The following is a 230686-nucleotide window of genomic DNA, read 5'->3' on the forward strand; positions in this document are numbered from 1 at the left end:
GCCAAAGCGCATCATCAGGCCGTTAACCGCTAATAATGGCTGACTCATGCCTGCTCTCCTTTCGCCTGACCACTTTTCAGCTTCAACTGCGGACGCGTCATCGGCAGCAATCCCTGCGGGCGCCAGATCATCATCAACACCATCAAACCGCCGAGCATCAACATGCTGTATTCGTTGAAGTCGCGCATCAGCTCGCGCGACACCACCAACAGAACCGCCGCCAGGATCACCGCAAACTGCGAGCCCATTCCGCCCAGCACCACAATCGCCAGCACGAAGGCGGATTCGGCGAAGGTGAAGGATTCCGGGCTGACAAAGCCCTGGCGGGCGGCAAACAACGTCCCGGCGAAACCGGCAAACGCGGCGCTGATAGTAAAAGCGGTCAGCTTGATGCGCGTCGGGCTTAAACCTAATGAGCGACAGGCGATCTCATCTTCACGCAACGCTTCCCACGCCCGGCCCAGCGGCATACGCAGCAGGCGGTTAATGACAAACAGCGACAGGACCACCAGCAACAGGGCCACTAGATAGAGGAAAATGACCCGATCGGATGGGTCGTACTTCACGCCAAAGAAATTGCTGAAGGTATCCCAGCCGCCTTCGCGGGTGTTGCGGCTAAACTCCAGACCAAACAGCGTCGGTTTGGGGATCTGACTGATGCCGTTCGGGCCGCCGGTAATTTCAGTGTTGTTGAGCAGCAGGATACGGACGATTTCGCCGAAGCCGAGCGTCACAATCGCCAGATAGTCGCCGCGCAGACGCAGTACCGGGAAGCCGAGCAGGAAACCAGCGGCGGCGGAGACCAGTCCCGCCAGCGGCAGGCAGGTCCAGAAACCCAAACCATAATAGTGGTTGAGCAGCGCAAAGGTATAAGCGCCGATGGCGTAAAAGCCGCCGTAGCCCAATACCAGCAGGCCGGACAGCCCCACCACCACGTTCAGCCCCAGACCGAGGATGATATAAATCATGGTCATAGTGGCGATATCCACGCTACCGCGCGACACCATAAACGGCCACGCCACGGCGATAACCAGCAACGCCATCAGAAACAGCTTTTGCTTAACGGTAGAGCCATCGATCGCCGGCAGAATAAACTTCGGTCCGGAGACGTGCTTCACCGCTTTCTGGAACATCGGACGCAGCAACTGAAAGAAAAAAACCACTGCCGTACCGATAAAGATCCACTGCCAACGGATGTCGGCGGCGGTATCCACCACCAGTTTGGTGCCGTCCAGCTCCAGTTGTACGCCCATGAAGACGCCAGCCAGAACGAAGAACATCGCCGCAGAGAACAGAGCCATCGCAATATGCATCGGTTTCATACTTTCTCTACCTCCGGACGCCCCAGGATACCGGTCGGCATCACCAGCAGTACCAGAATCAGCAGAGCGAACGACACGACATCTTTATATTCGGTACTTAAATATGCAGACGAGAGCGCTTCGGCAACGCCCAAAATCAGACCGCCGATCATCGCGCCCGGAATGCTGCCAATACCGCCCAGCACCGCCGCGGTGAACGCTTTCATCCCGGCCATAAAACCGATGTAGGGGTTAATCACGCCGTAAAATTGCCCAAGCAGCACACCCGCCACCGCCGCCATTGCCGCGCCGATAACAAACGTTAGCGCAATGACGCGGTCGGTATTAATGCCGAGCAGGCTGGCCATTTTCAGATCCTCCGCGCAGGCGCGGCAGGCGCGGCCCATCCGGGAGTAGCGAATGAAAATGGTGAGCGCCAGCATAGCCAGAAAGGTGACTATCCAGATAACCGCCTGCATGGTGGTGATGGACGCGGAAAAGTTTTCGCTGCTGCCCACAATCCACTGGCCGTTAAACAGGCTGGGTAACGCCACGTCGCGCGAACCTTCCGTCAGGCTGACGTAGTTTTGCAGAAAGATAGACATCCCGATGGCGGAAATCAGGGCGATCAGGCGCTTGGAGTTGCGCACAGGCCGGTAAGCGACTCGCTCGATACTCCAGCCGTAGGCGCTGGCAATAATAATCGCGCCGATAAATCCGGCGGCCACCAGGAGCCAACTGGTGTCTATTCCCATCATCATTAGCGCGGCGATTATCATAAAAGAGACGTAGCTGCCGATCATATACACCTCGCCATGAGCGAAGTTGATCATGCCGATAATGCCGTACACCATCGTATAACCGATAGCAATCAGCGCGTAGGTGCTCCCCAGCGTGACGCCGTTAAACATCTGCTGCAAGAAATAGAGAAACTGCTCGGACATAAGGTAACCTTTTTAAACCCGCCCGGCGTGCGGGCGGTGGGATAACTTATCTTCTGGCATTACTTCGCGACGGTTGACGAGCCGTCGGCGTGCCACTGGAAGACGCCAAATTCAAATCCCTTAAGATCGCCTTTTTCATCCCATTTCAGCGGCCCAATAACGGTATCAGCCCCGTTAGCTTTAAGATCTTTCACCAGATCCAGCGGAGCATGGCTGGCGCTACGCGTCATTGCGGTCGCCAGCGACTGGACGGCGGCGTAGGTGATCCAGACATACGGACCGCTGGGATCTTTCTTGTCGGCTTTCAGCGCCTCAACAATCGCTTTATTCGCCGGGTCCTGGTCATAACGTTTTGGCATCGTCACCAACATGCCTTCCGCCGCACCGCCCGCAATATTGGACAGCGACGCGTTACCCACGCCTTCCGGCCCCATAAATTGCGTTTTCAGGCCATTAGCCCGCGCCTGGCGCAGCATTTGCCCCATTTCCGGGTAGTAGCCGCCGTAATACACAAAGTCGATATTCTCTTTTTGCAAGCGGGCAATCAGGGCGGAGAAATCTTTTTCGCCGGCGGTAATACCATCAAAAAAGACAATATTGGCATTGCCTTGCTTCAGGCCATCCTGCACGGAGCGCGCCAGTCCTTCGCCGTATTGCTGTTTATCGTGAATGATAGCGATGCGCTGCGGTTTCACCGTTTCCAGGATATATTTCGCGGCTGTTGGCCCCTGGGAGGAGTCCAGGCCGGCGGTACGCATAATGTACTGATAGCCGCGCTGGGTCAGCTCCGGGTTAGTCGCCCCTGGGGAGATCATCAGAATACCTTCATCTTCATAGATATCGGATGCTGGCTGAGTAGAAGAAGAACACAAGTGACCAATAACGTACTGAATACCGTCGTTAACGATTTTGTTGGCCACCGCCACCGCCTGTTTTGGATCGCAGGCATCATCGTACTCTACGCCGACCAGCTTATCGCCTTTAATACCGCCTTTAGCGTTGATGTCTTTAATGGCCTGGCGCGCGCCGTTAAATTCCATATCGCCCCATTGCGCTACCGGGCCGGACATCGCCCCGACTATGGCGACTTTAATATCATCTGCCATTGCCCCCTGCGAGACTGCTAATGCAACAATCCCTGCGATTATTGTTTTCGCTTTCCGTTTCATGTGCCTGTATCCCCATTCGTGATGTTATATGTTTTGTTTTTTGCTGGTTAAAAAGCAGACTGTACTTTTTATAAATGGTGCGCTTTTTACTGACTCATTAATGAGTTAGCGCAGCATTTAAAGCATAATAAGATTAAAATCTCTATTTTTCAGTCTATTAAGGAAAGATAATATTCTGCTTTTCGCTATAGATAAACAAAAAAAAGCACGCTTGTCAGCATAAAATAACGGCATATTAAGCGGAATAATTCACTAGCATTCAGGGAATTATGCTGCCTGTTTTCCATTCTCTAATGCTTCAAACTGTAATTATCGTTGTTAAAAAATTAATAACCTGGTAAATGACACAAAAAAGAGAAAGCATCTGGCCTGCCTGTTTCGGTACACTGATCGCATCTTTTGAAATCGGGACAAGCCGTCGATGAAGCTGACTATCCTTCGTTTAGAACACTTTAGCGCTCAGGATCAGATCGATCTGGGCAAAATCTGGCCGGAATATTCCGCCTCCTCATTAAGCGTAGATGAAACGCACCGGATTTATGCCGCGCGGTTTAACGAGCGTTTGTTGGGCGCCGTAAGAGTGACGCTGAGCGGAACGCAGGGCGCGCTGGATTCCTTACGCGTGCGTGAAATCACCCGTCGTCGCGGCGTCGGGCAATACCTGGTAGAAGAAGTCATCCGCGATAATCCCAACGTCTCGTCGTGGTGGATGGCGGATGTCGGTGTTGAAGACCGCAGCGTGATGGCCGCGTTTATGCAGGCGTTAGGTTTTACCGCCCAGCATGACGGCTGGGAGAAGCGCTAAAAGAAAGCCGGATGGCGCTGACGCTTATCCGGCCTACATGCCGGGAGAAAAGATAAAAACCACCTCGCAATTTTCCAAGAATTTCGCGTTGCAGGCAGGCGGCAAGTTATGAAATCCCCGGGAGCTTACATAAGTAAGTGACCGGGGTTGAATAACGTAGCCAACGCACCTGCAGCGCGAAAGGCGCCAGGAAAATTACTTAGCGTCTGTCGCCGTACCGTTCGCATGCCAGTCAAATACGCCGAACTCAAATCCTTTCAGATCGCCTTTCTCATCCCACGACAGCGGTCCCATTACGGTGTCGACCGTGGCGCCTTTCAGGTATTTGGCAATTTCCGCCGGATCGTCGGAGTGGTTCAGCCCCGCCTGTAAGGATTGCAGCGCGGCGTAGGTGGTCCACACGAATGCGCCGCTAGGATCTTGTTTCTTGGCTTTGATGGCATCCACAATCGGTTTGTTCGCCGGCACCTGATCGTAGTTCTTCGGTTTGGTGACCAGTAAGCCTTCCGCTGACTCTCCGGCGATGTTAGACAGCGAGACGTTCGCCACCCCTTCCGGCCCCATAAACTGGGTTTTCAGCCCTGCGGCGCGAGACTGGCGCAGGATCTGCCCCATTTCCGGGTGATAACCGCCGTAGTAGACAAAGTCGATATTCTCTTTTTTCAGACGCGCTACCAGAGTGGAGAAATCTTTTTCGCCGGCAGTGATGCCGTCAAAGAATACGACGTTAACGCCGCCTTTCTTCAGACCGTCCTGCACCGCGCGCGCCAGCCCTTCGCCGTACTGCTGCTTATCGTGGATAATCGCGATGCGCTGCGGTTTTACCTTCTCCAGAATATACTTTGCCGCCGTTGGCCCCTGGTCAGAGTCCAGACCGGTGGTACGCAAAATCAGGTTATAGCCGCGTGCGGTCAGCTCCGGCGCGGTCGCCGCCGGGGTTATCATCAGGATGCCTTCGTCTTCGTAGATATCAGACGCTGGCTGTGTGGAAGAGGAGCATAAGTGACCGATAACATACTTGATGCCGTCGTTCACCACTTTGTTAGCGACAGCTACCGCCTGTTTCGGGTCACAGGCGTCGTCATATTTCACCGCGACGAGCTTATCGCCTTTAATACCGCCTTTCGCATTGATATCGGCAATTGCCTGTTCCGCACCGGTAAACTCCTGATCGCCATACTGCGCTACCGGACCGGACATCGCGCCGACAACCGCGACTTTAATGTCCTCTGCGAATGCCATATGGCTTAATGACAGGGCGATACATCCTGCCAATAACGTTTTACCCTTCATATTCATCCTGATAATCCCCATTATTCTGGTTGTTACGTGTGTTGTGGTGTTATTGTTCAGCACTTTATTTCGATTATTGGCTAGCTACCCGTGCTTTAGCAGCATACTCTGCTAAAACATACCCGATTTTTATTACTTTGGAATAGCTAAATTTACATTCAGATAACAGATTTGTGTCGGTGGGGGAGAGGAAGGGCCCGTAGGCCCGATAAGCGAAGCGCCATCGGGCAAACGTGTTGCCGGATGGCAGCGTAAACGCCTTATCCGGCCTACAAAAAACAAAACCCCCGAATTCACATTCGAGGGTTCATTGGCAATTCGCGAAGATTACGCTTCGATCGCAGCGCGAAGCTTTTTCATGGCGTTCTTTTCAAGCTGGCGCACACGCTCAGCGGAGACGCCGTAACGATCGGCCAGCTCCTGCAACGTAGACTTATTGTCTTCGTCCAGCCAGCGAGCGCGGATAATATCCTGGCTACGCTCGTCGAGCCCCTGCATCGCATCGGTCAGTCGGTTGGCGGCCTGCTCTTCCCAGTTATCGTCTTCAATGCCGTCGGCAAAGTTAGACGATTTATCCTGCAGATACAGCACCGGCGCCATTGGCTGGCTGTCGGACTCATCGTCCGAAGACATGTCAAACGTCATGTCCTGCGCCGCCATACGCGACTCCATCTCACGCACGTCTTTACTGGAAACACCCAGTTCGCGCGCCACCATTTCAACCTCATCCTGATTAAACCAGCCCAGACGCTGCTTGGTTTTACGCAGATTAAAGAACAGCTTACGCTGCGCTTTCGTGGTTGCGACTTTAACGATACGCCAGTTACGCAGCACGTATTCGTGAATTTCTGCTTTAATCCAGTGTACGGCGAAGGAAACCAGGCGCACGCCTACTTCCGGGTTAAAACGACGTACGGCTTTCATCAGGCCGATGTTGCCTTCCTGGATCAAATCCGCCTGCGGCAGACCATAGCCCGCATAGTTACGAGCAATATGAACAACAAAGCGCAGGTGAGACAGGATCAGCGTTTTAGCTGCTTCCAGATCGCCCTGGTAATGCAGCCTTTCAGCCAATGCCCGCTCCTCGTCAGCCGATAACATCGGCCACGCGTTCGCCGCCCGGATATAAGATTCCAGGTTGCCAACAGGGGCTAAAGCTAAATTTTGCATTTCTTTGGTCATTCAAATCCTCTCAATCAGTATTGCCTGGCACCGTCAGCGAGCAACAACCGTGCCAAAGCCGATGAGCAACGAGAATATCACCCACTCTTTTATCAGACAGTGATTTTATCCACAAGTTCAATGTAACACTGTGCATAATTTGCACAAATCTTGTGACATAAAGATGACGCGCGGGGAAGAGACAACAGGGACTCTTTCCCTGCGAACGGAAGCCCATTGCAGGGAAAGATTATACCACGATTTTATCAATCGGGAGTAAAGTGACGTAAATGTTGCACCGTGGCCAGCCAGGCGGCGATCCAGCCAATCATGGAACAGACCAGCAGCAGCAACAGGCACTCATCGAACGATAAGCCATTGAGATCAAACTTCGTGCCGAAGACCTGCGCCACTTCAGTCACCGCCGATGATAAACGCATCACCAAAATTTCAGACAATATCAGTGAAAGAAACGCGCCGGAAAAACCGAGCAACGCGCCGCCATAGAGGAACGGACGCAGGATAAAGCCATCGGTCGCGCCAATCAGCTTTTGCACGTTAATGGTATCGCGACGGGCAAAAATGCTCAGGCGCACGCTGTTGCCGATAACGAGGAAGACCGCCGCGACCATCAGCACGCCAATCATCGCCGACACGCGGCCCACCAGCCCGGTGAGCGCCGCCAGGCGCGCAAACCAGCTATCATCCATGCGGACTTCGTCAATGCCGTTAATCTGCGAGATACGGTCGCGCAGCGTATTAAGCGAGGCGGTACTCTGGAAGTCCAGCTTGGGGATCACCACCGCCACCGCCGGCAGCGGGTTCTCTTCCAGCATATCCAGCGCGCCGCCAAAACCCGACCAGTTGCGGAATTCTCCCAGCGCGTCCTCACGGGACAGGTAGTTGACCTTCTCAACGCCCTGCTCGGCCTGAAGCTGCCCAACAACCCGCGCCGCCGCGTCATCATCCAGCGTTTTTTGCAGATAAACGGTGATCTGCGGCGACGGATAGTACTGAGTCGCCGCCTGGTTGACGTTCTTATAGACCATGTAACAGACGCTGGGCAGCGTCAGGGAGATGGCGATCACCATCACCGTCAGAAACGTCGCCAGCGGTTTGCTTTTCAGATCTTGCAGCGCGCCGTGCCAGGCATAGCGCACCTGTTCATTAAAGACATTTGTTTTACGTGAGTTCGGTTTCGGCGTCGGCTTCTGGCGTCCTGGCGCGTTGCGCCCGCCGCCTGTTCCGCCGCGAGACTTACGCAGTCGATCCAACCGTCCGCCGAACTGCCTGATTTGGTTAATCGCGTCGCGCCTATTCATTGGCCAGGCCTCCATGCAGATGTCCATCGCTCAGGACGAGCTGCCTATAGGAACGACGGGAGATAAGTCCAATATCGTGCGTCGCCATCAGTACCGTCACCCCTACGCGGTTAAACTCTTCAAACAGACGTAAAATCCCTTCCGACAACGCGTCGTCCAGGTTCCCGGTCGGTTCATCCGCCAGCAATACCGCTGGCTTATTGACCACCGCGCGGGCGATGCCCACGCGCTGTTGTTCGCCTCCGGAGAGTTGAATCGGGAAGTTTCTCGCTTTGTCCAGTAGTCCAACCTTATCCAGCGCCGCCGACACACGACGACGGATATCATCGCCGCTGGCGCCGGCAATGATTAACGGTATCGCCACATTGTCATAGACCGTGCGATCCATCAGCAGATGGTGATCCTGGAAAATCATCCCAATCTGGCGGCGCAAAAACGGCACTTCGCGGTTTTTCAGGCGCGTAATATCATGCCCGCTGAAGAAGATTTTGCCGGCGCTGGGCCGCTCAATCCCACAGATTAGCTTCAGCAGGGTACTTTTCCCCGCGCCGGAGTGGCCGGTCAGAAACGCCATCTCGCCTGGCCGCATATGGAATGTCACTCCCTGCAGCGCTTGTCTCCCGCCGAGATAGGCCTTGCTGACATGTTCAAAGCGAATCATTGTTAATCCTCTCGGGCAAAAAGTGCCTCAATAAAATCGTCCGCCTTAAACGGACGCAAATCCTCGATACGTTCGCCCACGCCAATGTAACGAATAGGAATGCCAAACTGGTCAGCTACCGAGAAAATCACCCCGCCTTTCGCCGTACCGTCCAGCTTGGTCAGGGTAATACCGGTTAAGCCTACCGCTTCATGGAACAGTTTGGCCTGGCTTACCGCGTTCTGTCCGGTGCTGGCGTCAATGGTCAGCATAACTTCATGTGGCGCTTCTTCGTCCAGCTTTTTCATGACGCGAACGATTTTTTTCAGCTCTTCCATCAGGTGCGACTTGTTCTGCAAACGCCCTGCCGTATCGGCAATTAATACATCCACATTACGCGCCTTCGCGGCCTGGATAGCGTCAAAAATCACCGAGGCGGAGTCCGCGCCGGTATGCTGGGCGATAACCGGAATGTTGTTACGCTGTCCCCAGACCTGTAGCTGTTCGACCGCCGCCGCGCGGAAAGTATCCCCCGCCGCCAGCATCACTGATTTACCCTGCTGCTCAAACTGGCGCGCCAGTTTACCGATAGTAGTGGTTTTACCCACGCCGTTCACGCCAACCATCAGAATAACAAAAGGCGTTTTACCTTCAATATTAAGCGGTTCGTCTACCTTCGCCAGAATCTCGCCCATCTCGTCTTTCAACAGACCATACAGCGCCTCGGCATCTTTAAGCTGTTTGCGGCTGGCGCCTTCCGTCAGATTAGCGATAATCTTACGCGTGGTTTCTACCCCGACATCAGCGATGAGCAACTGCTCTTCCAGCTCCTCGAACAAATCATCGTCGATTTTCTTGCCGCGGAACAGACTGATAAATCCGGAACCGAGATTTTCTTTGGTTTTCAGCAGGCTGCGTTTCAGGCGGGCAAAGAAACCTTCTTTAGTCGGTTTTTCCTGCTCCTGAACGATCGCTTCCACCGGCGCGTCTTCTTCCGCTGGCGGAACAACCATCACCGCCTCTTCCGCCGCCTGAGCGGCCAGCGCCTGCGCTTCCAGCTCTTCGTCGGTGAATTTCGCCGCGTTTTCGCCCTCTTCTTCTACCGCGGCAATGACCTCTACGGTTTCCGCTTCGGCCTGCCACTCTTCCGGCGAGATAGCCTCGTCTTTGACCTCTTCCGGCAGCGGCAATTCTTCGCGTTCCACCGCGATCTGCGGCGCTGCCGTCTCAACAGCCGTCGCGGGCTCCGGCTCTACCGGCTGCGGTTTTTCGCTCTCCTGAACTTTCTCAGTAACGTCCACCACCTCTTCCGCAAAGGCTTCGGTTTCTGCTTTGCTGTGCGCGGGCGTTTGCGCATCTACGTCTGCCGCCGTTTCAACAGGGGGCTCAACCGGTCGTTGTTCCTCAACAATCTGTTGTTCTTCGGTCTGTTCCTGCTTCTGCTCTTTATCACCGAAGCCCAACCAGGAAAAGAAGCCACGTTTTTTCTGTTTTGCCATCTGCGACTACACCCCTCGCGGCGCTATATACATGGAAGCTAAAAAAATGATGAAATAGTCTATCACTTAACTTAATTCACATCACCGCCTGGAATAACTTGCAACAGGCGGTTCGAGCAAGAGAAATGAAAAAAACGACTCACTCTGGCAGCGGCCAAATCCGCATTATTGGCGGGCAATGGCGTGGCCGTAAATTACCGGTTCCGGACAGCCCGGGTCTGCGTCCCACCACCGATCGCGTGCGCGAAACGTTATTTAACTGGCTGGCTCCGGTAATGGTAGACGCCCATTGTCTGGATTGCTTTGCCGGCAGCGGCGCTCTGGGCCTGGAGGCGCTATCGCGTTATGCGGCCCAGGCAACGTTACTGGAAATGGATCGCGCCGTATCGCAGCAGTTGCAAAAAAATCTGGCGACGCTGAAAGCCAACAATGCTCGCGTCGTCAATACCAATACTCTGGCCTTCCTCAGCCAGCCGGGAACGCCGCATCACGTCGTCTTTGTCGACCCGCCGTTTCGTAAAGGGCTGCTGGAAGAGACGTTACAATTGCTGGAAACCCAGGGATGGCTGGCCGACGACGCGCTAATCTACGTAGAAAGCGAGGTGGAAAACGGTCTGCCGCCCGTTCCGGCGAACTGGGCATTGTATCGAGAAAAGGTGGCCGGACAGGTCGCTTATCGTCTGTATCAGCGCGACGCGCAAGGAGAAAATGATGTTGATTAATCTGGGCCGCTTATTAATGCTCTTCGTGTGGGCATTTTTGATTCTTAATCTGGTGCAACCCTTCCCGCGCCCGCTCAATATCTTCGTCAACGTGGCGTTGGTGTTCATGGCGCTGATGCACGGTATGCAGTTGGCGTTGCTGAAATCAACGATACCGAAAGAGGGTCCGCAGATGACGACGGGAGAGAAAATCCGCATTTTCCTGTTCGGCGTGTTTGAGCTGCTGGTCTGGCAGAAGAAGTTTAAGAACAAAAAATAACGTTTGCTGCCGGATGACGGTTTATTCGTTATCCGGGGTACGGCTAACAAACCCGACGAACCGCGTTCCCTTATAGCTCAGCGTACCTTGATCGCCCACCGTCAAAGCGTGGTACTGCTGCGCTTGTAAACGGAACGTTTTTTCCAGACCGCCATTGAGCGGCTTAAAACTTGCCTCATAGCGCATACTGGTTCCCGCCGGGCTCACTTCCTGCTGGCGAGAGCGTCGGTCATTAACCGGCTTCTCCCGTTTATTGCTGACCACGACCAGCTTTTGCTGTAACGGCGCCGCCTCATTAGCGGCTTTTTCCCGCCGTTGCTGAACGAAGCGGAACGACGCGGCAACTACGATTAATGCAATGATTATAATGAAGAAAAGCGGTGGCTTACTCATACTGTTAACCTGTCAGAAAATGCGGAAATAAGCATACCCTGCCCGTTATAGTGTTGTCATCTGACCGTCACGGCCTCTACACTGAATAATAGAGCCGCAAGCATACCGTTTGCGAAAAAATAACGAATTCAAGGAATTAAGATGCTTTGGTCGTTTATCGCTGTCTGCCTGTCCGCATGGCTGTATGTGGACGCCTCCTATCGCGGGCCAGCCTGGCAACGCTGGGTTTTTAAGCCCGTCACGTTATTACTGTTGCTGTTACTGGCCTGGCAAGCGCCGATGTTTGACGCCATCAGTTATCTTGTGTTGGCCGGGCTGTGCGCCTCGCTGGTCGGCGATGCGTTAACGCTCTTACCGCGTCAACGCCTGCTGTACGCCGTCGGGGCATTTTTCTTATCGCATCTGCTCTACACCATTTACTTTGCCAGCCAAATGACGTTGTCGTTCTTCTGGCCGCTGCCGCTGGCGTTACTGATAGTCGGCGCGTTGCTTATCGCCGTTATCTGGACGCGACTGGAGGAGCTACGCTGGCCGGTGTGTACTTTTATCGCCATGACTCTGGTCATGGTCTGGCTGGCGGGCGAACTGTGGTTCTTCCGCCCAACGGCGCCAGCCCTTTCGGCCTTTACCGGCGCGACGCTGCTGTTTATCGGCAATATCGTCTGGCTGGGTAGCCATTACCGCCGCCGTTTCCGGGCGGATAACGCGATTGCCGCCGCCTGCTACTTTGCCGGACACTTCCTGATTGTTCGCTCGCTGTACCTGTAAATAATAGCGCTTGACTCTGGAGTCGACTCCAGAGTGTATCCTCCGGTTAATGAGAAAATTATCATCAACCGGAGGACGTTATGTCGACCCCTGATACCGATGGCAAAAAAGTCCCGCCCTTTACCTCCTTCAGATTAGCCCCGGCAATACAGAAGGCCGATAGCTGCTGCTGCGAAGAACATTGCGCGTCCAGCGCGCCTGTTTCTACTGCCGTGGCAGGCACGCGCTATACCTGGAAAATCTCCGGCATGGACTGCGCCGCCTGCGCTCGAAAAGTGGAGAATGCGGTACGCCAAATTCGCGGCGTCAACCAGGCGCAAGTGCTGTTCGCCACCGAAAAGTTAGTGGTCGATGCCGACACCGACCTCCGCGCGCAAATTGAACGCACCGTACAGAAGGCGGGTTATACCTTGCGTAGCGAAGATTCGCGCGACGCCGCGCCTGAATCTCGTCTTAAAGAGAACCTGCCGCTTATTACGCTGATCATTATGATGGCGATAAGCTGGGGGCTGGAGCAATTTAACCACCCGTTCGGCCAACTGGCCTTTATCGTCACCACTCTGGTCGGTCTGTATCCTATTGCCCGCCAGGCGCTGCGGCTGATGAAAAGCGGCAGTTGGTTCGCTATTGAAACGCTGATGAGCGTCGCCGCCATTGGCGCGCTGTTTATTGGCGCGACGGCGGAGGCGGCAATGGTATTGCTGCTGTTCCTCATCGGCGAGCGCCTGGAAGGATGGGCCGCCAGCCGCGCCCGTAAAGGCGTCAGCGCGTTAATGGCGCTTAAACCGGAAACGGCGACCCGTCTGCGCGACGGCGTACGGGAAGAGGTCGCTATTAATACCCTGCGACCGGGCGATATTATCGAAGTCGCCGCCGGGGGGCGTTTACCCGCCGACGGTAAACTGGTTTCCGGTTTCGCCAGCTTTGATGAAAGCGCGCTCACCGGCGAGTCTATCCCAGTGGAGCGCGCAACGGGCGACAAAGTCCCGGCAGGCGCGACCAGCGTTGACCGTCTCGTCACCCTGGAGGTGCTATCTGAACCTGGCGCCAGCGCGATTGACCGTATCCTGACGCTGATTGAAGAGGCGGAAGAGCGCCGTGCGCCCATTGAGCGGTTTATTGACCGTTTCAGCCGCATCTATACGCCAGTCATTATGGTCATCGCGCTGCTGGTGACGCTTATTCCGCCGCTGATGTTCGATGGCGGCTGGCAGGAGTGGATTTATAAAGGGCTGACGCTGCTGCTCATCGGTTGCCCGTGCGCGCTGGTGATCTCCACGCCCGCGGCCATTACCTCCGGGCTGGCGGCGGCGGCACGGCGCGGCGCATTGATTAAAGGCGGCGCAGCGCTGGAGCAACTGGGCCGTATCACGCAGGTCGCCTTTGATAAAACCGGTACGTTGACCATCGGTAAACCACGGGTGACGGCGATTCATCCGGCAAGCGGTATCAGCGAGGCTGAACTGTTGGCGCTGGCGGCAGCCGTAGAACAAGGCGCTACGCACCCGCTGGCGCAGGCTATTGTCCGCGAAGCGCAGACACGCGATCTGGCGATCCCGACGGCGGAATCGCAGCGAACGCTGGCCGGCACCGGAATTGAAGCGCAGGTTAACGGCGAACGTATTCTGATTTGCGCGGCGGGAAAACAGCCTGCGGCAGCGTTTGCCGGGCAAATTAGCGAACTGGAAAACGCCGGGCAGACGGTGGTTCTGGTGCTGCGTAACGAGACCGTACTTGGCGTCCTCGCCCTCCAGGATACGTTGCGTGACGATGCGCGCGACGCCATCCGCGATCTGCATCAGTTAGGCGTTAACGGCGTGATTCTGACTGGCGATAACCCACGGGCGGCGGCAGCGATTGCCGGCGAGCTGGATCTGGCGTTTAAAGCCGGGCTACTGCCGGAAGACAAGGTGCGGGCAGTCACCGCCCTTAACCAACAAGCGCCGCTGGCAATGGTGGGCGACGGCATTAATGATGCGCCCGCGATGAAAGCCGCCAGTATCGGAATTGCGATGGGCAGCGGTACTGACGTCGCGCTGGAAACGGCTGACGCCGCCCTTACTCATAACCGTCTGCGCGGGTTAGCGCAGATGATTACGCTGGCGCGCGCTACCCACGCGAATATCCGGCAGAACATCACCATTGCGCTGGGGCTGAAAGCTATTTTCCTGGTGACGACGCTACTGGGTTTTACCGGGCTATGGCTGGCAATCCTGGCGGATACGGGGGCCACGGTATTGGTGACCGCCAATGCGCTACGTTTGCTGCGTAAAAACTAATCTTCTCCCACCCGGCGGCGTCGTGTCGCCGGGTTATCCCGCGATATTCCTTTCTTTGTACATATTATTCACGCGAAAATTATTTATTTTCTATTACTTATCAAACCATTAATCAGAAATAGCGTGATTTGATGTAAGGTTAATTTTTATCCAACCGATATTGATCATACCGTCTACAAAATAAGGAATGTTAGGCACTATGAAAAATATCAAAGTCATCACCGGCGTTATCGCGACGCTGGGCATATTTAGCGCCTTATTGTTGGTGACAGGAATACTGTTTTATTCCGCCGTCAGCAGCGATCGGCTGAATTTCCAGAATGCGAGCGCACTGAGTTACCAACAACAGGAACTGGGCGGCAGTTTTCAGACATTGATTGAAACCCGCGTCACTATTAACCGCGTGGCGATACGCATGTTAAAAAATCAGCGCGATCCCGCCTCGCTGGACGCCATGAACACGCTGTTAACCAACGCTGGCGCGTCGCTCAACGAAGCGGAAAAGCATTTCAACAACTACGTGAACTCCGAAGCGATCGCGGGAAAAGATCCGGCGTTGGATGCCCAGGCCGAAGCCAGCTTCAAGCAGATGTATGACGTTTTGCAGCAGTCTATCCACTATCTTAAAGCCGATAATTACGCCGCCTATGGCAACCTCGACGCGCAAAAAGCGCAGGATGACATGGAGCAGGTATATAACCAGTGGCTCTCTCAAAATGCGCAATTAATAAAATTAGCCAGCGATCAGAATCAGAGCAGTTTTACCCAGATGCAATGGACGCTGGGGATAATTCTACTTATCGTACTCATCGTGCTGGCGTTTATCTGGCTGGGGCTGCAACGCGTTCTACTCCGCCCGCTGCAACGGATTATGGCGCACATTCAAACTATCGCCGACGGCGATCTTACCCATGAGATAGAGGCCGAAGGACGCAGTGAAATGGGCCAACTGGCCGCCGGTCTCAAAACGATGCAGCAGTCGTTAATCCGTACCGTCAGCGCGGTGCGCGATAACGCAGACTCTATCTATACTGGCGCAGGCGAAATTTCCGCCGGCAGCAGCGACCTCTCTTCCCGTACCGAACAGCAGGCCTCGGCGCTGGAGGAGACCGCCGCCAGCATGGAACAGTTAACCGCCACGGTACGGCAAAACACCGATAACGCACGCCAGGCGACGGGTCTGGCGAAAACCGCATCAGAAACCGCGCGTAAAGGAGGACGCGTGGTGGATAACGTAGTGAACACCATGAACGATATCGCCGAAAGCTCGGAAAAAATCGTGGACATCACCAGCGTGATTGACGGTATCGCCTTCCAGACTAATATCCTGGCGCTGAACGCCGCGGTAGAAGCCGCCCGCGCCGGCGAACAGGGGCGAGGATTCGCGGTCGTGGCCGGAGAGGTACGCACGTTGGCCAGCCGTAGCGCGCAGGCCGCCAAAGAGATCAAAGTGCTGATTGAAAACTCCGTGTCGCGCATTGATACCGGCTCTACGCAGGTACGCGAAGCGGGAGAAACCATGAAAGAGATCGTTAACGCCGTGACCCGCGTGACCGATATTATGGGCGAAATCGCCTCTGCCTCCGATGAGCAAAGCAAAGGCATTGAGCAGGTGGCGCAGGCGGTATCGGAAATGGACAGCGTGACGCAGCAAAACGCCTCGCTGGTAGAGGAATCCGCAGCAGCGGCAGCGGCGCTGGAAGATCAGGCTAACGAACTTCGTCAGGCGGTCGCCGCGTTCCGCATCCAGAAACAGCCTCGTCGGGAGGCGTCGCCAACGCCGTTAAGCAAAGGTTTAACGCCACAGCCCGCCGCAGAACAGGCGAACTGGGAAAGCTTCTAATCAGAATGCTATCTGCCGTGCGGTTAATGCGCTTTACGCAATAAATAGCGGTACGGCAGACCCTCCGTCTCTTGCGCCAGCAAATCGTGTTCCATAAAGGTACAGAACCCCGGAATATCACGCGTTGTCGCCGGATCGTCGGCGATAATCAGCAATGTTTCGCCAGTTTGCATGTTGCGCACCGTTTTGCGCACCATCATTACCGGTTCAGGGCAACGCAGCCCCAGGGCGTCAAGCGTATGGTCAGGGGAGGAAAACAGATCGCTCATCTTCGTCTCAATGGTAGAAAAACGGCGATATTTTACGCCCATCTTCGTCAGTAAGCCAGGCAGGTTAACGATTGCGTGAAAATTAGCCATTGCAATGCCAGCGCAAAACAGTATTATGCGGCGGTTCTTTATTGGGTTCCCTCACCCCATCCAACAAAAAGGTCACAATATGACTCCGTTTACACAATCACAGCGCATAAAAGCGTTGTTCTGGCTATCGCTATTCCATTTACTGGTGATCATTTCCAGTAACTATCTGGTGCAGCTCCCCATCACTATTTTTGGTTTCCACACGACCTGGGGCGCGTTTAGTTTTCCTTTTATTTTTCTCGCCACCGATCTTACCGTGCGTATTTTTGGCGCACCGCTGGCGCGCCGCATTATCTTCGCCGTCATGATCCCCGCGCTGCTGGTGTCGTATGTGGTGTCATCGCTGTTCTATATGGGCGCCTGGCAAGGTTTCGCCGCGTTGGCGAACTTTAATCTGTTTGTCGCCCGTATCGCCGCCGCCAGCTTTATGGCCTACGCGCTGGGACAGATCCTTGATGTCCATGTGTTTAACCGCCTGCGCCAAAATCGTCGCTGGTGGCTGGCGCCGACCGCTTCAACGCTGTTTGGCAATATCAGCGATACCCTTGCCTTTTTCTTCATTGCGTTCTGGCGAAGCCCCGATGCCTTTATGGCCGAGCACTGGATGGAAATTGCGCTGGTGGATTATTGCTTTAAGGTGCTCATCAGCATTATTTTCTTCCTGCCGATGTACGGCGTTCTACTGAATATGTTGCTGAAAAAGCTGGCAGATAAATCTGAAATTTCCCCATTACCGGCAAGTTAAAGGTTCGTTTTCCGAGTTGTGATAAGATGAGCGAATGAGCCGTTATGGCCGTTTATCGAAAGGAAGAAGTCAATGCGCAATTTGGTTAAATATGCCGGTATTGGCCTGCTGGTTATGGGGCTTGCGGCCTGTGATAACAACGATACAAAAGCGTCGGCAGAAAGCGCCGCCGCAGAAAGCCAGGCCTCCGGTCAGCCCATCAGCCTGATGGATGGCAAACTCAGTTTCTCACTGCCGGCGGATATGACCGATCAAAGCGGTAAGCTGGGCACCCAGGCGAATAATATGCACGTTTATTCTGACCCGACGGGCCAGAAAGCGGTGATTGTTATCGTCGGCGATAATACCGATGAAGCGTTGCCGGTGCTGGCGAACCGCCTGCTTGAGCAACAGCGTAGCCGCGACCCGCAGCTTCAGGTCGTCACCAATAAGTCTATTGAGCTCAAAGGCCATACGTTGCAACAACTGGACAGCATTATCTCCGCGAAAGGCCAGACGGCGTACTCTTCCATCGTGCTGGGCAAAGTGGATAACCAATTGCTGACGATTCAGGTCACGCTGCCTGCGGACAATCAGCAAAAAGCGCAAACCACGGCTGAAAACATCATCAATACGTTGGTTGTTAAATAACCTTTACGACGATGATGCGGCCTCCGGCAGTGCAGACGGAGGCCGTTTTTTTAAGCGCCAGGTCAGCAATAGCGCCATCGCTACCAGCCCGGCCGCCGCCAGATAAATCACCGGCACGCCCGCCCAGGTCATCACCAGCCCCGCCAGCGGCCCGGTCACCCCCAAAGACATATCCATAAAGACGGTATAGGTCGCCAGCGCCGCACCCTGGTTCTGCGGCGGCACGGCTTTGACGGCCACCACGCCCAGCGCCGGAAAGACCAGCGAAAACCCCATCCCCGTGAGTAAAACGCCGATTTTTGCCATCCACGGCATGGCTGCCGTCCCCACCAGTAACAGACCAATAATCTCCACGCCAAAGCAGATCATGGCGACATTCAACCCGCCTAAACGATTGATGCCGTTAGGGAACAGCAAACGCGTGCCGACAAACGCGACGCTAAATAACGTGAGCGCAAAGGCGGCGCCATCCCAACCTTTAGCATCATAAAATAAGGTAATAAACGTCGCGATGACGCCAAACCCTGCCGAGGCCAGCGCCAACGCCATACCATACAGCCAGACACGCCCCAGCACCGCGCGAAACGGCAGCGGCTTGCCTTTGTTCGCCTTCACCGACGGACGTGGAAGCGCTAACAGTATCGCCAACAGCGCCACGCCCATCACCGTTAGCGCCAGTCCCTGTAACCCGCCCCAGGCATAACACAGCACGCCCAGCGGCGCGCCCATCGCCATTGCACCGTAGGTGACGATACCGTTCCAGGAGATGACCCGACCAATATGCAACGACCCGACGACGCCGACGCCCCACAGTGTCGAACCGGTGCCGGCAAAACTTTGCCCAATCCCCAAAATCACGCGACCCAGCCCCAGTAGCAACAAACTGATCAGCGGCCAGGCGCTGGCGATATCCGCCAGCAGGTAGCCGAGTCCGCTTAAAAAACAGCCGCATAAGCCAAAGACAACGATTTTTTTCGGCCCTAATACATCCGCATACCGCCCGGCATGGGGACGGCTTAACAGAGTGGCGAAGTATTGCAGGCTGATAATAAGCCCCGCCCAGAACGCGCTGAATCCCATCGCATCATGTACATAGCCGGGCAAGACGGCGAGCGGCAGGCCGATGGTCAGGTAGCTGGCAAAGTTAAACATCACAATGGAGACAATACGCAGATTGAGGCGCAATCCGTTTAGCGCCGGTTCAGCGACGGGTTCGGGCATGAGTATCACCGCATTTTTACAACATGTTTTCTTTTCTATCATGGCGCGCGGTGAAAATCAGTAGTGAGATTCAGATTATCGGTATCAGGGCAGCCGCTACACTTAGAAAAAAACACAACAAGGAAAACTTCATGGCAACCGCTCAACCCGACAAAACGGGTATGCATATTCTGCTGAAACTGGCCTCCCTGGTTATTATTCTCGCCGGGATTCATGCCGCGGCGGATATTATTGTACAACTCTTGCTGGCGCTCTTTTTTGCCATTGTTCTTAATCCATTAGTGACCTGGTTTATTCGTCGGGGCGTGAAGCGACCGCTGGCGATTACTATCGTGGTGGTCGTCATGCTGATCGTGCTTACCGCGCTGGTGGGTGTACTTGCTGCATCGCTTAATGAATTTATCGCTATGCTGCCTAAATACAGCAAGGAGCTGACGCGTAAGGTCTTACACCTTCAGGAGTTAATGCCCTTCCTGAATTTACATATGTCGCCGGAACGTATGCTCCGCGGGATGGATTCCGATAAAATCATGCTCTTCACCACAACATTAATGACCGGCGTATCGGGCGCGATGGCAAGCATTGTGCTGCTGGTGATGACCGTGGTTTTTATGCTGTTTGAGGTGCGTCACGTGCCTTATAAATTACGTTTCGCGCTAAACAATCCACAAATCCATATTGCCGGCCTGCACCGCGCCCTGAAAGGCGTCTCGCATTATCTGGCGCTGAAAACGCTGCTCAGTTTATGGACGGGCGCGATTATCTGGCTGGGACTGGCGTTAATGGATATTCAGTTTGCGCTAATGTGGGGCGTACTGGCCTTTTTGCTCAATTACGTTCCTAATATCGGCTCGGTGATTTCCGCCGTTCCCCCCATGATTCAGGCGCTGTTATTTAACGGTTTTTACGAGTGCGTACTGGTCGGCGCGCTCTTTTTGGTGGTCCATATGGTGATTGGCAACATTATGGAGCCACGCATGATGGGCCATCGTCTGGGAATGTCCACGCTGGTGGTATTTCTTTCGTTATTGGTCTGGGGATGGCTATTAGGCCCGGTCGGGATGCTCTTGTCCGTTCCTTTGACCAGCGTCTGCAAAATCTGGATGGAAACTACTAAAGGCGGCAGCAAACTGGCGATCTTGCTGGGGCCAGGCCGACCGAAAAGCCGTTTACCGGGATGAGGCGACAGATGCTACAATCTCCTCTTCTTCATAGGCAACGTTGGTCCTGATATGTACCAGATCGTTCTGGGAAAAGTGTCAACATTAAGCGCAGGTCAATTGCCCGACGCGTTAATCGCTCAGGCACCGCAGGGCGTTCGCCGGGCAAGCTGGCTGGCCGGGCGCGTGCTGCTTTCCCGTGCGCTCTCGCCGCTACCGGAGATGGTGTATGGCGAACAGGGTAAACCGGCTTTTTCCGCCGGAACGCCGCTGTGGTTTAACCTCAGCCATAGCGGCGACACTATTGCTCTGTTGCTTAGCGACGAAGGTGAAGTCGGCTGCGATATTGAAGTGATCCGCCCGCGCGATAACTGGCGTTCGCTGGCAAATGCGGTATTCAGCCTCGGCGAACATGCTGAAATGGAAGCGGAACGTCCGGAGCGACAACTGGCGGCCTTCTGGCGTATCTGGACGCGTAAAGAAGCCATCGTAAAACAACGCGGCGGCAGCGCCTGGCAAATCGTCAGCGTGGACAGCACGTTGCCCTCTGCCTTGTCGGTCAGCCAGTGTCAGCTCGATACGCTCAGTCTGGCAGTCTGTACCCCCACACCGTTTACGCTGACGCCGCAGACGATAACAAAAGCGTTATGACACATTAATTTTTCCCTCTGGCGGCGGACGTGTGTTACAAAATGCGGAGCTTCCCATGCGCCGACGCGCCATACCAAAAGGTTTAAGTCAGATGCAACGTGTCACCATCACCCTCGATGACGATTTACTGGAAACGCTGGACAGCCTGAGCCAGCGACGCGGCTATAACAATCGCTCCGAAGCGATCCGTGATATTCTGCGCGGCGCTCTGGCGCAGGAGGCCACCCAGGAACACGGTACACAAGGTTTCGCGGTACTTTCATATGTTTATGAACATGAGAAACGGGATTTAGCCAGCCGCATCGTCTCCACCCAGCATCATCATCATGATTTATCCGTCGCCACGCTGCACGTCCATATCAACCACGATGACTGTCTGGAGATCGCCGTTCTGAAGGGCGATATGGGCGACGTACAGCATTTTGCCGATGATGTTATCGCCCAGCGCGGCGTGCGCCACGGCCACTTGCAGTGTTTGCCGAAAGAAGACTAACGCCCCAGCGCCTTGCCGGGGGCGCTTCGCTTGCCCGGCCTACGCTCGCACGTCTGTCGTTTGTAGGCCAGATAAGGCGCAGCCGCCCTCCGGCAATAATGTTTACGCCATTGTGCCAATCGTTTTTCTGAAGCGTAACAGCGCTATCAGGAAGAACACGCCGCCTATCGCCAGCAGGGTCAGGAACTGCGGCCAGACGATGCTCAAACCTGCGCCGCGATAAAGAATAGCCTGGGCAAGGCTGACAAAATGCGTCGTCGGCATGGTCAGCATAATATCCTGCACCGCCTGCGGCATACTTTCGCGCGGCGTGGAACCGCCGGAAAGCATTTGTAGCGGCAACAGTACCAGAATCATTAATAACCCCAGCTGCGGCATCGAACGGGCGATGGTGCCCATAAAAATCCCAATTGAAGTGGTGGCGAACAGGCTCAGCGCTACGCCCAACATAAACAATGGGATCGATCCTTCAATCGGTACGCCAAGTACGCCTTTCACCATCAGCATCAAAGACAAACCGGAGACCACCAGCACGACCAGCCCCATCGACCATACTTTTGCCATCATGATCTCAAAGGGCGTGACCGGCATCACCAACAGATGCTCTACCGTGCCGTGTTCTCGCTCGCGGATCAGCGCCGATCCGGTCAGCACTATCGCCAGCATGGTAATGTTGTTGATAATCGCCATCACGCCGCCAAACCACGCCGGGTCCAGATTTGGGTTAAAGCGCATCCGAATCTCCAGCGACACCGGCTGAACGTTATCTCCCCGCGCGCGCGCCACAAAGCTGTTGACCTCGCCGCTAATAATATTCTGGATATAACTGTTGCCGGTAAACGCCTGGCTCATGCGCGTCGCATCGACGTTAACCTGAATATCAGGCTGACGTCCGGCCAGCACATCACGCTGGAAATTCGGCGGAATATTGACCGCAAAGGTATAGCGTCCGGCATCCAGTCCGGCATCCATTTCCGTTGCCGTAATCATCTCCGGCGGCAGAAACCACGGGCGGTAAAAACTATTCACAATACGGTTCGACAACTGTGACTGATCCATATCGGCGATGGCGATAGGGGCAAGATGCAACGAACCGGGCAGGACGGTAGCGGAGGAGTAAACCGAAATCGTAAAGGCGAAGACGATCAGCGCCAGCATCGCTTTGTCGCCCAGCAGACTGCGCAGTTCTTTGACGCCGAGGTTATAAATATTACGTAATCCGCGCATTACCCCTCCTGTTTTTTCAGCAGCAGAATGCTCAGACCCATCACCACCGGGACGGCAATCAGTAACGGCATAAATAACGGCCAGAGATCGGACAGATCCAACGCTTTGGAAAACGTCCCGCGCGCGATCGTCAGAAAATGGCTGGTCGGGTAGATCTCGCCGATCCATCTTCCCGGTCCTTCCAGCGAAGCCACCGGATCGATCATGCCGGAAAATTGTGTTGCCGGAATGAGGGTAATAATCGACGTCCCAAAAATAGCGGCGATTTGGCTCTTCATAAACGTAGAGATCAGCAGCCCCAGACCGGTGGCGATGATGACGTAAAGTAGCGCCGCGAGGGTAAGCGTGAGAAAGCTGCCTTTCAGCGGCACGCCGAACACAAAGACCGACAGCGCGCACAGTAGCAAGAAGTTCAGCATACCCAGCGCGATATACGGCAGTTGTTTACCCAGCAAAAATTCGCTGCGCGTCGTCGGCGTTACGTACAGATTAATCATCGACCCCAGCTCTTTCTCCCGCACCACGCTCAGGGCGCTAAGCATTGACGGGATCATCATGAGCAGCAGCGGAATGACCGCCGGAACGATAGCGGGCAGACTTTTCACATCCGGGTTATAACGATAGCGCGTTTCAATGTTGAGCAGCCCGGTCTGTTTAACCGGGTTCGGCTGACGACTTGCCGCCTCCTGCAGCCAGCTTTGGTGCATCGCCTGAACATACCCCTTCACCGTCTCGGCGCGGCTGGGCATGGCGCCATCCACCCAGACGCCAATCTGCGCTGGCGTACCGCGAGCAATATCGCGGCCAAAATTAGGCGGGATCTCAATGGCAACCGCCAACTCTCCCGAACGCATCCGCCGGTCAAGCTCGTCATAGCTGGCGAGCGGCGGCTGTTCGATAAAATAGCGCGATCCCGCCAGATTGAGCGACCATGCCTGGCTACTGACGGTTTGATCGCGATCGAGTACGGCAAAACGCAGGTTCTCCACGTCCATACTGATGCCATAGCCCATAATCAACATCAGAATTACCGTTCCCAGCAGCGCCAGCGTGGAACGTACCGGATCGCGGCGTAGCTCCAGCGCTTCGCGGCGACTGTAGCTGAACAAACGCCGGAAGCTCAATCCCTGCCGCGACGGTTTACCTGACGCGGCAGGCGTCTGGGATGGCGGTATTGGGGTTTCAGGCGCCGCTCCCGCAGCTTCCTGTAGCCAGGAAATAAACGCCGCTTCCAGATTGGCCGCGCCCCGCTGTTGCACCAATTCCTGCGGCGTACCGCTGGCGAGCACTTTACCGGCGTGCATCAATGACATTCGGTCGCAACGTTCCGCTTCGTTCATAAAATGGGTCGAGATAAAAATCGTCACCTTATCCTGACGCGAAAGATCGACCATAAGCTGCCAGAACATATCCCTGGCGACCGGATCAACGCCGGACGTTGGCTCATCAAGAATCAGCATTTCCGGGCGATGGATCACCGCTACCGCCAGCGATAAACGCTGGCGGATACCGAGCGGTAACGAAGCGGGGAGCGTATCTTCCACCTCCGTTAGCATAAAGCGTTCGATCATCTGCGCGACACGCGCCGGGATCTCCGCTGGCGGAATATGAAACAGGCGGGCATGAAGTTCCAGATTCTGCCGCACGGTGAGTTCGTTATAGAGCGAAAAAGCCTGCGACATATACCCGACCCGGCGACGGGTATCGATGTCGTTCGGGTCTACCGGCTGGCCAAATAGCCAGGCCTGGCCTTCGCTGGCGGGAAGCAGACCGGTCAGCATTTTCATGGTGGTCGATTTGCCGCAACCGTTTGAACCGAGGAAGCCAAAAATCTCGCCGCGCGGAATGCGGAAATTAACATGGTCAACCGCGACGAACTTACCGAAGCGCATGGTCAGATCTTTCGCCTCAATGGCAATCTCTTCCTGCTCAGCGTGATACGGCGGGATCACCACAGGCTTATGAGCCTGGCGCTGCGCTTCTGGCAACAGGGCGATAAACGCCTGTTCCAGCGTCGCGCTATGGGTTTTTGCCCGCAGTTGCTGCGCGCTGCCGGTTGCCAGTATCTCGCCCGCATTCATCGCCACCAGCCAGTCAAAACGCTCCGCCTCTTCCATATAGGCCGTTGCGACCAACACGCTCATATTGGTCTGCCGTTGGCGGATACTGTCGATTAAGTCCCAGAACTGAGCGCGGGAGAGCGGGTCCACGCCGGTGGTAGGCTCATCAAGAATCAGCAATTCCGGGTCATGAATCAGCGCACAGCACAACCCCAGCTTTTGTTTCATCCCACCGGACAGCTTCCCGGCAGGACGGTCACGAAACGGCGCCAGGCCGGTGCTGTTCAGCAGCTCGGTAATACGCGCTTCGCGTTCAGCTTTGTCATGACCAAAGAGACGAGCGAAAAAATCGACGTTCTCATAAACCGATAACGTGTGATAAAGGTTTTTCCCCAGCCCCTGCGGCATCCAGGCGATGCGCGGACAGACGTCGCGGCGATGTTTCGCATCGCGCATATCGCCGCCCAGGACGATAACGTTCCCTTGCTCAATCACCCGCGCGCCAGAAATCAGCGACAGCAGGCTCGACTTACCCACCCCGTCCGGACCAATCAGCCCGACCATACTACGGGCGGGAATGTCCAGCGTGATATTGTTCAGCGCGACCGTTTTTCCGTAATGCTGGCTCACCCCCTCAAGCTGCGCCACGGGAGGAACAGGCACCAGCGTCAGCGACGTCATTGCGACAGCCTCACGCTTAGAGCGTCAGGCCAGGGCACGCGCTCATCCAGACGAACCCAGGCCATTCCCGGCAAACCGGTTTTGACATATTCCAGATGCTGTCGCAGCAGCTCTGGCGGAATACGCGCTTTGACGCGGAACATCAGCTTCAGCCGTTCATCGTGGGTTTCCACGGTTTTGGGCGTGAACTGCGCCACGCTGGCGACAAAACTGATCGTCGCCGGAATACGCAGATCCGGCGCGGCGTCCAGCACCAGTCGCGCTTCGCCGCCGATCTTCAACAACCCCGCCTGTTCGGTCGGCAGGAAAAATGTCATATAAACGTCGCTGAGATCGACCATGTTCAACACCCGGCCGCCAGCCGATAACACTTCGCCCGGCTCCGCAACGCGGTACTGCACGCGTCCATCGCGCGGCGCTTTTAATTCGCTGTCGTCGATGTCGGCGACAATACGCCGCTCGGTCGCCTGCGCCGCTTCCACGCGCGTTTGCGCCTGGATAATACTGGTACGCGCCGCCTCAATCGCCGCTTTTGCCGCAGATACCTGCGCTTTGGCGGTCTCCAGGGCGGCGCGCGCGCTTTCCGCCGCCGCGCGATCGTCATCTAACTGTTGTACAGATACCGCGCCACGCTGCGACAGCGAACGGGAACGCACGTGACGTTTAGAGACGGAGTCCAGCTCAGCTTCCCGCTGTTTGACGACCGACTGCGCGGCGCGCATTTCACTCTGGCGTTGCTCCAGCAAGGCGCGGGCGGCGGCAACTGCGCTCTCGGCCTCTTTAATCTGCGCAATCGCCTCCAGCCGCTGCTCCTGCAGCACGCGGGTATCCATTTTCGCCAGCACCTCGCCCTGACGAACGAACTGCCCTTCCGAAACGAGGATGGTATCAATACGCCCGGCAATCTTAGTGGCAATATCCACTTCGGTGGCTTCAATTCTGCCGTTGCTGGCGGCAAACCCCTCCGGTATTCCCGCAGGGCGCAGCATCCACCAGGCTATCGCGGCCACCGCCACAAGAATCCCCGCTCCCCACCACACCAGATGACGCTTCATTTTGTCCATAATCGACCCGCCGTAATCCCTGTTGTCTAACCATGCGTGTCACAAAGTCCGCCGGGCGTGCGCTCAGCGGGGGTTTCCATTCGGGATAAGAATGAAAAAAGAAAAGGGGCCAGACGACGAACAGACGCCGATGAAGCGCTCGCCGTCAAAGGGAGTGAATGATGTAGGTACCCGGAAAAGAGGGAGTAATGTTGTCATCATCAGCGTTCCTGGCCGTAAATGAAACACGCATACTCATAACTGCTATAAATCGATACTAACACCTCTGTCCGGGATGTCTATTCGCTTATTGTTTGTAATGGTACTTAGCGTTTTGCCGCCAAATCCTGCGCGCAGGCCCAGGCGCTCGACCACGCCCACTGGAAGTTATAGCCGCCCAACCAGCCGGTGACGTCCATCACTTCGCCGATAAAATAGAGACCCGGCACGCGGCGCGCTTCCATAGTCCGCGATGATAGTTCGTTTGTATCCACGCCGCCCAGCGTCACTTCCGCTGTCCGATAGCCTTCGGTGCCGTTAGGCTGCACTTGCCAGGCCGTAAGCGTGTCAACTAACGCCTGCTGGTCACGAACGTTCAACTGCCTGAGCGATACATCCGGGATGTGCCCCAACTGTTGTAAACACTCCACCAACCGTTTCGGCAAATGCATCGCCAGCGTGTTCTTCAGACTCTGGTTCGGGTGCGCGTTACGCTGTTCATTGAGAACGTCTTCCAGCGAGAGGTCCGGCAATAAGTTAATGCTCACTAACTCGCCCGGTTGCCAGTAGCTGGAAATCTGTAAAACAGCGGGGCCGGACAGCCCACGATGGGTAAAAAGTAGGTTTTCCCGAAATACCGTGCCATTGCGGGCGGTAATCACGCAGGGCACAGAGACGCCAGACAGCGTCTGGAGCTGTTCTAACAGCGGCTTATGCAGCGTAAAGGGCACCAGCCCGGCGCGCGTCGGCAACACCTTGAGACCAAACTGTTCGGCGATTTTATAGCCAAACGGCGATGCGCCAAGCCCCGGCATCGACAGGCCGCCGCTGGCAATCACCAGCTTTTGCGTAGTCACCGTCTCGCCGTTCAGCGCCAGTATGAAACCCGACTCATCACGCTCGACGCTCAGTACCTCGCTACGCAGGCGCATCGTTACGCCGCCTTTGTCGCACTCGGCAACCAGCATATCGACAATGCGTTGGGCGGAATCATCGCAAAAAAGCTGTCCCAGCGTTTTCTCATGCCAGGCTATCCCATACCTGCCGACCAGATCGATAAAGTCCCACTGGGTATAGCGGGCTAATGCTGATTTGCAAAAATGGGGGTTCTGGCTCAAATACGCAGCAGGCTCAACATAAAGATTAGTAAAGTTGCAGCGTCCACCGCCGGACATGAGGATTTTACGTCCTGGCTTCTTGCCATTATCGACGAGCAGCACGCGGCTACCCGCCTGTCCTGCCTGCGCGGCGCAAAACATGCCCGCTGCGCCAGCGCCTATAATAACGGCATCAAACCTTTCCACGTCGCCTTCCTCTCTCAAATTCGGGCGGGAATTGTAAAGTTTCCTCAGTGGTCGCACCAGCGCGAAAAGCGCCTGAAAATGGTATTTATCTGAAATATATAAGATAATTCTTTAGTGATATCAAACAAAGCACGAAGTACATCAAAAAAAGTCTATATTTCACTTTGCCCGCGCCGCCAAAGTCACTGATAATGCGCCGCGTTCATGTCCTCAAAATGGCGTAACGTCCTATGCTACATTTGTTTGCTGGCCTGGATTTACATACCGGGCTTTTATTATTGCTTGCTCTGGCTTTTGTGCTGTTCTACGAAGCGATTAACGGCTTCCATGACACAGCCAATGCAGTCGCAACCGTGATTTACACCCGTGCGATGCGTTCGCAGCTGGCGGTTGTCATGGCGGCGGTGTTTAACTTTTTTGGCGTTTTGCTGGGGGGTCTCAGCGTGGCGTATGCCATTGTGCATATGCTACCGACGGATCTCCTGCTCAACATGGGTTCCGCGCACGGCCTCGCTATGGTCTTTTCCATGTTGCTGGCGGCGATTATCTGGAACCTCGGTACCTGGTATTTCGGGTTGCCGGCGTCCAGTTCCCACACGCTGATTGGCGCCATTATCGGCATCGGTTTAACCAATGCGATGATGACCGGCACGTCAGTGGTGGATGCGCTTAACATCCCGAAAGTTATCAATATTTTCGGTTCACTCATTATCTCCCCTATTGTCGGTCTGGTATTCGCCGGCGGTCTGATTTTCTTGCTGCGCCGCTACTGGAGCGGTACTAAGAAACGCGCCCGTATCCACCTGACGCCAGCCGAACGTGAAAAGAAAGACGGCAAGAAAAAGCCGCCGTTCTGGACGCGTATCGCGCTGATCCTCTCAGCTATCGGCGTGGCGTTTTCGCATGGCGCGAACGATGGTCAGAAAGGCATTGGCCTGGTCATGCTGGTGCTGATTGGCGTCGCGCCTGCGGGTTTCGTGGTCAATATGAATGCCTCCAGCTACGAAATCACCCGTACGCGCGATGCTATCAACAATGTCGAAACGTACTTTGAGCAGCGTCCTGACCTGCTGAAAGCCGTCACCGGCGTTGACCAACTGATTCCCTCTCCGGAACCGGGCGCAACTGAACCGACTGAATTCCACTGCCATCCGGCTAACACCATTAACGCGCTTAACCGTGCGAAAGGGATGCTGGCAAACGTGGAAAGCTACGACAAGTTAAGCGTTGAACAGCGTAGCCAGTTGCGTCGCATTATGCTGTGCATTTCCGACACGACCGACAAAGTCGTGAAACTGCCTGGCGTAAGCAGCGATGACCAGCGCCTGCTGAAAAAGCTGAAGACCGATATGTTAAGCACCATTGAGTATGCGCCGGTGTGGATCATTATGGCAGTGGCGTTGGCGCTGGGTATTGGTACGATGATCGGCTGGCGTCGCGTGGCGACCACTATCGGCGAGAAAATTGGTAAAAAAGGCATGACGTATGCGCAGGGAATGTCGGCGCAGATGACGGCGGCAGTCTCTATCGGTCTTGCCAGCTACACCGGTATGCCAGTTTCTACCACTCACGTACTCTCCTCTTCAGTGGCGGGAACCATGGTCGTTGATGGCGGCGGGTTGCAGCGTAAAACCGTGACCAGCATTCTGATGGCCTGGGTATTTACGTTACCGGCGGCGATTATTCTTTCTGGCGTGCTGTACTGGCTTTCCCTGAAGATTATTTAAGCCAAATGGGCCGGATAGCGCTGTCGCTAATCCGGCCTGTCAGAATGAAGCAACACAGGCCTGACAGGCCGCTACAAGCGGCGTCATCCGGGAGGCTTATCTAACACAAGCGGGTCAGGAAACTGGCCCGCTTTTTTTATTCAGTGCCAAATCATGAGCGCAATCAAGCTCACCACCACCAAACCGCATAACGCGCTGGTCAGCAGAAACTGGCGGCGCACGCGTTCACAACGGCGAATAAATTCTTCATCATGATGATCGCGATAGCGCTGAGCGTAGATATACCATACCAGGCGCACCTGTTTGTTGGGCTGACCATGCGTGGTAAAGAAGCCGCCGCCATCGACATATTGATAGAGCAAAGGATCGCAACCACGAAGTACCACTAACAGTGCGCGTAGCGATGAGAAATAGCGCGCCATATTAACAATGCAAACGACACATAAAGCCCAGAATAGTGAGACGGTGCTTATCATATCTCCTCCCCGGCGACCCGCCCACGGAGTTCCTCTCCGGGACTACCGCTCCCCGATACCCTGCCAGACAATCAGTGAAAGAGTACTACGAAAGCCGTCCATATTAGCGCTCCGCATTCGAACGGCTCTTATACACATTGTAGGAGATCAGTTAATTTTTTTACCAGAAGGTTAATCACTATCAATGCAATTCCCTGAAAATTTTGTTTAACTAGCTGGCAAGCAAGGCAGATTGACGGATTATCCTGGTCGCTATAATGTAAGGATAGTTATGGTAAACGGCTGAGCTAGCCCCGCGCATAGAGTTCGCAGGACGCGGGTGACGCGGCGGCATAAGAAACGCCAGTAGCTCAATGGTCATCGACAACTTATGGAAGGAGTAACACTATGGCTTATAAACACATTCTTATCGCAGTTGATCTCTCCCCGGAAAGTAAAGTTCTGGTTGAAAAAGCGGTCTCTATGGCGCGCCCCTACAACGCGAAAATCTCCCTCATCCACGTTGACGTGAATTATTCAGACCTGTACACCGGTCTGATTGACGTCAATCTGGGCGATATGCAGAAACGTATCTCCGAAGAAACCCACCACGCGCTGACCGAGCTGTCTACCAACGCTGGCTACCCTATCACTGAAACCCTGAGCGGTAGCGGCGATTTGGGTCAGGTGCTGGTTGACGCCATCAAGAAATACGATATGGATCTGGTCGTTTGCGGTCATCACCAGGACTTCTGGAGCAAACTGATGTCTTCTGCGCGCCAGCTGATCAACACCGTTCACGTTGACATGCTGATTGTTCCGCTGCGCGACGAAGAAGAGTAATACTTGCCGTGCCGGCTGGCGGCTAAGACCGCATCTGGTCTATAGTCAATCAGGTTGGCCTGAACCATCAGGCAAATTCCGGCTCTCAACAACAACGCCCGCTTATGTGGGCGTTTTGTTTATCCCCCCTTCTTCGCAGTACTCAGTACATCATTCCATCACACCAAACATAATTAGTGTGATCCACTAATTAGTTTGCGTATCATTTGTATAATAACCTATTGATCAGGCTAATAACCGCAGTCTATATCAGGGTAAGTCTTTTCGGCGCGTTTTGATATACGCGCTCATACGTTTCGGGATGGCATTAAAAGGCGAAGGAATATGAATACAACTGCACCTACGGGCTTGCTGCAGCAACCTCGTCCATTTTTCATGATCTTTTTTGTAGAATTATGGGAACGATTTGGCTATTACGGCGTCCAGGGCATCCTGGCGGTCTTTTTCGTTAAACAATTGGGTTTTTCTCAGGAACAGGCCTTTATTACCTTTGGCGCTTTTGCGGCGCTGGTTTATGGCCTGATCTCCATCGGCGGCTATGTTGGCGACCATCTGTTAGGGACTAAACGCACCCTGGTCCTGGGCGCGATTGTGCTGGCGATTGGCTATTTTATGACCGGCATGTCGCTATTAAATCCCGATCTGATTTTTATCGCACTGGGTACGATTGCCGTGGGCAACGGGTTATTTAAAGCCAATCCCGCCAGCCTGCTCTCTAAATGCTATCAGCCTAAAGATCCCCGGCTGGATGGCGCTTTCACCCTGTTTTATATGTCGATTAACATCGGTTCTTTGTTATCGCTATCGCTGGCGCCGGTGATTGCCGATAAATTTGGCTATGCGGTGACCTATAATCTGTGCGGCGCTGGTTTAATTGTTGCGCTTCTGGTGTACTTCGCCTGCCGTGGCATGGTGAAAAATATCGGTTCTGAACCGGATCATAAACCGCTACGTTTTCGTAATTTGCTGCTGGTACTGCTCGGCACCGTCGTCATGATTTTCCTCTGCGCCTGGCTGATGCACAACGTTAAGATTGCCAATCTGGTGCTCATCGTCCTTTCTATCGTCGTCACTATTTTCTTCTTTCGCGAAGCGTTTCGTCTGGATAAAACCGGCCGCAATAAAATGTTCGTGGCGTTTATTCTGATGATTGAAGCCGTGCTGTTTTACATTCTGTATGCGCAGATGCCTACCTCGCTGAACTTCTTTGCGATTAATAACGTACATCATGAAATTCTTGGATTCGCCATTAACCCGGTGAGTTTTCAGGCGCTGAACCCATTCTGGGTGGTCGTCGCCAGTCCGGTACTGGCAGCGATTTACACCCGACTGGGTAGCAAAGGCAAAGATCTGACTATGCCGATGAAGTTTACGCTCGGCATGTTCCTCTGCGCGCTGGGTTTTCTGACCGCCGCCGCCGCCGGGATGTGGTTTGCCGATGCGCAAGGATTGACGTCGCCGTGGTTTATCGTGCTGGTGTATCTGTTCCAGAGTCTGGGCGAGCTGCTGATTAGCGCGCTGGGGCTGGCAATGGTCGCCGCTCTGGTGCCGCAGCATCTGATGGGTTTTATTCTGGGAATGTGGTTCCTGACCCAGGCCGCCGCCTTCCTGCTCGGCGGTTATGTGGCGACCTTCACTGCCGTACCGGAAAACATCACCGATCCGTTGCAGACGCTGCCAATTTATACCGGCGTCTTTAGCAAAATTGGTCTGGTAACGCTGGCGGTCACCGTGGTGATGGCCATTATGGTGCCGTGGTTAAACCGAATGATTAATACGCCAGATACCGAACAGTAATACTCAGTGCCGGATGCGGCTTACGCCTTATCCGGCCTACAAATAATTGAGAATCGTAGGCCCGATAAGCGCAACGCCATCGGGCAATCCGTTACTCCGTCAGAGGGGTTCCGGCATAAATATCAAACCGATGCCCTTTGGTAACGATGGCGTTGGGCGTCGCGACATCCGCCAGCGGCGGCGCATAATCGGGACGTTTGACCACCACGCGTTTGGTCGCCAACTGACGCGCCGGTTCCAGCAGTCCGTCGGCGTCGAGATCCGGCCCCACCAACGACTGAAATACCCGCATCTCTTTCTTTACCAGCGCGCTTTTCTGCCGGTGAGGAAACATCGGATCGAGGTAGACCACCTGCGGGCGCGGCGTGATATCGGTTAACGCCGTCAGGCTGGAAGCATGAATCAACTGCAAACGTTGCTGCAACCACGGACCGATGTCCGCATCGGCGTAGCCGCGCGTCAGACCGTCGTCGAGCAACGCGGCGACCACCGGATTACGCTCCAGCATCCGCACGCGGCAACCGACGGATGCCAGCACAAACGCATCGCGCCCCAGTCCGGCCGTGGCATCAACCACGTCCGGCAGATAATCGCCTTTGATACCAACGGCTTTCGCCACCGCTTCGCCGCGCCCGCCGCCGAACTTACGTCGATGGGCCATCGCGCCGCCGACAAAATCGACAAAAATACCGCCGAGCTTCGGTTCGTCGCGCTTGCGCAGCTCCAGATGTTGCGGCGTCAATACCAGCGCCATCGGGTTGTCTTCGTCATGCTCCAGTCCCCAGCGGGCAGCCAGAACAGATAAGGCGCCGTCTGTGGCGCCCGTTTCATCCATTAAGCAGATTTGCACGTAAAATCAGCCTTTAATCCCGTAATGCTCCAGCATCGCGTCCAGTTGTGGTTCACGGCCACGGAAGCGTTTAAAGAGTTCCATCGGCTCTTCAGAACCACCGCGAGTCAGGATGTTATCAAGGAACGACTGACCGGTCTCACGGTTGAAAATGCCTTCCTCCTCAAAGCGGGAATAAGCGTCCGCCGCCAGTACGTCGGCCCACAGATAGCTGTAGTAGCCTGCTGCATAGCCGCCAGCAAAGATATGGCTGAACGCGTGTGGGAAGCGGCCCCATGTCGGTGACGGCACCACGGCGACCTGTTTTTTAATTTCAAAGAGCGTCTCAAGAATTTTCGCCCCTTGCTGCGGATTAAATTCCGCATGCAGACGGAAATCAAACAAACCGAACTCCAGTTGACGCAGAATAAACAGCGCCGCCTGATAGTTTTTCGCCGCCAGCATTTTATCCAGCAGTTCCTTCGGCAACGGCTCGCCGGTTTCATAGTGGCCGGAGATAAACGCCAGCGCTTCCGGCTCCCAGCACCAGTTTTCCATAAACTGGCTTGGCAGTTCGACCGCGTCCCACGGCACGCCGCTGATACCGGAGACCCCGGCGGTCTCAATGCGGGTCAGCATATGATGCAGGCCATGACCAAACTCGTGGAACAGGGTGATCACTTCGTCATGGGTAAACAGAGCGGGTTTACCGTTCACCGGACGGTTAAAATTACAGGTCAGATAAGCGACCGGCTTTTGCAATGTGCCGTCCGCCTTACGCATCTGGCCGACACAGTCGTCCATCCACGCCCCGCCGCGTTTGTGTTCGCGTGCGTACAGGTCAAGGTAGAAGCTGCCGCGCAGCTCGTTATTTTCGTCATACAGTTCAAAGAAACGCACTTCCGGGTGCCAGACATCAACGTCAGTACGCTCTTTGGCGGTGATGCCGTAAATACGTTTCACCACTTCAAACAGGCCATTCACGGCTTTGTTTTCCGGGAAGTACGGACGTAGCTGCTCATCGCTGATGCTGTACAGGTGCTGTTTTTGCTTTTCACTGTAGTACGCGATATCCCACGGTTGCAGCTCCTCAACGCCAAATTCGGCTTTGGCGAAGGCGCGCAGCTGGGCCAGCTCTTTTTCCCCCTGCGGACGAGCGCGTTTCGCCAGATCGGTTAAGAAATCGAGCACCTGCTGCGGATTTTCCGCCATCTTGGTGGCCAGCGATTCATGGGCATAATTTTCGAAGCCCAGCAGTTGCGCCAGTTCATGGCGCAGCGCAAGAATTTCTTCCATCACCGGGCTGTTATCCCATTTCCCCGCGTTCGGCCCCTGATCGGAGGCGCGAGTGGAATAGGCGCGATACATCTCTTCGCGCAACGCCTGGTTGTCGCAGTAGGTCATGACCGGCAGATAGCTCGGGATATCCAGGGTCAGCAGGTAACCTTCCTGCTCTTTGGCTTCCGCCTGGGCTTTAGCGGCGGCGAGCGCGCTTTCCGGCATTCCCGCCAGCTCGGCTTCGTCGGTGATGAGCTTCGTCCAGCCCATGGTGGCATCGAGCACATTATTGCTGTACTGGTTGCCCAGCTCAGACAGGCGAGTGGCGATTTCGCCGTAACGCTGCTGTTTCTCTTTCGGCAGACCGATGCCGGACAGTTCAAAATCACGCAGCGCGTTATCAACCGCTTTCTTCTGCGCGGTATTCAGAGTGGCGTAATGATCGCCGTCGCGCAGGTCGCGGTACGCATTGTACAATCCTTCATGTTGCCCAACCCAGGTGCTGTATTCAGACAGCAGCGGCAGCGTCTGTTCGTAGGCTTCACGCAGCTCCGGACTATTTTTCACCGAGTTTAAGTGGCTAATTGGCGAGAAAATACGCCCCAGAACATCGTCGGCTTCCGCCAACGGCTGGCAGAGGTTCTCCCAGCTATACGGCGCGCCATGCGCCACAACGCCTTCTACCGCCGCCCGGCAATCGGCCAACGCTTTGGTGACCGCAGGCACCACATGCTCCGGTTTAATTGCAGAAAAAGGCGGCAGTGAAAAAGACGTTAGTAATGGATTGGTCATATGCGCAGTCCTGTAGAAGAAGGTGAGTGGAGCGCGCTTTTGGCGCTCTCGCGATGAGATCTAGAATGGGGGATAGTAAGGGGAATTTCAATGATGGACAGCGTACAGACGTGGGTATCGCTGCAATAAGCCGCCCCTTTAACATCATCCCGGCTTACGTTTTATAAGCCGGGTGACAACGTCAGCGCGTTTTTCTCGCCATCTCGTAAGCAGCGGACAGATCCAGACGCTGCCAGAACTGTTGATCCTCGGTCTCGCCCGACAACGGATATCCTGCCGGTAACGCCGTCTCTTCCATTAACGCCTGACGCTGCGCTGGCGACAGGTTCGGCAGCGCTGTCTGTAGCAGAACATCGGCGCCTTTTGGTATTTTCAACGACTGATGCTCGCCTTTCTGTTGCGGCAGGTTATAAGTCATGGTGAAGCGGTAGAAGGTATGCATAGCCGGAGCGCGGTACGGATCGTCTTTTCCGGCCGATGCCGCGCATTCGACAATCGTCGTACCGCACTCTTTCACCAGCGCCTCGCGCAGTTGAGCGCGAGCTTCGTTGAATAACGTACGATAATACGGATCGTTAAGATAATGCGCGACATTACGCTGCGCGACCATCCGCGCGCCCATCACATCCAGCGGATAGTGTACGCCAAGGACCAGGCGAGAATAGCCATAACGCGCGCCACGAATCACCAGCGCATCAAAGCGTTCCGGGATCATTTCCGCCATCAACAGCGCATCCGTATAACCGGTATTCGTGTGTCCGCTGGGAAAAGCACCGCCACCTGCGGTATAAGGATGACCATCTTTTACCACCACATCATCCGGCGTCAAATGGATAGTATTACCCGGCACCTGGTAAGGACGCGGGTAATGAAAATATTTTTTCGCCGCGCCGGTGCTGACTTCCGAGGCTTTAATCAACGCTGCCGCTTTGCCCAACTCACCTTTATCATAAGCGGCGAGAAATGCCCGCCCCAGCCGTGGCCCCATTGCGTCGCTCAGGAAATAGAGATACTCCACGCTTTCCGCATCCGCCAGCGCCTGGTGACGGGTATTAACATCGGCATCGTGATTAATCGCCGTCACCGTCGCCAGATTGTCTTTCAATACTGCTTCCGGCAATGTATTGAAGGCGGAAAGTAGGGTAATCCCCATCTGTTGATTCTCAGTAGTATGAAAATCATAACCGCTAGCCTGTAACCAGGCATTATCCGCCTGGATGGAATTCTGTCGCATCTGAGCCAGGGCGTCGCGAGTCAACGCGGCGGTATCGCCTTGTAATGCCTTACGCAACTGTGTCAGCCATTGAGCCTCAAGGTCATTAAAGGCGACGCTCGCCGAGTCGGGCGTCACGCTTTTCGCTATCGACTCCGCCTGGGACAGGGGAATATCTTTCGCCAGTGCCGGCATCGCCAGCGCCAGAGATGACGCCAGTACAGTAATGTGTAGTTTCATTATGGTTCCTTTCATTAAAAATAACGCCAGGTCAAAACTACTACCTTGCCCACAGGCGATGCTGGCCTGCGCAGTTGACGGTTTGATGATACGAACACGTCTTGCAATACTTTCACAACGCGCGAAACAACATGGCGGTACTGGGGTAATCTGCGCGGATCTGCGGTAAACTATCGGCTAACTTGTTTACTTCCCGGAATATCTGCATCCATGCTCAGTTATCGTCACAGCTTTCACGCTGGCAACCACGCCGACGTCCTTAAACATACCGTTCAGAGCCTGATCATCGAGTCGCTAAAAGAGAAAGAAAAACCGTTTCTCTATCTGGACACGCACGCGGGCGCGGGGCGTTATCAGTTGGGCAGCGAACATGCTGAACGTACCGGAGAGTATCTGGAAGGCATCGCCCGTATCTGGCAGCAGGACGATCTGCCCGCCGAACTGGAACCGTATATTAGCGTCGTAAAACATTTCAACCGCAGCGGGCAGTTACGCTACTATCCGGGCTCCCCGTTAATCGCCCGCCAGTTGCTGCGTGAGCAGGACAGTCTGCAACTCACGGAATTGCATCCCAGCGACTTCCCACTGTTGCGCGCGGAGTTTCAAAAAGACAACCGCGCCCGCGTGGAACGCGCTGACGGCTATCAGCAACTGAAAGCCAAATTGCCGCCGGTTTCCCGCCGCGGTCTGATCCTCATTGACCCGCCTTATGAAATGAAAACCGACTACCAGGCGGTAGTCAGCGGCATCAGCGAGGGTTATAAACGTTTCGCCACTGGTACATACGCGCTATGGTATCCGGTGGTGCTCCGCCAGCAAATTAAGCGCATGATTCATGATCTGGAGGCCACCGGCATCCGTAAAATCCTGCAAATTGAGCTGGCGATCCGCCCGGACAGCGATCAGCGCGGGATGACGGCGTCCGGTATGATCGTGGTTAACCCGCCGTGGAAACTGGAGCAGCAGATGAACAACGTGCTACCGTGGCTGCACAGCAGGTTGGCGCCAAACGGTCACGGACACACTTCGGTAAGCTGGATCGTGCCGGAGTAATCACAGCCATCGGTGGAACCTTTCACCTTCAGGTATACAATCGCGAATATTTTGGCGGGTAGCGCAGAATCTATCCGTCCGACAACGAACATAAAGGAGCGGTCATGACCAAACACTATGATTACATCGCTATCGGCGGCGGCAGCGGCGGTATCGCCTCGATTAACCGCGCCGCTATGTACGGCCAGAAATGTGCGCTCATCGAAGCCAAAGAGCTGGGCGGCACCTGTGTTAACGTGGGCTGCGTGCCGAAGAAAGTGATGTGGCATGCCGCGCAGATTCGTGAAGCGATTCATCTGTATGGCCCGGACTACGGTTTTGACGCCACGATTAATCAGTTCGACTGGAGCAAGCTGATTGCCAGCCGTACCGCGTATATTGACCGCATCCATACTTCATACGACAACGTGCTGGGCAAAAATAACGTGGATGTGATTAAAGGCTTTGCCCGCTTTGTCGATGCCAAAACCATTGAAGTGAACGGCGAAACCATTACCGCCGACCATATTTTGATCGCTACCGGCGGCCGTCCGAGCCATCCGAGCATTCCAGGCGTGGAATACGGCATTGATTCCGACGGTTTCTTTGCGCTGTCTGCCTTGCCGGAGCGCGTCGCGGTGGTAGGCGCAGGTTATATCGCTGTTGAACTGGCTGGCGTTATCAACGCGCTAGGGGCGAAAACGCATCTGTTTGTCCGTAAACATGCGCCGCTGCGCAGTTTTGACCCGATGATTAGCGAAACGCTGGTTGAGGTGATGAACGCCGAAGGCCCGCAACTGCATACTCACGCCGTGCCGAAAGCGGTGGTAAAAAACGCCGACGGCAGTCTGACTCTGGAACTGGAAGATGGCCGCAGTGAAACCGTTGATTGCCTGATCTGGGCCATTGGTCGCGAACCGTCGACCGACAATATTAATCTGGCGGCAGCGGGCGTGAAAACCAATGAAAAAGGTTACATCATTGTCGATAAATTCCAGAATACCAACGTTGAAGGCATTTACGCCGTTGGCGATAACACCGGCGCAGTGGAGTTAACGCCAGTCGCCGTCGCCGCCGGTCGCCGTCTCTCCGAACGCCTGTTTAACAACAAGCCGGACGAGCATCTGGACTACAGCAACATCCCGACCGTGGTCTTTAGCCATCCGCCTATCGGCACCGTCGGGTTAAGCGAGCCGCAGGCGCGCGAGCAGTACGGCGACGAGCAGGTAAAAGTCTATAAATCATCGTTTACCGCTATGTATACCGCGGTGACGACGCACCGCCAGCCGTGCCGTATGAAGCTGGTCTGCGTCGGGCCGGAAGAAAAAATTGTGGGTATCCACGGTATCGGCTTCGGCATGGATGAAATGTTGCAGGGCTTCGCAGTGGCGCTGAAGATGGGCGCTACCAAGAAAGACTTCGATAATACCGTCGCTATTCACCCGACCGCATCGGAAGAGTTTGTGACCATGCGTTAATATCTTGTGCGCCCATCTTCAAGGGTGGGCGCACAAGCCTGCATGATTAATACGTACTGAAATAACTCTGGATCAGTTCCGGATTACGCGTCTGAGTTAATGCCGTCATCAGCAAGACTCGCGCCTTCGCCGGGTTGAGCGAGTCAGACACCAGCCCTGGCTGCCCTTTATCCAACGGTACGACGCCGTTTCCGGTGCGGGAAGCGCGCACCACGATAATCCCGGCTTTCTCCGCTTTTTTAATCCCCGCGTCGCTGCGTACCGAGACCGAACCTGCGCCGGTTCCGGCATAAATAATACCGTCCGCGTGATGGGCGATCGCCGCATCATACATATATTCCGGGTCGTCCTGATAGCCGTAAATAATCACCACATTGGGTAATTTTTTGATATTACGTACGTCAAAAACAGATCGCAGGGTATGAATTTTTTCCACCCGCGTTTCGAACTGTGGCTGACCATTAACGATGACCCCCAGATAGCCCTCTTCCGGCGCTTTAAAGGTATCCAGAGTCGTGGCATTAGTTTTCGTCACAAAGCGCGCCGAACCAATACGATCGTTTAAAACCACCATCACACCGCGTCCCTTCGCATTCGGGTCAGCAGCCACCGTGACCGCTTCCAGCAGGTTCATTGCGCCATCGGCGCTGATTGCCGACGCGGGCCGCATTGCAGCGGTAAACACCACCGGTTTGTCGCTTTTCACGGTCAAATTAAGAAAGTAGGCGGTTTCATCGAGCGTGTCAGTGCCGTGAGTAATGACTACACCGTCAACATCATCCCGCGCCAATAACGCATTCACCTTCTGTGAAAGTTTCAGGATAATATCGCTGGTCATATTTTCGCTACCAATATTCGCCACCTGCTCGCCGTCAACGCGAGCGATATTATTCATTTCCGGCACGGCATTTATTAATGTTTGCACGCCAAGTTCACCAGATTTATATCCGGCGGTTTGCGTATTATTGGCTGCCGTCCCGGCGATAGTACCGCCTGTCGCGAGAATAACAATATGCGGTAGTGACGTTGTGCTAAATACACAGTGGCTGATGAGCAGCAACACGGCGGCCATGAAAACTCTGATTTTCATTTTCTTCCTCTGAATTAAAAATAATAAGTGACGTGTGCTATAAAAATATTAATAACAATCAGGCCAGAACCATTTTTCCTATTAACAGCCCGACAATGACCGAGACAATCACGTTAACTAATCCCGGACGCATAAAACTATGGTTAAGCACATATTTGCCGATACGCGTCGTACCGGTATCGTCAAACGCCAGCGCCGCCAGACACTGCCCCGCCACCGGAATAAAGAAATAGCCGTTAACGGCAGGCCAGGAGCCGATTAACGCATAAGCGGGCAACCCTAACGCCAGCCCCAGCGGCAACAGAATTAACGTCGTTGCCGCCTGACTACTGACCATAGCGGACACGAAAAACATCATAATGGCGATAAGCCAGGTATGCTGTTGCAATAGAGTTTGCACTTCTGCCTTAATCAACGCGATATGACCATTCACGAACGTCTCACTCATCCAGGCCAGGCCGAAGGCGCAGACAATCGCCAGCGCGCCCGCCCGAAATACCGTACCGCTGATAATCTGATCGACCTGCGGCCGGCATAACAACACAATCAGGCAGGCAAAAGAGAGCATCGTAATCTGGATAGCGGCGGACATCGAAAGCGGTTGTAGCCCTTTCGCTGTCTCCACCATGGGCCGAAGCGCCGGAATCAGTCCTAAGAGAACGATAACGATCGCGCTGGTCAGAAATAACGCCACCGACAATTTGGCGCGCGAAGTGACCACCGTATTTTTACTTTCTTTCTGCGCAGGTTTAATTAACCCTTCAGCAAGCCGACGTTGATATTCCGGATCGTCTTTTAACTCTTTTCCTTTATTAAAGGTCGCTATTGCCCCCATCGCTACACCGATTAACGTGGCGGGCACGCAAATCATCATAATGGTTGAAATAGAGACGCCCAACGGTGCCATTAAACCAATCATCGCCGCCATGGCGGCAGATATAGGACTGGCGGTGATCGCCTGTTGCGATGCAATAACAGAAATAGATAAAGGACGTTCCGGTCGAATACCTGAATCCCGTGCGACTTCAGAAATAACCGGCAGCAAGCTATAAACGACATGCCCCGTTCCTGACATAAACGTGAAGATATAACAGATAAACGGCGCTAATAACGTAATGTAACGAGGGTGGCGACGCAGAATTTTTTCCGCCAGTTTGACCAGTAAATCCAGCCCGCCGGAGGCCTGTAAAGATGCGGCCGCCAGGACAACAGAAAGAATTATCAGAATAACATCAATCGGTGGCGTAGAAGGCGTCAGGCCAAAAATAAAAACCATCACGCCGACGCCTAACCCGCCGACCATCCCTAAAAATACGCCGCCGATCCTGGCTCCTATCATCAGGGCCACAAGGATAAAACATAATTCCGTCCAAAACATACTTCCTCCTGGGTTATCTGGAGTGAGTGTCGCTTTACATTGAGGGACGTAACCTATTGTGCAAACGGTTTACCAAAACCAAATGCGCCGTAATGAGATAAAATCTGCGCCGCCGATTTCCCGCCCTGCCACATGGCGCGTAACACGCTTTCTTTATCGGGTTCCGCCATACCCGATTGCAAAATGGAAAGCAAAAAACCGGTTAAGAAGGCGTCGCCTGCGCCCAGCGTATCGACAGGTTCGATATAAACAGGTTGCCACTCCAGATAATCCGCGCCGGAAAAATAATAAACTTTTTCATGCCCGCAGGTGGCAATAATATGCCGACAGCCATAACGATAAAGTTTATTGAGTTTTATTTTTATTTCATCTGGCGATAACCCGCTGCAGGAGATAAATCCGTAATCTACCCACGGGCATACCTTTTCAAAATAGTCGTCTGTACCGCGCCCGGAAAAATCAAAAGAGAGTAAGACGGTTTGTTGTTTAATTTTCTCCAGCTCCGATTCCAGATGGCCGTTAATACTGGAATGGACTAATGTAAATTGTGATATATAGCGAAGATCATCGTCAGACAGGCTAAAAGGATGTTCCCGCAATACGCCGTTTTTGTTGCTGGCGACAAATTGTCGATCGCCATGCGAGAGACGGATACAAGCATATCCATTTTCGCCGGTATAATGGCGGCTGTGAGAGATATCTATCTGTAGCTGGTGTAATACATCCTGTACGTGCTGCGCGGCGTCGTCATTGCCAAACGCCCCCATAAACGCGCTGGGGATGTCTGCTAATTTCGCATAGACAGCAAAATTTAATGCATTACCGCCGGGGTACATGATGCCGGAATGCAGGTATTTATCGACAACGTTGTCGCCAATACCCAATACGCTGATGCTCATCATTATTCCTTGTTTGTCTTTACAATAAAAAGCGTCCCTGCTTTTTTATCCATCCTGATGTAATTAATATTCCACTTTCCACATATAGCGGCGCGTCGTTAACGGATGCTGGCGCGCCTCAGCTAACGCCCGATTGTAAACGGGATAAACGTTATTAAAGAGAGAGTGGTTAAAGTAATCAATAACCGTGGCTTTAATGGTCGATAGCCCCAGCTCTTTCGCATCGACAACTTCAATCCGGCGGCCATATTTTTTCAGGAAGTTTAACGCGCGTTCATCCACCGCCCGCGTATTGCCCTCGGAAAACTGGAAGAAGAAAGGCGTATTCGCATCGGTAATTTCAAACGGCCCGTGGAAAAACTCACCGCTATGAATACAGGCGGAATGTATCCATTGCATTTCCATAAAGATACAGATGCTCTGTAGGTAGGCTGCGCCATAGCCCGCGCCGCTGGCGACGGTGTAAATGACTTTATCGTCTTTATATTCCTGCGCGAACGCCTGCGCACGCTCCGCAACCTGCTCGCAAGCGCGCCAGACGATACGGTTGATTTTGCTGACGCCATCCTGAAAATCGTCGTAATGCGCATACCCTTCCGTCTGCTGGAGCAGTTCGACCGCACTCAGCAGGCCTTTCATCGTTTTCTCTCCGGCAATATCTTTACCGTCGCCAAACGTGTACGTTTCCACATAGTCGCAATGCGCCACCAACGGTGAATCCATTACCCAGGTTAAACCAATGACCGGCGCGCCGTGTTGACGGGCGATTTCAGCCGCTTTAATTGTCTCTGGCGTATTACCTTTGTGGGAGGCGACAACCACAACGGCATTTTCTCCCAGCGCTACCGGCGGGTTGTTAATAAATTCTCCGCTGTTATACAGACCGACAGTCAACGCTTTCGCTTCTTTTTCTAAAAATGCTTTCGCCGGATAGAACGCCGCATAAGAACCGCCGCACGCCACGTAATAGACGTGTCTAACGCCCCCTTTCTCTGCCTGGCTGGTCACAATATTGCTAACTGTCTCTTTCATACCCATCATGCTTTCCTCTGGTTCCATCAATGATACAGGCGAGGATTCGCCATAAATGACTCATAATGTATTGTTATTTTTATATGACATTTAAAGACATTTGATCAAGATGGAAACCAAAAAAAATCGGGATCCGCGATCTGGATCCCGATTCAGCCTGCTCTTCGTTAGCGTAATGCTGACATCATACGGTAAACCGTATTTTATCGCCGACAATCAACTGTTGCGAAACGCAGGAGAGTTCTCCTTTGTTATCAATCATTTCACTTTTTATCAGGATCAGCGGATAACCCTCGTTGACGCCAAGATAATGGGCGACTTCAAAGCTGGCATAAACCAGTTCGATCATCTTACGGGAGTGGGTAAACCATAAATGGTATTTCTCGCGTAAGCATTCATACAAAGAGTGATTATTAAGATCTTCGTCCAGCAAAAACGCAAAACGTGGGGGAAGATGTACGGTTTCCAGCGATACCGCCACATCGTCGGCATAGCGGATACGTTCAATGACGACCGCTTTTTCGCCATCGTTCATATTCAGTAACGCTTTTGTCTCATCGTCTACCGATTCAAAAACGGATTTGATGGTGCGTGACCCCGGGCGACGTCCCTGGGACTGGCATAACTCGCTGAAACTCATGATGCCGGTCATGCTGCGCTGAAATTTCTCACCAGAGACAAAGGTGCCTTTGCCGGAGACACGGGTCAGCAAATTTTCACGCGTCAGCGCATCCAGCGCCTTACGGACCGTGACCCTGCTCACCTGCCAGCGCGCGCTCAGTTCATTTTCCGTCGGGATCTGCTGGCCTGGTTTATACTCTCCACGCGCAATGGCCTCTTTTAAGGCGGCTTCAAGCTGCTTATAAAGCGGTTTGGCGCTTTTACTGTCGGGTTGCTCGATCATTTGTATCCATTTGTATTATCATAGTGCCATAGCTTGTATTATAACTATTTACGTTACCTTTGCTTGTGAATCCACGCCATGCGGCGACGTAGTGATACCGCTATGAAACGAATGTTCTGATTTTAGGTCTGGGGAGGGCGTCATGAAAATAGGATTTTCGCAATACTATTCAATAACTTATGAAGTGTTTTTCTTGAGAGGTAGATTGTAAAATGTGATCTACCGCACACTTTGCCACTCAGGTATCGAAGCGAATGTCTACGCTTAATAGACAGCCGGGCAACACCCGTATCTTTTACGACGCAAGCCGGAGGTCCTTGTCATTATGCTCAACCAGAAATTAAACCCCACGCCTTCTGAAGATCTGACTATTGATGTCGATCTGCTTTATGAAACAGACCCGTGCGAGTTAAAGCTGGATGAAATGATCGAGGCGGAACCGGAGCCGGAGATGATCGAGGGGCTTCCCGCCTCTGACGCCCTGACCCCTGCCGATCGGTATCTCGAACTGTTCGAGCATGTACAGTCAACAAAACTGTTTCCAGACAGTAAAACGTTCCCGGACTGCGCGCCGAAGATGGACCCGCTTGATATCCTGATCCGCTACCGTAAGGTCAGACGCCACCGTGATTTTGACTTACGCCGCTTCGTCGAGAACCATTTCTGGCTACCGGAAACCTTATCCAGCGAGTATGTCTCTAACCCCGAAAACTCGCTCAAAGAACATATTGACCAGCTTTGGCCGATACTGACGCGCGAACCGCAGGATCATATTCCGTGGTCTTCGCTGCTGGCGCTGCCGCAATCCTATATCGTGCCGGGAGGCCGTTTTAGCGAAACCTATTATTGGGACTCTTATTTTACCATGCTGGGTCTGGCGGAAAGCGGGCGCGAAGACTTACTTAAATGTATGGCGGATAATTTCGCCTGGATGATTGAAAACTATGGCCATATTCCCAATGGTAACCGGACCTATTATCTGAGCCGCTCGCAGCCGCCGGTTTTCGCCCTGATGGTTGAACTGTTCGAAGAAGATGGCGTGCGCGGCGCGCGGCGTTATCTCGACCATCTCAAAATGGAATACGCCTTCTGGATGGACGGCGCCGAATCGCTGGCGCTCAACCAGGCTTATCGCCACGTTGTGCGGATGCCGGACGGTTCCCTGCTGAACCGCTACTGGGACGATCGCGACACGCCGCGCGACGAGTCCTGGCTGGAAGATGTCGAAACCGCAAAACACTCCGGTCGTCCACCCAATGAAGTCTACCGGGATTTGCGCGCCGGGGCGGCGTCCGGCTGGGACTATTCTTCACGCTGGCTACGCGATGCGGGCCGGCTTGCCAGCATACGTACGACCCAGTTTATCCCTATCGATTTGAACGCTTTTCTGTATAAACTGGAGAGCGCTATCGCCAATATTTCAGCACTGAAAGGCGAACGTGACACCGAGGCGCTATTTCGCCAGAAAGCCAGCGACCGACGCGCCGCCGTGAACCATTATCTGTGGGATGATGAAAACGGCTGTTATCGGGACTATGACTGGCGACGCGAAGAAATGGCGCTCTTTTCCGCCGCCAGTATCGTGCCGCTGTATGTCGGTATGGCGAACCACGAGCAGGCCGACCGTCTGGCAAATGTGGTGCGCAGCCGTCTGTTAACGCCCGGCGGGATTATGGCGACCGAATACGAAACCGGCGAACAGTGGGATAAACCGAACGGCTGGGCACCGCTGCAATGGATGGCGATTCAGGGCTTCAAACTGTATGGCGACGATATGCTGGGCGATGAAATCGCCCATAACTGGTTAAAAACAGTGAACCATTTTTATCAGGAGCACCATAAACTGATCGAGAAATACCATATTTCCGGCGGTACGCCCCGCGAAGGCGGCGGCGGCGAGTATCCGCTACAGGACGGGTTCGGCTGGACCAATGGCGTGGTGCGCCGCCTGATTGGCCTTTACGGAGAGCCTTAACCTGCTCCGGCCTCAGTGAATCGCATCATAAATGGCTGACTGAATTTTCAGCCATTTTTTATTGTCTGCGCTGGGCCGGGCCTGAGCGCGCAGTCGGGCCTGCTCCGTATCGTGCTGCTGGCGCGTCACAACAGCCGGAACGGTGCAAAACGTTTGCAAATAGGTTTTATGCATCGCGGTCAGCGGCGCGCCGCTCGACATGTCATGACTTAACGTTGTGATAAATCGTCGGCAGGGTTTGACCTCATCCATCAGCGCGGGATAACGCAACAACAGTTGCAGCACCTCGGTATGTCCTGCCGCAAACGCCTGCTCCGTCCACGCGAGCTGCCAGTTCATTCCGCCCTGGAGGAACAGCGCCGTCACCCGCGTATCATTGCGCTCTATCGCCGCCCGCATGGTAAACGCATCCCAGGTAATCCCCATATGATTGAGCGTTTCCCGCGCGGAAGGCGCCTCGCGCGGCGGTTCATCCTGCGCCATTGCGGGAGCTTGCCCGTTATCGGAGCCTGGCGACGACGAACTAAATAGCCAGAACGCGCCCGCCAGTATCGCCAGCGTCATGACGCCAACCCCGCCCCACAAAGCGCCGGAAATAAGTTGCTCACGCTCTTCAGGCGTACGCGGAGGCCGCTTACGCGGTGGTTCTATGCCCTCGCTAATCTCATGCTTATCTCCCCCGGCCTGCCGATCTTTAAGCCGCGCGGTTTCCCAGAACTGGCGCAATTCACGTTCATCCGCCAGCAGAAACGAAGCGGGATTCACGCGGGTACGTTTTTCGGCATAGGCGCGCTGGATGGGCCGAACGATTTGCTGATACTGAACGTTTAGCAGCATAAGCTGCGCTGAGGTGAGCGGCTGCCTGGCGATAACCTCGTTTCGCGCGAGGCGACAATCATCCAGAAACATACGCAGAGTGGTGCGCGACTCGGCGAACAGCGTTAACGCTGAGGCGTCATTAAAAATTCTGACGTAATGACGGGCAAACAATTTTTTATCGACCACCATAAGCGCCAGTTCGCTGAACAACATGCCCTCCAGCGCATGTTGATCTTCTCCCTGTTTTAACCACTGGCGCAAACGGTCCGGGCCAAAATGTTGCTTGAGGTAGTGATTCAGCGACGCCCGATCCGGCCATGCGCGCGCAATAAGCGCTTTTAACGTCAGTTCTATCGCCCGAAGCTGACGCTGCGCCTCAAGATGCGCCTCCTGGTCGGGGTCTTCCAGCTCAGTTTGATACGTCAGTAGCGGCTGCTGCTGACGTAGATGTTCCAGCGAGGTGACAAAACGCAACGCGGCAAGGAGTTGATTTTCGCTCACCTCTTGCCCGCTGTCATACTGGGGAACATGCTGCTGAAGGTGACGCAGTTGCAGCATAAACTGGCTCAACTGCGCGTCATTTATCCGCAATTTTTTCGCCACTGCGCCCCAACCGCCCAGGTTAAGACGCGCCTGCTCAAGTTGTTCCATGAACCACCGGGGCTCTTTTCCCTCTGTGGTATGAATACCCAGCAACAGCAGGATTTCTATTGATGCCTGGCGGATAATCCCCAGGCTATGTTCAAAAGGCGCGCGTGTCGCCTGCGAAGCGCTATTCGTCATTATCTTCCCTAAAAAGACGATCCCGCGACGAGATCTTCGTTTTCTTTTAATTATGTTTTTTCATAGATATAACAGATTTAGCCACATTTCAGTGACTTAATCTTAATGATTGCAAATTTATAAGAAGATCGGTTACTAACCAAAAACATCAGTTTTTCATTCTGTCAACGCGGCGTGACGCTGAACGGCATAGACCTTTTCCCTGCCTGCGTTTGGCCATCTGACCGCTAGCCACGCGTGCAGCACACTTTATAATCGCGCTTTTTATGAGAAAGATGCCATGCCGCACATTTCATCTCGCTTTAGCTCCGCCTGCATCGCGTTTATTAAACAGTGGCAGGGTCTGTCGCTGGAAAAGTATCGCGATCGGCAGGGTAACTGGGTGATTGGTTACGGGCATATGTTGACGCCGGATGAGACGCTGACGTTCATTACGCCCGACCAGGCGGAGGCATTCTTGCTGGATGACCTCAATAGCTGCGATATGCTGCTACAGAATTGTTTGCCGGAACTTAATGATCGGTTTCAACGCGAAACGCTTATTGCGCTGATGTTCAGCATCGGACATCAGCGTTTTTTATCATTAATCAATACGGGTGATATTTCACAGCCAGAAATAAGCGGACTGCGAATTTAACGTCGTTAATTCGATTCATTTAACATCATGGCGGCCTGGGTACGATTTTTTACATCCAACCGCCGGTAAAGCGACTCCAGATGCGCTTTAACCGTCCCGGTACTAATATTTAACGCCCGCCCAATTTGTTTATTTGATTCTCCTGCGGCAAGCATCTGTAAAATTTCCCGCTGGCGGGCGCTTAACGCTTTTATATCACGGGACTCCAGCTCCGTTGAATTTAACCAATCCCCCGGTAAAAACATCATCCCGCGAGCGACAGCATTGAGCGCAAGGACAAAGGTTTCGGCATCAGAATCGCGTGGCACCACGGCCTGAACGTTAAATTGCATGACTTCATGCAGCCACTTTTGACTGCCATCCATCGCCGTGATAATAATCTTCACCTCCGGAAATTGCTGCGCGATTCTTTGTAACACCTCGCGGCAAAATTCAGCATCCAGGCCGCTATCCAGCATGACCAGCGCATCCGGCGCGCTTTCTATTTTTTGCCAGAGTTCTTCTGCCTGACCGACACTCTGGATACTTATTCCTGGAATGTGCTGCTGCAAACTGATTTTCATTCCATGAATAAATATTGACTGCCTGTCAAACATGATTACCTGCATTACTTTTCTCCACCTGGGTAAGATAATAGTCTCAAGATGAGGAAGGGTATTACCCGTAGGGTAAAATAAGAAGTCGCCATTTGGTATAGGCCATTTTACCGATAGTCATTGGTTGAGGAAGGGAAAGGTTATGAATATTTACAGCTTCAACATCGGGATTACAGAATTCGCTAAAATTAGCCTTTTAAAGTAAGGAATATCTTATTAGTACAAACAGACAAGGCTAATTTGAATATTAATTCAATGAAGAGTACGCCTGGCGCGTCACAAAGGAAATATCTGCTTTTCGCCTGATGTGTTACAAAAAATAAAGTAGCACATTTTGTTAAAAAATAGCCAATCTGCCTGAAAACCGCGACGATGGGTCAATGACAATACCGTGTATGTACATGCATTTCTCTCTCCCACTACACCCGCGGCTATCAGCGTGTTTTACCGCTCTCGTCCCGTTTATCGGCTTTTTGGCGCTAAAAAGCCTGGCCGGAAGGCGATAAATCCGCCGCGCAACGTGATCAGACGTATTCGTCACGCGAGCAATGATTGCGAAAGGGCTTATTAGATGCTAGAAAATCAATAAAACCAGCCGCTTCAGCGTCACTGTTTCAATAAAAACAATAATAGAGCCTGATGATGGATAAAATATATGCAATGAAATTGTTTGTACGCGTGGCGGAACGGGAAAGTTTTTCCCGTGCAGCAGAGGATATCGGCCTTCCCAAAGGCAGCGTCTCACGGCAAATACAAGCGTTAGAACATCAACTGGGCATCCGCCTGCTCCACCGCACCACCCGGCGGGTACAACTTACTCAGGACGGAATGGTTTACTACGAACGGGCAAAAGATCTGTTGAGTAACCTGGATGAACTGGAGGGTCTTTTCCAGCCTGATCCCGCCAGTATCAGTGGCAAAATACGGGTAGATATACCGCCATGTCTCGCAAACAGCCTCATCATGCCGCATCTGCCCACTTTTTTGCATCAGTATCCCGGCATTGCGCTGGAACTTTGTAGTAGCGATCGACAGGTCGATTTACTACGGGAAGATTTCGACTGCGTGGTGCGTACAGAGCCGCTACATGCGCCGGGGATACTGACGCGCCCGCTTGGCAAACTGAGAAGGGTGAACTGCGCCAGCCCACAATACCTGGCGCGCTTTGGGTATCCAGAAAACCTTGACGACCTCGCCTCACATGCGGTGGTGCATTATTCATTAACACCGGGAGTCTCTTCACCGGGTTTTGCCTTTGAAACTCCCCACGGTATGCAGTGGGTAAAAACCGGCGGAATGCTAACGGTAAACAGTACGGAGACCTGGCATACGGCCTGTCTGGCAGGATTAGGAATCATTCAGACGCCGCGCATTGCTGTACGGGAGGCGTTACGCGCCGGAACGCTCATTGAAATTTTACCGCAATATCGCGCCGCTCCACTGCCGGTGACGCTGCATTATCCCCATCGCCGTAATCTTTCCCGCCGGGTACACCTGTTTATGGTATGGCTGACTGAAACCATTAAAGAGGCCGCAGAGTAGCCGCATTTTCAGCATCCACCGGGGAGAAGCTATACTGACATATTCTATTAATGATGAAGGACTACCGACCTGATGACGCAGGAAAATGACGTAAAACGCCCTATTCAGGAACTGGAGCACGACCCGATACAAAAAATAGAAACGCAGCCGCATGACGCCCCGGAAAAAAACGAAAAGGCAAATCAGGCGTTGCATTCCGTCACCTCCCTGGTGCAAAAAATTCAGCGTCAACCAATGGTGGCCCACCTCATTCGCGCGACCGAACGTTTTAACGATCGACTGGGTAATCAGTTTGGCGCGGCTATCACCTACTTTTCGTTTCTGTCGATGATCCCGATAATGATGGTGTCCTTTGCCGCGGCAGGTTTTATCCTCGCCTCGCACCCTAATCTACTGGAAGATATTTTCAGCAAGATATTGATGAATGTGAGCGATCCTACGCTGGCGTCCACGCTTAAAAATACGATTAATACGGCGGTTCAACAGCGTACCACGGTAGGGCTGGTCGGACTGGGTATCGCGCTCTATTCCGGCGTTAACTGGATGGGCAACCTGCGGGAAGCGATTCGCGCCCAGTCACGGGACGTCTGGGAGCGCAAGCCGCAGGATCAGGAGAAAATCTGGCTCAAATATCTACGCGATTTTATCTCGCTGATTGGATTATTAATCGCTTTAATCATTACGCTGTCCATTACTTCCATCGCCGGTTCCGCCCAGCAGATGATCATCTCCGCCTTGTATCTCGACAGCATCGAATGGTTAAAACCGGCCTGGCATTTGATCGGTCTGGCCATCTCTATTTTTGCCAACTATCTGCTTTTCTTCTGGATTTTCTGGCGACTGCCTCGCCATCGTCCCCGTAAAAAAGCGTTGATTCGCGGGACATTTATTGCCGCTATCGGTTTTGAGGTGATTAAAATCATTATGACCTATACGCTGCCGTCACTGGTGAAATCGCCTTCCGGCGCAGCGTTTGGCTCCGTACTCGGTCTGATGGCCTTCTTCTACTTTTTTGCCCGTCTGACGTTATTCTGCGCGGCCTGGATAGCCACCGCCGAATACAAGGACGACCCGCGAATGCCGGGTAAAACGCAACGCTAGTCTGCGGCTTGCTGCCGAATGGCACGCACGGCGTCGTCATTCGGCCTACTGCTGTGTGTACCCAGACCGGGCAAGCAAAGCGTACCCGGCGGTACAATCAGGCACGTCCTTCCGCCTCATCTCATTGTTTCAGCATATAAATCCAGTAATTAACTTTTATTTAACCAGAAACCAGTTTTATCCACCAATTCTAAAATTATGTGAAGCATTTCATAGACGCAAAATGGCTGGCTTAAACATTATCCCCTTTTTGCGCTTTTTTTGACCATTTTTGGCTTTTGTTACACATTGAAATATAACTTTTGCTGTGCGTAATATGGCTATTCGTTCGCTAAAAATAAGAAAATAGTATGCAAGCAACCGCCACAACACTCGACCATGAGCAGGAACATGTTCCGGTAAACTCACGCAATAAAGTCGTTATTGCCTCGCTTATCGGCACCGCAATTGAGTTCTTCGACTTCTATATTTACGCCACCGCTGCGGTGATCGTGTTCCCCCTTATCTTCTTCCCCCAGGGCGATCCCACTGCGGCAACGCTACAATCGCTCGCCACCTTCGCTATCGCGTTTGTGGCGCGTCCGATCGGCTCTGCGCTATTCGGCCACTTCGGCGACCGGGTAGGCCGCAAAGTCACGCTGGTGGCTTCGCTGCTGACGATGGGGATCTCCACGGTCATTATCGGTCTGTTACCGGGCTACGCGACGATAGGTATTTTCGCGCCGTTGCTGCTGGCGCTGGCGCGTTTCGGTCAGGGACTGGGGCTGGGCGGCGAATGGGGCGGCGCAGCGTTATTAGCGACGGAGAATGCGCCGCCGCGCAAACGCGCGCTGTATGGCTCCTTCCCACAGTTGGGCGCGCCGATCGGCTTCTTTTTTGCCAATGGCACCTTCCTGTTGCTCTCCTGGCTGCTGACCGACGAGCAGTTTATGAGCTGGGGCTGGCGCGTGCCGTTTATCTTCTCGGCGGTGCTGGTGATTATTGGCCTGTATGTGCGCGTGTCGCTGCATGAAACGCCGGTGTTTGCGAAAGTCGCCGCAGCGAAAAAACAGGTAAAAATACCGCTGGGCACGTTGCTGACGAAGCATGTCCGCGTAACCATTCTCGGCACGTTTATCATGCTGGCGACCTACACGCTGTTCTATATCATGACCGTCTATTCCATGACTTACAGCACTGCCGCCGCGCCGGTAGGGCTTGGCTTGCCGCGCAATGAAATACTGTGGATGCTGATGATGGCGGTGATTGGTTTCGGCGTGATGGTGCCCGTCGCCGGCCTGCTGGCGGACGCATTTGGCCGTCGGAAAAGCATGGTCATCATTACCACGCTCATCATTCTCTTCGCGTTGTTCGCCTTTACCCCGCTGCTGGGTTCAGGCAATCCAGCGCTGGTATTCGTATTCCTGTTGTTAGGCCTGAGCCTGATGGGACTGACCTTCGGCCCAATGGGAGCGCTGCTGCCGGAGCTATTTCCGACGGAAGTGCGCTATACCGGCGCATCGTTTTCCTACAATGTGTCATCAATTCTGGGCGCTTCCGTCGCGCCATATATTGCCGCATGGCTGCAAAGCCACTACGGGCTGGCGGCGGTAGGGGTTTACCTGGCGTCAATGGCGGCGCTGACGCTGATTGCACTGCTGTTAACCCATGAGACGCGTCATCAGGCGTTGTAATAGGACGCCGGATGGCGTCATCCGGCGCTACGTTTCACGTTACTGCTTCATCTGCGTTAAAATCGTCCGGCACTGATTGGCTTCGCCTTCAGAGGGCGAAATTAGCGCCAATAGCGCGGCGGCGGGCGTTACCAACGTCGCCAGCGCTGCTGCAACCGCGCCGCGCGCAATCAGCGGGCCGGGCTTGACGCCCGCCTGCGGATTTTTAAATGTCCCGCGCACGTAAAGCGGCGATCGCAGCGTAATAATACGAATCCCCTTACTTTCCGGATCAATGGTTAAATCGAGCTGTTCAGAGGCGAAGCTCGCCGTACCGGTCACGTTAATCAGCGCATTTTCTGTATCAAAAGCAAAAATTTGCGGTCGCGCCACGCCGTTCGCAATATTGAGATTCGCCGCCGCGCAGTTAACCCGCACTTCGTCATCGCCAAAAATCTGCCCGACAATATAGTTGCCGACGTTCAGTCCCACGATTTCCATCAGGTTGCGGCTAATCAATCCATCATTCATCAATAATTTCAGATTGCCGTTACTGTTGCCAAGCAGCGCGGCGACCGAGTTGCCCGTCCCGCGAATATCCGCATCGCCGTTCAGCTCGCCCAGCGTTTTCTGCATCAGCTCCACATCCGGCATCAGTTCTTTAAGCTTCAGCCGACGCGCCTGTATATCCGCCCGCCCCTGCATTGGCTTTTTATCCCCTTCCAGATGGATGTTGGAGACAATACTGCCGCCTGCCAGACCAAACTTCAGCGGCTGTAGACGTAAGTCGGCGTTTTTCAGGATGATATGGGTCGAAAGATCGCTAATCGGTAGACTGCCGCCATGCTCAATACGTCGGCCTTTAAACCGGACATCGGCGTCCATAACGTCCCATTTGTCGGTTTCAAAGCGATCGTAAGGCAACACTTTATCCGCCGGCTGAACATTCTTCTCGCCTTTGCGCTGTTCAGACCGTTTCGACTGCTCAGCGTCTTTCCCGGAATCCACGCCAATCAGCGGCCCAAGATCGGCCAGTCGTAACTGGCGCGATTCGACATCGCCTTCCAGTTTAGGGCGCGGTTTACCGGTGGTATAAGTGAGGGAGCCGTGGATATCACTGTCGCCAATGCGCCCGTTAAAACCGCGATAATCAAATACCGATGACTTTTCGGCGTCAATTTTCGCCACCAATCGCCCATCGGTCTCAAACGGCGGCGTATCCGGCAGCAGCACGCCGGTTAAATCATATAAATCGCCCAGTGAATCGCCAGAGAATTTAAGCCGCAGATCGACGCCGCCCATTTTCATCGGCTCGTTCACCACGCCGCTAAAAGCCACCCGCGTGTTGCCAGAGCGGAAATCGGCCTGCACAGGAAAAGGCGTACTTTCGCTGCGTAGCGCCAGCATACCGCCTATTTTGCCCGTACCGGTCAACGGTTCCCCGTTATAACGCCCCTGCGCCTTTAGGCCGAAGACATAGTCGCCCACGCTGGATTTGTCTGCTTTGCCTTTCGTTCCCGTCACTTCGCTGAACGGCAACGGTTTGCCTAACGGATCGATCAGAATAGTGATATCCGCCTTGCTGACCTTATCATCGATCGCGATTCGCCCCTGGTCGAAGAGAATATTATCCAGCCGGAAGGACCAGGCGGAAGGTTTAGCATTGGGGTCCGTATTCTTGTCTTGCGCGAGGTTAAAGGTCCAGTTATTGGTTTTCTCGGACAGACGAATAAGACGCGCGTCGGGTTTCACCAGTTTGATCCACGGCAGCCAGACGGTTTTGGTCAGGAGCGCCAGCGGAGCAAGCGTCGCCTCAACGCGTGGCAGATGTACCATCGTGACTTCCGGAATATCCGGCGGATTGCCGAGAATGACGTCTTCCGCGTGAACATGCGGCCACGGTACCCAGCTTCGCCAGCCGGTCTCCTGTTTTTGGCGTTCCCACACCACGCCTAAATCGCCGCGAATAGCGAAAGGCCGGTTCAATTCAGTAGAGACTTTCTGGTTGATGGTCGGTTTGAGGCGGTTCCAGTCAAATGTTGCGATCAACAAAATCACTATGGCGATCAACAACAAGAAAGTCCCTGTGATGGCGGCGGTTATTTTGCCTGCTTTAGTCATGTGTTATTTCCTCACTTCTTCCCTTGCCTGTCCTAAAGATAGTTCAGCCAGACGAAAAAGGAGGATGACCGCGCCTCGTAATACCACGTATTACGGGAACAGTCTGGCATTACAGGGTCAGAATCACCTCTTCGAGCGATATCAGCGGCACGGGTCGAGAAAGAAAATAGCCCTGGGCGGCAAAGGCGGGCGAACGCTGCACATCACGCCACTCTTCCAGCGTCTCCACGCCCTCGACAATAACGCCGCGGCAGTAGCGGTTCATCAGTTGCAGCAGCAGAGTGAACAGGTTGCGTCCCTCCGGGGACTGACGCAGCATGACGAACAGCTCGCGCGCCACTTTAATGTAGTCATAACGCACTTCGCTCAGCGCTGAAAAATTGGCCATACCGGTACCAAAATCATCCAGCCACAGCGGGCCGAACTCACACATTGAGGCGAAAGAGGAGTCTTTCGGCAAACGAATATGTTCCACCAGTTCGAAACGCAGCCAGGGTAAGCGCTCCATTGCTGCCAGAATGTCCGGCTGTCGTCGCATGGCAATCAGCGTAGGGCCGTCGACATTGACCGATGCCAATAAGTGATGGCGAGTGAAAAAATCCGCTTTTTGTTCAAGCTGATGAAGTTGTTCTTTCACTACGTCAATGCGGTGTCGAACCGCTAACTCCGCGAAATAACGATCCGGGGCAATACGTCTGGAAGGGTTATCAGGATGGGTGACGACAGTGAGAAGTTCAACCGCCATCAAACGGCCATCCGTCTGGTATATCGGCTGGTAAGTATAGGCACGCTCGCATTGCAGCCAATAGCGCCGTTCCTGCAAATTCTCTATACCTGCATCAGGAACGCGTAGCTGCTGGATAACCTGCTTTATCATCTCAGTTGTCCTGTTAATGGGAGTGTGACTGTCCGGACTCGTCAAAGGTTATCGGCGTTCAGGCAGAGAACTTTACCCTCGGTCCCTGGCAAAATAAAAACAGACCACGAAACTTGTCAAAAATACGCACTTGCTCAAAAAAATAATGGACCGATGTTTTAATATTATTGACCACTAAACATCCACAGCGCACACTAACGCTAATTTTTACAGATCAGGTTCACGACTATGTCTAAAAAGATTGCCGTGATTGGCGAATGCATGATTGAGCTGTCGCAGAAAGGCGCTGATGTTCAGCGCGGCTTCGGCGGCGACACGCTGAATACCTCCGTTTATATTGCCCGTCAGGTCGATTCTGCCGCTCTGGCCGTTCACTATGTGACGGCGCTGGGTACCGACAGTTTCAGCCAACAGATGCTGGAGGCGTGGCAGCATGAAAATGTGGATACCTCGCTAACGCAGCGGATGGAAAACCGCCTGCCAGGCCTCTATTACATCGAAACCGATGATACTGGCGAGCGTACCTTCTACTACTGGCGTAACGAAGCGGCAGCGAAATTCTGGCTGGAGAGCGAGCAGTCAGCGGCTATCTGCGAGACGCTGGCAACCTTCGATTATCTCTACCTGAGCGGCATTAGCCTCGCGATTTTAAGCCCGACCAGCCGTGATAAGCTGCTGTCTTTATTGCGTGAATGTCGGGCCAACGGCGGGAAAGTCATTTTTGATAATAACTATCGCCCGCGTTTATGGACAAGTCGCGAAGAAACGCAGCAGGTCTATCAAAAGATGCTGGAATGTACTGATATCGCCTTCCTGACACTGGACGATGAAGACGCGCTATGGGGCCAGCAACCGGTGGAAGAGGTCATTGCCCGCACCCATGCGGCAGGCGTACAGGAAGTGGTGGTAAAACGCGGGGCGGACTCTTGCCTGGTCTCGATTCAGGGCGAGGCGCTCATTGACGTTCCGGCAGTGAAACTGCCGAAAGAGAAAGTGATAGACACCACTGCCGCAGGCGACTCCTTCAGCGCCGGTTATCTGGCCGTTCGTTTGACGGGCGGCAGCGCGACGGATGCCGCGAAGCGCGGACACCTGACGGCCAGCACGGTGATTCAGTACCGTGGGGCCATTATTCCGCACGACGCGATGCCGCAGTAAGTCATTCGCTCTTGCCCGGTGGCACTGCGCTTACCGGGCCGGCAGGCGGCAGCTTACTGTGCCGCCGGTGTCTCCGTCACTTCCGGATGCGTCTCATCTGCTTCAACAGCGGCGGCAGTTGTCGGGACCATGATTTCATCCCACGTCGCCTTTAACGCCTTCATATTAAATTCCGGCTCGCCTTGCGGTTGCAGCAAAATTAATGCCATCTCCTGCGATAGCTGCTGACGTAGATTCTGATTGAGCATATCGACGGTCAGGCTGTTGAGGAAATTCTGACGCAGCTTCTGATACTGCTCCGGCGCGATATCCACCACCTGATTCTGCAGCGAGCGCATACGCTGTCCAGTCAAAATGTCAGTATCGGTACGCGCGTAGGTCGCGAACAGCTTTTGCAATTCGAGATTTTTCTGCGCCACCAGAGCAGTAAACTCCTCTTCCGACAAACCTTTATCGCGTACTTTCGCCAGTTCATTCGCCACCAGGCTCAAATTGGTATTGAGCTTATCATTAGGTGATTCAATGTTGATGGCGCACTGCGCGCGCAGGAACAGAACCCGGCAGTCAAACCCCAGACCAATATCTTTCGCGTTATTTTTAGTAAGCTCTTGCTGGATATGCCAGAACAGCGCTTCGCGCGCCAGATCCGCCTGCCAGTAGCGCAACAGCGCCGCCGACTCGCGAATCGGTTGCCACGGCGTATCCCACATAATGGAGAGACGATCCTGGCGCACCGCATCGGTCATAATGCTCACTGATTCCGCCCGCAGCGGCGAAAGCGTCGGCACCGGGGCGGGCGTTTCGCGTTTACCTTTCAGCGTACCGAACGTTTTATTGATCTGCTCGGCGACGGAGCGCGCATCAATGTTGCCGACAACAATCAGCGTCATGGCATCCGGGGTGTACCATTTTTCATAGAAAGCCTGAATTTTGGCTGCGTCTACCGGCTGCTTTAACGGTTCCGCGGGATCGTGCCCCAATAACGCCGACCCTTTCAGCCGATAACGCCACCAGCCCTCTTTAGTATCTGCTGGCCACGTCGCAACCATATCTTCGCTGCTTAACGCATGATTCACCGTCTCTGGCGTAATGGTTAATTTACCGGAGACGTTAGCCAGATAGGTCAGCGCTTCTTTCAGCAGATCGTTACGGTTATTGGGTAAACTGAGGTTATAGAGCGTGGAATCATAAGAAACAATAACGGGCGGCATGGGACGTTTCGGATCAAACCCTTGCTGCCATAAAGAACGTGCCTGTGCGGCATCCAGACCACCGCTTTGCGTCAGCGCGATACGGGGAATCGCATGGCTGAACCCGCTCTGTTGCGTACTTTCGGTGAGCGAACCGGTATTAACCTGGAGACGAACTTCAATACGATCGCTGGGGCGCTGAGGCGTAGCCAACACTTGCCACTGTAACCCATTAGCCAGCGTCCCCTGTTGCCATGCCGGATCGGGCTGGAGCGCATCTGCCTGCACATAGCCGGCAGAGGCCAACATCAACAGACTGCCCGCTAAGAGTCGAATTTTTGTGCCCTGCATGTGAACCCCTGATCAACAATCCTGGTAATAAAAAGACAGCCCCGGCAGGGATGCCTGAATATGACGTAAAAACACTTCGTGTTAGACCGCGAGAACCTAAAAATGTCACGGAAGAAGTGAAATAATCCCTAAGCATCATGCTGTATGCTTTGGGCGCAGGGGTCAATTATGCGCAAACACCCGCAGTCCTGGAAGGGACTACGGGCATAAGTGGCGAGATTAGGAGGAAATTTCGTGCGTTTTGCCATCCGGCGCACGATTATTAAGCACATCGTCCAGCTTTTGGTGATCTAACTCTTTCACCCATTTGGCAACCACCACCGTCGCCACGCCGTTACCCACCAGGTTAGTCAGCGCGCGCGCTTCGGACATAAAGCGGTCGATACCGAGGATTAACGCCAGTCCCGCAACCGGTAAATGGCCTACGGCGGAGATAGTGGCCGCCAGCACAATAAAGCCGCTTCCGGTCACGCCCGCGGCGCCTTTTGACGATAGCAGCAGCACGACCAGCAGCGTTATCTGGTGGAAGATATCCATATGGCTGTTGGTCGCCTGGGCGATAAACACCGCCGCCATCGTCAGGTAGATAGAGGTGCCATCGAGGTTGAACGAATACCCCGTCGGGATCACCAGCCCTACCACCGACTTACGGCACCCCAGTTTTTCCATCTTATCGAGCATACGCGGCAACGCTGACTCGGAAGAGGAGGTGCCGAGCACAATGAGTAATTCTTCCCGGATATAGCGAATAAATTTAAAAATGCTAAAGCCCGTTACCCGTGCAATCGTCCCCAGCACCACCACCACGAAGAGAATACAGGTGATATAGAAGCAGATAATGAGCTGCCCCAGTTGCACCAGAGAACCGACGCCGTATTTACCGATGGTGAAGGCCATCGCGCCGAATGCGCCAATCGGCGCCAGGCGCATGATCATATTGATGATGCCGAAAATGACCTGCGAAAAACTCTCAATCACATTGAAAATGAGCTGGCCTTTGCTGCCCAAACGGTGCAGCGCAAAACCAAACAACACCGCAAACAGTAAGACCTGCAGAATGTTGCCGCTGGCAAACGCGCCGATCACACTGCCCGGTATAACATCCATCAGGAAGGCAATAATGCCCTGCTCCTTGGCTTGTGCGGCATAAACGGCCACCGCCTGCGCATCCAGCGTTGCCGGATCGACGTTCATCCCGGCGCCAGGCTGCACAACGTTGACGATGATAAGACCGATAATCAGCGCAATCGTACTGACAATTTCAAAGTAAAGCAGCGCGACCGCGCCGGTACGCCCCACCGCCTTCATGCTTTCCATGCCTGCGATGCCCGTCACGACAGTACAGAAAATGACAGGAGCGATGATCATCTTAATGAGCTTAACGAACGCGTCGCCAAGCGGTTTCATTTGTGCGCCCAGTTCAGGATAGTAATGGCCAAGGAGAATACCAATGGCGATTGCTGTCAGGACCTGAAAATAAAGACTTTTGAACAGAGAGGTTTTCATAGGGTGTCCTTGAAGTAAAAACCACAGGTCTTGTAAGGTTATGAGTAACCTGCGGCCTTAAAATAACACCCACACAACATGACAGAAATGCGCCAGGATCATAATTGAAACAAAAATGTTAAAAAGTTTGAGCTGACTCGCACAAGCGCGACCTTTTTTAACTTTTGTAATCAGGATTTTCGTGCGACAGATACCGTTCTTCAAAGATATCCGCGGGAACGGGCCGAGCAAACAGGAAGCCTTGCGCGACGTTGACTCCCGCCTGTTCCAGCCACGCGCGTTGCGCCTCGTTCTCCACGCCCTCGGCAATCAATTGTAAATTAAGACTGCGGGCCATCAGGATAATCGCCGTCACCATACTGTGATCATCCGGTAACCCATCGACAAACATTTTATCAATTTTAAGGATATCGACCGGTAGCGACTTCATATGCTGTAACTGGCGCAGCCCCGCGTAACCCATGCCAAAATCATCCAGTGCGATACGCACGCCAGCATTACGTAACGGACGTAAGATAGCGACGGCAGCGTGCGGATCGTCGATACGGCGGCTTTCAGTGACCTCAAGAATCAGCGTACCTGGTTGAATACGATAGCGGTTTAACAATTCCAGCAGCTCCGACACCATGCCAGGGTGCATGAGCTGTAACGCGGAAAGATTGACGGAGAGCGGCAATGTCACGCCGCGCTCCTGCCAGGCGGCAAGCTGGCGACAGGACTCTTCCAGCACCCAATGGCCCACCGTGACCATCAGGCCGCAGGATTCAATGCGCTCAATCAGCCCATCTGGTAATTCCCAGCTACCGTCCGGCTGTTGCATACGTAACAAGGCTTCGGCGCTTAATACGTTGCCGCTGCGCATCTCGACCTGCGGCTGCAGCCAAATGGCAAACTGATGGTTATCCAGCGCGGTAAGGATATCGCTCTCTTCGGTAAGGCGCTGTTGAGCGGCCTCCATCTGTGCCGGGTCAAAGAACTGGATCTGATTTTTACCTTTTCGGCGCGCGGTAAACGCGGCGGAGACGGCGCGACCATAGAGCTCTTCGGCGGTCAGATCACCATAATACATCGCAATGCCAATACTGCAGCTTGGGCGCAGTTGAATACCCTGGATGGGCAGTCGTTCATTAATGATAGTGAGTATTTGCTGACCTAATGTGATGGCGTGCCACGGCTCTTTAACGCCGTGGGCGATAATGGCAAAGTCATACCCGCTGACCTGCGTAAGCACCATGCGCGGCGCCAGCACCGACTTCAGCTTCTCAACCAACGTCAGTAATAGAATCTCCCGCTGCGTTTCTTGCAGCACGCCTGCCGTGTCACGCAACGTTTCGCACGTCACGATAATAAGCGCGGTGGTCTGTTGGCGGGTGATAACCTGTTCCAGCAGCGCCATTAAAAAGGCTTTATTGGGCAGCTCGGAAACCGGAAAACGCATCGCGTTGTCCGTTTGCTCCTCGCGTTGACGCTGCATAAGCTGCTGGTTGAGGTTATAGCTGCGCACCAGCATCCCAATTTCATCATCCTGATGCAGACGCGGCAACGCCAGTTGATGTCCGATCAGCTCCTGCTGCGGGATGTCGTTCAGCTCGCGGGCGATTTTGCGCAGCGGATGCACAATCAGGCGGTTTACGCACCAGGCGATGGCCACCGTCAGGATCAGCGATAAAAGTAAGTAAATGGTCACTAACGTAGAGAGCGCGCTCATGACGAATTTGTACATACGGTACGAATCCGCCTGCAATACAAGGTAGGCCAGCGGTTGCGGATTGGCGGGACGCTCCAGCGAATAAACCGGCAAAGAAATTTGTACCGGCAGTTCGAAGAGACGCGTCACCATAACCGGGACGGGGCGTTCAGGAATGAAGCGCTTACGCAACGCCTGGAACTGATTCGGCAATACCACATCGGCGCGACTCACCACGCCCGCAGGTTTAATACTTTGCAGAATGGTTTCCGCGCCGGGGAGATCCGCTTTTAAAATCGCGGAAGAAAGAGGTTCCCGAACAGATCGCGCGATGCTTTCCAGTTGCGTAGCCGTGTTGTAGCGGTTCTGCTGTACCAGATGGAACAACAAAACGGTGCAAAAGACAAAAACAAACACCATGACAACGGCCGCAACCATTGCCATCTGTTTAATTGTTAACGAGCGGCTGACGCGCAAATTGACTCTCCCTGGATATCCCGGACTGCCGCCTGAGTATACCCGATTGCTGCGGCATTAAGAGAGGCTGTATCTGAAAAGGACTTTTCTGAATAACGGTTAATGATAGCGTCTGATGGCGCTGCGCTTCTCAGGCCTACGATGCCTGTCAATTCGTAGGCCTGACGCAATGATTACCAGTCAGCGTAAGGCACCAGAGGCTGCGGCGGTAAATCCATATCCCCCTGCCAGCCCGCCGCGGAATAACGGACATACAGCAGCAGATGACTGGGGGTATAGTCTTTCGCCTGCTGAATATCGACAGCCGTACCCACAAACCAGTTGGCAATGACCCGGCGTTCAATGAGCGCCCGTGCGGTATAGCCAAATCCCTGGCTGCTACCGCCGCCGTTGGTCTGGTCACGCGCATCCTCCTGATAATCCGCCGGGATCAAATTCATCAGCGGATAACGCGGCATGGTACGGTTGCGGGAGTGCGACCAGGATACCGAGCCGCCTAGCTCCCACGACCAGTTTTCCGTACGCTGCCGCCACATCACCGGCACCGCAAACGACAGGTATTCCTGCGGGCTATAATAACCGCCCTGACCCAGTGAATAACCGCTCAAATCCTTGTCGTAATGCCAGATCATGTTATTCAGCCCGACGGTAACGCGGCGGTTATTCTCGTTAATCACCTTATAGTAATAACCGGTCATCCAGCGCACGCGCCAGTTATCTTCCACATTTTTACCGCTCAACTGGTCGCCGCTGAGCGACGCCCAGACACCGTTTGCTTCGCCTTTATCATAGCTGAGACTGACGCCGCCGCCGTTGGCCCGCACGCCGCCCCATTTGGTGCCGGTATTGCTGCTGGCGTCCTTTTGCCCGCCAAACGCCAGCAGCGAACTGGAGATCGGGCGACGATGCGCATTCAGGGTATAACCCAACGGCCCGATATCGTCGCTATAGCTGACGCCGCCGACCACATCAACGACATTAAAGCCCATCGGCGTCGTGCCGATATCCCAGCGCCAGTTCTCATTCTGCCAGCCGACCGCCACGCTCGCGCCCGTATCGGCCTGGCTACGATGTCCGCTGCATTTCTCCAGCGTACAGGTACCCCAGTTATTATCGTATTTTCCATCCGCATCCGTAGAGAAGCGGCCAACATCCATATTCACCATATCAGTACGAAAGAACGCCCGTCCGTCCGACCAGGGCGCATCCACCTGAAGCATCGTGGTATGCGCCTTCAGATCGGAGTAGCCGCCAGTCCCGCTCGACCCCCAATAATCGTGCGCCAACGTGACATTGAGATCCTGCTGACGGTACAACTTCGCCGCATCGCTACGCACGCCGCGTTTTAGCCAGTCATCTTTTTCATCATTGCGCGTCAGGCGGGTAAAGGTATCGTTATCCTGGGGACGAACCGGCGTAATCGCCGCGGCGACCATTGCGTCTTTGTAGGTCTCCAGCGCCCGCTGCGGCTCGCCCGTTTGCGCCTGAAAAGCGGCGGCGTCACGTAATACCATCGCGCTTTCCATTGATGGCGGCTGTGCTTTTGCCTGCGGCGTAATGCGGTTAAAGGTCCGCGCCGCCGCCGTAATATCGCCAAGCTGGAGCTGCGCCTGCGCGACACGGCGCTGCATGTTAATAGAGGTGATTTGCGACGCAGGCAGCGCCGCCAGTTGAGCGCGCGCCGCGGCGTTATCGCCCTGTGCGATGTCGATTTCCACCCGCCCCAGCATGGCATCGACATTACCCGGTTCCCGCGCCAGAACGGCGTCATAAGCGGCGCGGGCCGCCGCATTATCGCCACGCTGCTGCGCCCAGTCCGCCAACGTTAACTCAATGCGCGTAGAGGGAGGCTGCTGACGTAACAACGCTTCCGCTTCGCGTTCTTTGCCGCTATCGCGCAAGCGGTTAGCGCTTTCCAGCACCTGGTTACTTTGCAATCGGCCCGCCAGTTCCTGAATATTGCTGTTCCACTGGCTGGTCGGCAGGGTATTGAGATGCGCCAGCGCCGCCCGGTCCCGATCGCTGCCGGAAAGATAAAGCCCATAAGCATAGACCTGTTCCGGATCGTTTGGCTTCTGCTGCGCCAGAGAGCGCATTTGCGCATCGGCCTGGGCGTGCTGCCCGGCCTGCCACAGATCGCGTGACAGTCGGTACGTCACCCACACGCTCCCCGGATCTAATGCCAGCCGACGACGGTGCAGTTCTGCGGCCTGCGCCCATTTGCCCTCGCTTTCCAGCGTTTCCGCCTGCTGCGCCAGACGGTCATTTTCCAGACTGCGTTCGATATCGTCGATACTGCGCCGCTGGCTGGCGGAAAGAGAAGCGATAAACGCGGCGGCTTTTTGCGGCGACTGCTGGCGATAAAGATTCGCCAGCCCGCGTACAGCATTGGTATTACCGCTATCCATACGCAGCGTCTGCTGATAATAACGTTCGGCGGCGGCATTATCTTTGCGCGCCATCGCCACATCCCCCAGCCCCAGCACCGCGTAGCTGTCGGTGTTATCCACTGCTCGCGCCTGCTGATAGAAACGCTCCGCCTGGGCCAGATTATTCGCTTTTAAGGCCGCGTCGCCCTGCTGAATTAACAGCCAGTAGCGATTGACCTTCAGCAGACTCTCCCACTTATCGCGGCTGCTGCTGTGCGGCGCCATCGCCAGCGCTTTTTCAAACTGCGCGACGGCGCGGGCGCGATCGCCACGCTGTGAGTATGCCTGCCCAAGCGCGCCGACCGCCTCGCTGTCGTCCTGCCGGGCGCTCACCGCCTGCTGCAATTGCGCAATAGCGTTGCCGCCTTCTCCGGCATTAACCGCCGCGATGCCCTGCGAGCGCGCGCGAAACGCCGGATCGGCTAACTGTTTTTGCTGCTCGCTAAGCTGGGCGCGGGCGGCAGACACGCTATCGCCTTCGCTAAACTGCGTCAGATAGTCTTGCAACGCTTTTACGCTGGCGTCGCTCACCGGGAGATCTTTTATCTGCTGGTACCAGATGGCGGAGGCCGCGCTGCGTCCCGTACTGGATTTCGCCATCTGTTTTAGCACCGCAAATCCCTCATCGCGCCGCCCGCTGGCGAACAACAGTTGCGCCAGCGCATTTTGCAGAGCGTTATTACCCGGACTGACGGCATTGATTTTCTGTAGCTGGTTAATCGCTTCGTGACGGTGGGCGGGCAATTTCGCCACGGTCGTCCAGTATTCGACCGCCAGTTCGCCCTCCGGCGGATAACCTTTAAACAGCTTGTCGTAGCTGGCGATCGCTTGTTCAGTATGGCCGGTCGTCGCCAGTAAACGCGCCTCCTGCAAAGACTGACGTCCTTGCGGCGTGGAGAGCAGCATCGCGGTGCGGGAAGATTGATACGCCGTCGACTCCGGCGCCAGTTGCGCCAGCCGGTCAAGTAGCTTCTGCGCCCCATCGCTATCCCCCTGGCGCAACAGATAGCGGAAACGGGCGGCGATAACCTGTGGATCATTGGGGTCGATCAGCTCCAGGCGATAGAGCGACTGACGGACTAAGTCCTCACGGTGCGTGGCCTCGCCCAGCCGAACCTGCTCCAGCAACTGTTGCTGCGCGGAGGTCGCTGCGCCGGCAAGCGGTGTTAGCGCCATACCAAGCGATAAACCCAACAATGCCCGAGAAACGCCCCTTTTGCCAGGTAAGGCATTTCGACCGCCAGCCGGCAAAAAAGCGTGCATGAGACTTAACGTGAACTTACGCATTCCTGGCCCCAGTCAGGTAATAATTCACCTTTGACGGTGAAGCGAAAACGGTGCTGATCCCAGCCTTGTCCAAAGAGAGTCAGCACATAGTTGTAATAGGCATCGCTGCCAGGAAAATGGTCTGCGACCCGCTGTCGCTGCACGGCTTGGGCGTCGCGATTTTGCAGGAAAGGCAGTAAGGCGGCGGAAAACCCGACCGGCCCCGTCCCTTGCGCGTTCCCGCTGACGACATCCACTTTCTCCGGTGGAACGCCGTTTTTCATCGTTAACGTCGCCATCGGTTTAAATCGCGCCAGTAAACGCGCTTTTTGCGGATCGCCATCATGCATCATTCCCGCCCATAAATAGACGCGAATCGCATCGTAGCTACTGATCAGCGTCTTTTCCGCTTTCAACTGCCAGCCTTGCTTGCTTTCATAACGCACCCAGTCCGGCGAGAAACCTTTCGGCGCGGTTTCCAGCAAAAGCCGCAAATTGGTTTCCCGTAACGTCGACCACGGCGCGCCAAAACGGCTAAAGTATTGCGCCAACTGCGGCGGCAGATAGCTTGGGTTAAAACGCCAGCTATTCGCCTCGGCAAAGCCGATTTTGCCAGGTAGCAGCATTGAGCCCAGCCCCGGCACATTCACGACCTCTTCGCGGGCGATGCGTTTTAGCAACGCCGTGCCCACCTCGGTATAACGCGTCTCTTTCCACAGACGACCGGCCTCCAGCAGCGACCATGCCATCCAGATATCGCCGTCGGACGCGGAGTTGCTGTCCAGCACCGACCAGGTGTCGGGATCTTTTTGTCCCCACAGCCAGGCGGGCAGATGTTCACGCAGCGATCCCTGCGCCAGATTGTTTTGCGTCCAGTTAAACAGTTGCGCGAACGCCGGTCGATCGTTCGCCGCCAGGGCAAAGAACATGGCGTAGCTTTGCCCTTCGGAGGTGGTAATTTTTCGCGCATCGCCCGGATCGATAACGCGTCCCTGCTGGCTAATGTAATCTTTCTTGAACTGTTCCCACGCAGGCCAGCTACAGGCCGCCTGCGCATTTATTGCCGTCAGCATGACGATCATCGTTATCCATCCGCGCAGCATAGTCATCATGCGTTACTCATGGTCAGGGTCGAGACGACGGCGACTGAGAATACGTAGCAGACGCCACAATACCCACGCCAGTAATACCACACTGAGGGCCGCCAGTACCGCCAGCAGCACCGGGTGATTCGCCAGCGCATACCACAGCCGCTCAAACCACGGCAGATGTCCGACGTAATAGATATCGCCAACGCGCAGACTGTGAACGCCGGACTCGCGGATCACCGCCACGGAACCAAACATCGCGGCACGTTTACCGCTGTCGTTCACAGCGTCGTTCAGTAGCTGGTAGCCGCGCGGGCTGTCAGCCAGCAGAGCAATCACGCTGCGCTGATCATTAAACGGCGACTGGAAGCCCACCACCGCCGCCATCGGGCCGCTGGCGGTGACGGTGGACTGCGCATCCGCCGCGCGATCGGCCTCATCCGGCATAATCGACGGGAAAGCGGTCTGCCGCATCGGGGTTTTTACCCAGCTTTGTGTCGCCTGCACCAACAGATCGATACGCTTATCGTCTTTTAGCTTGCCAGGAATAGCGCCAATAATCAGCAGATCGGCGTCTTTGTCGGCTATCTGAGCGCTATCATCGGTGATTGCCAGATTAATTGCCGGGAAACCGGTCTGCCCGCCAATGGCGCCGACCGTATTCAGCAGCGTTTCCATTTGCGCTTCGGTTGGGGTCTTCGGCATCACCGCCAGCGTGTCAGACAGGTCGGCCATCCGGCTGAACGGGAAACCCGCATTGGCGAACGCGCGTAAATCCGGCATCGCGATAAAGTGGTAATATTTCGAAAAATCGATAGTGGAGTCATCCCCTATCACCACATGATTCGGTACCGGCTGGAAGGTAATACAGTTGTCCACCGACCCGCCCGGCATCGGATTCATGTACCGGAAGTCAAAACGTAGTTGGTTCATCGCCCCCAGTTTGAGCGCCGGAATAGACACATCCGTTTTACCATCCAGCAGTCCCTGAAGTACCGGCAAGCGCAACAGGAGTCGATTAGTTTCCTGCGTGCTATTAAGGCTAAAGGCTTGCAGGAACTGGTTATTCAGACTGATATCCAGCCGTGAACTGTCTTTGGTCGGCGGCGAGGTATAACGGTAGTTGAGATCCATATCAATACCGTTGCTACGCAGCAAATAGAGGTCCGGCGGCAGATTCAAAGAAACGTTGATGGGCGCCGGCTCCAGCCCACTCGACTGGAGCTGCTCTTCATAGGTTTTCAGCTCGCCAAAAGTGACCGGGCGATCGGTACGCACCCAGTTCGGCGCATCATACGGTTTGCGCGCCAGCAGCGGTTTTACATCGTTGACCACCACGCTGGAACCACGGAAGAGAATATTCCCTTGCGCGATACCTTTTGCCGCTTGCAACAGGTCTTTATCATCACGGCCAAACACGACCAGCAACTTCACATACGGATTATCCGGATGGCTCATCATCTCGATAACCGGCGCGTTAACCGCAGGATGATCGCGCAGGAAATCGGGGCGTCGATCGTTGGTGGCGAACACGATCGCATTGCGATCCGGCAGGTGATTATACAACACCGGGAAGCGCTGACCGCGCCAGCCCGCCCGCGAGCCAAACCAGGACGCGACAATAGAAGCCGCCTGCTGCTGCGCCAGATCAGGCATATCAGCAAACACTATCGGCAACGTCACCGGACGGTTATCCCGCGGATCAAAAAACGGCACCGGGAAGTGGGACAGATCGTTATTCACCGCCAGCATGTTATAGGTCAGATCCAGGACGCTATTTCGCCCGATGTCTAACCACAGAGTACTGCTGGCCGGGTTTTCACACACGTCGCGATAGTGGCCGACAAACTCCAGCCGCACCCGGTTAAAGTCGGTGATAAATAGCGGATTGATAGGTACCTGCGCCAGCGTCTTTTTCCCCAACTGCTCTTTTGTCACCGGCAATACGCCCATCAGTTCATCATTGAGATAAACCTTGAGCTGCGACTGAACCGGCAGGAGCGACGGCGAGGGCGTATATTCCAGATTCAACACCGCTTTCGACGCCACTTCATCGCTGCGCATACCAAATTCAATGCCGCCGTTAGGGTTAACGCCACGCAGCGCCATACTACCCGGCGGCGGCGCGATTTGCGCAAAGGTCAGCTTGACCTCGCGCGAAGGCGTGGTCTGCGCCACGACTGGCGCCTGAGTTGCGGGCGACTGCGCAGGCTCGGTGGGTTCAGCATTTATCAATGGCGGCGTAGCAGGCGCCGCCGCCGTAATGAAAGCAGGAAACGCGCTTAATCCTATTACCGCCGCACACATCCAGGACAATTTTCTTTTCATCGCATTATCATCATTGTTGAGCCTGAGCCATAACCCGATCCGACGGCTGTATCGCCGCTTGCCGCTCCGGGCGACGCGGAATAAACGATACAATCCAGGCAATTAACGCCGTCAACGATCGGAAAATTACTTTTACTGAAGGCGGCGCGAATTCCGCGAGGTGGCGATATCCGCGGAAGCCCAGCTTCAGAATATCCAGCAAGCTTTCCAGCGGTTTATCTTCCGGAAAGCTATCTTGCCAAAGCGCCCACGTATCGGCGCGCGCGAAGGTACACTGCACAAAATCAATATGTTGTTTGGTGGTGAGCGGCATCAGTTGCAGCCCGACCTCATTGCCCGTTACGCGCACCACCTGCGTTGGAAAGACATATTCCTGCTGCCCGCGTTTAAGCAACAGATTCACTTTCTGCCCTTCCAGCACCTGCGCCTGACCGTTGATCTTGATGCCTAACCCGCCGTCGGAGAAATCATGTACGGTACAGGAGAACAAATGTCCATCTTCGCGGGCGATGGCCCCCGGCATGGCAATTTCGACCCGATGCGCGCGTCTGACCTGTTTACTCTCTACCGAAACCGCAACCGCGCCGCCGAGAATGACCAGGTTGTAGAAGACCCACACCAGGCTAACGATGACGGTCAGCGTTTCATTTTCCGGCCCGTAATAGTATCGCCATACGCCCGCCGCCACGCCGAGCAGGTTAAGCAAGACAAGGAAGATATACGGACGCGAGATTACCCAGTCGACGTACTTCTCTTCCACCAGCCCGCCTTTCGCCGTGACGTTAAATTTCCCTTTGTGCGGATTGATCAACGCGACCAGAGTCGGCGGTGCGATATACCATGCCAGTACCGTTTCATAGATTTCACTCCAGAAAGAGTGACGATACTTGCCCTGAATCTTCGAGTTAGTCAGGCTGGCGTGGACCATGTGCGGTATCACAAATAGCGCAATCATCAACGCAGGCGCATAAATGATATAGGCGTGCAGCAGCAGAAAAGCCAGCGGCGCGGTCAGAAAGATCAGACGCGGAATGCCGGACAAGAAATGGAACATCGCGTTGAGGTAGCACAGCCGCTGCGCCAGTTTTAAGCCTTTACCAAACAGAGGGTTATCGAGGCGGAAAATTTGCACCATGCCCCGCGCCCAACGAATACGCTGCCCGATATGCGCCGACAGGCTTTCCGTCGCCAGCCCCGCCGCCTGCGGAATGCGCATATACGCTGAGGTATAACCTCGCCGGTGCAGCCGGAGCGAAGTATGCGCATCTTCCGTCACCGTCTCAACGGCGATACCGCCAATCTCATCCAGCGGCTTACGGCGAATCACCGCGCACGATCCGCAAAAGAAAGTGGCGTCCCACATATCGTTACCGTCCTGCACCAGTCCATAAAACAGCGTGCCTTCGTTAGGCGTTTTACGAAAACGTCCCAGGTTGCGCTCAAACGGGTCCGGGGAGAAGAAATGATGCGGCGTCTGCATCATCGCCAGCTGTTTTTCTTTCAGGAACCAGCCCATTGTCATTTGCAGAAACGAGCGTGTCGGCACATGGTCGCAATCGAAGATCGCCACAAACTCGCCTTTCGCGTGTTTTAGCGCATTGTTGATGTTGCCGGCTTTGGCGTGTTCATGCGTGGCGCGGGCAATGTAATGCACGCCGACATGCCGGGCAAACTGACGAAATGATTCGCGTCCGCCGTCATCAAGGATCCAGATATTCAGCTTGTCCTTCGGCCAGTCAATGCCAAGCGAAGCGTAAATGGTATTTTTGACCACGTTAAGGTCTTCGTTATAGGTCGGTACAAAAATATCCACCGTCGGCCACTGCGACATCTCTTTCGGCAACGGCACCGGTTGACGATTTAACGGCCACACCACCTGGAAGTACCCCAGCACCAGCACAATCCAGGCGTAGGTTTCCGCAAACAGTAGGATCAGCCCGCACACCAGACTGACCGGGTCGTCCCAATTTAGCGTCGAGGTATAGCGCCACCAGATATAACGACAGGAGACCGTTAGCGACAGCACGATGAGCATCAGCGCGGAAAAGCGTCCCGGCATACGTCGTACCAACAGCGCAACGCCCCACAGCAATAGCAGAAAGATAAATTGCGATAGCGGGTTAAATGGCTGCGTAATACAGATCAGCGCCAGTATCAGTGAAAAGGTCACGATAACGCCCAGAATAAAACGCCGGGCGCCGTTGCTAAGATGTCCCAGCTCTTTTTCCTTTTCCAGATGCGTTGTCTTTTGGCGCACCCGTTCCGGTAAGGTATCCATCCATTGATGGTAACGTCCACGAACGTCCTTCAGGCGCGCAAATGACCGCCAGCGCGGTTCATGACGTTCTTTAGTCGACGAGATCATCACCAGCCAGAGGGTCTGAATGAGGTAGCGGGCCGGGTCCAGCGGGCGCGGGCGGGCGGCGTTAATATGCGGGTAAAGCGCTTTATGCCCGTCGCGAATACGCTGCCAGCGCGGATGCTCAAGCGGAAACACTATCCACGCCAGAATCATCCACAGGCAGCCGAGCGCTGCGCTAAACGGCGACGCGCCGTGGCGGCGGTAACCCTGATAGCGCTCGCTCAAACGCGCGCTAACCGGCGGGATAAGCAGCCACCGGGAAAGGGCGCTCATCGCAGGCTCCCGGCGGACGTTTTGTCGCCCGCATCATGCAGCAGGCACCAGTTCGCCAGCGTTAACACCTCTTCGGCGGCTAACGAATCGCTGCGATATTCGCCTAACGGCTGTTTCGACGCCATGCACTCCGCCATCGCCTCATCGCGATGGATCACAATGGGCAGCAACCGGCGCTGGCTTTGCAGCCAGACCTGGTACAGATCGTCCTGTAACTGACTGCCAATGCGTAAGTCATTGATCAGAATATACGCTCCGGCAGGCAACGCCTGCTGATGAAGGCGAATATGGCAGTTAGCGTCAACCTGGGCTATCGCCAGCGTATGGTCGCAGAGGCTCACCAGCTGCCGTGTCAGCGGTGACGCGCCGTAGGGCAAGTCCAGTAAAATCCAGCTATAACGCCCGCTCGCTTTCAGCGCCTGGATAGCCGATCCGATCTCTCCCAGCGTCTCCTGCCAGGCCTGCGGATTTTCCCGCTCTTGCGCGGTGAGCTGTCCAAACGGCAGTAGATCAAGCTGTGAGGTATAACGTAATCCGGCATCGCGCCAGTCCTGGCCGTCCAGCAACGATCGCGCCCAACCGCCCTGATGGACGAAGTCGACGTTAAACGACATGCGCAGCAGGTTATCGGGGCTGGCGTCAATCACCAGGACATTTTCCCCTAAGATTTGTAACGCCCAGGCGAGTGCTGCGGTGAGAGATGTGGTTCCCACCCCGCCGCGCACGCCCTGCAGTCCCAGAATCGCCATTCATGGCTTCCTTAATGAATGTGGTTGCGCAAATTCAGCCAGGAGTGGCCATCTTTTAATCGCCGCCGCCAACTGTTCGCGTTGGGAAATATCGGTATAATCTATTTCGGGTAGTGAAAACGCCTGGCTTAATGCCAGAAAATCATTTTGAAAAGTGTAGCCCAACGTTGGATCGGACTGAGCGCCAGGTTCATTGTTATACATTCTGGTTGCTCCTTTTTAAATATTTCTCACTGGCAGCATTACGCCCCGTCGTCAATACGGGAGAACGCGCATTTTTCATCTTTCCGTGACTTCATTTATAATGTGTAAAAATGCAAAGCGCAGAGTTACAGGGCATCCTGCCGGACAAATTGATTCACATGCTAAATCTGATGCGTTTTAATTTCAATGTTAGGTTTATTTCTGTGCTTTCGCTAGTAAACTGATAAACAGTTAAAATAGTGACATGAGGGACACTGTGGACCCCGTATTTTCTCTCGGCATCTCATCATTATGGGATGAACTGCGCCATATGCCAACCGGCGGCGTCTGGTGGGTTAACGCCGATCGCCAGCAAGATGCCATCAGCCTGGTGAATCAAACGATTGCGTCACAAACGGAGAATGCAAATGTCGCCGTCATCGGCATGGAAGGCGATCCTGGCAAAGTAATCAAATTAGATGAATCTCACGGTCCGGAGAAAATCCGCTTATTTGCCATGCCGGATTCAGAAAAAGGGCTATACTCTTTGCCCCACGATTTGCTTTGTTCTGTTAACCCGACGCATTACTTTTTCATTCTTATTTGTGCAAATAACACGTGGCGGAATATAACGTCAAAAAGCCTGCATAAATGGCTGGAAAAAATGAATAAATGGACTCGTTTTCATCACTGTTCATTGTTGGTTATTAACCCTTGTAATAATAGCGATAAACAGTCCTCGTTGTTGATGGGCGAGTATCGCTCACTTTTCGGCCTCGCCAGTTTACGTTTTCAGGGCGACCAACATTTGTTCGATATTGCCTTCTGGTGTAACGAAAAAGGCGTCAGCGCCCGACAGCAGTTATTGCTGTGTCAGCAGGACGAACGCTGGATGCTATCCCATCAAGAGGAGACGGCAATTCAGCCGCGTAGCGACGAAAAACGCATTCTTAGCCACGTCGCCGTCCTTGAAGGCGCGCCGCCGCTCTCGGAACACTGGACGCTTTTCGACAATAACGAAGCGCTATTCAACGACGCGCGCACGGCGCAGGCCGCGACAATTATTTTTTCGCTTACACAGAACAACCAAATCGAGCCGCTTGCTCGTCGCATTCATACTTTGCGACGCCAGCGGGGAAGCGCGCTGAAAATTGTCGTGCGCGAAAATATCGCCAGTTTGCGCGCCACCGATGAGCGCCTGCTGCTGGGCTGCGGCGCGAATATGATCATTCCCTGGAACGCCCCGCTTTCACGCTGCCTGACGCTTATTGAAAGCGTGCAGGGGCAGCAGTTCAGCCGTTACGTACCGGAAGACATCACCACGCTACTGTCGATGACGCAGCCGTTGAAACTGCGCGGTTTTCAGCCGTGGGATACCTTCTGCGATGCCATCCATACGATGATGAGCAACACCCTGCTCCCCGCCGACGGGAAAGGCGTTCTGGTCGCGCTGCGCCCGGTGCCGGGCATTCGGGTTGAGCAGGCGTTAACATTATGTCGGCCAAACCGAACCGGCGACATTATGACCATCGGCGGCAACCGTCTGGTGCTGTTTTTATCATTCTGCCGTGTCAACGATCTGGATACCGCGTTAAACCATATTTTCCCTTTGCCGACGGGCGATATTTTCTCTAATCGTATGGTCTGGTTCGAAGATAAACAAATCAGCGCCGAGCTGGTGCAGATGCGCTTATTGTCGCCGGAACTGTGGGGAACGCCGCTACCGCTGGCAAAACGCGCCGACCCGGTAATAAATGCCGAACACGATGGCCGCATCTGGCGTCGTATTCCTGAACCCCTGCGATTGCTCGACGACACCGCGGAGCGTGCATCATGATGACCATCAGCGATATCGTGCAAATTATTCTTTTTTGCGCGCTGATTTTCTTTCCGCTGGGGTATCTGGCGCGTCATTCACTACGCCGTATCAGTGATACGACCCGGCTGCTATTTGCCAAACCTCGTTATGTAAAACCAGCCGGAACTCTGCGCCGCGCTACGAAAGTCAAGGCAGACAAAAAATGACTCAGCATACTCAAACTCCTTCAATGCCTTCTCCGCTCTGGCAATACTGGCGCGGTCTTTCCGGCTGGAACTTCTATTTTCTGGTCAAGTTTGGCCTGCTGTGGGCAGGCTATCTGAATTTTCATCCTTTACTGAATCTGGTATTCATGGCGTTTCTGCTCATGCCAATACCAAAGTATCGCCTTCACCGGTTGCGCCACTGGATTGCCATTCCCGTCGGCTTCGCGCTGTTCTGGCATGATACCTGGCTGCCCGGCCCGCAAAGCATTATGAGCCAGGGGACGCAGGTGGCGGAATTCAGCTCCGGTTATCTGCTCGATCTGATCGCCCGTTTTATTAACTGGCAAATGATCGGCGCCATCTTCGTACTGCTGGTTGCCTGGCTATTTTTATCACAGTGGATTCGGGTCACGGTGTTTGTGGTCGCCATCATGGTATGGCTGAATGTCCTGACATTAACCGGCCCGGTTTTTACGCTGTGGCCGGCAGGCCAGCCAACCGATACGGTGACGACGACTGGCGGTAATGCAGCCGCTACCGTCGCGACAGCGGGCGATAAGCCGGTCATCGGCGATATGCCTGCTCAAACCGCGCCGCCGACGACCGCGAATCTGAACGCCTGGTTGAACACCTTCTATGCCGCGGAAGAAAAGCGGAAAACGACGTTCCCGGCGCAGCTTCCGCCTGATGCGCAGCCGTTCGACCTATTGGTCATCAATATTTGTTCGCTCTCCTGGTCGGATGTCGAAGCGGCAGGCTTGATGTCACATCCGCTATGGTCGCACTTTGACATTTTGTTTAAACACTTTAATTCCGGTACGTCTTACAGCGGCCCGGCGGCCATTCGTCTGCTGCGCGCCAGCTGTGGTCAACCATCGCATACCCGACTTTATCAACCAGCCGATAACGAATGTTATCTGTTTGATAACCTGGCGAAGCTGGGTTTTACTCAGCATCTGATGATGGATCATAACGGAGAATTTGGCGGCTTCCTGAAAGAAGTTCGCGAAAACGGCGGTATGCAGAGCGAACTGATGAACCAGTCCGGCCTGCCAACCGCCCTGCTGTCATTCGACGGCTCGCCGGTATATGACGATCTGGCGGTCCTGAACCGCTGGTTGACAGGGGAAGAACGTGAAGCCAATTCCCGCTCCGCGACTTTCTTTAACCTGCTGCCGCTGCACGATGGCAACCACTTTCCCGGCGTCAGCAAAACGGCGGATTATAAAATCCGCGCGCAGAAACTGTTCGATGAACTGGACGCCTTCTTTACCGAACTGGAGAAATCCGGGCGTAAGGTGATGGTAGTCGTCGTACCGGAGCACGGCGGCGCGCTGAAGGGCGATAGAATGCAGATCTCAGGCCTGCGCGATATTCCCAGCCCCTCCATCACCAACGTCCCGGCGGGCGTGAAATTTTTTGGCATGAAAGCCCCGCATGAGGGCGCGCCGATTGATATTAATCAGCCGAGCAGCTACCTGGCGATTTCCGAACTGGTCGTACGCGCCGTGGACGGTAAGCTCTTTACTGAAGACAGTGTGAACTGGAACAAGCTGACCAGCAATCTGCCGCAAACCGCGCCGGTTTCAGAAAACGCTAATGCGGTGGTGATTCAGTATCAGGGTAAGCCCTACGTTCGTCTGAATGGCGGCGACTGGGTGCCTTACCCGCAGTAAACCGAAAAAGGCCGCAAGGTTTCCCCTGCGGCCTGGTTCGGGCGCATGTTGCCATTACGGCGGACAGACGCTCAAAACGCGTTACTTCCTGTCACGTAGCCAGTTGACGATCACACTGGCGATAATGCCAGCAATGATCGGCGCCGCCAGATCGTGCCAGAAGGCCACGCCCAACTGCGTAAGCGTCATATAGCCGCCTTGTTGCAATGGCAACCGTTCGCGGCTATCCTTGATGTGTTGAGGTTCAAGTTAGCCCCCGTCAGGTTGCCAGGTTTATACCAGTCAACGTGCGGGGGTTTTCTCTTTCCAGCAACCAATGCCGCCGGGAATCAAGCCCCCGCAACATTGCGCCTCACCGGGTAAACCCGGCTTGCTGCTGATATTACGGCAAAATCCCCGGCACGGCACGGCGCTAACGTGCAATCTGCGTGACGCTTCGCAGACGACTACTTTTATTTGCCAGAATACATTCAGCATTTCTGAGGCTGGCAGTCAGCCGCTCAATTCTGTAAATTATGCCTCCTCGCGGCCAGTCCCGGTGATACCGAAACCCTCGTTCAGCATCCTGCGTCTATGACATATTCGCCTGTTGCGCCAGAGGAATGGCTAAAAGCAGGTATTACCGACGAACTTATCCGTCTTTCAGCGGGACCTGAAGATCCCGACGATATTATTCATGACCTTGAACGCGCCAGCAGAAAAGCAGCATTCTGACGATTGCTCGGCGAACCGCTGTCACCGGTTTGCCGCATCGGGTATCAAGGCACTATAGCCTGGTTATAGGCAGCATTCTTTATGAGAGAGCTGCGTATATTTTGGGCAGGGGGCTCTATGCAGGACGACACATTACCATTAAATAACAGTAACGCTACGACCACACCGCTTTCAACGAGATTACCGTTTACAAAATATGATTTTGGCTGGGTGCTCTTGTGTATCGGTATGGCGATCGGCGCCGGTACCGTCTTAATGCCAGTGCAAATCGGTCTCAAGGGGATCTGGGTATTTATTACCGCTTTTATCATCGCCTATCCCGCTACCTATATTGTGCAGGATATTTATCTAAAAACGTTATCTGAAAGCGAAACCTGTGACGATTATACGGATATTATCAGTCACTATCTTGGCAAAAACTGGGGCGTTTTTCTCGGTGTAATCTATTTTCTTATGATTATCCACGGGGTGTTTATTTACTCCCTGTCGGTGGTGTTTGATAGCGCCTCCTATATCAAAACCTTCGGCCTTACTGAGGCCGATCTTTCGCAGTCTATTATCTATAAAGTCGCGATTTTCGCCGTGCTGGTGGCGATTGCCTCCGGCGGGGAAAAATTATTATTTAAAATTTCCGGCCCGATGGTGGTGGTGAAAGTCGGGATCATTCTGATATTCGGTTTCGCGATGATCCCACACTGGAATCTTGATAATATTTCCGCCTTTCCCGCCGCATCGGTTTTCTTTCGCGACGTACTGCTCACTATCCCATTTTGCTTCTTTTCTGCGGTCTTCATTCAGGTGCTAAACCCAATGAACATCGCCTATCGTAAGCGCGAGCCTGACCGTGTGCTGGCCACCCGGATGGCGATTCGCACGCATCGCATTAGCTATATTACGCTGATTGCCATTATTCTCTTTTTCTCGTTCTCGTTTACCTTTTCGATTAGCCATGAAGAGGCGGTATCAGCGTTCGAGCAGAATATTTCCGCCCTTGCACTGGCAGCTCAGGTAATCCCTGGCCATATCATCCACATTACCTCTACCATCCTCAATATTTTTGCCGTACTTACCGCGTTCTTTGGTATTTATTTAGGTTTTCACGAAGCGCTTAAAGGTATTGTGCTGAATGTATTGAGTCGTATTATGGATGTCAAAAACGTCAACCCACTGTTACTGACATCTGGAATCTGTGTCTTTATCGTGGTGACTCTGGTTATTTGGGTTTCGTTTCGCGTCTCAGTATTGGTCTTTTTCCAGTTAGGCAGTCCGCTTTATGGCATTGTCGCGTGTATTATTCCCTTTTTCCTGATTTATAAAGTAGCGCAACTGGAAAAATTACGCGGCCTGAAAACCTGGCTAATTCTGTTATATGGAATATTGTTGTGCCTGTCGCCGTTATTAAAATTGATTGAATAAGTCGTACCGGAGAGCCATGCCCGGTGGCGCTACGCTTACCAGGCCTACAGGTACGGTGTAGGCTTGATAAGGCGCAGCCGCCATCCGGCATAAAACGCAATTAACTCAGCGGTTTCTGCGGATTTTCATCCTGATCGACGGCAAAGCAGGCCACCAACTGGCCGTCGTACTCTTTAAGCTGCGGCTGTAACTGCGTACAGGGTCCGAAGCGACGGCTGCAGCGAGCGTTGAAGGCGCAGCCCGGCGGCGGGTTCAGCGGACTCGGCAACTCGCCGGTCAGCTTAATCCGCTCACGGCGATCGTCCGGATTCAGCCGCGGCGTGGCGGAGAGTAACGCCTGGGTATAGGGATGACGTGGATTGTTAAAAATCTGCTCTTTGGTCCCTTTCTCCACGCAGCGGCCTAAGTACATGACCATCACTTCATCGGCGATGTGTTCCACCACCGACAGGTCGTGCGAGATAAAGACATAAGACAGCCCCATATCCTGTTGCAAATCCATCATCAGGTTCAGCACCTGGGCGCGCACCGACACGTCGAGCGCGGAGACCGGTTCGTCGGCAATCACTACGTCCGGATCAAGCATCAGACCGCGGGCGATAGCGATACGCTGACGCTGGCCGCCGGAGAACATATGCGGATAGCGGTCGTAGTGCTCGGTTTTCAGCCCCACCTTCGCCATCATCGCCAGCGCTTTTTCACGACGCTGCGCTTTACTCAGGCTGGTATTGATCAACAACGGCTCTTCCAGAATTTGCCCCACTTTCTTGCGTGGGTTCAGGGAACCGTAGGGGTTCTGAAACACAATCTGAATTTTCTGCCGCCGCAGTTTCTGCGCGTGCGGATCGTGTTTGAGCAGATCCTGCCCCTGGTAATAAAGCTCGCCGCCGGTTGGCGTTTCAATCATCGTCAGCAGGCGGCCCAGTGTGGATTTTCCACAACCGGACTCCCCCACTACGGCCAGCGTTTTACCGCGTTCGAGATTAAACGACACGCCGTCCAGCGCTTTTACCAGCCGTTCCGGAGAAAAGATCCCCTTCTTCACCGGATAGTGTTTTTTCAGGTCGATAGCCCGCAACAGCGGCTGTTGCAAGGTGGCCTCATGCGTACTCATAGTGTGGGCCTCCCGGCATCATCAAGTGGGTAATGACATTTTGACTGACGTCCATCGTCCAGTTGGTTGAGAGCAGGTTCTTCCGCACGACATCTGTCCGTGGCGTAGGGGCAGCGCGGGTTAAGCAGACACCCCGTCGGTCGGTCATATTTCCCCGGCACCACGCCCGGCAGCGACGCCAGACGCGCTTTATCTTGCGCAAACTCCGGCAACGCGCGTAGCAGTGCCTGCGTGTAGGGATGACGCGGCGCGCGGAAAATATCCTGCGCAGCGCCAGTTTCGACGACCTGCCCGGCGTACATGACGATAATTTTGTGCGCCGCTTCCGCCACCAGCGCCAGGTCATGGGTAATCAGCACCAGCGCCATGTTCTCTTTTTGCTGCAACTCCAGCAGCAGCTCAATGATTTGCGCCTGAATGGTCACATCCAGCGCCGTGGTCGGTTCATCAGCAATTAACAGCTTTGGTCGACAGGCTATTGCCATCGCAATCATCACGCGCTGACTCATGCCGCCAGAAAGCTGGTGCGGATAGACATCCAGACGAGAGGCCGGATCGGGAATGCCCACCTGGTTCAACAGGTCAATCGCTCGCTGACGACGGGTTTTCTTGTTCCCGCCCTGATGTACCTTGATGGCTTCCATAATCTGAAAGCCAACGGTATAGCAAGGATTGAGGCTGGTCATCGGATCCTGGAAAATCATCGCCACTTCAGCGCCCACCAGGTTGCGACGTTCCTTCTCGGAAATGCGCTTCAGATCCTGTCCGTTAAAGAGCAGGTTTTCCGCCATCACGCGGCCTGGGTAATCGATAAGCCCCATAATCGCCAGCGAGCTGACGGATTTGCCGGAACCAGACTCGCCGACAATACCGACCACCTCACCCTGCTTCACGCTGTAGCTAATGCGGTCGACGGCTTTGAACGGTGTCCCTTCGTCGCCGAAGTGCACCGATAATTGATCTACATTTAATAACGCCATCTCGAACCTCTTACTGCTTCAGTTTGGGATCGAGCGCGTCACGCAGACCGTCACCCATCAGGTTAAATGCCAGTACCGTCAGCAGAATCGCCAGCCCCGGGAAGGTCACGACCCACCAGGCGCTTTGCGCGAACTGCAATACGTCAGAGAGCATGGTGCCCCACTCCGGCGTTGGCGGCTGTGCGCCCATGCCAAGAAAGCCGAGGGCGGCCATATCGAGAATGGCGTTAGAGAAACCGAGCGATGCCTGAACAATCAGCGGCGCAAGGCAGTTCGGGAAAATATTGACGAACATCTGACGCATTGCGCCTGCGCCCGCCACGCGGGAGGCAGTCACATAATCGCGGTTCACCTCTACCAGAACCGCCGCGCGGGTTAAGCGGACATAGTGCGGCAGCGCCACAAACGTCAACGCCAGCGCAGCGTTGCCGATGGAGGGGCCGAAGATCGCCACCAGCACCAGCGCCAGCAGCAGGCTCGGCAGGGCCAGCATAATATCGACCACGCGCATGATGATGTTATCGACCAGACCGCCGAAGTAGCCCGCGACCAGGCCGAGAATAATCCCCATTACCAGCGACAGGACGACCACCAGACAGCCGACCAGCAGTGACAAACGCGCGCCATACATCAGGCGCGAGAGGACATCGCGACCAACATCATCCGTTCCCAGAATATGCGCCCAACTGCCGCCTTCCTGCCAGACCGGCGGCGCCAGCAGCGCATCGCGGAACTGCTCTGCCGGGTTGTACGGCGCAATAAAGTTGGCAAACACCGCAATCAGGATCACGATGAGAACATACGCCAGCCCGACGACCGCGCCTTTGTTGCGTTTAAAATAGTGCCAGAACTCCCGCAATGGCGTCATGGGCGCCGGTGCGGCATTAACATTATTTTCAGTAACCTGTGACATGATGGCCCCTTACTTCTTATGCCGAATACGCGGGTTCACCACGCCGTACAGCAGGTCTACCAGCAGGTTGACGAGAATAATCATCGTCGCTACCAGTAACACGCCGCCCTGCACTACCGGATAATCGCGGCGTTGCAGCGCATCGATCAGCCAGCGCCCCAGACCGGGCCACGAGAAGATAGTTTCTGTCAGAATCGCGCCCGCCAGCAGCGTCCCGACCTGCAGGCCGATCACGGTAACGACTGGCAGCATGGCGTTACGCAGAGCATGGACGATAATGACGCGCATCCTGGTCAACCCTTTGGCGCGTGCGGTACGGATGTAATCCTCCCCCAGCACTTCCAGCATCGACGAACGGGTCATACGCACAATGACGGCCAGCGGGATTGTGCCGAGCACCATCGCAGGCAGGATCATATGCGCCAGCGCATCAATAAAGTTACCCTCTTCGCCCCAGATAGCGGTGTCGATCAGCATAAAGCCCGTCAACGGATTGGTATCATCAAGGAACACCATATCGCTCACGCGCCCGGAAACCGGCGTCAGGTTCCAGTGGACGGAGACCAGCATGATCAGCATCATGCCCCACCAGAAGATAGGCATAGAGTAACCGGTCAGCGCCAGGCCAACGGCAGTGTGATCGAAGATAGAACCGCGCTTCACTGCGGCCAGCACGCCCACCGGAATTCCCACGGCGACGGCAAAAATCATGGCGCAGACGCCAAGTTCCAGCGTCGCTTTAAAGCGAGGTACGAACTCGTCCCACACAGGGATTCGGCTTTTCAGCGAGATGCCTAAATCGCCATGCATCACCCCCCAGATATAATGGAGGTACTGCTGCCACATCGGTTTATCAAGACCGAGTTCAGCCAGCAGTTGAGCATGGCGCTCAGGGGAAATACCTCGCTCACCCGCCATGATCATCACCGGATCGCCGGGGATCATGTGGACAAAGGCAAAGGTGAGAAGGGTAATACCGATAAACGTCGGGATAACGAGTCCCAAACGTCGGAGAATGAACTGCAACATAACCCGAATTCTCTCTCATGACGCACGGCCTGGAACCGTGAGTCTGTATTGCTCACAAATCTTATCCCACGCAAACTGCATCGCGGATAAAGCATTACGCCGGATGGCGCTGCGCTTATCCGGCCTACACAACACCGGGGCGCAGCGCTCTTTTAATTATTCGACAGAGACGTTTTCGAAGTGATGTTTGCCTAATGGATCAACCACATAGCCTTTAACTTCTTTACGCACTGGCTCATAAACCGTGGAGTGAGCGATGATCAGCGCTGGCGCCTGGTCATGCATCACGACCTGGGCCTGTTTATAGAGTTCAATACGCTTGTTGTGGTCATCGGTCGCACGCGCAGGCTGAATCAGGTCTTCAAACGGCTTGTAGCACCATTTTGAATAGTTGGAGCCTTGCTGGGCGGCATCGCAGCTGAACAGCGTGGCGAAGAAGTTATCCGGATCACCATTATCGCCGGTCCAGCCCATCATCACCGTCTGGTGCTCGCCATCTTTAGCGCGCTTGAGGTATTCGCCCCATTCATAGGTGACAATTTTGGCCTGAACGCCAATCTTCGCCCAGTCCGCCTGGATCATTTCCGCCATACGACGCGCATTCGGGTTATAGGGACGCTGTACCGGCATCGCCCACAGATCGATGGTGAAGCCTTTTTCCAGACCGGCTTCTTTCAGCAGCGCCTTCGCTTTTTCCGGATCGTAGCCGTAGTCTTTAATATCGTCGTTGTAGCCCCACATTGTCGGCGGGATCAGGTTTTTCGCCGCAACGCCCGCGCCCTGATAAACGGCTTTGATGATGGCCTCTTTATTCACGGCATAGGTCAACGCCTGGCGAACTTTGACGTCATCCAGCGGTTTTTTCTGTACGTTATAGGAGAGATAACCCACGTTCAGACCGGCCTGCTCCATCAGGTTGATGTTTTTATCTTCTTTCATGCGCGCAATATCCGCCGGGTTCGGATACGGCATCACCTGACATTCGTTCTTCTGCAGTTTGGCGTAACGCACAGAGGCGTCAGGCGTGATGGAGAAGACCAGACGGTCAATCTGCGGCTTCGTGCCCCAGTAGCCGTCAAAGGCTTTGTAGAGAATGCGGGAATCTTTCTGATATTGCACCAGTTGGAACGGGCCAGTGCCGACCGGGTTCAGATCCACTTTTTCCGGCGTACCGGCTTTCAGCATGTTGTCAGCATATTCTTTGGAAAGAATAGAGGCGAAGTCCATGGCTAAATCGGCAAGGAACGGCGCTTCCGGACGCGTCAGCACAAACTGCACCGTGTGATCGTCTACCTTCTTCACTTCGCTAATCAGATCCGGCAGCCCCATGCCTTCAAAGTATTCATAGCTGCCGCCAGACACTTTATGGTACGGGTTCTGCTCGTTTTTCTGCCGGTCAAAAGAGAACACGACATCATCGGCGTTCAGCTCGCGCGTCGGTTTGAAATCCTTGCTGGATTGCCATTTCACCCCTTTACGTAGGTGGAACGTATAGGTTTTACCGTCTTCGCTGATATCCCACTTCTCAGCAAGACCCGGGATCACTTCCGTGGTGCCGGTTTTGAATTCAACCAGACGGTTATAGATAGGTACGGAGCTGGCATCATAGGTGGTGCCAGACGTAAAGAGCTGTGGGTTAAAGCCTTCCGGCGAGCCTTCTGAACAATAAACCAGGGTTTTGGCCTGCACGCTGGCTGCAACGGTCATGGCCACCAGGCTCAAACCAAGCTTCAGCATCCCTGACTTCTTCAAGGAAATACTCATTCTTCTGCTCCAATAATTGTGATGTATGTTGTTTTGCCCTTTGCAAAGGCTTTTACCGCCCGGCCTTTTTTGTTTTTTACCTGGTCAGGTCAGTAGTGAGAGGTGGGGATTCCGTTCGCATAATCGACTGAGTTGCAGTGCGGATTCTCCATAAAATGCCCCTCATTCCCTACAATCTGTCAATAGAATGTCAAAACGTCAATACAGGTAACCAGCTTTTACAACAACGGTGAGAATTAACAAACAAAGATTAAAAAAAGTTCAGAAGGGTATTTTCAGCAGGGAAATTTGTGCTATAGGCAGAAAGGCAGAGTTATTCACTTAATATTTTGCAACAGTTAGTGATTAACAATTAGCCATTAATTGAAAAATTTCTTTCGATATGTTGATTATCTGAGCGATTAATACCACTAACGCTAAAACGCACAGGCGAAAATGCTGAGGTTATCCATAAGCCGTGTGCAAAAAAGAGTTATCCGGACATGGAAAAACACCATCGAATATGTCACAAAATTGTAAATAAGTAGGCCGTCGTGCGGCCTACCGCGATCACAAAAACTAACTTTTAACCCTGGCCTGCGTGCGCTTTTCGCTCCAGTTAAACAACGAGTTCACCAGAATCGCCGTCAACGTCCCCGCTGCCATGCCGTTGCCAAAGACCATCTGTACGCCCGCCGGGAAATTCTGATACAGGCCGGGTACCAGTATAGGTAGCATTCCCATGGCCAGCCCCATCGCCAGCGCGTAGGTTTTACCCGGCGTATGCAGTGGCTCACGCGCAATCATATCAATACCGATAACCCCGATAATGCTGAAGACAATCACCGCCGTACCGCACACCACCGAACCTGGCAGACAGGTCGCCAGACGTACCAACGGTGCGAATATGGCAATCAGGATTAACAATCCTCCGGCAGCCGCAGTCACGAAACGTGATTTCACATTAGTGGTGCGTACCACGCCAATATTTTCGCCGGAGGTGATAATTAAGGAGGTACCAAAAATCCCCCCCAGCAGCGACATTACCGCATCACCACGAATGGTACGTGGAATCGCCTGCTGCACATTTTGCGTGGAATTGACTATTTCCGCGGTAGCAATCGTTTGCCCGGTTGCTTCAGCCATAGAGATGACCGCGTAAATCAGTAACGGCAGCGAGGCGGAGAGATCAAAAATCGGCCAGCCGAACGGCAAAAGCTGTGGGAAACTAAACAGCGGCCCGTGACCAACACCGCTAAAATCGGTGCTACCCAGCGCCATTCCCAGCAGCGTTCCCGCTAAAAGGCCGAACATCACCGCCAGCTGGCGCAAAATACCGCTAAACGCCAGCGCGAAAATCAGCGTTATCAGGATAGTCCCCAGCGATAAAATGATACTGGTTGGATGAGCGAAGTCGGCGCTCCCTGGCTGGCCAATGATCAACCCGCCGTACAGACGAATAAGGTTAATCGACACCATTAGCAGCATGATGCCAATGATAAAGGGGGGAAAATGGTGCAGGCAGCGGCGGAAAATCGGCAACGCGATAAAGTAGAACAGCGAGGTCAGAATTACGGCGCCAATCGCGGTCTGGATATTGGTCTGTAAAGCGATCGCAACGAAAATCGCAATCGGTGCGCCCCCCGGTACCATGATAAACGGCAAACGCGCGCCTACCCCTTTCACACCCAGGCTTTGCAAAATAGCGCCCAGACCGCACATCAGAAAGGTCGCGCTAAGTACCGAGGCGGTCACCGTATCGGTAAAGTGCAGCGCTTTGGCGATCAGAAAGACGGAGGTAATGGGGGTGGCGGCAACGACCAGCACATGCTGAAGCGCCAAAAGTAAGGTGGTTTGCCAGGGTAATGCATCGTTATCCGGCGTAGTAAGGCCAGGCTGCGGCATGATTAACTCCCATAAAACATCAAAAAAATAACCGCCAGCGCGGGCTGGCGGTCTGCATTATTTCAACCAACTAATGGCATCAGCAACATAGCGATGCGCACGGAAGGCGCTGTTCTGTTTTCCAGGAATAATGCCTTTACTGAGGTGCTCCGGATATTCATTAAAGAACGGAATGATATATTCCCATACCGTTTCGCCTTCCGGGGTGACTTCAAACAGGCGGCCAAACGCCGATTCACAGATAAAGGTGTTGCCGTTCGCCAGCCGCTGCGCGCTCCCCATATACGGCGAGAAAAACGCCGGCGGGAAGATATCGCGATACTGCCAGGTAATCGCTTTGGTCTGCGGATCGAACTCCAGCACCGTGGAATGCGGCGAGGTGACGCCGGGACGCAGGTTGCCGTTATCGAAAACCAGAATCGACCCGTTCTCCATCTCAACCGGCGTGTGCTGCTGCGCTACGACTTCCGGCCCTGCATGCCAGATAACCTTCCCGCTCTCTTTATCCACGGCAATGACGCCGGAAGTGGTACGCAGGCTCATCAGTACCAGGCCATCACGGGTGACGGACAGGCCGTTAATCATCGGCCAGTGGCGGCGATCGAAAATATCATGAATCGGGAAATCTTCCGGATTCAAATGCTCCCAGGCACGCCATTCCCAGACCACTTCACCGTCGCGATTGACCTCTTTGACGACGTCGCTCTGAATCACGCCGTCCGGCGCATCGCGGCGTGGGTCGCCGCCGGTAACACGGGCGGCGATATCGGCAGGTAACGGCGACGCGGCGGTATACAGCAGGTTACCGTTTTCCAGCCACTGCGCATCGTGGTGATGGTAAATATCTTCGTAATGCCAGACGATTTCGTTATCCGGCGTCACTTCGTAGAAGTCGCCGCCGTGCCAGAGATCCCACGCCGGATAGAGGTTCGCTGAAGTGCGGTGGCTGCCGTTATAACCCAGATTACCGTTCGGCAGCAGCACCGCATCACGCCCGGCGCGAACCGGAAGCTGCCACTGATGCGCGACTTCGCCCTGCTCGTCCACCAGGTAAACCCGCCCTTCGGCGGTTTGCGGCGCAAAAAGCGTATAGCCGCCAAAGCTCTTCGCATTATCAGCGTAGATAAGGCCCGCCGGACGGCGTCCAAGGGTGAAAGTCGAATCCTGAGTTAAGTGTGCCACATCGCCTCCTGAGGAATAAATTTGCGCCAAAATACCCCATTAAAACGTTTTAATGAAGAGTTTTTTACGATCCTCACTGAAAAAAAGCAAACGTTACCGTCTGGTAAATATGCTACCCTGTGCGCAAATTTTCGAAGGTCAGGAAGCAGATGGCTGTTCAAAATAAAAAACGCGCAAAGTTGATTGATGTTGCCCGCCATGCAGGCGTGTCGCCAGGGACGGTATCCAATGCCTTGCACAACACCCGCTTTGTCGAGCCGCAGACGCGACGGCGTATTGAAGAGGCCATTGTTGCGCTCAACTACACGCCGAATATTCGCGCCCGCCAGTTGCGAACCGGCAAAACCAATACCATTGCCTTGCTCTCTTCGGTGCCGCTGGCGATTGCCTCCGGCGCGTCACGACTGGGATTTATGATGGAGGTGGCGTTAACGTCCGCGATGATGGCGCTGGAAAAACAGCATGCGCTGATTCTGGTGCCGCCGGGGGCAAATCCACTGGATGCCGTCAGCTTTGACGCGGCGATCCTGATTGAGCCGGCGGAGAACGACCCGCAGCTCCAGGCGCTGGCGCAAGCGGGCATTCCCTGCGTCACCATTGGCCGCACTCCGGGCACCGACACGCCTGTGCCGTGGGTTGAGCTGCACTCGGCGGCAACAGCACAGCTTCTGCTAACGCATCTGGAGGCCTCCGGCGCCAGCAAATATGCGTTATTTGTCGGTAACACACGGCGAACATCAGTTCTGGAGAGCGAAGCGGCTTACCAGCGCTGGTGCGCGGGGCGCCAGGCCCCCGTCGTCTACTCTCTCAATGAAAGCGAGGGTGAAAATGCCGGCTACCAGGCCGCGCAGCAGCTATTACAGGCGCATCCCGACGTTGACGGGGTGCTGGTGCTGATCGATACCTTTGCCAGCGGCGCGGTACGCGCTTTTCAGGAACAAGACATCGCCATACCTGAACAAATGCGAGTGGTTACCCGCTATGACGGTATCCGCGCGCGCGAATCGCTGCCGCCGCTGACGGCAGTGAATATGCATCTTGATGAGGTGGCGCGACAGGCAATCACGCTATTATTTGATTTGCTGGCGGGCAAGAAGGTCAGCCACAGCGACGGGATCATGCCTGAACTGGTGGTGCGGGCGTCCACTTCGCGATAAAACGCGTAGAAGATAGCTGAGCTACAGACGCAAAAAAGCCGCTCAGAGAGCGGCCCAATAGCCAGAAGCCTACTAAGATAGCGTATATCCCTGTTTTGGCGAATTAGGCTTGTTAGGAAACGCCAGCTTCAGTTGCTTTGAATCCACCATAGGTTTTAAGTAATTCTGGCGAATACTCTGCGCCTTACGTCCCAACAATATTTCCATTACCGCAACAGATAAATAGTGCCCATCGCACAACTGGACAAGCAGCTCCTTCATTACCCCGGCTTCCAGCCGACGGTGCTCCCGCGATGGCGCAGCTAATGCTTCAAGTACATCCCGAAATCCATCGCTCAGTTCGTCAAGATCATCAATAAACGGTTTATCTAGCAAGTGACTGATAAATCTGCCGTGTTCATCTCTTCCCTGATGACTATCCACTAAGTCAGGATCGCTATGCGTTAAGCTGATGTCACTATGCGTTAAGTCCTGTGCGTTATGCGTTAAGTTCGATGTAGAACTTAACGCATTAGCGAAGACCTCTTCCGGAGACGGCAACTCCATTCCAGGTAAGCTGTATGATTTATCCCGCTTTTCACCACTGGCGACAAGAAAGCCCTTATCCACTAACTTTGGAAATGCCAGGGTAACATCACGGGAATGTCTACTTGTGAGCTGACATGCTCTCTCATGGTTTACCCAACCTTCTGTCGCCGCCGTGATAACGATCATTCGTTCGAGATCATCAAGCAAATGAAAACGTTGACCAAATAAATCATCAAGCCGCTCAGTCACCTCCTGTGATACAAGACTTACCGTCGACAGCTCAAGCAGCGTTTGTTCGGAAGGCTCTGTTTTCTCATACAATTTTGGTGTGCGCCAATTCGCCCATTTCCAACCGCTCATGATTTTGGGCACACCAGAACCTGCACGTTCACCTGCGCCAATCATTAAGAACATCTGGTGCATACGGCGGTTACGGCAATCGCTTTCCCCGCCCTTCACTGCAATTTCCGGCGGTATCCGCATCAGCCCAGGATTACGGAAGCCAAAAAGATCCGGCCGCCTGACGACCAGGATAGAGCTTCGGCCCGTGTAATCAGCATGCACCAGAGTATTAACAAGCGCCTCGCGGATAGCTTCATGAACCTTGGTTTCATCCAGCCGAATGCCATCCTGCAATTCAAAAGGCACCTTAAGGTCGGAAATGAGCTTTCGATATGTCCGGCGGTAAAAATCGAAAATATTGCCTGACCATGAACCATCCGGATAGATGCGGTCGATCCAGCGGGAATCAGGTTGTGTGTCATCCAGCTCACGATAATCAACAAAATAGTTTGGAACCGCATCCTGAATAGCATTCCAGGTACCAAACATCAGGATACCCGCAAGAGTGATGCCTTCTTCCCCGCTCTGGCGGTTTTTGCGCCAGCCACCAATGTTCCTGAATAAATCGATGATATCCAGCTCCAGCCAGGGATGCTGAGGCTTCGCAACCGCAAAGAGGTTACGGTAAGCACGCAAACTGTCCTGATCGATATCGCTGAAATCAAACCCTGCCAGGATCCGGTCATCACGACTATCCTCGACCTGCTCCGCGAGCATTCTTTTGATTTGCTCTTCAGAACAGTGGCAGTCCCCTTCGTGGCGACGGATGTATGTTTCCGTCATCGGCTGGTTGTTAAGGTAGACCGGTTTTTGCTCACGTCTTGCTATGGGGATCTCAATGACAATAACCGCTTTATTATCAAGATTGATGACCTGTACCGATTGATCGGTCAGTAAATTGACATTTACTTTTTTCTTGTTATTGGCAATATCAAACAGTTGCTTCATAACAGTAGCAATATCGCCGATCCCCTCAACGATAAAGTTCCCTTTCTTTTCTCTGACGCCCAGCACGACATAGCCACCACGGGTATTCGCCATCGCGCTGTATGTTCGCCAGAAATCCTCCGGCAGCTTACCTTTACCATCCGCTCCCTGCGCCAGCTTAAACTCCAGTTCAACTGATTCAGAAAGTGTTTGTAAATCCAGCAAATCACTGACAGGAAACATAATCGGGTCGGCACCTGTTTAATTTAACAATCCAGGAAGAGAGAAGGACAACCTGAGCGAATAGTTAATTGTATTATCAATACAAACGCCTGCGGCGCATCCAAAATTTCAGTATCCGTCTCAAAACGCATAATACATCATGCTCTCGCATGAATGATAAAACCATTAATTATCAAAATATTACAATAAACAATTGCTTGATCATTGCATCCTGAATGCTATGTTTACAGCAACTGACGCAGCCCCGGGACTGCAAAAGAGCCTTCAGGCGATGCCTGAAAAAGGGCAGTTGCCGAAAGCTACGATTGTGCGAACTTGAAGTTTTCAAGTATGTCTGCTCTAAAACGGTGACAGATGCCAGCAACAATTAATCTGCTTCACCTGCGCCCAAAACGCCGGAATTCGCCCGACAAACGCCAGTGTATCTGGCCGGGGCGTCACTTTGGATGCGCCTGATGCACAAAGTGACGCCGGTTCACTCCGCTGCGTCATTCGCTTTACGGTTTCCAGCTTACCGTCTGCGCGACAAGGCTCCAGCGCTGCAATAACCTGCTGTGCCGTGAGTTCATCAATGTTGATCTCTCCGATATGGGGAAACACATACCGGTTTAACGAGTTCCAGATATCCTGCAACGTATGGGGTTTCAGCCCCACCGCTTTTTTCATTTCATACCAGTTTGCGGCGACATTTTTAAACGTATTCATCCTGACGCGGCGGACTTTCTCCTGGCTGTCGCGCTGCTCTTCAAGCGGGTCGATAAACTTTGCCAGTAGCCTTGGCGTTCTCTCGCTTCGCTCGGGTCGAACCTCTTGCCCCCGGAGGTTCTCATCCTCGTCAGGCTTCAGATACAAAAAAACCCTGCTCGCTGAGCAGGGTTTCTGAATTTGGTCGGTGATAGAGGATGACTCGCCACTGCGTGGCTCGCCCTGCGGGCCGTTGCTGACGCAACGTTCTCTCGCTGCGCTCGAGTCGAACCTCTTGCCCCCGGAGGTTCTCATCCTCGTCAGGCTTCAGATGCAAAAAACCCTGCTCGTTGAGCAGGGTTTCTGAATTTGGTCGGTGATAGAGGATTCGAACCTCCGACCCCTTCGTCCCGAACGAAGTGCGCTACCAGGCTGCGCCAATCACCGAATGCGGGCGCATCTTACTGCTCAGGCGCACGCCCGTCAATCCCTTAGTCGCAAAATACAATTCAATCGGCGAGAAAGTCGGCAGACAACCTACTTCGCGGCGACTTTCTGCGCATCGGGAATATGGCACCAGTTGTTGTTCTGGTTAATGCCGCCATCCGGCGATGTATACCCCAGGCAGCCCATTATCGTATCGTACAGCTCCACATGACGACGCGGCACTTTGATCTCCGCCTGCTGTTTCAGGTGAGCGAACATCTGCGCATGTTGCGGACTGGCAAGATATTTATCCGACATCCATACCAGCATCGGAACACGGAATTGCTCCGGCGGCGCCATATTGCGCGGCGTACCGTGCAAATGTTCACGTTCGTTAATCGACTCGCCGTGGTCAGCCGCGTAGAACACAATCGCTTTTTTATCACGTAGCTGATCGAACACACTGGTAATAAAGTGATCCACATAGGTCACGGAGTTATCGTAAGAGTTGATCATCTGCGCTTTCGTGCAGCCGCTATCGACCCCAATACATTCGGGCTTCCACTGAGCGTAGCTGCGCGGATAACGTTGCGTATAGTTAAAATGCGACCCCTTAGTATGCAGGATAATCAGATGCTTACCCTCCGGGTTCTGGGCAAGCGAGTTCTGCATCTCATCAATCAACAGCATATCATCAACCGTTTTACCACGGTTACGCGGCTCGGCGCCGATCTGCTCGCGGTAGGAGATATTATCCGCCATGGTATTGCTATAGAACCACATCTCGCTCTGCATGGCGTACAGATCGGAACTGAATCCGAGCTGTTTGAGAACGGCAAACACATTCTGCTCTTTTAAGGTACGCTGCGGGTTATTATCCGCCCCGCCTTCCCGTACAAACATACAGCGTAAAGAAAGCTTCGTCGCGGTATCGCAAGAATAGCCGCGGAACGCCGCCAGATTTTTTTCCTGCGCCAGCTTCGGCGTGGTATTACGCTCGTAGCCGAAAATCCCCATGTGATCCCAACGGGTCGTCTCACCGATAATGAAAACGACGTAGGTGTCATCCCCATCCTTCGGCGCAACATAGGTAAATTTCCTGGCCGGGTTTATTAACGAATTATTGTCCGACGACTCATCTACCTGCGCCCAGGCATACAGCCCTAACGCAGATAACCAGTTTGAAGGCAGATAGGAGTTCGCCACCACGCCGCCATAGCTGGGTAAGTCGATACCTGTCGCCCGTTCAACCTTTTTTTGCTGTATATCCAGCAGGCGGATAGGCGCCCACACCATTACGCCTGCGAGTACCACTACAGCGGCGCTGCGAAAACGCTGCCCCGGCGTACGTAGCTGGCGCAACAACGTGTAGCGACAGTGGTTACTCCAGATAAAGATGAGCGGAAGCAGGCTCACGGCAATCAGCCACAATACGAAGTGCAGCCCCACCACCTCTTTCGAGAGATCGATATCGGTGGTCATAACAGACGCAATAATGCCGTAGCCAATCACCACGTTCAGGAAGGTCATGTAATAACTGGCGCCAGCGGAAAACAGCACCACCAGCGTGGCCAGCACACGCCAGACGCGTCGGCCAAACAGTGAAAGAAGACGAAGTAAGAAGAAAGTGACCAGCACCGTGGCGCCAAGTTCGACAACTGCGGAGAGGCCTTTCCAAATGGTAAATTCTTGCGCATAACTGCCGAAACGGCGGTAAAACACGGCGCAATTCATAAACAGACCGATATAGAGCGCAAGCAAGAAACTAAGTTTCTGCTGCGTCATCGATTTAATGTATCTCATGCAAACAAACCCTGGGAATCGGGATAAAAACGACCTGTACAACGATTCTTTAATCAAACAGGTAAATATGCGGCTAACGCAGATGTGAGAAAGTCTACAAGCGCGGCTAAGTAGACCACAGGAAGCGCAAAAAGTGTCTATAGAGAATGTGATTGACCTATATATTTTTGTAAATATATAGACAGGGTATTAGATGAACTTCTAATAAATCCAGGCGGCGGTTTATCTCGTTAAAAGCGAGCGCTCACCCCCAGGGTATACAAATAATCGCTATCCGTAGCGCTATTTTCCGCCTGGGAAAACGCCGCATACGCCGCCATGTGCGGGTTAAGTAACACGTCCGCGCCTACGGTGACATCCAGCCAATTTCCCGCCTGATTTCCTGCGGTCATACGACTCAACCCGGACTGCGCTTTCCAGATATTTTCCCCAAACTGTTGGTTATAGCTAATTTGCGCCCAGGGACGGACATCGCCGAACTGCGAGTTTACCCGCCAGCCTAACGTACTGACGCTGGCGTGCCATAACGGATCGGTAAGCGCTAATGTCGTCGCGCTATCGCCATATTCGTTATACATTGATGACGTCGAACCATCGTAATGCAGCGCCGCGACCGGCCCAGTGGTCACGCGTCGGGAAAGCGGAAAATTCCAGCCCATACTGATACCGCTGGTCGCATCAAGCGGGGTTTCATCCGCCAGGCTAAGCACCGGACCCACCGTATTTTGCGTAGACTGAATACGTTCGGCCAGTATGTCGTTGTAATTCGGTTGGTGATCGCTGTCCCAGGTATAGCGTTCCGTCGTATGCCCCGGAGCCGCTTCAGCGATATATTCTTGTTGCCAGGCATACGTGGTATTGATAAAAAACGAGCAGGCCATAAGGCCCGCCAGACAACGCAATGTCCGGCGACCACGGCGTTTTCTTACAATCATCAACGCGACTCCAGAGTAGAGCCGAATTCGGCGATATTATTGTCATTGAATGAAGGATGTCGGGCATCAGCCCTGTATTAACTATTGTCCTTTTAGCGGGCCCGTCAAGGCGGGTTGAAGGAAATTTTCGCGGTAACCACAATAACGAGGAAGTCTATGCAGCGTTGCGACTGGGTCAGCCAGGACCCCCTTTATATTGCCTATCATGATAACGAGTGGGGCGTACCGGAAACCGATAGCAGAAAGCTGTTTGAAATGATCTGTCTTGAAGGTCAACAGGCCGGTTTATCCTGGATCACCGTGCTTAAAAAGAGGGAGAGCTACCGCGCCTGTTTTCATCAATTTGACCCGATACACATCGCAGCTATGCAGGAGGAAGATGTTGAACGCCTGCTGCAGAACACGGGCATCATACGACATCGCGGTAAAATTCAGGCCATTATCAGTAACGCCCGCGCCTGGCTTGCGATGGAGCAAAACGGCGAGTCTTTCGCCGATTTTGTCTGGTCATTCGTTGATGGCCAGCCGCAGATCACCCAGGCGGCCAGCCTGGATGAGATCCCTACCTCAACACCTGCGTCCGATGCGCTTGCTAAGGCATTGAAAAAACGCGGCTTCAAGTTTGTCGGTACGACTATCTGTTACTCCTTTATGCAGGCGTGCGGACTGGTCAACGACCATATTACCGGCTGTTTTTGCCATCCGGGAGAAAAACATGATTCGCAAATCCCAGAGTGAAGACATGGCGTCTATTCTGGCGCTGTGGATGAAAAGTACCATTTATGCCCATCCCTTTATCGAAGAACGTTACTGGCACGAGAGCGAAGCAATTGTACGCGACGTCTATTTACCCGCCGCGCAAACCTGGGTATGGGAGGAAAATGGACAACTGAAAGGCTTCGTCAGCGTACTGGAAGCCCGTTTTGTCGGGGCGCTGTTTGTCGCCCCCGACGCGTTAAGACACGGCATTGGCAAAGCGCTTCTGGAATATGTCCAGCAACGTTTTCCTCTGCTGAGCCTTGAGGTTTACCAGAAAAATCAATCCGCCGTAAACTTCTACCATGCGCTTGGTTTTCGTATTGAAGATAGCGCCTGGCAGGAGGATACCGCCCACCCCACCTGGATTATGAGTTGGCAGGCGGATCAAACGCCGTAAGCGGTAGCGCCGGGCCGGTATATTTCTCAAACCAGACCAGCGCGGTGTTGCCCGCACAACCGTTCCCCAGCCGGGAACTGGGAAGATCTTTTGTCAGGACGTTTACCGCGCCGTTTTTGCATATGCCGCCTGCGGTAGGTTCAGGGTCCGGCCATGCGCCTTCGTGAATACAGATCACGCCAGGCCGAATTCCGTCGGTAACGACCGCGCCCGCCAGAACCTGCCCGCGATGATTCCAGACGCGTACCGTATCGCCATCGACGATTCCGCGCGTTGTCGCATCCTGCGGATGAATCGTCACCGGTTCGCGTCCGGCTACCGCATACCGCTCCCGTAACGAACTGTAGTTAAGCTGGCTATGCAGACGGTGCGCCGGATGCGCGGAAAGTAGCTGAACCTGCCCCGCATCAGCGTTCCCGTGCCACTCATCCGGCACCAGCCACATCGGATGGCCGGGACAATCCGCGTAACCATAGCTGGCAATGCGCGCAGAATAGATTTCGATTTTGCCGCTGGCCGTTTTTAGCGGATGGTTATCAGGATCGCGGCGAAAATCCGCGAAGCGCACAAACTGCGCGTTGGCGGGATTTTCCGGCATCTCCAGTAAACGGTTAGCCTGCCAGAATGCGGCAAACGGCGGCAGCGTCACCCCCTGGCTGGCGCCACGCTGGGCGGCAATATTGTAGAAAGTCTCCAGCCACGCCAGCTCGCTTTTTCCTTCGGTGAACCGAGCGTAACCGCCGGCTTCCCACCGTTCGCTCAGTTCAGCAAAAACGTCAAAATCATTCCGCGCCTCCCACCGGGGCGACACGACCTGCTTCATCGGCGCCAAATGCTGATTGCTATAGTCGCCGGTCATGGTTAAATCGTTACGCTCATAGCTGGTGGTCGCAGGCAGAACAATATCCGCGTGTTTCGCGGCGGCCGTCCAGAAACATTCCGAGATAACGACCAGTTCCGGTTTTTGCCACGCGCGAATCAGACGGTTGGTATCCTGATGATGGGTAAAGTTCGCGCCGCCCGCCCACCAGATAAAACGAATATCCGGGAAGCGGCGATCCATCCCATTGTGTTGGTAAAACCCACCGGGGTTTTCCAGCGCCTCGACAATACGCGCCACCGGTATTTTATCTACCGCATCGACCCCGCCAGGGATGCTTCCCTGCATCGAGGCTAACACGGCGGCGCGGCGCGTCGGGTTTCCGCCGTTAGCAAAATGATAAGAAAAACCAAACCCGCCGCCAGGCGTACCAATTTGCCCCAGCATTGCGGCCAGCGTGACGATCATCCAGTGCTTTTGCTCGCCGAACTGCTGACGCTGCATTCCCCAACCGGCCATCAACATGGTGGTGTTATGATGAAATATTTCCGCCAGTTCACGAATTTTCACCGCAGAAACGCCGCAAATTTCCGCCGCCCATTCCGCTGTTTTGGCCGTACCGTCGGTCTTGCCCAAAAGATAGTCGGCGAAACGGTCATAACCCGTCGTGCAGCGGGCAAGGAACGCTTCATCCTGCCAATCGTTTTCCACCAGCGTATGGGCGATCCCCAACATTAACGCCACATCGGTGCCCATATGCGGGGCGATCCACTCCATCTTATCGCCAAAAAAGTCGACGCTTTCCGATCGCATCGGATCGATGCAGATCAGGCGCTTGCCGCTTTGTCGCAACGCCGCAAAATAGTCGAGCCCCTGTTCATCCGAGGCGTTCCAGGCAATTTTCAGAGTATTCAGCGGGTTCGCGCTCCAGAGCACCACCACCTCGCTGTGTTCCAGCACCACCGGCCAGCTAGTCTGCTGCTGGTAAACCTCGTTGCCACCCACTACATAAGGCATGATAGCCTGCGCCGCGCCGGTGGAATAATCGCCAAGATGGCCGGTATACCCTCCCGCCAGCGCCATGTAACGCTGCAATAGCGTAGCCGCTTTATGCAATACGCCGTTCGAACGCCAACCGTAGGAGCCGGCGAAGATGGACGATGGTCCATAACTTTCGCGAATACGTTTGTGCTGAGCGTGGATCAGATCCAGCGCGTCATCCCAACTTACGCGAACAAACTCATCCTGCCCGCGTATGCCTTGCGGCTTATCGGGAGAAGCCAGGAACCCTTTACGCACCATCGGGAAGCGAACCCGCGTTTTACTGTGAACCTGGTCATGCACAACGGTTTGCAGGGAGTTTTGGTGTGCCGTCGGGAGTTCGCCATACGAGGCAAAAATGCGTTCTCCGTCGGTTTCAACGCGGACTGGCCCCCAGTGTGCGGCGGTCAATACCGAATGACGCGATGGTACGTGGGTCAAGGTTCGCTCCTGAATTATTGGGATTATTTATTTTGCCGATCAATGTTACTTACAAATTTCAGAGTTTTCCCTGGAATTTTCTTCATGTGCAGACGTCATAATCAACCGCCACGGTCGCTGTGGTAAAAATAAAAAAGTGATAAGGATTTAAGATGAAAAAACGTGTATTTGTGATTGCTGCCATCGTGAGCGGCGCCCTGGCAGTATCTGGCTGCACAACAAACCCTTACACCGGCGAACGCGAAGCAGGTAAATCCGGCATTGGCGCGGGTATTGGATCGCTGGTCGGCGCAGGCATCGGCGCGCTCTCCTCCTCCAAAAAAGATCGCGGTAAAGGCGCGCTGATTGGCGCGGCGGCTGGCGCGGCGCTGGGCGGCGGCGTGGGTTACTACATGGACGTACAGGAAGCGAAACTGCGTGACAAAATGCGGGGCACAGGCGTTAGCGTGACACGAAGCGGTGATAATATCATTCTGAATATGCCGAATAATGTCACCTTCGACAGCAGCAGCGCGACGCTGAAACCGGCAGGCGCTAACACGCTGACCGGCGTGGCGATGGTGCTGAAAGAGTATCCCAAGACCGCCGTCAATGTGGTGGGCTACACCGACAGTACCGGTAGCCACGATCTGAATATGCGTCTGTCGCAGCAGCGTGCTGACTCCGTCGCCAGCTCGCTGATCACCCAGGGCGTCGACGCCAGCCGTATCCGTACCAGCGGAATGGGGCCGGCGAATCCGATCGCCAGCAACAGTACGGCAGAAGGTAAGGCGCAAAACCGCCGCGTCGAAATTACCTTGAGTCCATTGCAGTAAACTACCGTACCGGGTAAAGCGGTATGCTTTACCCGGCCTGCATTACTCCCTCGCCATTCCCTCGCCAAACCGGATACATCGCGCATTACTCGGTATTCATTCATTATTTACCACGACACGGCTGCCGACAGCGGGGAAATTGGCTGGTCGATGATGGCTAAACGGGTTAATAATAAGCCTGTTCCGGTTGGCGCATGCCGCGCTTACCTTTTGATTTACGGAGAGTCGCATGAAGCCGTCCATCATTCTCTACAAAACCCTGCCTGATGATTTGCTGCATCGCCTGGAGGCGCATTTTACCGTCACCCAGGTACCGAACCTGCATCCGGAAACGGTAGCGCGACACGCGCAGGCATTTGCCAGCGCGCAAGGCCTTCTGGGCGCCAGCGAAACCGTTAACCGCGCGCTGCTGGAAAAAATGCCGGCGCTACGCGCGGCGTCAACCATCTCGGTGGGATACGATAATGTCGAGGTGGACGCCCTTACTGCCCGCAAAATAGTCCTGATGCACACGCCTGCCGTTTTGACGGAAACCGTTGCCGATACGGTGATGGCGTTGATGCTGACCACTGCCCGCCGCGTGGTGGACGTCGCAGAACGGGTTAAAGCGGGTGAATGGACAGAAAGCATTGGCCCGGCGTGGTTTGGCGTCGATGTGCATCACAAAACACTCGGTATCGTTGGGATGGGGCGTATCGGGATGGCGCTGGCGCAGCGGGCGTACTTTGGGTTTACCATGCCGGTTCTCTATCACGCCCGTCGGCGGCATCAGGAGGCGGAAGACCGTTTTAACGCCCGCTACTGCGATCTGGATACGCTGTTGCAGGAGGCTGATTTTGTCTGCGTGATCCTGCCGCTAACGGCAGAAACGCGACATCTGTTTGGCGCAACACAGTTTGCCAGAATGAAATCGTCCGCCATTTTTATTAATGCCGGACGCGGCCCGGTGGTCGATGAAAACGCGCTGATTGCCGCGCTGCAAAACGGTGAAATATATGCGGCAGGTCTGGATGTTTTTGAACAGGAACCGCTATCCGTGGATTCCCCCCTGCTGAACATGTCTAATGTCGTCGCGGTGCCGCATATTGGCTCGGCAACGCATGAGACGCGCTATAACATGATGGCCTGTGCGGTGGATAATTTGATTGATGCGCTGCAGGGAAAAATAGAGAAGAACTGCGTCAATCCGCAGGCGGCGGGATAACGCTACAGGCCCGATAAGCGCTGGCTTGCGCTTATCGGGCAGACTGTCATTACTGAGTCGCGTTTACCGCCGCCGTCCAGGCCTGATTAAACGCCTGATGCTGCGAGGCCAACGGCCCAATCAGCGCATTATATTGGCTGGCCTGCTGTGAGGTCGGGAACTGAATGCCGTTCGCGACAAAGCTCACCTGCTCGCCCTGTTGCGCAATATAATCGCCCACTTGTACCAACTGCTGCGTAAAGATCTGCGCCGCCGGGATCAGCGGCTGCAAAGCATCTGCCGGCACGGTGACCACTTTTTTGTAGACCTGATCAAACACAGGCTTCAGGTCATCGGCCTGCTTTAACGCGCCATGCGCGGCATCAGCCTGCAGTTTTGCATTCTGCAACTGTTGCGCCAGCACGCCTAACGAACCATTTGCCTGCCGCAGCGGCTCACGTTGCGTCATATAATCCTGCGGAACGCGGATGGCGTTAACGCTATCGACCACCGGGCGCAGACCGGAATCCATCGCCTGGTTTACCTGCTGCGAGTAGCCATACAGTATCGCGTAATCAGACACGAACGGACCAAACTGTTTTTTCTGATCGGCCGTCAGCGTTGGTAAACGCTCTCCGCTACGCATTGCTGTATTCTGCAGGAAATCGACAAACGCTTTGCGCTGATCGCCTTCTTTATCAAAACACCCGCTCAGGCTAAACACCATTAATAACGCCACAACAGGCGCAAACCAGCGAGAGCAGGACTTACCTGTCGCCATTGTTAATACTCCTTTCACCCAAAAATGCGCACAACGACACCTGCGTGCCTGACGGCTTACAAGGATAGTCCAGGTCAGGCTTGCAGGATACCCTTTCCACGCGATCTTGTAGCGGAAAATTATGTTTATCTGCATCAATGCTTAATTTGTTATTTTATTGTTAATTTTTGACCTGACACTGCGATAAAAAACGCGGCAAGAAAGCTTTCCAGCGGGGGATGTAATATTTTTTTAATCTTTACAATTATTTTCTGAAAGACGGATATACCTTCCTGGATCAAATTGTTAGCGTCCTAAAAGTCGCGTAGCGTAAGGCATCGAAACGAATCGATAGCGCTTCCTGGCGGCGCGTCACCCCCCACCCGCAAGTTTCCCGACTATTCTTAAGAGGCTTCGATGCACTTCACGATCCCGCTGTGTGATTTACAGGAGTTCTCAATGGAATATAAAGATCCGATGTTTGAGCTGCTGAGCAGCCTGGAACAAATTGTTTTTAAAGATGAAACGCGAAAGATCACCCTGACGCAAAAACCCAATCCTTTTACCGAATTTGAACAGTTACGGAGAGGGACGGGACTAAAAACAGATGAATTCGCCAGAGCGCTGGGCGTAACGGTTGCCATGGTTCAGGAATGGGAATCGAAACGCGAAAAACCCACGCCAGCAGAGCTCAAATTGATGCGCCTGATACAGGCAAACCCACGCTTAAGTAAGCAATTGATGGAGTAATTTTTACCCCTTTCTGTTTTAACGGTCCTGCGCAAGGACCGTTTTCCCCGCTCGATTCCTGACCTGGAGAAATAAAGTAAAATAAAAGTTGCATCGCCCGGCATTACATGAGTTAATGTGCTCAACGGTTTGACGTACAGACCATTAAAGCAGTTTAGTAAGGCAAGTCCCTTCAAGAGTTATCCATTAGATACCCCTCGTAGTGCGCATTTCCTTAACGCTTAAAAAATCTGTAAAGCACGCCATAACGCCGAAAGGCACACTTATTTTTTAAAAGGTAATACACTATGTCCGGTAAAATGACTGGTATCGTAAAATGGTTCAACGCTGATAAAGGCTTCGGCTTTATTACTCCTGATGACGGTTCTAAAGACGTGTTCGTACACTTCTCCGCTATTCAGAACGATGGTTACAAATCTCTGGACGAAGGTCAGAAAGTTTCCTTCACCATCGAAAGCGGCGCTAAAGGCCCGGCAGCTGGCAACGTAACCAGCCTGTAAGCTTAAAAAGCTCAGAATTTTGAATCCCTGCCTGATGGCGGGGATTTTTTTTATTCCAATTCCCCCTCTCCCCCAGCATAACTTTGCATTACTTTACCCTGCGTTCCTTTGACCTTTCCCTTAGGGGAACCCCTATAGTAGGCAGGGAGATTGTTCACAAGGAATTGAAGTTATGTCGAAATCATCATGGTTATTACTTTTGGGTTTATGCGCCAGCGGCTCCGCGCTTGCGGCATCCGCAGAATCCGCTTTTCTGGCGCAACATGGGCTGGCGGGAAAAACGGTTGAGCAGATCGTGGATACGATTGATCAGACGCCGCAGAGCCGTCCTTTGCCTTACTCCGCGTCGATTACCAGTACCGAGCTCAAATTATCTGACGGAGAGCAGATTTATACGCTGCCGTTAGGCGACAAATTCTATCTCTCTTTTGCGCCCTATGAATGGCGGACACACCCCTGTTTTAACCACAGCCTTTCCGGCTGTCAGGGAGAAATGCCGAATAAACCGTTCACTGTAAAAGTGACAGACAGTAAAGGCGCTGTCATCGTACAAAAAGAGATGCAAAGCTATCGAAACGGATTTATCGGTGTTTGGCTACCGCGCAATATGGAAGGGACGCTGGAAGTAAGCTACAACGGTAAAACGGCGTCACATGCCATTGCCACCAGAGATGACAGCCAGACCTGTCTGACGGAATTACCATTACGTTAAAAATAAAAAAACCTGCCCGAGAGCAGGTTTTTGTTTAATTAACTGAACGCTTATTGCAGTAACGAAATATCCGCAACCTGCAGGAACAGTTCGCGTAGTTTCGACAACAGCGTCAGGCGGTTGATACGGATATCTTTCTCTTCCGCGTTAACCATAACATTTTCGAAGAATTCATCCACCGGCGCGCGCAGAGCAGCCAGCTCAATCAACGCTTCCTGATAACGACCATCGGCAAAGTACGGCTGAAGCTTATCACGCAGCACAACCAGATGTCTGGCCAACTCAATTTCCGCCGCTTCTTTCAGTACGGAGGCGTGGACGATATCGTTCAGCGGCTCAGTGGCTTTCGCCAGGATGTTGGAGACGCGCTTGTTCGCCGCCGCCAGCGCAGAGGCTTCTTCCAGGGTACGGAAGTGCGATACCGCTTTCATACGAGCATCGAAATCTGCCGGACGGGTCGGACGACGCGCCAGTACCGCCTGGATGGTGTCGACGGTGTAACCTTCATCCTGATACCAGGCGCGGAAGCGACCCAGCATAAAGTCGATCACATCATCGACTACGTTGGCATTGGTCAGCTTGTCGCCATACAGACGCGCCGCTTCTTCAGTCAGCGTTTGCAGATCAAGGTTGAGGTTCTTCTCAACAATGATGCGCAGCACGCCCAGCGCGGCACGACGCAGCGCAAACGGGTCTTTGTCGCCTTTCGGATGCTGACCGATACCGAAGATACCCGCCAGAGTATCCATCTTATCGGCGATCGCCAGCGCGCAGGCCACCGGGTTAGACGGCAGGTCATCACCGGCAAAGCGCGGCTGATACTGCTCGTTCAGCGCCACAGCGACATCTTCCGCTTCACCATCGTGACGCGCGTAGTGCATCCCCATCACACCCTGGGTGTCGGTGAACTCGAAGACCATGTTGGTCATCAGGTCGCACTTGGAGAGCAGGCCCGCACGAGTGGCGTGGTTAACGTCAGCGCCAATCTGACCGGCAATCCAGCCCGCCAGCGCCTGAATACGGTCGGTCTTGTCGCGCAGCGTGCCCAGCTGTTGCTGGAACAGCACGGTTTGCAGACGCGGCAGATGATCTTCCAGACGTTTTTTACGGTCGGTGTTGAAGAAGAATTCGGCATCCGCCAGACGCGGACGCACCACTTTCTCGTTACCGGAGATAATCTGGGTCGGATCTTTCGATTCGATGTTCGCGACGAAGATAAAGTTTGGCAGCAGCTTGCCCGCGTTGTCATAAACCGGGAAATACTTCTGGTCGCCCTTCATGGTGTACACCAGCGCTTCGGCAGGCACGGCGAGGAATTTCTCTTCGAATTTCGCCGTCAATACCACCGGCCATTCCACCAGCGAGGCGACCTCTTCCAGCAGGCTTTCGCTCAGGTCGGCATTACCGCCAATCTTACGTGCTGCTTCTTCGGCGTCCGCTTTGATTTTGGCTTTACGCGCTTCGTAGTCGGCAATGACTTTACCGCGCTCCAGCAGAATTTGCGGGTACTGGTCAGCATTGTCGATAGTGAACTCCGGCTCACCCATAAAGCGATGGCCGCGAATGATGCGGTCAGACTGAATGCCCAGGATGGTCGCCGGAATGACCTTATCGCCCAACAGCAGGGTCACGGTGTGCACCGGACGCACGAAGTGGACGTCAGACGCGCCCCAGCGCATCAGTTTCGGGATCGGTAGTTTCGCCAGCGAGGTGGCTACCATGTTCGGCACCAGCGCTTCGGTACTTTCGCCCTTCACGTGGGCGCGATACAGCAGCCATTCGCCTTTGTCGGTCTTCAGACGCTCGGCCTGATCAACGGTGATCCCGCAGCCGCGCGCCCAGCCTTCTGCCGCTTTGCTCGGTTTGCCTTCGGCGTCGAACGCCTGGGCAATCGCCGGACCACGTTTTTCGACTTCGCGATCGGGCTGAGATTCAGCAAGATTCGCCACTTTCAGCGCCAGACGGCGCGGGGCGGCAAACCATTCAACGTTACCGTGCGCGAGGCCGGCGTTATCCAGCTCCGCAGTGAAGTTCGCAGCAAAGGACTCAGCCAAACTGCGCAGTGCTTTTGGTGGCAGCTCTTCAGTGCCGATTTCCACCAGAAAAGTTTTCTCAGACATGGCCGCCTCTTACTTGTCTTTGTTGCACATCGGGAAGCCGAGGGCTTCACGGGAAGCATAATAAGCCTCTGCCACTGCTTTGGTCAGGGTGCGAATACGCAAAATGTAGCGCTGACGTTCGGTGACGGAGATAGCTTTACGCGCATCCAGCAGGTTGAAGCTATGGGCGGCTTTCAGAATACGCTCGTAGGCCGGCAGCGGCAGCGGGTTTTCCAGCGCCAGCAGCTGCTGGGCTTCTTTCTCATACTGCTCGAAGCAGGTGAATAAGAAATCCACATCGGCGTATTCAAAGTTATAGGTGGACTGCTCCACTTCGTTCTGATGGAACACGTCGCCGTAGGTGGTTTTACCCAGCGGGCCATCGCTCCAGACCAGGTCGTAAACGCTGTCCACGCCCTGGATATACATCGCCAGACGTTCCAGACCGTAGGTGATTTCACCGGTCACCGGCTTGCACTCCAGGCCGCCGACCTGCTGGAAGTAGGTGAACTGCGTCACTTCCATGCCATTCAGCCACACTTCCCAGCCGAGTCCCCAGGCGCCCAGCGTCGGGTTCTCCCAGTTATCTTCCACGAAACGGATATCGTGAATGGTCGGGTCCATACCCAGCTCTTTCAGAGAACCGAGATACAGCTCCTGAATATTCTCCGGAGATGGCTTAATCACCACCTGAAACTGATAGTAGTGCTGTAAGCGGTTCGGGTTTTCGCCGTAGCGGCCATCGGTCGGACGACGAGAAGGCTGCACATAGGCAGTCGCCATCGGCTCTGGCCCCAGCGCGCGCAGGCAGGTCATTGGATGAGAAGTTCCCGCGCCAACTTCCATGTCCAATGGTTGAACAATGGTGCAGCCCTGGCGAGCCCAGTAATCCTGTAAGGTCAGGATCAAGCCCTGGAATGTCCTGGTATCAAACTTTTGCATATTATTTCGTGCTGGATACGTGTGGATTTAAAGGAAGGAGCCAGTATACCCGCTGGATGCGAGATATACAGTATGAAACCGGTTTGTTTAGCGAAAATTGCCGGATTTCGCGGCATCACACCTCACCAGGCGCGGCTTTTACCGCATAGAAAGATGTAAAAACTGCCCATCTGCATCAAAAGAGCAGACAAAACTCTCTTTACGGAAGGTATTACCACGCATCTCATAGCTCCCCTGAAACTGCTCGAAGCCGGTAACAGCAATTTTCTGTGCGCCAGTGTTGTAACGCTGCGCCGCCTGAGCTTTACACAATGCTTCCATATCCAGCGTGCGTGTTGGGCTCACTTTACTCTGCTGGGCTTTTTGCGTCGGTGGCGGTGTCGCTGTGCATCCCACCAGAGCGATGGCTATCATCACAGTACAGAAATACTTCATTATCATTTTTATTACCGTCTGGTTTGCTGGTCAGTCTTATTATTAAGGTTTGTGGGTAGCAGACACATTGTGCGAATCTCCTTACGCCATCACAAGATGTAGCGTAGAAAGTCAGATTTTTCCAGTGAGCCACCGCGCTGGAACTCTATTGAAACGGAAGCTGAGGAACTGATGCAGCCTAAAATTAACTGGATTGATAACCTGCGAGGGATCGCCTGTTTAATGGTAGTGATGATCCATACTACAACGTGGTACATCACCAACGCCCACAGCGTCAGCCCGCTAAACTGGGATATTGCGAATGTCCTGAATTCGGCTTCGCGCGTTAGCGTTCCCCTGTTTTTTATGATTTCAGGCTATCTTTTTTTTGGCGAGCGCTGCGCGCAACCGCGGCATTTTTTACGTATCGCCCTGTGCCTTATCTTTTACAGCGTTGTCGCCCTGGCTTACATTTCACTTTTTACTTCGATCAACGTCGAGCTTTCGCTAAAAAATGCGCTGCAAAAACCCGTGTTTTACCACCTGTGGTTTTTCTTTGCGATTGCGGTGATCTACCTGGTATCGCCATTAATCCAGGTAAAAAACGTGAGCGGCAAAATGCTCCTGACGCTGATGGTGGTCATTGGTATTATTGCTAACCCAAATACTGTGCCGCAAAAAATCGGCGGCGTTGAATGGTTGCCCATCAATCTGTATATCAGCGGCGACACGTTCTACTACATTCTCTACGGTATCCTGGGCCGCGCCATTGGAATGATGGAGACGCAAAAGCCATCGCTGACGCTTATCTGCACTGCCCTGTTCATCATCGCGGTATTTGTTATTTCTCGCGGCACATTGCATGAATTACGCTGGCGCGGAAATTTTGCCGATACCTGGTATCTGTATTGCGGTCCCATGGTGTTTATTTGCGCCGTCTCACTGTTCACGGTAGTTAAAAATAAGCTGAATGCGCGGACGTTACCTGGACTGGGGCTTATCTCCCGCCACTCGCTGGGTATTTATGGTTTCCACGCGCTGATTATCCATGCGCTACGTACTAATGGTCTGGAGTTAAAACGTTGGCCGCCGTTAGACATCGTGTGGGTTTTTGCCGCGACGGTGACAGGAAGCCTGCTACTTTCCATGCTGTTACAGCGTATTGATAAACGGAAATGGGTTAGCTAAACGACAATGATGGCTCCGGCCATCATTCATCATCACTGTAGGAAGCGTAAAGATCGGTTCCATATATACTGACCCCCAGCGCCACCAGACACAGTATTTTCAGCGCGCCCGCCAGCGCCAGGTTAAATACGCCGACCGCGACCATGCCGATGCCAAGCAACAGCAAAGATTTACAACGAGAAAGCAAGCGGTCATTCCCCGTGTGTTCCTGGCGAATTAAGACAGGAAAACCGCACATGACGATTGCCGCAAAAAAATATCCCTTTTCGCTTAATGTATGACAGCCTGGCCACAGTCCCACCAGGTATACCACTGCACCGACAACTAACATTCCCAGGCCGAACATCCGTTTCCTACGCGCAACGTGATCGTCCATCTCACTCTCCTTGTGGTTGAGTGAGACACATTAAGCGAAGAAATAGCAATGAAAAAGGCGCCTGTTCAGCAATAATATAAAAATCAGAAAACACACATACTTACTTCGATATAATTCAAAAGAATCAATATTTACGGAAAATGCCTTTCAGCCAAAACCGAAAGGCATTCTGACTTATGACATCAACGGCAACAGCTGCTGATAGAGTCGACGGAAGGTTTCACGACGTTGTTGATAAACCGCATGACGCTGCGCATCAGGATAATGCGCCTGCTCCAGCGGCAACTGCGGCAATACATCGGCGAGCGGAGTCTGTTTATTCACCGCAATTTGCGCCAGACGCGCCGCGCCCAGCGCTGGCCCCACATCGCCGCCAGTACGATAATCAAGCTGTAGCCCGCTAATATCAGATAGCATCTGACGCCAGTATTCGCTGCGCGCTCCGCCGCCGATAAGCGTCACGCTGGCGGGTTTGACGCCGCAGGCGTGAACCACATCCATGCCATCCGCCAGAGCATATCCCACGCCTTCCAGTACCGCCCGCGCCAGTTCCGCCGGGCCATGCTGATGGGTTAAACCAAAGAAAACGCCTTTTGCCTGCGGATTATTGTGCGGCGTGCGCTCGCCGGACAGGTACGGCAAAAACCAGATCGGATCGGTATGCTCATCCGCCAGCTGCGCGGCGGCAATCAGCGTCGGGACGTTCTTCTGCCCGGTGAGTTTAGCCGCCCAGTCCAGACAAGAGGCGGCGCTCAACATTACAGACATTAAATGCCAGCGTTCCGGCAGCGCATGGCAAAAACTGTGTACTGCGCTCTCCGGTTTACTCAGAAAGCCGTCGCTGACGGCAAAATAGACGCCCGATGTTCCAAGTGAGAGCATCGCCTGTCCGGCATCGATCATTCCTACGCCGACCGCGCCAGCCGCATTGTCGCCGCCGCCCGCCACCACAGGTACTGCTGGCATACCCCATGCGCTGGCTACCTCTGGCAGCAACGTTCCGGTAATGTCACTACCTTCAAATAACGCTGGCATCTGCTGTCGGGTTAAATGACAGGCGTTGAGCATAACGTCGCTCCAGTCGCGCTTTTTCACGTCCAGCCACATCGTTCCTGCCGCATCCGACATATCGCTGGCAAAGACGCCCGTCATTCGCAGCCGCAGAAAATCTTTCGGCAGCAGAACTTTGTCTATCTGGCGGAAAATATCCGGTTCGTGGCGCTGCACCCAGACTAATTTGGGCGCGGTAAAACCGGGCATCATCAGATTACCGGTTATCGCACGCGACTGCGGCACCTGTTTTTCCAGCCAGGCGCACTCTTCGCTACAGCGTCCGTCATTCCATAAAATCGCTGGTCGCAGAACCTGCTGACGGCTATCAAGCAATGTCGCGCCATGCATTTGTCCGGCGATGCCCAACGCCCGAACGCCACTTAACGACTGTTGCCGACCTAAACCTTTAACCGCACGATCCGTCGCCTGCCACCACTGCTCTGGTTCCTGTTCCGACCATAAGGGATGCGGACGCGATACGGTCAGTTTTTCAGTATGCGTAGCCAGCACATCGCCCTGCTCATTCAACAGGATAGCCTTTACACCCGATGTACCAAGATCGATCCCGATATACATATTGTGGGTTCCTTTACTGAAAGCGCCCGGCAGCGCTACGCTTACCGGGCTAATCACGACTACAGGCCGGGCTAACGCGGAGTCGCCCGGTAGATAGGGTTATTTATCAAACAGATAACGGTTAACCAGATTTTCTAACAGCTCCTGATGACCGCTTTGATGTACTGGCGCCAGATTGTGCTGCTCCGCATACTGCGCCAGTTCGCCTAAGGAGAGTTGTCCTTTCAGAATCTGCTGCCCCAGCTCGCCATTCCAGCCGGCATAGCGCTTCGCCACGCGTTTATCCAGCTCGCCGTCTTCAACCATACGCGCGGCGATTTTCAGCGACAACGCCATCGTATCCATTGCGCCGATATGACCGTAGAACAGATCGTATTTATCGGTGCTCTGGCGACGAACTTTGGCGTCGAAGTTGAGACCGCCCGTCGTGAATCCGCCCGCTTTCAGGATTTCGTACATCACCAGCGCGTTCTCTTCAACGCTAATCGGGAACTGATCGGTATCCCAGCCCAGTTGCGCATCGCCGCGGTTGGCGTCAACGGAGCCAAAAATACCCAGCGCGATAGCGGTCGCGATTTCATGGTGGAACGAATGGCCCGCCAGCGTCGCGTGGTTCGCCTCAATATTCACTTTGATCTCTTTTTCCAGGCCGAACTGTTTGAGGAAACCATAGACCGTTGCAACGTCATAATCATACTGATGTTTTGTCGGTTCCTGCGGTTTCGGTTCAATCAGCAGCGTGCCCTGGAAACCCATTTTATGTTTGTGCTCGACCACCATTTGCATAAAGCGGCCAATCTGTTCGCGTTCCTGGCGCAGATCGGTATTCAGCAACGTTTCATAACCTTCGCGCCCGCCCCACAGGACGTAATTTTCGCCGCCCAGTTTATGCGTGGCGTTCATTGCCGTAACCACTTGCGTCGCCGCCCAGCTAAAGACTTCCGGGTCCGGGTTAGTGGCGGCGCCTGCGCCATAGCGCGGGTTGGTAAAGCAGTTCGCCGTTCCCCACAGCAGTTTTACGCCGCTCTGCTCCTGTTTCGCCGCCAGCACATCCACCATCTGCGCGAAGTTGTTTTTATATTCTTTCAACGACGCGCCTTCCGGCGACACATCCACGTCATGGAAGCAATAAAAAGGCACATTCAGTTTGTGGAAAAATTCAAACGCCACGTCCGCTTTGCGTTTCGCCAGCTCCAGCGCTTCGCCCGGTTGCTGCCACGGACGATTAAACGCGCCTACGCCAAACATATCCGCGCCGTTCCAGCAGAAGGTATGCCAGTAACAGGCCGCGAAACGCAGGTGATCTTCCATACGTTTACCTAAAACCAGCTCGTCGGGATTGTAATGACGAAATGCCAGCGGGTTAGTCGATTGAGGGCCTTCATAGCGAACACGATCGAGTTGGTCAAAATAAGCCTGCATAGTGAGCTCCATAATCAGATAAGACGGCAAGTAAACGACATAACGTCATACTGGAATTTCCTGATTTATTGCTCAATTACGTTATTTCACACCGCTATTAAGAGAATCCCCAAATGTGCTCTGGCTCTCAAAAAAACGCTGAAAACCACAGAAGAAAAAAGCGATCGCGATCGAATCCTGGCAAATAAACAAAAAACCGTAATATATAGATAAGAAATGACAATTGTCATCCGCCGTTTGCTGTGATGAATTTCGCATAACGTTTCAGGCGCAAAATAATTTGTCATCATTCGCCAGACCGTTATGTCAGCCGTTTTGATAGTATCCATGAGTCCAGGTTCACTTTTGCAGGATATATCCTCATGTTTGATAAACGTCACCGTATCACTCTGTTATTTAACGCGAATAAAGCCTATGACCGTCAGGTAGTGGAGGGGGTGGGTGAATATTTACAAGCCTCGCAATCCGAATGGGATATATTTATTGAGGAAGATTTCCGTGCCCGTATCGATAACATTAAAGAGTGGTTAGGCGACGGCGTTATTGCCGATTACGATGATGACGATATCGCGCAATTATTGGCCGATGTCGACGTACCCATTGTCGGGGTCGGCGGTTCTTACCATCTTGCTGAAAATTATCCCGCCGTTCATTACATCGCCACCGATAATCATGCGCTCGTTGAAAGCGCCTTCCTGCATTTAAAAGAAAAAGGCGTCAACCGCTTCGCGTTTTACGGTTTGCCCGACTCCAGCCGCAAACATTGGGCGGCGGAACGGGAATACGCCTTTCGCCAGCTGGTCGCCGAGGAAAAATACCGCGGCGTAGTCTATCAGGGGCTGGAAACCGCGCCGGAAAACTGGCAGCACGCGCAAAATCGCCTCGCCGACTGGCTTCAGACGCTGCCGCCGCAAACCGGCATCATTGCCGTAACGGATGCCCGCGCCCGCCACGTATTGCAGGCCTGCGAACACCTGCATATTCCGGTGCCGGAAAAACTTTGCGTTATCGGTATTGATAACGAAGAGTTAACCCGTTATCTGTCGCGCGTCGCGCTTTCCTCCGTCGCGCAGGGGGCGCGGCAAATGGGCTATCAGGCGGCGAAGCTGCTGCACCGTTTGCTGGCGCGCGAAGAGATGCCGTTACAGCGCATTCTGGTGCCGCCGGTGCGCGTCATTGCGCGCCGCTCGACAGACTATCGCTCCCTGACCGATCCGGCGGTTATCCAGGCGATGCACTTTATTCGTAACCATGCCTGTAAGGGCATTAAAGTCGAGCAGGTGCTGGATGCGGTTGGGATTTCACGTTCAAACCTGGAAAAACGTTTTAAGGAAGAAGTTGGCGAGACGATACATGCGCTGATCCACGCCGAAAAGCTGGAAAAAGCGCGTAGTTTGTTGATTTCTACCACGTTGGCGATAAACGAAATTTCGCAAATGTGCGGCTACCCGTCACTGCAATATTTCTATTCGGTGTTTAAAAAGGAGTACGTCACTACGCCTAAGGAGTATCGCGACCAGCATAGTGAAGCGTTGTTGTAGTTTATCCAGCCTACAGATGCCTTGTAAGCCGGATAGCGTAGCGCCATCCGGCACACAGAATTACATATGCGCGGCGATCAGACGCTGGTTGTCCTGGTACATCGCGAACAAGTAGTTGTTATAGCGCGACCCCTGGGTAGAGTAACCCTTCAGCTTATGAATCATCGCCGTGGCGGTGACTTCCTGATCCGCCTTACGCAGTTGGGCGCGCGACTTGCGGAAAGAAGAATAAGCCGGATGCGTGTTCAGGTTGGCGACATACGCGCTCACCGACTCCTCAACCGACGCGAATTGCGAGTAACCTTTCACCTTACCCGGCGTATTGGTACAACGCCCTTTCGTGCACTTCATGCCGAACAGGTTATTGTTGCTACGCGCCAGTTTAGAGGTTCCCCAGCCGCTTTCCGCCGCCGCCATCGTCGCCACCATGCTGGTTGGGATAATGTCGACGCGCTCCAGCAACGTATTCCACGGAATACGACGCGTGTTGCCGGACCAGCTCACTTTATAGCGCTTCGCGATATCTTTCATACGCGCGCGTTCAGACGGCGACCAGCGGTTCTGGTACTGTTTTGAGATCAGCCAATTACGGTCCGCGGTAATCGCGGCATTTTGGCTGGTGATGTAAGGCATAACGGTCCGGAGAAACGCTTTTTTTCTGGGGGTTCCGGAAGGGTATTTTCGCAAATCAGGAAGTGAACTGCTCTTTGCACTATTGCGAGAATACTCTTGTTTACTGCTAACCTGTTTATAACTTTTCTCGGTTATGTGGGACTTTTGACTCGTTTGCGTTGCGTGCGTCTTTGCCAGCACCTCACCCGAAAATGCGATGGTGAGTAACATAAGAATCATTGCCCCATATCGTCGCATGGGAGTCAATATCATTAGGTCTCCTGGTCGGATTGATACATTCCAACACCTTTTATTTTTCACGAAGTTAAGGTTTGAACCCCAAATTCTAGCAAAAATAGGCTTAAAAAGCACCTCAGGGAATAGTCTTAATCCGAAACTATGTCAACTATTAACGATAACAGACAGCAATAATGCCAATAAAATGTGGTACTTATCGCAAATAGAGGCGTTTTTTTGCGCCTCGTCGCTCACCCTCGCGCCTCCTCCTGCGCGACTCTCTGCGGGGGAGGAGTTCATTCGCCTAAAAACCAGGCAAGCTGATGAATATTGCCCACAAAGGATAGCGTGATGAAACTTGCCGCCTTCGCTCTGACGCTGATACCCGGTATCGCGATCGCCTCATCATGGACCTCGCCCGGTTTTCCAACGTTCTCGACGCAGGAAACCGGACGCTTTACCAGCCATGCTGCATTAACAAAAGGTACACGCGCGTTAACGCTCCATATTGACCAGCAGTGCTGGCAGCCCTCCGGCGCCATAAAACTCAACCAGATGTTGTCGTTAAAACCCTGCGAAGGCGCGCCGCCGCAATGGCGTTTGTTTAAAGATGGCGACTATACGATAACGGTAGATACCCGATCCGGTACGCCGACCCTGTTGTTATCGATAAAAACTGAACCTGAACGCACCGCGCAGCTCGCCTACCAGTGTCCCGTCTGGGATGGTTCGCCGCTCACGCTGGATGTTCGCCAAACCTTTCCGGAAGGGACGGTAGTGCGCGATTATTACAGTGGTCAAACCGATACCGTCCAAAACGGACAAATCACGCTGCGACCTGCCGACAGCCACGGGCTTTTATTGCTGGAACGCGCGGAAACCCATGCATCAGCGCCTTTTAACTGGCGCAACGCCACCGTTTATTTTGTGCTTACGGATCGCTTTCGCAATGGCGATCCAACCAACGACCACAGCTATGGTCGCCATAAGGATGGTATGCAAGAGATTGGCACTTTCCACGGCGGCGATTTGCGCGGGTTGACGAGTCAACTGGACTATCTACAGCAATTAGGCGTGAACGCCTTGTGGATAAGCTCGCCGTTTGAACAGATCCACGGCTGGGTCGGCGGCGGAACAAAAGGCGATTTTCCTCATTACGCCTATCACGGCTATTACACTCAGGACTGGACGACGCTGGATGCCAATATGGGCAGCGAAGCCGATCTCCGCGCGCTGGTCGACGGCGCGCACCAGCGCGGCATCCGTATTTTATTTGACGTAGTAATGAATCATGCCGGTTACGCCACGCTGGCGGATATGCAGGAGTATCAGTTCGGCGCGCTCTATTTATCCGGCGCGGAACGGCAAAAAATTCTCGGCGATCGCTGGACAAACTGGCGACCCGCCGCCGGACAAAGCTGGCACAGCTTTAACGACTACATCAACTTCAGCGACAGCGCCGCCTGGGAAAAATGGTGGGGGAAAAAGTGGATTCGTACCGATATTGGCGACTACGACAGTCCGGGATTTGACGATTTAACCCTGTCGCTGGCCTTCCTGCCGGATATAAAAACGGAATCTACCACGCCTTCCGGCCTACCCGCGTTCTATGCCAACAAGCCTGATACTAAAGCAAAGTTCATTGAAGGCTATACGCCACGGGATTATCTGACTCACTGGTTAAGCCAGTGGGTGCATGATTACGGCATTGACGGGTTCCGGGTCGATACTGCCAAAAATGTTGAGCTTCCTGCCTGGCAACAGCTAAAAACCCAGGCCAGCGCGGCATTACGCGAGTGGAAGCAGGCCAATCCGGACAAAGCGCTGGATGATAGCCCGTTCTGGATGACTGGCGAAGCGTGGGGCCACGGCGTCATGAAAAGTGACTATTATCGCTATGGTTTCGACGCGATGATCAATTTTGATTATCAGGAGCAGGCCGCGAAAGCGGTCGATTGCCTGGCGGAAATGGGGCCAGTCTGGCAGCAGATGGCGGATAAAATGCAGGATTTCAACGTATTAAGTTACCTCTCCTCGCATGATACGCGCCTTTTCCGTGAGAGCGGTGATAAGGCGGCGGAACTGCTGCTGCTTTCGCCGGGCGCGGTGCAGATCTTTTACGGCGATGAATCCGCTCGTCCCTTCGGCCCCACCGGCTCCGACCCGCTGCAAGGCACCCGTTCAGATATGAACTGGCAGGACGTGAGCGGAAAGTCAGCCGCAGCCGTCGCGCACTGGCAGCGTATTAGCCAGTTCCGCGCCAGACATCCCGCCATCGGCGCAGGACAACAAACCACGCTGACGCTAAAACACGGGTACGGTTTTGTACGCCAGTACGGCGACGATACGGTGATGGTCGTCTGGGCGGGCCGCCGCTAATCGTGGCGCTACCGGTCTCCTCGCGTACCGGTAGCCCCTTCAAAATAAAAAACTAACCTGATAAAAATTTGTAGCATAAAACATCAATACCACCGCCTGACCCCCATTTGCGCCCCGCCATTTGTAGCGTTATGGTTATCCACTTTGACAGACAGTTCGATAGATCACCCGTTATGACATTTTCACTTTTCGGCGATAAATTTACCCGCCATTCAGGCATTACCCGCCTGATGGAGGATCTCAACGACGGCTTACGCACGCCAGGCGCCATCATGCTTGGCGGCGGTAACCCGGCACACATCCCTGCAATGCAGGATTATTTCCAGACGCTACTGACAGAGATGGTAGAAAGCGGCAAAGCCGCTGATGCGCTTTGTAATTATGACGGTCCCCAGGGAAAAACGGCGCTACTGAATGCACTGGCCGTACTGCTACGTGAAACGCTGGGATGGGATATCGAACCACAGAATATTGCGCTGACAAATGGCAGTCAGAGCGCGTTTTTCTACTTATTTAATCTCTTCGCCGGACGTCGCGCCGACGGCAGTACGAAAAAGGTACTATTCCCGCTTGCGCCGGAATACATCGGCTATGCGGATTCCGGTCTGGAAGACGACCTCTTCGTTTCGGCGCGCCCGAATATTGAACTGCTGCCGGAAGGCCAGTTTAAGTATCACGTCGATTTTGAGCATCTGCACATCGGCGAAGAAACGGGGATGATTTGCGTCTCGCGCCCGACCAACCCAACCGGTAACGTTATCACCGACGAAGAGCTGATGAAGCTGGACAGACTGGCGAATCAGCACAACATCCCACTGGTGATTGATAACGCTTATGGCGTACCGTTTCCGGGCATTATCTTTAGCGAGGCGAGCCCGCTGTGGAACCCCAATATTATCCTATGCATGAGCCTCTCAAAGCTGGGACTACCCGGTTCCCGCTGCGGGATTATCATCGCCAATGATAAGACGATTACCGCCATTGCCAACATGAACGGCATCATCAGCCTTGCGCCCGGCGGCATGGGTCCGGCGATGATGTGCGAAATGATTAAGCGTAACGATCTGCTGCGGCTGTCGGAAACGGTTATCAAACCTTTCTACTATCAGCGCGTTCAACAGACGATCGCGATCATTCGTCGCTATTTATCCGAAGAACGCTGCCTGATTCATAAACCGGAAGGCGCAATATTTTTGTGGCTGTGGTTTAAAGATCTGCCGATTACCACCGAGCTACTCTATCAACGCTTGAAAGCGCGCGGCGTGCTGATGGTGCCGGGCCACTATTTCTTTCCCGGGCTGGATAAACCCTGGCCGCACACACACCAGTGTATGCGGATGAACTACGTGCCTGAACCGGACAAAATCGAGGCGGGCGTAAAAATTCTGGCAGAAGAGATAGAACGCGCCTGGCGTGAAGGCTGACGGCTATTCCGGCCATCATGCAGGCCGGAACGACATTCAGAAAGGTTGAGAATAGAGGCGCTGGCGCTGCACGTGTGCTGCGTCAACGCACTGTAACGCACTGGTCGGGCAGGCTTCCACGCACGCCGGCCCCGCTTCCCGATGCCAGCAAAGATCGCATTTAATCGCCTGCGCGCCTGACGTGGACGCCACCACGGTCATCGCGCCAAACGGGCAAGCCAGCATACAGCTTTTACAACCAATGCAGCGCGATGGCGTCACGAAGATATGCCCCCGATCACGGCGAATCGCCTGTACCGGGCAGACATTCGCGCACGGCGCGTCCTCACACTGATGGCAGACCGTGGCCGTGGTGAAGCTATCCTCTTTTATCACCCGGATACGCGGCACAAAGTCCGCCGTCGTCACCGCCGCGCTATTCTGCTGTTCCTGGTGCGACACCACGCAGGCGACCTCGCAGGTACGACACCCGATACACGCCGACGCATCCGCCATAATAAACCGGTTCATTGTTCTCCCCCTGCGTTAAAACGCCAGAATGCCAGAGAGCCATTCCCCGCCGCTTTGATCCCACTACGCAAACGGACAAATTTTGTCAGATGCCTGATAAAACCTGGCGAGCTGTCTTATTCGCGAACGGTAAATCCCAGCTCATTAGAGATAGCCTGTGCGGTTTCACGCAACGGTTTGAGCAGATTTTTCTCGCCGATCTGTTTTAGCCGTGACGTCGACAGTGAAATAGAAATGGCGTAAGGCACCCGATGGTGAATATCAAACACAGGCACGGCAATACAGGAGACGCCCAGTTCATTTTCTTCGCGGTCCATCGCCATGCTGGTTTCACGAATTTGCGCCAACTCATCGTACATTGCTGGTAAATCGGTAATGGTGTTGCGAGTCAGCGGCTGGATCTGATCTTTATGGCTTTCCCAGTAAGACGCCACATAATCCGGCTGACCAAACGCCATATAAATTTTCCCCATCGCCGAGCAGTACAGCGGCATATGCTGGCCAATGTAGGCGCGCGTGCGCAGCATACCGGTGGTCGGTTCCAGCTTATAAATCAGGATAGCGTGATCATCTTCACGGCTGGAAAAATTCACCGTCTCGCCGGTGGTCAGGTTGAGCGCCTCAAGGTGCGGTGCCGCAACGTGGATGATATTCAGCGATGACAGGGCTTTTTGGCCGACGGCAATAAACTTTGTCGTCAGACGGTAGCTCCCGGCCGCCGGCGCTGGCGTCACGTATCCGCAGGATTGAAGCCCCTGCAACAAACGATGGACGGTGCTCTTGTTCAACCCCGCCAGCTCCGACAGGTGCGCCAGTGGGCAACCGTTCGGGTAGTTACTCAAAATTTCTATCAACATCAGGCCACGAAACAGGCTCTGACTCCCCGCAGGCTTCTCTTTATCGTTGTTCTGGCTCATCAGAAAACTCTCTCCTTTCTTGGGCGATCAGATGGTAGCTCAAAGTGTGTTGCAGTTCACGATATCAGCATAAAAAACATAACCCGATGATTTTAATCGTTTTTAAAAACCTTCTCTGGCGTTGCCATGTCAATTTTTGATCTATATATTTGGAACTACATTTCGTATTATGAAATTTATCGACAAAAAAACATACTAAAATTTCTAACAATCGACCAGGAGAACAGGGATGAAAGTAACTTTCGAAGAGTTAAAAGGGGCCTTCTACCGCGTCTTGCGGTCGCGGAATATTGCGGAAGATACCGCCGACGCCTGCGCGGAAATGTTCGCTCGCACCACCGAGTCCGGTGTCTATTCCCACGGCGTGAACCGCTTTCCCCGCTTCATCCAGCAACTGGATAACGGCGACATTATTCCTGATGCTAAACCGCAGCGGGTTACCAGCCTCGGCGCCATCGAACAGTGGGATGCTCAGCGCGCTATCGGCAACCTGACGGCGAAAAAGATGATGGACCGGGCCATCGAGCTGGCTTCCGATCATGGTATTGGCCTGGTGGCGTTACGTAATGCTAACCACTGGATGCGCGGCGGCAGCTACGGCTGGCAGGCGGCGGAAAAAGGCTATATCGGCATTTGCTGGACCAACTCCATCGCCGTCATGCCGCCATGGGGCGCGAAAGAGTGCCGTATCGGTACCAATCCGCTGATCGTCGCCATCCCGTCTACGCCGATCACTATGGTAGATATGTCGATGTCGATGTTCTCTTACGGCATGCTGGAGGTTAACCGCCTGGCCGGCCGCGAGCTTCCTGTTGACGGTGGATTTGACGATGAAGGTAATTTGACCAAAGAACCGGGCGTTATCGAGAAAAATCGCCGCATTTTACCAATGGGTTACTGGAAAGGCTCTGGTCTGTCGATTGTGCTGGACATGATTGCCACCCTGCTTTCCAACGGTTCTTCCGTTGCCGAAGTGACCCAGGAAAACAGCGATGAGTATGGCGTTTCGCAGATCTTCATCGCCATAGAAGTGGATAAGCTGATCGATGGCGCAACCCGCGATGCCAAACTGCAGCGGATTATGGATTTCATCACCACTGCTGAACGTGCTGACGACAACGTCGCGATTCGGCTGCCCGGCCACGAATTTACCAAATTGCTGGATGACAACCGCCGTCACGGTATCACCATTGACGACAGCGTCTGGGCCAAAATTCAGGCGCTGTAAGGAGCCACATCATGATTTTTGGACATATCGCGCAGCCTAATCCGTGCCGGTTACCGTCGGCCATAGAGCAGGCGCTCGATTTCCTGCGCAATACGGACTTTCGCACGCTGGAACCCGGCGTAGTGGAAATCGACGGCCAAAATATCTTCGCGCAGATAATCGATATGACCACCCGCGATGCTGCTGAAAATCGTCCGGAGGTTCATCGCCGCTATCTGGATATTCAGTTTCTGGCATGGGGTGAAGAGAAAATTGGGGTTGCCATTGATACCGGTAATAATCAAATCAGCGAGTCATTATTAGAACAGCGCGATATTATTTTTTATCACGACAGTGAACATGAATCATTCATTGAAATGATACCGGGAAGTTATGCCCTGTTTTTCCCGCAGGATGTTCATCGTCCAGGTTGTAATAAAAACATTGCTACGCCGATACGGAAAATAGTCGTAAAAGTCGCCATAGACGTTTTATAAAATAGAGTTTACTGGAGCACAAAATGAAAAATAATACCGGTTATATTATCGGTGCGTACCCTTGTGCACCCTCATTTCACCAAAAGAGTGAAGAGGAAGAGACGGAATTCTGGCGGCAACTCTCTGATACTCCGGATATCCGGGGGCTGGAGCAGCCTTGTCTTGAACATCTTCACCCGCTCGGCGACGAGTGGTTATTGCGCCATACACCGGGAAACTGGCAAATCGTGGTCACCGCGATAATGGAAACCATGCGCCGCCGTAGCGAAAACGATGGTTTTGGATTAGCGTCCAGTGACGAGGAGCAGCGTAAAGCCTGCGTGGAATACTACCGTCATCTTTATCAGAAGATAAATAAACTCAATGCGAAAACCCCCGGCAAAGTCATAGCCCTTGAGCTTCATGCCGCCCCACTGGCGGGCAATCCGAACGTGGCGCAGGCAACCGACGCCTTTGCGCGCTCATTAAAAGAGATTGCCAACTGGGACTGGTCCTGCGACCTAGTGCTTGAACACTGCGACGCGATGACCGGCCCCGCACCGCGCAAAGGATTCTTACCGTTAGTAAACGTACTGGAAACTATTGCCGACTATGACATAAGCGTCTGCATTAACTGGGCGCGCTCGGCTATTGAAGGGCGGGATACCTCTCTACCGCTGATCCACACGCAGCAGGCCAAACAGGCTGGAAAACTCGGGGCGCTGATGTTCTCCGGTACAACGCTGGATGGAGAATACGGCGAATGGCAGGACCTCCATGCTCCGTTTGTACCTTTCTGTCCACAAAGCCTGATGACGGAGAAACATGTTAAAGAACTCATTACCGCCGCAGCTCCCGAACTGTTGCTGTTTACCGGCATTAAATTGTTGGAAATCAATGCCAGCGCCGATATTAATCACCGCATAAATATATTACGTGATGGTATTAATATGATGAAAAAGGCCACACGCAGCTAACCTGAATTAAACATCATCACCTTAATCCTCGGCCTGCAACTCAACGTTGCGCCGACCTAATATAAACCAAACATAAGAAATTAAGTTCCACTATTCAGCATCGAAAGAAATAAGTTTCTATAACCTGATGGAGTCGTTATGAAGCGGGTACTTGAGGGCATACTTGCGGTATTAATTGCCGTACTTTCCTGCATTGTATTTATTAACGTTATTTTACGTTACGGTTTTGAGAGCAGTATTTTGTCGGTAGATGAACTATCACGTTATCTATTTGTATGGCTGACGTTTATTGGCGCCATCGTGGCATTTATGGATAACGCTCACGTTCAGGTCACTTTTGTGGTGGAAAAACTTTCGCCAGCGAATCAGCGTCGTCTCTCGCTGCTGACGCATTCACTGATTTTATTGTTATGCATCGCATTAGGCTGGGGCAGCCTACAAAAAGCACTGCAGGACTGGAGCGATCAGTCGCCAATCCTCGGTTTACCGATCGGCCTGATGTATATCGCCTGTCTGCCCACAAGCGTTGCCATCGCGTTAATCGAGCTGCGTCGGCTTTATCACTTAATAACGCGTAACGATTCCTTTCAACAACCACAGCAAGGAGCCTAATCATGGCCGTGGTGATATTTCTCTGCTGCCTGCTCGGCGGGATCGCGATAGGTTTACCCATCGCCTGGTCGCTGCTGCTTTGCGGCGCTGCTCTGATGGCATACCTGGATATGTTTGACGTGCAGATTATGGCGCAAACTTTGGTTAACGGCGCGGACAGCTTCTCCCTGCTGGCCATTCCCTTTTTTGTTTTGGCCGGTGAAATCATGAACGCGGGCGGCCTGTCAAAGCGAATCGTCGACCTGCCGATGAAGCTGGTCGGCCATAAGCCCGGCGGCCTGGGCTACGTGGGCGTTATTGCGGCAATGATTATGGCCAGCCTTTCCGGCTCTGCGGTAGCAGATACCGCTGCGGTCGCCGCGCTGCTGGTGCCGATGATGCGCTCCGCAAACTATCCGATCAACCGCTCTGTTGGGTTAATCGCTTCCGGCGGGATCATTGCGCCAATTATTCCGCCCTCGATTCCTTTTATTATCTTCGGCGTTTCCAGCGGCTTGTCGATCAGCAAGCTGTTTATGGCCGGGATCGCACCGGGCATCATGATGGGCGCGGCGCTTATGCTCACCTGGTGGTGGCAGGCCGGGCGATTAAATCTCCCTTCTCAGCCTAAAGCAACACCGCGTGAAATCTGGCAATCATTGGTTTCAGGTATCTGGGCGCTGTTTTTACCGGTGATTATTATCGGCGGCTTCCGTTCCGGACTTTTCACGCCAACGGAAGCAGGAGCGGTTGCCGCGTTTTACGCCCTCTTTGTCGCCGTGGTTATCTATCGGGAATTAACGTTTTCCAGTCTCTACCACGTGCTGGTCAATGCCGCCAAAACGACGTCAGTCGTCATGTTTCTGGTGGCCGCAGCTCAGGTATCCGCCTGGCTGATTACGATCGCGGAATTACCCATGATGGTGTCAGATTTGCTGCAGCCGCTGGTCGACTCTCCGCGACTCTTATTTATCGTCATTATGATCTCAATTATGGTCGTCGGTATGGTGATGGACTTAACGCCAACGGTGTTAATTCTTACCCCTGTATTATTGCCATTAGTTAAAGAAGCCAATATTGACCCGATTTATTTCGGCGTCATGTTCATTATTAACTGCTCTATTGGATTAATCACACCGCCCGTTGGCAACGTCCTCAACGTTATTTCCGGGGTAGCAAAATTGAAATTTGATGACGCGGTAAGAGGCGTATTCCCTTACGTTGTCGTACTGATGTCGTTGCTGGTTTTATTTATTTTTATTCCCGAGCTAATTATCACACCGCTTAAATGGATTAATTAAAGGATAATATTATGAAATTACACGTTATTGCTCGTTCATTATTGATAGCAGGTCTGACAGTTTTCAGCGTGTCGTCTCTGGCGGCACAATCTTTACGTTTTGGTTATGAAACACCGCAAACTGACTCCCAACATATTGCCGCGAAAAAATTTAACGAATTATTAAAAGAAAAAACCAACGGCGAATTAACGCTAAAACTCTTTCCTGACAGCACATTAGGTAACGCCCAGGCAATGATCAGCGGGGTGCGCGGCGGAACTATTGATATGGAAATGTCCGGTTCGAACAATTTCACCGGCCTGGCCCCTGTATTCAACTTACTTGATGTCCCCTTCCTGTTTCGCGATACCGCGCATGCGCATAAAACGCTCGATGGCAAAGTCGGCGATGAACTGAAAAAATCACTCGATTCAAAAGGGTTAAAGGTCCTCGCCTACTGGGAAAACGGCTGGCGCGACGTCACCAACTCCCGCGCGCCGGTAAAAACGCCGGCCGATTTGAAAGGCTTAAAAATCCGCACTAACAACAGCCCAATGAATATCGCGGCCTTTAAAATCTTCGGCGCGAACCCTATTCCGATGCCGTTCTCCGAAGTCTATACCGGCCTCGAAACCCGTACGATTGATGCCCAGGAACACCCTATCAACGTCGTGTGGTCAGCGAAATTCTATGAGGTACAGAAATACCTCTCCCTCACTCATCACGCCTATTCGCCTCTGCTGCTGGTGATCAATAAAGCCAAATTCGACGCTTTAAGCCCGCAGTTCCAGGAGGCACTGCTGAGTTCCGCCAAAGAAGCGGGTGACTATCAGCGCAAACTGGTCGCCGAAGATCAGCAAAAAATTATCGATGGCATGAAAGAAGCCGGAGTTGAAGTCCTGACCGACATCGACCGTAAAGCCTTCAGCGATGCGCTGGGCAGCCAGGTGCGCGATATGTTCCTGAAAGACAACCCGCAGGGCGCCGACCTCCTGAAAGCCGTGGACGAGGTGCAATAAGTCATGAGTAACTACTGGCTGGGGTTAGATTGTGGTGGGAGTTGGCTAAAAGCCGGATTGTACGATGGCGCAGGCCGGGAAGTAGCTGTGCAACGCCTGCCGCTGCATGCTTTAAGCCCGCAGCCGGGCTGGGTTGAACGCGATATGACCGAACTGTGGCAACAGTGCGCCTCGGTCATCAGCAAACTACTGGCGCACACAGGGGTGAGCGGCTCACAAATCCGCAGTTTGGGTATTTCAGCTCAGGGTAAGGGCCTGTTCCTGTTAGATAAAAGCGATCGGCCATTAGGTAAAGCGATACTCTCTTCCGACCGTCGCGCCATGGAAATTGTCCAGCGCTGGCAAAAAGAAGCGGTTCCGCAAAAACTCTACCCGCTGACCCGACAAACTCTATGGACCGGGCATCCGGTCTCCCTTTTACGCTGGATAAAAGAGAATGAGCCGCAGCGCTACGCGCAGATAGGCAGCGTCATGATGACGCATGACTATCTGCGCTGGTGCTTAACCGGCGTTAAAGGCTGTGAGGAGAGCAACATCTCCGAGTCCAACCTCTACAACATGGCGACGGGCCAGTACGACCCGCGCCTGACCGAGTGGCTGGGCATCAGTGAAATCGACAGCGCGCTGCCCCCCGTGGTGGGTTCAGCCGAAATATGCGGGGAGATCACCGCTCAGGCGGCCGCCATCACCGGTCTGGCGGTGGGCACACCCGTCGTCGGCGGCCTGTTTGACGTGGTTTCCACCGCCCTTTGCGCCGGTATTGAGGATGAATCAACGCTCAATGCGGTGATGGGGACCTGGGCCGTCACCAGCGGCATCGCTCACGGTCTGCGCGACCATGAGGCCCATCCTTACGTCTATGGCCGCTACGTCAATGACGGGCAGTATATCGTTCACGAAGCCAGCCCGACCTCTTCCGGCAACCTTGAATGGTTCACCGCCCAGTGGGGCGACCTCTCTTTTGATGAGATCAACCAGGCGGTTGCCAGCCTGCCGAAAGCCGGTAGCGACCTCTTTTTTCTGCCGTTTCTCTACGGCAGCAATGCCGGACTGGAGATGACCTGCGGTTTTTACGGGATGCAGGCGCTGCACACCCGCGCGCACCTGCTGCAGGCGATTTATGAAGGCGTGGTCTTCAGCCATATGACCCACCTCAACCGCATGCGTGAACGTTTTACCGAGGTTTGCGCCCTGCGCGTTACCGGCGGACCGGCCCACTCCGACGTCTGGATGCAGATGCTGGCGGACGTCAGCGGCCTGCGCATTGAGCTGCCGCAGGTGGAGGAGACCGGCTGCTTCGGCGCGGCGCTGGCTGCCCGCGTCGGCACCGGCGTATATCGCGATTTCCGCGAGGCCCAACGCGACCTCCGGCACCCGGTGCGCACGCTGCTGCCGGACATGGCCGCGCACGCCCTCTACCAGCGTAAATACCGCCAATACCAGGATTTGATTACCGCACTACAGGGCTATCACGCCCGTATTAAGGAGCACGCATTATGAGCCGACCACTACTGCAACTAGCGCTCGACCACACCAATCTGGAAGCAGCCCAACGCGATGTCGCCCTGCTACAGGATCATGTCGATATCGTTGAGGCTGGCACCATCCTCTGTTTAACCGAAGGTCTTAGCGCGGTGAAAGCCCTGCGAGCGCAGTGCCCGGAAAAAATCATCGTCGCCGACTGGAAAGTGGCCGATGCCGGTGAAACCCTGGCGCAGCAGGCTTTTGGCGCTGGCGCCAACTGGATGACCATCATCTGCGCCGCGCCGCTCGCCACGGTCGAGAAAGGCCATGCCGTTGCCCAGTCCTGCGGCGGTGAAATTCAAATGGAACTGTTCGGCAACTGGACGCTGGACGACGCCCGAGACTGGTATCGCGTCGGGGTTCGCCAGGCGATTTATCACCGCGGACGCGATGCGCAGGCCAGCGGGCAGCAGTGGGGAGAGGCGGACCTGACGCGTATGAAAGCGTTGTCCGACATCGGCCTTGAGCTGTCAATTACCGGTGGTATTACCCCGGCCGATCTACCGCTGTTCCGCGACATTAACGTTAAGGCATTTATCGCCGGACGTGCGCTGGCAGGTGCCGCCCATCCGGCGCAGGTCGCCGCCGAATTCCACGCCCAAATTGACGCCATCTGGGGATAACAACATGCGTAATCATCCATTAGGTATTTACGAGAAAGCACTGGCGAAAGATCTCAGTTGGCCGGAGCGGCTGGTGCTGGCAAAAAGCTGCGGTTTTGATTTTGTTGAGATGTCGGTGGACGAAACGGATGAACGCCTTTCTCGCCTGGAGTGGACGCCAGCCCAACGCGCATCGCTGGTGAACGCGATGCTGGAAAGCGGCGTCGCTATCCCGTCAATGTGTCTCTCCGCCCATCGCCGTTTCCCTTTTGGCAGCCGCGACGAAGCGGTACGCCAGCGGGCGCGTGAAATCATGACCAAAGCCATTCGCCTGGCGCGCGACCTGGGGATCCGCACCATCCAGTTGGCAGGTTACGACGTCTATTACGAAGAGCACGACGAAGGCACCCAGCAACGTTTCGCCGAAGGGCTGGCGTGGGCGGTGGAACAGGCCGCAGCGGCGCAGGTCATGCTGGCGGTGGAGATCATGGATACCGCGTTTATGAACTCCATCAGCAAGTGGAAAAAGTGGGACGAGATGCTTTCGTCACCGTGGTTCACCGTTTATCCAGACGTCGGCAACCTCAGCGCCTGGGGGAACGACGTGACCGCCGAGCTGAAGCTGGGTATCGACCGTATCGCCGCTATCCACCTGAAAGACACGCTGCCAGTGACCGGTGACAGCCCCGGCCAGTTCCGCGACGTGCCGTTTGGCGAAGGATGCGTTGATTTTGTTGGCATCTTCAAAACGCTGCATGAGCTGAACTATCGCGGTTCATTTCTGATTGAGATGTGGACAGAGAAAGCCAGCGAGCCGGTGCTGGAAATTATCCAGGCCCGCCGCTGGATTGAATCACGGATGCAGGAAGGAGGTTTCACATGTTAGAGCAACTGAAAGCCGAGGTGCTGGCGGCCAACCTGGCCCTCCCGGCGCACGGGCTGGTCACCTTTACCTGGGGCAACGTCAGCGCGGTCGATGAGACGCGCAAACTGATGGTCATCAAGCCTTCCGGCGTTGAATATGAGGTGATGGCCGCCAACGATATGGTGGTGGTAGAGATCGCCAGCGGTAAGGTCGTTGAAGGCCATAAAAAACCGTCGTCCGATACCGCGACCCATCTGGCGCTCTATCGCCGCTATCCGCAGATCGGCGGGATCGTGCATACCCATTCCCGCCATGCGACGATCTGGTCGCAGGCCGGGCTCGATCTGCCCGCCTGGGGCACCACCCACGCCGACTATTTCTATGGCGCGATCCCCTGTACCCGACTGATGACCGTTGAGGAAATTAACGGCGAGTACGAGTATCAGACCGGCGAGGTGATTATTAAAACCTTTGAAGAGCGCGGTCTGGATCCGGCGCAAATCCCGGCGGTATTGGTTCATTCACACGGCCCGTTTGCCTGGGGTAAAAATGCCGCCGATGCCGTCCACAACGCCGTGGTGCTTGAGGAGTGCGCCTATATGGGGCTGTTCTCGCGCCAGCTGGCCCCGCAGCTACCGGATATGCAATCTGAACTGCTCGATAAACACTATCTGCGTAAACATGGCGCGAATGCCTATTACGGGCAGTAACAGCCTATGTCGGATGGCGGCTGCGCCTTATCCGACCTACAAAACTTGCAATATCAATACGTTGCGATGAACTCTTGTAGGCCCGATAAGCAAAGCGCCATCGGGCATTCAGTTTGCAACCGCTTTGTCAGAGGGCCAAAGATTATACTCAAGAATTAACGTGTTCCTTACTGTAGCGCCGCTTCCAGGCGGTAGGCGTCAGGCCGGTGTGCTTGCGGAAGATCTGGCGAAAGTAACCAACGTCATTAAAACCGCACCGCTCCGCCACCTCTTTTAACGAACGCGCGTCGCTAATCAGCAACTTTTCCGCCTCGCGCACCCGCTGGCGGTGGATGGCTTCCGTTAGCGTAAGGTGAAATACCCGCCGATAAACGCGTCCCAGATAATCCACATTGCAATGCAGTTCTTTCGCCAGAACTGAGCTGGAAAGCGGCAGGTGATAGTGCGTTCGAATCAGCTGCTGCACTTTCCAGGCCAGCGACACGCCTGCGGCCTCGGCGTTTTCATTCTGCCGGGCGTCAACGGTGAGCTGCTGCAAAATCAGCAGCACGATGAACTCCAGCGCCGGGCTGCGCTGGTGCTTTTCCTGCTCGTTCATAAACTGGCGAAAAAGCGCAATCAGCGCCTGCGGATCGGCAACCTGGGTATGCTGCGGCACGGAAAGATGCGTCAGCCAGCGCGGGTCGCTGTCCGGCGCTTTGACCTCAAAATGGAGCCAGTAAAATTTAAGATCGGCGGGAAACTCCTCAACGCCAATATGGCGGCGATGCGGCCAAAGCAACAGGCTTTCCCCGGCTTCAACACAGAAAACACATTCTTCTTCCTGAATTTTCAGGCAGCCTTTTTCCACAAATATAATTTCCCACGATTGCAGACGCCTGGCAGGATGACGCCCAATGCCGCGAGAAATAAATAATCCGCCGTTTTGGACTTTAATCGGTAATGTTATGGATAATTCGAGCATTAATATGTCATTTCCCGCTCATTCAGCACCGTATTTCATATTAGCCTTTGATTATTAACTAAAAATAGTCATTTCACTCGATCCATCTCACATTTTTAAATACGGGTCGGAATCGTCATCTTTTTTTACTCTTTTATCGCCTTGTCGCTCACCGCTATCTGGGCAAAATGAATCAGGTCATAACGCGAAAATAAAAATTACTGCCATAAAATACCCCGTCAGCGAGGAATATCTATGACCTCTACAGCCTTAAGGAGCACGAAATGAACGTACTGGAAGTCGATCTGCATAAACTGACGGTCAGCGATCCGTTCCTCGGACAGTATCAACAACTGGTTCGCGATGTGGTTATTCCTTACCAGTGGGATGCGTTAAACGATCGTATTCCAGAGGCTGAACCCAGCCATGCCATTGAAAATTTCCGCATTGCCGCAGGACAGCAGACGGGCGACTTTTACGGCATGGTCTTTCAGGACAGCGACGTGGCGAAATGGCTGGAAGCGGTTGCCTGGTCACTGTGCCAGAAGCCCGATCCCGCGCTTGAGAAAAGCGCCGATGAGGTGATTGAACTGGTGGCCGCCGCACAGTGTGACGATGGCTATCTCAATACGTACTTTACGGCAAAAGCCCCGCAAGAACGCTGGAGCAACCTGGCGGAGTGCCACGAGCTTTATTGCGCCGGGCACCTGATTGAAGCGGGCGTCGCCTTCTTTCAGGCCACCGGCAAGCGTCGGCTGCTAGACGTCGTTTGTCGACTGGCCGATCATATCGACAGCACTTTCGGCCCTGGCGAAAATCAGCTGCACGGCTATCCGGGCCACCCGGAAATTGAGCTGGCGCTGATGCGTCTGTATGAGGTAACAGAGCAGCCGCGCTATATGACGCTGGCAAGCTACTTTATCGGGCAGCGCGGTGCCCAACCGCACTTCTACGACGAAGAGTACGAAAAACGCGGCCAAACCTCTTACTGGCATACCTACGGCCCGGCGTGGATGGTCAAAGACAAAGCCTACAGCCAGGCGCATCTGCCAGTTTCGCAGCAGCAGACGGCCATTGGCCACGCGGTACGTTTTGTCTATCTGATGACTGGCGTGGCGCATCTCGCTCGCCTGAGCAACGATGAAGGCAAACGCCAGGACTGCCTGCGCCTGTGGAAAAATATGGCGCAACGTCAGCTGTATATCACCGGAGGCATCGGTTCACAGAGCAGTGGCGAAGCCTTTAGCTGCGATTACGATTTACCCAATGATTCGATCTATGCGGAAAGTTGCGCTTCAATCGGCCTGATGATGTTCGCCCGCCGGATGCTGGAAATGGAAGCCGATAGCCAGTACGCCGACGTGATGGAGCGCGCGCTGTACAACACCGTCCTCGGCGGTATGGCGCTGGATGGCAAGCATTTCTTCTACGTCAACCCGCTGGAAGTGCATCCAAAATCGTTAAAATTCAACCATATTTACGATCACGTTAAGCCCATTCGCCAGCGCTGGTTTGGCTGCGCCTGCTGCCCGCCGAACATCGCCCGCGTGCTCACCTCCCTTGGTCACTACATCTACACGCCGCGTGCGGATGCGCTGTACATCAATATGTACGTGGGTAACAGCATGGAAATACCGGTTGAAAATGGCGCGCTCAAACTGCGAATCAGCGGGAACTACCCGTGGTATGAGCAGGTGAAGATCGCCATCGACTCTGTGCAGCCGGTACGTCACACGCTGGCGCTACGTCTGCCGGACTGGTGCCCTGAGGCAAAAGTGACGCTCAACGGGCTGGAAGTGGAGCAGGATATTAGCAAAGGTTATCTGCATATCCGTCGAACCTGGCAGGAGGGCGATACGATAACCCTGACGCTGCCGATGCCGGTTCGCCGCGTGTATGGCAATCCGCTGGCGCGTCACGTCGCCGGTAAGGTCGCCATTCAGCGCGGGCCGCTGGTCTATTGCCTTGAGCAGGCCGATAACGGCGAAGAACTGCATAATCTGTGGCTACCGAAAGAGAGTGAATTCCGGGTCTTTGAGGGCAAAGGGCTTTTTGCGCATAAGATGCTGATTCAGGCTGAAGGCGAGAAGCAAAGCGCCGCGGATGCGCAGTATCAGGCGTTGTGGCACTACGATAACGCGCCGTCATCGTGCCAGCCGCAGACGCTAACGTTCATTCCGTGGTTTAGCTGGGCCAACCGCGGCGAGGGCGAAATGCGGATTTGGGTCAACGAGCGGTAATACTGTGCCGGATGGCGGCTGCGCCTTATCCGGCCTACAAGGTTTGCAATATCAGTATATTGCGATGAATTTTTGTAGGCCCGATAAGCGAAGCGCCATCAGACATTACCACCAGGCTAATATCAACGCGGTAGGCCCGATAAGCGAAGCGCCATCGGGCATTACCACCAGGCTGATATCAATGCGGTAGGCCCGATAAGCGCAGCGCCATCGGGCATTACCTCTTGCGTCAGAACAGCCCCAGAGGCTTATCGGAATAGCTCACCAGCAGGCACTTGGTTTGCTGGTAGTGTTCCAGCATCATCTTATGCGTTTCGCGCCCGATGCCAGACTGCTTATAGCCGCCAAACGCCGCGTGTGCCGGATAGGCGTGATAGCAGTTGGTCCATACGCGCCCGGCCTGAATGCCGCGACCCATCTTATAAGCCAGATTGCCGTTGCGGCTCCAGACGCCTGCGCCGAGGCCATACTGCGTATCGTTAGCGATTTCCAGCGCCTCCTCCATGGTTTTAAAGGTGGTTACCGCCAGCACCGGGCCAAAGATCTCCTCCTGAAAGACGCGCATATTATTCTTACCAAACAGGATAGTGGGCTCAAGGTAATAGCCCTCTTTAAGTTCGCCATCCAGCTCCTTGCGTCGCCCACCGGTCAGAATATCGGCCCCCTCTTTTTTACCGATATCGATATAATTGAGGATAGTCTCAAGCTGGCCGTGGGAGACCTGCGCCCCCATTTGCGTACCGCTATCTAGCGGGTTCCCGCTGCGAATGCTCTCTACCCGGCGAATAGCGCGCTCCATAAAGCGCTCATAGATGGACTCCTGGACCAGCGCACGGCTTGGACAGGTACACACCTCGCCCTGGTTAAAGGCAAACAGGGCAAAACCCTCCAGCGCTTTATCAAAGAACGCATCTTCTTCATCCATCACGTCAGCAAAGAAGATATTTGGCGATTTACCGCCTAACTCCAGCGTCACCGGAATAATATTCTGCGTGGCGTACTGCATGATCTGTTGACCCACTTCCGTCGAACCGGTAAACGCCACCTTCGCGATACGTTTCGAGGTCGCCAGATATTCACCGATCTCGCCGCCCGCGCCGTTCACGACGTTGACGACGCCCGGCGGTAACAGATCGCCAATGACTTCCATCAACAGCAGAACGGAAAGCGGCGTCAAGCGTGCCGGTTTAAGCACTACGCAGTTACCCGCCGCCAGCGCTGGCGCCATTTTCCAGCTTGCCATCAACAACGGAAAGTTCCACGGGATTATCTGCCCCACGACACCAAGCGGTTCGTGAAAATGGTAGGCCACGGTTTCGCTATCAACTTCGCTGATCCCGCCCTCCTGCGCACGTATACAGGAGGCGAAATAGCGGAAATGATCAATCGCCAGCGGTACGTCGGCGGCGCTGGTTTCACGAATCGGTTTACCGTTATCCCAGGTTTCCGCTGTCGCCAACAGTTCGAGGTTTTGTTCCATCCGATCGGCGATCTTAAACAAGATAGCGGCACGGTCTTGTACTGACGTATGCGCCCACTTATCTTTCGCCTTATGCGCGGCGTCGAGCGCTAAATCGATATCTTTTTTACCGGAGGAAGCGACTTCACATAGCGGCTGGCCGGTCACTGGCGTCAGGTTTTGATAATATTCGCCGTCGGCGGGCGCAACCCAGTCACCGCCAATAAAATTGTCATAGCGGGCTTTTAATTTCAGTGGGTACCCGTATTCACCTGGCTGAATACGTGTTGAAGGGGGATTGTTCGTCATGACCAACTCCTTATTGTAAAGGTACTCCACAAGGGTAGACGGTGCTGGTGAATTTTTCGCCAATGGTTTCCCGCTTTACGACAGCAATCACGAATTACTTTCCTTTACGTTTCTCCGTCTGGTTTTAGCCATACTAAACAGGTGCCTGTTTAACGTACGGAGAACACTATGCAGCAATATATCGGCATTGATGTGGGAGGAACTCACGTCAAATATGGCGTGATTAACAGTGACGGCGAAGAATTAACCCATCATCAATTCGATACGCCAGAGGACGCCTCCACGTTTACCCGCAAATGGCAGGATGTGGTGGCGCGTTGCCAACAGGACTATGACATTGCGGCAATCGGGGTCAGTTTCCCCGGCCATATTAATCCCCATAACGGTCATGCGGCAAAAGCGGGCGCGCTGGCTTACCTGGATAACGTCAACCTGATGGAGTTGTTCAGCGGGCTGACCGATCTGCCGCTGGTCGTGGAGAACGACGCGAACTGCGCGGCGCTGGGCGAAATGTGGCGAGGCGCCGGGCAGCATTATGACAATCTGGTCTGTATCACCATTGGAACCGGCATTGGCGGCGGTATTATCGTCGGAAGAGAACTGTATCGCGGCGCACATTTCCATGCCGGTGAATTCGGCGTCATGCCGGTCGGGAACAATGGCGAAAGTATGCATAAGATCGCGTCAACCAGCGGATTAATGGCGTCGTGCCGCCAGGCGCTGGCGCTGCCTGCCGAAGAGATGCCGCCTGCGGATGTGATCTTCGAACGAATGGCGACCGATGTTCATCTGCGTGAGGCGGTCAATGACTGGGCGCGTTATCTGTCACGCGGCGTTTACAGCGTGATCTCTATGTTTGATCCGGGCGTGGTGCTGATCGGCGGAGGAATAAGCGAACAGGAAAAGCTCTACCCGCTCCTGACGCGGCATCTTGAAACGTTTGAAATGTGGGAGGCGCTCCAGGTGCCGATTCAGCCCTGCCAACTGGGAAATCAGGCGGGCAGGCTGGGCGCCGTCTGGCTGGCGCAGCAAAAACTCGACCGAGGCTAACGAGTTACGCCTTATCCGGCCTGCATCGTCTACGCAGGCCCGGTAAGCGTCCGCGCCACCGGGCAAAGGCGTTACATCGCCGCGCGATAAAGTTCCACAATCTCATCGTGAGTCGCCTGACTAAGGCGCAAAGAATATGGGCAAAACTATTCTGGTAACAGGTTCACGCTGGCTATTTTAAGAAGTCAGAAAAATAAAAAGCAACGCAATAATTGTATTGCTTCATTTGTTATTTAATTTAACCATTTCATTCTTTTTGCGGAAATAATAACGCATCACGTAATAAATGATCATTCCCACGACGCCGTGTAAATCCAATCCGGTCAAAATATTCAAGGATCTGAATAGCCAGTTTCCGCCCTACATTCAGCCTGTCGCGAAAATCCGCCGCACATGTTGATCCTCTCTCTTGATCCAGCTCGCGGATCATATTGGCGAAAGCGACAATCCGATCGTTACGATAGTACCGATCTTTTACGATCGCGGTAATGATGCCTTGCTGTGCCGCCTGCCGCAGCACCAGCCGCATCAATTGTTCTTCCGTTCCGGTCTCTTTCGCCAGATCGCGTACCCACCAAGGCTCATCGCCAAATAGCGGTTCAACTTTTTGCCAGACGGCCTGCTGCTCATCGCTAAATCCCGCTTTATGATCCGGCAGATGCAACCAACCGTGATGGCTATGAATCAGGCCGTCGTCGCGCATCCGCTCGATCAGCATCAGGACCAGCGCTTCATCTTCCATTGGCAGGGCCATGCGGCGTAAACGCTCGCGTCCCGGCCCCGGTTCATCGCGGTGCTGTTCGTGGTAGGTCGCCAGAGTATCAAGAATCTTACGCTGCCAGCGGGCGGCGACGGGCGCACTTAACAGATTGTCTCCGGCCTGGATAAAACCATGTTGCTCAATAAGCTGACGCATACCGAGAGGATTAAGCTGACGCGCCCAACCGAAATCCGGCAGGTTGACGGCGCCGCGTTCCAGATGAATGGCCAACGCCGCGCTATCGTCCTGCGCGGCGGCAAGCGTTGAAAGCCAGTGCAAATAATCTGGCTTACGTTTACCGCGACGCGGCGCCTTAAGCGTCACCACGCGTGCGCCGGCAAGGGTGGCGCGTGCGGAAATATCACGCAGCACCAGTCTGTCATTATCGGCCAGCCACAACGGCGTATCGAAGATCAGCTCGGCCAGCCCGCCTTCCAGCAAAGAGACGCGACCGGTCACATGGCTGGCGGCATGGTGAATATGTAGCGGCTGCCATTGGGAAAGCGGCGCATGAAGTGCCAGAGAAACGATCACCCGGGAAAAAGCTTCCCCCACCGGCGCATCGGAAAGCAGCCAGTCGCCGCGGTTAAGCTGTTCCTTCTCCGCATCGCCCGCAATATTGAGCGCAATACGTTGCCCGGCGTGCGCATGGTCGGTAGGCTGATTTTGTGCGTGCAGGCTACGCACCCGCATCGGTTTATTTACTCCGGTTAACCACAGCGTATCACCTACCTTCACCTCTCCGCTCAGCGCCGTTCCGGTCACCACCAGTCCCGCCCCTTTCACCGTAAACGCACGGTCGATAGCCAGACGGAAACGATGCTGCGCGGCGTGCAAACGTGCAGGAAGCTGCTGTAAATGAGCGCGAAGTTCTGCAATACCGCGTCCTTCATTGGCAGCGGTGACAAATAAAACGGTATCGGCGAAACCATAGTTGTCGAGCGCCGCCAGTACCTCTTCACGTACTTCACCGATACGCGCCTCGTCCACGCGATCGGCTTTGGTCAGCGCGACGGTGAGCTGGAGATTGCCCGTCAGTTGCAGGATCTGTAAATGCTCGCGCGTTTGCGCCATGACGCCGTCATCACAGGCGACCACCAGCAAAGCGTGATCGATACCGCCTACGCCCGCCAGCATGTTAGAGAGGAATTTTTCATGCCCAGGCACATCGATAAAGCCCAGCACACGGCCATCCGGCTGCGGCCAATAGGCGTAACCCAGATCGATAGTCATCCCGCGTTTTTTCTCTTCCGGCAGACGGTCGGCATTGACCCCGGTAATCGCCTGGAGCAACGTTGTTTTACCGTGGTCTACGTGTCCGGCAGTTGCAATAATCATTTCAGCATCATCTCCATAAACCGGCTTTCGTCTTCAAGACAGCGCATATCCAGCCATAAACGTCCATCATAAATTCGGCCAATGACCGGTACAGGCAGCGTGCGCCAGCGGGCCGCCAGCGCCTCCAGCCGGCTACCGCGCCCGTCGTGCGGGGTAAAGGTCATGGCGGCGCTGGGAAGGCGGTCTACCGGTAATGAACCGCTGCCGATTTGCGACAGGCAGGGTTTAACCTCCAGCGCAAATTCATCGCCGTAACGTGCCGCCAGCCGCGCCTGTAACCGCTGCGCTTGTTCGCGAATCGACGCTTCACTGCGGGTTAACAGACGCAGGGTGGGTAATTTCTCCGCCAACGCTTCCGGGTGCAGATACAGACGTAACGTGGCCTCCAGCGCCGCCAGCGTCATTTTATCCGCGCGCAGAGCGCGTTTCAGCGGATGGCTTTGCAGTTGGGCAATCATCGCTTTTTTGCCGACGATGATCCCGGCCTGCGGCCCGCCCAGCAACTTATCGCCGGAGAAGCTTACCAGGCTGACGCCTGCGGCAATGAGCTGCTGCGGCATCGGCTCTTTGGGTAAGCCATATTGACTTAAATCCACCAGCGAACCGCTGCCCAGATCCGCCACCACCGGAATATCCAGCTCTCGCCCGATTTCCGCCAGTTCCGCTTCCTCTACCGTTTTGGTAAAGCCCTCAATGCTGTAATTACTGGTATGCACCTTCATCAACAGCCCGGTATTTTCATTTACCGCCTGACGGTAATCTTTCGCGTGCGTCCGGTTGGTGGTGCCCACTTCATGCAGCATACAGCCCGCCTGGCGCATAACATCCGGAATACGAAACGCGCCGCCGATTTCGACCAGCTCGCCACGCGAAACCACTACCTCTTTGCCGCTGGCGGTCGCCGCCAGCATCAGCAATACCGCCGCCGCATTGTTATTGACGATACAGGCGTCTTCCGCCCCGGTGATACGGCATAATAGCGTCGCCAGCGCCCGGTCGCGATGCCCCCGCCCGGCGCCATCCAAATCGTATTCCAGCGTCACCGGCGCGCGCATCGCCTGCGTTACCGCCTCAATCGCTTCTTGCGCCTGCAATGCGCGGCCAAGATTGGTGTGCAGCACCGTCCCCGTCAGGTTAATCACCGGGCGCAGCGCGCTTTGCGCCGCATTTTCCAGCCGGAGTTTCGCCTCTTGCGCCCAGTCTGCGTACCAGTCGGGAAGCGTTTGCGTATTCCGTATGACGTCGCGCGCGTCGTCAAGCATCCGCCTAAGCAGATCAACCACCTGGGTATGGCCATACCGATCGCGCAGAGAAAGAAAAGCGCTATCGTGCAATAAGCGATCGATAGCAGGAAGCTGGCTGTAGAGTGTACGCGTTTCGCTTGTCATGAAAATGCCTGGCTGTTGGTGGCCCTCTCCTGGCGGGAGAGGGATATCGACATAAGGGGGATTGTAACGTGAGTTTGCTCAGGCGGACATAATGCGCGTCAAGCCTTTGGCGCTTCGGTGCGGGCAAAGCTTTCGCGTTGAAAAAGCGTTTCGACCAGTTTGACCAGGTGGGGGCGGCTAACACACCAGCCGGGCGCAACCCGGCGGAAGTTGAGATAGCCTACCGCACAGGCAATCGCGATAGTCGCCAGATTGACCGTATCCGTTTTTAGCGTCCCGTCGCTCAGATAACTTTCGAGCATATCCAGGCTGCGGTTGATTTTTTCCCGCTGGCGCAGCAGTTCCGTTTCCGATTGTTGCGCCGCCGGGCGCGCCTGTTCGCGTACAGACACCAACGCTGCATCCATAATACCGTCAGCCAACGCTTCGAGCTGGCGAACTTTAAGCGCTGCCATCGGGTCACGCGGGAGCATCGCTGGCGCGATATCCAACAGCTCAATATATTCCGCGATGATCGGCGAATCGAACCAGTACTCCCCTTTCTCCGTCACCAGCGCTGGCACCTTACCCAGAGGGTTGTATTGCGCCACGCCGTTATCCGCCTCGTAGGGTAATTCATTAATAAATTCGAAGGTAATGCCCTTTTCGAGCAGCAGAATAGAGATTTTGCGCACAAAAGGGCTGGTGTAGCTACCGATGAGTTTCATGCCGTGTCCTTTTTGCCAACCAGTAAAAATCATAGTATGGCTCAAATAAGACGAAAAGAGACGCAAAAAGAGGTTGCTGAATGACATAACGTGAGAAGGCTCGCGACAAAATGTTTGCCGGATCGTATTGACGTTACCCGGGCTTAAAATTTCTTGTGAAGAAGATCACAAAAATTCAACAAATCACCAAAATAAAAATGTGAAATATCTCACATAAAATTGCCTTTTAAGAGCTAAAAATTAGATTCGTTGTTTTTTTACACAGCCACTTTGTGATCAATATCACATCAATTACCTCTCTACCCCCTATATTTATGTGACACAAATCACATAAATTGTCCCTGTCTGGACAGTTGAACGATTCAGTGCCAGATTGCGCAGTATCTACACTACAGGGTCCGGCTACCTCTGCCGCTACATTAACAAACCTCGGGCTTTCAGCCTGCGCGACAGCAACATAAGAAGGGGTGTTTTTATGTCATCCGATATTAAGATCAAAGTGCAAAGCTTTGGTCGATTCCTCAGCAATATGGTGATGCCTAATATCGGCGCGTTTATCGCGTGGGGTATTATCACCGCATTATTTATTCCAACAGGGTGGTTGCCTAACGAAACGCTGGCGAAACTGGTTGGTCCGATGATCACCTACCTGCTGCCGCTGCTCATCGGTTATACCGGCGGTCGTCTGGTTGGCGGCGAACGCGGCGGCGTAGTGGGCGCTATCACTACCATGGGCGTTATTGTCGGCGCGGATATGCCGATGTTCCTCGGCTCGATGATCGCCGGTCCATTAGGCGGCTACTGCATTAAGAAATTCGACAGTTGGGTAGACGGTAAGATCAAATCCGGTTTTGAGATGTTGGTGAACAATTTCTCCGCTGGCATCATCGGTATGATCCTCGCCATCCTGGCGTTCCTCGGTATTGGTCCGGCGGTTGAAGTCCTGTCCAAAATTCTGGCGGCGGGCGTTAACTTCATGGTGGCGCACGATATGCTGCCGCTGGCGTCCATTTTTGTTGAACCGGCGAAAATCCTGTTCCTCAATAACGCGATTAACCACGGCATCTTCTCACCGCTGGGTATCCAGCAGTCCCATGAGATGGGTAAATCCATCTTCTTCCTGATTGAAGCTAACCCGGGTCCGGGGATGGGCGTCCTGCTGGCGTACATGTTCTTCGGTCGTGGCAGCGCTAAACAGTCTGCGGGCGGCGCGGCAATTATCCACTTCCTGGGCGGTATCCATGAGATCTACTTCCCGTACGTGCTGATGAACCCACGCCTGATTCTGGCGGTGATTCTCGGCGGTATGACCGGCGTATTCACCCTGACCATCCTGAACGGCGGTCTGGTTTCTCCGGCTTCTCCTGGCTCGATTCTGGCGGTACTGGCGATGACGCCAAAAGGCGCTTACTTCGCTAACATCGCTGCCATCGTGGCGGCAATGGCGGTCTCCTTCGTGGTTTCTGCAATTCTGCTGAAAACCAGCAAAGTGAAAGAAGAAGATGACATTGAAGCGGCCACCCGTCGTATGCAGGACATGAAAGCGGAATCTAAAGGCGCCTCTCCGCTGGCGGCTGGCGACGTGACCAACGACCTGAGCCATGTGCGTAAAATCATCGTGGCTTGCGATGCCGGTATGGGTTCCAGCGCGATGGGCGCAGGGGTACTGCGTAAGAAAGTACAGGATGCGGGCCTGAGCCAGATCTCCGTCACCAACAGCGCCATTAACAATCTGCCGCCGGATGTGGATCTGGTCATTACTCACCGTGACCTTACCGAGCGCGCGATGCGTCAGGTACCGCAGGCGCAGCATATTTCGCTGACCAACTTCCTGGATAGCGGCCTGTACACCAGCCTGACCGAACGTCTGGTTGCCGCACAGCGCCACAATACTAATGAAGAGAAAGTACGCGACCATCTGAAAGACAGCTTTGAGGAGGGTGATAACAACCTGTTCAAGCTGGGCGCGGAGAATATCTTCCTGGGCCGTAAAGCCGCTAACAAAGAAGAGGCGATTCGCTTTGCCGGTGAACAACTGGTGAAAGGCGGCTATGTTGAGCCGGAATACGTCGAGGCGATGCTGGACCGCGAAAAGCTGACGCAGACTTACCTCGGTGAATCCATCGCAGTACCGCACGGCACGGTAGAAGCGAAAGACCGCGTGCTGAAAACCGGCGTGGTGTTCTGCCAGTATCCGGAAGGCGTACGCTTCGGTGAAGAAGAAGACGATATTGCCCGTCTGGTCATTGGTATCGCCGCACGTAACAATGAGCACATCCAGGTCATCACTAGTCTGACCAACGCGCTGGATGATGAATCCGTGATCGAACGTCTGGCGCACACCACCAGCGTGGATGAAGTGCTGGAACTGCTGGCAGGTCGTAAGTAAGCGTTATTGCCCGGTGGCGCTCACGCTTACCGGGCCTACAAAATCCTCTCCCTTGTGGAGAGGGTTAGGTTGAGGGGAAATCTATGCAGTCCCTCACCCCAGCCCTCTCGGGTAAAAACATTAATGAAGGTTAATACTATGAAAGCATTACATTTTGGCGCAGGTAATATCGGTCGTGGCTTTATCGGCAAACTGCTGGCTGACGCGGGGATACAACTGACGTTTGCGGATGTAAACCAGGTCGTACTCGATGCCCTGAATGCCCGTCATAGCTATCAGGTTCATGTTGTGGGTGAAAATGAGCAGGTGGATACCGTTTCCGGCGTCAACGCTGTCAGCAGCATCGGCGATGATGTTGTCGACCTGATTGCCCACGTTGATTTAATCACTACTGCCGTGGGTCCGGTTGTGCTTGAGCGTATCGCTCCGGCCATCGCTAAAGGGCTGGTAAAACGTAAGGCGCAGGGCGTGGATGCCCCGCTGAATATCATCGCCTGTGAAAACATGGTGCGCGGCACCACACAGCTCAAAGGCCATGTAATGAACGCGCTGGCGGGTGGCGATAAAGCCTGGGTTGAACAGCACGTCGGTTTTGTGGATTCCGCCGTTGACCGTATTGTGCCGCCATCTGCTTCCGCCACCCATGACCCGCTGGAAGTGACGGTAGAAACCTTCAGCGAGTGGATCGTCGATAAAACCCAGTTTAAAGGCGCGTTGCCGACCATTCCGGGGATGGAGTTAACGGATAACCTGATGGCATTTGTCGAACGTAAACTCTTCACGCTGAACACAGGTCATGCTATAACCGCGTACCTCGGCAAATTAGCCGGTCATCAAACCATTCGCGACGCCATTCTCGATGAGAGTATTCGCTCGGTGGTGAAAGGCGCGATGGAAGAAAGCGGCGCGGTGCTGATCAAACGCTACGGTTTTGACGCCGACAAACATGCGGCATACATTCAGAAAATCCTCGGTCGTTTTGAAAACCCGTATCTGAAAGATGATGTTGAGCGCGTTGGACGTCAGCCGCTACGCAAACTCAGCGCGGGCGACCGTCTGATCAAACCGCTGCTTGGCACCCTGGAATATGGTCTGCCGCATGTGAATCTGGTCAAAGGGATCGCGGCGGCGATGCATTTCCGTAGTGAAGAAGATCCGCAGGCACAGGAACTGGCCGCGCTGATTGACGAAAAAGGCCCGCAGGCCGCTCTGGCGCAAATTTCCGGGCTGGATGCCAATAGCGATGTGGTGGCGGAGGCGGTTAACGCTTATAACGCGACCAAATGACGCAGAACCCGGCGCAGGTTAGCCTGCGCCCAAATAACAGATTGTCAGATATGCAGGCAATAATGGAACAAACCCAGGCCTTTGAAAATCGTGTGCTTGAGCGTCTGAATGCTGGCAAAACCGTACGGAGCTTCCTGATTACTGCCGTCGAGTTATTGACCGAGGCGGTGAATATTCTGGTGCTCCAGGTGTTTCGCAAAGACGACTATGCGGTGAAATACGCTGTGGAACCGTTGCTGGACGGCGACGGACCGCTGGGCGATCTTTCGGTACGTCTGAAACTTATCTATGGCCTGGGCGTACTCAGCCGCACCGAATATGAAGATGCGGAGCTGTTAATGGCGCTGCGCGAAGAGCTGAATCACGACGGCAATGAGTACGCCTTTACCGACGATGAAATCCTCGGGCCGTTTGGCGAACTACACTGCGTCATGGCGCTGCCGCCGCCGCCGCATTTTGATACGTCCGACGCGGCGCTCTACGCCATGCAAATTCAGCGCTACCAGCAGGCGGTGCGTTCGACGATGGTTCTCTCCCTGACCGAGCTGATTTCTAAAATCAGCTTAAAAAAGGCCTTTCAAAAGTAAATCCCGCCGTTAACCTCTTTCTTCTTCTTTTGGTCGGTACAGCCGCCGGTAATATTCCAGACGCTGCAAATAAATGGGCGCGCTCTCCGACGGCACCTCGGAAGGAACATAATCACGCGGCGGCGTTTTATTCAGGTATTCACGGAACGCCTGGCTGGACGCCATAAAATCGACGGCTTTATCAATAAGAAGTGGTACGTTCTCACCTATTTTTGCCATGATAGATCCTCCATGTGTGACCCGCGTCTGACTCCCGCGGTCGCTTATTTGAGTTTAGGATCAATTTAGCGTTGTCATTGAGGAAAATGTGCTTAATCGCTTTTCTTGCCGGCAAAAAAGGCGCTTCATCTTTTCTTTCGAAAAAAAGATTTTATTCTCAAAGAGATAACTAAATAATTAGCGGTGTAATACTTGCCATAATTGATTATCTTTACGTCATGAGTTGTGAAGAATCACTCACTGCGCGCATACTATAGGGTATCTATCCCATTTCTATCAGAAGCAATCCCATGAAAGAAGTTGAAAAAAACGAAATTAAACGCCTGAGCGATCGTCTTGACGCTATTCGCCACCAGCAGGCAGGTCTCTCTCTGGTTGAATCCGCCGATAAATACGCGGAGCTGGAAAAAGAAAAAGAGACGCTGGAAGCAGAAATTATCCGTCTGCGCGAAGTACACAGCCAGAAACTGAGTAAAGAAGCGCAGAAGCTGATGAACCTGCCGTTTCGCCGCGCGATCACTAAAAAAGAGCAGGCCGATATGGGCAAACTCAAAAAAAGCGTACGCGGCCTGATCGTGGTGCACCCGATGACGGCGCTGGGCCGGGAAATGGGGCTCAAAGAGATGACAGGGTTCGCGAAGAGCGAGTTCTAAACCTTCCGCATCCCAGGCTCTCAGGACACCCGTGTACGGAGGATGTCTTGAGAGCATCGGGCTATATTCCGAATTTTTATCCAGACGTATTTACACCGCTTATATACAAGTTCATTTTTAACGGTAATCCCCGCTTTTTCGGGATGAAAAATTCCACTATCATGCCTATTTGTATTTATGCAATGAATTTTTTCATCCCCTTTTCTCATATCCCGCAGAATATGATTGACCCGAAAAATTAAATAACATTATCATCCATGAAAAAAAATGCTCATACATAAACATTATAATTATATTTTTATAAAGTATTGCTATGAGTAATTGATAAACAACGTCGGGTATTTGCACATTCCTATAGAAACAATGAATGTTTTAATTATAACCATATATTAATGGCTATTGGCAATGTTCGCAAATGATGAGTTAGCTGTATAAATAACAGGTTAACTATTTATATTATATAAATTATTAACAAGGATATTTTATATGCACAAAAATGGAAAATTTATCCCCCTGCTTGCGTTGGGATTCACATTCTTTTTATCTGGTTGTGATTACTTTGCAGATAAACACCTTGTTGAAGAACTGAAAAAACAACAAAAAGAACAAGAAACGAAGATAAATCTGTTAGAAAAACAACAAAAAGAACAAGAAGCAAAGATAAATTTGCTAGAAAAACAACAAACTACAGTTATCAACACAACTCAAAAGGTCGCCGAAGTCGTTGGCCGCGTTGAACGCAAACAACGGCTATTCGACTACACAGAACTGGATCCATCACAAACGCGCTATTTTATTATTAACAACGGCAATATCGGATTAGCCGGGCGTATTCTATCTATTGAGCCAATAGATGATGGAAGTGTTATTCATCTTGATTTAGTTAACTTACTCAGCATTCCCGTATCAAACCTTGCGTTTAATATGACATGGGGTACGAAAAAACCTTCCGAGGCAAAAGATCTGCCTCGCTGGAAACAACTCCTGCTTAACACGAAAATGGATTCGACAATCGAACTTTTACCGGGAACATGGACAAACGTCACGCTAACATTAAAAGGCGTATCGCCCAATAATCTTAAGTATCTAAAAATAGGTATTAACATGGAGAATGTCATATTCGACAGCATACAACCTATTAATGATACGAAAAAGAAGCCAAAAAAATAATAGCCATTGATACAACTATTTTAGAAAAGGAAAGCACTTATCCATGAACAGAATATTTAAAGTCCTCTGGAATGCCGCTACGGGAACATTTATTGTCACCAGCGAAACAGCAAAAAGCCGCGGCAAAAAAAGCGGCCGCAGAAAGCTGGCGGTTTCCGCACTCATCGGTCTTAGCAGTATTATGATCTCAGCGGATGCGCTGGCCAAAGCAGGGAACGATACTGGCGCCGGCGTTACTCCAACGGGTACCCAGACTGGGGGAACAGGGTGGATTGCAATTGGTACCGATGCCACAGCCAATACTTACACCAACGTTGATGGCGCAAGCGCCGCAATGGGTTATAAAGCCTCCGCGATGGGGAAATGGAGTACCGCCATTGGATCTTACAGTGATTCATCTGGCGATTCCTCTTTGGCTCTGGGGGTAAAAGCAGCCTCCGCCGGAAACCGCGCCATTGCAATGGGAGCCTCATCATCCGCTGCTGGAAATTTTGCTATGGCAATGGGAGTTCTCTCCACTGCCAGCGGAGAAAACTCCGTAGCACTGGGTTATAAAGCTACCGCGAGCGGATCAACTGCCGTTGCATTAGGTTATCAAACCACTGCGAGCGGCGACGACAGCGCTGCATTTGGTAATGGCGCACAAGCGATAGGCACCAACTCAGTTGCCCTTGGCACAGGCTCTACCGCTCTGGAAGACAATTCGGTCGCCGTGGGTAACAGCACCACTCAGAGACAGATCACCTACGTTGCTAAAGGCGACATCAATGCCAACAGTACCGATGCCGTTACAGGCGCGCAAATTTATTCTTTAAGCCAATCCGTCGCCGATCGACTAGGCGGAGGGGCTTCCGTTAATTCTGATGGTACAGTGAATGCGCCCCTCTACAAGGTGGGCACAGGCATCTACAATAACGTAGGCAGTGCGTTAAGCGCACTTAACTCTTCTATCACGAATACAGATGCCTCTGTCGCAGGATTAGCCGATGACGCGTTACTGTGGGATAGCAGCACAAGCGCATTCAGCGCTAACCACAGCGGAAGCGACAGCAAGATTACCAATCTGGCGGCAGGTACCCTGGCCGCAGACAGCACTGATGCGGTTAACGGCTCCCAGTTGTTTGATACAAATGAGAAAGTGGATCAGAACACCGCTGATATCACTACCAATACCGACAGCATTAACCAGAACACAACCGATATCGCCGCCAATACGGCCAGCATCAATCAGAACACCACTGATATCGCCACCAACACCACCAATATCAACAGCCTGAGCAACTCCGTTACCACGCTCACCGACGATGCCCTGTTGTGGGATGGCAGCGCAAGCGCATTCAGCGCCAACCACAGCGGAAGCGACAGCAAAATCACCAATCTGGCGGCAGGTACCCTGGCCGCGGACAGCACCGACGCCGTTAACGGCTCCCAGCTGTTTGCCACCAATGAAAATGTGTCTCAGAACACCACGGATATCGCTGCCAATACTGACAGCATTAACCAGAACACCACTGATATTGCCACCAACACCACCAATATCAACAGCCTGAGCAACTCCGTTACCACGCTCACCGACGATGCCCTGTTGTGGGATGGCAGCGCAAGCGCATTCAGCGCTAAGCACAACGGAAGCGACAGCAAGATCACCAATCTGGCGGCAGGCACCCTGGCCGCAGACAGCACCGACGCCGTTAACGGCTCCCAGCTGTTTGCCACCAACGAAAATGTGTCTCAGAACACCACGGATATCACTGCCAATACCGACAGCATTAACCAGAACACCACTGATATCGCCACCAACACCACCAGTATCAACAACCTGAGCAACTCAGTTACCACGCTCACTGACGATGCCCTGTTGTGGGATGCAGCCTCTGGCGCATTCAACGCTAACCGCAACGGAAACGCCAGCAAAATCATTAATGTCGCCGCCGGGGACCTTTCTGAAGACAGTACAGACGCGGTGAACGGCTCCCAGTTGTATGAAACCAACCAGAAGGTGGATCAAAACACCTCTGCTATCGCAGATATTAATACGTCCATCACTAACCTTAGCTCTGACAACCTGAGCTGGAATGAGACAACGAGTTCGTTCTCTGCCAGCCACGGAAGTAGTACAACAAACAAAATCACCAACGTTGCCGCCGGGGAGCTGTCTGAAGGAAGTACCGACGCCGTTAACGGATCGCAGCTGTTCGAAACCAATGAAAAAGTGGATCAGAACACGACCGATATCGCCGCCAATACCACCAACATCACTCAGAACAGCACCGCGATTGAGAACCTGAATACTTCTGTCTCCGACATTAATACGTCCATTACCGGCCTCACTGATAACGCTCTGTTATGGGACGAAGACATCGGCGCTTTCAGCGCAAACCACGGTGGAAGCATCAGTAAAATAACCAATGTCGCCGCCGGGGCGCTTTCTGAGGACAGTACAGACGCGGTAAACGGCTCACAGTTGTATGAAACCAACCAGAAGGTAGATCAAAACACCTCTGCTATCGCGGATATCAATACGTCCATCACCAATCTTGGTACCGATGCACTGAGCTGGGATGACGAAGAGGGTGCGTTCAGCGCCAGCCACGGTACCAGCGGTACCAATAAGATAACCAATGTGGCAGCAGGTGAAATCGCCAGTGACAGTACTGACGCTGTTAATGGCTCTCAGCTTTATGAAACTAACATGCTGATTTCTCAGTATAATGAATCTATTAGCCAACTAGCCGGCGATACCAGCGAAACCTATATCACGGAAAATGGTACCGGCGTGAAATACATCCGTACGAATGATAACGGGCTTGAAGGCCAGGATGCATACGCGACGGGTAACGGCGCAACGGCAGTGGGTTACAACGCCGTCGCATCCGGTGCTTCGAGTCTGGCGCTTGGAGAGAACAGCAGCAGCAGCATTGAGGGCAGCATCGCTTTGGGCAGTGGCTCCACCTCTAACCGCGCTATTTCATCAGGTATACGAGCAACGAGCGTAACAAGCGATGGCGTCGTCATTGGCTACAATACAACAGACAGAGAGTTGCTGGGCGCGTTGTCATTGGGGACGGATGGAGTAAGCTATCGTCAAATTACCAACGTTGCGGACGGCTCTGAAGCGCAAGATGCGGTAACAGTTCGTCAGTTACAAAATGCCATTGGTGCGGTCGCCACTACACCGACCAAGTACTACCACGCAAACTCAACGGAAGAAGATTCACTGGCTGTCGGGACTGACTCACTGGCAATGGGTGCGAAAACCATCGTCAATGCTGATGCAGGTATTGGTATTGGTCTGAATACACTGGTGATGGCTGATGCCATCAACGGTATTGCTATCGGTTCTAACGCACGCGCCAACCATGCAAATAGTATTGCAATGGGTAATGGTTCTCAGACCACTCGCGGCGCACAGACTGACTACACCGCCTACAACATGGACACACCGCAGAACTCTGTCGGTGAGTTCTCTGTCGGCAGTGAAGACGGTCAACGTCAGATCACTAACGTCGCAGCGGGTTCGGCAGACACCGATGCCGTAAACGTTAGTCAATTGAAAGTCACCGACAGCCGTGTTGCCGCAAATACCGAAAGCATTAATAACCTGAACACGCAGGTGAGTAGTCTTGATACTCGCGTCACCAATATTGAAAACGGCATTGGCGATATCGTCACTACCGGTAGCACCAAGTACTTCAAGACCAACACTGATGGCGTAGATGCAAATGCCCAGGGTGCGGACAGCGTCGCGATTGGATCTGGCTCTATTGCTGCCGCTGAAAACAGCGTAGCGTTGGGCACAAATTCAGTCGCAGATGAAGCTAATACTGTGTCTGTCGGCTCTTCTACCCAACAACGCCGTATTACCAACGTTGCCGCAGGGGTGAACAACACTGACGCGGTTAATGTGGCGCAACTTAAAGCTTCAGAAGCAGGCTCCGTGCGTTATGAAACCAATGCAGATGGTTCGGTTAACTATAGCGTGCTCAACCTGGGAGACGGGAGTGGCGGTACCACTCGGATCGGCAATGTTTCAGCGGCGGTGAACGATACGGATGCGGTTAACTATGCGCAATTGAAACGCAGCGTCGAAGAAGCAAACACCTATACCGACCAGAAAATGGGTGAAATGAACAGCAAAATCAAAGGGGTAGAAAACAAGATGAGCGGCGGTATCGCCTCAGCGATGGCCATGGCCGGTCTGCCACAAGCCTACGCCCCAGGTGCCAACATGACCTCGATTGCTGGCGGTACATTTAATGGTGAAAGTGCCGTCGCCATTGGTATCTCCATGGTAAGTGAAAGCGGGGGCTGGGTGTATAAATTGCAAGGAACCAGTAACAGCCAGGGCGATTACTCTGCAGCTATTGGCGCTGGCTTCCAGTGGTAATGGAGTAACAATACTCCCGACATCAAAGGCAATGGCATTATGCCATTGCCTTTTCACTTCCCTTTGTTGTCCTCACCCCTTAATTGGCCCTACCAATTCCCGCTAAATCCGGCCACATGTTCACATTTCATTAAATTACCACTACAATACCGTTGCCAATAAATAACATCTGGTTAACCATTTGTTGTCATTATCCATACACAACAATATTGGCAGGACCACTTTTACACATAATGTGACCCCCAACGAGATGAGCAAAGATTCATCCCATTATGCGTGTGGTTCTCAGGAGACCTGCAATGAACCTCTGGCAACAAAACTATGACCCGGCGGGTAATATCTGGCTTTCCAGCCTGATCGCATCGCTCCCAATCCTGTTCTTCTTTTTCGCCCTGATTAAACTCAAGCTGAAAGGCTACGTTGCCGCTTCGTGGACGGTGGTTATCGCGCTCGCCGTCGCGCTGCTGTTCTATAAAATGCCGGTCGATCACGCGCTGGCATCAGTCGTGTATGGCTTCTTCTACGGGCTATGGCCGATTGCCTGGATAATCATCGCCGCGGTCTTCGTCTATAAAATCTCGGTAAAGACCGGGCAGTTTGACATTATCCGCTCGTCAATTCTGTCGATTACCCCCGATCAACGTCTGCAAATGCTGATTGTCGGCTTCTGCTTCGGCGCGTTCCTTGAAGGCGCGGCGGGTTTCGGCGCGCCGGTGGCGATAACCGCCGCGCTGCTGGTGGGTCTGGGCTTTAATCCGCTGTATGCGGCAGGGCTGTGTCTGATTGTAAATACCGCGCCGGTCGCCTTTGGCGCGATGGGTATTCCGATTCTGGTTGCCGGACAGGTCACGGGCCTGGACAGCTTTGAAATCGGTCAGATGGTAGGCCGCCAGTTGCCATTCCTGACCATTATCGTGCTGTTCTGGATTATGGCGATTATGGACGGCTGGCGCGGCGTGAAAGAAACCTGGCCTGCGGTGATGGTCTCTGGCGGTTCATTTGCTATCGCCCAGTATCTCAGCTCCAACTTTATCGGGCCGGAACTGCCGGATATTATCTCTTCTCTGGTGTCTCTGGTGTGTCTGACGCTGTTCCTCAAACGTTGGCAGCCGGTACGCATCTTCCGCTTCGGCGATATGGGCGCGTCGCAGGTCGATCAGACGCTGGCCCGTACCCGCTATACGACAGGACAAATTGTTCGCGCCTGGTCGCCGTTCCTGTTCCTGACCGCCACGGTCACTCTCTGGAGCATACCGCCGTTCAAAGCGCTGTTTGCCCCCGGCGGCGCCCTGTATGACTGGGTAATTAACGTTCCGGTACCGTATCTCGATAAACTGGTCGCCCGTATGCCGCCGGTCGTACACGAAGCGACCGCTTACGCGGCGGTGTATAAATTTGACTGGTTCTCCGCCACCGGCACGGCGATCCTGTTTGCCGCGCTGTTGTCTATCGTCTGGCTGAAAATGAAACCCTCAGCCGCAATCCAGACCTTTGGCAACACGCTGAAAGAGCTGGCGTTGCCGATTTACTCCATCGGCATGGTGCTGGCGTTCGCGTTTATCTCGAACTATTCCGGGCTTTCCTCCACGCTGGCGTTAGCGCTGGCGCACACCGGCAGCGCCTTCACGTTCTTCTCGCCGTTCCTCGGCTGGCTGGGGGTATTCCTGACCGGCTCGGATACCTCATCTAACGCGCTGTTTGCCTCTCTACAGGCTACCGCGGCGCAGCAAATCGGCGTCTCTGATGTGCTGATGGTGGCGGCGAATACCACTGGAGGCGTAACCGGGAAGATGATCTCGCCGCAGTCTATCGCCATCGCCTGCGCGGCGGTGGGACTGGTAGGGAAAGAGTCCGATCTGTTCCGTTTTACCGTCAAACACAGCCTGATCTTCACCTGTATGGTGGGCGTGATCACTACGCTTCAGGCCTATGTTTTAACCTGGATGATTCCGTGATTGTGATGCCAAAACGCCTGTCTGACGAGATTGCCTCTCGCGTGCGGGCGCTGATTGAAGAACAAAACCTGGAAGCGGGCATGAAATTGCCCGCCGAGCGCCAGTTGGCTCTACAGCTTGGCGTATCACGCAACTCTTTACGCGAAGCGCTGGCGAAGCTGGTCAGTGAAGGCGTGCTGGTGAGTCGTCGCGGCGGCGGGACATTTGTCCGCTGGCAACACGAAACCTGGTCTGAACAGAATATCGTTCAGCCGCTGAAAACCCTGCTGGCGGACGATCCGGACTACAGTTTCGACATTCTGGAAGCCCGCCACGCCATTGAAGCCAGTACGGCCTGGCACGCCGCCATGCGTGCCACCGCTGCCGACAAAGAGAAAATCAGACTCTGCTTTGATGCGACGCTCAGCGAAGACCCGGATCTCGCCTCCCAGGCCGACGTGCGCTTTCATCTGGCAATCGCGGAAGCCTCGCACAATGTGGTGCTGTTGCAAACCATGCGCGGGTTCTTCGATGTCCTGCAATCCTCCGTCAAACAGAGTCGCCAGCGTATGTATCTCGTTCCGCCCGTATTCTCAAAGCTGACGGAACAACACCAGGCAGTGATGGACGCCATTCTGGACGGTAACGCCGACGGCGCGCGTAAAGCGATGATGGCGCACCTCAGTTTTGTCCACACTACGATTAAACGATTTGATGAAGACCAGGCCCGCCAGGCGCGTATTACCCGCCTGCCCGGCGACCATAATGAGATGACCAGGGAGAATAAATCATGATTATTTCAGCAGCCAGCGATTATCGCGCCGCAGCTCAGCGCACGTTGCCTCCTTTCCTCTTCCACTACATCGACGGCGGCGCGTATGCGGAATATACCCTGCGCCGAAATGTGGAAGACCTGTCGCAAGTCGCTCTGCGCCAGCGCGTGCTGAAAAATATGTCCGATTTAAGCCTGGAAACGACCCTGTTTAACGAAACGTTGTCGATGCCGGTGGCATTAGCGCCGGTAGGCCTGTGCGGCATGTACGCCCGTCGCGGCGAAGTACAGGCCGCCGCCGCCGCAGACGCAAAGGGCATTCCGTTCACCCTTTCCACCGTCTCCGTCTGTCCGATTGAAGAAGTCGCCCCCACGCTTAAACGCCCCATGTGGTTTCAGCTCTACGTATTACGCGATCGTGGTTTTATGCGCAACGCGCTTGAACGAGCAAAAGCGGCGGGCTGCTCCACGCTGGTCTTTACCGTGGATATGCCGACGCCGGGCGCGCGCTACCGTGACGCCCACTCCGGGATGAGCGGCCCAAACGCGGCCATGCGCCGTTACTGGCAGGCGGTGATGCACCCTAAATGGGCGTGGGATGTCGGCCTGAACGGTCGCCCGCATGATTTAGGCAATATTTCCGCCTATCTGGGTAAACCGACCGGCCTTGAGGACTATATCGGCTGGCTGGCAAATAACTTCGATCCGTCCATCTCCTGGAAAGATCTGGAGTGGATACGCGAATTCTGGGACGGCCCAATGGTGATCAAAGGGATCCTCGATCCAGAAGATGCCCGCGATGCGGTACGTTTCGGCGCTGACGGTATTGTGGTGTCGAATCACGGCGGCCGCCAGCTCGATGGCGTGCTCTCTTCCGCCCGCGCCCTGCCCGCCATTGCCGATGCGGTGAAAGGCGATATCGCCATTCTGGCGGATAGCGGGATTCGTAACGGGCTGGATGTCGTGCGTATGATTGCGTTGGGGGCCGATACCGTACTGCTGGGTCGGGCCTATCTCTACGCGCTGGCGACGGCAGGAAAAGCGGGTGTCGCCAACCTGCTGGACCTGATCGAGAAAGAGATGAAAGTCGCCATGACCCTGACTGGCGCGAAATCCATTAGCGAAATCAGTGGCGATTCACTGGTGCAGGAACTGGGGAGAAGTTTGCCCGCCGCGCTGGCGCCAATGAGCAAAGGCGATGCCGCCTGAACGCCTGGCGCGTGAGAGCCCGGTAAATTTCTGCTATTCTGCCCCCCGCATTTAAGGGGGCATCATGCTTAACATCGTACTCTTCGAACCAGAAATCCCGCCGAATACCGGCAACATCATTCGTCTTTGCGCCAATACCGGCTTTCGTCTGCACATCATCGAACCGATGGGGTTTACCTGGGATGATAAGCGCTTACGCCGCGCAGGGCTGGACTATCACGAATTCGCCGCGGTTCAGCGCCATCACGATTATGCCGCCTTTGTCGCCGCTGAAAATCCGCAGCGCCTGTTTGCGTTGACGACAAAGGGGACGCCCGCCCATAGCGCCGTAAGCTATCAGGATGGCGATTATTTGATGTTTGGCCCGGAAACGCGCGGCCTGCCCGCCAGCATTCTCGATGCGTTGCCTAAAGAGCAGAAGATTCGCATTCCGATGATGCCGGATAGCCGTAGCATGAACCTGTCGAATGCGGTGTCGGTGGTGGTGTATGAAGCGTGGCGCCAGTTAGGATACCCCGGCGCGGTATTGCGCAGTTGATTTGTGCCGGATGGCGGCTGACGCCTTATCCGGCCTACATTAATATTGATAATATTCGTTTCGAGCGTTATCGGCGCAGCCAGATTGGACACGGACTGCGCTTGTCTACCTGAGCGTACACGCAATACGAGAGGATGACGAGCATAGCCCAGGTTCAATATGGCAAGTAAGATAGCTCGAAATCAGATGCCGTCGCCATACTCAAACGTATGGTGTAGCCCGTTGAAATGCTGGTCCATATCCATCGACGGCTTATCGCTGCCCGGCTTGCCGACAATACGCGCCGGAACGCCTGCGGCGGTAGTGTGCGGCGGGACAGGCTGTAAAACAACGGAACCTGCGCCAATTTTCGCGCCGCGCCCCACCTCGATATTGCCAAGAATTTTCGCGCCCGCGCCAATCATCACGCCTTCGCGGATTTTAGGATGGCGATCGCCGCTCGTTTTCCCGGTACCGCCCAGGGTGACGGATTGCAGAATCGACACATCATCTTCAATAACCGCCGTCTCCCCCACCACAATACCGGTGGCATGGTCGAGCATAATCCCGCGGCCAATTTTCGCTGCCGGGTGAATATCCACCTGAAACGAGACCGAAACCTGATTTTGCAGGAAGATAGCCAGCGCGCGGCGACCTTTATTCCACAACCAGTGACCAATGCGGTAGGCCTGTAGCGCATGAAAGCCTTTCAGATATAACAGCGGTGTGGAGTATTTATCCACCGCCGGATCGCGAGTGCGCACGGCCTGAATATCGCAGGCTGCCGACGCGATCATTTCCGGGTCGGCGGCATAGGCTTCTTCAACTACTTCACGGATAGCGATAGCGGGCATGATGGGCGAAGCCAGTTTATTTGCCAGCATATAGCTCAGCGCACTGCCCAGATTTTCATGCTTGAGTAGCGTGGCGTGATAAAAACTGGCCAACATAGGCTCACAGTCAGCTAAAGCGCGGGCTTCAGCTTTAATATTCTTCCAGACGATTTCCAGTTCTTCACACGGCATGGCTTACTCCAGACGGGCAGAAAACGACCAACCCGTTCTGTGCGGGTTGGGTCGTTTATGCAAACAGTTCCTTACGGCTAGTGGCGACTCAGCTCTTCCTTGCGGGCGCGACCTAATAACGTTAATGCTGCCTCGCGCGCGTTTTTTCCGCAATACAATACTTGATAAATTTCCTCGGTTATTGGCATTTCAACACCAAAACGGTGCGCCAATTCACGAACTTCTTTCGTATTGCGATAGCCTTCGACCACCTGGCCAATCTTATCCTGCGCGCCTTTAACGTCCATGCCCTGGCCAAGCATCATGCCAAAACGACGGTTGCGCGACTGGTTGTCGGTACAGGTCAGCACCAGATCGCCTAAGCCCGCCATCCCCATAAAGGTGGCGGGATCGGCGCCAAGCGCTGCGCCAAGCCGCGACATTTCGGTCAGTCCACGCGTGATTAGCGCCGTGCGGGCGTTCGCGCCGAAGCCGATGCCGTCAGACATCCCCGCGCCAATCGCAATCACGTTTTTCACCGCGCCGCCAAGCTGCACGCCGATAAAATCCGAATTGATATAGACGCGAAAACTTTTTCCGCAGTGCAACAGTTGCTGGAGATCGTCGGCAAAGGTCTCATCGGTTGAGGCCAGCGAGATTGCCGTCGGCAAACCCGCCGCCAGCTCTTTAGCGAACGTCGGACCGGAAATCACCGCCAGCGGGATTTGATCGCCTAACGCCTCGCGAGCGACATCCTGCAACAGGCGCCCCGTTTCCGCTTCCAGGCCTTTGGTCGCCCATACCAGACGCGCATCCGGACGCATCAGCGGTTTAATCTGCCGCAGCACGTCGCTGAAAACATGGCTTGGCACCACCACCAGAATGTTACGACTGGCCGCCAGCGCGGTTGCTAAGTCGCTTTCCAGGTGTAACGTATCGGGAAAAGGCACATCGGGAAGGAACGCGACGTTGCAGCGATCGTGCTCCAGGGTCGCGATATGTTTTGGGTCGTGGCCCCACAGGACAACCTGGTGGCCGTTTCTCGCCAGAGTGATGGCAAGAGCGGTGCCGTACGAGCCGGCACCGATGACTGTCATTGACGCATTACTTTGGTTCATCAGGCATCCTGATGTTCTTCAGTACCTTCGCCAGCCTGCTGCTGCAAATAGTTCATGAACAGCGCATCAAAATTGACCGGCGCAAGGTTCAGTTGCGGGAACGTACCGCGTGAAACCAGGCTGGTGATGCACTCGCGAGCATACGGGAACAGAATGTTCGGGCAGTATGCGCCCAGGCAATGCGCCATCTGAGTACCTTCAATACCGCTGATAGAGAAAATACCGGCCTGCTGAACTTCGCACAGGAACGCGGTTTCTTCCCCCAGGGAAGCCGTTACGGTAACACGCAGCACAACTTCATAAACGTCATCCGCCAGTTGGGAAGATGCCGTATCAAGATCCAGTTTAACCTCTGGCTGCCAATCTTTCTGGAAAACATGCGGTGCGTTTGGCGCTTCGAAAGAAACATCCTTGGTATAGATACGTTGGATCTGGAAAGCCATTTCAGTGTTATTTTGTTCTGACATGTGTAAAACCCTTTAGTGTTGTCCTTAAATACTTGAGTACGCCTTAACGCAACAGCGGATCCAGTCCACCACGCGCATCCAGCGCATACAAGTCGTCACAACCGCCAATGTGCTGTGCATCAATAAAAATTTGCGGAACCGTCGTTCGGCCACTACGTTTGATCATCTCTTCACGCTTCACGGCGTCGCCGTCAATCGCAATTTCCTGGAAACTCACGCCCTTGCTGTTTAACAGCGCCTTTGCACGATGGCAAAACGGACAGGTTGCTTTGGTGTAGATTTCAATATTGGCCATGACTTCGCTCCTGTTTTTTACCCGATGGATTTCATGTCGACGCAAGGGCAAGTCATTCCCCTTGCGTCATGAAAACGACGGGTAATCACTTACCGCGCACCAGAGGCAGATTCTCGCCGCTCCAGCCTGCTACGCCTTCTTTCAACACAAAGACCTTTTCAAAGCCGGCTTTTGTCAGCGCGTTAGCGGATTCCTGGCACTGCATACCAGAACCGTCGACCACGATAATCGGCTTGTCTTTGTGCTTTTCCAGTTCGCCAACATTGTTGGCTTTGATTTCGCTCGGCAGCAAATTGGTCGCGCCAGCGATATGGCCTTTACGGAAATCGTCACGTTGACGTAAATCCACAACAACGGCGTCCTCTTTGTTGATAAGGCGCGTGGCTTCGCCGCGTGTAATCACCTTAACTTTTGAAGTCAGACCTTTGAACGTGGTAAATAAAACCGCCACCAGTAACGCAATCCAGGCGATACTCAGTATGGGATGACGGCCAACAAATTGCATAATTTCTTGCATGGGGGGTAACAACTCCCGACGTAGTGATTAAAAAACCAGGAAAGGAGTATACCTGCGCAGTGGCGCAAATACAGCCAGAGCGTGCACTGGAATGCATTTTTGCGGGGCGCTACGAAAAAAAATCACGCTATTGCTTGCCTTCTCACACCAGCGCGATCCCTTTCTTTGATCTTCTGAGGCTATTTTATCGATTCAGCTGTAGTAAAATTACGCAATTATTTTGTCTATTGAGTATGAGGTTGTCGCAATGTCGGTTTCTAAAAAACCTATGGTACTGGTGATTCTGGATGGCTACGGCTACCGTGAAGAACAGCAGGATAACGCTATCTTAAACGCCAAAACCCCGGTGATGGATGCTCTGTGGGCAAAACGTCCGCATACCCTGATCGACGCATCCGGTCTGGAAGTGGGTCTGCCTGACCGCCAGATGGGCAACTCCGAAGTGGGCCACGTTAACCTGGGCGCAGGCCGCATCGTTTATCAGGATCTGACGCGTCTGGACGTTGAAATTAAAGAACGTACTTTCTTTGCTAACTCAGTCCTGACCAATGCGGTAGACCAGGCGAAAAACGCCGGTAAAGCGGTTCATATTATGGGTCTGCTGTCCGCGGGCGGCGTCCACAGCCACGAAGATCACATTATGGCGATGGTAGAACTGGCCGCAGAGCGCGGCGCAGAAAAAATCTATCTGCACGCCTTCCTCGACGGTCGCGATACGCCGCCGCGCAGCGCTGAAGCCTCGCTGAAAAAATTCGAAGACAAATTCGCCGCGCTGGGCAAAGGCCGCGTGGCGTCTATCGTCGGTCGTTACTACGCTATGGACCGCGACAACCGTTGGGATCGCGTGGAAAAAGCGTATGATCTGATGACCCTGGCGCAGGGCGAATTCCAGGCGGATACCGCTGTGGCTGGCCTGCAGGCCGCTTACGCTCGTGATGAAAACGATGAGTTTGTCAAAGCGACCGTTATCCGCGCCGAGGGCCAGGCTGATGCGGCGATGGAAGACGGCGATACGCTGATTTTCATGAACTTCCGCGCTGACCGCGCGCGCGAAATTACCCGCGCTTTCGTTAACGCTGATTTCGACGGCTTTGCGCGTAAGAAAGTGGTTAATCTGAACTTTGTGATGCTGACCGAATACGCCGCCGACATCAAAACTGCCGTTGCCTACCCACCAGCGTCGCTGGCGAATACCTTTGGCGAATGGATGGCGAAAAACGACAAAACTCAGCTGCGTATTTCCGAAACGGAAAAATATGCGCACGTAACCTTTTTCTTTAACGGCGGCGTAGAAGAACCGTTTGCTGGCGAAGAGCGCATTCTGATCAACTCCCCGAAAGTGGCCACTTATGACCTGCAACCGGAAATGAGCTCTGCAGAATTGACTGAAAAATTGGTCGCGGCGATCGAAAGCGGTAAGTACGACACCATCATTTGTAACTATCCAAACGGCGATATGGTCGGTCATACCGGCGTGATGGAAGCCGCCATCAAAGCGGTGGAAGCGTTGGATAACTGCATTGACCAGGTAACAAAAGCGGTTGAGTCCGTTGGTGGACAACTGTTGATTACCGCGGACCACGGCAACGCGGAGCAGATGCGCGATCCGGCGACCGGTCAGGCGCATACCGCCCACACCAACCTGCCGGTGCCGCTGATTTATGTCGGCGAGAAAAACGTGAAGGCGGTTGAAGGCGGCAAACTTTCAGACATTGCGCCTACCATGCTGTCGCTGATGGGGATGGAAATCCCGCAAGAGATGACTGGTAAGCCGCTGTTCATCGTGGAATAATCCCTCCCCATGAGGGGAAAGGCGATTAACACCATTCAACAGGCCGTGAAACCAAGAACGTTTTCAGTCAGGCCTTTGTTCTACGCCAGCGTACTTAGCGCTGGCGTATTGTTGTGCGCCTTTTCCGCCCACGCGGATGACCGTGATCAACTCAAATCTATTCAGGCCGATATCGCCGCGAAAGAACGCGACGTACGCCAGCAGCAGCAACAGCGCGCCAGCCTCCTGGCACAACTGAAAGCCCAGGAAGAGGCCATCTCGGCCGCAGCGCGTAAGCTGCGCGAAACGCAAAGCACTCTGGATCAGTTAAACGCGCAAATTGATGAGATGAACGCCTCAATTGCCAAACTGGAGCAGCAAAAAGCCAGCCAGGAGCGTAATCTCGCCGCGCAGTTGGACGCCGCTTTCCGCCAGGGCGAACACACCGGCATTCAGCTTATTCTTAGCGGAGAAGAAAGCCAGCGTGGGCAACGCCTGCAGGCCTACTTCGGCTATCTGAACCAGGCGCGCCAGGAGACTATCGCCGAACTGAAACAGACTCGCGAACAGGTCGCCACGCAAAAAGCCGAGCTGGAAGAGAAGCAAAGCCAACAACAAACGTTGCTGTATGAACAGCGCGCCCAGCAGGCGAAGCTGGAGCAGGCGCGTAATGAACGTAAGAAAACGCTTGCCGGACTGGAGTCGTCTATTCAGCAAGGCCAGCAACAGTTAAGCGAACTACGCGCCAACGAATCACGCCTACGCAACAGTATCGCGCGGGCAGAAGCGGCGGCCAAAGCGCGAGCGGAGCGTGAAGCCCGCGAAGCGCAGGCGGTACGCGATAAGCAGCAGGAAGCCTCGCGTAAAGGCAGCACCTATAAGCCGACGGAAAGCGAGCGTTCGCTAATGTCCCGCACCGGCGGTCTGGGCGCGCCTCGCGGTCAGGCATACTGGCCGGTACGCGGCCCGATATTGCATCGCTATGGCGAACGGCTGCAAGGTGAGCTACGTTGGAAGGGGATGGTGATCGGCGCGTCGGAAGGCACCGAGGTCAAAGCCATCGCCGACGGCAGGGTGATTCTGGCGGACTGGCTGCAAGGCTATGGCCTGGTGGTGGTCGTGGAGCATGGTAAAGGCGATATGAGCCTTTACGGCTATAACCAGAGCGCGCTGGTCAGCGTAGGCGCGCAGGTGCGCGCCGGACAACCTATCGCCCTTGTGGGCAGTAGCGGCGGTCAGGGCAGACCCTCGCTTTATTTCGAAATTCGTCGCCAGGGTCAGGCCGTCAATCCACAGCCGTGGTTGGGAAGATAAGTTTTGCCTCAGTTTCGTCGCTCCATTCTCACGCTGGCCACTTTGCTGGCGTTTGCACATCCCGTTTTCGCTGGCAAGCTCGCCATCGTGATTGATGATTTTGGCTATCGCCCGCACACGGAAAACCAGGTTCTGGCGCTGCCGCCAAACATCTCCGTCGCCGTGCTGCCCAACGCGCCGCGCGCGCGCGAAATGGCAACTAAAGCGCACAATAGCGGGCATGAGGTGTTAATCCATCTGCCGATGGCGCCGCTAAGCAAACAGCCGCTGGAGAAGGATACGCTGCGACCAGATATGAGCAGCGATGAGATCGAGCGCATTATCCGCGAGGCGGTAAACAACGTGCCGTATGCCGTCGGGCTTAATAACCACATGGGCAGCGCAATGACTTCCAGCCTGTTCGGTATGCAAAAAGTGATGCAGGCGCTGGAACATTACAATCTCTATTTTCTCGACAGCATGACGATTGGCAATAGCCAGGCGATGCGCGCGGCATCCGGTACGGGTGTGAAAGTGATCAAGCGCAAAGTGTTCCTCGACGATACGCAAAACGAGGCGGATATCCGCCGTCAGTTTAATCGCGCTATCGAACTGGCCCGTCGCAACGGTTCCGCTATCGCGATTGGTCATCCGCATCCCGCAACGGTTCGCGTGCTGCAACAGATGGTTTATCGCCTGCCGGCGGATATCACCCTGGTACGCCCAGGCAGCCTGCTCAACGAACCGCAGGTAGATACGTCCCGACCTGATTTGACGCCGCAGAAAATTGACGCGCCGCGCAATCCCTTTCGCGGCGTGAAGATGTGCAAGCCGAAAAAACCGCTGCAACCGGTCTACGCTACGCGCTTTTTCAGCGTCATCGGCGAGAGCATTACGCAAAGTTCCGTGGTTGTCTGGTTTCAGCACCAGTGGCAAGGCTGGGGGAAAATCGCCGCGCCTAAAAACGTGAGCGCTAAGACAGATTGAGCGCCTTACGGGCCATACGACGGTGCGACAAAGTTTTGTCGCGCCATTGCCACAGCCGGAAAGACCAGAGTAGCGTCTGATAAGCCGCTTTCGCGCTGCGGACGTTAGCCATCATCCGTCTATACATGCCAGAAGTAAAAATTTCGGCAATCATACGCTGGCGGGTCAAAATATCAGGTTCTTTACGCACCGCATGACAAACGCGTAACGCTTCCCAGGTAATTTGCTGGCGAAATTCCGGGTAAATCGGAATACGACGGGCATAATCACGATTGAGCTTTTCTAATAATCGCGTAATTTTAATATAATGCCGCTGATAATTAAGATTTTTATTGCCTTGTCTTTGCAAACGGCTTACCGAATTATCATGCAGGAAATATTTATATAATGATTGTTCGGTATAACGTACGCGCGTGGCATTAAACATAACTTCCGTCGACCATAATATGTCCTGATGATGTAGTCCGGGAACGAAAGTAATATTGTTATCGGTAATTAACGCACGTCGATACACGCCCATCCAGACAACATGCGTCCAGCGCCGCGAGGCCAGCGCCATACGCAACCAATCCGGTCCGCTTAATACCCCGGTGGAACGCAGACGATCGGTCGGAATAGATTGCCAGGCGTGCCCGGTTTTTCGGACGCACCAGTCCGCATTACACTGCGCAACGTCCAGATCATCGTTAAGCGCCATGGTCATCAGCGTTTCATACATCTTCGGGTAGACCAGGTCATCCGCATCGACAAAGGCGACATAATCGCCGGTCGCCGCTTGCAGGCCAAGATTACGGGCGACAGATGCGCCAGCATTGGCCTGATGAAGCAGTCGCACATGCGGGTAATGTTCCGCGTAATGTTTTGCTATCTCAACGGAATGATCCGTCGATCCATCATTCACAATAATAATTTCCAGCGCCGACCACGTTTGCGCGATTAACGACGCCATGCAAGCATTAAAATCCGCTCCCGCATTATATAACGGGATAATGATACTCACTTTGGTTTTACTATTTTTCATAACGATTACCAGAAAAACCTTAATTTACCCTGCCTTTATACTGTGGCTCTATTAAGAAACTATTAAGTCGCCATAATTAATTTTTACAGTAAAAAGCAAGCACAAAACTCAGAGTAGAGCGTGACGTTAGCGAGTAAAATAAGAGTAAAGCGCAATTACGAATGCTTGATGTCTATGACAATTCTTTACGGCTTTCCAGATTTTCCCTAACAAAAAAGGTTGGCGAATGACACCAACCTTTTACGATGAAACGTATATCAGACCCGATAAAATTATCGGGTCTCTATACATATTAATCCCAGCTCAGAATAACTTTTCCTGACTGGCCTGAACGCATGGCGTCAAAACCTTTCTGGAAATCATCAATAGAGAAACGATGGGTGATAATCGGTGACAGATCCAGACCGGACTGGATCAGCGCCGCCATTTTGTACCACGTTTCGAACATCTCACGACCATAAATACCTTTAATGAACAAGCCCTTAAAGATAACTTTAGTCCAGTCGATAGACATATCTGATGGCGGAATCCCCAGCATCGCAATACGACCGCCGTGATTCATGGTGTCCAGCATGGTACGAAACGCCGGCGGCGCGCCGGACATCTCCAGACCCACATCGAACCCTTCGGTCATTCCCAGCTCCGCCATGACGTCGTTCAGGCTCTCTTTCGCGACGTTGACCGCGCGGGTGACGCCCATTTTACGCGCCAGCTCCAGACGGTATTCATTGACGTCAGTAATCACCACATGACGCGCGCCGACATGTTTCGCCACCGCGGCGGCCATTACGCCGATTGGCCCCGCCCCCGATACCAGTACATCTTCGCCGACCAGATCGAAAGACAGCGCCGTATGCACCGCATTACCAAACGGGTCGAAAATAGAGGCTAAATCATCAGAAATGTTATCCGGGATTTTAAACGCATTGAACGCCGGGATGACCAGGTATTCCGCAAAGCAGCCGGGACGGTTGACGCCCACGCCGGTGGTGTTGCGACACAGGTGAGTACGACCGCCGCGGCAGTTGCGGCAATGACCGCAGGTGATATGACCTTCGCCGGAGACGCGATCGCCGATTTTAAAGCCTTTCACTTCCTGACCGATGCCGACCACTTCGCCGACATATTCATGCCCCACGACCATCGGAACCGGGATGGTTTTTTGCGACCAGTCATCCCAGTTATAGATGTGAACGTCAGTGCCGCAGATGGCTGTTTTACGGATTTTAATCAGCAAATCGTTATGGCCGACTTCCGGTTCCGGAACGTCGGTCATCCAGATGCCCTCTTCCGCTTTCAGTTTGGATAACGCTTTCATCTTACATCCTCAGGCAATCACGCCCAGTTGTTTACCAATACGCGTGAACGCGTCTACCGCACGCGTAATTTGCTCAGGCGTATGCGCCGCAGACATCTGGGTACGAATACGCGCCTGACCTTTTGGTACGACCGGATAGAAGAAACCGGTAACGTAAATGCCCTCTTTTTGCAGTTCGCGGGCAAATTTCTGCGCGACAACCGCATCTCCCAGCATTACCGGGATGATGGCGTGATCCGCGCCTGCCAGCGTAAATCCCGCGGCAGACATCTGCTCACGGAACTGCCGGGCGTTCGCCCACAAGCGATCGCGCAGTTCTGCGCCCGCTTCCACCATCTCTAACACTTTAATAGAAGCCGCCACGATCGCCGGCGCCAGTGAATTGGAAAACAGATATGGGCGGGAACGCTGACGCAACCACTCAACGACCTCTTTGCGCGCCGCGGTATAGCCGCCGGATGCGCCGCCTAACGCTTTGCCCAGCGTACCGGTAATAATATCTACGCGGCCCATTACGTCGCAGTATTCATGGGAACCGCGACCGTTTTCGCCGACAAAGCCTACCGCGTGAGAATCATCAACCATCACCAGCGCATCGTATTTATCGGCCAGATCACAGACGCCTTTCAGATTGGCGATGACGCCATCCATTGAGAACACCCCGTCGGTGGCGATCAGGACATGACGCGCGCCGGCCTCACGCGCCTCTTTCAGCCGCGCTTCCAGCTCTGCCATATCGTTGTTGGCATAGCGATAGCGCTTCGCTTTACACAAACGCACGCCGTCAATGATAGACGCGTGGTTCAGCGCGTCGGAGATAATGGCGTCTTCCGCGCCCAGCAACGTCTCAAACAAGCCGCCGTTAGCGTCGAAACAGGAGGAATACAGAATCGCATCTTCCATGCCGAGGAAGCTTGCCAGCTTTTGCTCCAGCGCTTTGTGGCTGTCCTGGGTGCCGCAGATAAAACGCACGGACGCCATACCGAAACCGTGGCTGTCCATGCCCGCTTTTGCGGCATTAATCAGCTCAGGGTGATTCGCCAGCCCGAGATAGTTATTGGCGCAAAAGTTAATAACGTGGCTTCCATCCGCCACGGTGATATCCGCCTGCTGCGCAGACGTAATAATGCGCTCTTCTTTAAACAATCCTTCCGCCCGGGCGGTTTCCAGATCGTTGGTTAACTGTTTGTAAAAATCCCCACGCATTGCGATTCTCCAGACTGGGCAAATTTCAGCACATATTACCCAAAGCGATACGTTGATACGAGATGACGCGTCATCACTTCTTTAAAATGCAGCATAAATCACGCGTATCCTCACGGGTTATCAGTGAATGGATGAATAGTGTTATGATAAGAGCATTCATGTCTGAGACAGTCTCTGACACCATAATTCAAAGGTTACAGTTATGATCATCGTTACCGGCGGCGCGGGCTTTATCGGCAGCAATATCGTTAAAGCCCTGAATGATAAAGGTATCACCGATATTCTGGTGGTGGATAACCTGAAAGACGGCACCAAGTTTGTAAACCTGGTGGATCTGAACATTGCTGACTATATGGATAAGGAAGATTTCCTGATCCAGATTATGTCCGGAGAAGAGCTCGGCGATATCGAAGCTATTTTCCATGAAGGCGCCTGCTCTTCCACCACCGAGTGGGACGGCAAGTATATGATGGATAACAACTATCAATACTCCAAAGAGCTGCTGCACTATTGTCTTGAGCGCGAAATCCCGTTCCTTTACGCCTCTTCTGCCGCCACCTACGGCGGTCGCACGTCTGACTTCATCGAATCGCGCGAATACGAAAAACCGCTTAACGTTTACGGCTATTCTAAATTTCTGTTTGATGAATATGTGCGCCAGATCCTGCCAGAAGCGAACTCGCAGATTGTCGGTTTCCGCTATTTCAACGTCTATGGACCACGTGAAGGCCATAAAGGCAGCATGGCAAGCGTGGCATTTCATCTGAATACACAGTTAAACAACGGCGAAAGCCCGAAACTGTTTGAAGGCAGCGAAAACTTCAAGCGCGACTTCGTTTACGTGGGCGATGTGGCCGCTGTTAACCTGTGGTTCCTGGAAAGCGGCAAGTCCGGCATCTTTAACCTGGGCACAGGCCGTGCGGAATCTTTCCAGGCCGTCGCCGACGCGACGCTGGCATACCATAAAAAAGGTAGCATTGAATACATTCCGTTCCCGGATAAGCTGAAAGGTCGCTATCAGGCGTTTACGCAGGCGGATTTAACCAATCTGCGCAACGCGGGCTACGACAAACCCTTTAAGACCGTCGCCGAAGGCGTCACGGAGTATATGGCCTGGCTGAACCGCGACGCGTAAGTATGAAAATTTTGGTCATTGGCCCGTCCTGGGTGGGCGACATGATGATGTCGCAAAGTCTCTATCGCACGCTTAAAGCGCGCTATCCCCAGGCGATAATCGACGTGATGGCGCCAGCCTGGTGCCGTCCGTTGTTATCGCGTATGCCGGAAGTTAACGAGGCGATACCCATGCCGCTGGGCCACGGCGCGCTGGAAATCGGCGAGCGCCGTAGATTGGGCCATAGCCTGCGTGAGAAGCGCTACGATCGCGCCTGGGTGCTGCCAAATTCGTTTAAATCGGCGCTGATTCCTTTCTTTGCCAATATCCCGCACCGTACCGGCTGGCGCGGCGAAATGCGCTATGGCCTGCTGAACGATGCGCGCGTCCTTGATAAAGACGCCTGGCCGCTGATGGTGGAGCGCTACGTGGCGCTGGCTTATGACAAGGGCGTGATGCGCACGGCGAAAGATCTGCCGCAGCCGCTACTCTGGCCACAGCTCCAGGTTAGCGAGGGTGAAAAGTCGCTGATGTGCAGCGACTTTTCGATATCTTCTGAACGTCCTCTGATCGGCTTTTGCCCCGGCGCGGAATTTGGCCCGGCAAAACGTTGGCCGCACTATCACTACGCCGAACTGGCAAAGCAACTCATTAACGAAGGGTATCAGGTCGTACTGTTTGGCTCGGCAAAAGACCATGAAGCCGGAAATGAGATCCTGGCGGCGCTGAATAGCGAGCAGCAGGCATGGTGTCGCAACCTGGCGGGGGAAACCCAGCTGGAACAGGCCGTCATTCTGATAGCCGCCTGTAAAGCCATCGTCACTAACGATTCCGGGCTGATGCACGTCGCGGCGGCGCTCGACCGCCCGCTGGTCGCATTGTATGGCCCAAGTAGCCCGGATTTCACGCCGCCGCTGTCTCATAAGGCCCGGGTGATTCGTCTCATTACGGGTTATCACAAAGTGCGTAAAGGTGATACGGCGCAAGGCTATCACCAGAGCCTGATCGATATCACGCCGCAGCGGGTTCTGGAAGAGCTTCATTCGCTGTTGTCGGAAGAGGGCGTTTAATGCGGGTTTTGATCGTTAAAACATCATCGATGGGCGACGTATTACATACCCTGCCTGCGCTTACCGACGCGCAACAGGCGATTCCGGGGATTCAATTTGATTGGGTTGTCGAAGAAGGGTTTGCGCAAATTCCGTCCTGGCACAGTGCTGTCGATCGCGTGATTCCCGTCGCTATTCGCCGTTGGCGCAAGGCCTGGTTTTCCGCGCCCATCAAAGCGGAACGCACAGCCTTTCATCGGGCGGTATGCGCAAACCAATACGACGCTGTGATTGATGCGCAGGGGCTGGTAAAAAGCGCGGCGCTGGTGACGCGTCTGGCGCATGGGATAAAGCACGGTATGGACTGGAGTACTGCCCGCGAACCGTTGGCCAGCCTTTTTTATAACCGTAAACACCATATCGCAAAGCAACAACATGCGGTTGAACGGACGCGCGAGCTGTTCGCCAAAAGCCTGGGATACGATAAACCGCAGTCGCAGGGCGATTATGCCATCGCAAAACATTTTCTGCATTGCCAGCAGGCGGTCAGCGATCCATATGCGGTATTTTTACATGCCACGACCCGCGATGATAAACACTGGCCGGAAGCAAACTGGCGCGAGCTTATCGGTATGGTGGGCAACACCGGATTACGGATAAAACTTCCCTGGGGTGCGCCTCATGAGGAGGCCCGGGCTAAACGACTGGCCGAAGGCTTTGACTATGTGGATGTGTTACCGCGGATGAGCCTGGAGGAGGTCGCCAGAGTGCTGGCTGGCGCAAAATTTGTCGTATCGGTTGATACCGGCCTGAGCCATCTCACCGCCGCGCTCGACAGACCGAATATTACGCTATATGGCCCAACGGACCCTGGGTTAATTGGAGGTTATGGGAAGAACCAAATGGCATGCTGCTCACCAGAACAGAACCTGGCGAATTTAGATGCCACAAGCGTATTTGGAAAGATTCATTAAAGAGACTCTGTCTCATCCCAAACCTATTGTGGAGAAAAGATGCTAACCACATCATTAACGTTAAATAAAGAGAAATGGAAACCGATCTGGAATAAAGCGCTGGTTTTTCTTTTTGTTGCTACGTATTTTCTGGATGGTATTACGCGTTATAAACATTTGATAATCATACTTATGATTATCACCGCGATTTATCAGGTCTCACGCTCACCGAAAAGTTTCCCCCCTCTTTTCAAAAATAGCGTATTTTATAGCGTAGCAGTATTATCATTAATCCTTGTTTATTCCATACTCATATCGCCAGATATGAAAGAAAGTTTCAAGGAATTTGAAAATACGGTACTGGAGGGTTTCTTATTATATACTTTATTAATTCCCGTACTATTAAAAGATGAAACAAAAGAAACGGTTGCGAAAATAGTACTTTTCTCCTTTTTAACAAGTTTAGGATTACGTTCACTGGTTGAAATTGTCTTTTATATTCAGGACTATTCCAGGGGGGTGATGCCATTTACAAACTATGACCATCGACATATATCTGATTCAATGGTATTTCTGTTCCCGGCATTGTTGAATATCTGGCTATTCAGAAAAACATCGCTCAAACTCGCTTTCTTTGCGCTGAGCGCCGTCTACTTATTCTTAATGTTAGGCACCTTGTCGCGGGGAGCATGGCTGGCAGTTTTAGTGGTGGGCGTTTTATGGGCGATTTTGAACCGTCAGTGGAAACTAATGGGAATTGGCGCTGCTATCCTGGTTATTGCTGGCGTTTTAGTTATCACTCAGCAAAGCCATAAACCGGATCAGGAACGACTACTGTATAAATTACAGCAGACAGATAGCTCATATCGTTATACTAATGGAACCCAGGGTACCGCGTGGATACTGATTCAGGAAAACCCGATCAAGGGCTACGGCTATGGTAATGATGTGTATGATAGTGTTTATAATAAACGCGTTGTCGATTATCCAACGTGGACCTTTAAAGAATCCATCGGTCCGCATAATACCATCCTGTACATCTGGTTTAGTGCTGGCATATTGGGTCTGGCGAGCCTGGTCTATTTATACGGCGCTATCATCAGGGAAACAGCCAGCTCTACCTTCAGGAAAGTAGAGATAAGCCCCTACAATGCTCATCTTTTGCTATTTTTATCTTTCATTGGTTTTTATATCGTTCGTGGTAATTTTGAACAGGTCGATATTGCTCAAATTGGTATCATTACTGGTTTTCTGCTGGCGCTAAGAAATAGATAAAAAAACGCGCTGATACTTATTACGGTATCAGCGCGTTTTCCATCATCAGGACTCAATCACTTATCAAACCAGCTTTTCATTTGTTCCTCGAAACGCTGCGCTACATTTTCCCAACTGTATTTTGAAAACACCAGGGATTTTGCTTTTTCGGCAATCTGGTGGCGTTCCTTATCAGCAAGCGCACGGTTAATATCATTAATTATACTGTCGCTCGACATAGGTTCTGCGAGGTGATAGCCCGTTATGCCATCTAACACAAATTCGCTAATCCCCCCTTTTTTGCTGGCAAGAACCGCTTTTCCTGCTGCCATCGCTTCTACAGCTACCATGCAAAATGCTTCTTCAACCTGAGATGGCACAATAACCAGATCGGCTATATGATAGAAGTTATGCATCTGGTCGGGAGATTGCCCCCCAGCCATAATACAATCCGTTCCAATCTCTTTTGCGGCGTCCAGTACTTTCTTTTGATACTCTGCTTTTTCACCCTTGCGGCTTGCATAAGGGTCGCCAACAACGACAAGTTTAATATTACTTCTTAAGGTACGTAATTTTTTGAACGCCTGCAAAAGCAACAGGATGCCTTTATCAGGCGAAATTCTCCCGGCATATAAGAGAACGGTGGCATCTTCCGCAATATTTAATTGCTGACGAAGATTATCTTGTGGGTTTCTTTTATAAGTCTCAGCACAAAAACCATTAGGAACAATACTAACAGCAGCGGCAGGCAATCTTTCTTCATAAAACGCTTTAAGAAACTGACTGGGCACGATAATTTTTGCATCGTTATCAGGAAGTTCTGGTTCAAATGCGTTATGCATGTGCATAACCAGTTTTGCATTCGGATTGCGCTCTCTGATCTGCCGATACAGTTTCATACTATTATGAATAACAATGACGCTATCTTCCTGGGTAGTCACTTTATCTCTAATATTAAGGACGCGCTGGGAATAGGGTAGTGGGTCGAGACGAGTCCATTTCTGAAAAAGACGCTTATAAACTTTACTAAACCCAATGTAATGAATATCACAGTTATCGTTTATTTTATTATATTCAGGATAGCCAGCATTCTTTATACAAGCAATAGCACTCGGTATTGATAGTCGTTTTGCAACCTGGTAAATCCAGGTTTCTACCGCAGCCGCACCACGAGGAGGAATTGAAAATATAGGAGTAACAGTAAATATGATTTTTTTAATCATAATAGCTATAATCCAGAATAGTTAACTTTATAGAAAAAGAAATGTTATAGAAAAAGAAATGCGTGCCAAAGCAACGCAAAATAATGATTTATCTAGTGTCTAGACAATTTTATCGTAATATATTTCATCCTCAAGTTCCGAGGCTGTAATATATGGAATAATATCGTAATGAATTGCAGTATCATCTGATAAATTAAAGATATTTAAATCACTCACATTTTTTCTCATAAAAGTAAAAAATGGCAGTATTTTAAACAGGTCTTTACTAAGCTCAGATGGCATAGGGCTGGTAGATTCGTCATAGAAACGCGGGCAACTGCCTGTTAAGTCAAGCCCAGAACATATAATACGGCTATACTTGAGGGAATAGGCAACCTGAATAGCGGTATAAGCAATAGTATGGCAAGAGCAATAGCCGATGCTGATATCCTTGCAAAATCCAGCCAGTCGTCCTCTTTTCGAAAGAGGAACTGAAATAAGTAATGCTTTATGAACTCGCTTGAGGATATTAAATTTAATTTTCTTTAAAAAGCCCCCTTTTTCTCGGCGATAAAAGGAGCGAATAATTAAACAGTTTTCTTCAATATATTTTTGATCATCCACTGAAGCCTGTTCGTACACATCAAGATTGACGATAGTAAACTGACTGTTACGGCTAAAGTTATAAAAATCTTCGCGCCGACGATGGAGGAAGCGAACATCCGTCAGAAGGTACAAAAATGGCTTGACGTTATTGTTTAGCAAATATTGAACAGAACCATTGACTGCAATGACATCTTTCATTCGTAACAAGGACAGCGGCGTCTTTCTGGACGTAGGACCAGAAAGAAAAATAATACAATCTTCAGCCGTTCTTTTCGCAATAAGTTGCAGAACATCGGCGTGAGTTATGAAGTTAACGCTGCCCATAAAAAACTCGTATGTTTATCATGCAACCTATAAATAAATGTTATATTCAATAACTAATATTACATCTCAAATTCTCTCAAGTATGTCATAACGCTGCAGCAAATAAAAGTCAGTCAGCCCCTTAAATTAAACCAAACGTGCTACATTGATCAGCGCTTTTCCTTACCCTTAATACGACGAAGGAAATTTCGAAGTTTTTTCTTATAAATCAATAAGTAAAATCCGATATCTCTCACATTATTTTTGATACCATAATGTCTTTCTAAATCAATACGATCCTTTGCTTTTCGCTGTCTGGAAGGTCTTTTTCCGGACAAATCGATAATTCTGATCTCATTGCCTTGCAGGATAAAGTTACCTTTATGGGGATCGCCCGAAACCATACCATGCTGATGCAGAGAATATATCGACTGTTTGATTTTCCCTCTCACCTCGTCAGAAATTTCTGGCATATCAACAAGTTCAATACCTTCAATATACTCAATTATCATCACGTATGTTTTTACATAGCGTAATGTTTTAATTTCCGCCAGCAGGTAAAAATCATTAAGCGCCGTAAACCCTTCACGCCGCACACGATCTGTCTGATGAAAAAGCTTTTCGTAGTAATCTCCTTTTACTAACGATTTGAAAAAGCGTTCAGTATTTTTTACTTTTGGACTAAATACTTTGAGAATATATTTTCCGTAGTCTGTATTAATCAATACAACTTTTGTATCTTCTATATTACGGAAGACTTTAATAATCTGATGATTATAAGATAGAAAATCTTTGAATATCTCAATGTATTTTTCACCGTCTTTTTTGACAAAGACGGTATAGTTTTTAACCTTTTTTTCAATAATCATAATGGAGATTTAGGGAAGGAAATTATTTGTGGAAAATTTTACGATAAAGATATGCGCTTCCAGCCAGAAGGCCTTTAAAGTAATGACCTTGCACGAGAAGATGTTTATATCGCTTCTTAAATTCAACTATGGTACGCGCATCTTTTGCGGGAAAATCTTTCCAGGGCGAATTCAGTCGTGCATTTTTATAATAGATAACTGAAGGATAATTTGCCCAAGCATGCCATGGTTTTGTAGCGCCCGTATAATGAATTAAAATAGTATTATCATTAATTATATTGCTATATTTTTTATGTGACTTATCTTTCAACTCACTTTTGATAGTATAAATGGTATTATACGGTCGCGGAAGAAAAATGACTTTATCCTGTAGGAGAATATTCAAAACATCCTGATCGGGATATTTAAAAGAGTCAGCCTCTTTACCTGCCAGAAGTAAAAATGCCTTTTCAGTTAAGGCATTCTCTTTCCATAATTTCAGGTTAACAAAAACCACGCCGGAGTTAAAATAACCACCTTGTAAATTAAATGCTCTTAATCTCTCATTTACCTTATTCTGGATGGAATCAACATCTTTTACGACCGCAGCGATCTTCTCTGTCAGATCAAGCTGTAAAAGATCTTGCAAAGATCCTTTGCATACAACATCGGCATCCAAATAAAGTAATGTGTTTACCTTCTTGCTGAGATAATCGAAAGCAAATAAACGAAAATACATTGCTCTCGACCATACTTTAGTTTGAGGCAATACCTCAAGGCTTTCTACTTTAATAAGATAAAGAGAAATTTTTATGTGATGCTGTACGGCTAAACGCTCTATATATTTTACAAAACACGGAGAATATGAATCACAAATAATGTGAAAAGCGAGCGGGATATTATTGTTTAGTACAACTGAAGCAATTGATACCCCTACACCATCAAGATAGTTTTCATCAACGCCATAAGAAATGTTTAATACGTTATCATCATTATTATTACTTTCATCAAAAACTTTATATTCAGCTATTTCTATCTCAGGAAATGAATCCATTACATCACCTATGGGTTTTATTCAAGAAGTTTACGTTTAAAGTAGGCTATATAATAATTTATACCCGAAGTATAATGCTTCTGATTAAACATATGCTTTGCCGCATAACGTAACTGATGGCTAGTGACTGGATTTAAAAGTGCACAATGAGACCATGGTGAGTTGCTCTTAGCCTGTAAAAAATATTGTGACACAGGATAAGCCCCCCAACTATGCCAGGGCTTCGTTGGTCCGATATAATGAACAAATACAGTCTCAGCATCAACTGGATTAATAACTGAATCTTTTAATTCATAGTTAAGACTAAATTGTGTATTAAATTTTTTATCAACAAAACGCGCTTTATTCACTAACAATATATTTAATACATCCTGATCAAGGTGCGTTATGCGCTGTACTACCTCTGGATCTTTTAGCATTTCAATCGCTTTCTTAGAGATATTTTCTGCGGTCCAAAGAGGTATGTTAATTAAAATAAAACCGGCATTAAAATAGCCAGAAACCAGCCCAGGCGTTGCCAGGCTAACCGAGCGCTTAGTCCACCATTCCAACTCGCCTTCAGCAACGACAGCCGCAATCTCATTTTCAGCGAAATTAAGATCAATAAGTTCCTGAATACTCCCCTTACATGCAATATCTGCATCCAGATAAAGTACTCTATCTGTTTTATCTGAAAAATAATCGGCGATAATGAATCTAAAGTATGTTGCATAGGTCCAGTTTTTGGTACTGGGTAGCGATTTTAAGCGCTCACAGTCGATTAGGTAAACAACAATCTGCGTAGCGTACTGTTTTGCTAATGCCTCAAATCGCTGCTGGTCTTCAGAGTCAAAGAAATCGGTAAAAACATGGAAAGCTAACGCCTTCTCTGGGTTAGCAAGGAGAACCGATGCAATAGAGACACCACAGCCAAAAAGAAAGTTTTTATCAATCCCATAAGCTATATTAAATTTATCAGCATCACTATGTTGTGCATAGTTATAATCTAAAGTCTGTTGAATGACTTCTTCTTCAAAATATTTTCTGCTCATAGTGATCACTTTTGTAATTTCGAGAATATTGCATTATTAAAATTTTTAAAATATAGCACATCGTAAAATCTCTCAATCGTGCCGGGAATAATATCATGCTGATATTTTACTTCACCAGAAATAACACGATTAAGGTGTCCTACAAAATCATCTATAGCCCCCGGGGTGTAAAGCTCACCATTCAAACCGGGTTTAATCATATCGCGCGGACCAGACATACAATCAGAACTAATACACGGAATTCCATATGACATTGCTTCCAGCAGGGTCATAGGAAATCCCTCAAACGCAGAGGTAAGTAGTAACGCGGTGACATTTTTTATTTTTTGCTGTACGACTTGCCACGGCGCGCTTTGCCAACCATACCAGATCACACGCTGCTCAATACCAAGCTCCCGACTATAGGCCTGGCACTTTTCAAAATCTGAGCCATCACCAATAATATGTAGCTGCCATTCCCCTGTCGTACGAGCTAAGCCATCAAATAAATCTTTAACTCTTTTCTGTCCTTCAAATTTAAGACGCCCTACATAGAGAAATACAGCGGGTTTATCGCGCTCAGGCGACGGCACAATGATTGTTTTAATAGAGACAGGATTATAAACGACGCTAATATTTTGCGCTGAGATACCCCGTGCCATCATCTGTTCTTTAATACCACTACTGATGGCCAGATGATAATCTGCGTACGTTATACATTCTGCATGTTTTTTATGGTCGAGCGAAAAATGCGGCCACGAGAAAATAGTAAACTGTTTACCACTTTTCTTTCGTGCTTTATTGGCATAAAGACATGAGATGACATCAATACATATCACAATATCCGGTGACGTTTCTTTCAGCCACTGACTAAAATTATAAACATGCTTAGCTCGACGAAGAAAACTTAATTTTATATTTGAGAATGATTGCGCATATTTAATCGCTTTTAGCCATGCTTTATCCATTTTGTCATTACGACAAAAGAAAAACATTTCACAGTTGATTTTCGGAGAGCTATTTTCAAACGTATGGATAACGTTGCTAATAACGGTTTCCATCCCTCCAAAACCAGATACCGCTTCGCCTATAAATGCTATTTTCATATATACCCCAGAGTTAAAACCTTAATCTAAAGACTTTAGATATTAAATAGCAAAAATAGTGATATACTCCTATAGAGTAATTTTTACCTGAGATTTCTCTTTTTGCTTTAAGGCGTATTTCACTTGGGGATGGTGCAAAAAACCTCCTGTTATTTTTCCATGGGGATGCATTAAAGTATCGATCAAAATATCTTGCTTTAAATATCTTATACCATGGTTTATTTGGAGTCACATAATGCATAATAATAGTATTATCTATATTTTTAGCTTCAGCATCAAAATTAACCGACAATGTCGTTTTATTGTTAAATTTTCTTTGGAGATACTTCACCTTTCCATTGAGTAAAATATTTAAAACATCCTGATCGGCATATCTAAAAATCTTACCACTATTAATCATAGACAAAGATTCTTGAGTTACGTTATTTTTTCTCCACTCATCGTTATTAATTAACATCACGCCTGCATTGAAATACCCATTAAAATCCACCCCATAATCTAATTGTTTTACTCTTTTTTGCATATCCGGAGAGTCTAAGATCACTCCTGCGATTTCCCCTTCAAGATTAATATCAATTAACTCAGATAATGAACCATGACAAATAATATCGCAATCCAAATATAAAATTTTTGAAATTCCTTTATTAACAACATCCGGAATTAAAAAACGAAGACATGTAGATAATGGAATACCCAGAATTAATGTTTCCGGATTAATATCGAAATTATTGTTAATATGATATGCTGTAATTGATACATTGGGTTGTTTCAATTCAAGAAAAGGTAATAAATCATACTCCGACACACCCGATATCAATAAATGAAAATGCAAGTCAATATCTTTATTATTTTCGATAATGGAATATATTGCCACACCTGCTGGCATTATAAAACCATGATCAAAGCAAAGAGCAATGTCCAGCCTTCTTCCAAAAAAATCATCATGTTGAATTATGTTTTTTTGGTTTGAAATATAACTTTTAATGTCAGACATTCTGTCTATCCTTGTCTCACTCATAAATTACTCACTGAGTGCATAATTATTATAATTACAGATTTTTTCTTATTGTTCTTTCTTTAATTCGAGCGGCTTTAACATCCGCCTGATGAATCAACCCCGATTCTTTTTGCAAAATCTCTCGCAGGGGGAGAGAGAAATACTCACGCATAAACCGGAATATATCTCGCTGAGTCAGGCCAATATTCATTGAAGAAAAATAAAGCCCAATTAAATCCTTGTCACGCCAGCGAAGGGGAACGTGCTGACGTATCTGCGCGCGATGCAGGTCGATTACGGAGATTTTTAAATCCTCTTCACGACCTGTGAAAGGTAAATGCAGAAGAAAGTGGCAAATATAACAGTCACGATGGTTAATTCCCCCGGCGTGCATTTTACGTACCATAGTCGCAACACGCTTAATAATCATCCACTTCACCTGCGCGTCCGGTGGATTAACAGCCCAGTCAGCACAGTAGTCTTCAAGGCTAATGGTGGGCGTTAAATCTTCGGTGATAATAAATGATGTTCTGGTTAGCGGGTTTACGCCTTTTTCACCAAAACCAACGCCGTGCATCGTATCAACGCCCAGCTCATGTAGACGATGAATGGCGTGCCATTCTCTGTCAGCGCCCAGAACAGGCATACGTAACGAAATCAGGTTCTTCACAATTTCTTTCAGCGAAGTGCCTTTATGCCACTTCAGGAAGTAACTTTTGCCGTCCAGCTCAAACCGCAATGTTCGACGCGTCTCCAGCTCTCTGAACACTTCGCCCTGTAACGTTTTCACTTCCTCAAAAGCATCTTTACCGCGCCATAGTGTGGTTAACGGCGCTTTCAGCTCAACCATCTAAATCACCTGTAATAATATCTGCGGCCTTCTCCGGTAAGCTGTATAAATCCTGGGTATCAGCATAATACCGCGCATTTTCAGCCCAGGCGTTGCGTAAGGAAGGCTGTGTCAGCGCTTTGAGTAAAACCTCATTTAGCGCATCCTGACGGAATGGTTCAGTCATCGCTTCGCCACAGTTGGCATCCACAATATAATGTGCATAACCGCACACCGCAGTTGTCAGCACCGGCAAACCAGCAGTAATGGCTTCCAGCAAAACAATACCTGCAGCTTCCTGATAGGCTGGATGCAGTAAAAGGTCGGCTGCCGCCATTAACTCCGCGATATCATTACGTCCGGAGAAAAAATGCACATTCGTGCCGACGCCGCTTCTTTCAGCCAGTGCTGCAAACTTCTTCGGCTTATCCTGCCCGACAACATAGAGCACCGTATTTTGCCGTAAAGATTCGGGTAGCGATGCCAGCGCTTCAATAGAGCGATCCACACCTTTACGGGTGAAGTCAGACCCTACTTGCAACAGTAATTTTTGCTGTTCTGAGATACCATTTTTCTGACGATAAATTTGACGACTGTTCGGGATCTGTTGGCTATATTTTCTGTCCGGGTAAATCCCCGGAGGAAGAATATGGAAACGCTCCGCTTCAGTCTGATAATGTTTTTGGAAGTCAGCAATCTGCTTATTCGTCAGCATTAATAGTTGCGTCTGCTTGCCGTGTTCAAACGTGGCGCGTTCAAAAGCAGCATAATGCCGATAGCGTGATGTCAGGCGATAGAAAAAACCTTTTTCCTGTGCGACTTTTTCGGCGTAACACACGTCTGCGGCGTAATACACATCAAGGCCTGGCATCTTATTGAACCCAACCACCCGATCGACAGGATGGTCGCGCAAATGGTGTTGCACCCAGGCATAATATTCTGCGTTACGACCGTGGTTCGTCCGGGATTTAACCGGCACGCGGATTAATTCAAAGTTATCCGGGCATTCCCCTTCCCATGACTGAGTATAAACACGAACCTGATGACCTCGCGCCGCCACGGTTTGGGCAATGCGCATAAAATCACGCTGCAGACCGCCAAAAGGAAAATACTTATATAAGCAAAAGGCAACTCTCATAGCAGGCTGTCCAAATCTATGGTGCGTGCCTCATGCGGCAGCATTTTTTCCGTCGCGGCGATAACATCTTCAGCCGGAATCACGGAAAGGTATTTTTTATTACGATCAAGCTCATGCCGTTCAGGCATCGGCTGATAATTGCCTGCCCAAAACTGAATGATGTCGTCGGTCCAGGGACGCCAGAACACATGATCCGTCGCGCCGAAAAGGCAAATGACCGGCGTTTTGACTGCTGCGGCAATATGACCAGGGGCCGAATCAACGCCGATAAAGAGATCCGCATGGTCAATCAACGCGCCCAATTCAGGAAAGCGAGTTTTACCCGCCAGACCAGTAACCGGTTTTGTTTCACAGCCGCGTGCAATAGCATCCACGCAGGCCATCTCGTCTGCGGCCGGGCCTGACGTCAGTACAACCTGATAACCGCGGCGCTGCACGGCATCAATAACCTGAGAGAATTTATCATTATCCCAGCACTTAAATAACTGCCGTGCCGTAGGCTGAATAACAACATATTGTCGGGTCACACCAAGTTGTTTGAGCTGTTGTCGCATGTTTTCCCAATGTTCCGGGCGATAGCTCATGGTGGTTTCCGTGACATACTGTTTTAGCGCTAACGGCTTTAGCGCGGATAATGTGCGCTCAACAGCATGTTCTCCCGCATAAGGTACTAAATGCGTAAAGCTTTTTTTCCATAAAGCAGACTGACGATTACCGAAATCCTGCGAGATTTTTATTTTTGCGTTTAAAAAACGCACAATAAGCGCCACGCTCCACTGATCGGTGAGATTGACGACCAGATCATACGAGTTAGCACGCAATTTTTTGATTAGCGATAGCGCGTTTTTAATCTTCTCTTTTGTTCCTGCGCCTTTGTTACTGATGCCGTAGAGTGCATTAATCTCCGGATTTTCCGACAATATCGGTATGGTGTTCTGGTAAAGAAGCACATCGATTTTTGCATCGGGATAATTCTGCTTCAGCGTACTGATGACAGGGGTGGTAAGTAACATGTCTCCATGAAAACGCATTTTTATAATCAGAATTCTTCGAAATGGCTTTTCCACAAGCGACTCTTTGGTTGAAATTGTCCGGATAAATAAGCAGAAAAAAGCACGCTACCGCCCCAGGCTTCACAGCAACCCGATGGCTAATACCGCACTCATTTTAGATGCGCTAGTGTAACACTTCTTTCGCAGCAATCCGATACGAATAATTTTTATACACAATCATTTTTTTAATTATAAATTCAAAGAGATAATAATTTATCCCTCTCTTGTGAATGGTCATTCCCATTGTCTGGGGCGACAAGGGCGGCAAATTTCAATGGATTGCGTAAAAATGCAAAAATAATGAGGTTCAGCGCCTGGAATCCTCGCTTCTGAGCCAATTTGGCGCAAAAATGGGAAAAGTAATGGTAAAGCCCAGGCTAAATACATAGAATCCCCAGCACATCCATAAGTCAGCTATTTACTATGCTCGAATTGCTTTACACCGCTCTTCTCTACCTTATTCAGCCTCTGATCTGGATACGGCTTTGGGTGCGTGGACGTAAAGCGCCGGCCTATCGTAAGCGCTGGGGTGAACGCTACGGATTCTACCGCCGTCCGTTGAAACCGGGCGGAATCATGCTGCATTCCGTCTCGGTGGGCGAAACTCTGGCGGCCATCCCATTGGTCCGCGCTCTACGTCATCGCTATCCCGATCTGCCTATTACCGTAACGACCATGACGCCGACCGGCTCGGAGCGCGTCCAGTCCGCCTTTGGCAACGATGTTCAGCACGTTTACTTGCCTTATGATTTGCCCGATGCGCTCAATCGTTTCCTCAATGAGATTGATCCTAAGCTGGTATTGATCATGGAGACTGAGCTCTGGCCAAATCTGATTGCTGCGCTGCACAAACGTCATATTCCGCTGGTTATCGCTAATGCGCGGCTTTCCGCCCGCTCCGCCGCGGGTTATGCGAAGCTTGGCAAGTTTGTCCGTACGCTCCTGCGCCGTATCACCCTGATTGCCGCGCAAAACGAAGAAGATGGCGAACGCTTTGTGGCATTGGGCGCGAAGAACAATCAGGTCACGGTCACCGGCAGTCTGAAATTTGATATTTCAGTTACGCCGCAGCTGGCGGCTAAAGCCGTTACGCTACGCCGCCAGTGGGCGCCGCACCGTCCGGTCTGGATTGCCACCAGCACCCACGATGGCGAAGAGAGTATCGTTATCGCCGCTCACCAGGCGTTATTACATCAATTCCCGAATTTATTACTGATTCTGGTGCCCCGCCATCCGGAGCGTTTCCCGGATGCTATCAATCTTGTGCGTCAGGCAGGGTTAAGCTACATCACTCGCTCTTCGGGCGAAGTGCCGTCCGCCAGCACCCAGGTCGTGGTAGGCGATACTATGGGCGAATTAATGTTGCTCTATGGCATTGCCGATCTCGCCTTTGTTGGTGGTTCGCTGGTTGAACGCGGCGGTCATAACCCGCTGGAGGCCGCCGCTCATGCGATTCCGGTACTGATGGGTCCGCATACCTTTAACTTTAAAGATATTTGCGCCCGTCTGGATCAGGCGAGCGGACTTATCACGATTACCGATGCGGCTACGCTGGCAAAAGAAGTTTCCTCTTTACTGACCGACGCTGATTATCGTAATTTCTACGGACGTCACGCAGTTGAAGTGCTGTATCAAAATCAGGGCGCGCTCCAGCGTCTGCTGCAACTGCTGGAACCTTATCTGCCACCGAAAACGCATTGAGGACTGTCATGCAAAAACGGGCGATTTATCCAGGCACGTTTGATCCGATTACTAACGGTCATCTCGATATTGTGACGCGCGCAACGCAGATGTTCGACCATGTCATTCTGGCCATCGCCGCCAGCCCCGGTAAGAAACCCATGTTCACCCTGGACGAACGTGTGGCGCTGGCGCAAAAAGCGACCGCACACCTGGGTAACGTAGAGGTGGTGGGCTTTAGCGACCTGATGGCCAATTTCGCCCGCGACAGACAGGCGAATATCCTGATTCGTGGTCTGCGCGCGGTGGCGGATTTTGAATATGAAATGCAGTTGGCGCATATGAATCGCCATCTGATGCCGCAACTGGAAAGCGTTTTCCTGATGCCGTCCAAAGAGTGGTCGTTTATTTCATCGTCGCTGGTCAAAGAAGTGGCGCGCCATCAGGGCGATGTGACCCACTTTCTGCCGGACAATGTGCATCAGGCGCTAATGGATAAGTTGAAATAAGTTTCCTTCCTTGCCGGGCCTGGCGTTTTACTTCTGACAGTGACGGCAATAGAACGTCGCACGCTGTGCGTGTTTCGTTGCGACTATCGGCGTACCGCATACCCGACACGGCTCGCCTTTGCGCCCGTACACCTGCAACTCCTGCGCAAAATAGCCCGGTTTCCCATCGCTTTGCAGAAAATCCTTCAGCGTTGTCCCGCCTTGTTCAATAGAGCGCAGCAAAACGGCTTTAATCACCCGCGCCAGCAGGTCGCACTCCTCTGTCGAGAGTGACGACGCCAGGCGGTCAGGGTGAATACCAGCGGCAAACAGCGACTCGCTGGCGTAGATATTCCCCACGCCGACCACCAGCTTGTTATCCATCAGCCAGGGTTTAATCGCCATCTTCTTCTTCGCGCATTTCTGCTGCAAATATTCGCCATTAAACTCATCGCTTAGCGGTTCCGGTCCCAGATGCGCCAGTACGTTATGCCCTTCCAGCTCTTTGGTCCATAACCAGGCGCCAAAGCGGCGAGGATCGGTATAACGTAGAATTTTGCCATTGCTCATCACCAAATCGACATGGTCGTGCTTTTCCGCCGGCAGCGCTTCCGACAGTATCCGCAAGCTTCCCGACATCCCCAGGTGAATAATTATCCAGCCGTCAGGCAGCTCCAGCAGTAAATATTTAGCACGACGCTGAACGCTAAGGACAGGTGTATCGCTCAGACGATAAATTTCGTCTGAAACCGGCCAGCGCAGACGGCCGTTACGGATATGGGCGTGCAGGATAGTAGCGCCAACTAAATGGGGTTCAATACCCCGGCGGCTGGTTTCAACTTCGGGTAATTCAGGCATAACGTCTCCGGCTGTGTGGCAGGTCTCATTAATATGGGGACGGCCAGAAAACAAAAAACCCCGCCGAAGCGAGGTTTTTGTTACATCAAAGCGAGAATTATTTGATTTTCGCTTCTTTGTAGATCACGTGCTGACGGACAACTGGATCGAATTTTTTCAGTTCCAGTTTTTCCGGTTTAGTACGTTTGTTCTTCGTAGTGGTATAGAAGTGACCAGTACCAGCAGAAGAAACCAGCTTGATTTTCTCACGAATACCTTTAGCCATGACTTATTTCCTCTTAGTACTTAGTACTTTTCGCCACGGGCACGCAGTTCAGACAGAACTGTTTCGATGCCTTTTTTATCGATGATACGCATACCTTTAGCAGATACACGCAGGGTGACAAAACGCTTCTCGCTCTCAACCCAGAAACGGTGAGAGTGCAGGTTAGGCAGGAAACGGCGTTTAGTCGCGTTCAGTGCGTGGGAACGGTTGTTACCGGTCACCGGACGCTTGCCAGTAACTTGGCAGACTCGGGACATGTCTATTCTCCAAAAATCAAATTAGCTCGAGCTTCGTATGGGGTATCGGCGCCTCGTCAGGCTTTACAGCCTGGTCATCGCGCAGTTCTATTGAACTCTCGATTGCCAGGCCCAAATGCCAAACCCGAGATTCTCAAAGGTGGCGTAGTATACGCTGACCCGGCGATATGCTCAAGTCCCGAACAGACAAAGATCCCGATGGATCGCGCAAAGAATCTTAAATCCAGCCGCGTTCGGCAAAAGAAACGTACTCTCCGCGCCCAATTATCAGGTGATCGAGCACCCGGATATCCATAAACTGGCAACACTTTATCACGCGCTCAGTGATAAGTTTATCTGCTTTACTTGGCTCTGCGCAGCCTGAAGGGTGGTTATGCGCCAGAATGACCGCTGAAGCATTGAGTTTAATCGCTTCCCGAACAATCTCACGCGGATGCACCTCTACGTGGTTAAGCGTGCCGGAAAACAGGCGGCTGTGCTGAAGCACCCGGTGCTGGGCATCGAGGAAGATCACCAGAAAGATCTCACGCTCTTCACCCGTCAGTTGGCTTTGCAGAAATTCCCGCGTCATTTCCGGACTCAGCAACGCACTTTCCTCATTCATGCGCACGCTGTAATAGCGCCTTGCCAGCTCAGCAATGCCTTTCAACTGCGCGAATTTCGCCAGGCCGATGCCGTTTACGCCGCGAAACTGCGCAAAGTCCGCCGACAGCAGGCCATACAGTGACCCAAAGTGCTGCAATATCTCTTTTGCCAACGTCATAACATCTTTTCCCGGCGTGCCGGTACGTAAAAAAAGCGCCAGCAGCTCCACGTCGCTGAGGGAAGCAATGCCGGATCTGAGCATTTTTTCACGCGGTAATAATTCGTCCAACGTATCCATACGCGCACCTCCTTTTTTAAGGAAGCGGCATAGTGGCACAGCCTTTGGGAGAGATCGACGCCCCGATTTTGTTCTTGCGTAGCGCCTCGCAAAGTGGAGCGCAGGCAAAGACACGACGCCGTAGAGATTGTGATAAAATAGCCGCCTTTCAAAGTCACCCAACAGGAAAGACATGATGAGCCTGGCCGGTAAAAAAATTGTTCTCGGCATTAGCGGCGGTATCGCTGCGTATAAAACGCCGGAGCTGGTGCGCCGTTTACGTGAGCGCGGCGCTGACGTTCGCGTGGCAATGACCGAGGCGGCAAAAGCCTTTATTACCCCCCTGAGCTTACAGGCAGTGTCGGGCTATCCCGTATCCGACAGTCTGCTTGACCCTGCCGCCGAAGCCGCGATGGGGCATATCGAGTTGGGGAAATGGGCCGACCTGGTGATTCTTGCCCCCGCGACCGCCGATCTGATCGCCCGTGTAGCATCGGGTATGGCTAATGATTTAGTCTCCACCATCTGTCTGGCGACGCCAGCCCCGGTGGCCGTTCTTCCGGCCATGAACCAACAGATGTACCGCGCTGCCGCCACGCAACATAATCTGGAGGTGCTCGCCTCTCGCGGCCTGTTCATTTGGGGGCCGGATAGCGGCAGTCAGGCGTGCGGCGATGTAGGACCAGGCCGAATGCTGGATCCATTAGTTATCGTTGATAAGGCCGCCGCGCATTTCGCTGCCGTCAACGATCTGCGACATCTTAATATCATGATTACGGCAGGCCCGACGCGCGAACCGCTCGACCCGGTGCGTTATATTTCCAACCACAGCTCAGGTAAAATGGGCTTCGCTATTGCGGCGGCCGCAGCGCGTCGCGGCGCAAATGTCACGCTGGTCTCCGGTCCCGTTTCGTTACCAACGCCGCCTTTTGTAAAACGGGTTGATGTCATAACCGCGCTGGACATGGAAGCCGCTATTCAGGCCGCCGTTCAACAGCAGCACATTTTCATTAGCTGCGCCGCCGTGGCTGACTATCGCGCAGAGACTATCGCCAGTGAAAAAATCAAAAAACAGGCGGCGCAAGGTGATGAATTACTAATAAAAATGGTCAAAAACCCGGACATTGTCGCCGGGGTGGCCGCGCTCAGTGACAATCGACCCTATGTTGTTGGGTTTGCCGCGGAAACGAATAATGTGGAAGAATACGCCCGGCAAAAACGTATCCGTAAGAACCTTGACCTGATTTGTGCAAATGATGTTTCTCTTTCAAATCAAGGATTTAATAGCGATAAAAACGCTTTACACCTTTTCTGGCAGGATGGAGATAAAGTCTTACCGCTTGAGCGAAAAGAACTCCTGGGCCAATTATTACTCGACGAGATCGTGACCCGTTATGATGAAAAAAATCGACGTTAAGATTCTGGACCCGCGTGTTGGTCAGCAGTTTCCGCTGCCGACTTATGCTACTTCTGGTTCTGCCGGGCTTGACCTGCGCGCCTGTCTCGACGACGCCGTAGAACTGGCGCCTGGCGCAACAACGTTGGTGCCTACCGGACTGGCCATTCATATCGCCGATCCATCACTGGCGGCAGTCATGTTGCCGCGTTCGGGCCTGGGCCATAAACATGGTATCGTGCTGGGTAACTTGGTCGGGCTGATTGATTCCGATTATCAGGGGCAGCTGATGGTTTCGATCTGGAACCGTGGTCAGGACAGTTTTACCATTGAACCGGGCGAACGTATCGCGCAAATGGTGTTTGTTCCGGTCGTTCAGGCCGAATTTAATCTGGTGGAAGCATTTGACGCCACCGAACGTGGCGAGGGCGGCTTCGGTCATTCTGGCCGTAAGTAAATTTTACGCATCCCCATAACGTCATAATACTGCCGCAAGCGCTGAGTTTGCGGTTATAGCGTGGGTGCTCGCCTGGCAAGTGCTTATTTTCAGGGGTATTTTGTAACATGGCAGAAAAACAAACTGCGAAAAGGAATCGTCGCGAAGAAATACTTCAGTCACTGGCGCTGATGCTTGAATCCAGCGATGGAAGCCAACGCATCACGACGGCAAAACTGGCGGCCTCGGTCGGCGTTTCCGAAGCGGCGCTATACCGCCATTTTCCCAGCAAGACCCGCATGTTCGATAGCCTGATTGAGTTTATCGAAGATAGTCTGATTACCCGTATCAATCTGATTTTAAAAGATGAAAAAAACACCAGCACGCGTTTGCGCCTGATTGTGTTGCTGATTCTGGGTTTTGGCGAACGCAACCCTGGCCTGACGCGCATTCTTACCGGGCACGCGCTGATGTTTGAACAGGATCGCCTGCAGGGGCGCATTAATCAGCTTTTTGAACGCATCGAAGCGCAGCTCCGCCAGGTGCTACGAGAAAAAAGAATGCGTGAAGGCGAAGGCTACACGACGGATGAAAATCTGCTGGCAAGCCAACTGTTAGCCTTCTGTGAAGGTATGCTTTCACGGTTCGTGCGTAGCGAATTTAAATACCGCCCAACGGACGATTTCGACGCCCGCTGGCCGCTTATTGCCGCTCAGCTACAGTAACGCTGACTGGATAGTGGCTCACGCCTTATCCAGGCGACAGAAACATAGGCCCGGTAAAGCGCCACCGGGCAATTCGCTTACACGCCAAATTCTTCCCGGTATGCTCGCACAGCCGCCAGATGCTCAGCCATATCAGGTTTTTCTTCCAGATAGGCAATCAGGTCTTTCAGCGTAATGATGGAGATAACCTTACAACCATAGTCGCGCTCCACTTCCTGAATCGCGGAAATCTCGCCGCGGCCACGTTCCTGACGATCCAGCGAAATCAGTACGCCAGCCAGTGTAGCCCCGTGCGCCTGAATAATCTCCATCGACTCGCGAATCGCCGTACCTGCGGTAATCACGTCATCCACCAGCATCACGCGGCCCTGTAGCGCGCTGCCCACCAGACTCCCGCCTTCGCCATGATCTTTTGCCTCTTTGCGGTTAAAGCAGTACGGCAGGTCTTTATCGTGATGTTCCGCCAGCGCAACCGCCGTCGTCGTCGCGATCGGAATACCTTTGTATGCGGGGCCAAACAACAGATCAAATTCAATACCGGAATCCACCAGCGCTTCGGCATAAAAACGGCCTAACAACGCCAGGTCGCGCCCGGTATTAAACAGCCCGGCGTTGAAGAAATAGGGGCTTTTGCGCCCGGATTTCAGCGTAAACTCGCCAAACTTTAGTACCTGCTTGTTAAGCGCAAACTCAATAAACTGGCGCTGATACGGTTTCATGGATTCGCTCCTTTTCTTACTTTCATCATTTACGAAATTTACGGACAAAAAAAAAGGCGACTTTTCAGTCGCCTTAAAATCAATTTTCTAACGCCGCCTTCTGCGTCGCCACAATGGATTCAATTCCCCCTCGGGCCAGCGCCAACAAAGTGAGAAGTTCTTCATGGCTGAACGGCTCGCCTTCCGCGGTGCCCTGTACTTCAATAATGCGGCCGTCTTCAGTCATCACGACGTTCATGTCGGTTTCTGCGGCGGAATCTTCAACATATTCCAGATCGCAGATCGCTTCGCCGTTAACGATGCCTACGGAAACCGCCGCCACCATGCCTTTCATCGGGTTGGTTTTCAGCTTACCGTTGGCAACCAATTTATTCAGCGCATCCGCCAACGCCACGCAGGCACCGGTAATAGACGCTGTACGCGTACCGCCATCGGCCTGGATTACATCGCAGTCCAGCGTAATGGTAAATTCGCCGAGCGTTTTCAGATCGACCGCCGCACGCAGCGCACGCGCGATCAAACGCTGAATTTCCATAGTACGACCGCCCTGCTTACCCTTTGCTGCTTCACGCGCATTACGGGTATGGGTAGCGCGAGGCAACATGCCATACTCTGCGGTGATCCACCCCTGGCCTTGTCCTTTCAGAAAACGTGGGACGCCTTCTTCAATAGAGGCGGTGCACAACACTTTGGTATCTCCAAATTCGACCAGTACCGAGCCTTCAGCGTGTTTTGTATAGTTACGGGTCAGGGTTACGGGACGCACCTGATTAGCGCTACGGCCTGCTGGACGCATATTGAGATCTCCGGCTTAAAACGAATGTGGCTGCGCATTATACGGACTTCCGATGGTTATTCCTATCCTGACAAGGCCTGGATAGCTATAATCCCCTCATCTCTCCTTTAAAAACGGGAACATCTATGATCCGCAGTATGACCGCCTACGCCCGGCGTGAAATCAAGGGTGAATGGGGTAGCGCGACCTGGGAAATGCGCTCGGTAAACCAGCGTTATCTGGAAACTTACTTTCGTCTGCCGGAACAGTTCCGTAGTCTTGAACCCGTCGTGCGCGAACGCATTCGTACACGCCTGACGCGCGGCAAAGTCGAATGTATGCTGCGTTTTGAACCCGATGCCAGCGCGCAAGGCGAGCTTATTCTGAATGAAAAACTCGCGAAACAATTAGTTAGCGCCGCAAACTGGGTCAAAATGCAGAGCGACGAAGGGGAAATCAATCCGGTTGATATTTTGCGCTGGCCAGGTGTCATGGCGGCGCAAGAGCAGGATCTGGACGCGATTGCCGCAGAAATTTTAGCCGCGCTGGACGGTACGCTGGATGACTTTATCATCGCGCGCGAAACGGAAGGCCAGGCGCTGAAAGCGCTGATTGAACAACGTCTGGAAGGCGTCAGCGCCGAAGTAGCGAAAGTCCGCGCGCATATGCCGGAAATCCTGCAATGGCAGCGTGAACGCCTGGTCGCGAAGCTGGAAGATGCTCAGGTTCAGTTGGAAAACAACCGTCTGGAGCAAGAGCTAGTGATGATGGCGCAGCGCATTGATGTGGCGGAAGAGCTGGATCGTCTGGAAGCGCACGTCAAAGAGACTTACAACATTCTGAAGAAAAAAGAGGCGGTAGGTCGCCGTCTGGACTTCATGATGCAAGAATTTAACCGTGAGTCGAACACCCTGGCCTCCAAATCCATCAACGCTGATGTAACTAACTCCGCTATTGAATTAAAAGTGTTGATCGAGCAAATGCGCGAGCAAATCCAGAATATTGAATAATTCTGGCGCTCAATATGTCACAGAGCCCGCCTTATGCGGGCTCTCGCGTTTATCGGTAGTACGTTTTTAATTTCCGGCGAATAGCGTCGATAAGGCGTCGCTTCCACTCTACCGTCGAAGCCCGATACTGCATAAAAATAGCGCCTTCCGCCTGCTCCCCGGCAAGCGGCAGGACAAAAAGACCGCGCTTATCGGATAAATTTTCATACCAGGGGCGCGGTACAATCGCCATTAGCGGCGCCGACTGGACAGCAGGCGCAAGTTGACTGTAATCATGACAAACAAACGCCAGCGGACGTTCAAACCCGGCACGAGCCTGCTGCCTGTCCAGTTCGTTGTTCTCTTTTGTCCACGGCAAACAGTAAATGTGCTGATAATGCTGTAGATCAGCAAAATTCAACGCTGTGGCATTCTCCAGACGTGAACGCAATGGCGCGCCATAAACCGCGATCAAACGCGTAGTCCCCACCCGCTCGTAATGCAGAGCGCTGACCTGCTTTTGATGGTCGCCAATTGCCAGCACCAAATCAACCGAGCTATCCAACAGTTCATCACGCCAGGGTCGGCGGGCAAAAGGAAGGCACTCGATCACCGCCTGATGAAGATGACCTTTCTCTGCGAGAACAGGCGTAAGCAGCGCGTTCAATGCGGGAGGAAGTACCACCCGGAAACAACGGGAGCCGTTCTCTTTATCGCCAAACAGCTCCTCATTAAGCGAAACAAACACAGGCGCCAATTTGTCACGCAGCGCCTGCGCATAAGGCGTAGGAATCTGGCGGTTCCCTTCCCGTCGAAACAACGGGTCGTTTAGCGCATCGCGCAATCTCATTAACGCATGACTTACCGCAGAAGGCGACAAAGCCAGCTTTTGCGCCGTTTTCCCCGTAGAGCTCGTCTCCAGCAGCACATACAGTACTTTTAACAGGTTCATATCCATTTGCAGCAAGTTCATTAAACGTCTCTCTTATTGAACCTGGCTAAATTACTGCCAGGTATACTGCGGGCGCTTCAATCAGGAGAACATTATGAATCGCTATGCATTATTCTTTGTATGTATATTTTCAACATCAGCACTTCCTGCCATGGCGGCATTAGATCCTTCACAACCGTTATCACCCGCGCCTCCGTTATCACTGTTTAAAGCGTGGGCTAAGCCTATAAAGCCGTTTCAAATCACAGAAGGCGTGTGGTATGTCGGCACGGAAAATCTCTCTTCTATTCTGCTGACCACTCCGGCAGGGCATATTCTTATTGATGCGGGGTTGGATGAAAGCGCACCGCAAATTAAAGCGAATATTGAAGCGGCAGGATTCCGCCTCACAGACATACGCTATCTATTGAACAGCCATGCGCGGCTGGATCAAGCGGGGGGCATGGCACGTTTGAAAGCGTGGAGCGGCGCACAATTGGTCGCCAGCCAACCCAACGCCGATCAGATGGCGAGGGGTGGACGAGAGGATTTTGCGCTTGGCGATGCGCTCCCCTTCCCGCCCGTCACCACTGATAAAATTATCCACAACCAGGAAAGCATCAGCCTCGGAGGGATAACCGTGACAGCACTATTCACGCCTGGACATCTGCCCGGCTCAACTTCCTGGCGCGTAACGCTCCGCAACGGCAAGACGCTAATTTACGCAGATAGTCTCGCCACACCTGACTATCTGCTGATTAACAACAAAAATTACCCTGACCTGGTTACTGATATTCAGAGCAGCTTTAAAACACTGGCCGCCCAGCATGTTGATATCTTTATTGCCAACAAAGGTGACCGCTTCGGGCTACTGGAGAAACGACAGCAACTTCGCAACGGCGATACACAGGCATTCTTTGATTCCAATGGCTTGCAACAGTATGTGGAACGCTCGCGCCAGCGCTTCATCACACAACTTACCGCACAGCAGCCACAATGAAATGACTCACCGGCGGCGCGTCCAGGGCGCCGTTCAGGTAATTTATCTAAGTCAAAACAGAAAAACCTTGCATACAATAAACCACAAAAATGATGTACAATTTATTGATATATATAATAAATAATTATTAACCATAAATTTAAAATCATTACTAAAATTTATTAATCGTATAATGCCTTAGAAAATCTCAATCGTGATACAGCGCACAAATCGTTAATCTTCGCCCCCAGTAAATTAGGGGGAAATCATGCTGTTGCACGTTCTTTATTTAATTGGCATCACTGCCGAGGCCATGACGGGCGCACTCGCTGCGGGTCGCCGTCGCATGGATACATTCGGCGTAATTATTATTGCTACCGCCACCGCCATTGGTGGAGGCTCGGTTCGCGACATTCTGCTCGGTCACTATCCGCTGGGTTGGGTGAAGCATCCCGAATATGTCATTATTGTGGCGACTGCCGCTGTATTGACCACCATTGTTGCTCCCGTCATGCCCTATTTACGCAAGCTTTTCCTGGTACTTGACGCGCTGGGGTTGGTGGTTTTCTCTATTATTGGCGCTCAGATAGCCCTTGATATGGGCGAAGGGCCAATTATCGCCGTGGTAGCCGCCGTCACTACCGGCGTCTTTGGCGGCGTGCTCCGCGATATGTTCTGCAAACGCATTCCACTGGTGTTTCAAAAAGAGCTATATGCCGGCATTTCGTTCGCCTCGGCGGTGCTCTATATTGCGCTACAACATTACGTCATGAATCCGGATGTCGTCGTTATCTCTACGTTACTGTTTGGCTTTACAGCAAGGTTATTAGCGCTACGTCTTAAACTTGGCCTGCCGGTATTTTATTACCGCCATGAAGGGCACTAAGACCCAAATCCGGGAATATGCTGAGCAGCCAGCCATCTGCTCAGCGCTTTGATCTGCGGATTATCCCGCCAGTCGATAACTCTCCCGGCACGGCGCTCGCCCGTCGATGGCAACTGCCGCCAGTGTTGCTCTGTTCGCATTAATAACTGCTCCCATGAGCGATCGCCGCTGGCCTGTAATGCGGCCTGCGTTAAGGGGATATCCATCGCCATGATCCAGCGGGTAAACGGCTGCCGGCGAGCCAGGTTAAATTGCCGCCATATCTGCTCGCTTTTTCCTTTAGCAAAGCCTGGCGTGTTGGCTATTTGCGCTGACGTCAGGGCAAGCCAGGAGAAGATATGCTCAAAGCGATGCGTCTGATGCAAGGCCCGCCAGCTGGCTTCGCCCATTCCGTCCAGACCCAACGCCGATCGTGATCCCAGCCATACCAGCCTGGAGATAAACTGTTCCTGACACGTTGCCGACGCGTAAAAGCAGGTCAGCGAGTTGAAATGGCTATCAGGCGGTACAGGCTTACTCCGCTCACGACTCCGCCAGACGACCTCATCAAGCCGGGGAATGCCTTGCCCGGCCAGACTCACCAGGATCTGATCGCCCGGCGCGATATCCCACGCTTCCCAACGTTTCACAGAGCCGATATTGACCCGCTGAACCCGCTTATCATCCAATATAACGGGGACAAGCGACGCTACTACGGTAATTTTGCCGCTTTTCCCCACCGAGAACTGAATAGCGCTCACTTGCGCGACCTGCGCTACTGGCGGATATTTCCATGCTGCCAGCCAGTCGCCCTGCCCGGGTCGCCAGTATTGTGCCGCGGGCTCTTTAGCCATGCGTATCACTACGCCATCCGTCACAAAGGGCAACGCTGACGTCAGCCATGACTGGCGCGCCCGCTCGACCTCGCTGGCATCTTTTACCGCCAGGGAATATTTCTTCGTCAGACTGAATCCAGCCTTAGCAAGTTGGCTTAACCTTTCGGGCATATTTGCCGGACCGTCCGGCCACGCCCAAATAAAAATACCCAACGAATTTAGCGCGGAGGCGTTATCCTGGCGCATTAACATTCCTGCGACTTTCGAGCGCGCATTCATCCCGCCCATTCGTTGCTGGATATGTCCCTCGCGCTGTAGAAAGATTTCGCCCTGCAACACCGCGTTAGCTAGCGCGCCTTGTGTTGTCTGCGGTATAGAGGGGATCAGGCGAATTTTTGGCGTCCAGTCCTCGCCTTGTAGTCCGTTACCCCGGCTGATAGCCCTGGTCAGTTTACCGTTTTGATAAACCAGCGTTACCGCTACGCCATCCACTTTTGGTTGTACCCAAAGCTCGCTGCGCCCGCGCATCCACTGTTCTACCGCCTGTCGGTCCGCGAGTTTGCGTACGCCCGTGTGCGCAACAGGATGCATTGTTGTACCGTTTAACGGCGGTGAAACCGGAGTAGATGATACATCCTGACCAACACAGCGTTGCCACTGAACCAGCCTTGCGCTGAGTTGGTCGTACACACTATCGTCAACCGCGCTAACACCTTGTTTCCAGTAGATGTCATTCCAGTCAGCGAGCTGTTGCTGTAAACGGGCGATTTCTTCAGCGGCCCTTGCTGGCGGCCAGGTCGGGCAAAGCGCCCCACTCTGCGAATGCCACAATAAAATTCCCCACGCCATGCTTTTCCATAATCTCATCACGACCTCCTGCGCACATTGCCCGGCAGGTATAGCGCTTTAGTGAATAAAAACCGACAGGTAAAAATGCATCATCCGAGCCACTTTCCAGATTTTTTGGTGGGTTGCTGCAACGACGCGATAAAAGCGGAAAAAGGGACGCAAAATGCAATAATCTGGCGCAAAAAGTGTGACAAAGACTACGTCGCATAACGGCGATGTGTATAATAAGCCCGTATCAAGGCTCTATTTCGATAATCACAGACGTAAGATACTCATGGCTCAAGGTACGCTTTATATTGTTTCTGCCCCCAGTGGCGCGGGTAAATCCAGCCTGATTCAGGCTTTATTAAAAACCCAACCGTTGTATGACACTCAGGTTTCCGTTTCACATACCACGCGCGCGCCGCGTCCGGGTGAAGTGCACGGTGAGCACTATTTCTTTGTAAATCATGATGAGTTTAAAACCATGATTGGCAGGGAGGCGTTTCTGGAGCACGCGGAAGTGTTTGGCAATTACTACGGCACTTCGCGCGAAACCATTGAGCAAGTGCTGGCAACCGGCGTTGATATTTTTCTGGATATCGACTGGCAGGGCGCCCAGCAAATTCGCGAAAAGATGCCGCAAGCACGCAGCATTTTTATTTTGCCGCCGTCAAAGATCGAATTGGATCGCCGTTTACGCGGCCGCGGGCAAGATAGCGAAGAAGTCATTGCCAAACGAATGGCGCAAGCGGTTGCAGAAATGAGCCATTACGCCGAATATGATTATCTTATTGTGAATGACGACTTTGATACCGCGTTAAGCGACTTGAAAACCATCATTCGCGCTGAACGTCTGCGTATGAGCCGCCAAAAGCAGCGTCATGACGCTTTAATCAGCAAATTGTTGGCAGACTGAACCCACTTTCAGTATCATGCCCAGTCATTTCTTCACCTGTGGAGCATTTTAAGTATGGCACGCGTAACTGTTCAGGACGCTGTAGAGAAAATTGGTAACCGTTTTGACCTGGTACTGGTCGCCGCGCGTCGCGCTCGTCAGATGCAGGTAGGCGGAAAGGATCCGCTGGTACCGGAAGAAAACGATAAAACTACCGTTATCGCGCTGCGCGAAATCGAAGAAGGTCTGATTAACAACCAGATCCTCGACGTCCGCGAGCGCCAGGAACAGCAAGAGCAGGAAGCCGCTGAATTACAAGCCGTTACCGCTATTGCTGAAGGTCGTCGTTAATCACAAAGCGGGTCGCCCTTGTATCTGTTTGAAAGCCTGAATCAACTGATTCAAACCTACCTGCCGGAAGACCAGATTAAGCGTCTTCGGCAGGCGTATCTCGTTGCACGTGACGCTCACGAGGGCCAGACACGTTCAAGCGGTGAACCCTATATCACGCACCCGGTAGCGGTGGCCTGTATTCTGGCCGAGATGAAACTCGACTACGAAACGCTGATGGCCGCTCTGCTGCATGACGTGATTGAAGATACCCCCGCCACCTATCAGGACATGGAACAGCTTTTCGGTAAAAGCGTTGCCGAGCTGGTAGAGGGGGTGTCGAAACTTGATAAGCTCAAGTTCCGCGATAAGAAAGAGGCGCAGGCCGAAAACTTCCGCAAAATGATTATGGCGATGGTGCAGGATATCCGCGTCATCCTCATTAAGCTTGCTGACCGTACCCATAACATGCGCACGCTGGGCTCGTTACGCCCGGATAAACGTCGTCGTATTGCCCGTGAAACGCTGGAAATCTACAGTCCTCTGGCGCACCGTTTAGGTATTCATCACATCAAAACCGAGCTGGAAGAGCTGGGCTTTGAAGCGCTGTATCCCAATCGTTACCGCGTCATCAAAGAAGTGGTAAAAGCGGCGCGCGGCAACCGTAAAGAGATGATCCAAAAAATCCTCTCTGAAATCGAAGGACGTTTGCAAGAGGCGGGAATTCCGTGTCGCGTTAGCGGTCGCGAAAAACATCTTTACTCGATCTACTGCAAAATGGTGCTCAAAGAGCAGCGTTTTCACTCGATCATGGACATTTACGCTTTCCGCGTCATCGTTCATGACTCCGATACCTGCTATCGCGTACTCGGCCAGATGCACAGTCTCTATAAGCCTCGTCCGGGACGGGTGAAAGACTATATTGCCATTCCCAAAGCGAACGGCTATCAGTCTTTGCACACCTCGATGATCGGCCCGCACGGCGTTCCTGTTGAAGTCCAGATCCGTACCGAAGATATGGATCAGATGGCGGAAATGGGGGTCGCGGCGCACTGGGCGTATAAAGAACACGGTGAGACCAGCACCACGGCGCAGATCCGCGCCCAGCGCTGGATGCAGAGCCTGCTGGAGCTACAACAGAGCGCCGGTAGTTCGTTTGAATTTATCGAAAGCGTAAAATCCGATCTCTTCCCGGATGAGATTTACGTTTTCACCCCGGAAGGACGCATTGTCGAACTGCCCGCTGGCGCTACGCCGGTGGACTTCGCCTACGCCGTGCATACCGATATCGGCCACGCCTGCGTCGGCGCGCGTGTCGACCGGCAGCCTTATCCGCTGTCGCAGCCGCTTAGCAGCGGTCAGACCGTCGAAATTATTACCGCGCCGGGCGCGCGTCCCAACGCCGCCTGGCTGAACTTTGTCGTCAGCTCTAAAGCGCGCGCTAAAATTCGTCAGTTGCTGAAAAACCTCAAACGTGATGACTCCGTAAGCCTGGGCCGTCGTCTGCTTAACCATGCTTTAGGCGGTAGTCGTAAGCTGGCGGAAATTCCGCAGGAAAATATTCAGCGCGAACTGGATCGTATGAAGCTGGCAACGCTTGACGATCTGCTGGCGGAAATCGGTCTCGGCAACGCGATGAGCGTAGTGGTCGCGAAAAATCTGCAGCAAGGAGAAGCCGTGGTGCCGACCGTTGCGCAATCGAATCACGGCCACCTGCCGATTAAAGGCGCGGATGGCGTGCTTATCACCTTTGCGAAGTGTTGTCGTCCGATCCCAGGCGACCCGATCATCGCTCACGTCAGCCCAGGTAAAGGACTGGTGATCCACCATGAATCCTGCCGTAATATCCGTGGATACCAGAAAGAGCCAGAGAAATTTATGGCGGTCGAATGGGACAAAGAGACGGAGCAGGAATTCATTACCGAAATCAAGGTGGAAATGTTTAACCATCAGGGCGCGCTGGCTAACCTGACGGCGGCGATTAATACGACCACCTCCAATATTCAAAGCCTGAATACTGAAGAGAAAGATGGTCGCGTCTATAGTACCTTTATTCGCCTTACCGCACGCGATCGCGTACATCTGGCGAATATCATGCGCAAAATCCGCGTGATGCCAGACGTTATTAAAGTCACCCGTAACCGAAACTAGCGCTATGAATCCAAAACGTTATGCGCGTATATGCGAAATGCTCGCCAGGCGTCAGCCTGATCTCACGGTCTGCATGGAGCAAGTCCACAAACCTCATAACGTTTCTGCAATCATTCGTACCGCAGATGCCGTTGGCGTCCATGAAGTCCATGCCATCTGGCCTGGTAGCCGGATGCGCACCATGGCTTCCGCAGCGGCGGGCAGCAACAGTTGGGTACAGGTGAAAACTCACCGTACCATTGGCGATGCGGTAGCCCATTTGAAAGGTCGGGGAATGCAGATTCTGGCAACCCATCTTTCTGATAAGGCCGTAGACTTTCGCGAGATTGATTACACGCGCCCGACCTGTATTCTGATGGGTCAGGAGAAAACCGGTATTACTCAGGAAGCATTAGACCTGGCGGATAGGGACATCATCATTCCGATGATCGGCATGGTACAGTCGCTGAACGTTTCCGTCGCCTCCGCGCTCATTCTTTATGAAGCCCAGCGCCAGCGTCAGAACGCGGGCATGTATCTGCGTGAAAATAGCATGTTGCCGGAAGATGAACAGCAGCGCCTGCTGTTTGAGGGTGGTTATCCGGTGCTGGCGAAAGTCGCTAAACGTAAAGGTCTGCCTTATCCTCGCGTCAATCAGCAGGGCGAAATCGACGCCGATGCTGACTGGTGGGCGACGATGCAGGCGGCAGGGTAATCACCATGTCAGGCCGCTTGTTAGACGCTGTTCCGCTCAATTCCCTGACAGGTGTCGGCGCAGCGCAAAGCAGTAAACTGGCGAAAATTGGCCTGCATACCGTCCAGGATTTGCTATTACATCTTCCTCTGCGTTACGAAGACCGTACCCATCTCTACCCCATTGGCGAACTGCTGCCTGGCATCTACGCCACCGTTGAAGGTGAAGTGCTGAACTGCAATATCACTTTCGGCGGTCGTCGGATGATGACCTGCCAGATTAGCGACGGTTCCGGCATTCTTACCATGCGCTTTTTCAATTTTAACGCGGCGATGAAAAACAGCCTGGCGACGGGGCGACGTGTGCTGGCCTACGGGGAAGCGAAGCGCGGCAAGTATGGCGCAGAGATGATCCATCCGGAATATCGCCTGCAGGGCGATCTCAGCACGCCGGAACTTCAGGAAACGCTCACCCCCGTCTATCCGACCACCGAGGGCGTGAAGCAAGCGACACTGCGCAAGCTTACCGATCAGGCGCTGGAGTTGCTCGACACCTGCGCCATTGCCGAACTACTGCCGCCGGAACTGGCGCAGGGTATGATGAGCCTGCCGGAGGCGCTACGTACCTTGCATCGCCCGCCGCCGACACTCCAGCTCGCCGATTTAGAAACCGGCAAACACCCGGCGCAGCGGCGGCTTATTCTTGAAGAGCTACTGGCGCATAATCTCAGTATGCTGGCGCTTCGCGCAGGCGCGCAGCGCTATCACGCTCAGCCGCTAAGTACCAACAACATATTGAAAGACAATCTGCTGGCGTCGTTGCCGTTTAAACCCACCAGCGCGCAGGCGCGGGTGGTAGCAGAGATCGAACACGATATGGCGCTCGATGTGCCGATGATGCGTCTGGTTCAGGGCGACGTGGGTTCCGGTAAAACGTTGGTTGCAGCGCTTGCCGCCTTGCGCGCTATTGCCCACGGTAAGCAGGTCGCGTTGATGGCGCCGACCGAACTGCTCGCCGAACAGCACGCAAATAATTTCCGCAACTGGTTCGAACCGTTGGGCGTTGAAGTGGGTTGGCTGGCGGGTAAGCAAAAAGGTAAAGCGCGTCAGGCGCAGCAAGAGGCTATTGCCAGTGGTCAGGTACAGATGATTGTCGGCACCCACGCAATCTTCCAGGAACAGGTGCAGTTTAATGGGCTGGCGCTGGTCATTATCGATGAGCAGCACCGCTTTGGCGTCCACCAGCGTCTGGCATTGTGGGAAAAAGGCCAGCAGCAGGGCTTTCATCCGCATCAGTTGATTATGACCGCAACGCCTATTCCGCGCACCCTGGCGATGACTGCCTACGCCGATCTCGATACCTCGGTGATTGACGAGCTACCGCCGGGCCGTACCCCTGTCACTACCGTTGCTATTCCGGATACCCGTCGCCATGAAATCATTGATCGTGTGCGCAACGCCTGCACAACCGAAGGCCGTCAGGCCTACTGGGTCTGTACGCTGATTGAAGAGTCCGATCTGCTGGAAGCGCAGGCGGCGGAAGCCACCTGGGAGGAACTCAAGCTGGCGTTACCGGAGTTGAATATCGGCCTGGTACACGGCCGCATGAAGCCCGCCGAAAAACAGGCGGTGATGCAGGCCTTTAAGCAGGGTGAACTGCATTTGCTGGTCGCCACTACGGTGATTGAGGTGGGGGTCGATGTTCCTAACGCCAGCCTGATGATTATTGAAAACCCGGAGCGACTGGGCCTGGCGCAGCTGCACCAGCTCAGAGGGCGCGTTGGCCGTGGCGCGGTCGCATCGCACTGCGTGCTGCTCTATAAATCGCCGTTGTCGAAAACGGCGCAGAAGCGTTTACAGGTATTGCGCGACAGCAATGACGGCTTTGTGATTGCGCAAAAAGATTTAGAGATTCGCGGCCCGGGGGAATTACTGGGCACGCGCCAGACGGGTAACGCCGAATTTAAAGTAGCTAATTTGCTGCGCGATCAAGGCATGATCCCCGAAGTTCAGCGTATTGCCCGTCATATTCACGAACGTTATCCGCAGCAGGCACAAGCGCTGATTGAGCGCTGGATGCCGGAAACCGAACGTTATTCCAACGCCTAGTGAGCACGGCGGCTTTAATGCCGCCGTACAAACTATTATTGCGCGAAAATCGGTAACAGCAGGTACAGCTTGATTACCAACGCATTGACGATATCGATAAAGAACGCGCCGACCATCGGCACCACCAGGAACGCCATATGCGAGGGGCCAAAACGGTCGGTAATCGCCTGCATATTAGCAATGGCGGTCGGCGTTGCGCCCAGGCCAAAACCGCAGTGACCCGCCGCCAACACCGCTGCATCGTAGTTTTTCCCCATCATGCGCCAGGTGACGAAGATCGCGTACAGCGCCATGAAGATGGTCTGTACCACCAGAATCGCCAGCATCGGCAGCGCCAGCGACGCCAGTTCCCACAGCTTCAGGCTCATCAGCGCCATTGCCAGGAACAGTGACAAACTCACGTTCCCCAGCACCGAAACAGCACGCTCAAATACGCGATAAAAACCCACCAGCGCCAGGCCATTGCTGAGGATCACCCCAACAAATAGCACACAAACGAAGACCGGCAGTTCAAGCACCGTTCCCGCCAGTAGCTGCGCTACGATTTTGCCCACGGTCAGACAGATAGCAATCAGGGCGATAGTTTCGATTAGCACCAGAGAGGTGATCATACGGCCCACATCCGGCTTTTCAAAGGCTGTCGGCACGGCCTGATCATCAGGCATTCCATCCGGCGTGGTGGAGTGTTTCACCAGATAACGCGCTACCGGGCCGCCAATCAACCCGCCCAGCACCAGGCCAAAGGTTGCACATGCCATCGCAACTTCGGTGGCATTGGCAAAACCATAACGTTCGACAAACAGTTTACTCCACGCCGCGCCGGTACCGTGTCCGCCGGACAGCGTAATTGACCCGGCAATCAGCCCCATTAACGGGTCCAGCCCCAACAGACTCGCCATGCCGATACCGATGGCATTCTGCATCAGCAGTAATCCGACCACGACTACCAGGAAGACGCCAACAACGCGTCCCCCCTTGCGCAGGCTGGCAAGGTTAGCGTTAAGGCCGATCGTCGCGAAAAACGCCAGCATCAACGGATCGCGCAGGGTCATATCAAAGTTGACCTCCCAACCGACGCTTTTTTTCAGCACCAGCAGCGCAACCGCGACCAGTAACCCCCCCGCCACCGGTTCCGGAATCGTATATTTCTTCAGTAAGGAGACAGACTGGACCAGCTTGCGACCCAGTAGCAGCACCAGCGTGGCGGCGACAAGGGTCGATAAGGTATCGAGTTCAAACATTTAAAGCTCCTGTAGTGCGCTGTGACATGTGCGCACAAATCATTTCCTGAGTCAGTTTTTTAGCTCTTTGCGAGTCTTCGGCATGGATTTTAAGCAGAAAAAGGCAAAAAGTTATATAAAAAGGTGCATTTATCTTTTTTAAATATTAAGAATATTCGCTCGCAATCGTTTGCTTTTACCACCTGGTCAGATAAAATCACCGCTTTTCCACCACGAGAATGTCCCTGATGTCCGTTAACGCCATCGAGCCGGCAGATGCGCAACCGGTTGCGCAGACGCAAAACAGCGAATTAATTTACCGCCTTGAAGATCGCCCGCCGCTCCCTCAAACCCTTTTTGCCGCTTGTCAGCATCTGCTGGCCATGTTTGTCGCGGTAATCACGCCAGCGCTATTAATCTGCCAGGCGTTGGGTTTACCGGCGCAGGATACGCAGCACATTATCAGCATGTCGCTGTTCGCCTCCGGCGTAGCCTCTATTATTCAAATTAAAGCGTGGGGGCCGGTAGGATCGGGGCTGTTATCCATCCAGGGAACCAGTTTTAACTTTGTCGCTCCACTGATTATGGGCGGTACCGCGCTGAAAACCGGCGGCGCGGACGTCCCGACGATGATGGCGGCGCTGTTCGGCACGCTGATGCTGGCAAGCTGCACCGAGATGGTGCTTTCTCGCATTCTACATCTGGCGCGCCGGATTATCACGCCGTTAGTCTCCGGCGTCGTGGTGATGATTATTGGCCTGTCGCTGATTCAGGTGGGGCTAACCTCCATCGGCGGCGGCTATGCCGCCATGAGCGACAACACCTTTGGCGCACCGAAAAACCTGCTGCTGGCCGGCGTCGTCCTGGCCATTATTATCCTGCTGAATCGGCAGCGTAATCCCTACCTGCGCGTGGCTTCTTTGGTTATTGCTATGGCGGCTGGCTATCTTTTGGCCTGGTTTATGGGCATGTTACCTGAGAATAACGCGCCGGTCTCACAGGACATCCTGATGGTGCCGACCCCGCTGTATTATGGTCTGGGCATTGACTGGAACCTGTTACTGCCGTTGATGCTGGTCTTTATGATTACGTCGCTGGAGACCATCGGCGACATCACCGCCACCTCTGATGTCTCCGAGCAGCCGGTATCCGGCCCCTTGTACATGAAACGGCTAAAGGGCGGCGTACTGGCTAACGGCCTGAACTCATTTGTTTCAGCGGTATTTAATACGTTCCCGAATTCCTGTTTCGGTCAGAACAACGGCGTAATTCAGTTGACCGGCGTCGCCAGTCGCTATGTGGGATTTGTCGTCGCGCTGATGCTGATTGTGCTCGGCCTGTTCCCGGCGGTAAGCGGTTTTGTGCAGCATATCCCGGAACCGGTGCTCGGCGGCGCCACGTTGGTGATGTTCGGCACCATTGCCGCCTCCGGGGTGCGTATTGTCTCGCGTGAGCCGCTGAACCGCCGCGCGATTCTGATTATCGCCCTGTCGCTGGCCGTGGGTCTTGGCGTCTCGCAACAGCCACAGATCCTGCAGTTCGCGCCGGAATGGGTGAAAAATCTGCTCTCATCCGGAATTGCCGCTGGCGGCATCACGGCTATCGTGCTGAACCTGATTCTCCCGCCGGAAAAACCGTAAAAACCCTGCGGCGGCGACGCGATTCGCCGCTGCTGTAACGCTCTTTCACCATTCCTGTCTTGAGGATTGCACGCAAATCGTGCATAAATCCCCTATGTGCATTTCACGGGATGGAAGACCATGAAATTGATTGGGAGGTTGCTTCTCTATGTGCTGATCGCCTGTTTAGTGGTGATTTTCGGCTTTTATTTTCTGCTGCAAACGCGCTGGGGCGCAGATCACATCAGCAACTGGGTATCAGAGAACAGCGGTTATCACCTCACATTCGACGTGATGGATCATCGTTTTTCCGCCCCATCCCATCTTTTACTGGAGAATGTGACCTTTGGTCGTGATGGTCAGCCTGCTACCCTGGTCGCGAAAACCGTAGATATCGGTCTGAGCATTCGCCAGTTAACCGCGCCGCTGCATGTCGACACGATTCTGTTACAGGACGGCACGCTGAATATTTCAGTGCAAACCGCCCCTTTCCCGTTTGAGGCCGACCGCCTGCAACTTCGCAATATGGCGCTCAATAGTCCCGGCAGCGAATGGCGGTTGAGCGCCCAGCGCGTTAACGGCGGCGTTATGCCCTGGCGCCCCGAAGCCGGTCGGGTATTGGGCAATAAAGCCCAGATCCAACTGAGCGCTGGTTCGCTGACGTTAAACGACGTTCCCGCCACGAATGTGCTTATTGAAGGCAGTATCGACCATAATCAGGTGATGTTAAACACCGTCGGCGCCGATATGGCGCGCGGAGCGTTAACCGGCGTCGCCCGGCGTAACGCTGACGGTAGTTGGGTCGTTGAAAATCTGCGGCTGAATGATATTCGGTTACAAAGCGATAAATCCCTGAGCGAGTTTTTCGCGCCGCTTACTACGGTTCCATCTTTGCAGATTGGTCGTCTTGAAGTGACGGACTCCAGCCTGCAAGGACCAGACTGGGCAGTCACCGATCTTGACCTGAGTTTGCGCAATCTGACTCTGCGCAAAGAAGACTGGCAAAGTCAGGAAGGTAAATTATCGATGAACGCCAGCGAGTTTATTTACGGCTCGCTGCACTTGCTCGATCCAATCCTGAACGCCGAATTTTCACCACAGGGCGTTGCGCTACGCCAGTTCACCACCCGCTGGGAAGGCGGTATGGTCAGAACCTCCGGCGCCTGGTTACGCGAGAGCAAAGCGCTTATTCTGGACGATACCGCTATCGCCGGGCTGGAGTATACGCTGCCGGAAAACTGGAAGCAGTTATGGATGAAGCCGTTGCCCGACTGGTTGAACAGCCTGACGCTGAAAAAATTCAGCGCCAGCCGCAATCTGGTGATTGATATCGACCCGGCCTTCCCGTGGCAAATCACCGCTCTGGACGGCTACGGCGCAAACCTGGAGCTGGTACAACATCATCAATGGGGCGTCTGGAGCGGCAATGCGACCCTCAACGCCGCAGCGGCAACCTTTAACCGTGTGGATGTGCGCCGCCCGTCGCTGTCGTTGACGGCTAATGCCAGCACGGTCAACATCAGCGATCTGAGCGCGTTTACTGGAAAAGGGATACTGGAAGCCACTGCCAGCGTATCGCAACTGCCGCAGCGTCAGACGCAAATCAGCCTGAACGGACGCGGCGTACCAATGGATGTGCTACAACAGTGGGGCTGGCCGGCATTACCGATTGCTGGCGATGGCAATATTCAGCTCACGGCCAGCGGCAATATTCAGGCCGATGCGCCGTTGAAACCGACGGTAAACGGGCAATTACACGCGGTCAACGCACAAAAGCAGCAGATAACGCAGACGATGCAAGCGGGCGTGGTGTCCGGCGGGGAAGTTACGTCAACGGAGCCAGCGCTGTAATTGAGGGCTTGCCCGGTGGCGCTGACGCTTACCGGGCTTACGATTCTTGCTCATTTGTAGGCCGGATAAGCGCAGCTCACAGCACCATCCGGCGATTCAGATTTAAAGCGTAATCACCACTTCATTTCCCAGCGGGGTAACCACTACGCCCAGTTCACTTCCCGCATATGAGCCGCATTTGGTACCGCTAATCTGCGTAATATTACGCAGACACAGCGTCCAGTTGCGCGCCTCGCCTTCGCCGCTCACCGTAATGGTATTGCCTGTGCGTTTCGCCTGCAGCGTAAAGATTGTCGAACCATCCGTAGCAGGGACTTCGCAGACCGCTTCGCAGCCGTCATCCAGATGGAATAACTGGAAGGCCGTACCCTCATGCCAGGCGTAATCGGGCTTCTGGCTATTGTTGCCCAGCGCCAGTAGTGTATTGTCACGCACGTACACTGGCAGGCTCAGGAAGTCATGCTGCTGTTTATGCCAGCGGCTGCCCTGCACTTCATCGTTGCGCCACAGGTGCGTCCAGCGGCCTTCTGGCAGATAGAACTCCACGTCGCCCGCTTCACTAAATACCGGCGCTACCATGACCGCATCTCCCAGCATGTACTGGCGATCAAGATAATCACACGCCGGATCGTCCGGGAACTCCAGCATCATCGCCCGCATCATTGGCGTACCGGCTTCGTTGGCGCGCGCCGCTTCCCGATACAGATACGGCATCATCCGGCACTTCTGTTCGGTGAAGAAGCGCACCACGTCACAGGACTCGTCGTCATAGGCCCACGGAACCCGGTAGGATTTGCTACCGTGCAGGCGGCTGTGGCTGGAGAGCAAGCCGAATGCGCACCAACGCTTGTAGACATGCGCCGGCGCGGTATTCTCGAATCCGCCAATATCATGGCTCCAGAAGCCAAATCCTGACAGGCCAATGGAAAGCCCGCCGCGCAGGCTTTCCGCCATCGATTCGTAGTTGGCGTAACAGTCGCCGCCCCAGTGCACCGGGAACTGTTGCGCGCCCACCGAGGCGGAACGGGCGAACAGCACCGCCTCTTCAACGCCGACAGTCTCTTTCAGCACGTTCCACACCAGTTCGTTGTAGATGTAGGCATAATGGTTGTGCATTTTCTGTGGATCTGAACCATCAAACCACTGCACATCCGTTGGAATACGTTCGCCGAAGTCAGTTTTGAAGCAGTCCACTCCCATCTCCACCAGGCCCTTCAGCTTGTCGGCATACCATTCGCAGGCTTGCGGGTTGGTGAAGTCGTAAATCGCCAGTCCCGGCTGCCATTTATCCCACTGCCACAAGGAGCCGTCCGGGCGTTTAAGCAAATACCCTTTCTCTTTTAGCTCCTGGAAGACCGGGGATTTCTGGCCGATGTAGGGGTTAATCCACACGCAGACTTTCAGCCCTTTCGCTTTCAGGCGGCGAATCATCCCTTTCGGATCGGGGAAAGTCACCGGGTCCCATTCAAAATCGCACCACTGAAAAGCTTTCATCCAGAAACAGTCGAAGTGGAAGACGTGCAGCGGTAGATTGCGCTCGGCCATACCGTCGATAAAGCTGTTAACGGTCGCTTCGTCGTAGTTGGTGGTAAATGAGGTGGTCAGCCACAGGCCAAACGACCAGGCGGGCGGCAGCGCCGGACGACCCGTAAATTGGGTATAGCGGTTCAGCACGTCTTTCGGGGTCGGGCCGTCGATGACGAAGTATTCCAGATACTCGCTCTCAACGCTGAACTGGACTTTGGAGACTTTCTCGGAGCCAATTTCAAACGACACGCACTGCGGATGGTTTACCAGCACACCGTAGCCACGGTTGGTGATATAGAACGGGATGTTCTTGTAAGACTGCTCGGTGCTGGTGCCGCCGTCGCGGTTCCAGGTCTCCACCGTCTGACCGTTACGCACCAGCGCGGTAAAGCGCTCGCCCAGCCCGTAGACGGTTTCGCCCACGCCGAGATCCAGGCGCTCGAACATGTAGTTGCGCCCGCTGTTGGTGTCCTGTACATAGCCGTTATTTTTCAACTGGCTACCGGTGATACGTACACCGTTGCGCAGAAAATCCAGGGACCAGAGCTCGCCTTTGGTGACGCGCACGCTCAGGCTGCCGCTCTTGAGTTCGGCAAATTCGGCGTTGTTCTGCATCTCTACGTTGATATCTTGCAAGACATTGAGTGGATAATGTGGGCCGTTATCCAAAGCGCCCTGGAAGTGTTCCATCCGTACACCTATCACTCCTTCCTGCGGCGAGAAAAAGCGCAAGGTAAACAACGGGGTATCCAGTTGCCAGGTTCGTTCGCGGACATCGCGCGGCGCGGCATAGACCACCATCTCATTCCCCTGCTGTTCAACGTCGAACACCTGAACCGGGTGAATCAAATTAAGGCCAGGCTGGATCAGCCAGTTTCCGTCGCTAATTTTCATAGTCTGTTCCTTTAGTTCTGCAATTCTTTATGGGGAAATTCTTGTTCGTTACGGTGTGCGCCCTGCGCCAGTTGTTCCAGAATGGTTTTCAGGAACGGGCTTTTCAGGGTGTAGTAGCGTTTAGCGATCGCGGCGCTCAGCAGATAACAGATGGCCGGGACGATAGTGAACAGAGCGATGATGATGCTGATCGTGGCGCTGTTTTGCGTTTTCGCCGCCGCGTCGTAACCGCCGCCTGCCAACATCCAGCCAATCAGCGCCCCGCCGAGGGCAAGACCCAGTTTCAGCACGAACAACGTGCCGGCAAAACTGATCCCCGTCAGGCGTTTGCCGTTACACCATTCGCCATAGTCGACGGTGTCAGACATCATCACCCACTGGATAGGCGTGACTAACTGGTGCAACACGCCAATCACGAAGATAAAGACGAACATAGCGATCGTGGCGTGCATCGGTACGAAGAACATCGCCACGCTGATTACTGCGAGTAAAGCGTTGGTCCACCAGAAAACGCTCACTTTGCATTTCCAGTCGGTCAACGGTTTTGCCAGCGCCGAGCCAATCAGGTTGCCGACGCAATAGGTGGTGAGGAAGGCGACAAACACGCCCGGCTTGCCCAATATCCAGGTGACGTAATACATCATCGCCCCGCCGCGCACGCATACCGCCAGAATATTCAGGATGGTGAGCAGGCCGACTATGCGCCACTGGTCGTTGTGCCAGATATCACGCAGGTCTTCACGCATGGAGGTATGGGTGGCAGGCGCTTCAACGCGCTCTTTGGTGGTAAAGAAGCAGAACGCCAGCATCAGGAACGCCACCACCGAGAGCGCCGCGATACCCCCCTGGAAGCCCAGCGCCTTATTCTCGCCGCCAATCAGTTTCACCAGAGGCATCATCAGTACGGTAGAGAGCATTCCGCCCGCCGTTGCCAGCACAAAGCGCCAGGATTGCAGGGAGATACGCTGCGTTGGGTCATTGGTTATTACACCCCCCAACGCGCAGTAAGGGATGTTGACCACAGTGTACAGAAGGGTGAGCAACGTGTAGGTGATGGCGGCATAAATCATTTTGCCGTTCAGACTGAGATCCGGCGTGCTATAAGCCAGCACACAAACGATACCAAACGGCAACGCGCCAAACAGCACCCAGGGTCGGAATTTGCCCCAGCGAGAGCGGGTGCGGTCGGCCAGCAGGCCCATGCAAGGGTCGGAGATGGCATCAAGCGCACGCGCCAGTAAAAACATGGTGCCGACAAAACCAGCAGGAATGCCGAAAATATCGGTATAGAAGAACATCATATATAACATGACGTTATCAAAGATGATGTGGCTGGCGGCATCGCCCATACCATAGCCAATCTTCTCCTTAACGGAGAGAATTTCACTTTTCATTACGCATCCTTAACGCTCACAACGCTCACTGATACCGGTTACAGTTTTTGTAAACCTTCCCTGCGAGCGTGAATATTCCGTTATTTGGTTATCAAATTACGATTCTTGTTTTCTGTGATCAGGGTAGCGCCAAAAAGTGTGATGAAATGTAACTAATGGATTTTATGGGGGTTTATATGAAACCGATCATGGCAGAAGGAAAGGGAAGTTAAAAAAGCACGGGAGGGGATGTGGAAACGCCAGGAAGTAGCTATAATGCGCGCGCCTCCATGTAGCAATCGAGGCGCGGAAGATCGTCGTCTCCGGTGAGGCGGCTGGACTTCAAATCCAGTTGGGGCCGCCAGCGGTCCCGGGCAGGTTCGACTCCTGTGATCTTCCGCCAATTAACCTCTTCTGACCTCAATAAAATGAATCGCCACGCGCCCGTGGACTTCGGTATCCGACCTGAGCCTTTATCCCCACACGTTGCATCAACCACCAGGCTTTGTTTACACCACATTGTTCCCGATATCCCGCAGATCGATACAGATCTTGCGATAGCCATAAACACAGCCCGATTCCAGCCAGAACTGCCTGATATACCCCGTCAGATTCAGGTCAACATGATGCCGTCGTGAATGTGGCGGCTTTATCCAGGCGTAAAGACTATGGGTGGTAATATCAAGACGTGTTGCGATGCTGGAAACAGAATGGCCGCGCTCAATAACCTGTTTTACCGCTTTAATTATAAACTCTTCGGGATAACGTTTACCGCTCATGGGCTCCTCTCTTTAAGCCATCTTAAATGACTCTGCGGTGTCTGTTAAACCTGTGGCGATTCATTTAATTTTTTGTACGTATTCCACATAATCGTGCTATTCACATTTAGAGATCACGTCATCGATCTGCTGACGAAGGAATCTCTATGTGTAAAGCCCGTCTCACTGAGCATCAGAACATCGCCGTAATTAAGTTGGTCGAAGCCGGACGAACGGTTAAAGATATCTGCCAGGAGGCGGATATTTCTGAGGTGACTGACGACATCTATAGACATTAGGTTTGACCACATTCTGTTTCTCACTAATGTGCTCCGGGAAAGAGTTTTCATCAGATGAACAATTGAAAAGAGAAGCCAGAAGCTGAAGTTGCTTCGACCGATAAGTCTGTCGGTTGCTCAGACCGTCACGATCAGAATTAAGTTAGATCAACTTATTGGCAAGGTATAACTCCCGGCGTTAAGTTACAAGATTTTCTCATGGCATTAGCATTACACCCTCTTAAAGTTTACATGTGTCTCTATAAAATAGTCTTAAATTTGTATATAAGAAGTTGATGAGAGCACAAAAGTCACCATTAAGTCATTGAATAACAATGCAATAAAAGAAAAAATCTTAAATTAGGTTTTAATAATAAGAATTCATTACAGGTTTACAGGAATTACTTTTATATTTCATCACATCACCCCGATAGTGACGAAGGCAGCAGACAGATGGTATTGAGAACCGTTATTTATCACCCTCATGATTTAGCAAATAGTGCTGTTTTAAGATTTTTTATGATATTGGAGATACTGTATAAAAATCTCAATGAGTGAAATACGAATCCGAAATGATGTATTACGACTGTCGGATCTGTCATGGTTCCTTAAAGCTGTATTTTAGGTCTTTCCAGGAGTTTATGACACTGACAATAATTCGCGACTTTTGACAGCCGTAGCACTGTATATTATCTGGATTGACACATTTATTTACCAATGAAATATTAATAGAAACATCGACGGGAGTCGTTCAGGATGATGAGAAAGCCTTCACAAATTGTCCATTGCATTAGTTGCGATTTATCCTGTCAATTATTCCCTGACAGCGCAGTACGGGTGCAATACTGTCATAATGCGGCATTTTCCATCTGGCCAGATGGTAATGCTTTCCTGAAAAAAGGGTTTATTGAAAAGTTATTGCTTGATAGACACAACCATTTATCCAGCGGTTTTATCTTTGTTGATTTTTCTTTCCCGAATCTTCGACGATTTACCGATTTGCAATGGGCTGACAGTCTGGCAGACAGTGGCATGCATATTGTCCTGATTTCTGACAGGAGTTTAACTCCGCTGGCCAATTACTGGATTTTGAAAAGCAATAAAATACAAGGAATTATTTATTCCGATGACGATGATATTGTGCAACAGCAAAAGATGCACCGCTTGTTTACCGGTCGGCTTGCCAACAGTAAACGTGGACGAACGCTTAACTATACGGAATTTATATTACTGAAGCGTTTTGTATCAGGAATAAGTATTCAGCAGATTGTAAATATTGACAATATTGATATTAAGAAACTTTATGTGCATAAGCTGCGGCTTGAAAATAAGCTAGGGCATAGCATTCATAAAATAATATCAAATATTTTATAGAACCGTTTCCATTTTTATTATTTCCATATTATTGCGATGTGGAAGACGCTTTACGCCATAATGCAGGAGGCAGAATGCCAACTCCCCAAAATTACTCATTCATCGCCATAGCGGTATCAGCAGCATTAGCCTCTATGGTATTTCCCTCCCAGGCGGCCTGGGTCGACGTTGATAGTCTGCCATCCAGTGGGCTAGTCAGCCAGTTGCCGCCGGAATTACAGGCTATTATTCCCGCTCAGGCCAGTACCGGTTTCACCAAAGTCGGTACCATGCCCAACTACGTTTATCAGTGGAACACCGGCACCATCCCGGTTTATGGCAATGGCCTCACGCTTAATGGGCCGGGCGCGGAGGCGTTTGAACACACTGTCACGGTTATTCAAAACAGCGGGACGGGAAGTCCGGGCGTGATTTTTGGCAACGACCTGACCATTCGGACGCAGTCGGCGAATGCCGCGAATAATGGTAGAGACGTCGATGGCATCCGTACTCACGGCGCGAATACTCCGGATAACCCGGTATTTATTATTACCGGTGACCGCACCCGCATCTACGTGGATGGTCAGGATGGTGACGGTATTAACGCCGGATATAACTCACTGGGCCAGGGTTGGACCGGATCGGCCAATATTTACGTCGGCGACGATCTGTATATCAAAACTACCGGTAGCCAGGGACGTGGAATTACAGCCAACGCCATGAGGGATGCGTCACGTGCCAAAAATACGATTGTCGTCGGCAATCGTGCGCATATTGTTACTACCGGCGACAGTTCAGAGGGGCTGCGTACCGGACAAAGTGGTTCTTTGATTCGTCTGGGTGACGATGCAACCATCGAAACCTCCGGCGCATCCTCTACGGGGATTTACGCAGCATCCTCCTCCAGAACCGAGCTTGGCAACAACGCTACTATTACGGTGAACGGTGCCAGCGCACACGCGGTATATGCAACTAACGCTACCGTTAATTTGGGAGATAATGCCACTATTAGCGTCAACAGCGCCAGTAAGGCTGCATCCTATAGTAAAGCCCCTGCCGGTTTATACGCCCTCTCCCGAGGCGCCATTAATCTGGCAGGCGGTGCGGCTATTACTATGGCGGGCGATAACAGTAGCGAAAGTTACGCCATCAGCACGGAGACTGGCGGTATTGTTGACGGTTCTTCAGGAGGACGTTTCGTCATCGACGGTGATATTCGTGCCGCTGGCGCCACCGCTGCCAGCGGTACGCTACCGCAGCAGAACAGTACGATTAAACTCAATATGACGGACAACTCGCGATGGGACGGGGCGTCGTACATCACCAGCGCTACGGCGGGCACAGGCGTTATCTCTGTACAAATGAGCGATGCGACCTGGAATATGACCAGCAGCTCAACGCTCACTGACCTGACGCTGAATAGTGGCGCAATCATTAACTTCAGCCATGAAGATGGCGAGCCATGGCAAACGCTCACCATCAATGAAGATTATGTAGGCAACGGCGGTAAGCTGGTCTTTAATACTGTGCTCAACGATGATGATTCCGAAACGGACAGGCTGCAGGTTCTCGGCAATACTTCAGGCAACACATTTGTTGCAGTAAATAATATTGGAGGAGCCGGGGCGCAAACCATTGAAGGTATTGAAATTGTTAACGTTGCTGGCAATTCTAACGGTACTTTCGAAAAAGCAAGCCGTATTGTTGCCGGAGCCTATGACTACAACGTGGTGCAGAAAGGTAAAAACTGGTATCTGACCAGCTACATTGAGCCGGACGAACCGATTATTCCCGATCCGGTAGACCCTGTTATTCCCGATCCGGTAGACCCTGATCCAGTAGACCCGGTTATCCCTGACCCTGTTATTCCCGATCCGGTGGACCCTGATCCAGTAGACCCTGAGCCAGTAGACCCGGTCATCCCTGATCCGGTCATTCCTGACATAGGGCAATCTGACACACCGCCGATAACAGAACATCAGTTCCGTCCGGAAGTGGGCAGCTATCTTGCCAACAACTATGCGGCAAATACGCTGTTCATGACGCGTCTCCATGACCGTCTGGGTGAAACCCAGTACACCGACATGCTGACGGGTGAGAAGAAGGTCACCAGCCTGTGGATGCGTAACGTCGGCGCCCATACTCGCTTCAACGATGGCAGCGGGCAGCTAAAAACCCGCATCAACAGCTATGTGTTACAAGTGGGAGGCGATCTGGCACAGTGGAGCACTGACGGTCTTGACCGTTGGCATATTGGTGCAATGGCAGGTTATGCCAACAGCCAGAACCGCACGCAGTCGTCCGTGAGTGACTATCATTCCCGTGGTCAAGTCACCGGTTACAGCGTCGGCCTTTATGGCACCTGGTATGCTAACAATATTGATCGGTCTGGGGCTTATGTGGATACCTGGATGCTGTACAACTGGTTTGATAACAAGGTGATGGGTCAGGATCAGGCCGCTGAGAAATATAAATCCAAAGGAATTACCGCCTCGGTTGAAGCCGGTTACAGCTTCAGGTTAGGTGAAAGCGCGCATCAAAGCTACTGGTTGCAACCCAAAGCGCAGGTGGTATGGATGGGCGTGCAGGCTGACGACCATCGCGAAGCCAATGGTACCCTCGTCAAGGATGATACCGCCGGTAATCTGCTAACCCGCATGGGCGTAAAAGCCTATATTAACGGCCACAACGCTATTGATAACGATAAATCTCGAGAGTTCCAGCCATTCGTGGAAGCGAACTGGATCCATAATACGCAGCCTGCCAGCGTGAAGATGGACGATGTCAGCAGCGATATGCGTGGTACGAAAAATATTGGTGAACTGAAAGTGGGTATTGAAGGACAAATTACCCCGCGCCTGAACGTATGGGGTAACGTGGCGCAACAGGTAGGTGACCAGGGCTATAGTAATACCCAAGGCCTACTGGGGGTTAAATACAGTTTTTGATTCAGGTAACAACAGAGCCGCTGATCTTCAGCGGCTTTTATCCGGAAGCGCTTTCATTTGGCTGATACGTTCCATGAACGGCTCCCAAAACCGCTTAATGTGTACAGAAAAATATCGGGCGTTTCCCGATGGTGAACATAAAGCCACGATGGCCCTGAGTCAGGATGGTGTAACTGATGCTTTTCCCTGGATAGACATAAAAATCGGGTAAAACCGTCTCGATAACCGCATCGGACAGTGTTTCGTCACGCGTGACTTTGTTGATATCCGTCGATATAAAATGGGTGCTGTCTTTATTTTCACTCCATACATAGGAAACATCACGGCGGATCACGCCGCTCATTTTATTATCGACGTAATACGTTCCGCTGATGGAAACCACCCCAGTGCGTTTTTTCAGCGAATACATAAAGTCCAGCGTCAGGTTAGCCTGAGTGTTGTTATAAAACACAATCACAGGCGCCGTACATTTCTCTGGATCCCGGTTCTTTTCCGTATATAAATGAACAAGATGCCCAAGCCCTACTCCCAGAAACAGTAGCGTCAGGCAGGCTAACATCAGTGCCTTTTTACCCATGTGTCACCCCGCGGAAAAAAAGCGTCACGCAGCCTGTATCGCCGCGCGTTTTATACGGTTGCTGACAAATCAATGCCGTAACCGCTGGGGTGCGACTACTGGAAGGGAAATAGACCCATGGGTATTTCTGACAATCCATACCGGTTTTTAGAATCATTGACTTATAGCTAGCAAAGCGGCTACCGCTTTCGATATCTTCATTCCGCGAGAAAAAATGACAGCCCTGAGTTGTTTCAACCAGCGTGTAGCGATCATAAAAATCTTTATCGGGAACGGTTTGCCAGCTGATAGTGCCAAGCAAAATACCAACAGCAAATGTCCCGGTCATCCAAAGTACAGGTACATAATGTTTAAACCAACGCCCTGACATACGCGGTGGCGTCTCACCCTTTTTTTCTATTGCCTGAGCGAAGTCTTTGCGGATGGTCATGAGGCTCACACCAGGCTCAATCTGAAAGCCTCTACGCGGAACCGTGATTATCAGCGTATCTTCATTTTCGCCAACGGTACGTAATCCGCGGCGAATAATGGAGATATTCTGATAAAGCGTATTTGCCGACACCACCATGCCGTCTTCTTCCCACACTTTTTGAAAGAATGTTTGTTGTGAGACGACGGAGGGGGCGTTTTCCAGCAGAAGGCGCAAGCAGCGGCTGGCGGGCGTTGTCAGAATAATGTTGAGATCTGGCCTCGATAATGACGCCAGGCGATTCATTTCTGGATTAAATTCAATATTATCGTTAATTATCCATAACATCGCATTGTTACCATGCCAAAACATAACGTAGTTGGAGAGGGTTAATAGACACCACTGAGTATAGTCTGATGCTGTGGCTGCGTAGCAGGACATGGATTGTCCCCTGCACATACCGATCATATTGAAGAGCGAGAGGCATAAGACATTAACAGGTAAGCGTAGACACCGCTTTTCTCATTATAGCAGACTCAGGGGTGAAAGTACGTTTGGTTTTCTTGTTCGTTAAGTCACCTGTTTTGTGTTGAGGTGAGAATATCACCTTTAATCAGGTGGCCAAATTTACTGTGCCACTACGCTTTAATATCTCATATATAAATCATGAAAAAATATATCCTGACAATCTATATCATATGAAAGACAGGGTTTTATTGAACGTGTTCTCTATAATGGCTTGTAATATCCAAAAAAGCAGCACTCGTTATGTAGGGATAGTTTCCAATTTATTAAGAGTTACAGTAGCCATACTTAATAACAACACGCTTCCCACTTAATATTTAAGCTGTGCTTTATGTTATTTAAATATAAATAAGTTAACTCTTAATTGAACTATTTCAAACTTATACTAAATAAGTTTAAAACTATCTATCAGAAACAATTTGTAGGGATATAGCCTGTTTTTTCAATCAATAATCCTCTCCGACATGTAAAATAGAAACATTTATTCATAATATGAATATTGTTGTGATAACAGATTCGCGTGAAAGTAAATCGACTGAAGGTGATGCCGATAAATATTCCTTCAGAAAGAACTCACCAGGGTAATCCAGGATCGGCAACGGATTACTGTCATCAGCTTAAAAACGGAAATCGCCCCGGCGATTAATGACTTTAACACTGATAGTGACTATCAGTGAAAGGCAACAACAAGGAATGAATTATGTCTACACCAGCGAATTTTAACGGTCAACGCCCTGCCATTGATGCTAACGACGCAGTAATGCTGCTGATTGACCACCAAAGTGGCCTGTTTCAGACCGTCGGCGACATGCCGATGCCGGAATTACGCGCGCGCGCCGCGGCGCTGGCTAAGATCGCTACCTTATGCAATATGCCGGTCATTACTACCGCATCCGTACCACAGGGACCGAATGGTCCGCTGATTCCGGAAATCCATGCGAATGCGCCACACGCGCAATATGTCGCGCGTAAAGGGGAAATTAATGCCTGGGATAATGCCGATTTTGTACAAGCGGTAAAAGCGACAGGCCGTAAAACGCTGATCATCGCCGGTACTATTACCAGTGTCTGCATGGCTTTTCCAGCCATCAGCGCCGTCGCGGAAGGGTACAAGGTATTTGCGGTAATTGATGCCTCCGGTACGTACAGTAAAATGGCGCAGGAAATTACGATGGCCCGCGTGGTGCAGGCAGGCGTAGTACCAATGGATACCGCGGCGGTAGCCTCTGAGCTGCAACGTACCTGGAATCGGGAAGATGCCGCAGAATGGGCGGATGTATATACCAAAATATTCCCGGCCTATCAGCTACTGATTGAAAGTTATACCAAAGCGCAGGAAGTAGTAAAAAATAATGAACTGCTGGATTCTCAGCGCGCATAAATAACGCCCTGAAGCGGCTAAATAGCCCCATTTAATGGGGCTATTTTACTTGCCATTTTGGTCCTGGGCAGAAAATCCTCACGTACTACGTGTACGCTCCGGTTTTTGCGCGCTGTCCGTGTCCAAACTGGCTGCGCCAATAACGCCTGGTGGGATAGGCTCTTAATCAAATACGCCATTAATAATCGCCGTGACCACCGCAGTACTGAGCGCGATCAGCACCAGATTATCCCCAACGATTTTCCACTCATAGCCCGGATAATAAGGTAATTGTCCCAGCATAGACACCGGCACCGTTTTTTTAGCGATTCCCGGCGGCAGCGGTTTTCCTCTCGCCAGATTTTTCGCAATCCCCGGAGGTAAAGACTGATAACCCGTCAGCCCTAAATTCACTGCCAGTTGCCTGGCGACAGCATAGCTAATGTCCGACTCGACGTGATCCGGTTTACCGCCATTTTTACGGTGTTCCGTTTTTTGCCCGGCATTTCCTTTATGTCCGTTACCGTTATTACCCTGATTAGCCGCGTTATTACCATGTCCGCCGCCATTGCCATTTCCCGGATTCGCCAGCACAGGCGTAGCGCTCAGGGAAAACGTAATCAACGTCGCCAGGACGGCGGTTAAACCACGACGATTATTCATGATATTGCCCTTCTGATGTGGGATACCATGAAAATAGCGCCCCGCCATAAAAAGAACAACTACATCGATTCTTATTTTAAGCGGGGCTCGCCAACAGCAGCTTATCGTATCCAGATAGTCAGTAAAATCAGGATGATTGCTATCAGGACAACCTGATAAAAAATTTTGTCCAACCCTCTTTTTTGCATGGCGTCACCTCGTTATAAAACGATTTGCCAGAGGGCTAAACACAACACCAACAGGCTAATCAGTAAAAATATCAGCGCGATGATTTTATCGGGTGAGCGATTCATCTGGGCGATCCTCAAACATCATTAAAACCACTGGCCAAAGCGTTTGATATAAAAGCGCTTCATGCCTTGCGCCACCAGACAGTAGCTCAATAATGTCGCCACCAACCACGGGAAGTAGCTCAGCGGCAGCGGCTCCAGTCCAACCATCGCACCCAAAGGTGAGAATGGAATATAAATGCCTATCGCCATAATCAAGCCGGTCGTCAATAATACCGGCAACGTCGCCCGACTTTGGATAAACGGTATTTTCTGCGTCCTTAGCATATGCACGACCAGTGTCTGCGAGAGTAGCCCCTCAATAAACCAGCCGGACTGAAAGAGCGCCTGCGCCTCTACGTTATTAGCCGCAAAGACGTACCACATCAACGCAAAGGTTGTGATATCGAAAATAGAAGACGTTGGGCCAATCCATAGCATAAAACGACCAATATTTTTCGCGTCCCATTTCCGCGGCTTACGCAGGAACTCTTTATCCATTTTGTCCCACGGCAACGACAACTGCGAAATATCGTACATCAAATTCTGGATCAACAGATGAATCGCCAGCATCGGCAGAAACGGAATAAACGCGCTGGCTACCAGTACCGAAAAAACATTGCCGAAATTAGAGCTGGCGGTCATATTCAGGTATTTAATGATATTGCCAAAGGTTTCCCGCCCTTTGATGACGCCTTCCTCAAGCACCATGAGATCTTTTTCCAGCAGAATAATATCTGATGACTCTTTAGCAATATCGGCGGCGCTATCGACGGAAATCCCCACATCCGCATCACGAAGCGCGGGCGCGTCGTTGATCCCATCCCCAAGAAAACCAACGGTATGACCATTTTTCTGTAGCGCTTGCAAAATACGCGTTTTTTGTAACGGCGTCAGCCGGGCGAATACTGCGCGTTTCTCCACTTCAGACGCCAGTTCGGCATCTGACATCGCCTCAACCTGGGTTCCGGTCAGGATATCGTGCGTATCAATACCCACTTCCAGACAGATACGCGCCGTCACGACCGGATTATCGCCGGTGAGGACTTTGACCGCCACGCCGTTATCCCGCAACGCGGCAATCGCTTTTCCGGCGCTCTCTTTCGGCGGATCGAGAAAAGTGAGCATCCCTTCGATGGTAAGTTCGGTCTCATCCTCCACACTTAATGTCGGATTGTTCCCGGAACCATCCAGCTTACGTGTCGCTATCAGCAATACACGGAATCCCTGCGCATTGTAATCTTCGGTTTTCGCCAGCAGCAGCTCGCGGCGTGTTTCCGTCAGCGCCACCACACGATCGCCTTCGCGAAGATGGGTGGCTACCATCATCATCTCTTCAACAGCGCCTTTGCAGATCAGGCATCTGTCTCCATGCTGCGTATCCTCCACCAGGACCGATACCCGGCGACGTACAAAGTCGAATGGCAGTTCATCGCGTTTAACGAAGCGCGCTTTTGTCGATGGCGCGATGCGACCCTCGCCAAAACGCAGTATGGCGCGATCCATCACATTCCGGGCGCCGCTCTGGCTGCTACTATTCAGCCAGGCCAGCATCAATACCCGGCTGCTTTTTACACCGCTCACATCCAGATGATGCTCCAGAAAAATATTGTCCTGGGTTAAGGTGCCGGTTTTATCTGTACACAACACATCCATCGCGCCGAAGTTTTGAATAGCGTTCAGGCGCTTGACGATCACTTTGCGCCGCGACATCGCAATCGCGCCTTTTGCCAGGTTGGAACTGACAATCATGGGCAACATTTCCGGCGTCAACCCCACCGCAACCGCCAGCGCGAACAGCGAAGCCTCTACCCAGTCTCCCTTACTGAACCCATTGATCAGCAGGACAACCGGCACCATGATCAGCATAAAGCGTATCAACAGCCAGCTCACGCTGTTGACTCCACGATCGAAAGCCGTCTGGGTACGCGTACCCACAATGGATTTCGCCAGCGAGCCGAACCAGGTACGGCTTCCCGTCGCAACCACGACCGCTTGCGCTCTGCCGCTGGTTACATTGGTTCCCATCAGACAGATATTGCCCAAATCTAACAGGCTTTTATCTTTGTCAGGCAATTGCTCGCTGTCTTTACCTGCCACATCAGCCATAACATCGTATTTTTCTACGGGTAATGATTCACCACTAAGAATTGACTGGCTGATAAAGAGATCGCGCGACGCCAGCAGCCGGACGTCGGCGGGCACCAGATCGCCTGCGGCCAGAAAAACCACATCGCCCGGCACCAGTTCTTCAATGGGAATCTCTTCCTGCACCGCGCCTATATTGCCCGGCCCACGACGCAACACCGTGGCGGTGGTGCGAACCATCTTTTTCAGCGCCTGTGCTGCTCTGTTAGTGCGAAACTCCTGCCAGAAACGCAATAACCCGCTCAAACTGACCATCGTCAGAATAATCAGCACGCCGGTGAGATCGGTCTCTTCGCCACGGCGTAACGGGAGCCAGTAATCCGTGATAAAACTGACCCCTGCCAGTGCGATCAGAACGTAAATAAACGGGTTATTGAATGCCTGCAGAAGCTGAACCAGCACCGGAGGAACTTGCTCATGCGCCACTTCATTGCGCCCATACACTTTCAACCGTTCGCTGGCCTCTTCTATCGTGAGGCCCTGACGATGGCTGTTCAGCCGCGCCAGTGTCTCCTCCGGGCTATGAAAAGCTTCCGCTTCGATCGGAAATACTTTTTTATGCTGCTTATCATTTTCTGACGCCGGGCGATTGAGTTTCCGGTTTTCAATGTTCATGTCAGTCATGATGAATCCCCAAAATTAAGGTGTAGTGTTTCCTGCATATCACGCCCAGGGAATAGCGAACTCACGATTTGAAGGTGAATGCCCCGGGAGAATTATCTATGCATAAAAAAGAGTTATTGCTTACTCACTATTTTGAGTGGGTTTTATTTTATCGACTCGGGAATATCCATCATTCCCTCCTTATACGCCTGGCGTAATGTTGCAATTGAATAAAAAACTATTATTGACTATCAATGCTCCAGTGAATTGCGGTGATATTATCGTTATCACCTATTCTGGATATAATCAGTTCTCGCGTTTTACGATAATCAGCATGACCCACGAGCTCGGCACGAATTTCTTTATAGCCCTGTTCCTGAGCGGGGACCGAACCTAACCCTTGTAAACAGATCGCGGCCTCTTTTACGATATTCAGTAACCACTGACGAACCGCGCTCTCATCTTCTTTATTACAGGTTACTTTCAGGATATAACGTTTTTCTCCCTCGGCGGATACCGGGAGTTGATTTATACGCTGCGCCGCTTCACGCAGTAAAATATTGGCACAAAGAATAATGATCGTCGCCGCCAGCGCATTTTTGAACTGCCCTAAGCCGCATAACACGCCGATGCCCGCCGAACACCATAGCGTTGCCGCAGTGTTCAGTCCGCGCACATTCATCCCTTCGCGCATGATGACGCCCGCCCCCAGAAAGCCAATACCAGAGACAATCTGCGCCGCAATTCTCCCGGGGCTGTCTGGCGATGTCGTCATGGAGCTCAGAATAAAAACGGCGGCGCCTGTCGCCACCAGCGCATTAGTGCGTAATCCCGCCATACGTTGACGCCATTGTCTTTCCGCGCCAATCAGCGCGCCCAATAGCATAGCGGCCAGTAAATTTAAAATATAAGGAAACATTAACATACGTTCCTCCATTTTTTCTGGAAGAATAAGTACGTGCTATATTTAGCACACGACAAATTTCTGCCCTGAGGCAATTAGCGTCGTGTTGACGGCGGAGGAAATAAAGCGTGTTTAAACATGAACATGACGATTACCTCGCGACAATGCGCGTGTTGTAACATTATTGGGATGACAATCGTCACAAGGGGAGATTGCTGCCCACCGGTTCGGCAAGCAGCGCAGGAATAGCGTGCGTTAACTTGCCAGATGATTTACGTAAAAGTGACTGTCCAACATATTACTCCTGCATGAATTTGCGCTTATTATAGTCAGTCAATATGTTCTGTAAAGTGCAAAGGCGGGGATAGTGACGATTTGTTTAAGTTTGTTTGATATTTTCTATGACAAAAAAATGACAATATTATGTCAATAACAGGCTCGTCTGAAATCATTAAACAATAAATTCCTGCTTAATGCCGGCGATAGCTCTGTTATGATGCCTGCACGTAAAAAAATAAAACAACATGACGAGGAAAAAATGGGTTCCACCAGAAAAGGGATGCTAAACGTCCTGATTGCCGCCGTATTGTGGGGGAGTTCAGGCGTTTGCGCGCAGTACATCATGGAGCAAAGCCGTATGTCGTCACAGTTCCTGACGATGATACGTTTGTTATTCGCCGGGCTGATACTGGTGACCTTCTCCTTTATGCACGGCGATAAGATATTTTCAATTCTTAAAAACCGCAAAGATGCACTGAGTCTGCTGATTTTCTCCGTGGTGGGCGCGCTCACCGTTCAGCTAACCTTCCTGCTCACGATTGAAAAATCCAATGCTGCCACCGCGACAGTGCTGCAATTTTTATCGCCGACCATTATTGTAGCGTGGTTTGCATTAGCGCGAAGAACACGACCAGGCATTCTGGTCTTAACCGCCATTCTTACATCGCTTATCGGCACCTTTTTACTGGTCACTCACGGCAATCCAACATCGCTGTCGATCTCTTCAGGCGCGCTGTTCTGGGGTATCGCCTCCGCATTTGCCGCCGCCTTTTATACGACCTGGCCTTCCAGACTAATCGCCCAATACGGCACGCTGCCAGTGGTCGGCTGGAGTATGTCCTTTGGCGGCCTTATTCTGCTGCCCTTCTACGCTAAAGAAGGAACGCACTTTGCGGTGAGCGGCAGTCTGATTCTGGCCTTTTTCTACCTTGTGGTGATCGGTACGTCGCTGACGTTCAGCCTGTATTTGAAAGGCGCGCAACTGATTGGTGGCCCCAAGGCCAGCATTTTAAGCTGCGCGGAACCGTTAAGCAGCGCCCTGCTGTCGCTGCTGCTGTTGGGGATTAGTTTTACCTTGCCGGACTGGCTGGGCACGCTGCTCATTCTCTCGTCAGTGATTCTGATCTCCCTCGATTCCCGTCGACGCGCGCGGGCCGCTTAACGCCGTTGATAATCACGATGACCGGGCGGAAGAGGGAAAAGTTTAATGGCGCTTTGCCTTAATCTCTTCGTCAGAAAGCCCGGTAATCATCAGCACCATCTCTCGCTCGATCCCCTGTTCCAGCATCGTATGCGCAATACGCAAGGCCTCCTCCTGCTTACCTTGATGTATACCTTGTTGTACGCCTTCACGCTTACCTTTTCTGCGCCCCGATTCACGTATTCTGTCTACGATCGTCATTAATCTCTCCTTGTGTTGGGGAACACGACGCGCCACCTCGCGGATAAACTTGCCAAAACGAGGCGTGCTGCCATGCTGTATTAGCAAATAATTAAACAGCGCTTTTAGCTGACTGTCATTAGCGTTTCCCGTAATCAGAAGTACCGCTAAGCGCTCGACCAATCCCATCAGGTCGCGCTGACGTATATGCTTTTGTACCAGCTCCAACATCGCGATACGTCGATGCTGCATAATCTCGTTATCCGGCACCACCGTAATGTCTACCAGTGGAAATGCCGTCGCATAAAGCTGACGCGCCAGTGCAGGATCGTCAAACTCATCCAGCCAGCACAGCGAAAAGGGATACGGGCTTTTCGCGCCATGGTAAAACAGCATGGGAATCACCAGCGGTAACGTTTTATGGCCAGCATCCAGATGGCGCTGCATCGCGGCAGTCGCGTAACGCATTAACCGGAACGCCATATGCGCGTCCGGCGTACTCTGATGCTCTATAACGACATAGATATAACCTTCGCCTTCACACGTTTTTAGCGACCAAAGGACGTCGGAATAAAACGCGCGTAAATTTTTCTCGATAAAACTGTCCGGCGCCAGTTTCAACGTCGTCAGATCGCAACGTATTCTTAGCGAATGGGGAAGATGAATATTGAGAAAATCCCGCGCGGTATCCGGATGACGTAAAAACGTTTTGAATACCGCATCATGGGGCGTAGACGTGGGGCTTTTTTTCATGGCGATCCGTCACCTGAGGAATAAGATGACGCCACTGTACTCGCCAAAAATACAGACAGCATTCAGGAAAATTTACCCCTGCGAGGAGGCTCGAAAGGGAATCACTGACGGCTGCAATACGTACATTTTTGCCCAGCCTGCTACGCATTATCGCCCGATAGCGTAACGCTAACCGGGCCTACAAATACACGTCATCTGTAGGCCAGGTAAACGCAGCGCTCTTCGGCGATAAATCTCACACCAGCGCTTTGACTATCTCCATCAACCGAATGATGTTTTCGGGGCGCGTATTGCCGGTTTGCGGATCGATAATCGAGCTGTAAACATGCGGCATGACGCGCGGCACGCCTGCTTCCAGGCAGGTTTGCAGGATAATACCGAAATTATCCAGTGAGATACCGCCGGTCGGCTCGATGAGCGTCATGCCGTGGCGGGCGGCGGTTGTCGCCAGCGCATAGAGTTCCGGTAACGACTTTTCGCCGCCCATCGGGAAAAACTTCGCCGCATGTGCGCCCATATCCTGCATCATGCGTACCGCCGCTTCACAGGAAACGCGGGCTGGCGTTCCCTGGCTGCTGCTGACGCCGGTAGAAATCACCACCTCGCCAGGCGTTCCCGTCGGGCTGACCAGGGCGTTAATATGTGTTTGCTCGCCGCCTGTCGCCGCCAGTGCGCCCGCTGCGAAGCCGCTGCCGGTAAAGGTCTGGTTGACATGGGCCGGGTGAGTATGGGCGGCAATCATCGCCGCTTTGTAGTACTGCGCCGGGTCGCCTGCGCCCAGCCCCACCGAGATAGACGGCACCTCCGCCATCCAGCGTTTCACCTCCGGTACGCCCTCTTCTACCGTAGCGAACTGCGCGGAAAGTACGCCAATGACCGCATGGCCTTCGGCGGCTTCATAGATAGCCTTCGCGTTGGCGATATCCTTTGCCAGCACGTTAATCGCTACCCGCTGACGATAAAAATTAATCTGCTGCATGTTCTACAATCTCCCTGAGTCGCGCCACAATCAATGCCATTTCCCCTTCGGCTACCGTGCGTGGATCGAGGCTAAAAACCCCCTGATGAAGCTGATATTTGCGGGCGTAAATCGCTATCTCGCCGCCGCGCAACTGCGCTTCGACGTCCTGCGCGTTCAGCCCCAATTCTGATGCGTTCACCCGCACACGAATACGCCAGATTGCACGCCCGGCCTCATCCTGTTCGATATCGGCATAAAGCCCATGGATGGCGGAAATCGCTTCCGCGACCGGCTGTAACTGTGCTGCGGTCACGGTCGTCTGGCCCTGGTGGTAATTCTCCAGCGCATACACCAGCCCAACCATGTTTTCCTTGCCGATTTTCATTGCCCTGGCAATCCCCTGGTGCTGCGCTTTGCAGGCGGCAATCCACGTTTTCTTACCAGTGATAAAGCCGGAGGTTGGCGCATTAAAGGCTTTCGCGCCGCTATAGATAACCATATCTGCGCCGCTCGCCACCCAGCCGCGCAAATCCTCTTCCGCCGCGGCATCGACAATCAACGGCAGGTGGTTGGCCTGCGCCACCTGTACAAAATCGTCAATGCTCAACATGCCTTTCTGTACGCAATGGTGTGATTTCACATACAGTAGCGCGGCGGCCTTTTCGCTAATGGCGCTTTCCAGTTGCCAGCGGGCCGCCAGATTGCTCGACCCCACTTCCACTATGCGCCCGCCGCCAAGACGAATGGCGCTGGTGACTGGCGCGCCGTAGTCTACATTATGCCCGCGCAGCATCACCACCTCATTGGCCATACCGCTACTGTCCGGCATCAGGGCGACGCGCGCCCGATCGCCGTGGGTGATAGCGGCAGCGACGGCAATGGCAATACCCGCCGAGGCGCACGAGGTGATATAGCTATCTTCAGCACCCGTATAGCGCGATACCAGTTCGCCGGTTTTTTCCACCAGCGCGTCAATCTCGACGAAAGCGGAAGCCGCGCGCGCGGTGGCCTGCATGACCTCCGGCGCGACGCTTGAGACGCCCAGAATGGTCATTTTGCCGCAGGCGTTAATGACCTTTTTCAACCCCAGTTGTTGATAGATATTCGGCGTCATGATTTACAGCACTCCCAACAACGAACAGACTATGCTCAGTGCGACAATCGACAGTAAAATGGTGGTGTAGCGCGGCCCTTTTTTTACCAGATAGAAGTAGATGGCGAATACCGCCGCCAGTGGCAGTAAGCCCGGCGCGATAGAGTCGAGGATCTGCTGAACCACCACTTCAGATCCTTTCAAGGCGCTAATTTTTAACGGCGTGGTGATTTTGACGTAGCTGGCGGAAAGCGCGCCCATCATGATCAAACCCAGCACGTTGGCCCCGTAGATCAGTTCTTTGATTCGCCCCCCTTGCAGCAGGCCGATAATCGAATCACGCCCCAGCGTATATCCCTTGTGGACCATACCGTAGCTGATCGCCAGGGTGATCGCCGGGTAGAGAATCAGCGGGATAATACCGCCCATCGCGCTGCCATTTGCCGCGAACGGAATAAAGATCGCTATCAACAGCGGCATCACCGCCGCCCAGATAATCGAATCGCCCATCCCGGCAAGCGGCCCCATCAGGCCAGTTTTAATGCCGGTGATAGACGAGTCGTTAATCGGCTCGCCGCGCGTTTTTTGTTCTTCCATGGCAATAGAGATGCCCTGAATCACCGCGCCGAAGGTCTGCTCGGAGTTAAAGAAGTTAAGGTGGCGTTTTAGCGCTTCTACCTGCTCCTCTTTTTGTGGGTAGAGTTTTTTGATGATCGGCGTCATCGAGGCGCAGAAAATCAGGCTCTGTAAGCGCTCATAGGAGCTGGAAACCTCGGCGCCCAGCCAGTAGATAAACCAGGCTTTGGTGATATCTGCTTTGGTCAGCGCCCCGCTTTCCCGCGCGCGCTCAACCAGTTCATGCTGCATTACGTCACTGCTCATCATGCTGCTCCTTCATTTTTCGCCAGGCCTTTAATCAGGAAGGCGACACAGGTGCCGAAGATGGCCATCGCCATGATGTCGACCTTGAGGTACAACACCGCGAAGAACCCGCCGATAAACCACGGCAACAGGCTCTTTTTACCGATCACCATAATGGTGATGGCAAAGCCCAGCGCCGGCAGAATGCCGCCCATGATTTCAAAGGAGTGGGTTAACCAGTGCGGCATCAGTTTAAGGAAACTTTCCACCACATCCTGGCCAAAGTAGTTAGCGGCAAAGACCACCGGGAAGCGCAGCACCAGCCCCAGCAATGCCGGGTAAAGAAAGGCGCAACGCATGATGCCCGCCATGTTTGCCGTTTCCGCGTGTTTATCCGCCATATGCACCCAGGCGGCGTTCAGCGTGCGCCTAAGCTGATCGAGAAACACGCCAATCACGCCAAACGGGATTGCCAGCGCGATCGCCAGGTTTGGGTCCATACCGGCCTTCACCGCGATAGGAATGGAGATACAGGCCGCCAGCGCCGGGTCCGACGGCACGTTGCCGCCCGGCGTTGAGGTCACGCCCAAATAAACGAGCTGCATCCCTGCGCCGATGATCATCGCGGTCTGCATATTGCCAAGCAAAAGCCCGACAAATACCGCGATCACCACCGGTTGTAACAGCATCGCGGAGAAGGTGTAGCCGAGGCGTAAACGGGCAAACCAGTAATACAACCCCATCAGGCTTGCAAAGAGTAAGGTATCCATAATGTTATCCTATACACTTCATCCTTCAGGCTGCCTCATTGTTGGCTGCCTTCGCTCACCCCAGTCACTTACTTTAGTAAGCTCCAGGGGATTCACTCAGTTGCCGCCTCGATGCATCCAGAATGATTTTGTGTCTATTAAAGGGTTAGAATTTTTTCAGGATATCGTCGAGCGGCTGCGGCTTATCTTCCGGGATGGTCTGGAAAAATACCTGAACGCCACGGTTTTTCAGGTCGTTAAGAATGCCGACGTCTTTTTCATCCAGCGTAATATTCTGAAAAACCGCCTTGCGGTTTGGCCCGCCGCCGAGACCGCCAACCTGAATGCGGGTAACGTCAAAGCCCAGTTGTATGGCGTCCTGCACCGCCGCCAGTGAGGGAAAAAGCACCAGCACGTTACCGTCGCCAAGCTGATTTTCTTTCCATGCGGCGGCAAAACTCTGGTTGCCGAAGCAATCCACTTTGATATTTGGCGGCGCGGCCATCAGGTAGATATTTTTCATAAACGGATCGGCATCCAGTTCATCACTCACAACGGCTATCCGGTTCGCCTGAGATTGTCCGACCCACTTCGTGACAACCTGCCCATGAATGAGACGGCTGTCGATGCGGCATAAAACGATATTGGCCATGATGTTTTCCTTAGAGTGATTGTTGTAGCTGACGTACATGGGCGACCACATCCAGGCAGCTACTGCGCCCGGCCTCAACTAACTCATCCACGCAGGCGGTTAGCATCCCTTGTTCGCGCCTGTCCAGCGCCTCCAGCAGTAGCGACGCATTCAGTCCGGCAATCACCGCCACCGGATAATCGGCGCTTAGTCGCGCCGCGACGTTGGACGTCGTGCCGCCGACAAAATCTGTCAGGATCAGCGAGCCTTCCGGCAGCGTTTTCACCACGGCCTCGACGCGTTGATAAAACTCGCCCAGCGTATCGACAGGCATTAGCGCGATTTCCGTCACGCCTTTAATTTCGCCCGTGACCATACGCAGGCTGTTGCAAAGCGGTTGTCCCCAGCCGCCATGCGTCAGCAGCAGGATGTGGGGCAACGGTTGTGTGGTAGTCAAAATGGCCTCCTGGCGCAATTACATGAGGACACCGGCATATATTGCCCGGTGGCACTGCGCTTACCGGGCCTACAGGACACTCCCGGTAGGCCGAATAAGGCGTTTACGCCGCTATCCGGCATAACGCATCATCAGAAGAGCAAAGGTTGTGCCAGAATTTGTGTCACGCGAGGAAGAAGAAAGGTCTGGCGAGGCGCGAAGCCCCGCCAGTAAAAGGATTAGCTATAGAGCAGTTCGTAGATATAAAAATATTCCGCATCCGATAAACGGATGGCGTAGGCGTCTTCGATCGGCAGAAAAGCGGATTTGATGACACTAAACGCGCGCGCGTCCAGATTCGGCTGACTTTCCAGCGCCATCTGTAACGGTTTTCGGTTAATCACAATACGCTCTACCATACAGCAGCAGTGGATCAGGAAGCGCAGTGTCACCTGGCGGCTTGGTTTCAGGGAAAGCGAAGACGTCAGATGGTTAAAAACGCCCTCCATCTCTTTCAGAATACGCTGCGGGTTAAGCACGGAAATATGGTTGATGATGCTCTCCATCGTTAGCGCGCTGATAAAGCGCATCGCGCTGCGCTCCATCTCCAGACGGCGTTCAGCGTTGGACAGATCGGGCGTTAACAGGCTCAACACCAGTTCCGGCCCTTGTTCGGAGAAAAGCTCTTCCAGCGAAATAAACGGAATATCCGGCAGCCCCGGCTGGAAAGTGCCGACAATCCCCGCCAGCCGCTCGCTGGCATTCAATGCCTGCTGAACGCGCTCCAGACTACGTACCTCGTTATAATCAAGGATCACCATCCTGGTGTCCTGCGACATCAGTTCGCCAAAGCTCTCCTCCAGCACCTTTTTGATTTTTTCCGCCGTTCCCATGCCGGTAATACAGGAGATGACCAGCACTTTGCCGCCGTTCTCCTGCTGCGGCGTACAAAGCTGGCAGGGGATATTTTTACTCTGCAGGAGCGCCGTCAGCTGTAGTAAATCGCTGGTTTCATAGCTTAAATCCAGCCCGACTTCCAGCAGACTGGTCAGCGTGATGTTCGGCATGAGCAAAACATCTATCTGGAATAACTTACTGATCGTACTGCCGAAATGGATCAATGAACCGATGTCCACCAACAGGATAAGCCGCCGATATTGGCGGGTTTGAATCATTTGGGTCAGCGTTTCCAGCGTGTCATGCACCGACTGTTCAAACGGCATGTCGATGGCGCTGAACAGCTCGCGCTCCAGCACACGGTTGACATATTGCGCCTGACTGGTGGCGGTGGTCGCGCCGTGGGCGATCAAAATGACCCCGCAGTCGGGACTGGCATCGATGCGCTGACGATAATGGCGGCACTCTTTCAGGAACAGGCATAGCCAGACCACTTCCGTCGCCGGACACTGAATATGCAGCAGTTCGTTGATTTTCCGACACAGCAGCGCGGCGTTGTCATATTCGTCTTTGCAGCGATCCAGGATCAAACTGGAAGAGTAAAGCTGCGGGATCAGGCCGCGCTGCACGTAGCCTATCAGCGCCAGGAAGTGTTTACGCAGTGGGTTAACCAGATTTTCCGGCAGCGAAAAGCCCAACACCTGCTCTACGCAGCCAATCAGCAGCGTCACGCGCTCTTCAATCTGGTCGCCATAGCGCGGCGGATGCGCCACGCTGTCGCGGCTGTAGAGACCGTATTCAAAAATCGAGCTGAGTTTATTTTTCAGGATCGCCAGCGTCTCCGCCGGGGGGACGTTACTGTTGCGCAAATTAACATATTCGCGCGTCAGGAAGCTGTAAAAGAGGTCGCTCTCTTCAATTTCCGCCCCGGTCGCCAGCGACGTCTTCAATGCGGGCAGCGTGCGCGCGTCTATATTTAGCCGCGCTTTACCGTCAAACAGAGTATCCACCAATAGACGCTGTTCCGGCGTCGGGTTAACCGACATCTCCGCCAGCCGTTTATCCAGCTGTAGCGTGTCGTTATGCTCGGTCATTCCCGATGCCCACGCCTGAGCGCAAAGAAACTGAATATCGCTTTTTAGCTGACCGATATTGCCTTCCAGGGGTTTATTCAGCAACCAGAGCAACAACGGTTTATCAATGCTGACCGTGCGTTCTATTTTGCGGCTTTCCCGCTGTAAGAACCCCACGATCAGTTCGATCTGTTCTTCAACGGAGCGCTGGCGAATGCCCGGCAA

Annotated in this window: 198 protein-coding genes, 2 tRNA genes, 1 other RNA gene and 3 pseudogenes (2 of these 204 cut by a window edge); 90 read left to right on the top strand and 114 right to left on the bottom strand. The window is 52.8% G+C overall.

Annotated elements, in window-relative coordinates; genetic code table 11:
• The 4 genes in view from livG to livK are tightly spaced (at most 59 nt apart) and all read right to left on the bottom strand, a layout consistent with a single transcriptional unit that may run on beyond the window.
• On the bottom strand, window positions 1-48 hold the 5' portion of the coding sequence (livG, locus tag J4645_RS18815) for a high-affinity branched-chain amino acid ABC transporter ATP-binding protein LivG (RefSeq protein ID WP_000082083.1). It extends 720 nt beyond the left edge of the window; the window shows 48 of its 768 coding nt (coding positions 1-48); its start codon is at window positions 46-48; the stop codon falls past the left edge of the window.
• Window positions 45-1322, bottom strand: a complete 1278-nt coding sequence (livM, locus tag J4645_RS18820) for a branched chain amino acid ABC transporter permease LivM (RefSeq protein ID WP_000803764.1) — start codon at window positions 1320-1322, stop codon at window positions 45-47. Before livM ends, livG begins: the two co-directional genes overlap by 4 nt.
• A complete protein-coding gene (gene livH / locus J4645_RS18825) occupies window positions 1319-2245 on the bottom strand; it encodes a high-affinity branched-chain amino acid ABC transporter permease LivH (RefSeq protein ID WP_000003007.1) in 927 nt (308 codons plus the stop codon). The genes livM and livH overlap by 4 nt, the downstream gene beginning before the upstream one ends.
• A gap of 59 nt (window positions 2246-2304) precedes the next feature.
• Complete coding sequence (livK, locus tag J4645_RS18830; RefSeq protein WP_000822976.1) at window positions 2305-3414, bottom strand: high-affinity branched-chain amino acid ABC transporter substrate-binding protein LivK; 1110 nt, start codon at window positions 3412-3414, stop codon at window positions 2305-2307.
• A 421-nt stretch (window positions 3415-3835) separates the two neighbouring features.
• Here livK and panM point away from each other — a divergent pair, with 421 nt between their 5' ends.
• Both panM and J4645_RS18840 read left to right on the top strand, forming a co-directional pair.
• Complete coding sequence (gene panM, locus J4645_RS18835; RefSeq protein WP_000778873.1) at window positions 3836-4219, top strand: aspartate 1-decarboxylase autocleavage activator PanM; 384 nt, start codon at window positions 3836-3838, stop codon at window positions 4217-4219.
• Window positions 4197-4331: a hypothetical protein gene (locus J4645_RS18840; RefSeq protein ID WP_001517957.1), complete on the top strand. Its 135-nt coding sequence runs from the start codon at window positions 4197-4199 to the stop codon at window positions 4329-4331. Before panM ends, J4645_RS18840 begins: the two co-directional genes overlap by 23 nt.
• An 83-nt stretch (window positions 4332-4414) precedes the next feature.
• Here the strand turns inward: J4645_RS18840 and livJ are convergent, their stop codons facing one another.
• The 5 genes from livJ to ftsY all read right to left on the bottom strand — a co-directional run bounded on the left by livJ (window position 4415) and on the right by ftsY (window position 10134).
• Window positions 4415-5518, bottom strand: coding sequence for a branched chain amino acid ABC transporter substrate-binding protein LivJ (gene livJ, locus J4645_RS18845; protein ID WP_001528146.1), 1104 nt, complete (start codon window positions 5516-5518; stop codon window positions 4415-4417).
• 321 nt (window positions 5519-5839) lie between these two features.
• The gene (gene rpoH / locus J4645_RS18850) at window positions 5840-6694 is read right to left on the bottom strand and encodes an RNA polymerase sigma factor RpoH (RefSeq protein ID WP_000159621.1); all 855 of its coding nucleotides are present in this window, start codon (window positions 6692-6694) and stop codon (window positions 5840-5842) included.
• Between the two features lie 245 nt (window positions 6695-6939).
• Entirely contained in the window at window positions 6940-7995 is a 1056-nt protein-coding gene (gene ftsX, locus J4645_RS18855) for a permease-like cell division protein FtsX (protein WP_001081707.1), read from the bottom strand.
• The gene (gene ftsE / locus J4645_RS18860; protein ID WP_000617729.1) at window positions 7988-8656 is read right to left on the bottom strand and encodes a cell division ATP-binding protein FtsE; all 669 of its coding nucleotides are present in this window, start codon (window positions 8654-8656) and stop codon (window positions 7988-7990) included. Before ftsE ends, ftsX begins: the two co-directional genes overlap by 8 nt.
• A 2-nt stretch (window positions 8657-8658) precedes the next feature.
• Window positions 8659-10134, bottom strand: a complete 1476-nt coding sequence (gene ftsY / locus J4645_RS18865) for a signal recognition particle-docking protein FtsY (protein ID WP_023213327.1) — start codon at window positions 10132-10134, stop codon at window positions 8659-8661.
• Between the two features lie 125 nt (window positions 10135-10259).
• Here ftsY and rsmD point away from each other — a divergent pair, with 125 nt between their 5' ends.
• Window positions 10260-10856: a 16S rRNA (guanine(966)-N(2))-methyltransferase gene (rsmD, locus tag J4645_RS18870; RefSeq protein WP_000753844.1), complete on the top strand. Its 597-nt coding sequence runs from the start codon at window positions 10260-10262 to the stop codon at window positions 10854-10856.
• Window positions 10846-11115 carry a DUF1145 family protein gene (locus J4645_RS18875; protein ID WP_000906762.1) on the top strand — a complete coding sequence of 90 codons (270 nt, stop codon included), beginning with the start codon at window positions 10846-10848 and terminating at the stop codon, window positions 11113-11115. Before rsmD ends, J4645_RS18875 begins: the two co-directional genes overlap by 11 nt.
• Before the next feature lie 21 nt (window positions 11116-11136).
• Here the strand turns inward: J4645_RS18875 and J4645_RS18880 are convergent, their stop codons facing one another.
• Window positions 11137-11508: a DUF2500 domain-containing protein gene (locus J4645_RS18880; RefSeq protein WP_000042850.1), complete on the bottom strand. Its 372-nt coding sequence runs from the start codon at window positions 11506-11508 to the stop codon at window positions 11137-11139.
• A gap of 141 nt (window positions 11509-11649) precedes the next feature.
• On the opposite strand from J4645_RS18880, the gene J4645_RS18885 reads away from it, so the two are divergent.
• The 3 genes from J4645_RS18885 (at window position 11650) to J4645_RS18895 (ending at window position 16398) form a co-directional block, all read left to right on the top strand.
• Window positions 11650-12276, top strand: a complete 627-nt coding sequence (locus J4645_RS18885; RefSeq protein ID WP_000964735.1) for a lysoplasmalogenase — start codon at window positions 11650-11652, stop codon at window positions 12274-12276.
• Window positions 12277-12356: 80 nt separating this feature from the next.
• The gene (gene zntA, locus J4645_RS18890; RefSeq protein ID WP_023215175.1) at window positions 12357-14555 is read left to right on the top strand and encodes a Zn(II)/Cd(II)/Pb(II) translocating P-type ATPase ZntA; all 2199 of its coding nucleotides are present in this window, start codon (window positions 12357-12359) and stop codon (window positions 14553-14555) included.
• Between the two features lie 199 nt (window positions 14556-14754).
• A complete protein-coding gene (locus J4645_RS18895; RefSeq protein ID WP_023215176.1) occupies window positions 14755-16398 on the top strand; it encodes a methyl-accepting chemotaxis citrate transducer in 1644 nt (547 codons plus the stop codon).
• A gap of 23 nt (window positions 16399-16421) precedes the next feature.
• Here J4645_RS18895 and tusA read toward each other — a convergent pair whose 3' ends face one another.
• Window positions 16422-16667: a sulfurtransferase TusA gene (gene tusA / locus J4645_RS18900; RefSeq protein ID WP_001541054.1), complete on the bottom strand. Its 246-nt coding sequence runs from the start codon at window positions 16665-16667 to the stop codon at window positions 16422-16424.
• 169 nt (window positions 16668-16836) lie between these two features.
• Here tusA and J4645_RS18905 point away from each other — a divergent pair, with 169 nt between their 5' ends.
• Window positions 16837-17502 (top strand): 7-cyano-7-deazaguanine/7-aminomethyl-7-deazaguanine transporter, encoded by a 666-nt coding sequence (locus tag J4645_RS18905; RefSeq protein ID WP_001531644.1) that lies wholly within the window; start codon window positions 16837-16839, stop codon window positions 17500-17502.
• A gap of 72 nt (window positions 17503-17574) precedes the next feature.
• The gene (locus tag J4645_RS18910) at window positions 17575-18132 is read left to right on the top strand and encodes a DcrB family lipoprotein (protein ID WP_001245278.1); all 558 of its coding nucleotides are present in this window, start codon (window positions 17575-17577) and stop codon (window positions 18130-18132) included.
• A gap of 3 nt (window positions 18133-18135) precedes the next feature.
• On the opposite strand, the gene J4645_RS18915 is transcribed toward J4645_RS18910, so the two are convergent.
• Window positions 18136-19395, bottom strand: a complete 1260-nt coding sequence (locus J4645_RS18915) for an MFS transporter (protein ID WP_077905455.1) — start codon at window positions 19393-19395, stop codon at window positions 18136-18138.
• A gap of 89 nt (window positions 19396-19484) precedes the next feature.
• Here J4645_RS18915 and J4645_RS18920 point away from each other — a divergent pair, with 89 nt between their 5' ends.
• The 3 genes from J4645_RS18920 to nikR all read left to right on the top strand — a co-directional run bounded on the left by J4645_RS18920 (window position 19485) and on the right by nikR (window position 21657).
• Window positions 19485-20534: an AI-2E family transporter gene (locus tag J4645_RS18920; RefSeq protein ID WP_000179588.1), complete on the top strand. Its 1050-nt coding sequence runs from the start codon at window positions 19485-19487 to the stop codon at window positions 20532-20534.
• 51 nt (window positions 20535-20585) lie between these two features.
• Window positions 20586-21164: a 4'-phosphopantetheinyl transferase AcpT gene (gene acpT, locus J4645_RS18925; protein WP_000284366.1), complete on the top strand. Its 579-nt coding sequence runs from the start codon at window positions 20586-20588 to the stop codon at window positions 21162-21164.
• A 91-nt stretch (window positions 21165-21255) separates the two neighbouring features.
• Entirely contained in the window at window positions 21256-21657 is a 402-nt protein-coding gene (gene nikR, locus J4645_RS18930; protein WP_001190057.1) for a nickel-responsive transcriptional regulator NikR, read from the top strand.
• 102 nt (window positions 21658-21759) lie between these two features.
• Here the strand turns inward: nikR and J4645_RS18935 are convergent, their stop codons facing one another.
• The 4 genes from J4645_RS18935 to J4645_RS18950 form a co-directional block, all read right to left on the bottom strand.
• Entirely contained in the window at window positions 21760-22884 is a 1125-nt protein-coding gene (locus J4645_RS18935; RefSeq protein ID WP_001214750.1) for an ABC transporter permease, read from the bottom strand.
• Window positions 22884-25625 (bottom strand): ribosome-associated ATPase/putative transporter RbbA, encoded by a 2742-nt coding sequence (gene rbbA / locus J4645_RS18940; RefSeq protein WP_000202924.1) that lies wholly within the window; start codon window positions 25623-25625, stop codon window positions 22884-22886. The genes J4645_RS18935 and rbbA overlap by 1 nt, the downstream gene beginning before the upstream one ends.
• Entirely contained in the window at window positions 25622-26689 is a 1068-nt protein-coding gene (locus tag J4645_RS18945) for an HlyD family efflux transporter periplasmic adaptor subunit (RefSeq protein WP_000359836.1), read from the bottom strand. The genes rbbA and J4645_RS18945 overlap by 4 nt, the downstream gene beginning before the upstream one ends.
• A gap of 305 nt (window positions 26690-26994) precedes the next feature.
• The gene (locus tag J4645_RS18950; protein WP_000439244.1) at window positions 26995-28191 is read right to left on the bottom strand and encodes an NAD(P)/FAD-dependent oxidoreductase; all 1197 of its coding nucleotides are present in this window, start codon (window positions 28189-28191) and stop codon (window positions 26995-26997) included.
• Between the two features lie 230 nt (window positions 28192-28421).
• Here J4645_RS18950 and pitA point away from each other — a divergent pair, with 230 nt between their 5' ends.
• Window positions 28422-29918 (top strand): inorganic phosphate transporter PitA, encoded by a 1497-nt coding sequence (pitA, locus tag J4645_RS18955; protein ID WP_000902764.1) that lies wholly within the window; start codon window positions 28422-28424, stop codon window positions 29916-29918.
• A gap of 140 nt (window positions 29919-30058) precedes the next feature.
• On the opposite strand, the gene uspB is transcribed toward pitA, so the two are convergent.
• Window positions 30059-30394: a universal stress protein UspB gene (gene uspB, locus J4645_RS18960; RefSeq protein ID WP_000626193.1), complete on the bottom strand. Its 336-nt coding sequence runs from the start codon at window positions 30392-30394 to the stop codon at window positions 30059-30061.
• Between the two features lie 387 nt (window positions 30395-30781).
• On the opposite strand from uspB, the gene uspA reads away from it, so the two are divergent.
• A complete protein-coding gene (gene uspA, locus J4645_RS18965; RefSeq protein ID WP_000323565.1) occupies window positions 30782-31216 on the top strand; it encodes a universal stress protein UspA in 435 nt (144 codons plus the stop codon).
• 324 nt (window positions 31217-31540) lie between these two features.
• Window positions 31541-33013 carry a dipeptide/tripeptide permease DtpB gene (dtpB, locus tag J4645_RS18970; protein ID WP_001098274.1) on the top strand — a complete coding sequence of 491 codons (1473 nt, stop codon included), beginning with the start codon at window positions 31541-31543 and terminating at the stop codon, window positions 33011-33013.
• A gap of 91 nt (window positions 33014-33104) precedes the next feature.
• Here the strand turns inward: dtpB and rsmJ are convergent, their stop codons facing one another.
• From rsmJ to J4645_RS18985, 3 genes are all read right to left on the bottom strand, one after another.
• Window positions 33105-33863, bottom strand: coding sequence for a 16S rRNA (guanine(1516)-N(2))-methyltransferase RsmJ (gene rsmJ / locus J4645_RS18975; protein WP_001165130.1), 759 nt, complete (start codon window positions 33861-33863; stop codon window positions 33105-33107).
• 6 nt (window positions 33864-33869) lie between these two features.
• Window positions 33870-35912 carry an oligopeptidase A gene (gene prlC, locus J4645_RS18980; RefSeq protein ID WP_000184178.1) on the bottom strand — a complete coding sequence of 681 codons (2043 nt, stop codon included), beginning with the start codon at window positions 35910-35912 and terminating at the stop codon, window positions 33870-33872.
• 181 nt (window positions 35913-36093) lie between these two features.
• Entirely contained in the window at window positions 36094-37365 is a 1272-nt protein-coding gene (locus J4645_RS18985; RefSeq protein ID WP_000766149.1) for a phosphatase PAP2 family protein, read from the bottom strand.
• A 210-nt stretch (window positions 37366-37575) separates the two neighbouring features.
• Here J4645_RS18985 and J4645_RS18990 point away from each other — a divergent pair, with 210 nt between their 5' ends.
• Complete coding sequence (locus J4645_RS18990) at window positions 37576-38418, top strand: 23S rRNA (adenine(2030)-N(6))-methyltransferase RlmJ (protein WP_000954233.1); 843 nt, start codon at window positions 37576-37578, stop codon at window positions 38416-38418.
• Between the two features lie 104 nt (window positions 38419-38522).
• Window positions 38523-39875 (top strand): glutathione-disulfide reductase, encoded by a 1353-nt coding sequence (gene gorA / locus J4645_RS18995; protein WP_017441621.1) that lies wholly within the window; start codon window positions 38523-38525, stop codon window positions 39873-39875.
• 46 nt (window positions 39876-39921) lie between these two features.
• On the opposite strand, the gene fraE is transcribed toward gorA, so the two are convergent.
• The 5 genes from fraE to J4645_RS19020 form a co-directional block, all read right to left on the bottom strand.
• Window positions 39922-40965, bottom strand: coding sequence for a fructose-asparagine asparaginase (fraE, locus tag J4645_RS19000; RefSeq protein WP_000702747.1), 1044 nt, complete (start codon window positions 40963-40965; stop codon window positions 39922-39924).
• Window positions 40966-41023: 58 nt separating this feature from the next.
• Window positions 41024-42343, bottom strand: coding sequence for an anaerobic C4-dicarboxylate transporter family protein (locus tag J4645_RS19005; RefSeq protein ID WP_000498935.1), 1320 nt, complete (start codon window positions 42341-42343; stop codon window positions 41024-41026).
• A gap of 53 nt (window positions 42344-42396) precedes the next feature.
• Window positions 42397-43242, bottom strand: coding sequence for a fructose-aspartate kinase (gene fraD, locus J4645_RS19010; RefSeq protein WP_000028427.1), 846 nt, complete (start codon window positions 43240-43242; stop codon window positions 42397-42399).
• A gap of 63 nt (window positions 43243-43305) precedes the next feature.
• Window positions 43306-44283 (bottom strand): 6-phosphofructose-aspartate deglycase, encoded by a 978-nt coding sequence (gene fraB, locus J4645_RS19015; protein ID WP_077911115.1) that lies wholly within the window; start codon window positions 44281-44283, stop codon window positions 43306-43308.
• 175 nt (window positions 44284-44458) lie between these two features.
• Window positions 44459-45178, bottom strand: a complete 720-nt coding sequence (locus tag J4645_RS19020; protein ID WP_000572566.1) for a GntR family transcriptional regulator — start codon at window positions 45176-45178, stop codon at window positions 44459-44461.
• Between the two features lie 325 nt (window positions 45179-45503).
• Between J4645_RS19020 and J4645_RS19025 the strand changes: the two genes are divergently transcribed.
• A complete protein-coding gene (locus tag J4645_RS19025; RefSeq protein ID WP_000934254.1) occupies window positions 45504-47153 on the top strand; it encodes an alpha,alpha-trehalase in 1650 nt (549 codons plus the stop codon).
• 12 nt (window positions 47154-47165) lie between these two features.
• Here the strand turns inward: J4645_RS19025 and J4645_RS19030 are convergent, their stop codons facing one another.
• Complete coding sequence (locus tag J4645_RS19030) at window positions 47166-48755, bottom strand: STY4199 family HEPN domain-containing protein (protein WP_023215178.1); 1590 nt, start codon at window positions 48753-48755, stop codon at window positions 47166-47168.
• Window positions 48756-49035: 280 nt separating this feature from the next.
• On the opposite strand from J4645_RS19030, the gene J4645_RS19035 reads away from it, so the two are divergent.
• Window positions 49036-49392 (top strand): lysozyme, encoded by a 357-nt coding sequence (locus J4645_RS19035; protein WP_001120251.1) that lies wholly within the window; start codon window positions 49036-49038, stop codon window positions 49390-49392.
• A 5-nt stretch (window positions 49393-49397) separates the two neighbouring features.
• Here J4645_RS19035 and J4645_RS19040 read toward each other — a convergent pair whose 3' ends face one another.
• Window positions 49398-50000, bottom strand: a complete 603-nt coding sequence (locus J4645_RS19040; protein ID WP_001196081.1) for a response regulator transcription factor — start codon at window positions 49998-50000, stop codon at window positions 49398-49400.
• 630 nt (window positions 50001-50630) lie between these two features.
• Here J4645_RS19040 and J4645_RS19045 point away from each other — a divergent pair.
• From J4645_RS19045 to J4645_RS19055, 3 genes are all read left to right on the top strand, one after another.
• The gene (locus J4645_RS19045) at window positions 50631-51530 is read left to right on the top strand and encodes a LysR family transcriptional regulator (protein ID WP_023215179.1); all 900 of its coding nucleotides are present in this window, start codon (window positions 50631-50633) and stop codon (window positions 51528-51530) included.
• A 72-nt stretch (window positions 51531-51602) separates the two neighbouring features.
• Window positions 51603-52631 carry an inner membrane protein YhjD gene (gene yhjD / locus J4645_RS19050; protein ID WP_000191230.1) on the top strand — a complete coding sequence of 343 codons (1029 nt, stop codon included), beginning with the start codon at window positions 51603-51605 and terminating at the stop codon, window positions 52629-52631.
• A gap of 350 nt (window positions 52632-52981) precedes the next feature.
• Window positions 52982-54304 (top strand): MFS transporter, encoded by a 1323-nt coding sequence (locus J4645_RS19055; protein WP_001148981.1) that lies wholly within the window; start codon window positions 52982-52984, stop codon window positions 54302-54304.
• Between the two features lie 39 nt (window positions 54305-54343).
• Here the strand turns inward: J4645_RS19055 and J4645_RS19060 are convergent, their stop codons facing one another.
• Window positions 54344-56404 carry an AsmA family protein gene (locus tag J4645_RS19060; protein WP_000158671.1) on the bottom strand — a complete coding sequence of 687 codons (2061 nt, stop codon included), beginning with the start codon at window positions 56402-56404 and terminating at the stop codon, window positions 54344-54346.
• 109 nt (window positions 56405-56513) lie between these two features.
• Window positions 56514-57281, bottom strand: a complete 768-nt coding sequence (gene pdeH, locus J4645_RS19065) for a cyclic-guanylate-specific phosphodiesterase (RefSeq protein ID WP_000595626.1) — start codon at window positions 57279-57281, stop codon at window positions 56514-56516.
• 228 nt (window positions 57282-57509) lie between these two features.
• Here pdeH and J4645_RS19070 point away from each other — a divergent pair, with 228 nt between their 5' ends.
• Window positions 57510-58439, top strand: coding sequence for a sugar kinase (locus J4645_RS19070; protein ID WP_000037583.1), 930 nt, complete (start codon window positions 57510-57512; stop codon window positions 58437-58439).
• A gap of 53 nt (window positions 58440-58492) precedes the next feature.
• Here the strand turns inward: J4645_RS19070 and J4645_RS19075 are convergent, their stop codons facing one another.
• The 9 genes from J4645_RS19075 to bcsR form a co-directional block, all read right to left on the bottom strand.
• A complete protein-coding gene (locus J4645_RS19075) occupies window positions 58493-59980 on the bottom strand; it encodes a pitrilysin family protein (RefSeq protein ID WP_001163183.1) in 1488 nt (495 codons plus the stop codon).
• Between the two features lie 219 nt (window positions 59981-60199).
• The gene (gene dctA / locus J4645_RS19080; protein WP_000858228.1) at window positions 60200-61486 is read right to left on the bottom strand and encodes a C4-dicarboxylate transporter DctC; all 1287 of its coding nucleotides are present in this window, start codon (window positions 61484-61486) and stop codon (window positions 60200-60202) included.
• A gap of 157 nt (window positions 61487-61643) precedes the next feature.
• The gene (gene hmsP, locus J4645_RS19085; protein WP_023215180.1) at window positions 61644-63650 is read right to left on the bottom strand and encodes a biofilm formation regulator HmsP; all 2007 of its coding nucleotides are present in this window, start codon (window positions 63648-63650) and stop codon (window positions 61644-61646) included.
• Between the two features lie 173 nt (window positions 63651-63823).
• Window positions 63824-67366 (bottom strand): cellulose synthase complex outer membrane protein BcsC, encoded by a 3543-nt coding sequence (gene bcsC, locus J4645_RS19090; RefSeq protein ID WP_023215181.1) that lies wholly within the window; start codon window positions 67364-67366, stop codon window positions 63824-63826.
• The gene (bcsZ, locus tag J4645_RS19095; protein WP_000988802.1) at window positions 67348-68457 is read right to left on the bottom strand and encodes a cellulose synthase complex periplasmic endoglucanase BcsZ; all 1110 of its coding nucleotides are present in this window, start codon (window positions 68455-68457) and stop codon (window positions 67348-67350) included. Before bcsZ ends, bcsC begins: the two co-directional genes overlap by 19 nt.
• Window positions 68458-68460: 3 nt before the next feature.
• The gene (bcsB, locus tag J4645_RS19100; protein WP_023377296.1) at window positions 68461-70761 is read right to left on the bottom strand and encodes a cellulose biosynthesis cyclic di-GMP-binding regulatory protein BcsB; all 2301 of its coding nucleotides are present in this window, start codon (window positions 70759-70761) and stop codon (window positions 68461-68463) included.
• A 10-nt stretch (window positions 70762-70771) separates the two neighbouring features.
• Window positions 70772-73396, bottom strand: a complete 2625-nt coding sequence (bcsA, locus tag J4645_RS19105; protein WP_001275331.1) for a UDP-forming cellulose synthase catalytic subunit — start codon at window positions 73394-73396, stop codon at window positions 70772-70774.
• Window positions 73393-74145 (bottom strand): cellulose biosynthesis protein BcsQ, encoded by a 753-nt coding sequence (bcsQ, locus tag J4645_RS19110; protein WP_000996120.1) that lies wholly within the window; start codon window positions 74143-74145, stop codon window positions 73393-73395. The genes bcsA and bcsQ overlap by 4 nt, the downstream gene beginning before the upstream one ends.
• Complete coding sequence (bcsR, locus tag J4645_RS19115) at window positions 74146-74349, bottom strand: cellulose biosynthesis protein BcsR (protein WP_000282616.1); 204 nt, start codon at window positions 74347-74349, stop codon at window positions 74146-74148.
• A 244-nt stretch (window positions 74350-74593) separates the two neighbouring features.
• Here bcsR and bcsE point away from each other — a divergent pair, with 244 nt between their 5' ends.
• The 3 genes from bcsE to bcsG are packed head-to-tail and all read left to right on the top strand — an operon-like array spanning window position 74594 to window position 78029.
• On the top strand, window positions 74594-76165 hold the full coding sequence (gene bcsE / locus J4645_RS19120; RefSeq protein ID WP_023215183.1) for a cellulose biosynthesis c-di-GMP-binding protein BcsE: 1572 nt from the start codon (window positions 74594-74596) through the stop codon (window positions 76163-76165).
• A complete protein-coding gene (bcsF, locus tag J4645_RS19125) occupies window positions 76162-76353 on the top strand; it encodes a cellulose biosynthesis protein BcsF (RefSeq protein WP_000988321.1) in 192 nt (63 codons plus the stop codon). Before bcsE ends, bcsF begins: the two co-directional genes overlap by 4 nt.
• Window positions 76350-78029: a cellulose biosynthesis protein BcsG gene (bcsG, locus tag J4645_RS19130; protein ID WP_000192022.1), complete on the top strand. Its 1680-nt coding sequence runs from the start codon at window positions 76350-76352 to the stop codon at window positions 78027-78029. The genes bcsF and bcsG overlap by 4 nt, the downstream gene beginning before the upstream one ends.
• Before the next feature lie 81 nt (window positions 78030-78110).
• On the opposite strand, the gene J4645_RS19135 is transcribed toward bcsG, so the two are convergent.
• Entirely contained in the window at window positions 78111-78218 is a 108-nt protein-coding gene (locus J4645_RS19135; protein WP_001537650.1) for a type I toxin-antitoxin system toxin Ldr family protein, read from the bottom strand.
• Window positions 78219-78590: 372 nt separating this feature from the next.
• Between J4645_RS19135 and J4645_RS22315 the strand changes: the two are divergent.
• A pseudogene (locus tag J4645_RS22315) lies at window positions 78591-78743 on the top strand (PLP-dependent transferase); the annotation flags it as partial.
• A gap of 117 nt (window positions 78744-78860) precedes the next feature.
• Complete coding sequence (locus J4645_RS19145; RefSeq protein WP_001150175.1) at window positions 78861-80159, top strand: aromatic amino acid transport family protein; 1299 nt, start codon at window positions 78861-78863, stop codon at window positions 80157-80159.
• Window positions 80160-80259: 100 nt separating this feature from the next.
• Here J4645_RS19145 and dppF read toward each other — a convergent pair whose 3' ends face one another.
• From dppF to J4645_RS19180, 7 genes are all read right to left on the bottom strand, one after another.
• On the bottom strand, window positions 80260-81273 hold the full coding sequence (dppF, locus tag J4645_RS19150; RefSeq protein WP_000103563.1) for a dipeptide ABC transporter ATP-binding subunit DppF: 1014 nt from the start codon (window positions 81271-81273) through the stop codon (window positions 80260-80262).
• Entirely contained in the window at window positions 81270-82253 is a 984-nt protein-coding gene (gene dppD / locus J4645_RS19155; protein WP_001196509.1) for a dipeptide ABC transporter ATP-binding protein, read from the bottom strand. Before dppD ends, dppF begins: the two co-directional genes overlap by 4 nt.
• 10 nt (window positions 82254-82263) lie before the next feature.
• Complete coding sequence (gene dppC / locus J4645_RS19160; protein WP_000084690.1) at window positions 82264-83166, bottom strand: dipeptide ABC transporter permease DppC; 903 nt, start codon at window positions 83164-83166, stop codon at window positions 82264-82266.
• A 9-nt stretch (window positions 83167-83175) separates the two neighbouring features.
• Entirely contained in the window at window positions 83176-84195 is a 1020-nt protein-coding gene (gene dppB / locus J4645_RS19165; protein WP_000938843.1) for a dipeptide ABC transporter permease DppB, read from the bottom strand.
• Between the two features lie 156 nt (window positions 84196-84351).
• Complete coding sequence (gene dppA, locus J4645_RS19170; RefSeq protein ID WP_000028047.1) at window positions 84352-85959, bottom strand: dipeptide ABC transporter periplasmic-binding protein DppA; 1608 nt, start codon at window positions 85957-85959, stop codon at window positions 84352-84354.
• Window positions 85960-86517: 558 nt separating this feature from the next.
• Window positions 86518-87843 (bottom strand): uracil-xanthine permease family protein, encoded by a 1326-nt coding sequence (locus J4645_RS19175; protein ID WP_001136076.1) that lies wholly within the window; start codon window positions 87841-87843, stop codon window positions 86518-86520.
• 57 nt (window positions 87844-87900) lie between these two features.
• On the bottom strand, window positions 87901-89025 hold the full coding sequence (locus J4645_RS19180) for an aryl-sulfate sulfotransferase (protein WP_023215184.1): 1125 nt from the start codon (window positions 89023-89025) through the stop codon (window positions 87901-87903).
• A 149-nt stretch (window positions 89026-89174) separates the two neighbouring features.
• Between J4645_RS19180 and J4645_RS19185 the strand changes: the two genes are divergently transcribed.
• Complete coding sequence (locus tag J4645_RS19185; protein ID WP_023215186.1) at window positions 89175-90182, top strand: substrate-binding domain-containing protein; 1008 nt, start codon at window positions 89175-89177, stop codon at window positions 90180-90182.
• 72 nt (window positions 90183-90254) lie between these two features.
• Here the strand turns inward: J4645_RS19185 and J4645_RS19190 are convergent, their stop codons facing one another.
• From J4645_RS19190 to J4645_RS19215, 6 genes are all read right to left on the bottom strand, one after another.
• Complete coding sequence (locus J4645_RS19190) at window positions 90255-92222, bottom strand: RNA-binding domain-containing protein (protein ID WP_208209004.1); 1968 nt, start codon at window positions 92220-92222, stop codon at window positions 90255-90257.
• Window positions 92223-92561: 339 nt separating this feature from the next.
• Window positions 92562-93074 (bottom strand): hypothetical protein, encoded by a 513-nt coding sequence (locus tag J4645_RS19195; protein ID WP_223195473.1) that lies wholly within the window; start codon window positions 93072-93074, stop codon window positions 92562-92564.
• Between the two features lie 34 nt (window positions 93075-93108).
• Window positions 93109-93242: non-coding RNA, RtT sRNA (locus tag J4645_RS19200), on the bottom strand.
• Between the two features lie 34 nt (window positions 93243-93276).
• Window positions 93277-93353 (bottom strand) — tRNA-Pro (locus J4645_RS19205).
• A gap of 90 nt (window positions 93354-93443) precedes the next feature.
• Window positions 93444-95135, bottom strand: a complete 1692-nt coding sequence (gene eptB / locus J4645_RS19210) for a kdo(2)-lipid A phosphoethanolamine 7''-transferase (RefSeq protein ID WP_001269247.1) — start codon at window positions 95133-95135, stop codon at window positions 93444-93446.
• Between the two features lie 230 nt (window positions 95136-95365).
• Window positions 95366-96070 (bottom strand): autotransporter outer membrane beta-barrel domain-containing protein, encoded by a 705-nt coding sequence (locus J4645_RS19215; RefSeq protein WP_000637073.1) that lies wholly within the window; start codon window positions 96068-96070, stop codon window positions 95366-95368.
• A gap of 156 nt (window positions 96071-96226) precedes the next feature.
• Here J4645_RS19215 and tag point away from each other — a divergent pair, with 156 nt between their 5' ends.
• Complete coding sequence (tag, locus tag J4645_RS19220) at window positions 96227-96808, top strand: DNA-3-methyladenine glycosylase I (RefSeq protein ID WP_001188425.1); 582 nt, start codon at window positions 96227-96229, stop codon at window positions 96806-96808.
• The gene (locus tag J4645_RS19225) at window positions 96786-97226 is read left to right on the top strand and encodes an N-acetyltransferase (RefSeq protein WP_000619902.1); all 441 of its coding nucleotides are present in this window, start codon (window positions 96786-96788) and stop codon (window positions 97224-97226) included. Before tag ends, J4645_RS19225 begins: the two co-directional genes overlap by 23 nt.
• Here J4645_RS19225 and J4645_RS19230 read toward each other — a convergent pair.
• Window positions 97195-99528 (bottom strand): molybdopterin guanine dinucleotide-containing S/N-oxide reductase, encoded by a 2334-nt coding sequence (locus J4645_RS19230; RefSeq protein WP_000150094.1) that lies wholly within the window; start codon window positions 99526-99528, stop codon window positions 97195-97197. The genes J4645_RS19225 and J4645_RS19230 overlap by 32 nt on opposite strands.
• Window positions 99529-99680: 152 nt before the next feature.
• On the opposite strand from J4645_RS19230, the gene J4645_RS19235 reads away from it, so the two are divergent.
• Both J4645_RS19235 and ghrB read left to right on the top strand, forming a co-directional pair.
• The gene (locus J4645_RS19235) at window positions 99681-100343 is read left to right on the top strand and encodes an OmpA family lipoprotein (protein ID WP_000747548.1); all 663 of its coding nucleotides are present in this window, start codon (window positions 99681-99683) and stop codon (window positions 100341-100343) included.
• 229 nt (window positions 100344-100572) lie between these two features.
• On the top strand, window positions 100573-101547 hold the full coding sequence (gene ghrB / locus J4645_RS19240) for a glyoxylate/hydroxypyruvate reductase GhrB (RefSeq protein ID WP_023215188.1): 975 nt from the start codon (window positions 100573-100575) through the stop codon (window positions 101545-101547).
• A gap of 49 nt (window positions 101548-101596) precedes the next feature.
• On the opposite strand, the gene J4645_RS19245 is transcribed toward ghrB, so the two are convergent.
• Window positions 101597-102307: a DUF3053 domain-containing protein gene (locus J4645_RS19245; RefSeq protein ID WP_000190524.1), complete on the bottom strand. Its 711-nt coding sequence runs from the start codon at window positions 102305-102307 to the stop codon at window positions 101597-101599.
• 438 nt (window positions 102308-102745) lie between these two features.
• Here J4645_RS19245 and J4645_RS19250 point away from each other — a divergent pair, with 438 nt between their 5' ends.
• The 3 genes from J4645_RS19250 to cueP all read left to right on the top strand — a co-directional run bounded on the left by J4645_RS19250 (window position 102746) and on the right by cueP (window position 104248).
• Window positions 102746-103036, top strand: coding sequence for an HTH-type transcriptional regulator (locus J4645_RS19250; RefSeq protein WP_000455790.1), 291 nt, complete (start codon window positions 102746-102748; stop codon window positions 103034-103036).
• Window positions 103037-103323: 287 nt separating this feature from the next.
• Window positions 103324-103536, top strand: coding sequence for an RNA chaperone/antiterminator CspA (cspA, locus tag J4645_RS19255; protein ID WP_000014594.1), 213 nt, complete (start codon window positions 103324-103326; stop codon window positions 103534-103536).
• Window positions 103537-103708: 172 nt separating this feature from the next.
• Entirely contained in the window at window positions 103709-104248 is a 540-nt protein-coding gene (gene cueP / locus J4645_RS19260; RefSeq protein WP_000047140.1) for a copper-binding periplasmic metallochaperone CueP, read from the top strand.
• A gap of 50 nt (window positions 104249-104298) precedes the next feature.
• Here the strand turns inward: cueP and glyS are convergent, their stop codons facing one another.
• From glyS to J4645_RS19275, 3 genes are all read right to left on the bottom strand, one after another.
• A complete protein-coding gene (gene glyS, locus J4645_RS19265; RefSeq protein ID WP_023215189.1) occupies window positions 104299-106368 on the bottom strand; it encodes a glycine--tRNA ligase subunit beta in 2070 nt (689 codons plus the stop codon).
• 9 nt (window positions 106369-106377) lie between these two features.
• Window positions 106378-107289 (bottom strand): glycine--tRNA ligase subunit alpha, encoded by a 912-nt coding sequence (glyQ, locus tag J4645_RS19270; RefSeq protein ID WP_001168556.1) that lies wholly within the window; start codon window positions 107287-107289, stop codon window positions 106378-106380.
• A 138-nt stretch (window positions 107290-107427) separates the two neighbouring features.
• A complete protein-coding gene (locus tag J4645_RS19275; RefSeq protein ID WP_000605592.1) occupies window positions 107428-107730 on the bottom strand; it encodes a YsaB family lipoprotein in 303 nt (100 codons plus the stop codon).
• Window positions 107731-107895: 165 nt separating this feature from the next.
• Here J4645_RS19275 and J4645_RS19280 point away from each other — a divergent pair, with 165 nt between their 5' ends.
• Window positions 107896-108891, top strand: a complete 996-nt coding sequence (locus tag J4645_RS19280; RefSeq protein WP_001182573.1) for an acyltransferase — start codon at window positions 107896-107898, stop codon at window positions 108889-108891.
• A 22-nt stretch (window positions 108892-108913) separates the two neighbouring features.
• Here J4645_RS19280 and J4645_RS19285 read toward each other — a convergent pair whose 3' ends face one another.
• From J4645_RS19285 to xylA, 3 genes are all read right to left on the bottom strand, one after another.
• Complete coding sequence (locus J4645_RS19285; RefSeq protein ID WP_001635944.1) at window positions 108914-109267, bottom strand: YiaA/YiaB family protein; 354 nt, start codon at window positions 109265-109267, stop codon at window positions 108914-108916.
• 174 nt (window positions 109268-109441) lie between these two features.
• On the bottom strand, window positions 109442-110896 hold the full coding sequence (xylB, locus tag J4645_RS19290; protein ID WP_000275322.1) for a xylulokinase: 1455 nt from the start codon (window positions 110894-110896) through the stop codon (window positions 109442-109444).
• Between the two features lie 99 nt (window positions 110897-110995).
• Window positions 110996-112318, bottom strand: coding sequence for a xylose isomerase (gene xylA / locus J4645_RS19295; RefSeq protein ID WP_001149561.1), 1323 nt, complete (start codon window positions 112316-112318; stop codon window positions 110996-110998).
• Between the two features lie 362 nt (window positions 112319-112680).
• On the opposite strand from xylA, the gene xylR reads away from it, so the two are divergent.
• Entirely contained in the window at window positions 112681-113859 is a 1179-nt protein-coding gene (xylR, locus tag J4645_RS19300; protein WP_000459824.1) for a D-xylose utilization transcriptional activator XylR, read from the top strand.
• A 60-nt stretch (window positions 113860-113919) separates the two neighbouring features.
• Here the strand turns inward: xylR and J4645_RS19305 are convergent, their stop codons facing one another.
• The gene (locus J4645_RS19305; RefSeq protein WP_001562170.1) at window positions 113920-114744 is read right to left on the bottom strand and encodes a protein bax; all 825 of its coding nucleotides are present in this window, start codon (window positions 114742-114744) and stop codon (window positions 113920-113922) included.
• Window positions 114745-115059: 315 nt separating this feature from the next.
• Here J4645_RS19305 and J4645_RS19310 point away from each other — a divergent pair, with 315 nt between their 5' ends.
• Window positions 115060-117087 carry an alpha-amylase gene (locus J4645_RS19310; protein WP_023215190.1) on the top strand — a complete coding sequence of 676 codons (2028 nt, stop codon included), beginning with the start codon at window positions 115060-115062 and terminating at the stop codon, window positions 117085-117087.
• 173 nt (window positions 117088-117260) lie between these two features.
• Entirely contained in the window at window positions 117261-118511 is a 1251-nt protein-coding gene (gene avtA, locus J4645_RS19315; protein WP_208209005.1) for a valine--pyruvate transaminase, read from the top strand.
• Between the two features lie 36 nt (window positions 118512-118547).
• Here the strand turns inward: avtA and J4645_RS19320 are convergent, their stop codons facing one another.
• Complete coding sequence (locus J4645_RS19320) at window positions 118548-119021, bottom strand: 4Fe-4S dicluster domain-containing protein (protein WP_001078819.1); 474 nt, start codon at window positions 119019-119021, stop codon at window positions 118548-118550.
• A gap of 116 nt (window positions 119022-119137) precedes the next feature.
• The gene (gene yiaJ, locus J4645_RS19325) at window positions 119138-119938 is read right to left on the bottom strand and encodes an IclR family transcriptional regulator YiaJ (RefSeq protein WP_000081340.1); all 801 of its coding nucleotides are present in this window, start codon (window positions 119936-119938) and stop codon (window positions 119138-119140) included.
• A 229-nt stretch (window positions 119939-120167) separates the two neighbouring features.
• Between yiaJ and yiaK the strand changes: the two genes are divergently transcribed.
• From yiaK to araD, 10 genes are all read left to right on the top strand, one after another.
• The gene (gene yiaK, locus J4645_RS19330; RefSeq protein WP_000869005.1) at window positions 120168-121166 is read left to right on the top strand and encodes a 3-dehydro-L-gulonate 2-dehydrogenase; all 999 of its coding nucleotides are present in this window, start codon (window positions 120168-120170) and stop codon (window positions 121164-121166) included.
• 11 nt (window positions 121167-121177) lie between these two features.
• Window positions 121178-121642 carry a YhcH/YjgK/YiaL family protein gene (locus tag J4645_RS19335; protein ID WP_000576104.1) on the top strand — a complete coding sequence of 155 codons (465 nt, stop codon included), beginning with the start codon at window positions 121178-121180 and terminating at the stop codon, window positions 121640-121642.
• Window positions 121643-121665: 23 nt separating this feature from the next.
• On the top strand, window positions 121666-122598 hold the full coding sequence (locus J4645_RS19340; protein ID WP_208209006.1) for a DUF4862 family protein: 933 nt from the start codon (window positions 121666-121668) through the stop codon (window positions 122596-122598).
• A gap of 138 nt (window positions 122599-122736) precedes the next feature.
• Window positions 122737-123210 carry a 2,3-diketo-L-gulonate TRAP transporter small permease YiaM gene (gene yiaM / locus J4645_RS19345; protein WP_023215191.1) on the top strand — a complete coding sequence of 158 codons (474 nt, stop codon included), beginning with the start codon at window positions 122737-122739 and terminating at the stop codon, window positions 123208-123210.
• Between the two features lie 2 nt (window positions 123211-123212).
• Window positions 123213-124490, top strand: coding sequence for a 2,3-diketo-L-gulonate TRAP transporter large permease YiaN (gene yiaN / locus J4645_RS19350; RefSeq protein ID WP_000301822.1), 1278 nt, complete (start codon window positions 123213-123215; stop codon window positions 124488-124490).
• Between the two features lie 11 nt (window positions 124491-124501).
• Window positions 124502-125488: a 2,3-diketo-L-gulonate TRAP transporter substrate-binding protein YiaO gene (gene yiaO, locus J4645_RS19355; RefSeq protein ID WP_023215192.1), complete on the top strand. Its 987-nt coding sequence runs from the start codon at window positions 124502-124504 to the stop codon at window positions 125486-125488.
• A gap of 3 nt (window positions 125489-125491) precedes the next feature.
• Window positions 125492-126988, top strand: coding sequence for an FGGY-family carbohydrate kinase (locus tag J4645_RS19360; RefSeq protein WP_023215193.1), 1497 nt, complete (start codon window positions 125492-125494; stop codon window positions 126986-126988).
• Window positions 126985-127635 carry a 3-keto-L-gulonate-6-phosphate decarboxylase UlaD gene (gene ulaD, locus J4645_RS19365; protein WP_023215194.1) on the top strand — a complete coding sequence of 217 codons (651 nt, stop codon included), beginning with the start codon at window positions 126985-126987 and terminating at the stop codon, window positions 127633-127635. Before J4645_RS19360 ends, ulaD begins: the two co-directional genes overlap by 4 nt.
• Before the next feature lie 4 nt (window positions 127636-127639).
• Entirely contained in the window at window positions 127640-128500 is an 861-nt protein-coding gene (locus tag J4645_RS19370; RefSeq protein ID WP_001244031.1) for an L-ribulose-5-phosphate 3-epimerase, read from the top strand.
• Window positions 128494-129189: an L-ribulose-5-phosphate 4-epimerase gene (gene araD, locus J4645_RS19375; protein ID WP_023215195.1), complete on the top strand. Its 696-nt coding sequence runs from the start codon at window positions 128494-128496 to the stop codon at window positions 129187-129189. Before J4645_RS19370 ends, araD begins: the two co-directional genes overlap by 7 nt.
• A gap of 148 nt (window positions 129190-129337) precedes the next feature.
• On the opposite strand, the gene J4645_RS19380 is transcribed toward araD, so the two are convergent.
• Window positions 129338-130153, bottom strand: a complete 816-nt coding sequence (locus J4645_RS19380; RefSeq protein ID WP_000891808.1) for a helix-turn-helix domain-containing protein — start codon at window positions 130151-130153, stop codon at window positions 129338-129340.
• Between the two features lie 263 nt (window positions 130154-130416).
• On the opposite strand from J4645_RS19380, the gene J4645_RS19385 reads away from it, so the two are divergent.
• Window positions 130417-132372, top strand: coding sequence for a glycoside hydrolase family 127 protein (locus J4645_RS19385; RefSeq protein ID WP_023215196.1), 1956 nt, complete (start codon window positions 130417-130419; stop codon window positions 132370-132372).
• Between the two features lie 229 nt (window positions 132373-132601).
• On the opposite strand, the gene aldB is transcribed toward J4645_RS19385, so the two are convergent.
• Window positions 132602-134140 carry an aldehyde dehydrogenase AldB gene (aldB, locus tag J4645_RS19390; protein ID WP_000183988.1) on the bottom strand — a complete coding sequence of 513 codons (1539 nt, stop codon included), beginning with the start codon at window positions 134138-134140 and terminating at the stop codon, window positions 132602-132604.
• A 168-nt stretch (window positions 134141-134308) separates the two neighbouring features.
• On the opposite strand from aldB, the gene J4645_RS19395 reads away from it, so the two are divergent.
• Window positions 134309-135190 carry an ROK family protein gene (locus J4645_RS19395; protein WP_023215197.1) on the top strand — a complete coding sequence of 294 codons (882 nt, stop codon included), beginning with the start codon at window positions 134309-134311 and terminating at the stop codon, window positions 135188-135190.
• Between the two features lie 247 nt (window positions 135191-135437).
• Here J4645_RS19395 and selB read toward each other — a convergent pair whose 3' ends face one another.
• The 3 genes from selB to J4645_RS19410 all read right to left on the bottom strand — a co-directional run bounded on the left by selB (window position 135438) and on the right by J4645_RS19410 (window position 139383).
• Window positions 135438-137288 carry a selenocysteine-specific translation elongation factor gene (selB, locus tag J4645_RS19400; protein ID WP_000582383.1) on the bottom strand — a complete coding sequence of 617 codons (1851 nt, stop codon included), beginning with the start codon at window positions 137286-137288 and terminating at the stop codon, window positions 135438-135440.
• Window positions 137285-138676 carry an L-seryl-tRNA(Sec) selenium transferase gene (selA, locus tag J4645_RS19405; RefSeq protein WP_023215198.1) on the bottom strand — a complete coding sequence of 464 codons (1392 nt, stop codon included), beginning with the start codon at window positions 138674-138676 and terminating at the stop codon, window positions 137285-137287. The genes selB and selA overlap by 4 nt, the downstream gene beginning before the upstream one ends.
• 98 nt (window positions 138677-138774) lie before the next feature.
• On the bottom strand, window positions 138775-139383 hold the full coding sequence (locus tag J4645_RS19410) for a glutathione S-transferase (RefSeq protein ID WP_000766675.1): 609 nt from the start codon (window positions 139381-139383) through the stop codon (window positions 138775-138777).
• Between the two features lie 475 nt (window positions 139384-139858).
• On the opposite strand from J4645_RS19410, the gene mtlA reads away from it, so the two are divergent.
• The 3 genes from mtlA (at window position 139859) to mtlR (ending at window position 143646) form a co-directional block, all read left to right on the top strand.
• Window positions 139859-141772, top strand: a complete 1914-nt coding sequence (gene mtlA, locus J4645_RS19415) for a PTS mannitol transporter subunit IICBA (RefSeq protein WP_208209007.1) — start codon at window positions 139859-139861, stop codon at window positions 141770-141772.
• 138 nt (window positions 141773-141910) lie between these two features.
• Complete coding sequence (gene mtlD, locus J4645_RS19420; RefSeq protein WP_023215199.1) at window positions 141911-143059, top strand: mannitol-1-phosphate 5-dehydrogenase; 1149 nt, start codon at window positions 141911-141913, stop codon at window positions 143057-143059.
• Window positions 143056-143646: a mannitol operon repressor MtlR gene (gene mtlR, locus J4645_RS19425; protein WP_000193201.1), complete on the top strand. Its 591-nt coding sequence runs from the start codon at window positions 143056-143058 to the stop codon at window positions 143644-143646. Before mtlD ends, mtlR begins: the two co-directional genes overlap by 4 nt.
• Window positions 143647-143655: 9 nt before the next feature.
• On the opposite strand, the gene J4645_RS19430 is transcribed toward mtlR, so the two are convergent.
• On the bottom strand, window positions 143656-143865 hold the full coding sequence (locus J4645_RS19430; protein ID WP_001062558.1) for a hypothetical protein: 210 nt from the start codon (window positions 143863-143865) through the stop codon (window positions 143656-143658).
• A gap of 290 nt (window positions 143866-144155) precedes the next feature.
• Here J4645_RS19430 and J4645_RS19435 point away from each other — a divergent pair, with 290 nt between their 5' ends.
• The 7 genes from J4645_RS19435 to trmL all read left to right on the top strand — a co-directional run bounded on the left by J4645_RS19435 (window position 144156) and on the right by trmL (window position 154528).
• Window positions 144156-144518 carry a YibL family ribosome-associated protein gene (locus J4645_RS19435; RefSeq protein WP_000665687.1) on the top strand — a complete coding sequence of 121 codons (363 nt, stop codon included), beginning with the start codon at window positions 144156-144158 and terminating at the stop codon, window positions 144516-144518.
• Between the two features lie 486 nt (window positions 144519-145004).
• Window positions 145005-145688, top strand: a complete 684-nt coding sequence (locus J4645_RS19440) for a DUF3251 domain-containing protein (protein ID WP_000549448.1) — start codon at window positions 145005-145007, stop codon at window positions 145686-145688.
• Between the two features lie 43 nt (window positions 145689-145731).
• On the top strand, window positions 145732-150075 hold the full coding sequence (gene sadA / locus J4645_RS19445) for a trimeric autotransporter adhesin SadA (protein ID WP_023215462.1): 4344 nt from the start codon (window positions 145732-145734) through the stop codon (window positions 150073-150075).
• Between the two features lie 299 nt (window positions 150076-150374).
• Window positions 150375-152030: an L-lactate permease gene (gene lldP, locus J4645_RS19450; RefSeq protein WP_023214564.1), complete on the top strand. Its 1656-nt coding sequence runs from the start codon at window positions 150375-150377 to the stop codon at window positions 152028-152030.
• Complete coding sequence (lldR, locus tag J4645_RS19455; protein ID WP_001608790.1) at window positions 152027-152803, top strand: transcriptional regulator LldR; 777 nt, start codon at window positions 152027-152029, stop codon at window positions 152801-152803. The genes lldP and lldR overlap by 4 nt, the downstream gene beginning before the upstream one ends.
• Window positions 152800-153990, top strand: coding sequence for an FMN-dependent L-lactate dehydrogenase LldD (gene lldD, locus J4645_RS19460; protein ID WP_000587001.1), 1191 nt, complete (start codon window positions 152800-152802; stop codon window positions 153988-153990). The genes lldR and lldD overlap by 4 nt, the downstream gene beginning before the upstream one ends.
• A 64-nt stretch (window positions 153991-154054) precedes the next feature.
• Window positions 154055-154528 carry a tRNA (uridine(34)/cytosine(34)/5-carboxymethylaminomethyluridine(34)-2'-O)-methyltransferase TrmL gene (gene trmL, locus J4645_RS19465; protein ID WP_000932335.1) on the top strand — a complete coding sequence of 158 codons (474 nt, stop codon included), beginning with the start codon at window positions 154055-154057 and terminating at the stop codon, window positions 154526-154528.
• A 182-nt stretch (window positions 154529-154710) separates the two neighbouring features.
• On the opposite strand, the gene cysE is transcribed toward trmL, so the two are convergent.
• The 5 genes from cysE to J4645_RS19490 all read right to left on the bottom strand — a co-directional run bounded on the left by cysE (window position 154711) and on the right by J4645_RS19490 (window position 157908).
• On the bottom strand, window positions 154711-155532 hold the full coding sequence (gene cysE / locus J4645_RS19470) for a serine O-acetyltransferase (RefSeq protein WP_001112114.1): 822 nt from the start codon (window positions 155530-155532) through the stop codon (window positions 154711-154713).
• A gap of 77 nt (window positions 155533-155609) precedes the next feature.
• On the bottom strand, window positions 155610-156629 hold the full coding sequence (gene gpsA / locus J4645_RS19475) for an NAD(P)H-dependent glycerol-3-phosphate dehydrogenase (protein ID WP_001076597.1): 1020 nt from the start codon (window positions 156627-156629) through the stop codon (window positions 155610-155612).
• Window positions 156629-157096, bottom strand: coding sequence for a protein-export chaperone SecB (secB, locus tag J4645_RS19480; protein WP_000003370.1), 468 nt, complete (start codon window positions 157094-157096; stop codon window positions 156629-156631). The genes gpsA and secB overlap by 1 nt, the downstream gene beginning before the upstream one ends.
• Before the next feature lie 43 nt (window positions 157097-157139).
• Window positions 157140-157391, bottom strand: a complete 252-nt coding sequence (gene grxC, locus J4645_RS19485; protein ID WP_001273795.1) for a glutaredoxin 3 — start codon at window positions 157389-157391, stop codon at window positions 157140-157142.
• Window positions 157392-157476: 85 nt separating this feature from the next.
• Window positions 157477-157908 (bottom strand): rhodanese-like domain-containing protein, encoded by a 432-nt coding sequence (locus J4645_RS19490; protein WP_001156179.1) that lies wholly within the window; start codon window positions 157906-157908, stop codon window positions 157477-157479.
• Window positions 157909-158155: 247 nt separating this feature from the next.
• Here J4645_RS19490 and gpmM point away from each other — a divergent pair, with 247 nt between their 5' ends.
• From gpmM to J4645_RS19505, 3 genes are read left to right on the top strand one after another with little or no spacing between them, the layout of a single operon-like run.
• On the top strand, window positions 158156-159700 hold the full coding sequence (gpmM, locus tag J4645_RS19495; protein ID WP_000116588.1) for a 2,3-bisphosphoglycerate-independent phosphoglycerate mutase: 1545 nt from the start codon (window positions 158156-158158) through the stop codon (window positions 159698-159700).
• 33 nt (window positions 159701-159733) lie between these two features.
• The gene (gene envC, locus J4645_RS19500) at window positions 159734-160993 is read left to right on the top strand and encodes a murein hydrolase activator EnvC (protein WP_058814511.1); all 1260 of its coding nucleotides are present in this window, start codon (window positions 159734-159736) and stop codon (window positions 160991-160993) included.
• Window positions 160994-160996: 3 nt separating this feature from the next.
• On the top strand, window positions 160997-161959 hold the full coding sequence (locus tag J4645_RS19505; RefSeq protein ID WP_023214563.1) for a divergent polysaccharide deacetylase family protein: 963 nt from the start codon (window positions 160997-160999) through the stop codon (window positions 161957-161959).
• Here J4645_RS19505 and J4645_RS19510 read toward each other — a convergent pair.
• The 3 genes from J4645_RS19510 to kbl form a co-directional block, all read right to left on the bottom strand.
• Window positions 161946-162980: a glycosyltransferase gene (locus tag J4645_RS19510; protein ID WP_000798190.1), complete on the bottom strand. Its 1035-nt coding sequence runs from the start codon at window positions 162978-162980 to the stop codon at window positions 161946-161948. The genes J4645_RS19505 and J4645_RS19510 overlap by 14 nt on opposite strands.
• A gap of 292 nt (window positions 162981-163272) precedes the next feature.
• Entirely contained in the window at window positions 163273-164298 is a 1026-nt protein-coding gene (tdh, locus tag J4645_RS19515) for an L-threonine 3-dehydrogenase (protein ID WP_000645990.1), read from the bottom strand.
• A 9-nt stretch (window positions 164299-164307) separates the two neighbouring features.
• Entirely contained in the window at window positions 164308-165504 is a 1197-nt protein-coding gene (gene kbl, locus J4645_RS19520; RefSeq protein ID WP_001213790.1) for a glycine C-acetyltransferase, read from the bottom strand.
• Window positions 165505-165706: 202 nt separating this feature from the next.
• Here kbl and rfaD point away from each other — a divergent pair, with 202 nt between their 5' ends.
• From rfaD to rfaL, 4 genes are read left to right on the top strand one after another with little or no spacing between them, the layout of a single operon-like run.
• Complete coding sequence (gene rfaD / locus J4645_RS19525) at window positions 165707-166639, top strand: ADP-glyceromanno-heptose 6-epimerase (RefSeq protein ID WP_000587771.1); 933 nt, start codon at window positions 165707-165709, stop codon at window positions 166637-166639.
• Window positions 166640-166641: 2 nt separating this feature from the next.
• Complete coding sequence (gene rfaF, locus J4645_RS19530; RefSeq protein WP_023213299.1) at window positions 166642-167688, top strand: ADP-heptose--LPS heptosyltransferase RfaF; 1047 nt, start codon at window positions 166642-166644, stop codon at window positions 167686-167688.
• Window positions 167688-168641: a lipopolysaccharide heptosyltransferase RfaC gene (gene rfaC, locus J4645_RS19535; RefSeq protein WP_001264612.1), complete on the top strand. Its 954-nt coding sequence runs from the start codon at window positions 167688-167690 to the stop codon at window positions 168639-168641. The genes rfaF and rfaC overlap by 1 nt, the downstream gene beginning before the upstream one ends.
• 39 nt (window positions 168642-168680) lie before the next feature.
• On the top strand, window positions 168681-169895 hold the full coding sequence (rfaL, locus tag J4645_RS19540) for an O-antigen ligase RfaL (RefSeq protein WP_000958439.1): 1215 nt from the start codon (window positions 168681-168683) through the stop codon (window positions 169893-169895).
• Window positions 169896-169951: 56 nt separating this feature from the next.
• On the opposite strand, the gene J4645_RS19545 is transcribed toward rfaL, so the two are convergent.
• The 10 genes from J4645_RS19545 to rfaQ all read right to left on the bottom strand — a co-directional run bounded on the left by J4645_RS19545 (window position 169952) and on the right by rfaQ (window position 180034).
• Window positions 169952-171097, bottom strand: a complete 1146-nt coding sequence (locus tag J4645_RS19545; RefSeq protein ID WP_000591827.1) for a lipopolysaccharide N-acetylglucosaminyltransferase — start codon at window positions 171095-171097, stop codon at window positions 169952-169954.
• A gap of 99 nt (window positions 171098-171196) precedes the next feature.
• Window positions 171197-172006, bottom strand: a complete 810-nt coding sequence (gene waaZ / locus J4645_RS19550) for a 3-deoxy-D-manno-oct-2-ulosonate III transferase WaaZ (protein WP_000536020.1) — start codon at window positions 172004-172006, stop codon at window positions 171197-171199.
• A gap of 149 nt (window positions 172007-172155) precedes the next feature.
• A complete protein-coding gene (gene rfaY / locus J4645_RS19555; RefSeq protein ID WP_000582814.1) occupies window positions 172156-172854 on the bottom strand; it encodes a lipopolysaccharide core heptose(II) kinase RfaY in 699 nt (232 codons plus the stop codon).
• Between the two features lie 22 nt (window positions 172855-172876).
• The gene (rfaJ, locus tag J4645_RS19560; RefSeq protein WP_001631303.1) at window positions 172877-173887 is read right to left on the bottom strand and encodes a lipopolysaccharide 1,2-glucosyltransferase RfaJ; all 1011 of its coding nucleotides are present in this window, start codon (window positions 173885-173887) and stop codon (window positions 172877-172879) included.
• A 17-nt stretch (window positions 173888-173904) separates the two neighbouring features.
• Window positions 173905-174918: a lipopolysaccharide 3-alpha-galactosyltransferase gene (gene waaO / locus J4645_RS19565; protein ID WP_000088482.1), complete on the bottom strand. Its 1014-nt coding sequence runs from the start codon at window positions 174916-174918 to the stop codon at window positions 173905-173907.
• A gap of 5 nt (window positions 174919-174923) precedes the next feature.
• The gene (waaB, locus tag J4645_RS19570) at window positions 174924-176003 is read right to left on the bottom strand and encodes a lipopolysaccharide 1,6-galactosyltransferase (protein WP_015406235.1); all 1080 of its coding nucleotides are present in this window, start codon (window positions 176001-176003) and stop codon (window positions 174924-174926) included.
• 13 nt (window positions 176004-176016) lie between these two features.
• Entirely contained in the window at window positions 176017-176997 is a 981-nt protein-coding gene (locus tag J4645_RS19575) for a glycosyltransferase family 8 protein (protein WP_023214562.1), read from the bottom strand.
• A gap of 55 nt (window positions 176998-177052) precedes the next feature.
• Window positions 177053-177850, bottom strand: a complete 798-nt coding sequence (rfaP, locus tag J4645_RS19580) for a lipopolysaccharide core heptose(I) kinase RfaP (protein WP_000229825.1) — start codon at window positions 177848-177850, stop codon at window positions 177053-177055.
• Window positions 177843-178967, bottom strand: coding sequence for a glycosyltransferase (locus J4645_RS19585; RefSeq protein ID WP_001261581.1), 1125 nt, complete (start codon window positions 178965-178967; stop codon window positions 177843-177845). The genes rfaP and J4645_RS19585 overlap by 8 nt, the downstream gene beginning before the upstream one ends.
• Window positions 178964-180034 (bottom strand): lipopolysaccharide core heptosyltransferase RfaQ, encoded by a 1071-nt coding sequence (rfaQ, locus tag J4645_RS19590; RefSeq protein WP_001526672.1) that lies wholly within the window; start codon window positions 180032-180034, stop codon window positions 178964-178966. The genes J4645_RS19585 and rfaQ overlap by 4 nt, the downstream gene beginning before the upstream one ends.
• A 408-nt stretch (window positions 180035-180442) precedes the next feature.
• On the opposite strand from rfaQ, the gene waaA reads away from it, so the two are divergent.
• Window positions 180443-181720 carry a lipid IV(A) 3-deoxy-D-manno-octulosonic acid transferase gene (gene waaA, locus J4645_RS19595; protein WP_000891580.1) on the top strand — a complete coding sequence of 426 codons (1278 nt, stop codon included), beginning with the start codon at window positions 180443-180445 and terminating at the stop codon, window positions 181718-181720.
• Between the two features lie 8 nt (window positions 181721-181728).
• Complete coding sequence (gene coaD, locus J4645_RS19600; RefSeq protein WP_001171884.1) at window positions 181729-182208, top strand: pantetheine-phosphate adenylyltransferase; 480 nt, start codon at window positions 181729-181731, stop codon at window positions 182206-182208.
• A 27-nt stretch (window positions 182209-182235) separates the two neighbouring features.
• Here coaD and mutM read toward each other — a convergent pair whose 3' ends face one another.
• From mutM to radC, 4 genes are all read right to left on the bottom strand, one after another.
• Window positions 182236-183045: a bifunctional DNA-formamidopyrimidine glycosylase/DNA-(apurinic or apyrimidinic site) lyase gene (mutM, locus tag J4645_RS19605; RefSeq protein WP_001114511.1), complete on the bottom strand. Its 810-nt coding sequence runs from the start codon at window positions 183043-183045 to the stop codon at window positions 182236-182238.
• Window positions 183046-183142: 97 nt separating this feature from the next.
• Window positions 183143-183310, bottom strand: a complete 168-nt coding sequence (gene rpmG, locus J4645_RS19610) for a 50S ribosomal protein L33 (protein WP_001051798.1) — start codon at window positions 183308-183310, stop codon at window positions 183143-183145.
• A gap of 20 nt (window positions 183311-183330) precedes the next feature.
• Window positions 183331-183567 (bottom strand): 50S ribosomal protein L28, encoded by a 237-nt coding sequence (gene rpmB / locus J4645_RS19615; RefSeq protein ID WP_001519051.1) that lies wholly within the window; start codon window positions 183565-183567, stop codon window positions 183331-183333.
• A 217-nt stretch (window positions 183568-183784) separates the two neighbouring features.
• Window positions 183785-184450: a DNA repair protein RadC gene (radC, locus tag J4645_RS19620; RefSeq protein WP_000380129.1), complete on the bottom strand. Its 666-nt coding sequence runs from the start codon at window positions 184448-184450 to the stop codon at window positions 183785-183787.
• Between the two features lie 175 nt (window positions 184451-184625).
• On the opposite strand from radC, the gene coaBC reads away from it, so the two are divergent.
• The 3 genes from coaBC to slmA all read left to right on the top strand — a co-directional run bounded on the left by coaBC (window position 184626) and on the right by slmA (window position 186986).
• Window positions 184626-185846 carry a bifunctional phosphopantothenoylcysteine decarboxylase/phosphopantothenate--cysteine ligase CoaBC gene (coaBC, locus tag J4645_RS19625; protein ID WP_023214561.1) on the top strand — a complete coding sequence of 407 codons (1221 nt, stop codon included), beginning with the start codon at window positions 184626-184628 and terminating at the stop codon, window positions 185844-185846.
• Window positions 185824-186282, top strand: a complete 459-nt coding sequence (dut, locus tag J4645_RS19630; protein WP_000976078.1) for a dUTP diphosphatase — start codon at window positions 185824-185826, stop codon at window positions 186280-186282. The genes coaBC and dut overlap by 23 nt, the downstream gene beginning before the upstream one ends.
• A gap of 107 nt (window positions 186283-186389) precedes the next feature.
• Window positions 186390-186986, top strand: a complete 597-nt coding sequence (slmA, locus tag J4645_RS19635; protein WP_000818607.1) for a nucleoid occlusion factor SlmA — start codon at window positions 186390-186392, stop codon at window positions 186984-186986.
• 77 nt (window positions 186987-187063) lie between these two features.
• On the opposite strand, the gene pyrE is transcribed toward slmA, so the two are convergent.
• Together pyrE and rph are read right to left on the bottom strand one after the other, a co-directional pair.
• The gene (gene pyrE, locus J4645_RS19640) at window positions 187064-187705 is read right to left on the bottom strand and encodes an orotate phosphoribosyltransferase (protein ID WP_000806167.1); all 642 of its coding nucleotides are present in this window, start codon (window positions 187703-187705) and stop codon (window positions 187064-187066) included.
• 79 nt (window positions 187706-187784) lie between these two features.
• Window positions 187785-188501: a ribonuclease PH gene (gene rph, locus J4645_RS19645; protein ID WP_001247078.1), complete on the bottom strand. Its 717-nt coding sequence runs from the start codon at window positions 188499-188501 to the stop codon at window positions 187785-187787.
• 125 nt (window positions 188502-188626) lie between these two features.
• On the opposite strand from rph, the gene J4645_RS19650 reads away from it, so the two are divergent.
• On the top strand, window positions 188627-189490 hold the full coding sequence (locus J4645_RS19650) for a YicC/YloC family endoribonuclease (protein WP_000621347.1): 864 nt from the start codon (window positions 188627-188629) through the stop codon (window positions 189488-189490).
• 49 nt (window positions 189491-189539) lie between these two features.
• Here the strand turns inward: J4645_RS19650 and J4645_RS19655 are convergent, their stop codons facing one another.
• Window positions 189540-190442 carry a LysR family transcriptional regulator gene (locus J4645_RS19655; protein ID WP_001050870.1) on the bottom strand — a complete coding sequence of 301 codons (903 nt, stop codon included), beginning with the start codon at window positions 190440-190442 and terminating at the stop codon, window positions 189540-189542.
• 73 nt (window positions 190443-190515) lie between these two features.
• Between J4645_RS19655 and J4645_RS19660 the strand changes: the two genes are divergently transcribed.
• Window positions 190516-191400 (top strand): HARLDQ motif MBL-fold protein, encoded by an 885-nt coding sequence (locus J4645_RS19660; protein WP_001608835.1) that lies wholly within the window; start codon window positions 190516-190518, stop codon window positions 191398-191400.
• Between the two features lie 247 nt (window positions 191401-191647).
• On the top strand, window positions 191648-192265 hold the full coding sequence (locus J4645_RS19665) for a trimeric intracellular cation channel family protein (RefSeq protein ID WP_000924334.1): 618 nt from the start codon (window positions 191648-191650) through the stop codon (window positions 192263-192265).
• Here J4645_RS19665 and ligB read toward each other — a convergent pair.
• Window positions 192262-193947, bottom strand: coding sequence for an NAD-dependent DNA ligase LigB (gene ligB, locus J4645_RS19670; RefSeq protein ID WP_023214560.1), 1686 nt, complete (start codon window positions 193945-193947; stop codon window positions 192262-192264). The two genes, J4645_RS19665 and ligB, sit on opposite strands and share 4 nt — an antisense overlap.
• Window positions 193948-194203: 256 nt before the next feature.
• Here ligB and gmk point away from each other — a divergent pair, with 256 nt between their 5' ends.
• From gmk to recG, 5 genes are read left to right on the top strand one after another with little or no spacing between them, the layout of a single operon-like run.
• The gene (gene gmk / locus J4645_RS19675; protein ID WP_023214559.1) at window positions 194204-194827 is read left to right on the top strand and encodes a guanylate kinase; all 624 of its coding nucleotides are present in this window, start codon (window positions 194204-194206) and stop codon (window positions 194825-194827) included.
• A 54-nt stretch (window positions 194828-194881) separates the two neighbouring features.
• The gene (gene rpoZ / locus J4645_RS19680) at window positions 194882-195157 is read left to right on the top strand and encodes a DNA-directed RNA polymerase subunit omega (RefSeq protein WP_000135058.1); all 276 of its coding nucleotides are present in this window, start codon (window positions 194882-194884) and stop codon (window positions 195155-195157) included.
• A gap of 18 nt (window positions 195158-195175) precedes the next feature.
• A complete protein-coding gene (spoT, locus tag J4645_RS19685) occupies window positions 195176-197287 on the top strand; it encodes a bifunctional GTP diphosphokinase/guanosine-3',5'-bis pyrophosphate 3'-pyrophosphohydrolase (RefSeq protein ID WP_000280481.1) in 2112 nt (703 codons plus the stop codon).
• A 4-nt stretch (window positions 197288-197291) separates the two neighbouring features.
• The gene (gene trmH, locus J4645_RS19690; protein ID WP_001068436.1) at window positions 197292-197981 is read left to right on the top strand and encodes a tRNA (guanosine(18)-2'-O)-methyltransferase TrmH; all 690 of its coding nucleotides are present in this window, start codon (window positions 197292-197294) and stop codon (window positions 197979-197981) included.
• A 5-nt stretch (window positions 197982-197986) separates the two neighbouring features.
• Complete coding sequence (gene recG / locus J4645_RS19695; RefSeq protein WP_208209008.1) at window positions 197987-200068, top strand: ATP-dependent DNA helicase RecG; 2082 nt, start codon at window positions 197987-197989, stop codon at window positions 200066-200068.
• A 35-nt stretch (window positions 200069-200103) separates the two neighbouring features.
• On the opposite strand, the gene gltS is transcribed toward recG, so the two are convergent.
• Window positions 200104-201309: a sodium/glutamate symporter gene (gene gltS, locus J4645_RS19700; RefSeq protein WP_000462249.1), complete on the bottom strand. Its 1206-nt coding sequence runs from the start codon at window positions 201307-201309 to the stop codon at window positions 200104-200106.
• Between the two features lie 227 nt (window positions 201310-201536).
• Between gltS and xanP the strand changes: the two genes are divergently transcribed.
• Both xanP and J4645_RS19710 read left to right on the top strand, forming a co-directional pair.
• Entirely contained in the window at window positions 201537-202928 is a 1392-nt protein-coding gene (xanP, locus tag J4645_RS19705; RefSeq protein ID WP_000115428.1) for a xanthine/proton symporter XanP, read from the top strand.
• Window positions 202929-203048: 120 nt separating this feature from the next.
• On the top strand, window positions 203049-204758 hold the full coding sequence (locus tag J4645_RS19710; RefSeq protein ID WP_000766648.1) for an AsmA family protein: 1710 nt from the start codon (window positions 203049-203051) through the stop codon (window positions 204756-204758).
• 102 nt (window positions 204759-204860) lie between these two features.
• Here J4645_RS19710 and yicI read toward each other — a convergent pair whose 3' ends face one another.
• Complete coding sequence (gene yicI, locus J4645_RS19715) at window positions 204861-207179, bottom strand: alpha-xylosidase (RefSeq protein WP_023214558.1); 2319 nt, start codon at window positions 207177-207179, stop codon at window positions 204861-204863.
• Window positions 207180-207190: 11 nt separating this feature from the next.
• Window positions 207191-208573: a glycoside-pentoside-hexuronide family transporter gene (locus tag J4645_RS19720; protein WP_000834258.1), complete on the bottom strand. Its 1383-nt coding sequence runs from the start codon at window positions 208571-208573 to the stop codon at window positions 207191-207193.
• Window positions 208574-208860: 287 nt separating this feature from the next.
• Between J4645_RS19720 and J4645_RS19725 the strand changes: the two genes are divergently transcribed.
• Window positions 208861-208955: transfer RNA gene (locus J4645_RS19725), tRNA-Sec, on the top strand.
• Window positions 208956-208990: 35 nt separating this feature from the next.
• Here J4645_RS19725 and J4645_RS19730 read toward each other — a convergent pair.
• Window positions 208991-209331, bottom strand: a pseudogene (locus tag J4645_RS19730) (transposase); the annotation flags it as partial.
• 146 nt (window positions 209332-209477) lie between these two features.
• Here J4645_RS19730 and J4645_RS22320 point away from each other — a divergent pair.
• The 3 genes and pseudogenes from J4645_RS22320 to misL all read left to right on the top strand — a co-directional run.
• Window positions 209478-209588: pseudogene (locus J4645_RS22320) on the top strand (transposase); the annotation flags it as partial.
• Window positions 209589-210344: 756 nt separating this feature from the next.
• A complete protein-coding gene (locus J4645_RS19735) occupies window positions 210345-210962 on the top strand; it encodes a helix-turn-helix transcriptional regulator (RefSeq protein ID WP_000984806.1) in 618 nt (205 codons plus the stop codon).
• A gap of 74 nt (window positions 210963-211036) precedes the next feature.
• Window positions 211037-213889, top strand: coding sequence for an intestinal colonization autotransporter adhesin MisL (gene misL, locus J4645_RS19740; protein ID WP_023377057.1), 2853 nt, complete (start codon window positions 211037-211039; stop codon window positions 213887-213889).
• A 94-nt stretch (window positions 213890-213983) separates the two neighbouring features.
• On the opposite strand, the gene J4645_RS19745 is transcribed toward misL, so the two are convergent.
• Together J4645_RS19745 and J4645_RS19750 are read right to left on the bottom strand one after the other, a co-directional pair.
• Window positions 213984-214448 carry a hypothetical protein gene (locus J4645_RS19745; protein ID WP_023213975.1) on the bottom strand — a complete coding sequence of 155 codons (465 nt, stop codon included), beginning with the start codon at window positions 214446-214448 and terminating at the stop codon, window positions 213984-213986.
• 10 nt (window positions 214449-214458) lie between these two features.
• Window positions 214459-215316, bottom strand: coding sequence for a transcriptional regulator (locus tag J4645_RS19750; protein ID WP_001278062.1), 858 nt, complete (start codon window positions 215314-215316; stop codon window positions 214459-214461).
• A gap of 784 nt (window positions 215317-216100) precedes the next feature.
• Between J4645_RS19750 and J4645_RS19760 the strand changes: the two genes are divergently transcribed.
• Window positions 216101-216781 (top strand): isochorismatase family protein, encoded by a 681-nt coding sequence (locus J4645_RS19760; protein WP_000106461.1) that lies wholly within the window; start codon window positions 216101-216103, stop codon window positions 216779-216781.
• Between the two features lie 162 nt (window positions 216782-216943).
• Here the strand turns inward: J4645_RS19760 and cigR are convergent, their stop codons facing one another.
• The 5 genes from cigR to J4645_RS19780 all read right to left on the bottom strand — a co-directional run bounded on the left by cigR (window position 216944) and on the right by J4645_RS19780 (window position 221380).
• On the bottom strand, window positions 216944-217423 hold the full coding sequence (gene cigR, locus J4645_RS19765) for an anti-virulence regulatory inner membrane protein CigR (RefSeq protein WP_023214555.1): 480 nt from the start codon (window positions 217421-217423) through the stop codon (window positions 216944-216946).
• A 101-nt stretch (window positions 217424-217524) separates the two neighbouring features.
• A complete protein-coding gene (gene mgtU, locus J4645_RS22360) occupies window positions 217525-217611 on the bottom strand; it encodes a magnesium transporter protection protein MgtU (RefSeq protein ID WP_252515021.1) in 87 nt (28 codons plus the stop codon).
• Window positions 217612-217623: 12 nt separating this feature from the next.
• Entirely contained in the window at window positions 217624-217716 is a 93-nt protein-coding gene (gene mgtR / locus J4645_RS19770) for a protein MgtR (protein WP_001082118.1), read from the bottom strand.
• A gap of 21 nt (window positions 217717-217737) precedes the next feature.
• A complete protein-coding gene (gene mgtA, locus J4645_RS19775; RefSeq protein WP_000131296.1) occupies window positions 217738-220464 on the bottom strand; it encodes a magnesium-translocating P-type ATPase in 2727 nt (908 codons plus the stop codon).
• Between the two features lie 220 nt (window positions 220465-220684).
• Window positions 220685-221380: an MgtC family protein gene (locus J4645_RS19780; protein ID WP_000392699.1), complete on the bottom strand. Its 696-nt coding sequence runs from the start codon at window positions 221378-221380 to the stop codon at window positions 220685-220687.
• Window positions 221381-221885: 505 nt separating this feature from the next.
• Between J4645_RS19780 and J4645_RS19785 the strand changes: the two genes are divergently transcribed.
• Entirely contained in the window at window positions 221886-222788 is a 903-nt protein-coding gene (locus J4645_RS19785; RefSeq protein ID WP_000535970.1) for an EamA family transporter, read from the top strand.
• Between the two features lie 42 nt (window positions 222789-222830).
• Here J4645_RS19785 and J4645_RS19790 read toward each other — a convergent pair whose 3' ends face one another.
• The 8 genes from J4645_RS19790 to dagR form a co-directional block, all read right to left on the bottom strand.
• The gene (locus J4645_RS19790; RefSeq protein ID WP_023212123.1) at window positions 222831-223760 is read right to left on the bottom strand and encodes an Rpn family recombination-promoting nuclease/putative transposase; all 930 of its coding nucleotides are present in this window, start codon (window positions 223758-223760) and stop codon (window positions 222831-222833) included.
• 235 nt (window positions 223761-223995) lie between these two features.
• On the bottom strand, window positions 223996-224739 hold the full coding sequence (locus J4645_RS19795) for a 2-dehydro-3-deoxy-phosphogluconate aldolase (RefSeq protein WP_023212122.1): 744 nt from the start codon (window positions 224737-224739) through the stop codon (window positions 223996-223998).
• The gene (gene dgaE, locus J4645_RS19800) at window positions 224726-225835 is read right to left on the bottom strand and encodes a D-glucosaminate-6-phosphate ammonia lyase (RefSeq protein ID WP_023214554.1); all 1110 of its coding nucleotides are present in this window, start codon (window positions 225833-225835) and stop codon (window positions 224726-224728) included. The genes J4645_RS19795 and dgaE overlap by 14 nt, the downstream gene beginning before the upstream one ends.
• A 3-nt stretch (window positions 225836-225838) precedes the next feature.
• Window positions 225839-226699: a PTS system mannose/fructose/sorbose family transporter subunit IID gene (locus tag J4645_RS19805; protein WP_001526325.1), complete on the bottom strand. Its 861-nt coding sequence runs from the start codon at window positions 226697-226699 to the stop codon at window positions 225839-225841.
• Entirely contained in the window at window positions 226696-227445 is a 750-nt protein-coding gene (locus J4645_RS19810) for a PTS sugar transporter subunit IIC (protein ID WP_000380259.1), read from the bottom strand. Before J4645_RS19810 ends, J4645_RS19805 begins: the two co-directional genes overlap by 4 nt.
• Before the next feature lie 145 nt (window positions 227446-227590).
• The gene (locus tag J4645_RS19815; RefSeq protein ID WP_001284295.1) at window positions 227591-228076 is read right to left on the bottom strand and encodes a PTS system mannose/fructose/N-acetylgalactosamine-transporter subunit IIB; all 486 of its coding nucleotides are present in this window, start codon (window positions 228074-228076) and stop codon (window positions 227591-227593) included.
• A 10-nt stretch (window positions 228077-228086) separates the two neighbouring features.
• Entirely contained in the window at window positions 228087-228512 is a 426-nt protein-coding gene (locus tag J4645_RS19820; RefSeq protein ID WP_000214106.1) for a PTS sugar transporter subunit IIA, read from the bottom strand.
• Window positions 228513-228730: 218 nt separating this feature from the next.
• Window positions 228731-230686: the 3' portion of a transcriptional regulator DagR gene (dagR, locus tag J4645_RS19825; RefSeq protein ID WP_001252680.1), read on the bottom strand. Its footprint extends 843 nt past the window's final position; the window shows 1956 of its 2799 coding nt (coding positions 844-2799); its start codon lies off the right edge, out of view; the stop codon is at window positions 228731-228733.

The organism is Salmonella sp. 32082101201600294FB01SM01 (assembly GCF_017572865.1).
GTDB classification, from domain to species: domain Bacteria; phylum Pseudomonadota; class Gammaproteobacteria; order Enterobacterales; family Enterobacteriaceae; genus Salmonella; species Salmonella enterica.

Coding starts and splice junctions, on each gene's coding strand:
- mtlD (WP_023215199.1), top strand. CDS start 141,911: ATGAAAGCATTACATTTTGGCGCAGGTAATATCGGTCGTGGCTTTATC.
- J4645_RS19370 (WP_001244031.1), top strand. CDS start 127,640: ATGCGTAATCATCCATTAGGTATTTACGAGAAAGCACTGGCGAAAGAT.
- yiaN (WP_000301822.1), top strand. CDS start 123,213: ATGGCCGTGGTGATATTTCTCTGCTGCCTGCTCGGCGGGATCGCGATA.
- rpoH (WP_000159621.1), bottom strand. CDS start 6,694: ATGACCAAAGAAATGCAAAATTTAGCTTTAGCCCCTGTTGGCAACCTG.
- J4645_RS19720 (WP_000834258.1), bottom strand. CDS start 208,573: ATGAAAAGTGAAATTCTCTCCGTTAAGGAGAAGATTGGCTATGGTATG.
- J4645_RS19305 (WP_001562170.1), bottom strand. CDS start 114,744: ATGATATTGACTCCCATGCGACGATATGGGGCAATGATTCTTATGTTA.
- secB (WP_000003370.1), bottom strand. CDS start 157,096: ATGTCAGAACAAAATAACACTGAAATGGCTTTCCAGATCCAACGTATC.
- waaB (WP_015406235.1), bottom strand. CDS start 176,003: ATGAAAATAGCATTTATAGGCGAAGCGGTATCTGGTTTTGGAGGGATG.
- avtA (WP_208209005.1), top strand. CDS start 117,261: ATGACATTTTCACTTTTCGGCGATAAATTTACCCGCCATTCAGGCATT.
- slmA (WP_000818607.1), top strand. CDS start 186,390: ATGGCAGAAAAACAAACTGCGAAAAGGAATCGTCGCGAAGAAATACTT.
- glyS (WP_023215189.1), bottom strand. CDS start 106,368: ATGTCTGAGAAAACTTTTCTGGTGGAAATCGGCACTGAAGAGCTGCCA.
- J4645_RS19490 (WP_001156179.1), bottom strand. CDS start 157,908: ATGCAAGAAATTATGCAATTTGTTGGCCGTCATCCCATACTGAGTATC.
- J4645_RS19660 (WP_001608835.1), top strand. CDS start 190,516: ATGAATCGCTATGCATTATTCTTTGTATGTATATTTTCAACATCAGCA.
- fraB (WP_077911115.1), bottom strand. CDS start 44,283: ATGATGGGTATGAAAGAGACAGTTAGCAATATTGTGACCAGCCAGGCA.
- rfaP (WP_000229825.1), bottom strand. CDS start 177,850: ATGGTTGAGCTGAAAGCGCCGTTAACCACACTATGGCGCGGTAAAGAT.
- rpoZ (WP_000135058.1), top strand. CDS start 194,882: ATGGCACGCGTAACTGTTCAGGACGCTGTAGAGAAAATTGGTAACCGT.
- selB (WP_000582383.1), bottom strand. CDS start 137,288: ATGATTATTGCAACTGCCGGACACGTAGACCACGGTAAAACAACGTTG.
- ghrB (WP_023215188.1), top strand. CDS start 100,573: ATGAAGCCGTCCATCATTCTCTACAAAACCCTGCCTGATGATTTGCTG.
- mgtR (WP_001082118.1), bottom strand. CDS start 217,716: ATGAATCGCTCACCCGATAAAATCATCGCGCTGATATTTTTACTGATT.
- dppB (WP_000938843.1), bottom strand. CDS start 84,195: ATGTTGCAGTTCATTCTCCGACGTTTGGGACTCGTTATCCCGACGTTT.
- nikR (WP_001190057.1), top strand. CDS start 21,256: ATGCAACGTGTCACCATCACCCTCGATGACGATTTACTGGAAACGCTG.
- J4645_RS19320 (WP_001078819.1), bottom strand. CDS start 119,021: ATGAACCGGTTTATTATGGCGGATGCGTCGGCGTGTATCGGGTGTCGT.
- acpT (WP_000284366.1), top strand. CDS start 20,586: ATGTACCAGATCGTTCTGGGAAAAGTGTCAACATTAAGCGCAGGTCAA.
- ftsX (WP_001081707.1), bottom strand. CDS start 7,995: ATGAATAGGCGCGACGCGATTAACCAAATCAGGCAGTTCGGCGGACGG.
- gorA (WP_017441621.1), top strand. CDS start 38,523: ATGACCAAACACTATGATTACATCGCTATCGGCGGCGGCAGCGGCGGT.
- J4645_RS19025 (WP_000934254.1), top strand. CDS start 45,504: ATGCTCAACCAGAAATTAAACCCCACGCCTTCTGAAGATCTGACTATT.
- J4645_RS19340 (WP_208209006.1), top strand. CDS start 121,666: ATGAAAAATAATACCGGTTATATTATCGGTGCGTACCCTTGTGCACCC.
- J4645_RS19360 (WP_023215193.1), top strand. CDS start 125,492: ATGAGTAACTACTGGCTGGGGTTAGATTGTGGTGGGAGTTGGCTAAAA.
- cueP (WP_000047140.1), top strand. CDS start 103,709: ATGTCGAAATCATCATGGTTATTACTTTTGGGTTTATGCGCCAGCGGC.
- J4645_RS19235 (WP_000747548.1), top strand. CDS start 99,681: ATGAAAAAACGTGTATTTGTGATTGCTGCCATCGTGAGCGGCGCCCTG.
- mgtU (WP_252515021.1), bottom strand. CDS start 217,611: ATGCAAAAAAGAGGGTTGGACAAAATTTTTTATCAGGTTGTCCTGATA.
- J4645_RS19410 (WP_000766675.1), bottom strand. CDS start 139,383: ATGAAACTCATCGGTAGCTACACCAGCCCTTTTGTGCGCAAAATCTCT.
- J4645_RS19650 (WP_000621347.1), top strand. CDS start 188,627: ATGATCCGCAGTATGACCGCCTACGCCCGGCGTGAAATCAAGGGTGAA.
- J4645_RS19135 (WP_001537650.1), bottom strand. CDS start 78,218: ATGACGCTTACGCAGTTGGGCGTGGCCTTCTGGCACGATCTGGCGGCG.
- waaA (WP_000891580.1), top strand. CDS start 180,443: ATGCTCGAATTGCTTTACACCGCTCTTCTCTACCTTATTCAGCCTCTG.
- ftsY (WP_023213327.1), bottom strand. CDS start 10,134: ATGGCAAAACAGAAAAAACGTGGCTTCTTTTCCTGGTTGGGCTTCGGT.
- J4645_RS18875 (WP_000906762.1), top strand. CDS start 10,846: ATGTTGATTAATCTGGGCCGCTTATTAATGCTCTTCGTGTGGGCATTT.
- dppD (WP_001196509.1), bottom strand. CDS start 82,253: ATGGCGTTATTAAATGTAGATCAATTATCGGTGCACTTCGGCGACGAA.
- aldB (WP_000183988.1), bottom strand. CDS start 134,140: ATGACGAACAATCCCCCTTCAACACGTATTCAGCCAGGTGAATACGGG.
- J4645_RS19735 (WP_000984806.1), top strand. CDS start 210,345: ATGATGAGAAAGCCTTCACAAATTGTCCATTGCATTAGTTGCGATTTA.
- panM (WP_000778873.1), top strand. CDS start 3,836: ATGAAGCTGACTATCCTTCGTTTAGAACACTTTAGCGCTCAGGATCAG.
- J4645_RS19280 (WP_001182573.1), top strand. CDS start 107,896: ATGCAGCCTAAAATTAACTGGATTGATAACCTGCGAGGGATCGCCTGT.
- fraD (WP_000028427.1), bottom strand. CDS start 43,242: ATGAGCATCAGCGTATTGGGTATTGGCGACAACGTTGTCGATAAATAC.
- gltS (WP_000462249.1), bottom strand. CDS start 201,309: ATGTTTGAACTCGATACCTTATCGACCCTTGTCGCCGCCACGCTGGTG.
- rph (WP_001247078.1), bottom strand. CDS start 188,501: ATGCGTCCAGCAGGCCGTAGCGCTAATCAGGTGCGTCCCGTAACCCTG.
- dppF (WP_000103563.1), bottom strand. CDS start 81,273: ATGAGTACGCATGAGGCCACCTTGCAACAGCCGCTGTTGCGGGCTATC.
- J4645_RS18985 (WP_000766149.1), bottom strand. CDS start 37,365: ATGAAACTACACATTACTGTACTGGCGTCATCTCTGGCGCTGGCGATG.
- J4645_RS19710 (WP_000766648.1), top strand. CDS start 203,049: ATGAAATTGATTGGGAGGTTGCTTCTCTATGTGCTGATCGCCTGTTTA.
- J4645_RS18935 (WP_001214750.1), bottom strand. CDS start 22,884: ATGCGCGGATTACGTAATATTTATAACCTCGGCGTCAAAGAACTGCGC.
- J4645_RS18915 (WP_077905455.1), bottom strand. CDS start 19,395: ATGATAGAAAAGAAAACATGTTGTAAAAATGCGGTGATACTCATGCCC.
- tdh (WP_000645990.1), bottom strand. CDS start 164,298: ATGAAAGCGTTATCCAAACTGAAAGCGGAAGAGGGCATCTGGATGACC.
- rfaF (WP_023213299.1), top strand. CDS start 166,642: ATGAAAATTTTGGTCATTGGCCCGTCCTGGGTGGGCGACATGATGATG.
- rfaD (WP_000587771.1), top strand. CDS start 165,707: ATGATCATCGTTACCGGCGGCGCGGGCTTTATCGGCAGCAATATCGTT.
- sadA (WP_023215462.1), top strand. CDS start 145,732: ATGAACAGAATATTTAAAGTCCTCTGGAATGCCGCTACGGGAACATTT.
- J4645_RS19655 (WP_001050870.1), bottom strand. CDS start 190,442: ATGAACTTGCTGCAAATGGATATGAACCTGTTAAAAGTACTGTATGTG.
- lldP (WP_023214564.1), top strand. CDS start 150,375: ATGAACCTCTGGCAACAAAACTATGACCCGGCGGGTAATATCTGGCTT.
- rfaC (WP_001264612.1), top strand. CDS start 167,688: ATGCGGGTTTTGATCGTTAAAACATCATCGATGGGCGACGTATTACAT.
- livH (WP_000003007.1), bottom strand. CDS start 2,245: ATGTCCGAGCAGTTTCTCTATTTCTTGCAGCAGATGTTTAACGGCGTC.
- dppA (WP_000028047.1), bottom strand. CDS start 85,959: ATGAGTATTTCCTTGAAGAAGTCAGGGATGCTGAAGCTTGGTTTGAGC.
- tusA (WP_001541054.1), bottom strand. CDS start 16,667: ATGAGCGATCTGTTTTCCTCCCCTGACCATACGCTTGACGCCCTGGGG.
- J4645_RS19060 (WP_000158671.1), bottom strand. CDS start 56,404: ATGACTAAAGCAGGCAAAATAACCGCCGCCATCACAGGGACTTTCTTG.
- mgtA (WP_000131296.1), bottom strand. CDS start 220,464: ATGACTGACATGAACATTGAAAACCGGAAACTCAATCGCCCGGCGTCA.
- J4645_RS19795 (WP_023212122.1), bottom strand. CDS start 224,739: ATGCAGCAGATTAATTTTTATCGTCAGCGGGTAGCGATTAACGTGCTG.
- xylA (WP_001149561.1), bottom strand. CDS start 112,318: ATGCAGGCTTATTTTGACCAACTCGATCGTGTTCGCTATGAAGGCCCT.
- J4645_RS19585 (WP_001261581.1), bottom strand. CDS start 178,967: ATGAGAGTTGCCTTTTGCTTATATAAGTATTTTCCTTTTGGCGGTCTG.
- mutM (WP_001114511.1), bottom strand. CDS start 183,045: ATGCCTGAATTACCCGAAGTTGAAACCAGCCGCCGGGGTATTGAACCC.
- xanP (WP_000115428.1), top strand. CDS start 201,537: ATGTCCGTTAACGCCATCGAGCCGGCAGATGCGCAACCGGTTGCGCAG.
- yiaO (WP_023215192.1), top strand. CDS start 124,502: ATGAAATTACACGTTATTGCTCGTTCATTATTGATAGCAGGTCTGACA.
- bcsA (WP_001275331.1), bottom strand. CDS start 73,396: ATGAGCGCCCTTTCCCGGTGGCTGCTTATCCCGCCGGTTAGCGCGCGT.
- uspA (WP_000323565.1), top strand. CDS start 30,782: ATGGCTTATAAACACATTCTTATCGCAGTTGATCTCTCCCCGGAAAGT.
- J4645_RS19790 (WP_023212123.1), bottom strand. CDS start 223,760: ATGAAAAAAAGCCCCACGTCTACGCCCCATGATGCGGTATTCAAAACG.
- J4645_RS19030 (WP_023215178.1), bottom strand. CDS start 48,755: ATGACGAATAGCGCTTCGCAGGCGACACGCGCGCCTTTTGAACATAGC.
- rsmD (WP_000753844.1), top strand. CDS start 10,260: ATGAAAAAAACGACTCACTCTGGCAGCGGCCAAATCCGCATTATTGGC.
- prlC (WP_000184178.1), bottom strand. CDS start 35,912: ATGACCAATCCATTACTAACGTCTTTTTCACTGCCGCCTTTTTCTGCA.
- J4645_RS19805 (WP_001526325.1), bottom strand. CDS start 226,699: ATGATGAGCAGTGACGTAATGCAGCATGAACTGGTTGAGCGCGCGCGG.
- yiaJ (WP_000081340.1), bottom strand. CDS start 119,938: ATGAGCCAGAACAACGATAAAGAGAAGCCTGCGGGGAGTCAGAGCCTG.
- selA (WP_023215198.1), bottom strand. CDS start 138,676: ATGACAAGCGAAACGCGTACACTCTACAGCCAGCTTCCTGCTATCGAT.
- bcsR (WP_000282616.1), bottom strand. CDS start 74,349: ATGTATAACAATGAACCTGGCGCTCAGTCCGATCCAACGTTGGGCTAC.
- J4645_RS19190 (WP_208209004.1), bottom strand. CDS start 92,222: ATGTTTCCTGTCAGTGATTTGCTGGATTTACAAACACTTTCTGAATCA.
- J4645_RS19310 (WP_023215190.1), top strand. CDS start 115,060: ATGAAACTTGCCGCCTTCGCTCTGACGCTGATACCCGGTATCGCGATC.
- J4645_RS18880 (WP_000042850.1), bottom strand. CDS start 11,508: ATGAGTAAGCCACCGCTTTTCTTCATTATAATCATTGCATTAATCGTA.
- dtpB (WP_001098274.1), top strand. CDS start 31,541: ATGAATACAACTGCACCTACGGGCTTGCTGCAGCAACCTCGTCCATTT.
- bcsE (WP_023215183.1), top strand. CDS start 74,594: ATGAGGGACACTGTGGACCCCGTATTTTCTCTCGGCATCTCATCATTA.
- J4645_RS18905 (WP_001531644.1), top strand. CDS start 16,837: ATGACTCCGTTTACACAATCACAGCGCATAAAAGCGTTGTTCTGGCTA.
- rfaY (WP_000582814.1), bottom strand. CDS start 172,854: ATGATTATTGAAAAAAAGGTTAAAAACTATACCGTCTTTGTCAAAAAA.
- yicI (WP_023214558.1), bottom strand. CDS start 207,179: ATGAAAATTAGCGACGGAAACTGGCTGATCCAGCCTGGCCTTAATTTG.
- ftsE (WP_000617729.1), bottom strand. CDS start 8,656: ATGATTCGCTTTGAACATGTCAGCAAGGCCTATCTCGGCGGGAGACAA.
- J4645_RS19545 (WP_000591827.1), bottom strand. CDS start 171,097: ATGATTAAAAAAATCATATTTACTGTTACTCCTATATTTTCAATTCCT.
- J4645_RS18945 (WP_000359836.1), bottom strand. CDS start 26,689: ATGGACAAAATGAAGCGTCATCTGGTGTGGTGGGGAGCGGGGATTCTT.
- J4645_RS19035 (WP_001120251.1), top strand. CDS start 49,036: ATGCCGCACATTTCATCTCGCTTTAGCTCCGCCTGCATCGCGTTTATT.
- araD (WP_023215195.1), top strand. CDS start 128,494: ATGTTAGAGCAACTGAAAGCCGAGGTGCTGGCGGCCAACCTGGCCCTC.
- glyQ (WP_001168556.1), bottom strand. CDS start 107,289: ATGCAAAAGTTTGATACCAGGACATTCCAGGGCTTGATCCTGACCTTA.
- J4645_RS18840 (WP_001517957.1), top strand. CDS start 4,197: ATGACGGCTGGGAGAAGCGCTAAAAGAAAGCCGGATGGCGCTGACGCT.
- lldD (WP_000587001.1), top strand. CDS start 152,800: ATGATTATTTCAGCAGCCAGCGATTATCGCGCCGCAGCTCAGCGCACG.
- J4645_RS19225 (WP_000619902.1), top strand. CDS start 96,786: ATGATTCGCAAATCCCAGAGTGAAGACATGGCGTCTATTCTGGCGCTG.
- eptB (WP_001269247.1), bottom strand. CDS start 95,135: ATGAGATACATTAAATCGATGACGCAGCAGAAACTTAGTTTCTTGCTT.
- J4645_RS18920 (WP_000179588.1), top strand. CDS start 19,485: ATGGCAACCGCTCAACCCGACAAAACGGGTATGCATATTCTGCTGAAA.
- J4645_RS19810 (WP_000380259.1), bottom strand. CDS start 227,445: ATGGATACCTTACTCTTTGCAAGCCTGATGGGGTTGTATTACTGGTTT.
- J4645_RS19665 (WP_000924334.1), top strand. CDS start 191,648: ATGCTGTTGCACGTTCTTTATTTAATTGGCATCACTGCCGAGGCCATG.
- pitA (WP_000902764.1), top strand. CDS start 28,422: ATGCTACATTTGTTTGCTGGCCTGGATTTACATACCGGGCTTTTATTA.
- J4645_RS19285 (WP_001635944.1), bottom strand. CDS start 109,267: ATGGACGATCACGTTGCGCGTAGGAAACGGATGTTCGGCCTGGGAATG.
- J4645_RS19395 (WP_023215197.1), top strand. CDS start 134,309: ATGCAGCAATATATCGGCATTGATGTGGGAGGAACTCACGTCAAATAT.
- J4645_RS19275 (WP_000605592.1), bottom strand. CDS start 107,730: ATGATAATGAAGTATTTCTGTACTGTGATGATAGCCATCGCTCTGGTG.
- J4645_RS19020 (WP_000572566.1), bottom strand. CDS start 45,178: ATGATCGAGCAACCCGACAGTAAAAGCGCCAAACCGCTTTATAAGCAG.
- J4645_RS19815 (WP_001284295.1), bottom strand. CDS start 228,076: ATGGCCAATATCGTTTTATGCCGCATCGACAGCCGTCTCATTCATGGG.
- J4645_RS19780 (WP_000392699.1), bottom strand. CDS start 221,380: ATGGAGGAACGTATGTTAATGTTTCCTTATATTTTAAATTTACTGGCC.
- J4645_RS19245 (WP_000190524.1), bottom strand. CDS start 102,307: ATGGCGACAGGTAAGTCCTGCTCTCGCTGGTTTGCGCCTGTTGTGGCG.
- J4645_RS18885 (WP_000964735.1), top strand. CDS start 11,650: ATGCTTTGGTCGTTTATCGCTGTCTGCCTGTCCGCATGGCTGTATGTG.
- recG (WP_208209008.1), top strand. CDS start 197,987: ATGTCAGGCCGCTTGTTAGACGCTGTTCCGCTCAATTCCCTGACAGGT.
- bcsZ (WP_000988802.1), bottom strand. CDS start 68,457: ATGATGACTATGCTGCGCGGATGGATAACGATGATCGTCATGCTGACG.
- waaO (WP_000088482.1), bottom strand. CDS start 174,918: ATGAGCAGAAAATATTTTGAAGAAGAAGTCATTCAACAGACTTTAGAT.
- dgaE (WP_023214554.1), bottom strand. CDS start 225,835: ATGACGCCGAATATCTATCAACAACTGGGGTTGAAAAAGGTCATTAAC.
- J4645_RS19175 (WP_001136076.1), bottom strand. CDS start 87,843: ATGCCGCAGCCTGGCCTTACTACGCCGGATAACGATGCATTACCCTGG.
- J4645_RS19430 (WP_001062558.1), bottom strand. CDS start 143,865: ATGGCAAAAATAGGTGAGAACGTACCACTTCTTATTGATAAAGCCGTC.
- fraE (WP_000702747.1), bottom strand. CDS start 40,965: ATGAAAATCAGAGTTTTCATGGCCGCCGTGTTGCTGCTCATCAGCCAC.
- rpmB (WP_001519051.1), bottom strand. CDS start 183,567: ATGTCCCGAGTCTGCCAAGTTACTGGCAAGCGTCCGGTGACCGGTAAC.
- cysE (WP_001112114.1), bottom strand. CDS start 155,532: ATGCCGTGTGAAGAACTGGAAATCGTCTGGAAGAATATTAAAGCTGAA.
- J4645_RS19785 (WP_000535970.1), top strand. CDS start 221,886: ATGGGTTCCACCAGAAAAGGGATGCTAAACGTCCTGATTGCCGCCGTA.
- J4645_RS18895 (WP_023215176.1), top strand. CDS start 14,755: ATGAAAAATATCAAAGTCATCACCGGCGTTATCGCGACGCTGGGCATA.
- uspB (WP_000626193.1), bottom strand. CDS start 30,394: ATGATAAGCACCGTCTCACTATTCTGGGCTTTATGTGTCGTTTGCATT.
- J4645_RS19575 (WP_023214562.1), bottom strand. CDS start 176,997: ATGTCTGACATTAAAAGTTATATTTCAAACCAAAAAAACATAATTCAA.
- xylR (WP_000459824.1), top strand. CDS start 112,681: ATGTTTGATAAACGTCACCGTATCACTCTGTTATTTAACGCGAATAAA.
- coaD (WP_001171884.1), top strand. CDS start 181,729: ATGCAAAAACGGGCGATTTATCCAGGCACGTTTGATCCGATTACTAAC.
- radC (WP_000380129.1), bottom strand. CDS start 184,450: ATGGATACGTTGGACGAATTATTACCGCGTGAAAAAATGCTCAGATCC.
- J4645_RS19145 (WP_001150175.1), top strand. CDS start 78,861: ATGCAGGACGACACATTACCATTAAATAACAGTAACGCTACGACCACA.
- J4645_RS19335 (WP_000576104.1), top strand. CDS start 121,178: ATGATTTTTGGACATATCGCGCAGCCTAATCCGTGCCGGTTACCGTCG.
- trmL (WP_000932335.1), top strand. CDS start 154,055: ATGCTTAACATCGTACTCTTCGAACCAGAAATCCCGCCGAATACCGGC.
- grxC (WP_001273795.1), bottom strand. CDS start 157,391: ATGGCCAATATTGAAATCTACACCAAAGCAACCTGTCCGTTTTGCCAT.
- J4645_RS19510 (WP_000798190.1), bottom strand. CDS start 162,980: ATGAAAAATAGTAAAACCAAAGTGAGTATCATTATCCCGTTATATAAT.
- cspA (WP_000014594.1), top strand. CDS start 103,324: ATGTCCGGTAAAATGACTGGTATCGTAAAATGGTTCAACGCTGATAAA.
- J4645_RS19070 (WP_000037583.1), top strand. CDS start 57,510: ATGTCTAAAAAGATTGCCGTGATTGGCGAATGCATGATTGAGCTGTCG.
- pdeH (WP_000595626.1), bottom strand. CDS start 57,281: ATGATAAAGCAGGTTATCCAGCAGCTACGCGTTCCTGATGCAGGTATA.
- dppC (WP_000084690.1), bottom strand. CDS start 83,166: ATGTCACAGGTTACTGAAAATAATGTTAATGCCGCACCGGCGCCCATG.
- gmk (WP_023214559.1), top strand. CDS start 194,204: ATGGCTCAAGGTACGCTTTATATTGTTTCTGCCCCCAGTGGCGCGGGT.
- livJ (WP_001528146.1), bottom strand. CDS start 5,518: ATGAATATGAAGGGTAAAACGTTATTGGCAGGATGTATCGCCCTGTCA.
- livM (WP_000803764.1), bottom strand. CDS start 1,322: ATGAAACCGATGCATATTGCGATGGCTCTGTTCTCTGCGGCGATGTTC.
- bcsG (WP_000192022.1), top strand. CDS start 76,350: ATGACTCAGCATACTCAAACTCCTTCAATGCCTTCTCCGCTCTGGCAA.
- J4645_RS18910 (WP_001245278.1), top strand. CDS start 17,575: ATGCGCAATTTGGTTAAATATGCCGGTATTGGCCTGCTGGTTATGGGG.
- tag (WP_001188425.1), top strand. CDS start 96,227: ATGCAGCGTTGCGACTGGGTCAGCCAGGACCCCCTTTATATTGCCTAT.
- J4645_RS19750 (WP_001278062.1), bottom strand. CDS start 215,316: ATGTCCTGCTACGCAGCCACAGCATCAGACTATACTCAGTGGTGTCTA.
- J4645_RS19745 (WP_023213975.1), bottom strand. CDS start 214,448: ATGTTAGCCTGCCTGACGCTACTGTTTCTGGGAGTAGGGCTTGGGCAT.
- J4645_RS19435 (WP_000665687.1), top strand. CDS start 144,156: ATGAAAGAAGTTGAAAAAAACGAAATTAAACGCCTGAGCGATCGTCTT.
- coaBC (WP_023214561.1), top strand. CDS start 184,626: ATGAGCCTGGCCGGTAAAAAAATTGTTCTCGGCATTAGCGGCGGTATC.
- gpsA (WP_001076597.1), bottom strand. CDS start 156,629: ATGAACCAAAGTAATGCGTCAATGACAGTCATCGGTGCCGGCTCGTAC.
- waaZ (WP_000536020.1), bottom strand. CDS start 172,006: ATGGGCAGCGTTAACTTCATAACTCACGCCGATGTTCTGCAACTTATT.
- J4645_RS19250 (WP_000455790.1), top strand. CDS start 102,746: ATGGAATATAAAGATCCGATGTTTGAGCTGCTGAGCAGCCTGGAACAA.
- xylB (WP_000275322.1), bottom strand. CDS start 110,896: ATGTATATCGGGATCGATCTTGGTACATCGGGTGTAAAGGCTATCCTG.
- J4645_RS19005 (WP_000498935.1), bottom strand. CDS start 42,343: ATGTTTTGGACGGAATTATGTTTTATCCTTGTGGCCCTGATGATAGGA.
- ulaD (WP_023215194.1), top strand. CDS start 126,985: ATGAGCCGACCACTACTGCAACTAGCGCTCGACCACACCAATCTGGAA.
- bcsB (WP_023377296.1), bottom strand. CDS start 70,761: ATGAAAAGAAAATTGTCCTGGATGTGTGCGGCGGTAATAGGATTAAGC.
- dut (WP_000976078.1), top strand. CDS start 185,824: ATGATGAAAAAAATCGACGTTAAGATTCTGGACCCGCGTGTTGGTCAG.
- ligB (WP_023214560.1), bottom strand. CDS start 193,947: ATGAGATTATGGAAAAGCATGGCGTGGGGAATTTTATTGTGGCATTCG.
- bcsF (WP_000988321.1), top strand. CDS start 76,162: ATGATGACCATCAGCGATATCGTGCAAATTATTCTTTTTTGCGCGCTG.
- J4645_RS19075 (WP_001163183.1), bottom strand. CDS start 59,980: ATGCAGGGCACAAAAATTCGACTCTTAGCGGGCAGTCTGTTGATGTTG.
- pyrE (WP_000806167.1), bottom strand. CDS start 187,705: ATGAAACCGTATCAGCGCCAGTTTATTGAGTTTGCGCTTAACAAGCAG.
- livK (WP_000822976.1), bottom strand. CDS start 3,414: ATGAAACGGAAAGCGAAAACAATAATCGCAGGGATTGTTGCATTAGCA.
- bcsQ (WP_000996120.1), bottom strand. CDS start 74,145: ATGGCGATTCTGGGACTGCAGGGCGTGCGCGGCGGGGTGGGAACCACA.
- zntA (WP_023215175.1), top strand. CDS start 12,357: ATGTCGACCCCTGATACCGATGGCAAAAAAGTCCCGCCCTTTACCTCC.
- cigR (WP_023214555.1), bottom strand. CDS start 217,423: ATGAATAATCGTCGTGGTTTAACCGCCGTCCTGGCGACGTTGATTACG.
- yiaM (WP_023215191.1), top strand. CDS start 122,737: ATGAAGCGGGTACTTGAGGGCATACTTGCGGTATTAATTGCCGTACTT.
- bcsC (WP_023215181.1), bottom strand. CDS start 67,366: ATGCGTAAGTTCACGTTAAGTCTCATGCACGCTTTTTTGCCGGCTGGC.
- rfaL (WP_000958439.1), top strand. CDS start 168,681: ATGCTAACCACATCATTAACGTTAAATAAAGAGAAATGGAAACCGATC.
- rfaJ (WP_001631303.1), bottom strand. CDS start 173,887: ATGGATTCATTTCCTGAGATAGAAATAGCTGAATATAAAGTTTTTGAT.
- kbl (WP_001213790.1), bottom strand. CDS start 165,504: ATGCGTGGGGATTTTTACAAACAGTTAACCAACGATCTGGAAACCGCC.
- J4645_RS18990 (WP_000954233.1), top strand. CDS start 37,576: ATGCTCAGTTATCGTCACAGCTTTCACGCTGGCAACCACGCCGACGTC.
- mtlR (WP_000193201.1), top strand. CDS start 143,056: ATGACGCAGAACCCGGCGCAGGTTAGCCTGCGCCCAAATAACAGATTG.
- yhjD (WP_000191230.1), top strand. CDS start 51,603: ATGACGCAGGAAAATGACGTAAAACGCCCTATTCAGGAACTGGAGCAC.
- J4645_RS19385 (WP_023215196.1), top strand. CDS start 130,417: ATGAACGTACTGGAAGTCGATCTGCATAAACTGACGGTCAGCGATCCG.
- J4645_RS19185 (WP_023215186.1), top strand. CDS start 89,175: ATGGCTGTTCAAAATAAAAAACGCGCAAAGTTGATTGATGTTGCCCGC.
- J4645_RS19215 (WP_000637073.1), bottom strand. CDS start 96,070: ATGATTGTAAGAAAACGCCGTGGTCGCCGGACATTGCGTTGTCTGGCG.
- misL (WP_023377057.1), top strand. CDS start 211,037: ATGCCAACTCCCCAAAATTACTCATTCATCGCCATAGCGGTATCAGCA.
- dctA (WP_000858228.1), bottom strand. CDS start 61,486: ATGAAAACCTCTCTGTTCAAAAGTCTTTATTTTCAGGTCCTGACAGCA.
- rpmG (WP_001051798.1), bottom strand. CDS start 183,310: ATGGCTAAAGGTATTCGTGAGAAAATCAAGCTGGTTTCTTCTGCTGGT.
- gpmM (WP_000116588.1), top strand. CDS start 158,156: ATGTCGGTTTCTAAAAAACCTATGGTACTGGTGATTCTGGATGGCTAC.
- J4645_RS19055 (WP_001148981.1), top strand. CDS start 52,982: ATGCAAGCAACCGCCACAACACTCGACCATGAGCAGGAACATGTTCCG.
- yiaK (WP_000869005.1), top strand. CDS start 120,168: ATGAAAGTAACTTTCGAAGAGTTAAAAGGGGCCTTCTACCGCGTCTTG.
- trmH (WP_001068436.1), top strand. CDS start 197,292: ATGAATCCAAAACGTTATGCGCGTATATGCGAAATGCTCGCCAGGCGT.
- J4645_RS19040 (WP_001196081.1), bottom strand. CDS start 50,000: ATGCAGGTAATCATGTTTGACAGGCAGTCAATATTTATTCATGGAATG.
- J4645_RS19760 (WP_000106461.1), top strand. CDS start 216,101: ATGTCTACACCAGCGAATTTTAACGGTCAACGCCCTGCCATTGATGCT.
- mtlA (WP_208209007.1), top strand. CDS start 139,859: ATGTCATCCGATATTAAGATCAAAGTGCAAAGCTTTGGTCGATTCCTC.
- J4645_RS19440 (WP_000549448.1), top strand. CDS start 145,005: ATGCACAAAAATGGAAAATTTATCCCCCTGCTTGCGTTGGGATTCACA.
- rbbA (WP_000202924.1), bottom strand. CDS start 25,625: ATGACGTCGCTGACGCTGGTGCCTGTTCCTCCCGTGGCGCAGCTTGAG.
- J4645_RS19045 (WP_023215179.1), top strand. CDS start 50,631: ATGGATAAAATATATGCAATGAAATTGTTTGTACGCGTGGCGGAACGG.
- J4645_RS19380 (WP_000891808.1), bottom strand. CDS start 130,153: ATGCTCGAATTATCCATAACATTACCGATTAAAGTCCAAAACGGCGGA.